220 protein-coding genes, 2 pseudogenes and 1 riboswitch (2 of these 223 running past the window's edge) are annotated in these 223124 nt (G+C 68.7%); of the genes and pseudogenes, 129 read left to right on the plus strand and 93 right to left on the minus strand.

The window, feature by feature from the left end:
* The 6 genes from VV02_RS04485 to VV02_RS04510 form a co-directional block, all read right to left on the minus strand.
* On the minus strand, positions 1-129 hold the 5' end (the start) of the coding sequence (locus VV02_RS04485; protein ID WP_169787638.1) for a GNAT family N-acetyltransferase. It extends 438 nt beyond the left edge of the window; the window shows 129 of its 567 coding nt (coding positions 1-129); its start codon is at positions 127-129; its stop codon lies off the left edge, out of view.
* A gap of 63 nt (positions 130-192) precedes the next feature.
* A complete protein-coding gene (locus VV02_RS04490; RefSeq protein ID WP_083449905.1) occupies positions 193-672 on the minus strand; it encodes a DnaJ family domain-containing protein in 480 nt (159 codons plus the stop codon).
* Positions 673-695: 23 nt separating this feature from the next.
* A complete protein-coding gene (locus tag VV02_RS04495) occupies positions 696-935 on the minus strand; it encodes a hypothetical protein (RefSeq protein ID WP_052590171.1) in 240 nt (79 codons plus the stop codon).
* Positions 936-1017: 82 nt separating this feature from the next.
* On the minus strand, positions 1018-1929 hold the full coding sequence (locus VV02_RS04500; RefSeq protein ID WP_052590172.1) for an SMP-30/gluconolactonase/LRE family protein: 912 nt from the start codon (positions 1927-1929) through the stop codon (positions 1018-1020).
* Between the two features lie 36 nt (positions 1930-1965).
* Positions 1966-3189 carry a fatty acid desaturase family protein gene (locus tag VV02_RS04505; RefSeq protein WP_052590173.1) on the minus strand — a complete coding sequence of 408 codons (1224 nt, stop codon included), beginning with the start codon at positions 3187-3189 and terminating at the stop codon, positions 1966-1968.
* Between the two features lie 57 nt (positions 3190-3246).
* Positions 3247-4305 carry a ferredoxin reductase gene (locus VV02_RS04510; RefSeq protein WP_052590174.1) on the minus strand — a complete coding sequence of 353 codons (1059 nt, stop codon included), beginning with the start codon at positions 4303-4305 and terminating at the stop codon, positions 3247-3249.
* A 179-nt stretch (positions 4306-4484) separates the two neighbouring features.
* On the opposite strand from VV02_RS04510, the gene VV02_RS04515 reads away from it, so the two are divergent.
* The 4 genes from VV02_RS04515 (at position 4485) to VV02_RS04530 (ending at position 8860) form a co-directional block, all read left to right on the plus strand.
* Positions 4485-5615, plus strand: coding sequence for a PucR family transcriptional regulator (locus VV02_RS04515; RefSeq protein ID WP_245632995.1), 1131 nt, complete (start codon positions 4485-4487; stop codon positions 5613-5615).
* Between the two features lie 213 nt (positions 5616-5828).
* Positions 5829-6767: an SGNH/GDSL hydrolase family protein gene (locus VV02_RS04520; RefSeq protein WP_052590176.1), complete on the plus strand. Its 939-nt coding sequence runs from the start codon at positions 5829-5831 to the stop codon at positions 6765-6767.
* A 48-nt stretch (positions 6768-6815) separates the two neighbouring features.
* Positions 6816-7751 carry an SGNH/GDSL hydrolase family protein gene (locus VV02_RS04525; protein WP_052590177.1) on the plus strand — a complete coding sequence of 312 codons (936 nt, stop codon included), beginning with the start codon at positions 6816-6818 and terminating at the stop codon, positions 7749-7751.
* Positions 7752-7831: 80 nt separating this feature from the next.
* Positions 7832-8860, plus strand: a complete 1029-nt coding sequence (locus tag VV02_RS04530) for an SGNH/GDSL hydrolase family protein (protein ID WP_052590178.1) — start codon at positions 7832-7834, stop codon at positions 8858-8860.
* Positions 8861-9015: 155 nt separating this feature from the next.
* Here the strand turns inward: VV02_RS04530 and VV02_RS04535 are convergent, their stop codons facing one another.
* Both VV02_RS04535 and VV02_RS04540 read right to left on the minus strand, forming a co-directional pair.
* Entirely contained in the window at positions 9016-9474 is a 459-nt protein-coding gene (locus VV02_RS04535; protein WP_052590179.1) for a hypothetical protein, read from the minus strand.
* Between the two features lie 103 nt (positions 9475-9577).
* Complete coding sequence (locus VV02_RS04540; RefSeq protein WP_052590180.1) at positions 9578-12481, minus strand: AfsR/SARP family transcriptional regulator; 2904 nt, start codon at positions 12479-12481, stop codon at positions 9578-9580.
* Positions 12482-12733: 252 nt separating this feature from the next.
* Between VV02_RS04540 and VV02_RS04545 the strand changes: the two genes are divergently transcribed.
* The 7 genes from VV02_RS04545 (at position 12734) to VV02_RS04575 (ending at position 17852) form a co-directional block, all read left to right on the plus strand.
* Entirely contained in the window at positions 12734-13285 is a 552-nt protein-coding gene (locus VV02_RS04545) for an RNA 2'-phosphotransferase (protein ID WP_245632996.1), read from the plus strand.
* 107 nt (positions 13286-13392) lie between these two features.
* The gene (locus tag VV02_RS04550) at positions 13393-14832 is read left to right on the plus strand and encodes an alpha/beta fold hydrolase (RefSeq protein ID WP_052590181.1); all 1440 of its coding nucleotides are present in this window, start codon (positions 13393-13395) and stop codon (positions 14830-14832) included.
* The gene (locus tag VV02_RS04555) at positions 14816-15340 is read left to right on the plus strand and encodes an RNA polymerase sigma factor (RefSeq protein WP_052590182.1); all 525 of its coding nucleotides are present in this window, start codon (positions 14816-14818) and stop codon (positions 15338-15340) included. Before VV02_RS04550 ends, VV02_RS04555 begins: the two co-directional genes overlap by 17 nt.
* Positions 15337-15795 carry an SRPBCC family protein gene (locus VV02_RS04560; protein WP_157063271.1) on the plus strand — a complete coding sequence of 153 codons (459 nt, stop codon included), beginning with the start codon at positions 15337-15339 and terminating at the stop codon, positions 15793-15795. The genes VV02_RS04555 and VV02_RS04560 overlap by 4 nt, the downstream gene beginning before the upstream one ends.
* 62 nt (positions 15796-15857) lie before the next feature.
* A complete protein-coding gene (locus tag VV02_RS04565; protein WP_052590184.1) occupies positions 15858-16523 on the plus strand; it encodes a histidine phosphatase family protein in 666 nt (221 codons plus the stop codon).
* A 214-nt stretch (positions 16524-16737) separates the two neighbouring features.
* Positions 16738-17061: a PadR family transcriptional regulator gene (locus VV02_RS04570; RefSeq protein ID WP_052590185.1), complete on the plus strand. Its 324-nt coding sequence runs from the start codon at positions 16738-16740 to the stop codon at positions 17059-17061.
* Positions 17058-17852, plus strand: a complete 795-nt coding sequence (locus tag VV02_RS04575) for an HAAS signaling domain-containing protein (RefSeq protein WP_052590186.1) — start codon at positions 17058-17060, stop codon at positions 17850-17852. The genes VV02_RS04570 and VV02_RS04575 overlap by 4 nt, the downstream gene beginning before the upstream one ends.
* Positions 17853-17945: 93 nt before the next feature.
* Here VV02_RS04575 and VV02_RS25885 read toward each other — a convergent pair whose 3' ends face one another.
* Positions 17946-18119: a CsbD family protein gene (locus tag VV02_RS25885; RefSeq protein ID WP_083449907.1), complete on the minus strand. Its 174-nt coding sequence runs from the start codon at positions 18117-18119 to the stop codon at positions 17946-17948.
* 259 nt (positions 18120-18378) lie between these two features.
* Between VV02_RS25885 and phoA the strand changes: the two genes are divergently transcribed.
* Positions 18379-19794, plus strand: a complete 1416-nt coding sequence (phoA, locus tag VV02_RS04580) for an alkaline phosphatase (protein WP_052590187.1) — start codon at positions 18379-18381, stop codon at positions 19792-19794.
* 94 nt (positions 19795-19888) lie between these two features.
* Here the strand turns inward: phoA and VV02_RS04585 are convergent, their stop codons facing one another.
* Positions 19889-21178: an MFS transporter gene (locus VV02_RS04585; protein WP_052590188.1), complete on the minus strand. Its 1290-nt coding sequence runs from the start codon at positions 21176-21178 to the stop codon at positions 19889-19891.
* A gap of 103 nt (positions 21179-21281) precedes the next feature.
* Between VV02_RS04585 and VV02_RS04590 the strand changes: the two genes are divergently transcribed.
* Both VV02_RS04590 and VV02_RS04595 read left to right on the plus strand, forming a co-directional pair.
* Complete coding sequence (locus VV02_RS04590; protein WP_052590189.1) at positions 21282-21815, plus strand: hypothetical protein; 534 nt, start codon at positions 21282-21284, stop codon at positions 21813-21815.
* A 2-nt stretch (positions 21816-21817) separates the two neighbouring features.
* A complete protein-coding gene (locus VV02_RS04595) occupies positions 21818-22057 on the plus strand; it encodes a hypothetical protein (protein ID WP_052590190.1) in 240 nt (79 codons plus the stop codon).
* 40 nt (positions 22058-22097) lie between these two features.
* On the opposite strand, the gene VV02_RS04600 is transcribed toward VV02_RS04595, so the two are convergent.
* A complete protein-coding gene (locus tag VV02_RS04600; RefSeq protein WP_052590191.1) occupies positions 22098-22550 on the minus strand; it encodes a MarR family winged helix-turn-helix transcriptional regulator in 453 nt (150 codons plus the stop codon).
* A 126-nt stretch (positions 22551-22676) separates the two neighbouring features.
* On the opposite strand from VV02_RS04600, the gene VV02_RS04605 reads away from it, so the two are divergent.
* Positions 22677-23864, plus strand: a complete 1188-nt coding sequence (locus VV02_RS04605; protein WP_052590192.1) for an MFS transporter — start codon at positions 22677-22679, stop codon at positions 23862-23864.
* Positions 23865-24081: 217 nt separating this feature from the next.
* On the opposite strand, the gene VV02_RS04610 is transcribed toward VV02_RS04605, so the two are convergent.
* Complete coding sequence (locus VV02_RS04610; RefSeq protein WP_052590193.1) at positions 24082-24681, minus strand: TetR/AcrR family transcriptional regulator; 600 nt, start codon at positions 24679-24681, stop codon at positions 24082-24084.
* Positions 24682-24765: 84 nt separating this feature from the next.
* On the opposite strand from VV02_RS04610, the gene VV02_RS04615 reads away from it, so the two are divergent.
* A complete protein-coding gene (locus tag VV02_RS04615; protein WP_218917345.1) occupies positions 24766-25350 on the plus strand; it encodes a GNAT family N-acetyltransferase in 585 nt (194 codons plus the stop codon).
* A gap of 6 nt (positions 25351-25356) precedes the next feature.
* Here the strand turns inward: VV02_RS04615 and VV02_RS04620 are convergent, their stop codons facing one another.
* Positions 25357-26052 carry an alpha/beta hydrolase gene (locus VV02_RS04620; RefSeq protein ID WP_052590194.1) on the minus strand — a complete coding sequence of 232 codons (696 nt, stop codon included), beginning with the start codon at positions 26050-26052 and terminating at the stop codon, positions 25357-25359.
* A gap of 83 nt (positions 26053-26135) precedes the next feature.
* Positions 26136-27140, minus strand: coding sequence for a cation diffusion facilitator family transporter (locus VV02_RS04625; protein ID WP_052590195.1), 1005 nt, complete (start codon positions 27138-27140; stop codon positions 26136-26138).
* 40 nt (positions 27141-27180) lie between these two features.
* Here VV02_RS04625 and VV02_RS04630 point away from each other — a divergent pair, with 40 nt between their 5' ends.
* Positions 27181-27960 carry a fructosamine kinase family protein gene (locus VV02_RS04630; RefSeq protein WP_052596551.1) on the plus strand — a complete coding sequence of 260 codons (780 nt, stop codon included), beginning with the start codon at positions 27181-27183 and terminating at the stop codon, positions 27958-27960.
* Positions 27961-28023: 63 nt separating this feature from the next.
* On the opposite strand, the gene VV02_RS04635 is transcribed toward VV02_RS04630, so the two are convergent.
* Positions 28024-29541, minus strand: a complete 1518-nt coding sequence (locus tag VV02_RS04635; protein ID WP_052590196.1) for a fatty acyl-CoA synthetase — start codon at positions 29539-29541, stop codon at positions 28024-28026.
* A gap of 189 nt (positions 29542-29730) precedes the next feature.
* Between VV02_RS04635 and VV02_RS04640 the strand changes: the two genes are divergently transcribed.
* A complete protein-coding gene (locus tag VV02_RS04640) occupies positions 29731-30021 on the plus strand; it encodes a YciI family protein (protein ID WP_052590197.1) in 291 nt (96 codons plus the stop codon).
* 36 nt (positions 30022-30057) lie between these two features.
* On the opposite strand, the gene VV02_RS04645 is transcribed toward VV02_RS04640, so the two are convergent.
* Complete coding sequence (locus VV02_RS04645; RefSeq protein WP_052590198.1) at positions 30058-30726, minus strand: phosphotransferase; 669 nt, start codon at positions 30724-30726, stop codon at positions 30058-30060.
* Positions 30727-30787: 61 nt separating this feature from the next.
* Entirely contained in the window at positions 30788-31576 is a 789-nt protein-coding gene (locus tag VV02_RS04650) for an LLM class flavin-dependent oxidoreductase (RefSeq protein ID WP_052590199.1), read from the minus strand.
* Positions 31577-31627: 51 nt separating this feature from the next.
* Between VV02_RS04650 and VV02_RS04655 the strand changes: the two genes are divergently transcribed.
* Together VV02_RS04655 and VV02_RS26295 are read left to right on the plus strand one after the other, a co-directional pair.
* Entirely contained in the window at positions 31628-32569 is a 942-nt protein-coding gene (locus tag VV02_RS04655; RefSeq protein WP_052590200.1) for an alpha/beta fold hydrolase, read from the plus strand.
* Between the two features lie 110 nt (positions 32570-32679).
* Positions 32680-33261: a hypothetical protein gene (locus VV02_RS26295; protein WP_157063272.1), complete on the plus strand. Its 582-nt coding sequence runs from the start codon at positions 32680-32682 to the stop codon at positions 33259-33261.
* Between the two features lie 5 nt (positions 33262-33266).
* Here VV02_RS26295 and VV02_RS04670 read toward each other — a convergent pair whose 3' ends face one another.
* Positions 33267-34040: a hypothetical protein gene (locus VV02_RS04670; protein ID WP_052590203.1), complete on the minus strand. Its 774-nt coding sequence runs from the start codon at positions 34038-34040 to the stop codon at positions 33267-33269.
* 207 nt (positions 34041-34247) lie between these two features.
* On the opposite strand from VV02_RS04670, the gene VV02_RS04675 reads away from it, so the two are divergent.
* The 5 genes from VV02_RS04675 to VV02_RS04695 all read left to right on the plus strand — a co-directional run bounded on the left by VV02_RS04675 (position 34248) and on the right by VV02_RS04695 (position 40123).
* Complete coding sequence (locus VV02_RS04675) at positions 34248-35933, plus strand: FAD-binding dehydrogenase (protein ID WP_052590204.1); 1686 nt, start codon at positions 34248-34250, stop codon at positions 35931-35933.
* A 148-nt stretch (positions 35934-36081) separates the two neighbouring features.
* Positions 36082-37623 (plus strand): alkaline phosphatase family protein, encoded by a 1542-nt coding sequence (locus tag VV02_RS04680; protein ID WP_218917346.1) that lies wholly within the window; start codon positions 36082-36084, stop codon positions 37621-37623.
* Positions 37624-37747: 124 nt separating this feature from the next.
* Entirely contained in the window at positions 37748-38944 is a 1197-nt protein-coding gene (locus VV02_RS04685) for an AI-2E family transporter (RefSeq protein WP_169787639.1), read from the plus strand.
* On the plus strand, positions 38944-39441 hold the full coding sequence (locus VV02_RS04690; RefSeq protein ID WP_052590206.1) for an NUDIX hydrolase: 498 nt from the start codon (positions 38944-38946) through the stop codon (positions 39439-39441). The genes VV02_RS04685 and VV02_RS04690 overlap by 1 nt, the downstream gene beginning before the upstream one ends.
* Before the next feature lie 40 nt (positions 39442-39481).
* Entirely contained in the window at positions 39482-40123 is a 642-nt protein-coding gene (locus VV02_RS04695) for a class I SAM-dependent methyltransferase (RefSeq protein WP_052590207.1), read from the plus strand.
* 4 nt (positions 40124-40127) lie between these two features.
* On the opposite strand, the gene VV02_RS04700 is transcribed toward VV02_RS04695, so the two are convergent.
* Positions 40128-40523 (minus strand): acyl-CoA thioesterase, encoded by a 396-nt coding sequence (locus VV02_RS04700; RefSeq protein ID WP_052590208.1) that lies wholly within the window; start codon positions 40521-40523, stop codon positions 40128-40130.
* Positions 40524-40637: 114 nt separating this feature from the next.
* On the opposite strand from VV02_RS04700, the gene VV02_RS04705 reads away from it, so the two are divergent.
* From VV02_RS04705 to VV02_RS04715, 3 genes are all read left to right on the plus strand, one after another.
* Positions 40638-41597 (plus strand): hypothetical protein, encoded by a 960-nt coding sequence (locus VV02_RS04705; protein WP_218917347.1) that lies wholly within the window; start codon positions 40638-40640, stop codon positions 41595-41597.
* A 126-nt stretch (positions 41598-41723) separates the two neighbouring features.
* Entirely contained in the window at positions 41724-42530 is an 807-nt protein-coding gene (locus VV02_RS04710; RefSeq protein ID WP_052590209.1) for a S1 family peptidase, read from the plus strand.
* A 236-nt stretch (positions 42531-42766) separates the two neighbouring features.
* A complete protein-coding gene (locus VV02_RS04715) occupies positions 42767-43549 on the plus strand; it encodes a S1 family peptidase (RefSeq protein ID WP_052590210.1) in 783 nt (260 codons plus the stop codon).
* A gap of 83 nt (positions 43550-43632) precedes the next feature.
* Here VV02_RS04715 and VV02_RS04720 read toward each other — a convergent pair whose 3' ends face one another.
* From VV02_RS04720 to VV02_RS04760, 9 genes are all read right to left on the minus strand, one after another.
* Positions 43633-44220: a bacterial proteasome activator family protein gene (locus tag VV02_RS04720; RefSeq protein WP_052590211.1), complete on the minus strand. Its 588-nt coding sequence runs from the start codon at positions 44218-44220 to the stop codon at positions 43633-43635.
* A gap of 303 nt (positions 44221-44523) precedes the next feature.
* The gene (locus VV02_RS04725; RefSeq protein WP_052590212.1) at positions 44524-47262 is read right to left on the minus strand and encodes an ABC transporter permease; all 2739 of its coding nucleotides are present in this window, start codon (positions 47260-47262) and stop codon (positions 44524-44526) included.
* A 37-nt stretch (positions 47263-47299) separates the two neighbouring features.
* On the minus strand, positions 47300-48016 hold the full coding sequence (locus VV02_RS04730; RefSeq protein ID WP_052590213.1) for an ABC transporter ATP-binding protein: 717 nt from the start codon (positions 48014-48016) through the stop codon (positions 47300-47302).
* Positions 48013-48618: a PadR family transcriptional regulator gene (locus tag VV02_RS04735; protein ID WP_052590214.1), complete on the minus strand. Its 606-nt coding sequence runs from the start codon at positions 48616-48618 to the stop codon at positions 48013-48015. Before VV02_RS04735 ends, VV02_RS04730 begins: the two co-directional genes overlap by 4 nt.
* A 116-nt stretch (positions 48619-48734) precedes the next feature.
* Positions 48735-49712: an NAD(P)H-quinone oxidoreductase gene (locus VV02_RS04740; RefSeq protein WP_052590215.1), complete on the minus strand. Its 978-nt coding sequence runs from the start codon at positions 49710-49712 to the stop codon at positions 48735-48737.
* Positions 49713-49831: 119 nt separating this feature from the next.
* Entirely contained in the window at positions 49832-50494 is a 663-nt protein-coding gene (locus tag VV02_RS04745) for a hypothetical protein (protein WP_052590216.1), read from the minus strand.
* A 393-nt stretch (positions 50495-50887) separates the two neighbouring features.
* The gene (gene mobA, locus VV02_RS04750) at positions 50888-51457 is read right to left on the minus strand and encodes a molybdenum cofactor guanylyltransferase (protein WP_083449909.1); all 570 of its coding nucleotides are present in this window, start codon (positions 51455-51457) and stop codon (positions 50888-50890) included.
* A gap of 18 nt (positions 51458-51475) precedes the next feature.
* The gene (locus tag VV02_RS04755) at positions 51476-52234 is read right to left on the minus strand and encodes an IclR family transcriptional regulator (RefSeq protein ID WP_052590218.1); all 759 of its coding nucleotides are present in this window, start codon (positions 52232-52234) and stop codon (positions 51476-51478) included.
* Positions 52231-52992 carry a hypothetical protein gene (locus VV02_RS04760; protein WP_157063273.1) on the minus strand — a complete coding sequence of 254 codons (762 nt, stop codon included), beginning with the start codon at positions 52990-52992 and terminating at the stop codon, positions 52231-52233. The genes VV02_RS04755 and VV02_RS04760 overlap by 4 nt, the downstream gene beginning before the upstream one ends.
* 97 nt (positions 52993-53089) lie before the next feature.
* Here VV02_RS04760 and hutH point away from each other — a divergent pair, with 97 nt between their 5' ends.
* The 4 genes from hutH (at position 53090) to VV02_RS04780 (ending at position 58260) form a co-directional block, all read left to right on the plus strand.
* Positions 53090-54652 (plus strand): histidine ammonia-lyase, encoded by a 1563-nt coding sequence (gene hutH, locus VV02_RS04765; protein ID WP_083450470.1) that lies wholly within the window; start codon positions 53090-53092, stop codon positions 54650-54652.
* Positions 54649-55086 (plus strand): NUDIX hydrolase, encoded by a 438-nt coding sequence (locus VV02_RS04770; RefSeq protein ID WP_052590221.1) that lies wholly within the window; start codon positions 54649-54651, stop codon positions 55084-55086. The genes hutH and VV02_RS04770 overlap by 4 nt, the downstream gene beginning before the upstream one ends.
* A gap of 98 nt (positions 55087-55184) precedes the next feature.
* Entirely contained in the window at positions 55185-56840 is a 1656-nt protein-coding gene (hutU, locus tag VV02_RS04775; RefSeq protein ID WP_052590222.1) for a urocanate hydratase, read from the plus strand.
* A gap of 10 nt (positions 56841-56850) precedes the next feature.
* Positions 56851-58260: a purine-cytosine permease family protein gene (locus VV02_RS04780; protein ID WP_052590223.1), complete on the plus strand. Its 1410-nt coding sequence runs from the start codon at positions 56851-56853 to the stop codon at positions 58258-58260.
* Positions 58261-58338: 78 nt separating this feature from the next.
* Here VV02_RS04780 and VV02_RS04785 read toward each other — a convergent pair whose 3' ends face one another.
* Complete coding sequence (locus tag VV02_RS04785) at positions 58339-59445, minus strand: oxidoreductase (RefSeq protein WP_052590224.1); 1107 nt, start codon at positions 59443-59445, stop codon at positions 58339-58341.
* Between the two features lie 61 nt (positions 59446-59506).
* On the opposite strand from VV02_RS04785, the gene VV02_RS04790 reads away from it, so the two are divergent.
* A complete protein-coding gene (locus VV02_RS04790; RefSeq protein ID WP_052590225.1) occupies positions 59507-59902 on the plus strand; it encodes a MerR family transcriptional regulator in 396 nt (131 codons plus the stop codon).
* On the opposite strand, the gene VV02_RS04795 is transcribed toward VV02_RS04790, so the two are convergent.
* Positions 59886-60362, minus strand: a complete 477-nt coding sequence (locus VV02_RS04795) for an aminoacyl-tRNA deacylase (RefSeq protein ID WP_245632997.1) — start codon at positions 60360-60362, stop codon at positions 59886-59888. The genes VV02_RS04790 and VV02_RS04795 overlap by 17 nt on opposite strands.
* Positions 60363-60523: 161 nt before the next feature.
* Between VV02_RS04795 and VV02_RS04800 the strand changes: the two genes are divergently transcribed.
* The 8 genes from VV02_RS04800 (at position 60524) to VV02_RS27285 (ending at position 71287) form a co-directional block, all read left to right on the plus strand.
* Complete coding sequence (locus tag VV02_RS04800) at positions 60524-61921, plus strand: hypothetical protein (protein ID WP_157063274.1); 1398 nt, start codon at positions 60524-60526, stop codon at positions 61919-61921.
* The gene (locus VV02_RS04805; protein ID WP_052590228.1) at positions 61918-63321 is read left to right on the plus strand and encodes a hypothetical protein; all 1404 of its coding nucleotides are present in this window, start codon (positions 61918-61920) and stop codon (positions 63319-63321) included. Before VV02_RS04800 ends, VV02_RS04805 begins: the two co-directional genes overlap by 4 nt.
* A gap of 261 nt (positions 63322-63582) precedes the next feature.
* Positions 63583-64761 (plus strand): allantoate amidohydrolase, encoded by a 1179-nt coding sequence (locus tag VV02_RS04810; protein ID WP_052596557.1) that lies wholly within the window; start codon positions 63583-63585, stop codon positions 64759-64761.
* The gene (locus VV02_RS04815; RefSeq protein ID WP_052590229.1) at positions 64758-66074 is read left to right on the plus strand and encodes a formimidoylglutamate deiminase; all 1317 of its coding nucleotides are present in this window, start codon (positions 64758-64760) and stop codon (positions 66072-66074) included. Before VV02_RS04810 ends, VV02_RS04815 begins: the two co-directional genes overlap by 4 nt.
* Positions 66071-67285 carry an imidazolonepropionase gene (gene hutI / locus VV02_RS04820; RefSeq protein WP_083449910.1) on the plus strand — a complete coding sequence of 405 codons (1215 nt, stop codon included), beginning with the start codon at positions 66071-66073 and terminating at the stop codon, positions 67283-67285. Before VV02_RS04815 ends, hutI begins: the two co-directional genes overlap by 4 nt.
* 81 nt (positions 67286-67366) lie before the next feature.
* On the plus strand, positions 67367-68587 hold the full coding sequence (locus VV02_RS04825) for a sensor histidine kinase (protein WP_052590230.1): 1221 nt from the start codon (positions 67367-67369) through the stop codon (positions 68585-68587).
* The gene (locus tag VV02_RS04830) at positions 68584-69264 is read left to right on the plus strand and encodes a response regulator transcription factor (protein WP_052590231.1); all 681 of its coding nucleotides are present in this window, start codon (positions 68584-68586) and stop codon (positions 69262-69264) included. The genes VV02_RS04825 and VV02_RS04830 overlap by 4 nt, the downstream gene beginning before the upstream one ends.
* A gap of 298 nt (positions 69265-69562) precedes the next feature.
* Entirely contained in the window at positions 69563-71287 is a 1725-nt protein-coding gene (locus VV02_RS27285) for a sigma-70 family RNA polymerase sigma factor (protein WP_052590232.1), read from the plus strand.
* Between the two features lie 21 nt (positions 71288-71308).
* Here VV02_RS27285 and VV02_RS04840 read toward each other — a convergent pair whose 3' ends face one another.
* From VV02_RS04840 to pdhA, 5 genes are all read right to left on the minus strand, one after another.
* The gene (locus VV02_RS04840; RefSeq protein WP_245632998.1) at positions 71309-72127 is read right to left on the minus strand and encodes a polysaccharide deacetylase family protein; all 819 of its coding nucleotides are present in this window, start codon (positions 72125-72127) and stop codon (positions 71309-71311) included.
* A gap of 219 nt (positions 72128-72346) precedes the next feature.
* Positions 72347-72655: a DUF4333 domain-containing protein gene (locus tag VV02_RS04845; RefSeq protein ID WP_052590233.1), complete on the minus strand. Its 309-nt coding sequence runs from the start codon at positions 72653-72655 to the stop codon at positions 72347-72349.
* A gap of 49 nt (positions 72656-72704) precedes the next feature.
* Positions 72705-74030 (minus strand): dihydrolipoamide acetyltransferase family protein, encoded by a 1326-nt coding sequence (locus VV02_RS04850; RefSeq protein ID WP_052590234.1) that lies wholly within the window; start codon positions 74028-74030, stop codon positions 72705-72707.
* Positions 74027-75037: an alpha-ketoacid dehydrogenase subunit beta gene (locus tag VV02_RS04855; RefSeq protein ID WP_052590235.1), complete on the minus strand. Its 1011-nt coding sequence runs from the start codon at positions 75035-75037 to the stop codon at positions 74027-74029. The genes VV02_RS04850 and VV02_RS04855 overlap by 4 nt, the downstream gene beginning before the upstream one ends.
* A complete protein-coding gene (gene pdhA / locus VV02_RS04860; protein ID WP_052590236.1) occupies positions 75034-76173 on the minus strand; it encodes a pyruvate dehydrogenase (acetyl-transferring) E1 component subunit alpha in 1140 nt (379 codons plus the stop codon). Before pdhA ends, VV02_RS04855 begins: the two co-directional genes overlap by 4 nt.
* Positions 76174-76341: 168 nt before the next feature.
* On the opposite strand from pdhA, the gene VV02_RS04865 reads away from it, so the two are divergent.
* From VV02_RS04865 to VV02_RS04875, 3 genes are all read left to right on the plus strand, one after another.
* Complete coding sequence (locus VV02_RS04865; RefSeq protein ID WP_281177332.1) at positions 76342-76785, plus strand: Lrp/AsnC family transcriptional regulator; 444 nt, start codon at positions 76342-76344, stop codon at positions 76783-76785.
* Positions 76786-76887: 102 nt separating this feature from the next.
* Positions 76888-77271 (plus strand): ankyrin repeat domain-containing protein, encoded by a 384-nt coding sequence (locus VV02_RS04870; RefSeq protein WP_052590238.1) that lies wholly within the window; start codon positions 76888-76890, stop codon positions 77269-77271.
* 162 nt (positions 77272-77433) lie between these two features.
* A complete protein-coding gene (locus tag VV02_RS04875) occupies positions 77434-78417 on the plus strand; it encodes a hypothetical protein (RefSeq protein WP_157063275.1) in 984 nt (327 codons plus the stop codon).
* Between the two features lie 114 nt (positions 78418-78531).
* On the opposite strand, the gene VV02_RS04880 is transcribed toward VV02_RS04875, so the two are convergent.
* On the minus strand, positions 78532-78822 hold the full coding sequence (locus tag VV02_RS04880) for a DUF4235 domain-containing protein (RefSeq protein ID WP_052590240.1): 291 nt from the start codon (positions 78820-78822) through the stop codon (positions 78532-78534).
* Positions 78823-78956: 134 nt separating this feature from the next.
* A riboswitch (TPP riboswitch) is annotated at positions 78957-79059 on the plus strand.
* Positions 79060-79114: 55 nt separating this feature from the next.
* Here VV02_RS04880 and VV02_RS04885 point away from each other — a divergent pair.
* The 3 genes from VV02_RS04885 to VV02_RS04895 are packed head-to-tail and all read left to right on the plus strand — an operon-like array spanning position 79115 to position 82916.
* The gene (locus tag VV02_RS04885; protein WP_052590241.1) at positions 79115-80224 is read left to right on the plus strand and encodes a thiamine ABC transporter substrate-binding protein; all 1110 of its coding nucleotides are present in this window, start codon (positions 79115-79117) and stop codon (positions 80222-80224) included.
* Positions 80221-81876 carry an ABC transporter permease gene (locus tag VV02_RS04890; protein WP_052590242.1) on the plus strand — a complete coding sequence of 552 codons (1656 nt, stop codon included), beginning with the start codon at positions 80221-80223 and terminating at the stop codon, positions 81874-81876. Before VV02_RS04885 ends, VV02_RS04890 begins: the two co-directional genes overlap by 4 nt.
* Complete coding sequence (locus tag VV02_RS04895; protein ID WP_083449912.1) at positions 81876-82916, plus strand: ABC transporter ATP-binding protein; 1041 nt, start codon at positions 81876-81878, stop codon at positions 82914-82916. Before VV02_RS04890 ends, VV02_RS04895 begins: the two co-directional genes overlap by 1 nt.
* On the opposite strand, the gene VV02_RS04900 is transcribed toward VV02_RS04895, so the two are convergent.
* The 3 genes from VV02_RS04900 to VV02_RS04910 all read right to left on the minus strand — a co-directional run bounded on the left by VV02_RS04900 (position 82901) and on the right by VV02_RS04910 (position 87480).
* A complete protein-coding gene (locus tag VV02_RS04900) occupies positions 82901-84589 on the minus strand; it encodes a substrate-binding domain-containing protein (RefSeq protein ID WP_052590243.1) in 1689 nt (562 codons plus the stop codon). The two genes, VV02_RS04895 and VV02_RS04900, sit on opposite strands and share 16 nt — an antisense overlap.
* Positions 84590-84743: 154 nt before the next feature.
* The gene (locus tag VV02_RS04905) at positions 84744-86603 is read right to left on the minus strand and encodes a substrate-binding domain-containing protein (RefSeq protein ID WP_157063276.1); all 1860 of its coding nucleotides are present in this window, start codon (positions 86601-86603) and stop codon (positions 84744-84746) included.
* A gap of 64 nt (positions 86604-86667) precedes the next feature.
* Entirely contained in the window at positions 86668-87480 is an 813-nt protein-coding gene (locus tag VV02_RS04910) for a glycerophosphodiester phosphodiesterase family protein (RefSeq protein WP_083449913.1), read from the minus strand.
* A gap of 128 nt (positions 87481-87608) precedes the next feature.
* Here VV02_RS04910 and VV02_RS04915 point away from each other — a divergent pair, with 128 nt between their 5' ends.
* Positions 87609-88739, plus strand: a complete 1131-nt coding sequence (locus VV02_RS04915; protein WP_052590246.1) for a phosphatase PAP2 family protein — start codon at positions 87609-87611, stop codon at positions 88737-88739.
* Between the two features lie 22 nt (positions 88740-88761).
* Here the strand turns inward: VV02_RS04915 and VV02_RS04920 are convergent, their stop codons facing one another.
* Complete coding sequence (locus VV02_RS04920; RefSeq protein WP_052590247.1) at positions 88762-89910, minus strand: serine hydrolase domain-containing protein; 1149 nt, start codon at positions 89908-89910, stop codon at positions 88762-88764.
* 94 nt (positions 89911-90004) lie between these two features.
* Between VV02_RS04920 and VV02_RS04925 the strand changes: the two genes are divergently transcribed.
* Both VV02_RS04925 and VV02_RS04930 read left to right on the plus strand, forming a co-directional pair.
* Positions 90005-90640 carry a TetR/AcrR family transcriptional regulator gene (locus VV02_RS04925; protein WP_169787640.1) on the plus strand — a complete coding sequence of 212 codons (636 nt, stop codon included), beginning with the start codon at positions 90005-90007 and terminating at the stop codon, positions 90638-90640.
* Positions 90641-90703: 63 nt separating this feature from the next.
* Complete coding sequence (locus VV02_RS04930) at positions 90704-91420, plus strand: hypothetical protein (RefSeq protein WP_052590249.1); 717 nt, start codon at positions 90704-90706, stop codon at positions 91418-91420.
* A gap of 9 nt (positions 91421-91429) precedes the next feature.
* Here the strand turns inward: VV02_RS04930 and VV02_RS04935 are convergent, their stop codons facing one another.
* Positions 91430-92500, minus strand: coding sequence for an oxygenase MpaB family protein (locus tag VV02_RS04935; protein WP_052590250.1), 1071 nt, complete (start codon positions 92498-92500; stop codon positions 91430-91432).
* A gap of 112 nt (positions 92501-92612) precedes the next feature.
* Between VV02_RS04935 and VV02_RS04940 the strand changes: the two genes are divergently transcribed.
* On the plus strand, positions 92613-93236 hold the full coding sequence (locus VV02_RS04940; protein ID WP_052590251.1) for a TetR/AcrR family transcriptional regulator: 624 nt from the start codon (positions 92613-92615) through the stop codon (positions 93234-93236).
* 26 nt (positions 93237-93262) lie between these two features.
* Here the strand turns inward: VV02_RS04940 and VV02_RS04945 are convergent, their stop codons facing one another.
* Positions 93263-94048 (minus strand): thioesterase family protein, encoded by a 786-nt coding sequence (locus VV02_RS04945; protein WP_245633000.1) that lies wholly within the window; start codon positions 94046-94048, stop codon positions 93263-93265.
* Positions 94049-94150: 102 nt separating this feature from the next.
* On the opposite strand from VV02_RS04945, the gene VV02_RS04950 reads away from it, so the two are divergent.
* Positions 94151-94939 (plus strand): PIG-L deacetylase family protein, encoded by a 789-nt coding sequence (locus VV02_RS04950; RefSeq protein ID WP_052590253.1) that lies wholly within the window; start codon positions 94151-94153, stop codon positions 94937-94939.
* 1 nt (position 94940) lies between these two features.
* Here the strand turns inward: VV02_RS04950 and VV02_RS04955 are convergent, their stop codons facing one another.
* Both VV02_RS04955 and VV02_RS04960 read right to left on the minus strand, forming a co-directional pair.
* Positions 94941-95360, minus strand: a complete 420-nt coding sequence (locus tag VV02_RS04955) for a VOC family protein (protein ID WP_218917348.1) — start codon at positions 95358-95360, stop codon at positions 94941-94943.
* Between the two features lie 10 nt (positions 95361-95370).
* The gene (locus VV02_RS04960) at positions 95371-96315 is read right to left on the minus strand and encodes a helix-turn-helix domain-containing protein (protein ID WP_083449917.1); all 945 of its coding nucleotides are present in this window, start codon (positions 96313-96315) and stop codon (positions 95371-95373) included.
* A gap of 172 nt (positions 96316-96487) precedes the next feature.
* On the opposite strand from VV02_RS04960, the gene VV02_RS04965 reads away from it, so the two are divergent.
* From VV02_RS04965 to VV02_RS05005, 9 genes are all read left to right on the plus strand, one after another.
* A complete protein-coding gene (locus VV02_RS04965) occupies positions 96488-97390 on the plus strand; it encodes an ABC transporter ATP-binding protein (protein WP_052590255.1) in 903 nt (300 codons plus the stop codon).
* The gene (locus tag VV02_RS04970) at positions 97387-98496 is read left to right on the plus strand and encodes an ABC transporter permease (RefSeq protein ID WP_218917349.1); all 1110 of its coding nucleotides are present in this window, start codon (positions 97387-97389) and stop codon (positions 98494-98496) included. Before VV02_RS04965 ends, VV02_RS04970 begins: the two co-directional genes overlap by 4 nt.
* 118 nt (positions 98497-98614) lie before the next feature.
* A complete protein-coding gene (locus VV02_RS04975) occupies positions 98615-99766 on the plus strand; it encodes a hypothetical protein (RefSeq protein WP_157063277.1) in 1152 nt (383 codons plus the stop codon).
* 98 nt (positions 99767-99864) lie between these two features.
* Positions 99865-100674: an aminoglycoside adenylyltransferase domain-containing protein gene (locus tag VV02_RS04980; protein WP_052590258.1), complete on the plus strand. Its 810-nt coding sequence runs from the start codon at positions 99865-99867 to the stop codon at positions 100672-100674.
* Positions 100675-100773: 99 nt separating this feature from the next.
* On the plus strand, positions 100774-101163 hold the full coding sequence (locus VV02_RS04985; protein ID WP_052590259.1) for a VOC family protein: 390 nt from the start codon (positions 100774-100776) through the stop codon (positions 101161-101163).
* Between the two features lie 75 nt (positions 101164-101238).
* The gene (locus tag VV02_RS04990; protein WP_052590260.1) at positions 101239-101556 is read left to right on the plus strand and encodes an EthD family reductase; all 318 of its coding nucleotides are present in this window, start codon (positions 101239-101241) and stop codon (positions 101554-101556) included.
* Positions 101557-101599: 43 nt separating this feature from the next.
* Positions 101600-102001, plus strand: a complete 402-nt coding sequence (locus VV02_RS04995) for a hypothetical protein (protein ID WP_052590261.1) — start codon at positions 101600-101602, stop codon at positions 101999-102001.
* Positions 102002-102472: 471 nt separating this feature from the next.
* Complete coding sequence (locus VV02_RS05000) at positions 102473-103912, plus strand: HNH endonuclease signature motif containing protein (protein ID WP_052590262.1); 1440 nt, start codon at positions 102473-102475, stop codon at positions 103910-103912.
* Between the two features lie 128 nt (positions 103913-104040).
* Entirely contained in the window at positions 104041-104553 is a 513-nt protein-coding gene (locus VV02_RS05005; RefSeq protein ID WP_052590263.1) for a GNAT family N-acetyltransferase, read from the plus strand.
* A 70-nt stretch (positions 104554-104623) separates the two neighbouring features.
* On the opposite strand, the gene VV02_RS05010 is transcribed toward VV02_RS05005, so the two are convergent.
* Genes VV02_RS05010 through VV02_RS05020 form a run of 3 tightly spaced genes read right to left on the minus strand, consistent with a single transcriptional unit; the run spans position 104624 to position 107694 of the window.
* On the minus strand, positions 104624-105553 hold the full coding sequence (locus VV02_RS05010) for a GNAT family N-acetyltransferase (RefSeq protein WP_052590264.1): 930 nt from the start codon (positions 105551-105553) through the stop codon (positions 104624-104626).
* Between the two features lies 1 nt (position 105554).
* Complete coding sequence (locus tag VV02_RS05015; RefSeq protein ID WP_052590265.1) at positions 105555-106994, minus strand: aldehyde dehydrogenase family protein; 1440 nt, start codon at positions 106992-106994, stop codon at positions 105555-105557.
* Between the two features lie 58 nt (positions 106995-107052).
* Entirely contained in the window at positions 107053-107694 is a 642-nt protein-coding gene (locus VV02_RS05020) for a DUF899 family protein (protein ID WP_052590266.1), read from the minus strand.
* A 33-nt stretch (positions 107695-107727) separates the two neighbouring features.
* Here VV02_RS05020 and VV02_RS05025 point away from each other — a divergent pair, with 33 nt between their 5' ends.
* Complete coding sequence (locus tag VV02_RS05025) at positions 107728-108228, plus strand: glutathione peroxidase (protein WP_052590267.1); 501 nt, start codon at positions 107728-107730, stop codon at positions 108226-108228.
* Positions 108229-108273: 45 nt separating this feature from the next.
* On the opposite strand, the gene VV02_RS05030 is transcribed toward VV02_RS05025, so the two are convergent.
* Together VV02_RS05030 and VV02_RS05035 are read right to left on the minus strand one after the other, a co-directional pair.
* Positions 108274-108708, minus strand: a complete 435-nt coding sequence (locus VV02_RS05030) for a cupin domain-containing protein (RefSeq protein WP_052590268.1) — start codon at positions 108706-108708, stop codon at positions 108274-108276.
* Entirely contained in the window at positions 108708-109409 is a 702-nt protein-coding gene (locus VV02_RS05035) for a VIT1/CCC1 transporter family protein (protein ID WP_052590269.1), read from the minus strand. Before VV02_RS05035 ends, VV02_RS05030 begins: the two co-directional genes overlap by 1 nt.
* Positions 109410-109551: 142 nt before the next feature.
* On the opposite strand from VV02_RS05035, the gene VV02_RS05040 reads away from it, so the two are divergent.
* Together VV02_RS05040 and VV02_RS27440 are read left to right on the plus strand one after the other, a co-directional pair.
* A complete protein-coding gene (locus VV02_RS05040; RefSeq protein ID WP_052590270.1) occupies positions 109552-110187 on the plus strand; it encodes a DUF5819 family protein in 636 nt (211 codons plus the stop codon).
* A gap of 512 nt (positions 110188-110699) precedes the next feature.
* A pseudogene (locus VV02_RS27440) lies at positions 110700-111191 on the plus strand (HTTM domain-containing protein); the annotation flags it as partial.
* Positions 111192-111252: 61 nt separating this feature from the next.
* Here the strand turns inward: VV02_RS27440 and VV02_RS05045 are convergent.
* Both VV02_RS05045 and VV02_RS05050 read right to left on the minus strand, forming a co-directional pair.
* Positions 111253-112737, minus strand: coding sequence for a phytoene desaturase family protein (locus VV02_RS05045; protein ID WP_052590271.1), 1485 nt, complete (start codon positions 112735-112737; stop codon positions 111253-111255).
* 58 nt (positions 112738-112795) lie between these two features.
* Positions 112796-113455 carry a DUF6445 family protein gene (locus VV02_RS05050; protein ID WP_052590272.1) on the minus strand — a complete coding sequence of 220 codons (660 nt, stop codon included), beginning with the start codon at positions 113453-113455 and terminating at the stop codon, positions 112796-112798.
* Positions 113456-113693: 238 nt separating this feature from the next.
* Between VV02_RS05050 and VV02_RS05055 the strand changes: the two genes are divergently transcribed.
* The 10 genes from VV02_RS05055 to VV02_RS05100 all read left to right on the plus strand — a co-directional run bounded on the left by VV02_RS05055 (position 113694) and on the right by VV02_RS05100 (position 126472).
* Complete coding sequence (locus VV02_RS05055) at positions 113694-114515, plus strand: M57 family metalloprotease (RefSeq protein WP_052590273.1); 822 nt, start codon at positions 113694-113696, stop codon at positions 114513-114515.
* Positions 114516-114772: 257 nt separating this feature from the next.
* Positions 114773-115579 (plus strand): TIGR03084 family metal-binding protein, encoded by an 807-nt coding sequence (locus VV02_RS05060; RefSeq protein ID WP_052590274.1) that lies wholly within the window; start codon positions 114773-114775, stop codon positions 115577-115579.
* Positions 115576-117519, plus strand: coding sequence for an acyclic terpene utilization AtuA family protein (locus VV02_RS05065; protein ID WP_083449920.1), 1944 nt, complete (start codon positions 115576-115578; stop codon positions 117517-117519). The genes VV02_RS05060 and VV02_RS05065 overlap by 4 nt, the downstream gene beginning before the upstream one ends.
* On the plus strand, positions 117516-119114 hold the full coding sequence (locus VV02_RS05070) for an acyl-CoA carboxylase subunit beta (protein ID WP_052590275.1): 1599 nt from the start codon (positions 117516-117518) through the stop codon (positions 119112-119114). The genes VV02_RS05065 and VV02_RS05070 overlap by 4 nt, the downstream gene beginning before the upstream one ends.
* A 195-nt stretch (positions 119115-119309) precedes the next feature.
* A complete protein-coding gene (locus VV02_RS05075) occupies positions 119310-121511 on the plus strand; it encodes an ATP-binding protein (protein WP_052590276.1) in 2202 nt (733 codons plus the stop codon).
* Entirely contained in the window at positions 121508-122686 is a 1179-nt protein-coding gene (locus VV02_RS05080) for an acyl-CoA dehydrogenase family protein (protein ID WP_052590277.1), read from the plus strand. Before VV02_RS05075 ends, VV02_RS05080 begins: the two co-directional genes overlap by 4 nt.
* Positions 122683-123468 carry an enoyl-CoA hydratase family protein gene (locus VV02_RS05085; RefSeq protein ID WP_052590278.1) on the plus strand — a complete coding sequence of 262 codons (786 nt, stop codon included), beginning with the start codon at positions 122683-122685 and terminating at the stop codon, positions 123466-123468. The genes VV02_RS05080 and VV02_RS05085 overlap by 4 nt, the downstream gene beginning before the upstream one ends.
* Positions 123465-124286 carry an SDR family oxidoreductase gene (locus VV02_RS05090; protein ID WP_052590279.1) on the plus strand — a complete coding sequence of 274 codons (822 nt, stop codon included), beginning with the start codon at positions 123465-123467 and terminating at the stop codon, positions 124284-124286. Before VV02_RS05085 ends, VV02_RS05090 begins: the two co-directional genes overlap by 4 nt.
* A gap of 3 nt (positions 124287-124289) precedes the next feature.
* Positions 124290-124913 carry a TetR/AcrR family transcriptional regulator gene (locus VV02_RS05095; RefSeq protein WP_052590280.1) on the plus strand — a complete coding sequence of 208 codons (624 nt, stop codon included), beginning with the start codon at positions 124290-124292 and terminating at the stop codon, positions 124911-124913.
* A gap of 2 nt (positions 124914-124915) precedes the next feature.
* Positions 124916-126472: a long-chain-fatty-acid--CoA ligase gene (locus VV02_RS05100; RefSeq protein WP_218917350.1), complete on the plus strand. Its 1557-nt coding sequence runs from the start codon at positions 124916-124918 to the stop codon at positions 126470-126472.
* Between the two features lie 72 nt (positions 126473-126544).
* On the opposite strand, the gene VV02_RS05105 is transcribed toward VV02_RS05100, so the two are convergent.
* Positions 126545-128728, minus strand: a complete 2184-nt coding sequence (locus VV02_RS05105) for a serine/threonine-protein kinase (RefSeq protein ID WP_052590282.1) — start codon at positions 128726-128728, stop codon at positions 126545-126547.
* A 65-nt stretch (positions 128729-128793) separates the two neighbouring features.
* Complete coding sequence (locus VV02_RS05110; protein WP_052590283.1) at positions 128794-129909, minus strand: Gfo/Idh/MocA family protein; 1116 nt, start codon at positions 129907-129909, stop codon at positions 128794-128796.
* A 137-nt stretch (positions 129910-130046) separates the two neighbouring features.
* On the opposite strand from VV02_RS05110, the gene VV02_RS05115 reads away from it, so the two are divergent.
* The 4 genes from VV02_RS05115 (at position 130047) to VV02_RS05130 (ending at position 133685) form a co-directional block, all read left to right on the plus strand.
* The gene (locus VV02_RS05115) at positions 130047-131138 is read left to right on the plus strand and encodes a DNA polymerase III subunit beta family protein (RefSeq protein WP_083450472.1); all 1092 of its coding nucleotides are present in this window, start codon (positions 130047-130049) and stop codon (positions 131136-131138) included.
* Positions 131135-132379 (plus strand): MFS transporter, encoded by a 1245-nt coding sequence (locus tag VV02_RS05120; RefSeq protein ID WP_052590285.1) that lies wholly within the window; start codon positions 131135-131137, stop codon positions 132377-132379. The genes VV02_RS05115 and VV02_RS05120 overlap by 4 nt, the downstream gene beginning before the upstream one ends.
* Positions 132380-132466: 87 nt before the next feature.
* A complete protein-coding gene (locus VV02_RS05125) occupies positions 132467-132985 on the plus strand; it encodes a VOC family protein (RefSeq protein WP_052590286.1) in 519 nt (172 codons plus the stop codon).
* Between the two features lie 37 nt (positions 132986-133022).
* Positions 133023-133685 carry a response regulator gene (locus VV02_RS05130; RefSeq protein WP_052590287.1) on the plus strand — a complete coding sequence of 221 codons (663 nt, stop codon included), beginning with the start codon at positions 133023-133025 and terminating at the stop codon, positions 133683-133685.
* Positions 133686-134063: 378 nt separating this feature from the next.
* On the opposite strand, the gene VV02_RS05135 is transcribed toward VV02_RS05130, so the two are convergent.
* The 4 genes from VV02_RS05135 to VV02_RS05150 are packed head-to-tail and all read right to left on the minus strand — an operon-like array spanning position 134064 to position 137506.
* Positions 134064-135434 carry a HAMP domain-containing sensor histidine kinase gene (locus VV02_RS05135; RefSeq protein ID WP_052590288.1) on the minus strand — a complete coding sequence of 457 codons (1371 nt, stop codon included), beginning with the start codon at positions 135432-135434 and terminating at the stop codon, positions 134064-134066.
* A 5-nt stretch (positions 135435-135439) separates the two neighbouring features.
* Positions 135440-136135 (minus strand): response regulator transcription factor, encoded by a 696-nt coding sequence (locus VV02_RS05140; RefSeq protein WP_052590289.1) that lies wholly within the window; start codon positions 136133-136135, stop codon positions 135440-135442.
* Between the two features lie 4 nt (positions 136136-136139).
* Positions 136140-136856 carry a phosphatase PAP2 family protein gene (locus tag VV02_RS05145; RefSeq protein ID WP_083449921.1) on the minus strand — a complete coding sequence of 239 codons (717 nt, stop codon included), beginning with the start codon at positions 136854-136856 and terminating at the stop codon, positions 136140-136142.
* Entirely contained in the window at positions 136853-137506 is a 654-nt protein-coding gene (locus tag VV02_RS05150) for a M15 family metallopeptidase (RefSeq protein ID WP_083449922.1), read from the minus strand. Before VV02_RS05150 ends, VV02_RS05145 begins: the two co-directional genes overlap by 4 nt.
* Before the next feature lie 532 nt (positions 137507-138038).
* Here VV02_RS05150 and VV02_RS05155 point away from each other — a divergent pair.
* Together VV02_RS05155 and VV02_RS05160 are read left to right on the plus strand one after the other, a co-directional pair.
* On the plus strand, positions 138039-139217 hold the full coding sequence (locus VV02_RS05155; protein ID WP_052590292.1) for a DUF418 domain-containing protein: 1179 nt from the start codon (positions 138039-138041) through the stop codon (positions 139215-139217).
* A complete protein-coding gene (locus VV02_RS05160) occupies positions 139214-140230 on the plus strand; it encodes a sensor histidine kinase (RefSeq protein ID WP_052590293.1) in 1017 nt (338 codons plus the stop codon). The genes VV02_RS05155 and VV02_RS05160 overlap by 4 nt, the downstream gene beginning before the upstream one ends.
* Before the next feature lie 16 nt (positions 140231-140246).
* Here VV02_RS05160 and VV02_RS05165 read toward each other — a convergent pair whose 3' ends face one another.
* Positions 140247-143339: an alpha-N-acetylglucosaminidase gene (locus tag VV02_RS05165; protein ID WP_052590294.1), complete on the minus strand. Its 3093-nt coding sequence runs from the start codon at positions 143337-143339 to the stop codon at positions 140247-140249.
* A 180-nt stretch (positions 143340-143519) separates the two neighbouring features.
* Here VV02_RS05165 and VV02_RS05170 point away from each other — a divergent pair, with 180 nt between their 5' ends.
* From VV02_RS05170 to VV02_RS05180, 3 genes are all read left to right on the plus strand, one after another.
* Positions 143520-144755, plus strand: coding sequence for an ROK family transcriptional regulator (locus VV02_RS05170; RefSeq protein ID WP_218917351.1), 1236 nt, complete (start codon positions 143520-143522; stop codon positions 144753-144755).
* A gap of 86 nt (positions 144756-144841) precedes the next feature.
* Positions 144842-146968 (plus strand): penicillin acylase family protein, encoded by a 2127-nt coding sequence (locus VV02_RS05175; RefSeq protein WP_052590296.1) that lies wholly within the window; start codon positions 144842-144844, stop codon positions 146966-146968.
* Positions 146965-147513 (plus strand): GNAT family N-acetyltransferase, encoded by a 549-nt coding sequence (locus tag VV02_RS05180; protein WP_083449924.1) that lies wholly within the window; start codon positions 146965-146967, stop codon positions 147511-147513. The genes VV02_RS05175 and VV02_RS05180 overlap by 4 nt, the downstream gene beginning before the upstream one ends.
* On the opposite strand, the gene VV02_RS05185 is transcribed toward VV02_RS05180, so the two are convergent.
* From VV02_RS05185 to VV02_RS05195, 3 genes are read right to left on the minus strand one after another with little or no spacing between them, the layout of a single operon-like run.
* Positions 147486-148199 carry an MBL fold metallo-hydrolase gene (locus VV02_RS05185; protein ID WP_052590297.1) on the minus strand — a complete coding sequence of 238 codons (714 nt, stop codon included), beginning with the start codon at positions 148197-148199 and terminating at the stop codon, positions 147486-147488. The two genes, VV02_RS05180 and VV02_RS05185, sit on opposite strands and share 28 nt — an antisense overlap.
* Positions 148186-148596 carry an arsenate reductase ArsC gene (locus tag VV02_RS05190; RefSeq protein ID WP_052596565.1) on the minus strand — a complete coding sequence of 137 codons (411 nt, stop codon included), beginning with the start codon at positions 148594-148596 and terminating at the stop codon, positions 148186-148188. Before VV02_RS05190 ends, VV02_RS05185 begins: the two co-directional genes overlap by 14 nt.
* 10 nt (positions 148597-148606) lie before the next feature.
* The gene (locus tag VV02_RS05195) at positions 148607-149932 is read right to left on the minus strand and encodes an FAD-dependent oxidoreductase (RefSeq protein ID WP_052590298.1); all 1326 of its coding nucleotides are present in this window, start codon (positions 149930-149932) and stop codon (positions 148607-148609) included.
* A 71-nt stretch (positions 149933-150003) separates the two neighbouring features.
* Between VV02_RS05195 and VV02_RS05200 the strand changes: the two genes are divergently transcribed.
* The gene (locus VV02_RS05200) at positions 150004-150363 is read left to right on the plus strand and encodes an ArsR/SmtB family transcription factor (RefSeq protein WP_052596567.1); all 360 of its coding nucleotides are present in this window, start codon (positions 150004-150006) and stop codon (positions 150361-150363) included.
* Here VV02_RS05200 and VV02_RS05205 read toward each other — a convergent pair.
* A complete protein-coding gene (locus VV02_RS05205) occupies positions 150360-150809 on the minus strand; it encodes a winged helix-turn-helix transcriptional regulator (RefSeq protein WP_083449925.1) in 450 nt (149 codons plus the stop codon). The two genes, VV02_RS05200 and VV02_RS05205, sit on opposite strands and share 4 nt — an antisense overlap.
* A 184-nt stretch (positions 150810-150993) precedes the next feature.
* Between VV02_RS05205 and VV02_RS05210 the strand changes: the two genes are divergently transcribed.
* The gene (locus tag VV02_RS05210) at positions 150994-151878 is read left to right on the plus strand and encodes an MBL fold metallo-hydrolase (RefSeq protein WP_052590299.1); all 885 of its coding nucleotides are present in this window, start codon (positions 150994-150996) and stop codon (positions 151876-151878) included.
* An 89-nt stretch (positions 151879-151967) separates the two neighbouring features.
* A complete protein-coding gene (locus VV02_RS05215; protein ID WP_052590300.1) occupies positions 151968-152390 on the plus strand; it encodes an acyl-CoA thioesterase in 423 nt (140 codons plus the stop codon).
* A 3-nt stretch (positions 152391-152393) separates the two neighbouring features.
* Here VV02_RS05215 and VV02_RS05220 read toward each other — a convergent pair whose 3' ends face one another.
* The 3 genes from VV02_RS05220 to VV02_RS05230 are packed head-to-tail and all read right to left on the minus strand — an operon-like array spanning position 152394 to position 154924.
* Positions 152394-153041, minus strand: coding sequence for an HAD family hydrolase (locus VV02_RS05220; protein ID WP_052590301.1), 648 nt, complete (start codon positions 153039-153041; stop codon positions 152394-152396).
* Positions 153038-153658 (minus strand): TetR/AcrR family transcriptional regulator, encoded by a 621-nt coding sequence (locus VV02_RS05225; RefSeq protein WP_052590302.1) that lies wholly within the window; start codon positions 153656-153658, stop codon positions 153038-153040. Before VV02_RS05225 ends, VV02_RS05220 begins: the two co-directional genes overlap by 4 nt.
* A gap of 36 nt (positions 153659-153694) precedes the next feature.
* On the minus strand, positions 153695-154924 hold the full coding sequence (locus VV02_RS05230) for an oxygenase MpaB family protein (RefSeq protein WP_052590303.1): 1230 nt from the start codon (positions 154922-154924) through the stop codon (positions 153695-153697).
* A 125-nt stretch (positions 154925-155049) separates the two neighbouring features.
* Here VV02_RS05230 and VV02_RS05235 point away from each other — a divergent pair, with 125 nt between their 5' ends.
* The 4 genes from VV02_RS05235 to VV02_RS05255 all read left to right on the plus strand — a co-directional run bounded on the left by VV02_RS05235 (position 155050) and on the right by VV02_RS05255 (position 159343).
* Positions 155050-155613, plus strand: a complete 564-nt coding sequence (locus VV02_RS05235; RefSeq protein WP_169787641.1) for a TetR/AcrR family transcriptional regulator — start codon at positions 155050-155052, stop codon at positions 155611-155613.
* A 527-nt stretch (positions 155614-156140) separates the two neighbouring features.
* Positions 156141-156668 (plus strand): gamma carbonic anhydrase family protein, encoded by a 528-nt coding sequence (locus tag VV02_RS05245; RefSeq protein WP_052590306.1) that lies wholly within the window; start codon positions 156141-156143, stop codon positions 156666-156668.
* Positions 156669-156676: 8 nt separating this feature from the next.
* Positions 156677-158239, plus strand: a complete 1563-nt coding sequence (locus tag VV02_RS05250; RefSeq protein ID WP_052590307.1) for an FAD-binding oxidoreductase — start codon at positions 156677-156679, stop codon at positions 158237-158239.
* Positions 158240-158458: 219 nt separating this feature from the next.
* Entirely contained in the window at positions 158459-159343 is an 885-nt protein-coding gene (locus VV02_RS05255) for a C1 family peptidase (RefSeq protein WP_052590308.1), read from the plus strand.
* 88 nt (positions 159344-159431) lie between these two features.
* Here the strand turns inward: VV02_RS05255 and VV02_RS05260 are convergent, their stop codons facing one another.
* On the minus strand, positions 159432-161177 hold the full coding sequence (locus VV02_RS05260; protein WP_052590309.1) for a sensor histidine kinase: 1746 nt from the start codon (positions 161175-161177) through the stop codon (positions 159432-159434).
* The gene (locus tag VV02_RS05265; RefSeq protein WP_052590310.1) at positions 161174-161821 is read right to left on the minus strand and encodes a response regulator transcription factor; all 648 of its coding nucleotides are present in this window, start codon (positions 161819-161821) and stop codon (positions 161174-161176) included. The genes VV02_RS05260 and VV02_RS05265 overlap by 4 nt, the downstream gene beginning before the upstream one ends.
* A gap of 158 nt (positions 161822-161979) precedes the next feature.
* Here VV02_RS05265 and VV02_RS05270 point away from each other — a divergent pair, with 158 nt between their 5' ends.
* The gene (locus VV02_RS05270; RefSeq protein ID WP_052590311.1) at positions 161980-162354 is read left to right on the plus strand and encodes a hypothetical protein; all 375 of its coding nucleotides are present in this window, start codon (positions 161980-161982) and stop codon (positions 162352-162354) included.
* Positions 162355-162359: 5 nt separating this feature from the next.
* Entirely contained in the window at positions 162360-162671 is a 312-nt protein-coding gene (locus tag VV02_RS05275) for a hypothetical protein (RefSeq protein WP_052590312.1), read from the plus strand.
* 155 nt (positions 162672-162826) lie between these two features.
* Here VV02_RS05275 and VV02_RS05280 read toward each other — a convergent pair whose 3' ends face one another.
* The 6 genes from VV02_RS05280 to VV02_RS05305 form a co-directional block, all read right to left on the minus strand.
* Entirely contained in the window at positions 162827-163681 is an 855-nt protein-coding gene (locus VV02_RS05280) for an SGNH/GDSL hydrolase family protein (protein ID WP_052590313.1), read from the minus strand.
* Positions 163682-163847: 166 nt separating this feature from the next.
* Positions 163848-167237 (minus strand): GH116 family glycosyl-hydrolase, encoded by a 3390-nt coding sequence (locus VV02_RS05285; RefSeq protein ID WP_052590314.1) that lies wholly within the window; start codon positions 167235-167237, stop codon positions 163848-163850.
* A complete protein-coding gene (locus VV02_RS05290; RefSeq protein ID WP_052590315.1) occupies positions 167234-167845 on the minus strand; it encodes an RbsD/FucU domain-containing protein in 612 nt (203 codons plus the stop codon). The genes VV02_RS05285 and VV02_RS05290 overlap by 4 nt, the downstream gene beginning before the upstream one ends.
* 168 nt (positions 167846-168013) lie before the next feature.
* Positions 168014-168904, minus strand: coding sequence for an SGNH/GDSL hydrolase family protein (locus VV02_RS05295; protein ID WP_169787642.1), 891 nt, complete (start codon positions 168902-168904; stop codon positions 168014-168016).
* Positions 168905-168956: 52 nt separating this feature from the next.
* Positions 168957-170489: a beta-N-acetylhexosaminidase gene (locus VV02_RS05300; protein ID WP_052590317.1), complete on the minus strand. Its 1533-nt coding sequence runs from the start codon at positions 170487-170489 to the stop codon at positions 168957-168959.
* Between the two features lie 3 nt (positions 170490-170492).
* Entirely contained in the window at positions 170493-171245 is a 753-nt protein-coding gene (locus tag VV02_RS05305) for an esterase/lipase family protein (protein ID WP_052590318.1), read from the minus strand.
* Between the two features lie 143 nt (positions 171246-171388).
* Here VV02_RS05305 and VV02_RS05310 point away from each other — a divergent pair, with 143 nt between their 5' ends.
* The 3 genes from VV02_RS05310 to VV02_RS05320 all read left to right on the plus strand — a co-directional run bounded on the left by VV02_RS05310 (position 171389) and on the right by VV02_RS05320 (position 175569).
* Positions 171389-172660 carry a PucR family transcriptional regulator gene (locus VV02_RS05310; RefSeq protein WP_083449929.1) on the plus strand — a complete coding sequence of 424 codons (1272 nt, stop codon included), beginning with the start codon at positions 171389-171391 and terminating at the stop codon, positions 172658-172660.
* Positions 172661-172778: 118 nt separating this feature from the next.
* Positions 172779-173483 carry an alpha/beta fold hydrolase gene (locus VV02_RS05315; RefSeq protein ID WP_052590320.1) on the plus strand — a complete coding sequence of 235 codons (705 nt, stop codon included), beginning with the start codon at positions 172779-172781 and terminating at the stop codon, positions 173481-173483.
* Positions 173484-173568: 85 nt separating this feature from the next.
* On the plus strand, positions 173569-175569 hold the full coding sequence (locus VV02_RS05320) for a LuxR C-terminal-related transcriptional regulator (protein WP_083449931.1): 2001 nt from the start codon (positions 173569-173571) through the stop codon (positions 175567-175569).
* Here VV02_RS05320 and VV02_RS05325 read toward each other — a convergent pair.
* Entirely contained in the window at positions 175564-176313 is a 750-nt protein-coding gene (locus VV02_RS05325; RefSeq protein WP_052596570.1) for a PaaX family transcriptional regulator C-terminal domain-containing protein, read from the minus strand. The two genes, VV02_RS05320 and VV02_RS05325, sit on opposite strands and share 6 nt — an antisense overlap.
* A 58-nt stretch (positions 176314-176371) precedes the next feature.
* On the opposite strand from VV02_RS05325, the gene VV02_RS05330 reads away from it, so the two are divergent.
* The 10 genes from VV02_RS05330 (at position 176372) to VV02_RS05375 (ending at position 188917) form a co-directional block, all read left to right on the plus strand.
* Positions 176372-178000, plus strand: coding sequence for an acyl-CoA dehydrogenase family protein (locus VV02_RS05330; protein ID WP_052590322.1), 1629 nt, complete (start codon positions 176372-176374; stop codon positions 177998-178000).
* On the plus strand, positions 178000-178764 hold the full coding sequence (locus VV02_RS05335) for a crotonase/enoyl-CoA hydratase family protein (RefSeq protein ID WP_052590323.1): 765 nt from the start codon (positions 178000-178002) through the stop codon (positions 178762-178764). Before VV02_RS05330 ends, VV02_RS05335 begins: the two co-directional genes overlap by 1 nt.
* Before the next feature lie 264 nt (positions 178765-179028).
* Positions 179029-180573, plus strand: coding sequence for a PLL family lectin (locus VV02_RS05340; protein WP_052590324.1), 1545 nt, complete (start codon positions 179029-179031; stop codon positions 180571-180573).
* Between the two features lie 37 nt (positions 180574-180610).
* Positions 180611-182251, plus strand: a complete 1641-nt coding sequence (locus VV02_RS05345) for a phage tail tip lysozyme (RefSeq protein WP_157063279.1) — start codon at positions 180611-180613, stop codon at positions 182249-182251.
* On the plus strand, positions 182251-184287 hold the full coding sequence (locus tag VV02_RS05350; protein WP_052596572.1) for a DUF8189 domain-containing protein: 2037 nt from the start codon (positions 182251-182253) through the stop codon (positions 184285-184287). Before VV02_RS05345 ends, VV02_RS05350 begins: the two co-directional genes overlap by 1 nt.
* A 463-nt stretch (positions 184288-184750) precedes the next feature.
* Positions 184751-185563: a class I SAM-dependent methyltransferase gene (locus VV02_RS05355; protein ID WP_052590326.1), complete on the plus strand. Its 813-nt coding sequence runs from the start codon at positions 184751-184753 to the stop codon at positions 185561-185563.
* 21 nt (positions 185564-185584) lie between these two features.
* Positions 185585-186451: an NmrA family NAD(P)-binding protein gene (locus VV02_RS05360; protein WP_052590327.1), complete on the plus strand. Its 867-nt coding sequence runs from the start codon at positions 185585-185587 to the stop codon at positions 186449-186451.
* 69 nt (positions 186452-186520) lie between these two features.
* Positions 186521-187867 (plus strand): MFS transporter, encoded by a 1347-nt coding sequence (locus tag VV02_RS05365; RefSeq protein WP_052590328.1) that lies wholly within the window; start codon positions 186521-186523, stop codon positions 187865-187867.
* 92 nt (positions 187868-187959) lie between these two features.
* Positions 187960-188307, plus strand: a complete 348-nt coding sequence (locus VV02_RS05370; RefSeq protein WP_052590329.1) for a YciI family protein — start codon at positions 187960-187962, stop codon at positions 188305-188307.
* Between the two features lie 52 nt (positions 188308-188359).
* Entirely contained in the window at positions 188360-188917 is a 558-nt protein-coding gene (locus VV02_RS05375; protein ID WP_052590330.1) for a hypothetical protein, read from the plus strand.
* Positions 188918-189019: 102 nt separating this feature from the next.
* On the opposite strand, the gene VV02_RS05380 is transcribed toward VV02_RS05375, so the two are convergent.
* Complete coding sequence (locus VV02_RS05380) at positions 189020-190342, minus strand: lipase family protein (RefSeq protein WP_052590331.1); 1323 nt, start codon at positions 190340-190342, stop codon at positions 189020-189022.
* A 110-nt stretch (positions 190343-190452) separates the two neighbouring features.
* Positions 190453-190908 carry an SRPBCC family protein gene (locus tag VV02_RS05385; protein WP_052590332.1) on the minus strand — a complete coding sequence of 152 codons (456 nt, stop codon included), beginning with the start codon at positions 190906-190908 and terminating at the stop codon, positions 190453-190455.
* A gap of 153 nt (positions 190909-191061) precedes the next feature.
* Between VV02_RS05385 and VV02_RS05390 the strand changes: the two genes are divergently transcribed.
* Both VV02_RS05390 and VV02_RS05395 read left to right on the plus strand, forming a co-directional pair.
* Entirely contained in the window at positions 191062-191289 is a 228-nt protein-coding gene (locus tag VV02_RS05390; RefSeq protein ID WP_052590333.1) for a tautomerase family protein, read from the plus strand.
* Positions 191290-191374: 85 nt separating this feature from the next.
* Positions 191375-193177: an AfsR/SARP family transcriptional regulator gene (locus VV02_RS05395; protein ID WP_052590334.1), complete on the plus strand. Its 1803-nt coding sequence runs from the start codon at positions 191375-191377 to the stop codon at positions 193175-193177.
* A gap of 83 nt (positions 193178-193260) precedes the next feature.
* Here the strand turns inward: VV02_RS05395 and VV02_RS05400 are convergent, their stop codons facing one another.
* From VV02_RS05400 to VV02_RS05410, 3 genes and pseudogenes are all read right to left on the minus strand, one after another.
* Entirely contained in the window at positions 193261-194091 is an 831-nt protein-coding gene (locus VV02_RS05400; RefSeq protein ID WP_052590335.1) for a MerR family transcriptional regulator, read from the minus strand.
* 190 nt (positions 194092-194281) lie between these two features.
* Positions 194282-195423: pseudogene (corA, locus tag VV02_RS05405) on the minus strand (magnesium/cobalt transporter CorA).
* 222 nt (positions 195424-195645) lie between these two features.
* Positions 195646-196572: an SDR family oxidoreductase gene (locus VV02_RS05410; RefSeq protein WP_052590336.1), complete on the minus strand. Its 927-nt coding sequence runs from the start codon at positions 196570-196572 to the stop codon at positions 195646-195648.
* 105 nt (positions 196573-196677) lie between these two features.
* Here VV02_RS05410 and VV02_RS05415 point away from each other — a divergent pair, with 105 nt between their 5' ends.
* Positions 196678-197253: a TetR/AcrR family transcriptional regulator gene (locus VV02_RS05415; protein WP_052590337.1), complete on the plus strand. Its 576-nt coding sequence runs from the start codon at positions 196678-196680 to the stop codon at positions 197251-197253.
* Positions 197254-197436: 183 nt separating this feature from the next.
* Here the strand turns inward: VV02_RS05415 and VV02_RS05420 are convergent, their stop codons facing one another.
* Both VV02_RS05420 and VV02_RS05425 read right to left on the minus strand, forming a co-directional pair.
* The gene (locus tag VV02_RS05420) at positions 197437-197865 is read right to left on the minus strand and encodes a MarR family winged helix-turn-helix transcriptional regulator (protein WP_052590338.1); all 429 of its coding nucleotides are present in this window, start codon (positions 197863-197865) and stop codon (positions 197437-197439) included.
* A 29-nt stretch (positions 197866-197894) separates the two neighbouring features.
* Entirely contained in the window at positions 197895-199307 is a 1413-nt protein-coding gene (locus tag VV02_RS05425; protein WP_052590339.1) for an MFS transporter, read from the minus strand.
* Positions 199308-199437: 130 nt separating this feature from the next.
* Here VV02_RS05425 and VV02_RS05430 point away from each other — a divergent pair, with 130 nt between their 5' ends.
* Genes VV02_RS05430 through VV02_RS05445 form a run of 4 tightly spaced genes read left to right on the plus strand, consistent with a single transcriptional unit; the run spans position 199438 to position 201825 of the window.
* Positions 199438-199944, plus strand: coding sequence for a methylated-DNA--[protein]-cysteine S-methyltransferase (locus tag VV02_RS05430; RefSeq protein WP_052590340.1), 507 nt, complete (start codon positions 199438-199440; stop codon positions 199942-199944).
* A 41-nt stretch (positions 199945-199985) separates the two neighbouring features.
* Positions 199986-200492: an RNA polymerase sigma factor gene (locus VV02_RS05435; RefSeq protein ID WP_052590341.1), complete on the plus strand. Its 507-nt coding sequence runs from the start codon at positions 199986-199988 to the stop codon at positions 200490-200492.
* The gene (locus tag VV02_RS05440; RefSeq protein ID WP_052590342.1) at positions 200489-201097 is read left to right on the plus strand and encodes a methylated-DNA--[protein]-cysteine S-methyltransferase; all 609 of its coding nucleotides are present in this window, start codon (positions 200489-200491) and stop codon (positions 201095-201097) included. The genes VV02_RS05435 and VV02_RS05440 overlap by 4 nt, the downstream gene beginning before the upstream one ends.
* A complete protein-coding gene (locus VV02_RS05445; RefSeq protein ID WP_083449932.1) occupies positions 201094-201825 on the plus strand; it encodes a 2OG-Fe(II) oxygenase in 732 nt (243 codons plus the stop codon). Before VV02_RS05440 ends, VV02_RS05445 begins: the two co-directional genes overlap by 4 nt.
* Before the next feature lie 123 nt (positions 201826-201948).
* Here the strand turns inward: VV02_RS05445 and VV02_RS05450 are convergent, their stop codons facing one another.
* Entirely contained in the window at positions 201949-202617 is a 669-nt protein-coding gene (locus VV02_RS05450) for a TetR/AcrR family transcriptional regulator (protein WP_052590344.1), read from the minus strand.
* A gap of 30 nt (positions 202618-202647) precedes the next feature.
* Here VV02_RS05450 and VV02_RS05455 point away from each other — a divergent pair, with 30 nt between their 5' ends.
* From VV02_RS05455 to VV02_RS05465, 3 genes are read left to right on the plus strand one after another with little or no spacing between them, the layout of a single operon-like run.
* Positions 202648-203289 carry a class I SAM-dependent methyltransferase gene (locus VV02_RS05455; protein WP_083449933.1) on the plus strand — a complete coding sequence of 214 codons (642 nt, stop codon included), beginning with the start codon at positions 202648-202650 and terminating at the stop codon, positions 203287-203289.
* A gap of 37 nt (positions 203290-203326) precedes the next feature.
* Positions 203327-203557, plus strand: a complete 231-nt coding sequence (locus VV02_RS05460) for a DUF5808 domain-containing protein (protein WP_052590346.1) — start codon at positions 203327-203329, stop codon at positions 203555-203557.
* Between the two features lie 31 nt (positions 203558-203588).
* The gene (locus VV02_RS05465; RefSeq protein ID WP_052590347.1) at positions 203589-204185 is read left to right on the plus strand and encodes a YciI family protein; all 597 of its coding nucleotides are present in this window, start codon (positions 203589-203591) and stop codon (positions 204183-204185) included.
* 21 nt (positions 204186-204206) lie between these two features.
* Here VV02_RS05465 and VV02_RS05470 read toward each other — a convergent pair whose 3' ends face one another.
* Positions 204207-205157 (minus strand): helix-turn-helix transcriptional regulator, encoded by a 951-nt coding sequence (locus VV02_RS05470; protein WP_052590348.1) that lies wholly within the window; start codon positions 205155-205157, stop codon positions 204207-204209.
* Between the two features lie 61 nt (positions 205158-205218).
* On the opposite strand from VV02_RS05470, the gene VV02_RS05475 reads away from it, so the two are divergent.
* The 4 genes from VV02_RS05475 (at position 205219) to VV02_RS05490 (ending at position 208482) form a co-directional block, all read left to right on the plus strand.
* Positions 205219-206088 carry an NAD(P)H-binding protein gene (locus VV02_RS05475; RefSeq protein WP_052590349.1) on the plus strand — a complete coding sequence of 290 codons (870 nt, stop codon included), beginning with the start codon at positions 205219-205221 and terminating at the stop codon, positions 206086-206088.
* 120 nt (positions 206089-206208) lie between these two features.
* Positions 206209-206562: an anthrone oxygenase family protein gene (locus VV02_RS05480; RefSeq protein WP_052590350.1), complete on the plus strand. Its 354-nt coding sequence runs from the start codon at positions 206209-206211 to the stop codon at positions 206560-206562.
* Positions 206563-206641: 79 nt separating this feature from the next.
* Positions 206642-207229 carry a winged helix-turn-helix domain-containing protein gene (locus tag VV02_RS05485; protein ID WP_052590351.1) on the plus strand — a complete coding sequence of 196 codons (588 nt, stop codon included), beginning with the start codon at positions 206642-206644 and terminating at the stop codon, positions 207227-207229.
* Positions 207226-208482: an MFS transporter gene (locus VV02_RS05490; protein ID WP_052590352.1), complete on the plus strand. Its 1257-nt coding sequence runs from the start codon at positions 207226-207228 to the stop codon at positions 208480-208482. The genes VV02_RS05485 and VV02_RS05490 overlap by 4 nt, the downstream gene beginning before the upstream one ends.
* Here the strand turns inward: VV02_RS05490 and VV02_RS05495 are convergent.
* Positions 208472-208942 (minus strand): hypothetical protein, encoded by a 471-nt coding sequence (locus VV02_RS05495; RefSeq protein WP_052590353.1) that lies wholly within the window; start codon positions 208940-208942, stop codon positions 208472-208474. The two genes, VV02_RS05490 and VV02_RS05495, sit on opposite strands and share 11 nt — an antisense overlap.
* 113 nt (positions 208943-209055) lie before the next feature.
* Entirely contained in the window at positions 209056-209748 is a 693-nt protein-coding gene (locus tag VV02_RS05500; RefSeq protein WP_052590354.1) for a type III secretion system chaperone family protein, read from the minus strand.
* 109 nt (positions 209749-209857) lie between these two features.
* On the opposite strand from VV02_RS05500, the gene VV02_RS05505 reads away from it, so the two are divergent.
* From VV02_RS05505 to VV02_RS05525, 5 genes are all read left to right on the plus strand, one after another.
* On the plus strand, positions 209858-210691 hold the full coding sequence (locus VV02_RS05505; RefSeq protein ID WP_052590355.1) for a helix-turn-helix domain-containing protein: 834 nt from the start codon (positions 209858-209860) through the stop codon (positions 210689-210691).
* 53 nt (positions 210692-210744) lie between these two features.
* The gene (locus VV02_RS05510; protein ID WP_052590356.1) at positions 210745-212073 is read left to right on the plus strand and encodes an FAD-binding oxidoreductase; all 1329 of its coding nucleotides are present in this window, start codon (positions 210745-210747) and stop codon (positions 212071-212073) included.
* 19 nt (positions 212074-212092) lie between these two features.
* Positions 212093-212692, plus strand: coding sequence for a dihydrofolate reductase family protein (locus tag VV02_RS05515; RefSeq protein ID WP_052590357.1), 600 nt, complete (start codon positions 212093-212095; stop codon positions 212690-212692).
* On the plus strand, positions 212689-213609 hold the full coding sequence (locus VV02_RS05520; protein ID WP_052590358.1) for an NAD-dependent epimerase/dehydratase family protein: 921 nt from the start codon (positions 212689-212691) through the stop codon (positions 213607-213609). Before VV02_RS05515 ends, VV02_RS05520 begins: the two co-directional genes overlap by 4 nt.
* 277 nt (positions 213610-213886) lie before the next feature.
* Positions 213887-214081, plus strand: coding sequence for a hypothetical protein (locus VV02_RS05525; RefSeq protein WP_052590359.1), 195 nt, complete (start codon positions 213887-213889; stop codon positions 214079-214081).
* 58 nt (positions 214082-214139) lie between these two features.
* Here the strand turns inward: VV02_RS05525 and VV02_RS05530 are convergent, their stop codons facing one another.
* On the minus strand, positions 214140-214706 hold the full coding sequence (locus VV02_RS05530) for a dihydrofolate reductase family protein (protein WP_052590360.1): 567 nt from the start codon (positions 214704-214706) through the stop codon (positions 214140-214142).
* 122 nt (positions 214707-214828) lie between these two features.
* On the opposite strand from VV02_RS05530, the gene VV02_RS26300 reads away from it, so the two are divergent.
* A complete protein-coding gene (locus VV02_RS26300) occupies positions 214829-215407 on the plus strand; it encodes a methyltransferase family protein (protein ID WP_245633001.1) in 579 nt (192 codons plus the stop codon).
* Between the two features lie 107 nt (positions 215408-215514).
* A complete protein-coding gene (locus tag VV02_RS05540; RefSeq protein ID WP_052590362.1) occupies positions 215515-215859 on the plus strand; it encodes a YciI family protein in 345 nt (114 codons plus the stop codon).
* A 77-nt stretch (positions 215860-215936) separates the two neighbouring features.
* On the opposite strand, the gene VV02_RS05545 is transcribed toward VV02_RS05540, so the two are convergent.
* Positions 215937-216305: a DUF4345 domain-containing protein gene (locus VV02_RS05545; protein ID WP_157063281.1), complete on the minus strand. Its 369-nt coding sequence runs from the start codon at positions 216303-216305 to the stop codon at positions 215937-215939.
* 48 nt (positions 216306-216353) lie between these two features.
* Positions 216354-217130, minus strand: a complete 777-nt coding sequence (locus tag VV02_RS05550; RefSeq protein WP_052590364.1) for a maleylpyruvate isomerase family mycothiol-dependent enzyme — start codon at positions 217128-217130, stop codon at positions 216354-216356.
* Positions 217131-217417: 287 nt separating this feature from the next.
* Here VV02_RS05550 and VV02_RS05555 point away from each other — a divergent pair, with 287 nt between their 5' ends.
* A complete protein-coding gene (locus VV02_RS05555) occupies positions 217418-218545 on the plus strand; it encodes a glycosyltransferase family 4 protein (protein ID WP_052590365.1) in 1128 nt (375 codons plus the stop codon).
* On the opposite strand, the gene VV02_RS05560 is transcribed toward VV02_RS05555, so the two are convergent.
* Complete coding sequence (locus VV02_RS05560) at positions 218542-219018, minus strand: pyridoxamine 5'-phosphate oxidase family protein (protein ID WP_083449937.1); 477 nt, start codon at positions 219016-219018, stop codon at positions 218542-218544. The two genes, VV02_RS05555 and VV02_RS05560, sit on opposite strands and share 4 nt — an antisense overlap.
* 193 nt (positions 219019-219211) lie before the next feature.
* On the opposite strand from VV02_RS05560, the gene VV02_RS05565 reads away from it, so the two are divergent.
* Both VV02_RS05565 and VV02_RS05570 read left to right on the plus strand, forming a co-directional pair.
* On the plus strand, positions 219212-220123 hold the full coding sequence (locus VV02_RS05565) for a universal stress protein (protein WP_052590366.1): 912 nt from the start codon (positions 219212-219214) through the stop codon (positions 220121-220123).
* 17 nt (positions 220124-220140) lie between these two features.
* The gene (locus VV02_RS05570; protein ID WP_169787643.1) at positions 220141-221049 is read left to right on the plus strand and encodes a universal stress protein; all 909 of its coding nucleotides are present in this window, start codon (positions 220141-220143) and stop codon (positions 221047-221049) included.
* Positions 221050-221094: 45 nt separating this feature from the next.
* On the opposite strand, the gene VV02_RS05575 is transcribed toward VV02_RS05570, so the two are convergent.
* The 4 genes from VV02_RS05575 to VV02_RS05590 all read right to left on the minus strand — a co-directional run.
* The gene (locus VV02_RS05575; protein ID WP_083449939.1) at positions 221095-221586 is read right to left on the minus strand and encodes a DUF1003 domain-containing protein; all 492 of its coding nucleotides are present in this window, start codon (positions 221584-221586) and stop codon (positions 221095-221097) included.
* Positions 221583-221840: an SHOCT domain-containing protein gene (locus tag VV02_RS05580; RefSeq protein ID WP_169787644.1), complete on the minus strand. Its 258-nt coding sequence runs from the start codon at positions 221838-221840 to the stop codon at positions 221583-221585. Before VV02_RS05580 ends, VV02_RS05575 begins: the two co-directional genes overlap by 4 nt.
* 111 nt (positions 221841-221951) lie before the next feature.
* Positions 221952-222503 carry a universal stress protein gene (locus VV02_RS05585; RefSeq protein ID WP_083449940.1) on the minus strand — a complete coding sequence of 184 codons (552 nt, stop codon included), beginning with the start codon at positions 222501-222503 and terminating at the stop codon, positions 221952-221954.
* An 87-nt stretch (positions 222504-222590) separates the two neighbouring features.
* Positions 222591-223124 carry the 3' portion of a response regulator gene (locus tag VV02_RS05590; protein ID WP_281177286.1) on the minus strand. 159 nt of this gene lie beyond the right edge of the window, so the window shows 534 of its 693 coding nt (coding positions 160-693); its start codon lies off the right edge, out of view; its stop codon occupies positions 222591-222593.

The raw sequence follows: 223124 nt of genomic DNA on the forward strand, positions 1-223124 counted from the left end.
CTTGATGAGCCATCGAGTGACGGCTGGCAGCGCGCGGATCGCAAGCAGCGGGCCGATGTCCTCGGGTCGTGCAGGTCGGAGGGTCAGTCGTTCGGTCTTGCGTGGCCAGGTCACCAGGGGGGATGTCACCCCATGTGAATAGCAAGGTGAGGTGTACGGCCACAAGCGGGTTTCGTACGTCTGCGCAGGTTTTCAGGTCCGCGGGCGCCAGAGCTGCCACCAGTGCCGGCGAATGAGCGGCGGCTGCGGCGGCGGTGGTCCGGCGGCTATTCGCGCGGTGCGCTCGGCTCTGAGGGTCCGCCACTGGGCGATCAGGTCATCGACGTCGACACCGGCCGTGATCGGGCGGGACAGCCGGCCGAACGTCGGCTGCAGGTTCTCGTAGCGGACCCGGCGGTTGTAGTCCTCGAGCACGGTGCGCACCGACGCCTCGGTCGCGAGGTCGAGGAGCGTCTCCGGGAAGGACTGCCGTTCCTTGCGCAGTGCCAGCGCAGGCGGGAGGACGGTCGAGGTGTCGATGCCTTCGCGCTGGACCCACCGCTTGACCCACCAGTCCGGGTCGTTGGGATCGCCCAGGTCTAGGGGCTTGCCCGTGCCCGGCAGATCATCGAAGTCGCCGCGGTCCTGAGCCTCCCGGATGATCCGGTCGATCTCGCCTTCCCGATAACCCATGCACCTCCAGTATCGCGCGGGTGTCAGACGGCGCGGACCTGCCCGTCGTCACCGACGAGCAGCCGGATGGTCTGACTCGCCGGCGTCGGCAACGCGCTCGGGCTGTACGCGCCGGAGACGGCCATGGGTACGCCGCTCGCGGGTCTGAGGGTCTGCTTGGCGACTCCCGCGGCGGCCGCGTCGGCGGCAGGGAGCGAGCCGACGCCGAGTACGGCGACACCGGCGACGGAAAGGGTGGCTGCGAGGGCTCGGCGTGTATTCATGGACACAGCGTCGACCGGGCGGCTATGGCCTGCCTGTGCGCTCCCTGTCCTCAGAGAGTCAGGTCCTGAGGGAGTCAGGTCCTCAAGGAGTCAGCCGAGTGACCGTGCCGAGGAAGCTGGTGACATAGAGCGACCCGGCGTCCCAGCCGGGCCCGGAACCGAAAGCGACGGACGAGCTGGTCGGCAGCCCTGAGGCGATGGTGCAGCTGGTGCCCGTGTCCGGATCGACCCGCACGATCTTGCCCGCGAGGTTCAGCGCCACGTAGACCTGGCCGTCGGCGCCGACGGTGAGATCGTCGGCCGAGTTCAGCGGTCCGATGCCAGGGAGGGTGGCGACGGTCGGCGGGGCGTCCGGTCGACGTACGTCCACACCCGAGATGGTCGTGGTCGGGTTGAACGTGGAGGCGACATAGAGGCGGTGCCGCGAGGCGTCGTACGCCAGGCCGTTGGTCGAGGAGATGCTCGGCGCGTACGTCGACAGCTCGCCGGACGGCGCGACGCGCGTCATCGTGGTGCTCAGACCGAGGTCGCGGGAGACGACGAAGGTGCCGTCGGGCAGTCGCTCGAGGCCGTTCGGCTGCGTGAGGCCGGAAGCCGTCGTACGCACGGCGCCGGTGTCGAGGTCGAGCGCCTGGATCGTGCCGTCCTTCAGGCCGAGTACGCCGGACGAGGCGCTGTTGCCTGTCGCGAAGTATGCGGTCCGGCCGTCGACGACGATCCCGCCCGGGCCGGTCACGTTGCTCACGGCCGTGGTGCTGGCGCCGCCGGCGGACACGCGCTTGATCGCGCCGCCTGGCCCGAGCAGCGTCTGCGACGAGAGCAGCAGGCCGCCGCGACCGTCGAAGGCGAGGTTCTCGAGCACACCGAGCCCGCTCGCCACGGTGCTCTTGGACCAGGTCGGGCATGCAGGCTCGGCGGCGCTCGCTGCCGACGGGACGGCGAGGCCGAGGCCGGCCGTGATCGCGAGGGCGGTGGCCAGCGGACGCAGCGTCATGGCGCCACCATCCCAGAAGAACGGTGCTGGCGGGTCCTAGCGCGCGAATGCCGCCCGCAGCGAGGCGACCGGACGCTTGCGGTCGAAGTCGTCCGGCAGCGCCAGTGAGCAGATGCGCTGCCAGGTCGACGCGAGCTGCAGGCCCATCGGCCCGGTCGTGTAGGGCAGGCCGTAGCGACGGCAGATGTCGCGCACCTTGGGAGCGATCTTGATGTAGTGGTTGGACGGAATGTCCGGGAACAGGTGGTGCTCGATCTGGTGGGACAGGTTGCCCGTCAGGATGTGGAAGAGCGGGCTGCCGGACATGTTGGCCGAGCCCAGCATCTGCCGTACGTACCAGTCGCCGCGGGTCTCGCCGTCGATCATCTCTTCGGTGAAGTAGTCGACCCCGTCGGGGAAGTGACCGCAGAAGATCACCGAGTGCGCCCACACGTTGCGGATCGCATTGGCAGCCACGGCACCCCCGAGCGCGCGCCGCCCGGAGCCGGTCAGCATGGCGACGGCGGGCAGCGCGATGTGCTCCTTGACGACCATCTTGGCCGCCTTCTGCTTGAGCGCGGCCAGGTCGTCGTTGAACTGCTCGCGCGACTTGTAGCCCGCCTTGACCATGTCCCACTCGAGGTCGTACGACGCAATGCCCCACTCGAAGACGAACGAGAGCGCGAAGTTGACGATCGGGTTGGCGATGTCCCGCTTCTGCCAGGGCTGGTCCTCGCTGACACGCAGGATGTTGTAGCCCACGTCGCGGTCCTTGCCGAGGACGTTGGTCCACGTGTGGTGCAGGTCGTTGTGCGTGTGCTGCCAGCCGCGGGCCGGCGCCACGAAGTCCCACTCGTAGGTCGTGGAGTGGATGTCGGGGTCGCGCATCCAGTCCCACTGGCCGTGCAGGACGTTGTGGCCGATCTCCATGTTGTCCAGGATCTTGCCGAGCGCGACCATGCCGGTGCCGGCGATCCACGCGGGCTTGTAGCGGCTGAAGCAGAGCGCCACTCGGCCGCCGAACTCCAGGCTCTTCTGGATCTTGATCATCCGCCGGATGTACGCCGCGTCACGGGCTCCGCGGGAGCCGATCACCTCGTCCCGGATCGCGTCGAGCTCGGCGCCGAGCCGGCGTACGTCCTCGTCGGACAGGTGCGCAGCGGCGGGCGGTCGCTCCAGGAGGCTGCCCTCCGTGGGCAGGACTCCGGTGCGGCGAGTGGTCGGCGCAGTGTGGCTGCGCAGCGTCGGCTGGGCCTTGGTCTCTTCGGTGGTGAGGGTCATGGGCTCCTCCTGGGGGTTGGTGGGAGCGGTTGGTGAACGGCGGTCAACCCTGTGGGGCTAGACGTCGAGGTGGACAGGTCCGGCGGGTGCCGAGATACAGGTCTGGATGAGGTCGCCCTCGTCGGAGCGGATCTCGCCGGTGCGCAGGTCCTTGACCTGGCCGGCGCGCAGCGGCACGAGGCAGCTGCGGCAGATGCCCATGCGACAGCCGTGCGGCATGAGCACACCGGCCTCCTCGCCGATCTCGAGCAGGGTCGTGGACGACCCGTCTGCGTCGGCCTCCTTGTCGGACTTCTCGAAGACCACCCGCCCGCCGGTGCCGCTGGCGTCCGTGAGCAGGGCGGTCTCGAAGCGCTCGACACTGAGCGCGTCCTCGACGTGGTGCTGGCGCCACATCAGTGTGGCGTCGTCGAGCAGCTCGGCCGGGCCGCAGACATAGGTCTTGCGGGACCGCCAGTCCGGGCAGAGCTGCTCGAGGTCTGTGGGGGTGGTGAAGTCGATGCGCCCGTCGGTGCCGGTGTGCCGGTGGACGACGTGGAAGCCGTCGTGGTCGGCGTCGAGCATCGCCAGCTCGGAGCGGAAGAGGGTGTCCTCCGGCGTGCGAGAGGAGTGGATCAGCACGACGTCAGCGTCTGCGCGGCGCGGCAGCAGGGTGCGGATCATCGACATGACAGGAGTGATACCCGAGCCGGCTGTGAGCATCAGGAGAGGTCGCGGCCCGGTCGGGAGCAGGAAGTCACCCTGCGGAGGCGCCAGGAAGACGATGTCGCCGACCTTGGTGTGCTCGACGAGATGGCGTGAGACCCGGCCGACCGACGTCACGGTGATGGCGGGATCCTGCCCGGCAGGTGCCGACAACGAGTAGGAGCGCCACTGGCGTACGCCGTCGATCTCGACGCCGATCCGCGCGTACTGACCGGCTTCGTGCGCCTGCCAGCCGTGGCCGGGGCGGAACGCGATCGTCACGCTGCCAGCGCACTCCGGGGTCACTGAAGTGACCACACCACGTAGCTGACGCGCGGACGACAGCGGGTTGACCAGCCGCAGAAAGTCCTGGGGTCGAGCGGGTGTGGTGAACACCGACGCTGCGGACAGCGCGAAGGAACGTGCACCCACATCTCCAGTGTGATTGGCGCGATTGATCTAAATCTGCTGCCCAGACCTACAATCGAGATCCAGAATCTATCCCCACGCGAGCAAAGTTCCCGATCATGGTTAGTGATACCTCACTTCTTGGCGATCCACCCCCATGGGCCTCACTGCCGACGGAGGTCTCCTCGGCGATCCGTCCACATGTGATCGAGATCGTGGAGCAGATCATCCTGGCCATTCAGCGCGACGTGCCGGCGTACTCACGTCCGCTGGAGGGAGACTTCGGCGCCGCCGTACGGCAAGGGGTCGAGGTCGCGCTGAGCCGTCTCCTGCTCGAGCTGCCGGGTCGGCAGGAGCCCGCGCTGACGCGGTCGGACCGGGTCGTCTACCAACAGCTCGGCAGAGGTGAGGCGCGCACCGGCCGGCCCCTGGAGGCGCTGCTGTCGGCCTACCGGATCGGGGCTCGAGTGGCGTTCCGGACCACCTCGCGAGTAGCGGTCGAGGAGGGCCTGGACCCGACCGTGCTGCTGCCGCTGGGCGAGTCGATCTTCGTCTACGTCGACGAGCTGTCCGCGACGAGCGTCGAGGCCTTCGCTGACGAGCAGTTCCGGCAAGTGGGCGAACGTGATCGCCGGCGTGGAGCGTTGCTGGAGCTCATGGTCTCCGGCCGGGCCGATGAGGCCGAGCTGCGCACCCAGGCCGCGTCGGCGGAGTGGGTCATCCCGAGCGAGATCATCGTCGCGGTCGTCCCGCTCGACGACGCCGACGGCCTGCGCATCGCGCTGGGTGAGCGTGCTCTCGTACGCCTGCGCGCCGAGCATGCGGTCGCGGTCATCCCGGCGCCGGTCGGCAAACGTAGCCGGACCGACATCGACAAGGCGCTCGGCGGCCGGCGCGCCTGGGTCGGCCCGGTCCGCAGCTGGACCCGCGCTGCCGACTCGTTGCGGGCGGCGCTCGCGGGGATCGAGCTCGAGCCGGACGCGTTGGGGCGGGAGTCGGGCTCGCACGGGCGGGAGACGGGCGCGCGCTGGGTGCAGGACCACCTCGCGACGCTGGTCATGGGAGCCGACCGCGAGCTGATGGGAGACCTCGCTCGGCTGCGGCTCGCGCCGCTGGACGGGCTGCGCGACAGCCAGCGGCAGCGACTGGCTGAGACGCTGTTCGCGTGGCTGCGCCACCAGGGCGAGCGCAACAAGGTGGCCGCCGAGCTGCACATCCACCCGCAGACGGTCGGCTACCGCGTCGCTCAGCTGCGCGAGGTCTTCGGCGACCTGCTCGATGACCCGCAGGGGCGGTTCGAGCTCGAGATGGTGCTGCGCGCCGGCCACCGCTGACCTGTGCGTCGGCACTGTGCACTGCCCCGCCAGGTGGGGCAGTGCACAGTCTGCTGCGACCCCCATCGAGCTGCCGGAGTTTGCACGTGCAAAACGACTCCCATCCTCGAAGGTGCCTCTCCTCCAGGAGAGCCACCTTCGAGGAAGAGAGTCACCTTGGGGCCGCCGGTCGCGATCTGACCCGGCGTCGGTGCGGGCCGACATGCTTGAGCCATGTCGGTTCTCGTCGCGCTGGGTGACTCGTACGCCGCTGGTGCCGGGGCAGGTGATCCCGGACCGGACAACGCGTGCCTCCGCAGCCCCGCGGCCTACGCGATCCAGGTGGCGCGCGCCCTCGGCGTGGATGTCGCGATGCATGCCTGCCAGGGCGCCAACATCATCGACGTCTCGCGGGGCCAGCTCCAGGCGCTCACCGCGCAGACCTCGCTCGTCACGCTGACCGTCGGCGGCAACGACCTCGGCTTCTCGGACGTGCTGACCGAGTGCGCCAAGCCGGCCTGGATGGGTGACAGCGACCCGGTCATCGACAAGGCGCTCGGAGTGCTGCGCACCCAGGTCCCGCAACGCCTCACCGATCTGTACGGCGAGGTGTCGGCTCGGGCGCCGCAGGCCAAGGTGGTCGTCGCGGGCTACCCGCGGCTGTTCGCCGGCCTGGACTGCAACCTGCTCACGTTCTTCAGCGAGCACGAGATGACGCGGCTCAACGCGGCGGCGGATGAGGTGGCGGCCACGATCGCGCATGCCATCGCGGGCACGCGCTTCGAATTCGTTGACGTGAGAAGGACTTTCGAAGGTCATGCGGTCTGTGAGCCGGACGCGTGGATCCGTGGCGTCTCGGATCCCATCACGGTCTCGTTCCATCCCGACACAGCCGGGCACGCGGCGTACGCCCGCCGGGTCATCGAGGCGTTCGGTGGCGGGCGGGCGGTCGCGGCACCCCGGGAGCCGCAGATCGCGCACGGGCCTTCGACCGGCAACCGAGACGCGGTCCTGCGGCTACCCGACCTGCGCAGCGACGAGAGCCTGGACGGTGCTCGCCGGCACGGGTTGGATCCCGACGAGGTGGCCGATCTGGCGGGGCGCGTACCGGACGACGACGCCGCCTGCGATCGGCTCGCCGAGCTGGATCGCCAGGTGCGGGAGCGCGGCTGACCGACGGTCGGGTGGCACAGCCGCAAGCCCGTCGGACATGCTGGAGTCATGCCTGCCTACGTCGCGCTGGGGGACTCCTATGCAGCGGGCGCGGGTGCCGGGACGCCGCTGAACGCGTGCTTCCGCTCCGTCGCCGGCTATCCCGTGCAGATCGCTCGCGTGCTCGAACGCGACGTCAGCCTGCAAGCCTGTCGGGGCGCGACGGTCGCGGATGTCCGGGCGGTGCAGCTGGCAGCACTGGACTCCTCGACCCGCCTCGTCACCCTGACGGTCGGCGGCAACGACCTCGACTTCACCGATGTGCTCACCGAGTGCGCCAAACCCACGTGGATGACGCAGAGCAAGGAACGCGTCGAGGCCGCGCTCACCTTCGTCCAGACCGAGCTCCGCACGATGCTGACCGATCTGTACGCCGAGGTGCGGGCTCTCGCTCCGCGCGCGGACGTCGTCGTCACCGGCTACCCGCGGCTGTTCGCCGGCAAGGACTGCAACCTGGCGACATTCCTCAACGACCATGACATGCAGCGGATGAACGACATCGCGGACGAGCTCGCGGCCGTCATCGGCGCGGCCGCCGCCTCGTCGGGTGCGCAGTTCGTCGATGTGCGTGAGGTCTTCCTCGGGCACGCGGTGTGCGAGGAGGACGAGTGGCTGCGTGGGATGTCCCGGCCGCGCGAGGTGTCGTACCACCCCAACACCGCCGGCCACTCGGCGTACGCGTTGCAGATCGCCGAGGCGCTCGGGGCGTCGTACGCCGACGCCACGGAGTCGACGCGCGAACCCGTCATCGAGCAAGGTCCGCCGAGCGGATCCAAGGAAGCGGTGTTCGCGCCGCCGGACCTGTTCAGCGCCGAAAGCATGGAGGGCGCACGGCAGTGGGGCCTGGACGCCGACGAGCTGGCAGCGCTCGCGGAACGCACCGAGGACCGGGAAGCGTACGAACGCCTTTGGGAGATGGACGAATTCGTTCGGGCGCGTCGCTGACCATTTCTTGACGGTGTATTGACCTGTTGGGCAGTTAACACTGGTTGTTGCGTTGCCCTCCGCAAGAGGACCTTTCTCGTATGACGAGACGATCTCTCTTGCGTGGTCTGGTGATGGCTGGATCCGCAGCGCTGACGGTGGGCTTGATCCCGACCGCCGGCGCTGCAGCCGGCTCGTACGTCGCCCTCGGCGACTCCTACTCGGCGGGTGTCGGTACCCGCGCGAAGGTCGACAGCTGTTATCGGTCGACCTACGGGTACCCCGCGCTCGTGGCATCCCGCTACGGGCTCGCCCTCAGCTACCAGGCCTGCAGCGGAGCACGGACCGCTGACGTCGCAGCCAACCAGGTGGGTGCGCTAAATACCGGGACGACCCACGTCTCGATGACGATCGGCGGCAACGACGTCGGGTTCGCCGACGTGCTGACCGAGTGCGCGCAGCCGGGCTGGATGAGCGACTGTTCGGGCGCGATCGCCGGTGGTCGGGCGATCCTGCGGGACCAGCTCCCGGGCCGGTACGACTCGCTGTTCTCGACGATCCGGTCGAAGGCACCCAACGCCAAGGTGGTGGTCGGTGGCTACCCGTTGATCTTCAACGGCGAGGACTGCAACGCGCTGACGTTCTTCAGTCCGGACGAGGAGGCGAGCCTCAACTCGGCCACCAACGACCTGGACAGCCTGATCCAGAGTAAGTCGACGGCCAGCGGGTTCACGTTCGCTGACGCGCGAGGGTTGTTCGGCGGGCACGCCGTGTGCGACAGCCCCGAGTGGATCAACGGACTCAGCAACCCGATCGAGGAGTCCTACCACCCCAACCGGGACGGCAACGTCGGCTACGCCAAGATCTTCGGGCCGGCACTGACCGGCACGCCGTACTTGGCTCCGACTGCGGCTCCACGCAAGGAGTCGACGGCCGTACACACTCGTCAGGCTGCGGACTCGGTGCTGAGGATGCGCCTGGACACACCCGCCAACCTGTCGAAGGCAGCTGCTGCAGGCGTGTCTCCCCAGGAGGTCAAGCGGCTGAACGGCCAACTGCGGTCTATGGATTCGCGGGTGGTGGCTCGCGCGCTCGCTGCGCTCAGGGCGCTCGACCGCCAGTCGCGCTGACCCTCGCCGAGAGGCAAACCTCAACCACGAGAGGCACACCCGATGGGTGTGCCTCTCGTGCGTTCGGTATGCCTCTCGACCGAAAGGTGGGCCGCAGGTCACGCCTTGGGGGGAGGAAGCGTGACCTGCGGCCCGGGGAGGGGCGGTTCAGGGGGTCAGCCGCAGTTGGCGAAGTCCCAGCGGCCGCCTGCGGCATGCGCGGTGCCAGTGGGAGCGGCGATGTCAGCCCAGTAGGCGACGCACTTGCCGCCGGCCTTGACCTTGATGGCTGCGAAGTGCTCGTAGGCCTTCCAGTCCTGGTGGAAGCTGCTCTCGCCCTCGATGGCTATGCGTGCGAGCGTCTTGGACGCTGTGCCGTGGTAGCTCGTCTTCACCGTCACGACGCAGTTCTCGCGCGTCGAGGCGTTGTAGGTGAGGTAGACGTCGCCCCACTTCGCCCCGGTCGGGGTGGTGACGGCGCGGTGGCCGTCGGTCACGGTCTTGAAACCGGAGCCACAGCCGGCCGCGATGGCCTCGCTGGCCGTGTGTGCTTCGGCAGGCTGCAGGACACCGATGCCAGCAGCGAGCGTGCCAACAGCGATGGCCGCGATACCCAGTCGGGCGATGGTCTTCATGAGGTTCCCCCGTCGTCAGAGTGCGTTGATGTGGCAACTCTGATGAAGACCCATAGCGATCGGCTACATGCTCGCTACATCGCCGGGTCGAACCCTTGAGTCCTCAGAGGTCGAGGGAGATCAGCTGGGTCTGGACCTCGGCGGCTTCCTGGTCGGCGCCGACCGACTGCCACAGCCGCATCGTGCGCATCCAGTGCCGGCGAGCGCCGTCGGCGTTGCCGCCCTTGGCCTCCAGCTCGCCGAGCAGCTGCTGACACCGGGCCTCGTCCGAGGGTGCACTGTTGCGCCGGAAGATCGCGCCGGCGCGGGTGAGCGCGGCGACGGCCTTCGGGCGCTCGCCGAGGTCGACGTGGATCCGACCGACATGCAGCAGGGTGTACGCCACACAGCGATCGTCGTCGAGGTCGACGAAGATCGCGAGGGCGCGACTCAGGTGGTCCAGTGCCGTCATCGACTCACCCAGAGCGTGGTGCAGCTGGCTCAGCTCGCGCATGATCACCGCCTCGCGGTGCTGGTCGCCGATCGCCCGGCAGCCGGCGAGCGCTTCTTCGAACGCGACCGTCGCCTCGGCGTGCCGGTCCAGGGCGAGGAGCAGTACGCCTGCCGCGCTGGACAGCTGGGCGGCGAGGTGGTGCTCCTTGGCCGCTCGGGCGACGGCGAGGGCCTCACGACCGGTCTCGAGCGCCTCGTCGTACCGGCCCTGCTGACGGGCGACCGATGCCCCTCCGGCAAGGGCGAGCGCTTCCCCGAGGGGGTAGCCGACCTGACGGAACAGGTCGAGCGCGCGTGACATCTGCGAGGCAGCGGCGTCGAACTCCACACGATAGATGTCGACCTGTCCGAGCCCGTGCCGCAGCACGCCCTCGCCCAAGCGGTCACCGCCGACCCGGCTGAGGGCGAGCTGGTGGCTGCGCCGCCAATCCTCGTGCAGCGCGCGATGGTCGTAGAACGGAGCGGCCGAGGCCGCGAGCTCCCATGCCAGGTCGGGCAGATCCCACTCGGTCGCGAGGCGCACTGCGCCCATCAACGCCTCGCGCTCGGTGTCGAACCAGGGCAGCGGGTCCTCGACCAGCCGTCGTACGACGGGCTCGGGCAGGGTGCGACGAGGTGCCGTGCCGCGGGGCGGCCGGAACAGGCTGGGCGGCATGTTCTGGGTGGCCGCCTCGAGCAAGCCGAGCCAGGTCGCCAGCAGACGACCGATCGCCGCCCTGACCTCGGCCGGCGGCTGGCCTGCTGCCGACTCCGCAGCGCACGCTCGGAGGAGGTCGTGCATCTGGTAGCGCGGCTCGTCGTTCGCGTCGGACACGATCGGCCGGACCAGGTTGGCGTCGACGAGGGCGTCGAGCACGGAGTCCGCGTTGTCCCGATCCAGCAGGGGCGCGAGAACCCACTCAGGCAGCGTGGGCGTACCGAGCAGACCGAGGAGGCCGAAGGCGCGTACGGCTTCGGGCGCCAGCAGGTCCAGGCTGAGGTCGACGCTGGCGCGGACGCCGAGGTCACCCAGCTGGAGCTCGCTGAGCCGCCGGGTCTCGTCCTCGAGGCGGTTGCGCAGCACGCCGAGCGACCAGGTCGGGCGCCCGAGCAGCTTGCCGCCGGCGATCCGGATGGCGAGTGGCAGGTGTCCGCACAGCCGGGCGATGGCTTCGGCGTGCTGAGGCTCGCGGGCCACCCGCTCGCTGCCGACGATGCAGCCGAGCAGGTCGTACGCCTCGGCGGCGCTCAGCTCGCGCAGCTCGATGCGGCGTGCGCCGGGCAGCCCGGTCAGTACCTGCCGACTCGTCACGACGAGCGCGCACTGGCCGTCGGGCGGCAGCAGCCACCGGACCTGTTCGACGGTCGCGGCCGAGTCGAGCAGGATCAGCATCCGACGCTCGGCGAGCAGGGACCGGTAGAGCGCGGCTCTGGACTGCAACCCGCTGGGTACGGCTGAACCCGTCACTCCCAGCGTGCGCAGGATGTCCGCGAGCAGCTCGTTGAGCTCCTCGGTCGTGCTGGAGCTGCCCGACAGGTCGAGGTAGAGCTGCCCGTCCGGGAAGGTCTTGGCGGCCATCCGTGCCGCGCGTACGCCGAGGGCCGACTTGCCGGTGCCGGGAGCGCCGTGTACGACGACGACGGTTGGCGGACCGTCCGGTGCGCGTTGGGTCAAGGCGGCGACCAGCTCGTCGACATGGTCGGTACGCCCGGTGAAGTCCTCGATGTCGGCCGGCAGCTGGTGCACGGGAGTGGGTTGGACGGGGCCCTGGACCACGGTCTCCGGGACCAGGAGCTCGTGGTCGCCGGCGAGGATGCGCTGGTGCACGTCCTGCAGGGCCGGGCCCGGCTCGGCACCCAGCTCGTTGATCAGCAGCCGGCGGGTCTGCCGGAACTCCTCCAGCGCTTCGGCCTGGCGGCCGCTGCGGTAGAGCGCCACCATCAGCTGGCGTCGGGCACGCTCGCGGGTCGGGTTCTGGTCGATGTGGCGGCGCAGCTCGGTGATGACCACGGCGTGCCGTCCGCACTCCAGGTCGGCGTCGATACGGGACTCGAGGGCCCCGAGCCGCCGCTCGGCCAGCCGGTCGGCCTCCGCTTCTACGGTCTCGGACGTGGGTACGCCGCACAGAGCCGGTCCGCGCCACAGGCTCAGGGCCTCGCTCAGGATCTCGGCTGCTCGAGCCGGATCACCCGCCGCGAGGATGCCGCGACCCTCTGCCTCACGGGCCTCGAAGACGGCCGCGTCCAGGTCGTCCTCGCCGAGCCGCAGCCGGTAGCCCGGCGCCACGGTCTGCACCTGGCTGCCGTCGCGGTCGTCGAGCAGCTTGCGCAGCCGCATGATGTAGCCGTGCACCTGGGTCGTGGCGCTCTTGGGCGGGGTGTCACCCCACAGCGCGAGGCTCAGGTGGTCGATGGACACGACCTCGCCCGCGTGCACGAGCAGGGTGGCCAGCGCAACTGCGCCCTTCGATGTGCCGACGCTGCGCCAGCCTGAACTGTCGAGAACCTCAAGAGTGCCCAGTATCCGGAATCGCACGGCCGTGATCGTCCCCCTGTCCTGCCTCGATCTGCGTCCTTCAGTGTATGGATCGATTCGGACGGGACCGGGGTTTGCGGCAATGGCCATCCGACGCCCGCGGTAGACCTTGTGAACGAGCCCTGCGAACGGCATCCCAGAGCCGACTCTCCTCAATCGGTCGCCTCCGCCGGTCGTTCGTGGTGTTGACTCCGACCGGGCTCAGGGAGTCTCGCCAGAAGGACCATCAGGTGCGTGGCAGGAGGAAGTGACGTGACGATCAGCGACGTTGATCTGAGTCGCGCGGTCTCTCACGCGCTGCGCCACGAGCCGTGGCTCTACGAGCTTGAGCTGGACGATGAGGGCTGGGCGTCGGTCGACCAGCTGCTCGGTGCGCTTCGTGAGGAAGGCGGCGACTGGGAGTCGGTTGACCGCGCCGCGCTGAAGCGGATGCTCACGACAGCAGCTAAACGGCGACATGAGATTGATGGTGATCGCATTCGAGCGCTCTACGGGCACTCTGTGCCCGGTCGCATTCAGCGACGCCCGGCGACTCCGCCTCCGCGCTTGTTCCACGGGACGGCGCCGGAGACCTGGGCGGTGATTCAGGTGGAGGGGCTGCTGGCCATGGGACGGCAGTTCGTGCACCTGTCGGTGGACCGCGAAACGGCCGTGATGGTCGGTCGACGCAAGTGTGCCGTCCCGGTCGTCTTGGTCATCGATGCCGCCGCCGCGGCTGCGGCTGGAACCGTATTCCACCAGGGCAACGAGCTGGTGTGGCTCACCGATCACGTCCCGGCGCGGTTCGTCGAAGGCGCGCAGTAGCCAGCTGGCTTTGCGGCGAGCCCGGTCGCCTGGTGCCGGCTGTTCGTGCCCGGAGCCCTTTGCGAAGTTGTGGGGAACGTTCGGGCGGCCTGCGGCCTCCTCCAGGCATGACAACGATCTCGCCCGCCGCGCCGGCTGTCCGAACCGCTACCTCGCCGCAGCGCACCCTGCCTCGGTCCGCGCTCTTCATCGCATCCGTGCTCGCGCTCGACGGGTTGTGTCACGCGGTCTGGGCGACCGGGCTGACCTGGCCGGCGAGCGACGAGCATCACCTATCGCTCGCCGTACTCGGGTTCGCGACGTCGTTCGGGCCGGGTGTCGTCCTGCCGCTGGCGGCGCTGCTCTGGACGGCCGCGGGCCTGGTGGTCGCGCGAGGTTGGTTGGGTCGTGACCACCGGTTCGGGTGGCTGTGGCAGCTCGCGACGCTGGCGGTGACCATCGGCGTGGCCACCCGAGCGGCGTTCGGCGTGGTCTGGGCAGTCGTCGGGTTTGGCGCGATGCCAACGGTTTTCGCGTGGATCAACGCCCTGGCTTACACACCGCTCTGCATGGTGATGGCCGTCTGCGGGTGGCGACTTCTTGGAGCCGGCCGCGCGGGGAGGCGCGTGTGGGGCAGGGCGGTAGCGGCCGTCGTACCGGCCCTGCTCGTGTGCGGAACCCTCACTGCTGCTTACGGATTCCCTCCGAAGACGCAGCCGTACGACCCTCAGCGGGCGCTCGGTGCGGTGGAGTCACGGTACGTCGAGACGCCGGTCGCGCGGTTCCACTACCTCAAGGAGGGCTCGGGTACGCCGGTCGTGCTGCTCTCCCCGGGCGCGTCCTGGGTGAACTCCTGGCTGCCGCAGCTGGAGGCGCTCAAGGCGACGCACACGGTCTATGTGGTCGACCTCCCTGGGCAAGGTTTCACCTCACTGAAGGACCACGACTTCGCCTTCACCCTCGATGGGATGACCGGTGCGGTGGACTCGTTTCTCGACGCTGTTGGCGTGAAAAGCGCTGCGCTTGCTGGTAACTCGTGGAGTGGCGGATGGGCGACGGCATACGCGCAGCGTCATCCGGAGAGAGTCAGCAGCCTGATGCTCCTCGCTCCGACTGTGCTCGATGAGCCCGATCCGACCAGCTGGGAGATGCTCAAGCTGCCCGTGGTTGGGCGCGCGCTGACCAACCTGACGGTCGGGTCGCGCAGCATGACGGAGTCCGCCGTGCGCGCGCTCTTCGTGCACCGCGAGCGGGCCGCGCCGGAGCTGGTCGACGGCTTCTGGGCGGCTGGGACGCGGCCCGACAACGTGCGCTCGATGTACGAGCTGGAGGCGGGACTCGACTGGTCCGTCACCGAGCGGGCGCTGCCGCGTACGACGCAGCCGACGCTGGTGATCTGGGGGCGGCAGGACACGGTGGTGCCGGTCGCGCAGGCACGCGAGCTCGGCGTACGGCTCCCGCAGGCTCAGGTGCACGTGCTCGACCAGTGCGGCCACGCCCTCACGCTCGACTGCCCGGACCAGGTCGATGCGCTGATGACAGGATTCCTGCGTGCTCGACAGCAGTGATCCACGGTGGGTCGACCCGGACGTCGTCCGGGCCGCTCAGCGTGGGGACACCCTGGCGCTGAACGAGGTGCTGGACCGGCTCACGCCCTACGTCGAGCGGGTGTGCGGTCCGATCGCGCTCGACAGCGGCTCGGACGCCGCGCAGGACACGCTCATCGCGGTGATGCGCGCGCTGCCGACGCTGCGTGACCCGGTCGCGCTGGTGGGGTGGGTGCGAGCGATCGCGGTGCGCGAGGCCGTACGCCACGCTCGCCGGGACGCACGCCACCGCGGGTCGTCGGACGACCTGCTGGAGCGGGTGCCGGCGCCAGGGGACCCGACGCTGGCGGCCGACGTACGAGACGTCCTGGAGCGACTGACGCCCGAGCATCGAGCGGTGCTGGTCCTGCGGGACCTCGAAGGATTCGATGAGGCGGCGACGGCCGAGGTGCTCAACCTGCCCGAAGGCACGATCAAGTCACGACTGCACCGCGCGCGAGGCCGGTTCAGGAAGGAGTGGGGATCATGACGAACTGGCCTGTGGCAGAACTGAACTCGGTCCAGCGACTGCGTGCGCTGGCAGCTGGAGTGAGCGGCGCGATCGTGCTCGAACGTGTCGTGGACGCCGGCGTCGATGACGTGTGGGCGATCCTGGCGGACTTCGAGCACGGCTTCACGATGGTGCAGCCGGACATGCGCTCGGTGGAGATCGAGGCCCGTGACGGTGACTCCGTGACGCTGGTCGCGCGTAGTCACTACGGCATGCGCGCTCGGCTGCGTGGGATCGCCCGGCCCGGCTACTGCTGGCTGCAGAGCCGCTTCCTGGTGATCGCGATGGCTGCGGCGCCCGAGCCTGGCGGGGGCACACGCGTGGCGCTCACGGGAGGCGTCCGCGTGCCCGGTCGCGCGGCCATCGTGCCGGTCGGCGTACGACGTGAGCTGCGCGTCTCCCTGGACCGTCTCGAGGGCCTGCTCGGCACCTGACCCGCGACCAGGCGAGGGCTTAGGCGAGGATGGAGGAGCCGGCGACTCGAAGGAGCCACTACATGCGCCTGCTGCTGATCCGTCACGGCCAGACGCCCGCCAACGTTGCGGGCTCGCTCGACACGACGCTGCCTGGACCCGGGCTGACCGAGCTCGGGCAGGCCCAGGCCGACGCGATCCCCGAGGCGCTGGCCGGCGACGACATCGGAGCGGTCTTCGCCTCCCGTGCGCTGCGTGCCCGGGAGACCGCGGCGCCGCTGGCACGCGCGACCGGCGTACCCGTCCTCGAGCTGTCCGGTATGCACGAGATCCAGGCGGGCGACGTCGAGAAGCGCACCGACCAGGACAGCATCGACGCCTACCTCAAGGCCATGTGGCAGTGGACGCACGGTGACCTCGAGGCGCGGATGCCCGGCGGGGAGACCGGTGTCGACGTGCTGGCCCGCGTCGACGCATCGTTGCTTGAGGTCGAGGCTGCGGGTGCCGACGTCGCTGCGGTCGTGAGTCACGGTGCGCTGATCCGGGTCTGGACGACGATCCGCGCGGGCAACCTGGGCGCGGCGTTCGCGCGCAACAACATGCTCGGCAACACGGGAGTCGTTGTCGTTGAAGGCAATTCGACGTCCGGCTGGGTCGCGCTGTCGTGGATGGGCTCGCCACTCGGCGGCCCTGGCGTGGACGATGCCGACCCGTACGACGGCCCCACCGGCCACCCCCTCGACGCCTGACGGGCCGCTTCTCGCCCCACCCCGCAACACACATTGACTGGGGCTACACGCATGCGTGTAGCCCCAGTCAATGTGTGTTGGAGAACCGTCTCCGTGTCGCATCGCGCACTACTCTGCAATCTGTACTACCGTGCGGAACGCGGCACTGGGTCGACAGGTCTGGGGGCTGCCCGACCCAGTGCCGGGCACACAGTCCAGGACAGGGAGGAACGTGATGGATACGAGTCAGCTGCTCAAGGGAGTGCTCGACCTCGCCGTGCTCGCCGTGCTGCGGGACGGCGACGGCTACGGCTACGACGTGCTGCGTCGACTGCGCGCGGCCGGCATGGAGGACGTCGCCGACGCGAGCGTCTACGGCACGCTGCGCCGGCTGTACGCGGGTGGCGCACTGACGTCGTACGTCCAGCCCAGCGAGGAGGGCCCGCACCGGAAGTACTACGCGCTCAACGCCACTGGGCGTGACCAGCTGGAGCGCTCGACCAAGACCTGGAACCACTTCGCCGACACCATGTCGGCTCTGCTGAAGGACGCGGCATGAGCACGGCGACCGATGTAGCGGTGAGCTATCAGGAGCGGGTGCGGGCGGCGTTGGCCGACCTGCCGCCGGCCGAGCTCGAAGAGGTGCTCGAGGACGTCGCCGGCCATCTGGATGAGGTGACGCGCGAGCTGGGCGACGGCTCGACGGCCGCGTTGGAGGCGCGGCTCGGTTCACCCGAGGAGTACGCCGCCGAGCTCCGCGCCGCCGCCGACTATCCACCGCCTGCGAGATCTCGACAGTCGTCACATGGCGCGCAGGCGCTGATGTGGGGTGGCATCTCGGTCGGCAGCCTTGTCATCGGCATGTCGTGGATGCTGACTTTGCTCGTCGTCGATGTGGTTTCGGTGTTCTGGATGGGGAGCGCTGTCGTATCGGCGTTCTTGGGTATCGCCGCACTGCGTCGTGGCGATCCACGCATTGTCACGACGACTGCCGCATGGAAGTGGGGAGTCGAAGTAGTCCGGCGCTTCGAGGCAGTCATGCCGGACTGGTTGATCCGTGAGGTCCGCGATGTGGGCCAACCCGTCTGGTGGTGTGTTCGCGGTGCGCTCGGCGGACTCGCGGCGTACCGGGTCCTGTCGGGCAACATCTGGTGGGAGTACGGATCAGTGCGGCTCGTGGCGCCGATCCTGTTCGGGGCAGTGCTGTCCGTCTGGGTGGCCCGCACGTCGCAGCGCGATCGACGCTGGCTTTGGTTCGTCGTTCCCTTCAACGTGGCTGTGGCCCTGACATGCTTCGCGACCGTCTTCCTGCCCAACCTCGGAGTATCCGCCTGGACCGGGCTGGTCTAGTCGGGCTCAGGTTCCAAAGCTGGCCCACGTCGTACGGCACAACGAAGCGCCCCACATCCGGATGAGGTTGTGGGGCGCTCGGCGTGACAGGGACTACTTCTTGAACGTGTCCTTGATGTCCTCGCCGGCGTCCTTGACCGATGACTTGGCCTGGTCGACCTTGCCCTCGGTCTCGAGCTTGGTGTCGCCCTTGGCGCCTCCAAGAGCTTCCTTCGCCTTGCCGACGGCATCCTCGGCGGCGTTCTTGGCCTTGTCGATGAAGCTCATGACGTGCTCCGTTCTGTAGACAACTCTCCCCACTGTGCTCCGGGTGCGCCAAGCACCCCGATGCCGGGGCTAGGTCCTGGGAGGCGCGCGGTCCAGCGCGCGCTGCCCAGGACGTAGGCGAGCGACCCGGGGAGCGACCGCCGCAGGTCGATTTGCCGCCCTCGCGTCGGCAACCGTCCACCTGGCGCCCCCTCGCTGTTCAACGGCAACGGGTTACGTGCGAGCGGCATGACCTGACCCGCACACAGGGAGACCTCACATGAGCACTGCACGACTCCGCCGACGTACGACTCTGGTCGCCGTCGCGGCCGCCGGAACCCTGGTCCTGGCCACCGGGTACGCCGTGGCCGGCCCGGGTGGCGACCTCAGCCAGCCCGGCGGCGCAGCCCGCCTGCACGGCGACCAGACGAAGACCATCAAGCAGGAAGCCAAGAGCGGTGCCGCGCGCAACGTGATCCTGCTGATCGGTGACGGCATGGGCGACTCCGAGATCACCTCGGCCCGCAACTACCAGTACGGCGCGGACGGCTACCTGCCCGGCATGGACCGCCTGCCGCTGACCGGTCAGTACACGACCTTCTCCCTGACCAAGGAGGGCAAGGTCGACTATGTCACCGACTCGGCCGCCTCGGGGACGGGTTGGTCGACCGGCACCAAGTCGTACGACGGCGCCATCGGCGTGGACATCAAGGGCCAGCCGCACGCCACGCTGCTGGAGCTGGCCAAGAAGAACGGCCTGCGTACGGGCAACGTCACCACCGCCGAGATCGAGGACGCCACCCCGGCCGTCCAGGCCGCGCACGTCACGAGCCGCTCCTGCTACGGCCCGGCCGTCACGCTGACGACCTGCCCGACCAACGCACTGGAGAACGGCGGCAAGGGTTCGATCGCCGAGCAGATCATCGCCACCCGTGCGGACGTCACCCTCGGTGGCGGCGCGAAGACGTTCGGCGAGAAGGCCACCGCCGGCAAGTACAAGGGTCTGACGCTGCGCGATCAGGCGCAGTCGCGTGGCTTCCAGCTGCCGACCAACGCCACCGAGCTCAACGCGGTGAAGTCGGCCGACCAGAAGAAACCGGTGCTCGGCCTCTTCTCCGACGGCAACTTCCCGGTCGACTGGGCGGGCCCGGCCGCGACCAAGGACGGCGCCACCAAGCCGGCCGCGCGTTGCACGCCGAACCCGGACCAGCCGGCCACGCAGCCGAAGCTCAAGGCCATGACCACCAAGGCCATCTCGCTGCTGAACAACGCGAAGGGCTCGAGCAAGGGCTTCTTCCTGCAGGTCGAGGGCGCGAGCATCGACAAGCAGGACCACGCCGCCAACGCGTGCGGTCAGATCGGTGAGACCGTCGGCTTCGACGCCGCGGTCAAGTCGGCTCTCGACTTCGCCAAGAAGGACGGCAACACCACGGTCATCGTGACCGCGGACCACGGCCACACCAGCCAGATCGTCGAGACCGGCACCAACACGCCGGGCCTCACCGCGACGCTCCTCACCAACGAGGGCAGCCCGATGACGCTCAGCTACGGCACCGCTCCCGAGGGCGGCTCGCAGGAGCACACGGGCACCCAGGTCCGGATCGCGGCGTACGGCCCGCGTGCGGCCAACGTCGTCGGCCTGACCGACCAGACCGACCTGCACTACACGATCAAGGACGCGCTGCGCCTGCGCTGACCCTTGCTTCGCCCAACGGGTGTACGCCCGCGTCGCATCTGGCGCGGTCGTACACCCGTTGTCTTGAGGCTGGTTCCGGTCCGGCGAGCGTCGCCTACGGGGTGGGGTGCTGGGCGTCGTACCGCAGGAACCCGCGCTGCCAGGAGGCCAACAGCGCTACCGCGATGACACACAGGATGCCGCCGACGATTGCCGCGGCGGCCTCGTTGAAGATCGTCGCGCCGGTGCCCGCCAGCAGATCGCCGAGGCGCGGTCCACCGGCGACGACCACCACGAAGACGCCCTGCAGCCGACCGCGGAGGTGATCGGGCGTCGCGGACTGGAGGATCGTCGTTCGGAAGACGGCTGAGACCGAGTCGCAGGCACCGGCTCCGGCGAGCGCGACGGCTGCCAGCCAGAGGGCCTGGGAGGAGGTGAGTACGCCGCCAGCGCCGGCCACCGCGATCCCGAAGCCCACGATGGACACACCCCACAGCGCCACCGACACCACGACCGCGAGCCCCTGCCGTCGCACGCGGCCGAGCCGCCCGGACACCAGCATCGACACGATGGCGCCGACCGCGACGGCGGCCGACAGGAGACCGACCGTCTTGGCGCCGCCGCCGAACGACAGCACCGCCACAGCAGGGAAGAGTGCGCGCGGCTGAGCGAGGATCATCGCGCAGAAGTCGGCGAGGAACGTCATGCGTACGTTGGGTCGAGTGCCCAGGAATCGCAGCCCGTCGAGCACGGACGAAAGGCCCGGACGGCGTTGCGGCACACCGGTATCCGCGGTCGGGTCGATCTCCGGTGGGATCGGTTCGAGACGCAGCAGCCCCCAGATCGCGAAGGTGAACAGCGCCGCGTCGATGCCGTACGCCAGCACGTAGCCTCCCCAGTCGACGAGGAGTCCGGCCATCAGTGGGCCGACGGTCATGGCGATGTTCATGGCAGCGACAGAGAGTGCGTTGGCGGCCGGGAGGAGCGCCCGGTCGAGGAGCCGCGGATAGATCGCCGAACGCGCCGGGCTGACGACCGCGAAGCCCGCGTTGTAGACGCCCACCAGGACGTAGAGGACGCCGACGTGGGTGTTGTCGAACAGTGCCTGCACCGTGTTGAGCACAGAGACGATCCACAGCACGACGCCGGCGACGAGAGCGACCGTCCGCCGGTCGTGCGCGTCGACGAGCGCGCCGCCGTACAGACCCATGACGACCAGGGGCACCAAGGCACACAGCCCGACCAGGCCGACCGCGAAGGTCGAGCCGGTGATGTCGTACACCTGCAGTCCGATGGCGACGGTCGCGAGCTGAGCACCGATGCCGCTGAGGGTGAAGCCCGTGAAGAGGCGGCGGTAGGACGGGTTGACCCGCAGCGGAGTGATGTCGAGCAGGAGCGGTGCCACATCGCGAGGCTATGCGTCGCCTCAGACGCCGGTGCACCGGGCCGCTTCGCCGGCTGGGCCCGGCTCGGCGCCTAGTATGTGGACCTGCCGACCAGGAGGATTCATGCCCGGCAAGACGAGAGCCTTCACCCACGCGCTGCGGCTCGGGGTGAAGTACGGACCGATGGCCTATGAAGCCGCCAAGTACGGTCGCCGACCGGCGCAGGCCGCGGCTCACGGCTCCCTCAACCGCTTCGGCCTCAAGCGCCAGGCGCTCGCGCACGCGGCGAGCCTGATCAACGGCTCCGCGCTGAGGGTGTTCCACGGCGACAAGCAGGTGTGGGTGGTCTTCACCGGCGAGCTGCCCGTGGGGACCCATCCCAAGATGAACGTCCCGATCGCTCAGCTGCTGCAGCACGCCGACCTCAGTCGGCGCATCCGTCCGCGCGCGGTCGTGCCAGCGGCCCGCACCCTGATGCCCGGCCGGTCGTCTGCGGCTCCCGCGCCGCGGCCGAGCCTCGCCGCCCGGTTGCGGCGCCCGACGATGCGCCGCCCGCACCTGCGCGTCCTGCCTGGGCGAGGCGGCCGTACGACGGCTCCCGCACGCCCCGTGCCCGTCACCTCCGACGTTGCGGACCACGTCCGTCGGGAGGCCTGATCATGTGGGCTTCATCTGCCAAGGTGGCCGCGCTGGAGCACCGCGTCCGGGTGCTCGAGGCTCAGCTCGCGGAGCTCGCGCGAGTCACCGGTACGGAGCTCCCCGCCGGCCTGCCGGTGCCTGATCAGGTGCGCGCACTCGCTGCAGGTGGCAAGCCGATCCAGGCGATCAAGGCGCTGCGGGAGCACTACCCGGGACTGGGTCTGGCTGAGGCGAAGGCTGCGGTCGACAACCTGCGCTGACCCGGGCGACCGGTAGCCGCCAGGAGGGTCTCGCGTCCGCTCAGCGGGTGGGAGCGGGGACTCCGTGCAGGAAGTCGACGAGCGGGGCGAGCTCGGGGAGCTCTTCGGCCTCGCCGAGCGCCTGCTCGAGTGCCTTGTCGTACGTCGGCCGTGTCCGGTCGTACTCCTTGCGTCCCTTGGCCGTCAGCTCGGTATAGATGCCGCGCCGGTCATCGGCGCACAGGACGCGGGTCAGCAGCCCGCGGTCCTCGAGGCGGTTGACCAGGCGCGTGGTGGCGCTGGGGGAGAGGGCCGCCGCGCGGGCCAGCTGGGCCATCCGCATGTGCCAGCCGTCCTGACGTGACAGCGCGTCCAAGACCGTGAACTCGACGACGGACAGCGCGTGCCGGCGCATCAGCTCGCGCTCCAGCGATGTCTCGATGACTGCGTGCAGGGCTGCCAGCGTGCGCCAACCAGTCGCTCGCACCTCGACAGCGTCATCAGCAATACCCATGCGACGACTATAACTCTGATTTGCAATAGACCGCGCATGCAACTAACTTCATGCGTACGCCAGTAGTTGCACACGCGCTTTATCCGCGAGTGCCGCACCTCGTCGTACGAAAGGAAGCGCATCCACATGCCGCTCGGCCTCATCGCCCTCGCTCTCGGGGGCTTCGGCATCGGACTCACGGAGTTCGTCATCGCCGGCCTGCTGTCGTCGGTCGCCGACGACATGGACGTCTCGGTGCCCACTGCGGGCTACCTGATCTCGGGCTATGCGCTGGCGGTCGTCGTCGGTGCCCTCGCGCTCACGCCGATCGTCAACCGCTGGGAGCCCAAGCGCGCCCTGCAGGTGCTGATGGTGCTGTTCACCGTCGGCAACATCGCCTCGGCGCTCGCTCCCGGGTACGCCGCCCTCCTCGGTGGGCGCGTCCTCGCCGCTCTCGCGCACGGCGCGTTCTTCGGGATCGGCTCGGTGCTGGCCGCCTCATTGGTAGCGCCCGAGAAGAAGGCCGGCGCCATCTCGATCATGTTCGGCGGGCTCACGATGGCCAACGTGCTCGGCGTCCCGCTCGGCACGTTCATCGGTCAGCAGTGGGGTTGGCGCGCGACGTTCGCGGTCATTTCCGTCGTCGGCGTTATCGCGCTCGCGGGCATCACCGCACTCGTGCCGGCCGCGGCGGCAGACGCCCCGCGGCCACGCCTGCGCTCCGAGCTGGCAGCGTTCAGCAACCGGCAGGTCTGGTACTCGCTCGGCATGACCGTCCTCGTCTTCGGCGGCATGTTCGGCGCGTTCATGTACATCGAGCCGCTGCTCACGCGCGTCACCGGGTTCGATGAGGGCGCGGTGCCGTGGCTGCTCGTGCTGTTCGGCGTTGGCCTGTTCGTCGGCAACCTGCTCGGTGGCCGCTGGGCCGACCGCGCGCTGACCCGCACCCTCGTCACCCTGACGCTCTCGCTCGGCGTCGTGCTCGTCGCGTTCGCCCTGCTGACGGACAGCAAGGTCGCGTCGGTCGCGCTGCTGATGGCGATGGGCTTCTTCGGGTTCGGCACGGTGCCGGGCCTGCAGATGCGGGTCCTCGATCATGCGTCCGCCGCGCCGACGATGGCGTCCTCGGCCAACATCGCCGCGTTCAACGTCGGCAACTTCCTCGGCGTCTGGATCTCCGGGCTGGCGATCACGGCTGGCTTCGGCTGGGGCTCGCCCCTGTGGGTCGGCAGCGTGTTCGCATTCCTCGGACTGGCGGTGCTGGGACTGGCCGTTCGCTCCGAACGCGCCACCCGGCGTACGCCCGCGCCTGAGCTCGCCACCGCCCGCGCCTGACGCCGCCCGCGCCTGACGCCGCCCGCGCCTGACGCCGCCCGCGCCTGACGCCGCGGGCGGCTCGTCCGCCCCGCGTAGTGGGGCGCAGACTTTTAGACAGGGCCATCGGCAGACTGTGCACTGCCCCACCTCGCGGGGCAGTGCACAGTCTTCGATGACACCCGTTCGCCGACACGCGCCCCAGGTGGTTGGGCATCGTTTGGTTGAGCCGAGCGGCTCAACCAGCGCGACTGGCCAGCTGGGTGCGTACGCCGGTCATGAACAGGTCGAGCCCGCGTGCGAACAGCGCGTCGTCGGCACCCGTGGCGCCCTCGGCGGCGACCGCGCCCATCGTCCACCGGGCGGTCGCCTCGAACGTCTCGCGCGCCTGCGCCTCGGGGAGACCGAGCCGGACGAGCGCGTCAATCTGCGCGCGGGTCAGGGCTGCTCGCGAGCCGTCGCCCTGGTCGCGGCCGGGTGTGGCGGTCGCTTGGATGAGGCCGGCCAGTCCCGGGTGACGTGCATAGAAGGACCGCAGCTCAAGCGTCCCGGCGGTCGTGATGGCGATCCAGTCATCGAGAGTCCGTACGTCGTCGTACGCCTCCCGCTCCGTCTCGAACGAGCCGAAGGCGTGGCGGGCCACCAGCTGAAGGAGCTCGTCCTTGCTGCGCACGTGGTGGTAGAGCGTGGGCGCGCGGACGCCGAGCCGCTGCGCGAGGGAGCGCATCGTGAGCCCGCTCAGCCCGGTCTCGCGGATGACGTCGAGCGCGGCGTCGACGATCGACTGCACGGAGATGCCGACTGCGGCGTGTGATGACGACTCGCGTCGCTCAGCCATGTGTCCCTCCCTCGGAAATCGGGATGACCTTCCGTGTCTAACGCCGTTAGACTACCCGCAGCGGCACACCGACGGAGGTCAGGAATGAGCATGGTGGAGACGACGACCGGGCTGCGCCCGACGTACCCGATCAAGACCGATCGGCTCGACCTGCGACCGCACCGCCGCGAGGACCTCGACGACCTGTACGCCTTCCACTCGCGGCCCGAGGTCGTCCGCTACGTGCCGTGGCCGGTCCGGGACCGCGAGCAGACCCGCGAGGCGCTGGAGAAGAAGCTCGTGCAGGGCGAGCTGGCCGAGGAGGGGCAGTGGCTCGTCCTCGCGATCGAGCTGCGCGAGAGCGGCACCGTGATCGGCGAGGTCCTGCTGAAGTGGGACAGCATCGCCAACCGGCAGGGTGAGCTCGGCTTCGCCCTGCACACCGACTACCAGGGGCAGGGCCTGGCGCGCGAGGCAGCGGAGGCCGTACTCCGCCTGGGCTTCGAGGAGCTCGGCCTGCACCGCATCTGCGCGATCTGCGTCCGCGAGAACGCTGACTCGGCGCGCCTCCTACAGCGGCTCGGCATGCGGCAGGAGGGGCACCTGGTGCACAACACGTTCTTCAAGGGCGAGTGGATCGACGAGCTCGTCTTCGCGATCCGTGAGGACGAGTGGCGTCAGTCCGGTTGATCGGCCCTAGCCGGACACCGCAGCCGCTGCCTCGTCGATCAGGTCGACGACCGGCCCGGGCTGAGACGCCAGCGACGCGTGGCTGGCATCGAGCTCGATGATCTTGCGCGGGTTCATCCGCTGGGCCATGCGCCGCTCGTTGTCCGGGTCGATCATCCGGTCCTGCGTCGAGACCTGGTACCAGCTCGGCTTGTTCTTCCAGGCGGGCGCCGTCACGTTGTCGCCGAAGGTCGAGGCGAGCGGCGCCTTCTGGGTGACCGCCATGACCAGGCTCTCCGATGGGTCGAGGTCCTGGCTGAAGCTCTCGTGGAACAGGTCCGGCTTGACCCACAGATAACCGTCGGAGTCGGGCGCCAGATTGGCGATCGCGGCCGGCGGGTGCTCCTGGCTGATCTGGCCGGGGCTCTCGCCGGCGTCGGGTGCGAAGGCGGCGATGTAGACGAGCCCGACGACGTTCGGGAGGTCACCGGCCTCGGTGATGACCGCGCCGCCGTAGGAGTGACCGACCAGCAGCACCGGCCCGTCCACCTGGGCGACCATCTTGCGGGTGCGCTCTGCGTCGTCCGCCAGCGACGTCAGGGGGTTCTCCACCGCGTGGATCGAGGAGTAGCCACGTCCGTTGAGCTCGACGATGACTTTCGCCCAGTGGGCCGCACCTCCCCAGAAACCATGAACCAGAACGATGGTGGGTTTGGTGGGCATGTCGTTCCCTTCTGAGCACCGGCGCATCGGGACGTACCTGTGGCCAGGCTACGTCCGCGACGAGCCGCTGACGGGAGGAACCCTCAGGCCGGGTGAGCGCCGCCGACCAGACCTTCGGGGACGAGTGGCGGGTCGTCGGGCAGGGACAGCGACAGCACCGCGGCCTGAATCATCGAGTGGCCCTCGATCGCGTCCTCGACCTGCTGCAGGCGGACTGCAAGGGCAGCCTCGTCGGCATTGCCGGTCAGGTCGACAGCCGCAACGACGAAAAGCCGCTCTGGCCCTACGAATTCGAGGTGCAAGTAGGTGACGCGCTCGACCTCCGGGTGGGCCAGGATCGCCGTGAGCGCGCGGTCGCGGGTGGCCCCACCGATCGCCTCGCCCACCAGGAATGAGCGGTTCCGCTCGACCAGGAAGATGGCGACTGCGGCGAGTACGACGCCGACCACGATGGAGCCGATCGCGTCCCAGACAGCGTCGCCGGTGACCTGGTGGAGCCAGACGCCCAGCGCCGCGATGATCAGGCCGGTCAGCGCAGCCGCGTCCTCGAGGAAGACCGCCCGGAGCGTCGGGTTGGACGTGCGGTTGATGAAGCGCAGCGGGTGCAGGCCGGCCGCGGCCGCCTTGCCGCGCGTCTGCCGGGTGGCCTGGAAGAACGAGACGCTCTCGAGCACGAACGCGATGCCCAGCACCACGTAGTTGATGACATAGCTGTCCGGAGACTCGTCCGAGCCGAGCTCCTGGATGCCATGCACGATCGACACACCGGCACCGGCGGTCAACAGGCCGACGGCCGCGAACAGCGACCAGACGTACGCCTCCTTGCCGTATCCCAACGGGCGCTTGGCGTCGCTGGGGCGGGCGCTGCGGCGCTCCGCAACGATCAGGAACACCTCGTTGCCGGCGTCCGCCCAGGAGTGCGCGGCCTCCGCAACCATCGACGCAGACCCGGTGATCGCGGCCGCGATCGACTTCGCGATGGCGATGAGCAGGTTGGCGACGAACGCGATCACCACGGTCAGCATGCTCTCGCCACCGGAGGGCTCGGCGGCTTCGACGGCCTCGTCCGGTGCCGTGGATTCGCTCATGCTGGCCAACCTAGACCGCACCTCACGCAGAATGGCTCCCATGCCGTACGCCGATGCCTCCTCGTTCGTGAAGGCCTCGTCGTTGGCGCCCGACGGCTACTTCGCCTGGGAAGCCGCCGGCCTGCGCTGGCTCGCCGCCGCCGACGGTGTCCCTGCGGTCGAGGTGTTGGAGACGCATGCGGATCGCCTTGTGCTGCAACGCATCCAGGCGACAGCCCCTTCGATGGCCGGGGCCGAGGCGCTCGGCCGAGGACTGGCACGTACGCACCTGGCCGGGGCGCCGGCGTACGGCTCAGGTCCCGATGGCTGGGAGGGCGACGGATGGCTGGGGCCGTTGAGCGAGCCGTTGCCGCTGCTGCTGGGCGCGTACGAGAGCTGGGGCGAGATGTACGCCGACCTGCGGCTCTCCCCGCTCGTGGCCGAGGGCGTACGACGGGGTGCGTTCTCCGCCGACGACCAGCGTGACGTCGAGCGGCTCTCGGACCGGCTCCGCGATGGCGACTACGACACCGGCGAAGCGCCCGCGCGGCTGCACGGCGACCTATGGTCCGGCAACGTGATGTGGACACCCGATGGCGCGGTCGTGATCGATCCGGCCGCGCATGGTGGCCACCGCGAGGCCGATCTGGCGATGCTCACGATGTTCGGCGGGCCGCACCTCGACCGCATCGTGGCGGCATACGACGAGGAGTCGCCGCTGGTTGATGAATGGCGAGATCGGTTGCAGCTGCATCGAATTCACCCGTTGCTGCTGCATGCGGTGATCTTCGGCGGCGGCTACATCGGCCAAGCCATGGCCGCCGTCCGCGCCTACCTCTGACCCATCGCCGGTCGAGTAGGCGAGGAACGAGCCGTATCGAGACCCGCCTCGCTACTCGACCGGCTATTCGTCGCGGAGCTCGCGCTTGAGGATCTTGCCGGAGGCGTTGCGCGGCAGGTCGTCGATGAAGTGGATCTCCTTCGGCACCTTGAAGCCGGCCAGTGCCGTACGCGCGTGCGCGGTGAGAGTCTCGGCGTCCACCGTGGCGTCCGGCTGGCGTACGACGTAGGCCGTGACCTTCTCCATCCACTTCTCGTCCGGTGTGCCGACGACGGCGACCTGCGCGACGCCCGGGTGGCTGTAGAGCGCGTCCTCGATCTCGCGCGATGCGACGAGGACGCCGCCGGTGTTGATGACGTCCTTGATGCGGTCGACGACGACGATGTAGCCGGCGTCGTCGCGGCGGACCAGGTCGCCCGAGTGGAACCAGCCGTCCTTGAACGCCTCGGCCGTCGCGTCCGGCTTGTCCCAGTAGCCGTCACACAGCTGTGGTGAGCGATAGACGATCTCGCCGAGCTCGCCGGCCGGTACGTCCTGGCCGTCACCATCGACGACGCGAGCCTCGACGAACAGCACCGGGCGGCCGGCGCTGTCGGGACGATCCGCATGCTCTTCGGGGCGCAAAACCGTTGCCAGCGGGGCGATCTCGGACTGCCCGAAGCAGTTGTAGAACCCGACCGACGGCGCCTTGTCCTGCCACTTCGCGAGCACGGGGCCAGGCATGATGGACGCGCCGTAGTACGCCTTGGCGAGCCCACCGAACGAAAGGGCTTCGAACGACGGGTGATTGGCCATGGCGACCCACAGGGTGGGCGCCGCGAAGAACGAGCAGTGACCGTCCTCGGCGAGCCGACGCAGCACGTCGCCGGGCTCGGGCGTCTCCAAGATCGTGTTGAGCTGGCCCACCATGAGGCCCGGCAGGATGAAGACGTGCATCTGCGCCGAGTGGTATAGCGGCATCACGTGCAGCGGCGCATCGTCGGGCCCGAGGTCCAAAGCTGTGAGGCACGAGACGTATTCGTGGACCAGGGCGCGGTGCGACATGATCGCGCCCTTGGGCTTCGACGTCGTCCCCGACGTGTAGAGGAGCTGCGCGGTATCGCTGTCCTGCACCTCGACCCCGACCGTCGCTTCTCTCTCCGCCAGGGCAATGTCCACCAGCGAGTCGGCACCGTCGCGCAACAGGAGTACCGAATCAGGCTGGTGCTCAAGGGTTTTCAGGTTGCCTGCGAGCGCTGGGTCGGCGAGGACGACGGAGCTGCCGGACTGGTCGACAAGGTAGTCCAGCTCCGATCCGGTCAGGTTGTAGTTCATCGGCACGTGCACGAGACCCGCACGCGCGCAGGCCAGGAACGCGATCAGGTAGGCGTCGGAGTTCTTGCCGTACGCCGCCACCCGGGCGCCAGGTTCGAGTCCCGTCCCGAGCAGATGGGCAGCGACACGCGTGACGGCGGCGTCGAGGCCGGCGTACGTCCAGTCGCGGTCCTGGAAGCGAACGGCCACGCGATCGCCGAAGGTGGCGGCAGCTCGGCGTACGACATCGGACACGGTGCTGCTGCGGAGCTGGACGGGCTCGGACATGGGTGACTCCTCGGGCGAGAGCGGCTCGGGACAAGGCGTACCACGACACCGCCCCGACTACCCCGCCGAACTGCTCACTTCCTCGGGTGAGATGGCCCGTCATTCCACCCAGGGAAGTGAGCGCATTGGCGGGGTAGTGCGATGGCCGGGGGCGGTCTCGTACTAGCCACCCGCCGTACGATCGCGGCTATGGCGATCTTCACGGTCCAGTACACCTACACCGACGACGATGCAGGTCGCGACAAGCTCCGCGCCGAGCATCGCGAGTACCTCAGCGGGCAGGAGGGTGTTCTGCTGTCGGGGCCCTACCTCGACTACCCGGCCGGCGCGCTCATCGTCGTGCGGGCCGAGGACGAGGACGCGCTCAACACCGTGATGGACGCCGACCCGTTCTACCGCGAGCAGCTGGTCGCGGAGCGCGTCGTGCGCGAGTACAAGCCGGTCCTCGGCCGTCAGTCCGCAGGCTTCATCGAGGAGTAACAGCATCGAGGACGGACGGGCGTCGTACGCCTGAGCTCACCCGCCGAGGAGCGCCGCGGCCTGGGTGAGGCGGTCGAGCTCGTCCGCGGTCATGTTCGGATCCGCGGAGCGGTAGGCGACGGCAAGGTCCCGCTCGGGCAGCGGTCCGACCGCAGCCAGGAACGGGTCGAACAGCTCACGCGCCGCGGCGCCCATGTCGACGAACTCGCCGTTGACGACCTGGGCGAGGATCAGTGCCGAGACCGCGCGGTCCAGGCCGGGCGGGCCGCTGCGGGCGTTGCACCAGTCGATGACGACCGGTCCGCCCGGCGTGATCAGCACGTTGAGTGGGTGCAGGTCGAGGTGGAGTACCGCGTCGCCGGCGGCCGGCTCCCCATCGACTCGCTCGACCGGGCCCAACCCCGGTGGCGGCGCGATCGCGTGCAGGCGGTGCAGCAGATCGGCGAGCATCTCGGCCGCGGCGGCGGGGGAGAGGGACCCGTCGAGGATGGCCTCCATCATCGTGGGCCCGTCGACGCGATCCATCACGATGTCCGGGCCGTCGGTGTCGTAGACGGTGGGCACCGGATAGCCCGCGGTGGCCACGTGTCGCATGACCACGGCCTCAGCCGTCGCGTCCTGGTGCTCGTCGCGATAACGCCGCAGCACGCGGCCGACCTCGACCTCGAACACGTCGGCGTCCCGTCCGGAGGCCAGCAGTCGCATTCCGGTGACTCTAGACCTGGTGGCACCGCCCCACGCGGCTGTCAGCGGGACGGGCCCGTTGTCAGCGGGACAGGGCGGCGATGAGCGGTCCCGGATCGGGATGCTGCGACGTGCACTGCAGGATGACCGTGCCCGCGCCCGCCGAGGCGAGCTCGGCGATCAGCTCCCGGGCACGGTCGCCGAGGGCGGGGATGTTGGGTTCGATCTCCGCGAAGGCGATGACCCGCGGTGCCGGTCGGCCTGCGGCCTGCGCGGCTTCCGCGACGCGTACGGCCTCCGCGGCGACGTACTCCGGGGTGACGAGCCAGGCATCCAGCAGTACGCCGTCGCCCACCTCACCCGCGAGCGCGACGGTCTTCGGCCCCCGCGCGCCGACGATGACCGGCGGGACCTGCTCCGGCGGCCAGTCCAGTTTCACGTCCTGGAGCTGGACGTACCGACCGGCCACGCTGACGGTCTCGCCGTGCAGCAGCCGGCGTACGGCGTCGGTGTACTCGCGCAGCAACGTCATGGGCGAGGCGGCACGCGCGCCGACCTGTCCCATCCAGTCGAGGACACCGTGCCCCAGGGCCGGAGTGAACCGGCCGGGGAACAGCCGCGCGAGGGTCGCGATCTCCATGGCGGTGAGGGCGGGGTTGCGCAGTGGTACCGGCAGCAGGCCGATCCCGACCGTGAGCCGTTCGCTCCACGCGAGCGCCGCAGCGGAGGTGGTGAGCCCGCCTTCGAGGAAGCAGTCCTCCCACAGCCACAGCTCGTCGATGCCGGCCTCGTCGGCCGCCTCGACGGTTTCGCGCAGCTCCTCCGGCGGCGACTGCGGACGGAACACGACACCCACGCGTACATCGGCCATGTTCGCCACGCTACGGGGCGCCGCGGGCCGGCGACCGCGTATTTTGGGCGAGTGACTGCGAACGAACCGGACCGGCTGCCGACTCAGTGGATCGATCTCGATGGCACCCGCGTGCACTATGTCGAGGCTCCCGGCCCGGCCGACGGACCGACCTTCGTCATGGTGCACGGGCTCGGCGGCTCGCTCCTCGACTGGGACTCGCTGGTGCCGCTGCTTGCGCAACGCGGCCACGTGTACGCCGTCGACCTCGGCGGTCACGGCCTGACCGAGGTCGAACCCGAGCGGGCGACCGTCCAGGGCAATCGGGCACTGCTGGACCGCTTCCTGCGTACGGTCGTGGGCCGGCCGGCCGTGCTTGTCGGCAACTCGATGGGCGGGCTGGTGTCCTCGCTGCAGGCGGGCGCCGCACCTGGCACCGTCTCGGGTCTCGTTCTCGTGGACCCCGTGCTACCGATGTCGCCGAAGGCGCCCTCGCACCCACTCGTGGCGGTCGCGTTCGGGATCTATGCCGTCCCGCCGCTCGGCCGCTGGTTCCTCAACGACCGCTCCAGCAAGATCCCACCCGAGCAGCTCGCTCACGAGGTGTTCAAGCTGGTGACCGCTCATGTCGAGAAGGTGCCGGCCTGGCTGATCGACCGGCACGTCGAGCTGTCGCGGCAGCGTCAGAGCTCGCTCACCAGCAACGACGCCTTCCTGGTCGCCGCCCGATCGATCCTGATGACGGCGGGAGTCCGGCGGCAGACGTACGAACGAGATCTCGCGCGCATCCTGCATCCGGTGCTGCTCGTCCACGGCGACCGCGACCGGCTGGTCAACGTGGCTGCGGCTCGTCGGCTCGCGCAGTGGCGTTCGACCTGGACCTACGCTGAGGGCGCGGACATGGGTCATTGCCCGATGTTCGAGGAGCCCGAATGGGTGGCAGAGCAGGTGGATGAGTGGCTCGCGCTTCACCCCGAGATCGCCCGCAAGTCCGCCTGGAAAGCCGCATCCTGAGAAGGTCACGAGTCCATGACGATTTTGCCTGGACGCCTCCGCCGGGCATGGTTGTGTGGCGGCGCCCGCCCTCCACGGCCCGCCGAGATGCACCCCGCTGGGAAGGAATCATGACCGTATCTGCCCGCCGTCACCTGCGTACGACGGCCTTTGCCGCCGCTCTCCTGACGACGTCGATCGGCCTGTCGGCCTGCTCCTTCTTCGGCGACGACGAAGGCAATGCGCCGTTCACCGCGCAGCCGACGAGCTCGACGCTGGCCTCGCCGTCGAGCACGTCCACGGCGCCGACCACCTCGACGACACCGCCTCCGACGACGTCGACCACGACGGCGCCGAGCTCGACCACCACGGCTTCGCCGACGTCGACGTTCAACACCAAGCTCGCCAACTCGTGCATCAGCGCGACGGGCAAGATGAACGCGGTCGTCCGCCAATGGAACGACGCGACGCGCAGCCAGCGCACCGGCGAGCTGGACACGGCCGCCAACGCCATGGGTACGACCGCCACTCAGCTGCGCGGTATCGGCAAGTCCTCAGGCGACTCCGGCTTCACCACCCGGGTCAACAAGGTCGCCGACGAGCTGGCCGCCATGAACAAGGCGCGCGACGACGGCAAGAGCGTGCTGACCACGAACTACAACACGGCCGCGCGCGCCCTGCGCTCCTACTGCAGCACCACGATCGGCAAGTAGTCGCCTCAGGCGTCCTCGAGATCCTCCAGCGTCAACCGCGCCTTCTCGACGTCCAGACGGGCCTGGTGGCGCCGTGAGCGGGCCTGAGCGAAGGCCTCCTCCGCGACCTCCAGCCGCCGCTCGGCGTCCGCGAGCTGCTTGCGCGCCTTCTTGAGGGCTGCCTCGTCGACCTTCGGGGGCTCCGGCGTCGGCGCGGGCGCCTCGTCGGTAGTCGACGGCCTTGCGGCACCGCCCTTGACCGGTGCCGGCACGGCCCGAAGCGGCGTCGCCACCGCATCGGTCAGGTCCACCTCCCCGAACCCGGCGTACGCCAGCGGGCTGACCAGCCGTCCGCTCGCCACCGCCTGCTCGGCCGCCGGATCCGCGACGGCCGCGTTGAGCGTCGCCGTCACCTGGTCGCGTACGGGCGCACTGTCCTTGTACGCCGGATCGGCCTTCGCGCCCAGCGTCACCGCCCGACCGGTCAGCTCTGCGACGACGGTGTTGCGCTGCTGGCCCAGCGTCTTCATCGCGGCGCCGTCCAGCTTGGACTGCGCCTCTCTCAGCTGGGCGGACAGGTCGGTGAGGTCGGTCAGCCCGTCGTCCGAGCGTGCCAGCACGTTGATCAACCAGGCCGCCACGCTGGGCCGGCGCAGGGCCTTCGCCTGATCGGCGAGGTCCTTGTCGCCGTCGGCCTTGGCCTGCTTGACCCGCGCGTCCCGGGCCGCGATGAACTGACCCGGCAGGACGGCGTACAGCTCGTCCGCGACGGCGTCGAGCGCCTCACTGATCTCGGCCATGCCCCCATTCAACCCGCTCGGTCCGTCCTGTTGGTCGAGTAGCCGGAGCGCCAGCGGAGGCGTATCGAGACCCGGTGCGTGCGTGCACCTGGTCTCGATACGGCTCGCCCTTGGGGGCTCGCCTACTCGACCAGCGTTGGGAAGCGAAGTAGGTCGCTTGACCAATTTGGCGCTTCGCTCGCCTTCGGCCAGGTAAGTTCGGGCCCCATGGATGCCGATGTCATCGTCGTGGGAGCCGGGCTCGCCGGACTGGTCGCAGCAGGCGAGCTGATCGCCGCCGGTAAGAAGGTCGCGATCGTCGACCAGGAGAGCGAGGCCAACCTCGGTGGCCAGGGGTGGTGGTCGTTCGGCGGTGTCTTCCTCGTCGACACCCCTGAGCAGCGCCGCCTCGGCGTCAAGGACTCCCTCGACCTCGCTTGGCAGGACTGGCAAGGCAGCGCCGGCTGGGACCGACTGGGTGACGGCAACGAGCGCGCTGAGGACTACTGGGCGCAGAAGTGGGGCCGGGCGTACGTCGAGTGGGCCGCTGGCGAGAAGCGAGACTGGCTGCGCGGCAAGGGGATTCGCTTCACCCCGATGGTCGGCTGGGCTGAGCGCGGTGACGGTCGGGCGACCGGTCACGGCAACTCCGTCCCGCGTTTCCACATCTGCTGGGGCACGGGCACAGGCGCAGTGAAGCCCTTCGTCGAGGGCGCGCTCGCGGCCGCCGAGCAGGGCCTCGTGACCTTCTATCACCGTCACCAGGTCGACGAGGTGATGACTGAGGGAGGGGCCGTGACCGGCGTACGCGGCACGGTCCTGGCACCCGACTCGAGTGAGCGTGGCGCGCAGTCCAACCGCGACAAGGCGGGGGAGTTCGAGCTGAAGGCGCAGGCGGTCGTCATCGCGACCGGCGGCATCGGCGGCAACCACGACCTGGTGCGCGAGTTCTGGCCGGAGCGGCTCGGACAGCCGCCGCGCGAGATGATCACGGGCGTACCGGCGTACGTCGACGGTCGCGGCATCGGGATCGCCAACGAGGCGGGGGCTCGCCTGGTCAACCGCGATCGGATGTGGCACTACGTCGAGGGCATCCAGAACTGGGCACCGGTCTGGCCCAAGCACGCGATCCGCATCCTGCCGGGGCCGTCGCCGCTGTGGTTCGACGCGCTCGGACGGCTGCTGCCGGCGCCGTATCTGCCGGGCTACGACACCCTCGGGACGCTGAAGTACCTGCGGACCACGCCGGACATCAAGCAGTACGACCACTCGTGGTTCATCGTCACGCAGAAGATGATCGAGAAGGAGTTCGCGCTGTCGGGCTCGGAGCAGAACCCCGACATCACCAACCGCGACCTCAAGCTGCTGGTCAAGACGCGCGCCGGCAAGGGTGCGCCCCCGCCCGTCGAGGCGTTCAAGAAGAATGGCGCGGACTTCGTTGTCGCAGAACGCCTTTCGGACCTCGTGGTCAAGATGAACGCGCTCACGGAGGAGCCGCTGCTGGACGCCGCCGAGGTCGAGCGACAGATCGTCGCGCGCGACCGCGAGTTCGCGAATCCCTTCAGCAAGGACGCCCAGACCTGGGGCATCCACAACGCCCGGCGCTACCGCGGCGACAAGCTCACGCGCGTCTCGTCGCCGCACCGGGTGCTCGATCCCAAGGCGGGCCCGCTGATCGGCGTCAAGCTGCACGTGCTCACCCGCAAGTCGCTCGGCGGCATCCAGACCAACCTGGACTCTCAGGCGCTCGCGTCCGACGGCACGCCGATCGCGGGTCTGTACGCCGCGGGCGAGGCGGCCGGCTTCGGCGGCGGGGGCGTACACGGCTTCAACTCCCTGGAGGGCACCTTCCTGGGCGGCTGCTTCTTCTCGGGTCGCGCCGCCGGGCGAGCGATCGCCCGCCAGCTCGCCTGATGTGATCGGCAAGGGTTGTCACTTATCTGTACAAGTGACGGCAAGCGTTCACGGTGGAGTCACACGAGCACATGGCAGACGCAGCAGACTTGTTCGAGTCATGATCCGAGGTTAGCCAGGCTTCGGACTTCTCTCGAAGGAGCGACACATGCCACTCCATGCCAACATGTCCAGACGAGTTGCGGTCGGCGTTCTGACAACCACGAGTCTGATCGGAGCCCTGGTGAGTCTCCCGTCCACCGCTGACGCCCGCGGACGATCGACCGATGTCCCACACGTCGTCGTGTTCGGTCTCGACGGCGTCCGGTGGGACAAGCTCGCGGCCAACGCGCCACGGATCAACGGGCTGATCAAGAGCGGCTACGGGTCGCCCACGTCGCTCTACGCCAACCCGATGGCGCCCACGTCCTCCGGCCCGGGCTGGGGCACGAACGCGACCGGCGTCTGGCCGGACAAGCACAAGATCACCAGCAACGACTTCCCGGGCAACGACCTCAAGACGTACCCGGACTTCCTCACTCGCCTTGAGCGCGTCGATCCGGCGTTCACGACGTACGCGGCGACCGACTGGGCGCCCCTGGGCCAGCAGTCGAGTGGGGGGCCGATCTTCTCCGATGCGATCGACCGTAAGTACTCCCTCGACGGTGACACCGATGGCTACCCGGTGACCGACCCGAAGATCGCGACCGACGCGGCGAACCACATCTCCAAGAACGCGCCTCGCGCCTCCTTCGTCTACTTCGGCAACGTGGATGAGGCCGGGCACGAGCACGGAGGCGCGAGTCCGGAGTACGCGCAGGCCGTTCGGACCGCTGACGCCCAGGTCGGCAAGGTGATCGACGCGATCAAGACCCGACCTCGGTTCGCGCAGGAGAAGTGGCAGTTCATCGTCACCACCGATCACGGTCACACCGACGCGGGCGGTCACGGCGGATCCTCGGTCGAGGAGCGGACGTCGTTCATCGTCGCGTCGGGTGCGGGCATCCCCGCGACCGGCACCCCGGCGATCCGCCCCAAGAACGTGGACGTGGCCGCCACCGTGTTCCAGCACCTCGGCGTCAAGCCGCCGGCGAGCTGGGGCCTGGACGGTCGCCCGATCAACGCAGTCAGCCGGGACCCGTTCGACACCATGATCGGTTCGCTGGGCGCCCGCGTGGATGAGACGGGTGTGCCGGCGGATGTGCGTGGCTGGACGCACTCGGTCCCCACCGGATGGAGCATCGACAACAGCGCCATGGGCACCGGCGGTGTCACCGAGTGGCAGGGCTGGTCGCTGACCACGGACGAGTTCTGGACGCGTGCAGCGCCCGACCAGCAGCGGGAGTCCAACGTTCGCTCACGTGGCGTCTTCGCCGTCGCTGACTCCGACGAGTGGTCGGACAAGGCCACCAGCGGACCGTTCAACAGCGCCTTGGTGACACCGGCGTACGACGTCCGTGGTCGTGCCGCTGTGTCCCTCGGCTTCGTGTCGCACTACCTCAAGGACGGCGACGAGACGGCCGCCGTGTCGGTGTCGTTCGACGGCGGCCCGGAGCGGAACGTGCTGACGTACACCGGCGACCGGATCGCGGCGACTGAGAAGCTGTCTGTGGCAGTGCCCTCCGGCGCACAGAAGATGACGGTGAAGTTCCGCCTCAGCAACGGGGTCAACAACTGGTACTGGGCCATCGACGACGTGACCGTCTCCTAGTTCGGTGTTCGCGCGGCCGGGCGAGCCGTATCGAGACCGGGTGCGCGCGGTCACCTGGTCTCGATACGCCTCCGCTGGCGCTCCGGCTACTCGACCAGCGGGAGGTCGTGGCAGGCTCATGCCCATGACCGCTCCTGACTCGCCTGCGTCGTCCGCGAGCCCGGAGAACGGCGGGCGTGACCCGCGGCTGGAAGTCGCGTTCGGCGTACGGGTCGCCGCCTGGTGGTCGGTGTGCTTCGTCGCGATCATCGTCGCGCTGTGGCTCCTGGTGCGCCTCCTCAACAGCATCAGCCTGGTCACGATCACCGTCACGGTGGCCGTGATGATCACCGCGCTGCTCGAGCCGGCCGTACGTTTCCTGCACCGCCTGGGCGTACCCCGCGCCCTCGCCGGGATCCTGGTCTTCGTCCTGGGGATCGTCGGACTGTCGTTCCTCGTGTGGTTCGTGGTCACCCAGGTGACCGACTCCTCGGAGCTGATCCAGAACGAGCTACAGGACGCCGCGGAGACGATTCGCGACTGGCTCATCAACGGGCCGCTCGAGCTCAAGGTGCAGGACGCGGAGAAGTACACGACCAACCTCGGCGACACCCTCTCGGAGCATCGCGACACCATCGTCAACGGCTTCCTGCAGACCGCCAACAGCGCGATCGCGATCATCTCCGGGTCGGTGTTCTGCCTGTTCGCGACGCTGTTCCTGATGCTGGATGACGGCGCGATCTTCCGCTGGTTCGTCCGGATCTTCCCGCCCCACACCCGCGAGCACGTCGCCGAGGGTGGCGTGGCCGCGTGGAAGACGCTGACCGTCTACATGCGCAGCCTGGTCCTGCTCGCCGCGCTCAACGCGCTCGCGATGGTGCCCGTCATGATGATCGCCGGCATGCCGCTGGTCGTCCCGCTCGCGGTACTGCTGTTCCTCGGTTCCTTGGTGCCGTTGATCGGTGTGCTGGTCGCGGGCGCTGTCGTCTGTCTGATCGCGCTGGTGGCCAACGGCATCACGTCGGCCATCGTGGTCGGCATCGCGCTCGTGCTGGTCGTGCAGCTGTTCGGCAACCTGCTCAACCCGATCATTCTCGGCAAGTTCGTCAACATCCACCCGCTCGCGATCCTCGTGACCGTCACCGCGGGCACGCTGGTCGCGGGGATTTTCGGCGCGTTCGTGGCCGTGCCGCTGGTGGCCGTCATCAACAACGTCGCCCATGCCGTACGCCAGCATCACCGCTCCCTGCCCGGCAACGTGGCCGAGCCGGCCGGGGACGCCAACGGCAGCGCCGGCGACGCGGCCGGGGACGCCGACGGCGCGACCCGGCAGGAAGCCTGATGTCCGCATCCAACCCAGGTCTGCTGCGGCGGGCCGGTCTGCGGGTCTTCCGCTGGCTCCCGGCTCGACCGAGCTACGCGATCATCCGGATCGCAGCACCGACGTTCAGCATGGGCGCGGTCGCGCTGATCGAGTACGACGGCCGCATCCTCGCGCTGCGCCAGACCCATCGCCGGGGGTGGAGTCTCCCCGGTGGTCTGGTCGACCGCGGTGAGCTGCCCGCGCAGACCGTGGTGCGCGAGGTGGCTGAGGAGACCGGCCTGCAGGTCACGTCCGGCGACATCTTCGCCTCGGTGGTGGACCCTGAGGTCCGGCACGTCGACATCATCTACCGGGTGCAGTGCGACACCGAGCCGGCCGTGCACGTCGCCAGTGAGGCCCGGGCGGCTGCGTGGTTCGCCGTTGACGAGCTGCCCGAGCCGGACATGCCGACGCGGCGCATCCTGGCCGCGATTCGAGCCGCCCACGTCGTACCCGAGCCCGGCCGAGTGCTCTGACTTCAGGTCGCCACCCGCTCGACCGTCCTAGAGTGTTGCGGTGCCCGATAGCTGGTTGTCCGACACCCGCACCTCCTACGACACGGACGCCTCCGGCTACGCCGAGAAGGTGGACGGGCTGCTGGACGAGAGTCCCTACCTCCGCGCCGGACTGGCGTTGTTCGCCGAGTCCGTGCGCACTGCCGGTGGCGGACCCGTCGCCGACGTCGGCTGCGGCCCGGGCTACGTCACCCGTCACCTCCACGGGCTCGGGGTGGACGCGTTCGGCATCGACCTCTCGCCGGAGATGGTCGCCATCGCGCGGCGCGACCACCCCGGACTTCGGTTCGACGTCGGGTCGATGACCGACCTCGACCTCGCGGACCACTCGATCACCGGCGTTGTCGCTTTCTGGTCGGTGATCCACATACCTGATGAGGCGGTGCCGGGCGTGTTCGAGCAGTTCCGTCGCGTGCTGCGGCCGGGAGGCCCGCTCCTCGTCGGTTTCCACGTCGGTGACGAGACCAGCCACTCGGACGAGGGCTATACGGGTCGCCCGATCAGCGTCGACACCCACCGCCGCACTCCGGATCAGATCGCCGGCTGGCTGCGGGAAGCCGGCTTCACGATCGACGCTGAGCTCGTCATGCGGCCGGACGAGCGGGTCCCGGGAGCGATCGTCTTTGCACGAAGCCGGAGCTGACGGCTCAGGCGAGCGCTTGCGAAAGTCGGTTAGGGGCAGCGATTTTCGCGAGAGTTGAGGCATCGACGCACACGTGGCGAGCCGTCCCTTCGATGATGATGTCGTCGCCGCGGCGAATCGTGATCGCGCTCGTGACTGAGGATGCCGACGTCAGCGTCGGGGCGAGGGTGATCGCGAGCACCTCGTCCCAGCGCGCGGCCTTGCGGAACCGGATCTGCAGGTCGGCGACCACCAGGTCGATGCCGGTCTCGTTGACGAACGACTCGTAGCTGCCGAACAGGTCTCGCCACAGCTCAGTCAGCGCGACGTCGATGTAGACGACGTAGTTGGCGTTGAAGACGATGCCCTGCGGGTCGCACTCGTTGTACCGGACCCGCAAGGTGTGCGTGAAGGGCGCCATGGCGCTCGATCCTGGCACACCGCCCGGCGACGACGAGCGATGCTGAGCGCGGCCGATCGGGTGGTGACGATGGCGGATGGTGGGCTGGTGGCGGTCGCCTCGTAGGGTGTGCCCATGGGGGATAGGAAAACTATGGGTCATGCCAGTCGCCGCGCGACCCTGCTGGGTGCGGCTGGAGCCCTGGGGCTCGCTGCCTGCTCGGACGACAAGGGCAGCTCGATGGCCCTGAAGGGCGGCAAGCCCACAGCTTCTCGTCAGGCCACAGGACCGGCCGGGCCGCCGCAGCTGCCGCGCGGTGGTCGGACGATCTTTCCGAGCTATCGACTGTTCGGCTACTGCGGCTCGCCGGCTTCGCCCGCGTTGGGTCAGCTCGGCGTCGGCAACCTCGACGAGCAGGTCGGCGACATGCTCGAGAAAGCCGACGACTACGCGTACGGCCGCAAGATCATGCCGGTGCTGGAGCTGATCGCGACCCTGGTGCACGGCAAGCGAGGTCACGACGGGAAGTATCGGTCCTGGGTTGGCACGTCCGTCGTGGACGACTATCTCGCGGCTGCTCGGCGGCACAAGGCGTTGCTCCTGCTCAACATCCAGCCGGGCCGCGCGTCGTTCATCGACGAGGTCAAGCACTGGGAGTCCTACCTCAAGGAGCCGGACGTCGGCGTCGCTCTCGACCCGGAGTGGGCCGTCCAGCGAGGGCAGATCCCTGGCCGGGTCTTCGGTAGCACCACTGGGCACGCACTCGACGAATGTGCCTCGTATCTCTCAGAACTCGTGGCCAAGCACCGCTTGCCCGAGAAGGTCATGGTCTATCACCAGCTGCACCTGTCGATCGTTCGCCACGAGTCGGCGCTGCGCCCTCATCCAGGTGTCGTGCTCGTCAAGTCGGTGGACGGCATCGGTCGTGCGGCCGACAAGATCAGGGCGTACGACAAGATCGTGGCGCAGACACCGGCGGCCGTGCACAAGGGCTTCAAGCTCTTCTTCGAGGAGGACGCGCGGACCGGTCCGCTGATGCGGCCCTCCGAGGTCATGGCGCTGAAACCACAACCTGAATACGTTCTCTACGAATAGGGCTCCGTAGCAGACGTCCGAATGCTGGGCCCGGTGTCCACCGTCCTTTTTGCGAACGGCACCCTTGACGCGACGGACCCTAGGTCTGTCTGTCAGTAGTTCTCGAGGGGAAGCAGAAAGTTCGCTATGACACAGATACGTACACGTCTTGCTGCGGTCACCATGGTCGCCGCGGCGGTCGCAGCCGGCACAGCAGGTGCCGCTCAGGCCACGTCACTTGACGATGGTGGTGGCAAGGAGTCGCACATCGTCGGCGGCACCGTCTCCACCACGGCGAAGCACCCATGGGCGATCCAGCTGTCCTATGCCGGATCACCGTCGCCGACGAAGGAGTGGTGTGGCGGCACGCTCGTCGCGGCCAACAAGGTCGTGACTGCGGCGCACTGCGTGAAGGGTCGCAAGGTGGCCGACTTCACTGCCATTCAGGGCCGGGACAAGCTCGCCGACAAGACCAAGGGCAAGCAGTCCAAGCTCGCGAAGGTCTGGTTCGACCCGAAGTACGGGAAGACGCCGGGTCACGATGTCGCCGTCGTGACGCTGAAGTCCCCGTTCAAGGGGGTGTCAGTGATGAAGCTCAACAAGGACAAAGCGCTGGGTGAGGCCAAGATCAGCGCCACGGTCTACGGCTGGGGCGCGACCGAGGGCACGCTGCCAGACGACACCTTCGCTCAGGTGACGGTCCGAGTCCTCGGTGACGCCGTCTGCAAGAAGGCGGAAGGCAACCAGTACACGCCAGGAGCAGAGGTCTGCGCCGGTCTGCCCAAGGGCGGCAAGGACTCCTGCCAGGGCGACTCCGGTGGCCCGCTCATCGCGAAGGGTGTGCTCCTGGGCGTGGTGTCCTGGGGCATCGGATGTGCCGACGCCGGCCACCCTGGCATCTACTCGGAGGTGGCGACGTACTACTCCGAGCTCACCACACAGATCAAGAGCTGATCGGATCACATTCGCACGCCCGGTGACACCCCAACGTCGCCGGGCGTGCGTATCCTTTTGCGTATCAACGGGTTTCGCGATCACATAGGAACGCGACGGCGTCGTACGCGCTCTTGGTCTCGTTGACCTCCCGGCCACCGACCTTTTGCCTGCCGCTGACGCGCTGCTGCCCGTCGACTGAAGTACCCGTCCGTACGGTCGATGACGTCAGTCTTCCGATCAGGACGGGACTCATCATGAGCAGCAAGCGCATGCGCCTGGCCCTCGCGGCCACCGCGGCTACCGCCGCAGTGTTCGCCGGTGCAGGGTCAGCCCAGGCCGTTGACGGCCCTCTGCCCATCGTCGGCGGTGAGATCGCGCACACCTCGGACACGCCGTGGGCGATCCAGATGTCCAACACCAACTCCCCGGATCCGACGGGTGAGTACTGCGGCGGCACGCTGGTCGCGGCCAACAAGGTCGTCACCGCCGCCCACTGTGTCGAGGGGACCTCCACCGGCGAGTGGACGGCCATCCAGGGCCGGGATGTCCTGTCCGACGCCACCGGTGGCAAGGAGTCCAAGATCTCCGACATCTGGTACGACCCCGACTACGGCAGCGGAGCCCACGACGTCGCCGTCGTGACTCTGACGACTCCGTTCGACGGTGTGCCGACGCTGCCGCTCAACCAGGACACCGGAGCCGGCGAAAGCGGAGCAACCGCAACGGTTTACGGCTGGGGCGACACGGAGGGCACTGGCCCGGCCAACACGTTCCAGAAGGTCGACGTGCCGCTCATGGGCGACGAGGCGTGCTCGTCGGCGTACGGCAGTGACTACGTCGGTGCGGGCGAGGTCTGCGCCGGCTACCCCGACGGCGGCAAGGACTCCTGCCAGGGTGACAGCGGCGGTCCGCTGGTCGTCGGCGGCAAGCTGGTCGGCGTCGTGTCGTGGGGCCAGGGCTGTGCGGACGCCGGCAACCCGGGCGTCTACTCCGAGGTGTCGACCTACTACGACGAGCTGTCCGCACAGATCGGCTGATCAACAGACCAGCGCCGCCGCGGCCAGGCGCTCTCCCTCACGACCCCGTGACGCCCCCGCTCACGGGGTCGTGACATGTCCGGTCAGAGGTACTGGCCTGTCGGGCCGGTCTCGTCCGACGGCCCGGGCTGGCCCGGCTGGCCGGGCATCCCTGGCATACCAGGACCGGGCATTCCCGGCTGCTCGGAGTGGCCGATCGGCAGGCCGCGGCGCATCGCCTGCAGCTGAGCCTGGGCGGCCATCTGCTGCGCGACGATCGCGGTCTGGATGCCGTGGAACAGTCCCTCGAGCCAGCCCACCAGCTGAGCCTGGGCGATCCGCAGCTCAGCGTCCGAGGGTGCTTCCTCGGTGAACGGCAGCGCGATCCGCTCCAGCTCCTCGACGAGGTCGTCGGACAGCCCGTCCTTGAGCTCACCGATCGAGCGGCGGTGGATGTCGGCCAGCCGCTTGCGCCCGGCCTCGTCCAGCGGCGCGTTGCGGACTTCCTCGAGCAGTTGCTTGATCATCGAGCCGATGCGCATCACCTTGGCGGGCTGCTCGACCTGATCCGCTGGGCTCTGCTGATGCTGGCCGTCCTCCGTGGGTGGCGCGGCGACCCCCATGCCGTCGGGCGTGACGACCACGATCCGCTGCTGCTCGTCCTGGGACTCGGCCTGCTCCTCGTTCGACATGCCCCCATCCTCGCAACTTCGGCGTACGCCGTGTGCCCGACCCACGACGTACGCGCGCCGCAGCGCTGGTTGAGCCGTCGAGCCCCTGGGCGAACGGCCCGGCTCAAGCAATGTCTGCCCCACCCCACGGGGCGCGCGCCAGTAGACCGGTGTACTCGCTGACTGTGCACTGCCCCACGTCGCGGGGCAGTGCACAGTGCGCGACTGACCCCATCCGGAAGGCTGCGCCCCACTACATGGGACACGGACGAGGCGTGGTCGAGGGCGGCGGAGAGCCGGCCGGCTCAACCAGCGGTGTGGTCGTCAGTCGATGCGGCGGGTGAGGGACGGCGGGCGAGAGCGTACGGCCAGGGTTGCGAGGACGGCGGCCAGCAGGGGTACGCCGACCACCACGCCCGCGAGCTCCAGCCACGGGATCTTGAGGACGGAACCCGCTCCGACGCTGTCCGAGAGGTGCGACTCCGTCAGCGGGTAGGTCGCCGCCACGCCCGGCACCGTGCCCTCGACCAGGCCGACGAGCCCGCCGACCAGCGCGATGACACCCGCTTGAGCACCCGCGACCCGGCGGCGGAGTCGGGACGAGGCGCCGATCGCGGAGAGGGTGGCTTGGTCGGGCTTGCTCTCCGCCTGGGTGAGCGCCGTGCTGATCAAGGTGACGAGGAGCGTGATCAGGCCAAGGCAGATGAGCATGATGCGGATGACCTTGGTCGTCTCCGAGGTGTAGCCGTGCTCGATGCTGAGGTTGCTGTGGTCCGGGAGGCGGTCGGCCATCGCCGCCTCGTCCGCGGAGGTCACGCCGCCCGGTGCCCACACGGCCAGGGACGATGCCGTCGTCGGCACCTTCAGGCGAGCTGCCGTCGCGGGCGTCATGATCACGCCCCAGCCGAGGGCGAGGTTGGGTGTACGCGCTGTCGCGTTGACGTGGATCGCCGGCATCTGGACCTGCCTCGTGACAGTGAACGACGTGACGTCGCCGACGGTGTCGAACGCGGTCCGCCCGATCGCGAAGGTCATCTTTGCCGGGTATGGCTGCGACGTCCGTGGATCGTGGACGGCGAGTACGGCGCCGTCGTCGAGCTCCCGTATCTGCTCGGAGGAGAGACCGAGGTAGGAGTCGGCGACACGAGCCGGCATCACGGAGATGCTCCGCTCGGTCATGCCGGTGGACGAGGCACCGCGGCACGAAGGCGAGCCGTTGCCGACGGACTGGCGAGGTGTGCATCCTGGTTGCACCTGAGCCATCGCGAGCCGTGCCTGTGGCGCGATGATCGTGAGAGTGCTAGCCGACTCGTTCGACTGGGCGAAGGACTTCTCGCGCTCGGCCGCGTCGTCGCCGATATCGCTGATGACATCGGTGCGTACGGAAGGCGCTCGGACGTGCGCGATCTGCTGGATCTCACGCAGCGCGGAGGGCGGCCCTGACGCATAGCCCTCGCCGATCGGAGTGATCGGGATGTAATCGCGTCGCTCCTGCGAGTCGTCGCTCGTCCCGCTGATGGCGAGCGCGGTCATCACCGCGACTGACGCCATGATGGCGGCCACGCCGGACGCTGCGCGCCCCCGCTGCCGACTGACGTCGCGCGTCGCCAGACGAGTCGCGATCGGTAGGCGTCCGGCGAGATGTCCGAGCATGCTGAGCAACCATGGCAGACACATGACGGCGCCTGCGAAGAGCGCGAATCCTGCTGCCGCTGCTCGTATCTCGCTACCTCCGCCCTTGATCGACGCGATGAGGACGATGCTCGCAACGACCGCGATCACGAGTCCCAGGACGGGCCATCCGGCGCGCGCTCGACGGGCGGAGACCTGTCCGCGCAGCACCTGGATCAGGCTGATGCGGCTCGCGGCGACGGCCGGGATCATGGCCGACACCAGCGACGTCAGCACTCCCACGAGGATCAGGCCCAGGCCGTACGACCAACGTAGGTCGAGTGGACCCCAGACGGAGTCCGGCCGCCACCGTTGCACGATCTTGACGGCCAGAATGCCGAGCGGGGCGCCGATCAGCACACCGAGGGTCGCGGAGAGTGCGCCGAGCACGATCGCCCGGGCGAGGACGTACCGACGCAGCATCGCGGCCGTCCCGCCGTTGCTGCCGACCTGGCCGAGCGCGTGCCGCTGGCGCTGTGCGGTGGCCGTGAATGCGGGGCCGGCCATCAGCACCGTGAGCACGACCAGACCGGTGAGCACCAGCGTGACCAGCGAGTTGTTGCCCCCGCCGTTCATCTTCTGCAGCTCGGCCAGCTCGGGCCCGGTCGCCGTGCCCGGATGGAGCACCATGTGCCGACTGATCACGACGAGGCCGTACGCGTTGAGGTGCTGAACCTCCGCCCACGTCACCGGCGTACGCCGATCAAGCAGGTACTCGGTGCTGACCATCGCCTCACTGCGCGGCAGCGCGACCAACGCCTGTCCCCTGGGCGAGGTGGCTTGTCCGACGACGCGGACCTGCTCGGAGACGCCGTTGACCGACAGGGTCAACGTGCCGGACGTGGGGATCCCCAGGCGCCGACCAGCCGGGGTGACGACGACCTCGTTCGGCCCGGTCGGCCAGCGGCCACTCTTCAGAGCGGTGATGCCGTGGTACGCCGTCGCGCGGCCGTCCGCGCCAAGTATGGTGACGCTGGGGCGGCGCTCTCCCAGCGTGACGCGTGCGTCCGTGCGTGTGATGGGGACGACGTGGCCGCCCGTCACACTCTGCAACGCAGCCGGTGTCAGCGGCTTGTCGACGGCGGCACCGGGAATCGCGATGGCCCGTTGAGGTGTCCCGGTCAGCGGGAACGGGGCCTCGATGCTGCCGTCGGCGTTCTGGATCGTGCGGTACGTCGTCGCTTGCTTCACGCGCGCCTGGCTGCTGCCCACGGTGGAGCTCAGCAGCTCTCGCTGCGTCGCGTCGCGGGTGAACAAGAGCGTCCCACCCGCTGCGACCACCATGACCGGGAGGCCGACCAGGAGCGCGACCAAGAGTGACCGGCCCCATTGCCGACGGGCATCGCGGTGGGCCAGCCGGAGCATCAGCCTCCAGCTGCCCCACCACGACATCCTGCGACCTGACAAGAGCTCCCCCGAGCTGTTCACGTCAGACCGCCGATCCGAGCAGGGACTCCGGCTCGGACGGATCTCCAGTGGTGTCAACGACTTTGCCGTCGCGAAGGAACACCACACGGTCGGCCCACGCGGCGTGACGGGCCTCGTGCGTCACCAGGAGCCCGGCGGCTCCGGCGTCGCACCTGTCGCGCAGGACGCGCAGCACCGCTTCACCTGTGGTCGAGTCGAGCGCACCGGTCGGCTCGTCCGCGAGGACCAGACGGCGCTCGCCGACCAACGCCCGTGCGATCGCGGCGCGTTGCTGCTGACCGCCTGACATCTCCTCCGGGAAGCGGTCACCGAGATCACGAATCCCCACTGACTCCAACGCTTCTGCAGCGTGCTTGCGTGCCGCACGTGCGGACACCCCGTCGAGCTCGAGGGGCAGTGCAACGTTTTCGGCAGCGGTCAGAGACGGAATCAGGTTGAGATCCTGAAACACGAACCCTAGCCGCTGTCGACGCAGTGCTGCGACCTGGCGAGGAGACAATTTCGCCAGATCGTCACCCTCGACGAGCACCTGTCCAGAGCTCGGGTTATCAAGCGCACCAGCGAGATTCAGCAGTGTCGACTTGCCCGAGCCGCTCGGTCCCATGACGGCAACGAGCTCGCCGGGGCTGACGGAGAGGCTCACGCGATCGAGCGCAACGACCTGTGACTCGCCGACACCATGCACCCGTGTCACGTCGACCAGCTTGAGCGCACTCATGACCGCGCGCCCCTCGTCGAGTCGACCACCGTCGTACGTCGGTCGCTTGGCTCCCGGGACGCGGTGATCAACCCGGGCGCCGGCGTACGGGGCCTGACCTGGACGAGCCGGGACTCGACGTGGTCCAGCCAGCGGATCTCTGCCTCCGCCTGGAACACCAGGCTCTCCAGCACGAGGCTCCACGCGAGGTCGTCGCCGGCATCCGCCTTGAGCCGGGTGAGGTCGCGCAGGTGGCGCATCGTGGAGGTGCGCTGGGTCTGCACGACGCGTGGCACATCGACGCCGGGCAGCGTGACGGCGAGAGCCAGCTTGATGGCGAGCTCGTCTCGCGGCGTCTGCTGCCGGTCGACCGGCGCGGCCCACCAGCGGTCGACCTCGGCGCGGCCCTCAGTCGTCAGCCGGTACGCGATCCGACCCTCGTCATCGGCCTCCCCAGACCCTTCGACGAAGCCGTCGCGCTCCAGTCGGGACAGCGTCGTGTAGACCTGTCCGACGTTGAGCGGCCAGGTGCCACCGGTGCGTGACTCGAACTCCTGGCGCAGCTGCGCGCCGTACATCGGGTTGCTGGCGAGCAACGCCAGCAGCGAGTGCTTGATCGACATGAAGACCCCCGTGGCCTCGGTGAATACTCAGTATGCGGTCCAACAGGGGAGATGTATACCGAGTATTCATGGCCGCCGTCAAGTGAGTCGATCCGCCGGCTCAGCCCACGAGCGGGTCAGGTGGTCAGCAGGACCTTGCCGATGTGGGAGGACTCGGCGATCAGTCGGTGTGCGTCGCCGGCCTGGGCGAGGGGCAGCCGCTTGTAGACGACCGGGCGGACCTCGCCGGCGCTGATCATCGGCCAGACGTGCTCGCGGACGGCAGCCACGATGGTCGCCTTCTCGGCCTTCGGTCGGGCACGCAATGAGGTTGCGATGACAGCCGCGCGCTTGCTCATCAGCTTGCTCAGGTTGAGCTCACCGACCAGGCCGCCCTGCATGCCGATCACGATCAGCCGCCCGTTCGTGGCGAGTGCGTCGAGGTTGCGGTCGAGGTACTTCGCGCCCATCACGTCGAGGATCACGTTGGCGCCGGCCTTGTCCGTGGCAGCGGCGATCTCGGTGACGAAGTCCTGCTCCTTGTAGTTGATCAGGATCTCCGCGCCGAGGGCCGCGCACGCCTCGAGCTTGTCCTGGGTGCCGGCCGTCACGGCCACCCGAGCGCCGACGGCCTTGGCGAGCTGGATCGCCATCGTGCCGATGCCGCTCGACCCACCGTGGATGAGGAGGACCTCGTCGGGCTGGAGGTTGGCGGTCAGGAAGACGTTGGACCAGACCGTGCACGTCACCTCAGGCAGCGCGGCCGCATCGATCAGGTCGACGCCCGACGGGACCGGCAGGAGCTGGCCGGCGGGCACCGCGACCTGCTCGGCGTAGCCACCGCCGGCGAGCAAGGCGCACACCTGGTCGCCGACCTGCCACCCTTCGACGCCCGCCGCCACGGCGCTGATCGTCCCGCTGACCTCCAGGCCCGGCAGCTCCGACTCGCCCTCTGGTGGCGGGTAAAACCCTTGGCGTTGAACGAGATCCGCACGATTCACGCCCGCCGCCGCAACATCGACCAGCACCTCGCCGTCGCGCAGCTCAGGGGTGGGCACCTCGGCGAGGGACAGTGCGTCCTCATCGCCGAACTCCGGGATCGTGATCGCCTTCACGGCTACGACGTTAGCCCCGCGGGCGACCGCGCGGCGCGTACGACATGGCGAGGGGCCGCGCGGCGCGTACGACATGGCGAGGGGCCGCGCCCGGCGGACGCAGCCCCTCGCCGTACTCGTCAGTTGCGCGGGGTGCAGGTCACCTGACCGGTCACGGTCACCTTGAGCGTGAAGCCGTCCGTGCCCTTGCACTCCTCGAGCCGGTCCTTCAGGGCGAGAACGGCGGCGGCAACAGCGCCCGCGACCGGACCAGCGCCGGGCGGCAGCGCGATGCCGTTGGAGCTCAGGAAGTCGAGGACCTGCTGGGCCGTGGCGCCCAGAGCGAGCAGGCTGTCCAGGGCAGCGGTCGCGTCGCCATCCAGCCACACGGTGACGCCGGTCCAGTCGACGCTGATGCCGCCGTGCTCGGTCTCGTAGGACAGCGGGTTGCCGGGGAGAGCCTCTCCGGTCTGCTTGCCCTGCTGAGCGCGCAGAAGGGCATTGGCCTGGTTGACGGCTGACCGCACAGCTGCAGTGCCGGGGCCGTCCAGCAGCGCGACCGCGTCGGGGATCGACGTGCCGAACATGCCGTTCTTGTCGGTCGTGACGTACTGGTCGTACTTGTTCACGGTCTGGGGCGTGAGGCCGTCGAACAAGACCTTCAGCGGCGCCAGAGCGACGGGCGTGGTCGGCATGCGGTCATCGATCGAGTTCGCGGACGCTGCGGCCATGCCAGCAGTCGCGAACAGCACGGTGCCGGCAACGGCCGACGCCACCAGGCGGAACGAGCGGGACTCTGTCATCTTCTGACTCCTCGGTAATCGTTGATGATGTGATCCGAGGTGCAGGTACGGGACATCCTGGCTCCACCTCGCCGACCAGACGTTAGAGATCCAAAGGTCAACGAATTGCCAAGAATAAATCGATTTCTCACCATATTGGTATGCCGCGGTCCGGTTCTCGCTACCATCCGCGGCGCATCACAGAGGTCGTCAGTGGACGTTCATCGGTCGTTCAGACCGGACAGCCGATACGTCAGGGCCCGGCGCGCTCTCGGCACGCGTGCAACTGTAGACAGCGCGACGTTGCGGAGGGGCCGGACGCGCCGGTCGATCGTGGCGAGCCGCGTGAGTCGCCGGGCGATCCTGCACGCAGCTCGCGAACGCTTTGCCGTGGAGGGCTACGACCGCGCAGCGCTACTTGGTGGGCGAGCTGCCCGACTGATCGAGCCGGTCGAGATCGGCCGGTTCGTCGATGTCGGCGGTCGCGTCGGCGTCCATCGCCAGCTCGCTCACGGTGAGGGCATCGAGGAGCCGCATCATCGGTACTTCGGTGGTCGGCTGGGGGAGTGCGGCACGTACGGCATCGGTCCGATAGGCCGCCAGGAGCGGCTGCCGCCTCCCGCTCGGATCGGTCGCGAGGACAGCGTCAGTCTGGCCCCGCGCGAGCTCGTCGACGAGCGCTTGCGCCGCGCGGCCGGCGTACGGCATATCGCCGGCGATGACGACGATCGTTGGGCTGGCGACCGCATCGAGGGCGGCTGCGAGACCGGCGAGTGGGCCTGCAAATGCTGGTGATTCGCGGGTCCAGGTGACGATCCGGGCCGTACGCCGCTGCTCGCCGACAGCGATGATCGGCCAGTCCGCGGGGAGCGCATCGAGCAGGTGGTCCAGGACGGTGGTGCCACTGAAAGGGGCGCGAGTCTTGTCGGCGCCGAAGCGGGATGAGCGACCGCCGCAGAGCACCACGGCGGTCACGTCACTCATGTGGCCAGGGTAGTCGGGTCAGCGGTGGCCGAGGCGACGGGACAGGTCGGCGGCGGCGCGGCGTACGGCTGAGATCGCTGCCGCGCGCTCCTCTTCGGTCGCCCGCTCGTGCGGGAACGTGACGGCGAGCCCGGCCGCAGGGTGCCCGTTGTGGTCGAGCACTGCCGCGCCCACCGACGCGAGACCGGGCGTGACGGAGTCCTGCTCGACGGCGTACCCGCGCGTCCGAACCTGTGACAGCTCCGAGCGCAGGGCCGTGAGTGACATCGGCCCCTGTCCGTGGCGCTGTACGAAGTCGTCGCGCGACGGATAGAGCGCGCGGACCTGCTGTGGAGGCAGCGCGGCGAGGATCGAGAGTCCGGACGCGGTGAGCTGTGCGGGCAGTCGTACGCCGACGTCGGTGACCAGGGACGGGCGCCCCGGGGCGCGCTCCTCGATGACGTAGAGGACATCGCGTCCGTGGAGTACGACGAGGTGGGCGTTGTGGGTCGTCTGGTCGATGAGGCGCGCGAGCACGGGACGGGAGATCCGCTGGAGCGGAGCCTGTCTCGAGTAGGCGGAGCCGAGCTCGAACGCCGCGACGCCGAGTCCCCAGCGCTGGTCGTCGCCGAGGTGGCTGACGAAGCCGGCGTCGCGCAGCACGTTGAGCAGGTGGTACGTCGATGACCGCGGTAGCCCGAGATCACGGGCGATCGCGGCGGCCGGCATCGGCTCAGCGTGCCGGGCGAGCAGCTGCAGCACGGAGATCGCCTGAACGGCCGCTGGTGCATTGCTCATCGTGGGCTCCTCGCGGTGAGGATGGTCGCCGTCGAGCCGTGTGACATGCAGGTCGAGGTGGGGTCGGCGGGCTTGCCGGAGTCGGAAAGGAGCACGGACTCTCCGTCGAGCAGCAGAGTGTTGTTCCTGCCCCAGTTGATGGTCGGCGCCCCGGCGATGTCGTCGCCGGAACCGCAGCGCACGAAGAACTCGTGTCCCAGCCAGCCACTGCCGCTGCGCACGCTGACTACCCAGTCCGGGTCGAGGAAGCCGCTGTATGACACGACCGCGGTGTACGTCCCATTGGGTGAGCGGACCTGCTCCTGCGCACCGCTTGTCGAGCTGTAGACAGTCCAGCCCAGGCAGACGACTGCCGTGGCAGCGGGTCCGATGGCGAAGGCCGACAGCCAGAGCGTGCCCGGTGTGGCATGACGAGTGACGATCAGCGTGCTCACGCCGGCGGCGGCCAGGCACGCCAGTGCGAAGGGCGGCCAGCTCTCGATCAGCTCGTGCGGCCAGGCCAGGTTCAGATGGGCGCTGACCCAGATGGCGCACCACACCAGGACTGGGCCAGCGAGCCAGCCGAACGCGAGCGCGCCGACGGACGGACCCGGACGCGGTGTCCGATCTCGCTCGGAATCGGTGAGCCCGGCGGTCCCCGCGTAGACGATCGCGACGAGGACCAGCCCGAGCGGCACCGCGACGGCGGCGACGGCGGCGACCACGAAGAGCAGGGCGAGGACTCCGAGCACTAGCCACACCCCCGAGTCGTCACCCACCTATCATCGCTCGTCGCATGGCCGGCGTCTCGCATCTGAGACAGGCACGTGGCCCGCAAGCCGCCGTTCACCCTGGATCAACGCTCCAATGGGTGGCATGACCAGCAACATCGCCACCCGCACCGGCGTCATGATCGGCACCGGACCGCTGTCCTTCGACGATGTGGTGGCCGTCGCCCGCCATGACGCACCCGTGCGGCTCTCCGACGAAGCGCTCGATGCCGTACGCCGGGCGCGCACCGTGATCGAGGATCTCGCCTCCGATGCCATCCCGCACTACGGCATCTCGACCGGCTTCGGCGCACTGGCCACGCGGCACATCCCACTCGACCTGCGCGCTCAGCTGCAGCGCAGCCTGGTCCGCTCCCACGCGGCCGGTTCCGGGCCCGAGGTCGAGCGCGAGGTCATCCGCGCGACGATGCTGCTGCGCCTGTCGACTCTCGCGACCGGTCACACCGGCGTACGCGAGGAGACGGCACAGGCGTACGCCAACCTGCTCAACGCCGGGCTCACCCCCGTCGTGCACGAGTACGGCTCGCTCGGCTGCTCCGGCGACCTCGCCCCACTCGCGCACTGTGCGCTCGCGGTGATGGGCGAGGGGCAGGTGCGCGACCGCGAAGGCAATCTGCTCGACACGGCAGAAGCGTTGCGCGACAACGGTATTCAGCCGGTCCAGCTTGCCGAGAAGGAGGGCCTCGCTCTCATCAACGGCACCGACGGCATGCTCGGGATGCTGGTGCTCGCGATCACCGATCTCCGGCGCCTGCTCAAGACCGCTGACGTCACGGCGGCTATGTCGGTCGAGGGTCTGCTCGGCACGGATGACGTCTTCGCGGAGGACCTCCACGCGATCCGCCCGCACCCGGGTCAGGCGCTGAGTGCCGCCAACCTGCGAAAGATCATGGCGGACAGTCCTATTCGCGAGTCACACCGTGACCCCGAGGCGTGCACCCGCGTACAGGACGCCTACTCGCTGCGCTGCTCGCCCCAAGTTGCCGGCGGTGCGCGCGACACCGTCGAGTACGCCGCCCAGGTCGCCTCCCGCGAGCTCGCCTCCGCGATCGACAACCCGGTCGTCACCCGTGATGGCCGCGTCGAGTCCAACGGCAACTTCCATGGCGCGCCCGTCGCGTACGTCCTCGACTTCCTCGCGATCGTCGCCGCCGATCTGGCCAGCATCAGCGAGCGACGGACCGACCGGTTCCTGGACAAGGCGCGCAACCACGGGCTCAACCCGTTCCTGGCCGACGACCCCGGCGTCGACTCGGGGCACATGATCGCCCAGTACACCCAGGCCGCGATCGTCTCCGAGATGAAGCGCCTCGCCAACCCCGCATCGGTCGACTCGATCCCATCGAGCGCGATGCAGGAGGACCATGTGTCGATGGGGTGGTCCGCAGCACGCAAGCTGCGCCGCTCGGTCGACGGCCTCACCCGCGTACTCGCCATCGAATTGCTCACTGCTGCAAGGGGACTCGATATGCGCACACCGCTCAAACCGGCACCTGCAACGGCGGCTGTCGTCGCCGTGCTTCGTGAGACCACGGAAGGACCAGGCACGGACCGACATCTCGCACCCGAGATCGAGAACGCCGTCCAGCTGGTCGCCACCGGTGATGCCTTAGCCGCCGTCGAGACCGTGACGGGACCGCTCCAGTGAGCCCCGCACCGGGCAAGGTCCGGGTCGCCGCGTACGGCGTGTGCATCCGCGACGGCCGGATCCTCCTCGTCCACCAGGTCTCGCGAGGCCCGGCGCAGCACAAGTGGACTCTCCCGGGCGGCGGCCTGGACTTCGGGGAGAGTCCGGCAGACGGCGTACGACGTGAAGTCCGTGAGGAGACTGGCTGCGACGCCGTGGTCGGTGCAGTGATCGGCGTCGACGACAACGTCTACATGACTCCGGACGGCACCGAACGGCACGGCATCGGCCTGCTGTTCGAGGCTGCGGTCGACACCGAGCCGGTCGCGCCGAACGACGGAGAGATCGACCAGGTCGGATGGTTCGACCTCAACGACCTGCCCGAGGAGATCACGTCCGGCGTCGTGATGGCCGCTGAGCTGAGCCGGGCCGCGCTCGCCGATCGTCCGGACTGATCACACGATCGACCCGGCCGATCGGCCGGACTGATCAACCTGTCATCGCATGCCCTGGAGGGCATGAAGACTCACATCGATCGTCAAGGAGACTGACCATGCAAGGCGCCAGGCCCGTACGGGCGAACCGAGGGACCCAGCTGACGACGCGTTCGTGGACCACCGAGGCTCCGCTGCGCATGCTGCAGAACAACCTCGACCCCGAGGTGGCCGAGCGCCCGGACGACCTGGTTGTCTACGGCGGCACCGGCCGTGCGGCGCGCGACTGGAAGTCGTTCGACGCCATGGTCCGCACGCTGACCACGCTCAAGCCGGACGAGACCATGCTGGTCCAGTCGGGCAAGCCCGTCGGTGTGATGCAGACGCACGAGTGGGCGCCCCGCGTGCTCATCGCGAACTCGAATCTCGTTGGAGACTGGGCGAACTGGCCCGAGTTCCGCCGCCTCGAGCACCTCGGTCTCACGATGTACGGCCAGATGACCGCGGGTTCGTGGATCTACATCGGCACCCAGGGCATCGTCCAGGGCACCTACGAGACGTTCGCCGCGATCGCCGACAAGCGGTTCAACGGGACCCTCGCCGGCACGCTCACCCTGACGGGCGGCTGCGGCGGCATGGGCGGCGCTCAGCCCCTGGCGATCACGCTCAACGGTGGCGCGAGCATCGTCGTGGACGTCGACGAGACGCGTCTGCGTCGCCGGGTCGAGCACCGCTACCTCGACGAGGTGGCCAACGATCTCGATGACGCGGTCGAGAAGGCGCTGAAGGCCAAGAACGAGAAGCGCGGCTGGTCCGTCGGCGTCGTCGGCAATGCGGCTGAGGTCTTCCCCGAGCTGCTGCGTCGCGGCGTGCCCATCGACATCGTCACCGACCAGACGTCGGCGCACGACCCGCTGTCGTACCTCCCCGAGGGCATCGGCCTCGAGGAGTGGCACGAGTACGCCGAGAAGAAGCCCGAGGAGTTCACCGACCGGGCGCGGGCGTCGATGGCCAAGCACGTGCAGGCGATGGTGGAGTTCCAGGACGCCGGTGCCGAGGTCTTCGACTACGGCAACTCGATCCGCGATGAGGCCCGCCAGGGTGGGTACGACCGGGCGTTCGAGTTCCCAGGGTTCGTACCGGCGTACATCCGGCCGTTGTTCTGTGAGGGCAAGGGCCCGTTCCGCTGGGCCGCGCTGTCCGGTGACCCGAAGGACATCGCCGCCACCGACCGCGCCGTGCTCAGGCTGTTCCCGGACAACGAGCGGCTGCACACCTGGATCAAGGGTGCGCAGGAGCGAATTGCGTTCCAGGGATTGCCTGCTCGCATCTGCTGGCTCGGTCAGGGTGAGCGCGACAAGGCGGGCTTGGCGTTCAACGACCTGGTCAAGAGCGGTGAGATCTCCGCGCCGATCGTCATCGGTCGTGACCACCTCGACACCGGCTCCGTCGCGTCGCCGTACCGCGAAACCGAAGCAATGGCAGACGGATCCGACGCGATCGCCGACTGGCCGCTGCTCAACGCCCTGGTCAACACGTCGTCCGGCGCGAGCTGGGTGTCGATCCACCACGGCGGTGGCGTCGGCATCGGCCGCTCGCTGCACGCCGGCCAGGTCAGCCTCGCCGACGGCACCGACCTCGCGGCCGAAAAGCTGGCGCGGGTGCTGACGAACGACCCGGCCATGGGCGTCATCAGGCACGTCGACGCCGGCTACGACATCGCCGACCGGACTGCCGAGCAGCAGGGCATCCGCGTCCCGATGAACGAGAGCTGAGGAGACGCCGATGGGCACCGGCACCACGATCGAACGTCGCACCATCGACCCGGTCCCCGACAGTGAGCGACATGGGAGCCCGCGCAACCAGTTCACGCTCTGGTTCGGGGCCAACATGCAGATCACTGCGGTGGTCGACGGTGCGCTGGCCGTGGTGTTCGGTGCGCACGCGGTCTGGGCAATCGTCGGACTGCTCATCGGCAACCTCGCCGGCGGTGCCGTCATGGCGCTGCACTCGGCGCAGGGTCCGCGGCTCGGCCTGCCCCAGATGATCAGCAGCAGAGCGCAGTTCGGCGTCTTGGGTGCTGCGCTGCCGCTCGTGCTGGTGATCGTCATGTACCTCGGGTTCGCCGCCACCGGCACAGTCCTGTCGGGGCAGGCGATCAACAAGATCCTGCACGTCGACGCCTCGTGGGTCGGGATCGTGATCTTCGGGTTGCTGACGTTCGTGGTGGCCGCGTTCGGCTATCGCTGGATCCATGCGCTCGGCAAGGTCGCCAGCGTGCTCGGCATCCTCGGCTTCGCCTACCTCACCATCAAGCTGTTCGCCGACCAGGGCGCCTCGACGCTGCTCGGCCACCCGGAGTTCGACGGCGTGGCGTTCTTGCTCGCGATCGCGCTCGGCGCCGGCTGGCAGCTGACGTTCGGGCCGTACGTCGCCGACTACTCGCGCTATCTGCCCGCGAACACCCCTGAGCGCACCACGTTTTGGGCGACCCTCGCCGGCAGCGTGCTCGGCTCGATGTGGTCGATGTCGCTAGGCGCACTCATCGCATCGGTGCCCAAGAGCGGCTTCCTCGACAACCAGGTCGGCTACGTCGGCGACCTCGCCGGCGGAGGCGCGATCGCGTTCGTCATCTACCTCGTGATCGTGGTCGGCAAGCTGACGGTCAACACGCTCAACGCGTACGGCGGGTCGATGACGATGCTGACCACGGCGACGGCGTTCACGCGCAGCAACATTGTGCGCCCGGTCGTACGCATGGCGTGCGTCTTCGCGTTCCTTGCCGTCTCCGTGGTGATCGCCCTGGCTGCCAGCGCCGACTTCCTCGACAACTTCAAGAACTTCGTGCTGCTCCTGCTGATGGTGTTCACGCCGTGGAGCGCGATCAACCTGGTCGACTACTACCTGGTCTCGCGCGAACGCGTAGACATACCAGCACTTTTCGATCAGAATGGTCGGTACGGTGCCTGGAACGTCACGGCACTCGTCACCTATGTCGTCGGTGTTCTCGCGCAGATCCCGTTCCTCGCGCAGTCGCTCTACACCGGCCCGATCACGGATGCCCTTGGTGGCGCTGACATCTCGTGGATCGTCGGGTTGGTGCTGACCGGGGCGATCTACTACCCCTGGGCGCGCCGGACCAGCAACCCGCCCGAGGCGATGATCGAGCCCGTTCGAGAGCCCGCCTTGTCCTGAGCCTGACCAGGCACGCCGTCGGTCTGTATGTCTTACCGTGCGGTGGGGTGCACGGTAAGACGCACCGACTCGACCCGGTCAGGCGAAAACGGACTCCTGCTCCTTGCGGTAGTCGACCAGCTCGTCGAGCCGCCCAGCACCGACGTGTCGCACCCACGCCGGGTTGGCCAGCAGCGCTCGTCCGAGGGCGACCAGGTCGAGCTCGCCCGAGTCTCTGAGAGCACTGATCGCTGCGAGCGTTGTCGTGGATGGCCCGTCGTGCACGCCATCCGCGGTCAGTCCCACAGAGCCGACGGCAATTGTCGGCAGACCGGTGATCGCCTTCGCCCAGCCGGCGAGCGTACGCGCCGAGCCGTCGAACGCCGGCTCCCAGAGGCGCCGCGTGGAGGCGTGCAGCATGCTCGCGCCGGCCTCGACCCACGGTGTCAGGAGACGCGAGAGCTCATCCGGCGTCGATGCAATCCTGGCCGCGAACTCACGTTCCTTGAACTGCGAGAACCTCACTCCCACAGGGAAGTTCGGCGTCGTCGCGTCGCGGACGGCGGCCACGATCTCGGTCACCAGGCGGGTGCGGCCATCCGCAGAGCCTCCGTATCGGTCAGTACGCCGGTTCGTCGCCGCCCACAGGAACTCGTCCAGCAGGTAACCGTGCGCCGCGTGGATCTCGACCCCGTCGAAACCGGCGCCGTGCGCTGCCCGGGCCGCGTCGGCGTACAGGCTGATGAGGTGGTCGATGTCGGCGATGGTGATGGCCCGACCGCAGGGCCGACCGTCCTCGCGGACCCCCGACGGCGTCCAGACAGGCCCGGCATCGGCCGATCGCTCGCTGCCCTGATGCCACAGCTGCGCCAGGATCGCGCCGCCCGTGGCGTGGACCTCGTCGACGACCTGCTTCCAGCCGGCGGCGGATGCGGGACGGGAGAGACGCGGGATGTCCGTCTCGTGGCCGGCGCTCTCGTGGTCGACGAGGATGCCCTCGGTGATGATCAGGCCGACGCCGCCTTCGGCACGGCGCCGGTAGTAGTCGGCGACGGCCGAGGTCGGCACACCATCTGGTGACTGCTCGCGCGTCATCGGTGCCATCGCGAACGACGTCTGCAGCGGGATGCCGGCCATGGTCGTGGGCTCGAAGAGGCCCCGAGTAGCCGGGTTCAGCTGTGCGGGCTCTAGTGAAATCGCGGTCATGATGGCAGGCTAAAAGTTGACATCAATGTCAGAGGCAAGCGTTTCGACCGAAAGGATCTCGATGCGTATCGGCGATCTGTCCGCAGCGACGGGTGCCAGCCCGCGATCGCTGCGCTACTACGAGCAGCAGGGCCTCATGGCGAGTCAACGGAGTCCGAGCGGCCAGCGGCTCTATGCCGACGCGACGATCGAGCGCGTCCGCCTCATCCGCAACCTGCTCGGCGCCGGCCTGTCCAGCGACACCATCCGCGAGGTGCTGCCGTGCGTCGCGGACGAGTCCATCCGTACGCCGTGGCTGGCCGAGCGCCTCGAGGCCGAGCAGTCCCGGATCGAGGAGCAGATGGCGTGTCTGAGCGCCACCCGCGATGCGCTGGGCGCGGTCATCGAGCGCTACCGGGTTGAGGGCTCGCCGGCCGAGGACTCCGCGGCCGACCGGGAGGTCACGCCGGCTCGGTGACGTCGGCCACCTGAGCCTCCAGCACGCGTACGACGTCGTCGGCTGCCGTGGTCACGGCGACTCCGTGGGCTCCCGCGCCGAGCGAGACCGTACGACCGGCGATCGTGGCGTCGGCGACGACCGGCCACGCTGTGGTCGAGCCGAACGGCGTGATCGTGCCGCGCTCGTAACCCGTTGCGCCCCGGGCGGTTTCGGCGTCCGGCATGGACAGTCGGCTCACGCCGAGCAGCGCCCGCAGCTTGGGCCAGGAGATCTGGCGGTCGCCGGGCACGAGCACGAAGATGAAGTCGCCCTCGCCGCGTCGGACCACGAGCGTCTTGACGATGTCGCGGGGCTGGATCCCGCGAGCCTCGGCTGCCTCGGCGAGTGAACCGACCGGTCCGTGGCGGGTGATCGTGTGCTCGATACCTGACTCACGCAGCGCAGCGGACACACGCTCTTCGCCAGAAGTCACAGTCACGGCCTCACCCTAAGCACGCCCACTCGCTGGTCGAGTAGGTCGAGCCGCTAGGCGAGGCCGTATCGAGACCAGGTGACCGCGTGCACCTGGCTCGATACGGCTCGGCTCACGCCTCGCCTACTCGACCAGCGAAATGGTGGGGCGGGGCTAGGCTCGCGCGGATGAGCCGACGAGCAGAGCGCGTGTGGGCCGCCCTCGGGCTGGTCGCGGTGCTCGGCGCCCTCCTCGTCGGCTGGCAGGTGTCGAGCGGGAGTGCAATTCATCGGGCTCGCGAGCAAGCTGCATCGTTGCGCACGATGCCCGGCGTCGAACGCGTCGTCGTGACCGACCCGACCTCGGATGACCCGGACCTCATCGTCGCCCTGCGTCCGGAAGCCCGGACCGACGACGTCCGGGATCTCATCGACCGCGCCGGTGCGTACGCCGAACGCACGAACGGACCCCGCGTCGACGTGTCGGCCGGGCACGCCCACGCTCTGGTCACCGATAACGACGGCGACCCCCAGCAGGCAGCCCGCATCCTGACAGCCCTCGCGACTCTGTCCCGCGGCGAGGCCGAGACGTTCGGTAGCGGGCAGGTGGCGGTCAACGTCCCTCGCGCCGAGGCCATCCCCGTGGCCTCCGAGGTCGTACGCCGCCTGCTCGCCGCGGACCTGAGCGATACGCACGTGAGCGTCGGCGGGGACGCAGCGCCCGGTGTCGTCGAGCTGTCCACGGGCAGCGATCTCAAGTCCGCAGGGACGCTCCTCGCACGACTCGCGCCGTTGGCGCCGTCCGGTCCTCACGTCGATGTCGGGCGTCACAGCGTGCGGCTCGAGCTGCGCGACGCCAAGCCTGCGGACGCCGTCGCGGCGATGCGGACCGTTCAGTCGGCCGCTCGGGCGGCGTGGCCGGGCGAGGACGCCTCAGCCAGCGTCGAGCTCAATGGGCCGCGACCGCTCACGATCGACGGCCAGGCAGACCCGCGATTCGCCGCACGCGTGATCCAGCAGCTCGACCAGCGCGGCTTCCCGGTCTCGTCGGTCAGCACGGAGCTGGACTTCGTCACGGTCGAGGTGAAGGGCGCGCGCGACCTGCCCGACCTGTCCGCTGCCGTACGCCGGCTCTCGCCCGCACTCCCCTCGGGGAGCCGGGTCCGAACCAGCTGGGACCACGGCAGATTCGCGGGCACGACGGCCGAGCTCGAGCGCCAGGCACCACGCATTGCCGCGCTGGAGCTGCAGGGCTACGCCGTCCTCTGGCAGAGCAGCCCGGGAGGGACTGCGAGCGTGAGCCTGGGTCTCCCCGAGGGCACCGACCTCAACGCTCAGAACGTGACGGCCGCAGCCCGAATGATCCGCTCGATGCCCTGGCCGGGCACGGCACAGGTGTCGCTGGTCCAGCTGCCTCCGGAGGGCGCGGACGTGACCAAGGCCGCGATCGTGCAGTTCAGCTCGACCGCGACGGGCACAGCCGGCAAGGTCACCGACAACACCTTTCAGTCGTTCCCGGCCGCGACGAAGGTGCTCTTCGTCAAGGCCTGGAACGCGACCGCCACCTCGGACGTGAAGCCGAGATGACGCGTACGGCAGTCCGTCGCCTGGCCGCAGTTGGCCTGATCGCGGTGCTCGCGGTCGTCGGCTGGTCGACCTACCGATGGTGGACCGGCGACGCGCATCGCACTCAGCAGTTCGTCGCCAACGTTCAGTCACTGCCAGGTGTCGACGCCGCCTGGACCGACCACGAAGAAGGTATTGAACGGGTCGCCATGGCCCCGGCCTCTTCGGAGGATCAGGTGAGAGGCGTCGTACGACGTCTGCAGGATCGGTACGCCGAGACTCGGGAGCACAGCACGATCACGGTCGGTGTCGCGAGAGCCGTGATCAGCCAGGCCCGTTCGTTCGCGGGGGACGAGACCCCCGCGCTGCTGCACGCCGTCGGGTCCGTGGACGTACAGCCCGGCACGACGATCGACGTGCCCACCGACTCGGCCGGCCCGGTCGACGTCCGCGTGCCGACGGCCGGCACCTCCGTCAGCACGGCACGGACGGTGCTGACGGCGCTCGCCGCCGCCGACAGCTGGCCGATGAGCGGCAGCCGGCTCTGGGTTCGCGGTCCTCGCGGTGGCGTGGTCGTGCCGGACGAGGTGTCCATCAGCGGCGCCCGCGAGTCGCAGGACCTGCTGAGTCGTCTGGCTCGGCTCGAACTGCTGCAACGCTGGCACCCGAGCGTCCGGTTCGGCTCCGACCCGCGGGACACCGACATCACCGTCTATCCGTCCGGTCTCGCCGAGGTCGGTCCGGCGATGTCGCAGGCGCGCAGCCTGGCGGATCCGGGCAGCATGATCAGCGCGACCGTCGGCCGGGACGACGAGGACTCGACCACGATCTCCGGGACCAGCGATCCGGCGCGAGCGGTGGCGTTGGTCCGGCAGGTGAGCGTGGGGGAGACCGTGGTGCGCTACGCGGACACCGGCCTGCTCTCGGTCGAGCTGCGGACGTCGTACGACCAGCTCCCCGGCGTCCTCGCATCGGCAGGGAAGGCCGGAGTCCGCACGATCCACGTGACCTGGGACGACGGCGAGATCAAGGCTTCGGTCGCCCAGGCGCGGCAGCTCCTCCCAGGGGTCGCGCGCCTGCGAAGCCTCGGCTACACCACCGTCTGGGTGGCACCCGACGCCGGCGGCACTCTGCGGATCGGGGTCGCGCCCATCGGCAGCACCAGGGAGGAGCGGGAGAAGGCTTCGTCGGACCTGGAGGGACGGCCCGACGGGCTCACTCAGCTCTCCCGGGCCGTTCGCGAGCTGGGCTGGCCCGGCCGCGCCGAGGTGCACATCCCCGTCGTGATGGACGAGCGTCTGCGGGACCAGATCTTCCTGTCCACGGCGACCGGCCGATCTGTACGCGCACCACGGGCGCCGATTCCGGCCACCGGTGTCATCGAGGCCTGGGACGCGACTGCGACTCCGCTGGTCGAGTAGCCGGAGCGCCAGCCCCACCGCTGGTCGAGTAGCCGGAGCGCCAGCCCCACCGCTGGTCGAGTAGCCGGAGCGCTAGCGGAGGCGTATCGAGACCCGGCGACCGCGCGCACCTGGTCTCGATACGGCTCGCCCTTGGGGCTCGCCTACTCGACCGGCGGTCGTGTGTCTCGGGTCTGAGACGGCCGACCGGGTCGTTCGAGCCGCACAGGCGCCGGAGTGCGGTGTGATGGGCGGGTGAGTGCACTGAGCGAGTTCGACCGGATGTGGGCCGAGATCCTGCCCGTGGGCCGGGACGGTGACACGGGTGGCTACCGGCGCTTCGCCTGGACCCGCGAGGACCACACGCTGCGCGAGTGGTTCGCCGGCGAGTGCACACGCCGCGGACTCGACCTGACCGAGGACCGCATGGGCAACCAGTGGGCGTGGTGGGGCAACCCGGACGAGACGCCGGGCGTCGTCATCGGCTCGCACCTGGACTCCGTTCCCGATGGTGGTGCGTACGACGGCCCGCTGGGTGTCGTGACCGCGCTCGCCGTGATCGATGCCTTGCGTGACAAGGGCTTTCAGCCCTCCCAGCCACTTGCGGTCGTCAACTTCGTGGACGAGGAGGGTGCCCGCTTCGGCGTCGCCTGCGCCGGCTCACGGGTCATCACGGGCGCCATGACCACTGATCGCGCGCTTGGCCTCAAGGATGCGGACGGTCACACGATGGCCGCCGCCCTCAAGGCCGCTGGCCGGCCGACCAACGTCGGTCGTGACGACGAAACCCTCAGGCGTATCGGCACATTCGTCGAGCTGCACGTCGAGCAGGGCCGCGCGCTCGCCGACCTCGACCCGGGCACGTCAGCGGTCGCGGTCGGCACCGACATCTGGCCACACGGGCGTTGGCGGCTCGACTTCGCTGGCACGGCCAACCATGCCGGCACCACTCGTCTGGAGGATCGCCACGACGCGATGCTCGGCTATGCGCAGACCGTGCTCGCGGCGAGAACCGTTGCGCACCAACGTGGTTGCGTCGCAACCGTAGGCAAGGTCGTCGTCGAGCCCAACGGCGTCAACGCCATCCCATCGCACGTCACCGGCTGGCTCGATGCGCGCGGTGCGCACGAGGAGTCCGTACGGCTGGCGGTCGCCGATCTCGTTGACACCGCCAAGCAGCACGGTGGCACCGTGTCGGAGGAGTCCTGGACCGGCACCACAACCTTCGACCCAGAGCTCGCGCAGCGCATGCGTACGTTGCTCGGCGGTCAGGCGCCGATGCTCGGCACCGGGGCCGGCCACGACGCCGGCATCCTCGCCAACGCTGGCATCTCGACCGGCATGCTCTACGTCCGCAACCCGACCGGTGTGTCCCACTCGCCCGAGGAGTTCGCCGAGCCGGCGGACTGCCACGCGGGTGTCGAGGCGCTGACCACGGTGGTCGAGGGGCTCGCGTCGTGACGGCGTACTGGGCCGAAAGTGCATTGCTACCAACAGGTCTCGCCACCGGAGTGCGACTCGAGATCGCTGAGGGCCGGTTCGTCGCGGTCGAGCCCGACCAGCCGCAGGGCGATGCGCACCGGCTCGACGGTGTCGTGCTGCCCGGCTTGGCCAACTGTCACAGCCACGCCTTTCACCGTGCTCTGCGCGGCCGGACCCACCACGGCGGCGGCACGTTCTGGACGTGGCGCGAGGGCATGTACGCGATCGCGGCCCAGCTGGACCCGGACACCTACCTCTCACTGGCGCGGGCGACGTACGCCGAGATGGCGCTGGCCGGAGTCACGAGCGTGGGTGAGTTCCACTACGTGCACCACCAGCCGGACGGGCGCCCTTACGACGACCCGAACGCGATGGGGGAGGCGCTGCGGCAGGCCGCGGCCGAGGCGGGCGTACGGCTGACGCTCCTGGACACGTGCTACCTGGCCGGCGGGTTGAGCGCCGAGGGCCACCAGCCGCTCGGGCCGGAGCAACAGCGGTTCGGCGACGGTGACGCGGAGCAGTGGGCGGCGCGGGTCGCCGGGCTCGTGCCGGACGCGAATACCGTTGTGGGCGCTGCTATTCACTCGATCCGAGCCGTCCCTCGTAGTCAGCTGACGACTGTTGTCGCGGCCGCTGAAGGCAAGCCACTGCACGTGCACCTCTCCGAGCAGCCGGCCGAGAACGATGCCTGCCTCGCCCACTACGGCATGACACCGACCGCGCTGCTGGCGGACGCGGGCGCGCTCGGGCCGCGCACCTCGGCTGTCCACGCGACCCACCTCACCGGTGACGACATCGCCCGACTCGGCAGCACGCGTACGACCGCCTGCTTCTGCCCGACGACCGAGCGAGACCTGGCCGACGGCATCGGCCCTGCCCGGGCACTCTCTGACGCGGGCGCGCCGCTCAGCCTCGGGTCCGATCAGCATGCCGTGATCGACCTGCTCGAGGAGGCCCGTGCCCTGGAGATGCACGAACGCCTCTCCACTCGCGAGCGCGGCCGCTTCACCCAGGCTCAGCTGCTCGACGCACTCACCGCGCACGGCTCGATCGGCTGGTCCGACGCGGGCAGACTTGAGGTCGGGGCACGCGCGGATCTCGTTGCACTGCAGACGAACTCGCCGCGCACGGCGGGGTCGGTGCCCGACCAGATCGTCCTCACGGCGAGCGCCGGTGATGTGCGTACGGTGATTCGGGACGGTGAGATCGTGGTGCAGGACGGTCAGCACCGACTCGGCGACGTCGGCCGGCTCCTGTCCGACGCCATCGACCCCCTCTGGAGGAGCGCATGACTGATCACCTTGGTCTCGATACTGACTCCGCAAGCGCTCCGTCCCACTCGACCAGCGGGAGTGTTCTCGTCACGGGGATTGCTGAGCTGGTCACCAATGATCCGTCTCTCGAGGGGCCGCTGGGCATCGTGCGGGACGCCGCGCTGGTCGTCGAGGACGATCGCGTCGCGTGGGTCGGCCGAGCAGCAGACGCGCCGGCCGCCGACCGCACCTTCGACCTCGTAGGCCGTTGTGTCGTACCAGGATTCGTCGACAGTCACTCCCACCTGGTCTTCGCGGGAGATCGGTCGGCGGAGTTCGCCGCGCGCATGACGGGCGAGCCGTACGACGGTGGCGGGATCGCCGTCTCGGTCGAGGCGACCCGGGCCGCGAGCGACGACGAGCTGCGCGGTCTCCTCACCCACCGCGTCGCCGAGATGCGGTCCCAGGGCAGCACGACGATCGAGATCAAGAGCGGCTACGGACTCAATGTCGACGACGAGGCCCGCGCCCTCCGCCTCGCCCGCGAGCTCACCACCGAGACCACCTTCCTCGGCGCGCACGTGGTGCCGCCCGAGGCGCGAGGCGACCGGTCGGCGTACGTCGACCTGGTCGTCGGCGACATGCTCACCGCCTGTGCGCCGCACGCCCGCTGGATCGACGTGTTCTGCGAGCCCAACAGTCCGTACGCCTTCACCGAAGACGAGTCCCGCCGGGTGCTGCGGGCCGGTCTCGACGCCGGCCTCGAAGCGAGGGTGCACGGCAACCAGCTCGGCCCAGGTCCGGGCGTACGCCTCGCCGTTGAGCTCGGCGCGGCCAGCGTGGACCACTGCACCTACCTGAGCGACGACGACATCGACGCGCTGGCGGGGAGTGAGACGGTCGCGACGCTGCTGCCGGGCGTGGAGTTCTCGACGCGATCGCCCTACCCCGACGCCCGCCGGCTGCTCGACGCCGACGTCAAGGTCGCGCTGGCCAGCGACTGCAACCCGGGCACCTGCTACTCCAGCTCGATCCCGCTGGCCATCGCCCTGGCGGTCCGCGAGATGGGCATGACGCCGGCCGAGGCGCTGCAGGCGGCCACCCTCGGCAGCGCTCGGTCGTTGCGCCGCGACGATGTCGGACACCTGGCCCCAGGAGCACGTGCCGATCTCACGGTGCTGGACGCGCCGTCGTACCTGCACATCCCCTATCGCGTCGGCGTCCCGATCGCCCGCGCCCTCGACCTCTGATCCCTCCGGCAGACCGAGGGATGAGGCGAGATCAGACCTCGGTACGACGGCCCGCGGCCTCTGCGCGAATACGCTGCTGAGGTGACCCTGGAGAACCGCTATGACCTGCTGAGGAGACGTCCGCGTCTGTTCGACGGGCTCATCGTCGGCGGGTTCGTGTTCGTGAGCCTGCTGGTCGCCTTCGCGTCATGGTGGCTCGCTCTCGTGGGTGTCGCGATCAGCATCCCGCTCTGGTGGCGCCGGACGCGCCCGCTGTGGTGTGCCGGCACGATGTTTGTGGCGTGTCTGGTCCAGCTCGCCACGCACAACAACGTCCTCCCGGCCGATGTCGCCCCCCTGTTCGCGATCTACGCCACGGCGGCTTACGGCCTCACGAAGCAGACGCGTCTGGTCGGCCTCGTCCTGGGTCTCCTCGGCGCGGTCGCGGGTGGAGTGCGTTGGGGTCTGATCGATCCCGGTGGCGCGAAGACCCACGCGGTCAACATTGCGCTGATGACCGTCTTCCTGACGATGGTCGCGGTCTCATCCTGGGTGCTCGGTGACCTGCTGCGGACCCGGAGGGCCGTCCTGGACCAGCTCCAGAAGCAGAACCGCGCGCTCGAACGCGACCAGGAGCAGCGCACAGCGATCGCCGCGCAGGAGGAGCGCTCCCGGATCGCCCGCGAGATGCACGACGTCGTTGCCCACTCACTCGCCGTCGTCGTGGTCCAGGCGGACGGCGGTGCGTACGCCGCTCGCTCGGGTTCGCAGGACACGGCGACAGCCCTCGAAAGGGCGGCCACCACACTCGAAACGATCGGGGACGCCGCGCGCGAGGCCCTGACCGAGACCCGCCGGCTGGTCGGCGTGCTGCGCGAGCCGGGATCCGAGATGGAGCTCGCGCCGCAGGCCGGTCTAGACGCGATCGCCGGTGTGGCGGAGCGGACGACCGCGGCCGGCGTACCCACGACCTTCGAGGTGAGCGGCGAGCCAGGTGACGTACCCCGCGACGCCGAGCTCGCGGCGTACCGCGTCGTGCAGGAGTCCCTCACCAACGTGATGAAGCACGCCGGTCCGCAGGCGTCGGCGCACGTCCGGCTCGAGCACCGGCCCGGCGAGATCGTGATCAGCGTGGTCGATGACGGACGCGGCAGCGACACCGTCAGTGACGGCGAGGGCAACGGCATCCCGGGCATGCGCGAGCGCGTACAGATCTACGGCGGCACGCTGGAGGCCGGTCCGCGACGCGGGCCCGGGTTCGCCGTGCAGGCCACGATTCCCGTGACCCAAGAGGTCCGGTCAACGACAAGGAGCAATGCATGAACGAGGACGGGTCCATCGGGGTCTTCCTGGTCGATGACCAGGCGTTGGTGCGGGCCGGCTTCCGCATGGTGCTGGACGCTGAGCCGGGAATGACCGTGCTCGGTGAGGCGTCCGACGGGCAGGAGGCCGTGGAGAGCCTCGGCCTGCAGCGGGCTGATGTCGTGCTGATGGACGTACGCATGCCTCGCCTCGACGGCGTCGAAGCCACTCGGCAGATCTGTGCGCGCCCGGATGCGCCCGCGGTCCTGGTGCTGACGACGTTCGATCTCGATGAGTACGCCTTCGCCGCGCTCAAGGCGGGCGCCGCCGGGTTCCTGCTCAAGGACGCCGGGCCGTCGGATCTGCTGGCCGCTATTCGGACCGTGCATGCGGGCGACGCGGTGGTGGCGCCCTCGACGACACGGCGACTGATCGACCGGTTCTCCGAGCACCTGCCCGATGGCGAGGCGCCGACACCTGATGACCGGCTCGGCCTGCTCACGGATCGCGAGCGTGAAGTTCTTGTCGCCGTTGGTCAGGGCCTGACCAATACGGAGATCGCGTCCGCGCTTTTTGTTGCGGAGGCCACAGTCAAGACTCACATCGGCCGCATTCTGGCCAAGCTCGGTTTGCGCGACCGGGTGCAGATGGTGGTCCTCGCGTACGAGACGGGCCTGGTCCGCGTCACCGGCACCTAGCCCAAAAAGCCCGTCATTCCGCCGGTAAAGGCGGCCATCCCGCGCCGGATCGCGGCCACAGCGCCCCGACGCGGGATGACCATGGGAGCGCCCTCCGCCTAGCGGGCGACGCCCCGCCCCACCTGGAAGACGATGGAGGCCCCCAGGTCTGTCGCAGAACCCGCGAACATTCTTGGAGTGAATTCTCATCTGACTTGTGAGTGTGCTGACCGGCCCCAGAACGTCGTACTCTGAGTTACGGTCTGGCCGCAGGCTCGCGCCTGCGAGCGATCCAACGCAAACGTTCGAGGACTCTTATATGGCTCACATTGCTCGCTTCGAGGAGCCATTGGAGCAACCCCACGACAGCGATCGCATGCTGCTGGAGGCCGTACGATCCGGCGACCAGTCGGCGTACGGCGACCTCTGGACCCGGCACGCGGACGCCGCACACCGGCTCGCTCGCGCCATCGCGCCGTCCAAGGAGACCGACGACCTGGTGAGCGAGAGCTTCACCCGGGTGCTGCGCGTGATCCGGGAGGGTGGCGGACCCGACACGGCGTTCCGGCCCTACCTGCTCAGCACGGTGCGGCGCGTGGCGATCGACACAGGCCGCACCTACAGCCAGCGCATCCAGCTGACCGACGACACCGAAGACCTCGACACGACCACGGTGGTCACGCCCGCCGACAAGGCCGTCGACCACGAGGAGCAGCGAGTCGTCTGGGCGGCCTGGAAGTCCCTCCCCGAAGAGTCTCAGACGCTGCTGTGGCACCTGCTGGTCGAGGAGGAGACGCCTGCGCAGCTCGCGCCGGTCCTCGGCATCACGGCCAACGGAGTGTCCTCACGAGCCAAGCGCGCCAAGGAGCGGCTGCGTCAGGCGTTCCTCAGCGAATACGTCGCCGGTGCGCACGACGAGGAGTGCCGCGACATCCGGCGGCTGATGGGTGCCCACGTCCGCGACGGGCTGTCCAGCCGCGACGACGCCGTGGTGAGCGAGCACCTCGAGGACTGCGACTCCTGCGGCGCTGCCCTGCTGGCGATCAGCGACACCAACGCAGGCATGCGCATCCTCGTGCTGCCGGTGCTGCTCGGTGGCACCGCGGTGGCGACGAGCTATCTCGCGTCGGCCGGTACGACTGTGGTTGCCGGTGCGGCGGCTGGCGGCGCTGCCGCCGGTGCTGCTGGCGGCGCGTCTGGTGGCGCCTCCGCGGGAGGCTTCTCGTTCTGGCCCCCGCCGGGCCTCACCAGCCCGGGACGCGTCGGCGCCGCTGGTGGTGCGGCTGTTGCGGTGGTCGCCGTCGCCGCAGCAGCCTTCGGGCTCGTCGGCTCCGGAGGCACCGAACCAAGCCCGCCCAAGCCCGTGTCGCGAGCCACGAGTGCCGCCCCGGCCAAGCCCGGCCCCGCGCCAGCACCGGCGCCTGGCGCCAACCCCCCGGCGCCGGCGCCCAAGCCCGCTCCGCCTGGGAGCAAGCCGGCGCCCCCAGCCGCGCAGCCATCGCCGGCCACCCCGCCGCCCGTGGTTGTCGTGACCAGCAGCCCGCCCACGCCGAGCCCGGACTCGCCCGCGCCGACGTCGGCCAGTACGCCGCCGTCGAGCAGCTCAACGCCGCCGCCGAGTACTCCCACGAAGCCACGGCCGACCCAGTCGCCGACAACGCGGCCCACGGCCACTCCGAGCTCGACGACCGTCCCGACGTCACCTCCGACCACGCGCCCGACGACGCCTCCGCCCCCCACGCACGCTCCGCCCGAGCCGGTGACGATGACGTTCACGTTCACACCGCGGACGATTCTGCCGACCTACGCGCGCCTCGAAGCAACGGCTGGCTGGCAGCTCGTGTCGTTGCGCGGCCACGATCGCATCCAGCGGATCCCCGGACCGGCCGAGACGTTCGAGGGCTATCTGCCGCCGGGCACCTCAACGCTGACCGTGCGCAGTGCGCGCATCCCCGACAAGGGGCTGCTGAACGCGAGGTTCACCCTCACCCCGCTCAGCCTCTTCCCGTTGCCGGGGAGCCGCACCTACCCGCTGACGCCCTGACGTTCGTACGCCTCCCGCGCCTCAGCAGGTCGGCAGTGACTTGAGCTGGTAGCCGCGTGAGTGCAGGTTGCGCAGCACCGTGGCCAGCGCGGCGATGCTCTGCGAGCGGTCACCGCCACCGTCGTGCATCAGGATCACGGCGCCCGGGTGTGCACCCGAGATCGCTTGCTGTGCAATGGCATTCGCGCCTGGCTTGCTCCAGTCGCGGGTGTCGACATCCCACAGCGCCACGTGCTGGTGGCGCGAGTGGATGGCGTTGGTGACCGTCTTGTTGACCGCGCCGTAGGGCGGCCGTACGCACCGAAGCGGCTGACCGAGCGCAGTCGCGGTGCGGTCCAGCTGGCTGGACAGGGCCGTCGGTCCGAGCTTGGTGAGATCCGAGTGGTCCCAGCTGTGGTTGCCGATGCGGTGACCGGCCTGACGGACCTGACGCACCAGCGACGGGTGCTCCGTGGCGTGCACGCCGACCTCGAAGAACGTCGCGTGGGCGCCGTACTGCTTCAGCAGCCGCAGCACCTGAGGTGTCCAGCGCGGGTCCGGGCCGTCATCGAACGTGAGATAGATCGTCCGGCCGGCGGCTGGGATGCGGTCGTCCATCGCCGGCGGTGAGGTGGGCACCGGCACGGGCCGATCCGGAGTGACTCGCGGCGATGGACGATCGGCGCCGTGTGGCCGGTCGGCGTCACCGCCCTTGGCCGACGTGGCGGTGGCCGTCCCCGAGCCGACCACCGTCACCTTCGCCCGCGAAGCGTCAGCGCTCCCCACCTGCCAAGCACCTGCCGTCGTCACCGTCGTCACTGCAATGGCCGCCGACACGACAGCCCACCCCCGAGCACGCATGATTCATCCCTTGTCTGCGCTGGTGCCGGCCATCGCCCCCGACAGCCCCCGAGAACACCTGCGCTTCACAGGGTCTGACGCCACAGGACGCAAACAGGTTGGTCACGGAAAGGTCAACATCCGGTGTGTGTTCGGGTGGCTGCGTATGCCCCCGGGCATGACGACGGGCGCCCTCCCGGGGTGGAGAGGGCGCCCGTTCGGTGCAGCTGGTCTGCCGGGTCAGCCCTTGCCGTTGGGCAGGAAGCTGTAGCTGACGTTGTCGCCGTCCACCTTGGTGACCTTGGCGTCGTACTTGATCTTCGCGCCGTCAACCTGGATGTCACAGTCGGACTTGGCGCCGACCTCGGCCTTGAGATCGTCGTGGCACTCGACCTTGCCGTACTTGTGGTCGGGAGCGCGCTCCTGCAGGACGCGCTTCAGCTCCTTCTCGACCTTGCCGTTGTCGACCTCTTTGGAACAACCGGCGAGACCGAAGATGAGAACTGTGCCAGCTGCGGCAGCAGCAATCGAACGACGTGCAGTGGACATGGTCTTCCTCCGTCTTGGGGAACAGCTGCTCCGCATCGTACGCAGGCGGTTACAGGTCTGCGAGCAACACGACGGGCCGTTCTACGGCATCTGCGACAAAGCGCAGGAAGCCGCCTGCCACGCCACCGTCGCAGACCCGGTGATCGAAGCTCAGCCCGAGCTGCGTCACCTTGCGTACGGCCAGCTCGCCGTCGACGACCCAGGGGCGGTCGATGATCCGGCCCACGCCGAGCATTCCGGCCTCGGGGTGGTTGATGATCGGTGTCGAACCATCGACCCCGAACACCCCGTAGTTGTTGAGCGTGAACGTGCTGCCGGTGAGGTCCTGCGGCGCGATGGTGCCGGCCTTCGCCTGGTCGACGAGTTCGCGCAGCCGAGAGGCCAGCTCGCGGGTCGTGAGGTTCTGGGCGTCGCGGACGACGGGGACGACGAGACCGCGCGGCGACTGCGCCGCGATCCCGAGGTGGACCGCGCCGTGTCGGACGATCTCCTGCGCCTCGACGTCGACGGACGCGTTCAGCTCGGGGAACTTCACGAGCCCAGCGACACAGATGCGCGCCATGATCGCGAGGACGGCGATCCGCTCGAGCCCGAGCGCGGCCTTGGCCTCGACGAGACCGGTGGCGTCGACGTCGACCCACGTAGTGGCGTCCGGAATCTCGCGTCGACTGGTGGTGACCCGGTCCGCGACCGTGCGACGGATCCCGGTGAGCGGAATCCGCTCGTCGCCGGTCGCCGCCGCTCGCTCCGTCATACCACCGACCGCTGCCTCGACATCGGCCCGTCGTACGACGTCGCCGGCTCGCGCTGCAGGCAGGCTCAACAGGTCGATCCCGTTGTCCTGGGCCAGCTTTCGCACGATCGGTGAGATCACGCGTACGACACCCTGCCTCTCCCGAGAAGGCGCCGGCGCGGCATGGCGCGGATCGTCGGCCTTCGCGGGGGAGTTGGTCCTCGTCGCCGCCGGCCGGACAACCCGGCGGCGACGAGTGCTGGGAGTGGCGCCGGTGCCGTAGCCGATGAGGACGGCTCCGGAGCCCTCATCAGCTGTCGCTCCGTTGCTCTCGGCGGGCACCGTGGCACCCGCGCGTTCTTCTTCGCGATACTGCCGTGCGCCCGAGAGAACCGTTGCTGCTTCTGCGGAGTCGCCGACCGTGATCAGCGGTGACCCCACCGGGACCACGTCCCCAACCGCGCCGTGGCGGGTGGCCACACGACCGGCGTACGGGCACGGTACGTCGACGGTCGCCTTGGCGGTCTCGACAACGACCACCGTCTGGTCGACTACGACCTCGTCGCCGTCCTCGACCAGCCACTCGACGATCTCGGCCTCGGTCAGGCCCTCGCCGAGGTCAGGCAGATTGAAGACGCTCATGCCGACGCTCCTGCATGGGTGAGGTCCGGCACGTCGTCCCACTGCAGCCGACCGATCGCGTCGAGGATGCGCTCGACGCCCGGGAGGTAGGTGTGCTCGAGCTTCGGTGCGGGATAAGGGATGTCGAGCCCGGTGACGCGGGCGACGGGTGCCTCCAACGAGTGGAAGCAACGCTCCGACACCCGCGCGGCCACCTCGCCGGCGACGCCGGCAAACCCCTGCGACTCGGACACGACCACGCAGCGCCCGGTCCGGCGTACGGACTCGACCACGGTCTCGTCATCGAACGGGACGATGGTGCGCAGGTCGATGACCTCGACGTCCCAGCCTTCCTCGCGGGCCGCCTCCGCCGCCTTGAGTGCGGTCGGCACGGACGGGCCATAGGTGACGATCGTGACGTCAGTTCCCTTGCGGCGCACCGCTGCTCGGCCGAACGGCGGCTCCTGGACGGGCAGCTCGAGGTCAGCCTTGGACCAGTAGAGAACCTTGGGTTCCATGAAGATCACGGGGTCCGGGTCCGCGATGGCCTCACGCAGCAGGCTGTACGCGTCCGCCGGCGTCGAGGGCGTCACGACCTTGAGTCCGGGCGTGTGAGCGTAGTAGCCCTCGCTGGAGTCACAGTGGTGCTCGACCCCGCCGATGCCGCCGGCGTACGGGATGCGGATGACCATCGGGAGGGTGACCTTGCCGCCCGTGCGGTTGCGCATCTTGGCCAGGTGCGAGTTGATCTGCTCGAACGCCGGGTAGGCGAAAGCGTCGAACTGCATCTCGACGACCGGCCGAAAACCGGTGAGGCACATACCGATTGCGAAACCAACGATGCCGGCCTCGGCGAGCGGGGTGTCGAAGCAGCGCTCCTCGCCGAACTCCTCGGTCAGCCCATCGGTGATCCGGAAGACGCCACCCAGGGTGCCGACGTCCTCACCGAACATCAGCACGTTCTCGTCCTCGGCGATCGCGTCGTGCAGCGCCTGGTTAAGCGCATTCCCCATCGTGACCGTGCTCATCGTGACTCCTCCTCGGCGTATGACGCGTCGGCCTCGAGCTCCGCTCGCACCATTGCCTGCTGCTCGCGCTGCTGCGGTGTCGGCTCGGCAAACACGTTGTCGAACAACGAGTTCGGGTCGACCTGGGGCTCGGCGTTCATCCGGTCGCGAAGGTCGGAAGCGCGTTCCTCGCCCTCCTGCTCGGCATCGCGGATGGCGGCTTCGTCGAGGTGACCGTTGATGGTGAGCCAGGTCTGGAGCCGGGCCAGCGGGTCCTTCGCCAGCCATGCCGAGACCTCGTCGGCGGTGCGGTAGCGCGACGCGTCGTCGGCGTTGGTGTGCGCGTCCATCCGGTAGGTGTGGGCCTCGATCAGGAACGGCCCGTGCCCGGAGCGGGCGTGCTCGACGGCCGCATCCATCACGGCCAGCACCGCGGCCGGGTCGTTGCCGTCGATCTGCTCGGACCGGACGCCGTACCCAATTCCCTTGTACGCCAACGCCGGAGCCTTCGACTGCTTCGCCAGGGGGACGGAGATCGCGTACTTGTTGTTCTGCACGAAGAAGATCACGGGAGCGCTGAAGACCGCCGCGAAGTTGAGGGCCTCGTGGAAGTCGCCCTCACTCGTCGCGCCGTCGCCGATGAAGGCCAGCGCCACCGCGTCCGACCCGCGTCGCTTCTCGCCGTAGGCCGCGCCGGCCGCGTGCAGCAGCTGCGTCGACAGGGGAGTGCACTGCGGAGCCGTCTTGTGCGCCATCGGGTCGTAGCCGCAGTGGGCGTCGCCGCGCAGCAGCGTCAGCGCCTCGACCGGGTCGATGCCGCGGGTGAACAGCGCGACCGACTCGCGATAGGTCGGGAACATCCAGTCGCGCCCGGTGATCGCCTGCACGGCGCCGACCTGGCAGGCCTCCTGGCCGCGCGAGCTCGGGTAGACCGCGAGGCGACCCTGCTTGGTCAGCGCGGTCGACTGCACGTCGAGCCGGCGGCCGATGACCATTCCGCGCCACAGCTCCAGCAGTCGCTCGGCGCTGGGCGCGGTGTACTGGTGATTGCCCGCGGCCTGCTCGACAAGAACCCCGTCCGGGTCGAGCAGCTGCACGGGCTGGGGGGAGGGCAGCAAGTCGGTCGCCACACCTCCAGGCGCGAGTGTGGTCTCCATCACGCCATCGTCCCTCGTGCGCGTCGTTTGGCTCTACCTGGCGGCACAATGCAAGGCATACTGACTTGCATGGCGCCGGAATCCGACCATCCGTCTCGTGATGAGCGTTCAACTACCGCGCGTTCTGGACAGACGGTCGCGTCCGCCGCGGCGCCAGCCCCGCGCCCCCTGGACGACGCGGACCGCCGGATGCTTCGCGAGCTGGTGACCGACGCTCGCCTGTCCGTACGCACGCTGGCCGAGCGTCTCCACATCAGCCGAGCGAACGCGTACGCCCGCCTTGATCGCCTGCAGAGCAGCGGCGTCATCACCGGCTTCACGGCGCGCTTCGCCCCCGAGCGCGCAGGGCTGGCGACGACGGCGTACGTCTCGGTCAACATCGAGCAGAACACCTGGCGCACGGTGTCCGCAGAGCTGGCCGAGCTGCCGTATGTCGAGTCGATTGCGCTGCTGGCCTCGGAGTTCGACGTCCTCGTGCTGGTGCACGCGCCCGACAACGCCACCTTGCGGTCGCTGGTTCTGGAGCGGGTCCAGGCGATCCCGGGGGTGCTCGCGACGCGGACCTGGCTGGCCTTCGAGGAGATCCGTGGCAAGGGACCGTTCGCGCAGTGACGATCGGGGCGTCACCATGCGCCCTCGAAGGCGGGTCACGGCCCCCGGATCCGCGAGGTCTGAACTGGGTGGTACTGGTAAGGATGGCCTAACATGCCCGATATGAGCACGGACGCCCTCGACCCACGTCTGGTCGAGATCGCCCATGCCTGCTTCGACTTCGCGCGGCTGGGTGACGTCGAGCGGCTGGCGGCCTACCTCGACCGGGGCGTGCCCGTCGATCTGACCGACGCCTCCGGCAACACGCTGCTGATGCTCGCGGCCTATCACGGGCAGACGGCGGCTGTGACGGTGCTGCTCGAGCGCGGTGCTGACGTCAACCGCCTCAACGACCGCGGCCAGTCACCGTTGGCCGGCGCGGTGTTCAAGGGTGAGGACACGATCGTGTTCCTGCTGATGGATGCCGGCGCCGATGCAGAGGTCGGCTCGCCGTCGGCCAAGCAGACCGCCGAGATGTTCGGCCGCGGCGACCTCACCACCCGCTGACGTACGCCCCTCTCACCTCCCGTACGCCCCTCTCACCTCTCCCCCCGCGAAAAATGACTGCTCTGCGCGGCATGCGCGACGGAACAGTCACTTTTCGCGGGGGAAGTGGGGCCTGTGGATGACCGTCGTCGCGCTCTCGTGTCCCATGCGACTGTGGCGGCCATGTCTGACGACAATGCGATCGCGTTCGACCCGACAACGCTGCAGATCTGCTCGGAGCTGCGCCGCGGATTCGTCGAGCCACGGCGAGTGCGGCGCGATGACGGCGCGCTTCGGTTCCACATGGTCCGGCACGGGGTGTGTATGGAGTCCGCGACCTGGTCGAATCTCGGCCCCGATCAGCGGTACGAAGCCCTGGTCCATGCGACCGCGCTGATGGCGAGGCCAGGACCCCACATCTTCAGTCATCAGTCAGCGGCCGCGGTGTGGCAGCTCCCGATCGTCGAGCGGTGGCCCGCGAAGGTCCACGTTGTTGTCGAGGAGTCGAAGGCGCACAGCTCATCAGTGTTGGTGAGACACACCCAGGAGGGTGCAACGGCGGTCCTGCAGAACGGGCTGCTGGTCACCGACGTGGCACGCACGGTGGCCGACCTGTCTCGAGAGGTGGGCTTTGTGGACGGCCTCGCGGCCGCCGACAACGCCATGAGGCGGGGGCTCTGCGAGCGAGAGGACTTGCACGCAGAGTGGCAGCGGCTGCCGCCGCGCTCGCCGGGTCGGGCCATCATTCGGCGGGTGGCCGAGCTGGCCGACTCTGGTGCGATGTCGGCGGGAGAGAGCCTCAGCCGTGGACAGATGTTCTTGCTGAGGTTCCCGCAGCCGTGTCTGCAGGTCGCGTACTCGGATGCAGACGGAAAGATCGGGGAGACCGACTTCAGCTGGCCAGGACTCGTCGGCGAGTTCGATGGCGAGGCCAAGTACGGACCGGCGTACAACAGCAGTCCTGAGGAGATGCAGGAGCGGATCGTGAAGGAGAAAGGTCGCGAAGACCGCCTACGCGCGATTCGCAACAAGGTCGCACGCTGGGGCTGGACCGCCGCCAGAGACGGAGAGCCGATGGCGCGGAAGCTGATCGCACAGGGACTGACTCCTGAGCCACGACGTCGCTGGATCCTCCTGGGGCCGATCGATACGGAAGACGCCGCCTAACGCCACTTCCCCTGCGAAAAGTGACTGCTCTGCGCGGCATGCGCGACGGAACAGTCACCTTTCGCGGGGGAAGTGCCGGTGAGGCGGACTCGCGAGGTGAGGCGGGCGTACGGGTCAGGAGGCCTTGCTCGTGGCCTGCAGCGACTCGGGCAGGTGCCCGGTGGTCTTGGTGTAGAACTTCGCGGCCTGCTTGTTGGCGGCCGTGCGAGCCAACGCCATGATCGAGCCGGACACGACCGCGAACACGGCCGCCTCGCGCCACGGGACGTCCGGGTGCGCCGCATTGGTCGGGGGCGTCTTGCCACCGGACGCGAACTTCCAGGTGCTCTGCGTCGCGGCCTTGGCGGCACGGCTGGCCACCAGTCCGGACCCGATCGCGAGCACCTTCCACAACGCGTTACCCATCGGCCACACCTTTCCGTCGTCCTGCGCGATCGATCGTCTGGATCAACTGGTCATCACGTGCCCTGAGGGTCACGAAACGACCAACCGATCGTCTGGGGTCGAGCCTGCCACGGCGCGGCGTGTACCGTCGACCTCAGAGACGACAGGGGAGCGCAAGTGCGCTGAGAGTGCGGCCCGCCGCAGACCCTCGAACCTGATCCGGTTAGTACCGGTGGAGGAAGTCGAGCAACTCCCTCGCCCGCCCCATCCCGGGGTTCGGCGAGACCCCTCCTTACGACAAGGAGGACGTCCCATGCGTCGTACGACGCACCTCACCGCGGCGATCGCGGTCACCCTCACCCTGGCCGGCTGCTCACTGAGCGACGGTGACGGCGACTCGAGTGATTCAAAGAGCACCGCCGCACCCCAAGGCGCCACCACGGGCAGCGCAGCGCCCGCCAACAAAACCGTCACCCTCATCACGCACGACTCGTTCAACGTGCCCAAGCCGCTGCTCGCGCAGTTCACCAAGGAGACCGGCTACACGGTCAAGGTCACGCCGTCCGGCGACGCCGGCCAGGTCGCCAACAAGCTGGTGCTGACTAAGGGTTCGCCCCTCGGTGACGCGGTCTTCGGCATCGACAACACCTTCGCCTCGCGGGTGATCTCCGAGGGTGTGCTCGATGCGTACACGCCGAAGACTCCCGCGCCCGGCGGGTCGGCGTACGCGTTGAAGGACGGTGGAGACCAGCTGACGCCGGTCGACTACGCCAACACCTGCGTCAACATCGACACCACCTGGTTCGCGAAGAAGAAGATCGCGCCGCCCAAGACGTTCGACGACCTCGCCTCGAAGCGGGAGTACAAGAACCTCATGGTCGTGCCCGGCGCGCCGACCTCGTCGCCCGGCCTGGCGATGCTGCTAGCGACCGTCGGAAGGGAGCACCGTGACGGGACGGGCTGGCAGGCCTACTGGAAGTGGCTCGTCGCCAACGGCGTCAAGATCACCAGCGGCTGGGAGGACGCCTACAACGTCGACTTCACCCAGGGTGAAGGCAAGGGCGACCGCCCGATCGTGTGGTCGTACGACACCTCTCCGGCATTCACCGTCAAGGACGGGAAATCAACAACCGCAGCCCTGCTCGACACCTGCTTCCGCCAGGTCGAGTACTCCGGCGTCATCAAGGGCGCCAAGAACCCGACGGGCGCCAAGGCACTCATCGACTGGATGCAGGGCAAGGCGTTCCAGGACGCGCTGCCGACCAACATGTACGTCTTCCCGGTCAGCAAGAGCGCGACGCTGCCCGCCGACTGGCAGAAGTTCGCCAAGCAGCCGACCAAGCCGTACGACGTCTCGCCGGCTGACATCGCGAAGAACCGTCAGACCTGGCTCACCGAGTGGCAGGACATCGTCTCGAAGTGAGATCTCACCGGCGTACGACCACGGGCTGGGCTCTCGCCCTGCTCGCGGTCGTGCCGCTGGCCTTCTTGGCCATCTTCTTCGCCTGGCCGGTGGGCGGCATGGTCGGTCGCGGACTGCATCCGGACGGCCAGTGGGCGATCTCGGATGCCCTTGGTGTGCTTGGCCGTTCGCGCATCCAGCGAGTTCTCTGGTTCACCGTCTGGATGGCCGCGCTCGCGACCCTGATCACCGTCGTGCTCGGGCTCCCCGCCGCGTACGTCCTGCACCGCCTCTCGTTCCCCGGCCAGCGACTGCTCCGGGCGCTCGTGGTCATGCCGTTCGTGCTGCCCACGGTCGTCGTCGGTGTGGCCTTCCGGACCCTGCTGGCGCCGTCAGGACCATTGGGATTCCTCGGGATCGACGGCTCGAGGTTCGCCATCCTGCTGGCCCTGGTGTTCTTCAACCTGGCCGTCGTGGTGCGCACGGTGGGCGGCATGTGGGAGAGCCTCGACCCGCGTGCGGAGGAGTCGGCGGCCGCTCTCGGCGCGAGTCCGTGGCAGGTCTTCCGCACGGTCACGCTGCCGGCCCTCACGCCAGCCATCGTGTCGGCCGGAAGTGTCGTATTCCTTTTCTGCTCAACGGCTTTCGGCGTTGTGCTCACGCTCGGTGGACTGCGCTACAGCACCATCGAGACTGAGATCTACCTCCTCACCACCGACTTCCTCGACCTCCGGGCCGCCGCCGTCCTCAGCCTCCTGCAGCTGGTCGCGGTCCTGGTCCTCCTCGTGCTCGCGGACATCACACGCACCCGACGTGAGCGTGTCGTCTCCCGATCGAGCCGTACGACGGCCGCTCGTCGCCCGAGCCGCAGTGACACCCTCCCCGCTGTCCTGACCGCGCTGGTCGTGGGGTTCGTGCTCGCCCCGGTGGTCACGCTTGTCGTGCGGTCGCTGCAGGTCGACGGCCACTGGAGCCTCGCGAACTACCGTCGGCTGAACGGGACCGGCGGCACCGAGGTCCTCGTCCCCGTCACCGAAGCCATCCGCAACTCGTGGCGGACCGCGATCGACGCGACGCTGCTCGCCATGCTGCTAGGCGTGATCGTGGCCGTCATCGTCTCTCGCCGTGGGTCGACCAAGAGAGCGCGGCGCGGGCTCGCCCTCCTCGACGGCGCGTTCATGCTCCCGCTCGGAATATCAGCAGTGACAGTCGGATTCGGCTTCCTCATCACCCTCGACCGGCCGCCTCTGGACCTGCGGTCATCGCCGATCCTGGTGCCAATTGCGCAGGCGATGGTCGCGCTGCCTCTCGTCGTACGCACCCTCGCGCCGGTCCTGCGCTCGATCGACCCGCGTCAGCGTGAGGCCGCGTCCACCCTGGGTGCCGGGCCGGTGCGCGCGTGGATCAGCGTCGACCTGCCCGTGGTCTGGCGGCCGCTGCTGGCCGCCACCGGCTTCGCCATGGCCGTGTCGCTGGGGGAGTTCGGCGCGACCAGCTTCCTGGCGCGACCTGAGCGGCCGACCCTCCCGGTCGTGATCTATCAGCTGATCGGCCGACCGACGGGGGACAGCTTCGGGATGGCGCTGGCCGCATCGGTCGTGCTCGCGCTCGTGACGGTCACGATCATGGGCCTGGTCGAGCGGCTCCGCGTCGGCTCCTGGGGTGCATTCTGATGGCTGTGACATCGTCCACGGCCGCTGACGAGCCAGCGAGCACCGAGCAGCCGTCGAGCGAGCCCGGCCTCCAGCTCGAGCACGTCTCGGTGCGGTTCGGCGACACGGTCGCGGTCGACGACGTCAGCCTCGACCTCGAGGCAGGTCAGGTGCTGGCCGTCCTCGGGCCGTCGGGCTGCGGCAAGTCGACCCTCCTGCGCGTGATCGCCGGTCTGCAGCAACCCGACGCGGGGAGAGTGCTGTTCGGCGGCCAAGACGTGACCGGCGTACCCACGCACCGACGCGGCTTCGCGCTGATGTTCCAGGACGGTCAGCTGTTCGCCCATCTCGACGTCGCCGGGAATGTCGCGTACGCCCTTCGCCGGCAACGGATTCCGCGTCGCGAGATCGCACCGCGAGTCCGCGAGCTGCTCGAGCTCGTGGGACTGCCCGACCTCGGAAGTCGCCGCCCCGGAACGCTGTCCGGCGGCCAGCAGCAACGGGTGGCGCTCGCGCGGGCGTTGGCCGGTCGGCCGAGGATGCTGCTCCTCGACGAGCCGCTGTCCTCGCTGGACCGCGCTCTGCGAGACCGATTGGGCGCCGACCTGCGACGCATCCTCACCGAGTCCGGCACCACGGCGTTGATGGTGACGCACGACCATGACGAGGCGTTCACCGTGGCCGACAGGATGGCGGTCATGCGAGAGGGCCGAGTCGTCCAACAGGGCAGTACGGCGGACGTGTGGCACCATCCGGCGGACGTCGAGACGGCCGAGTTCCTCGGCTACTCAACGGTTCTCAGTGGTCTGGCCGCCGCGCAGATCGTGCCCGGCGCCGAGCAGGTGGCGTTACGGCCGCAGGCGCTGCGGATGGATCCGGCAGGCGAGCTGGCGGCGACGGTGACCGCGGCTACGCAGGCTGCGGACGTCGTACGACTGCGGGTCGACGTCGACGAGATCGGACCGGCGGACGCCATCGGCCACCTCGCGCAGGTGCCGCAGGCCGGCGATAGGGTCCGTCTCGTGCTGGACCCGGTCGGGGTGGCTCAGCTGGACGCCTGACGGGACTGGATGGCCTTGAGGAAGATCTGCTTGACGTCTTCGGGGTTCTGGGCCTGGAAGACCTCACCGCCGACCGCGCTGACGATGGGCTGCAGCTCGCTCTGCTTGGGCTCGGTGCCCAGCCCGATCATCATGATCGACACCGGACGGTCGGGGTTCTTGATCCGCTTGAGGCTGGCGATCAGCGCTTCCTGGCTGATGCCACCGGCCGGGTCGTCGTTGGCGCCGTCGGTGATGATGACGACGGAGTTGACGCGGTTGGGGTTGTACGACGTCACGGCGGCTTGATAGGCGGCGAGCGTGGTGTCGAACAGCCCGGTGTCGCCGCGGGTCTGGCCCGGCAGATCGTTCATCGCCTTGGTCAGGGTGGCGAACTGGTCAGAGCTGCCGACCTTGGTGTCCAGCCGCCGGATCGGCACCTGCTCCTTGTAGTCCTTCTGGCCAGCGAGCAGGGTCGAGAAGGTCCACAGCCCCATCTCGGTCGTGCGCGGGATGGTGGCCAGGCCGATCTTGCCGGCGTCGCGCGCGAGCTGGATGCGGGTGTCCCCGCCCTTGGTGCGGCCCTGCATCGAGCCGGACACGTCGATAACGACCAGCTGGCGACTGTCGAGTGCGGCCTTGCCCCACAGGTCGAGCAGCTGGGTGACCTCGGCGTCACTCGGGTCGGCGATGGTCTGGGGCATCGGGTTGGGCTCGCCCGGCAGGCTGGGACCGGACTCGCTCTCCGCGATCCGGAAGCCGTTGTTGCGCAGTGACACCTTGGCGTCGTCGCTGGTGAGCAGCTTTTGGAGGCTGTCGACGGCCTCCGGGGTGCTGCCCGGCGCGTCCTTGATCCGCACGAACGGGTAGCGCAGCATCGCCGTGCCCTCCTTGGGCACCAGCGCGGAGAGCTTGGACTGCGGGTTGTCCCGGTTGTACGCCGCGATCGCCTGCTCGCTCGATGGGAAGGCGCGGGCCTTGGTCTTGACCGCAGATGCTTGGTCGAAGAGCGCGCCCCCCGAGGTGTCAGCGTGACTCATCTCCAGGATCGTGCTGGTGAGCGCTTCCTTCGCACGCTGGTCGGTGCCGAGCGTACGACTGGCGGCCGTGACGGCGAGTGTCGTGGGCGAGGACGCCTCCGGCCGGTCCATCAGGAACGGCATCGAGGTCGTGATCGACTTCCAGGGCTGAGCGCCCGTGGTGGCCGGGCTCGCCAGGCTGGCCGGGACGGCGATCATGCTGGGCGAGGTCGCGACGGTCGGACCGACCGTGACATCGGCAAGGCCCGGGTCCTTGGTCCACACGGTGCTGTCGGGGATCCACACGGCCGGCCGCTGCTTGTCCTGCGTGCGGATGGAATCGGTGACCTCGGTCGGGGTGTTGACGGTGACGACGTAGCTGGTGCAGCCGTCGTCCCGGATCGTGCCCTTGGTGAGGTCGTTGATGACCGGCGCCATCTCGGCCGTCGTGGCGACCCGCACGGGCTGCTGCTCGCATCCCTCGGACCCTGATCCACCGGTGGCGTTGCCGCCTCCGGTAGCGTCCTTGGAATTGCCTCGGTCACCGAGGACCCAGATCGCGCCGCCCACGAGCAGGACGGCGACAGCGACGGCGAGAACAGCCGCCAGCAGACGACCGCCAGGCCCGGTTGAGGTGTGCCGGCCGGATGACGGCGTGGCTGAATGACGTCCCACGGGGTGCCACTCTAAACTGCGCGCCCGCGTGCTCAGTGACGATCTCGTAAGTTGCCGTGCCGAGTGTGACCGTCGTCACTCGATCCGTGATAGCGGCAGTCCTACGGACGTCGTACGCGTCCTGCCGCCCCTTGGCGTCGTACGAGCCCCGCGATCACCGCGCCCGAACCTGCATCACCTCGAGGAAGATCTGCTTGATGTTCTCCGGGGTCAGGGCGTGGAACGTCTTGCTCTGGTTGCCTGCCGCGGCGGTGATCTGCTGCATCGCCGGGAGGTTCACCTTGTCGCCGACGCCGATGAGGATCAGGTTGATCGGGCGCTCGGAGCTGCGCAGTCGGGTGAGAGTGGCCAGCAAGGCGTCGAGGCCGACGCCGCCAGTCGGGTCATCGTTCGCGCCATCGGTCAGCAGCACGATGGAGTTGACCCGCGACGGGTTGTAGTTGGAGTTGGCGCTCTGGAAGGCGGCCAGGATCGTGTCGTACAGACCGGTGTCGCCCTGCGTCTGCTGCGGCAGTCCTTGGAGTCCGGCGTCCAGCAGTGCCCGCTGGTCGGTGTAGCCCGCGCGCGCATCGAGGCGGCGCATCGGCTGGATCTCCTTGTGGTCCTCGGTCGCGCCCAGGTTGGTCGAGAACTTCCACAGACCCATCTCGGTCGAGGAGGGCAGGCCCTTGAGGGCGATCCGAGCCGCATCGCGCGCCAGCTTGATGCTGGTCGACTTCCCGGCCGCCGCCTGCATCGAGCCGGACACGTCGATGACCCACAGCTGGGTGCTGTCCTCGGACGCGCGGTGCCACAGGTTGACCAGCTGGGTGACGTCGCCGACCGCGGGGTCCGGAGTCACCTTGAGGCTGCTCGGCACCCCGGGCACGCCGGGGCCGCGCTCGGTCGGGGTGACCCGGAATCCTGCACTCCGCAGCTGGGCCTGAGCGGTGCTGCTGGTCAGCAGCCGCTGCAGCTCATCGACGGTGCTCAGCGCACTCGAAGGTGTGCCCGTCACCCGGACGAAGGGATAGCGGAGCATCGCGACGCCTTCACTGGGAATGGCGGCCGACAGTTTGCCTTGTGCGTGTGTGGCGTTATGGCTCTGCACCGCCTGCTCACTGGTCGGAAAGGCCTTGGCCTGACCTTTGGGGGAATTCGTCTGCGTGAACAGGGCCTCGCTCCGGGTGTCGGCGCGGCTCATCTGAAGAATCATCCCGGAGAGCTGATCCATGCTGGACACGCTCGTGGTGGACTTCTGCGCCTGAGGCTTACCGAGCTCTTGCTGAGTCTTACCGGCCGGTATCTTGCCGGCCGCAATCTTGCCGCCTTGAGGTTGCGTGCCTTCTTGCGGCTGCACCACATTGGACTCGCCGACCGGCGGCGCGGCTGCGCCGATCGGGGCGGCGCCGTTCTGTCCGGCCGAGGCCAGCGCGAGAGCGGTCGGTGTCGACACGTCGGGACCGGCCATCAGCTGAGGCATCGCGTTGATGGTCTTCCACGGCTGCAAGCCGGTGGTGCTCGAGGTCGCGAGCGCCGCGGGCACGGCCATCACGGTCGGGCTGACGGCGAGCGTCGGGCCGAGCTTGAACTCAGCGCTGCGCAGCTCATTGGTCCACACCGTGCTGTCGGGGATCCAGACGGTTGGACGGTAAGAGTCCTCGGCCCGAATCGCGCTCACCACCTGTGCCGGCGTGTTCACAGTGACCGCGACCCGCGCGCACCCGTCCGAGGTCAGCATCGAATGCGTCAGCCGGCTGACCACCGGTGCCATCTCCGCCGTCGTCGCGACGCGAAGAGGCCGTTGGCGGCACCCGGCCACGGTCGGGGGCTGGCCGGCCACCGCTGCCTGACCACCCGGTCCGCCGGCTCCGCTGGCGGAGTCCTTCCCGCTGCCGTGCAGGGCCCAGGCCGAAGCGCCGCCGATCACCGCGACGACGATCACCGCCAGCGCGGCGGCGATGAGGTTGGGCCCTCTGCCGGGCAGAGCCGAGTGTCGTGCTGCTGAGCGAGGTCTACTGGAGTGCTGTCCCACGGCGTCACCGTAAGGGAGAGATGTAAATGAATAGGTAAATGAATCGGCAGGACTTTCTGCGAAGTTACGTCTGTGCAGGTTCGTCGCTTCGGAAGGCCCGCATCGGGGTCCAACCGCCTATATCAATCAACGTCTCACGCGCAAGGTCTGGGCGATCGGTAATGATTCCGTTCACACCGTCATCGGCCAAGCGTCGGACGTTTACCGGTTTATTGATGGTCCAGGCGCGGACTTGCAGACCCATTGCGTGCGACATGTCGACGAGGCGTCCGGCCACTCGTCGGTCGGCCAACCAGGGCACGCCACCGAGGCGCCACGGCACATGGGCGGCGAGCGCGGTCGTACTCCCGCGGCCCGGGACGCGGACGCCGAGGCGAGCCGACCACATCAGTGATGACAACGACTTCCAGCCCAGCGCGCGGCGGGTGCCCGGGCTGCGTTCGACGACGGCCTCCAACCAGCTGTCCCAGCCGCCGGCCACCCAGACCCGTGAGCCGGAGCCCGTACGACGGAGGGTCGCCGCGAGCGGCTCGATCGCCTCTTCGTCCTTGACGTCCACGAGCAGCTCGGCGTCGGGGAAGGCCGCCAGCACGTCGTAGAGGCGGGTGACCCCGGGCTCGTGACGCAGGTCCGCCCATGTGGCGGCGGAGACAGGGCCGCGCCGCGTCGTCGTACGGTCGAGGGTCGAGTCGTGGAAGGCGAGGACGACGCCGTCTGCGGTCACTCGCGCATCGGTCTCGAGCGTGCGGACCCCGAGGGCCCAGGACGCGGCGAAGGCGGCCAGCGTGTTCTCCGGAGCGAGGCCCGCTCCGCCACGGTGCGCGATGACGTCCTGCACGATGCCGTCCACATGACCACTGTCCAGGCCCGCTCCCACGGAGGGCCAGAGTGGCGCGACCGTGCTTGGGCAACGTTCATGTCCGCTTCACGGGCCAGGCGCCGCAGCACCCTGTCAACATCTGTACGCCACAGCGGGTCCACAGACATGTTGCTTAGAGTTCACCCATGGCGATCGCGACCGAACGGGTGTCAACCCGCCCGTCCGACGCCGCCGCAACCCCCGATCTGGCCTTCCGCAGCATCACCTGGCGGCAGGTGCGACTGGTCGCGCTGGCGGGCTACGCGCTCACGCTGATCGTCTCGATCGCGCTCAACGGCATCCCCTTGGACCGGGTCGGTCTGACGCTGTGGATCCTCGTCGGGCTCAGCATTGCGGTGCTCGGCAAGGGCTGGTCGGCGTGGCTGCGGATCATGCGCGACTGGCTGCCGTTCCAGGGTGTGCTGCTCGCCTACGACTACAGCTACGGCATCGCCGGCCACTACGGCACCCGCGGCTATCCGCACGAGGGCGACGCCAACGTGCTCGGCTCGCCGCTGCACGTGCAGCTGCCGGTCGAGTTCGACAAGGCGCTCTTCGGCGGGACGCTGCCCAACCAGTGGGTCCAGGAGCACTTCGCGTCCGGCTCCACCATTCCTTGGTACGCCGCGGTCGTCACCCTCGTCTACTGCAGCCACTTCGTCGTCACGCCGCTGGTCGCGGTCGGCCTGTGGATCCGGGCGCGTGACCGCTTCCGCACCTGGGTCAAGCTCGTGCTGGTGCTCGCCGTGGCAGGCATGGCGACCTACTTCATCTTCCCGATGTCGCCGCCGTGGCTGGCCTCGCAGCAGGCCTACATCGACGGTCCGCCGGTCGAACGGATCACCGGCCAGGGCTGGAGCGTGCTGGGTCTGCATGTCGCCAGCCAGGTGCTCGACGACTCGCAGAACCGGTCCAACCCGGTGGCCGCGATGCCCTCGCTGCACATGGCGTACGCCGTCCTCGCCGCCGTCTTCTTCATGTACCTCACGAAGCGCCGTTGGTTGCGGGCCGTGCTCCTGGTCTATCCCGCGCTGATGGCGTTCTCGCTGGTCTACGCGGGCGAGCACTACGTCCTGGACGAGCTGGCCGGTGCGGCGTACGCGCTGGTGGTCATCGGCGTATGGCGCTGGTGGCTGAAGCGCTCGCGCGCCCGGGACGAGTCGCTGGTTGAGCCGGCCGACGCCGTGCCGGCCGACGCGGAGCCGGCCGAGCTCGAGTCGGAACTGAGTACCGGTGGTTTGACGCAGTCCGAACCGAGTCGAACCACCAGTACTTAGATCTGGCGGGAGGCGCGAAGCCTCAGAGCGCGCGGTAGACCGCCTTGCGGATGTCTTCGGGGAACGCTCCGAACAAGCCTTCGGGCACCGCGTTCGTCAACGCCACCACCGTCAGCCGGCGAGCCGGGTCGACGAACCAGGTGTGCCCGTAGACCCCGCCCCATTGGAGCGTCCCGACCGACGACGGCGGGATAGCGGCGGGATCGGTGACGACCGACCAGCCGAGGCCGAACGCGACTCCCGGGCCACGCTCGGTCTGACCCTCGCCCGCACGGGCACGGGTCATCTCCTCGACCGTTGACGGCGCCAGGATCGGGCCGCCACCGGTCCGGATCGCTTCGAGGACGGCCAGGACGGACTCCGCGCTGCCGGCCATGCCAGCACCGCCCGAGTGGTAGGAGCCCGGGTCATCGATCCGACTCGGAGCGAACCTCATGCTGAATCCGAAGGACTCGACCACGTCGCCGTCGCGCATCCGCTCCGGCCCCGACGGGCCCTCGATATACGGCACGACCAGGCGCGACGGATCGGTGACGGAGAAGCCGAGGTCGGTGAGGCCGAGCGGTCCGGTGATGCGTTCGGCCACGACCTCGCCGAGGCGCCGGCCGGTGATGGCCTCGATCGCCCATCCGACGACGTCGATGCCGGGCGAATAGCTCCAACGCTCGCCGGGAGCGAAGATCAGCGGGACCTTCGCGAGTCGCGCCTCGGCCTCTTGCGCCGTCAGGCCCGGAAGGTCCAAGCCCGTGCTGGCCCCGACTCGAGCGAACTGCTCGAAGCCCTCCGGGTCCATCCCATAGCTCAGCCCGGCGGTGTGGGTCAGCAGCTGCTCGATCGTGATCTCAGGAGTCGTGCCGTCCGGGAGGGACGGTCGGAAGTCGGGCAGGTAGCGCGTGATCGGGGCGTCGAGGGCCAGTTCGCCGGTCTCGACCAGAGACATCGCAGCGGCGGTGACGACCGGCTTGCTGATGGAGGCGAGCAGGAAGAGGGGGTCGGACGGCATCGGTGTGCCGGCCTCACGGTCGGCCAGCCCGGCGCTGCGCCGGTGCACGACCTCGCCGTCGACGGAGACCAGCACGCGGGTGCCCACGACCCGCTCCTCCTCGATGGCGCGGTCGATCACGTCGTCGATGTGCTGGCTAAGGGCGAGTGGCCTGGTGACGGTGGTCATGGCGGGCTCCGTTCGGTGGTCGAATTACGGAGCGATCGATCCGTAATGTGAGCCACCATAGCCAGATCGGCCGATCATTTCTAGAGTGGTCGTTGTGAAAAGTCAGAAGAGTTCTGAGGAGCGGCCGACGCGCCCCCGCGGTCGTCCGCGCGCGTTCGACGAGGACAAGGCGGTGTACGCCGCCGCGCAGCTGTTCTGGCAGCACGGCTATGACGGCACATCGATCAGCGAGCTGACGGCCGCGATGGGCATCACGACCCAGAGCCTCTACTCCGCGTTCGGCTCGAAAGCTGAGCTGTACCAACGATCTTTGATCAGCTACCGCGAGAACAGCGGTGGTGGCCTCCCCGCTGCGCTGGCCCTCCCGAATGCGGTCGACGCGATGGTGGGGGTCATGGAGAACGCCGCGCGCCAGTTCACCCGTCGCGGCCTGCCGCACGGCTGCATGATCTCGACCGGTTGCCTGCAGGTGTCGGCCGAACACACCGAGCTCGCCGAGCACCTGCGCGGCATACGTCGTACGGGCCGCAGGTCGGTCGAGGATCGCCTGCGTCGTGGTGTAGCCGAGGGCGATCTGCGACCGGACATCGACGTGCCCTCGCTGGCCCGCTACGTGCAGGTGATGGCACAGGGCATCGCCGTGCAGGCCACGGACGGCGCCAGCACGGCTGCACTACGCGCCGTGGTGAAACAGGCGTCGATCACGGTGGAGGCGGCGCGCGCGGACTAGGCGAGGACGTACGCCGGCGCCGGGTGCGGCGTACCGTGAAGGCCTAGGGGATCGGGGCGAACGATGGGGAGACTCTCGAAGGCGGCGGCCGGTTCGGCCGCCCTCCTGCTCGCCATGGTCATCGCTGCGTGCGGGAGCGCGAAGGACACCGACCCCGCGACGGCGACCGGCCCGACACCGATATCCGGTCAGTGGGCGCAGTCCGGCGACGAGGCGTTGCCCACCGAGACGCGCACGGATTGGGTCACGTACGGCACGCATGTCGTCCTCGCCAAGATCACCGCGGAGCGACTGCTGTCGCTGGAGACCATGCCGGCTTCGACGCCGAACGACGGCGACGGCACCCGGGCCCGGATTGCGACGTTCTCGATCATCCGCACCCTGTGGAAGGCCAAGGGCGAGGCCGACCTTCCGCCGACCGTCGACCAAACCGTCTTCGGCGTGAAGGTGACCGGCGGAAAGTCCACACCGAGCATCGTGCGAGGGCGACCAGGCTTCCTCGTCGGCGAGACGTATATCGTGCCGTTCACGATGTTCCAAGGAGAGCGAAGTCTCCTCTCGGCTGACGTCGGCGTGCCGGTTTCGGGCATGAAGTATGCCTACGAGAGCCGCAAGCCTGCCGTCATCGAGCTCACGGGCAAGACGGCAGCCGAGGTCGCCCAGATTCTTGCGAAGACTCCGCCAGATCCGGTCGCGGCGAAGTACCCCGACCTCACTCCGGAGCAGCGGTGGGGGAAGGTCAGCCAGGCGCAGCGGGCGTCGTCCACCGACAGCGGCTGACCGAGCGCGTCAGGCGATCGCGGTCGCGCCCAGGATCGGCTCGGACTCCACGATGCCCTCGTCGCTGGCCTTCTCGCTGTGCGTGAACACGCGGTCGGCCTGACGGGCACGCAGATCCAGGTGGGCTTCCGCGGGCTTGTCGTAGCCGTACGTCTCCTGGGCCTGCGAGGGCGTCGTCGTGGTCTCGCTCAGCGGCTTGATCCCGAACAGGATCGGCGCGACGACGGGCACCGTCGACGGCGAGAGCTGCTTCAGCAGCCAGAGCTGTCCGTGCGTGCTCAGCCGCATGGACCGGAAGGCGAGCTTCATCACGGGTCGGATGGCCACGTCCACGGCCTTGGGCTGCTTGGTGCCGGCCATCTCGCGCATCCATCCCGGGAAGGTGGCGATGACGGCACGGCGCATCATGAAGTTGGACAGCGACGAGACCGGCCCCAGCGGACCCGCGCGGAGGACGACCCCCGTGGCGTCGAGCAGGAAGTCCATCATCGACTGGGCATACGGAGACCCGACCAGCTGCGGCCGCATGGTCTCGAAGTACTCCCGGATGCCTTCGCGGGTGCGGGGGACGTCATCGGGCGAGCACGTCTGCAGCTCGGCGGCGAGCGCGCACTCCTCCCAGTACTGGTTCTCCTCGGCCTCGCTCAGCCGGCCCGGCCCGTACCTCTCGTAGGCGTACAGGATCGAGTGCCATGCGGTGAGGTGAATCCACAGCTGCGAGTGCGGCGCGTTGGCGTCGTACCGCTGTCCGCTAAGGGGTTCGATGCCGATGCCCTTGGAGTGCACCTTGACCAGGATGTCGGCGGCGTGTGCGGTCGACTTCGAGTCTGCGAACGCCACCATCGCGAAGTAGCGCAGCGTCCGGTCGTAGCGCGTACGGGTGCGCTTGCGGACCGCGCCGGACTGCTCGACCGACGCCACGAGATCGGGGTCCAGCTCCTCGATCGAGACTGCGCGGACGAAGCCGACGGTCAGCGAGGTCGGATAGCTCCACACCTTCCAGGTCACCGAGTCCGGGCCGAAGAACCCGTAGTCCGCATGCGGCTGGGTGTCCTTCTTGGCGAGCGGTACGAGCTTCATGAGCGGTCTCCATCGATCGTCAGTCGTCTGCGTTCCAAATTACTACGCCTGTGTAGTAATTGGCTAGGGTTGACTGTCGGGACACATCCGCCCCGTCACCGATCGGAGTCCCGTGGCAGCCGAGTCGGTACGCCGCCCACGGCGCGCCTATGCCGCGCGTCTGCCGCGCGAGCAGCGCCGCGAGCAGCTGCTCGACGCCGCGCTCGTCATCATCGATCGAGACGGATATCGAGCGGTCTCGATGGACGCCATCGCGCGTGAGTGCGGTGTGACGAGACCTGTGGTCTACGGGGTGTTCGACGACCTGAGCGATCTGCTGACGGGTCTGCTGGACCGCGAGGAAAGCCGAGCGCTGACCCAGCTCGCCGAGGCTGCCGCCGGGACACCCGCAGCTGACCTCGAGGGCTACGTCACCGAGCTGGCGCGTCGCATGGTCTCCGTCGTGATCGCCAACCCGTTGACCTGGCGTCCGATCCTGTTCAGCTCGAGCATCGGGCCCTCCGTGGTGAGGGGAAGGGTCGAGAGGGACCGCGAGATGGTCCGGCTGCGGATCGCCGAGGCGCTCGCGCTCCACCTGGCCACGAGCCCGGGCGCAGAGCTCGACTCGGAGGTCATGGCGCACGCGATCCTCGCGGCCGTCGAGCACTTCGGTCGGCTGCTGCTGGACGATCCTGAGCGGTTCGATGCCGATCGGCTGGTCGCTGCCCTGCGCGGCCTGCTGGCGGCCTTCCAGTAGCGCGGAGCCAGCCGACCTAGGCCGACCTAGGCCGGCGGGAAGTGCCTGACCGTGAGGCACTGCTCGGCGCGACCGACCGGCCCATGGATGTCGTTCAGCACCGTCGATGTGAGCCCAATCCCGTTGTCTCCGAACGTCACTGACGTATCGAGGCCAACCCAAGAGGGATCGGGTGCGCGGAGCAGGTGGATGGTCAGGTCGACGTTCGGGTAGAGCAGCTCAGTCGGACGCACGCGCGTAGCGATGCCGTTGGCGAGGTCCACAAGCGTGATGTACGCCGCGACCGGGCTGACCGTCGTACCGGCAATGAGCGCGACGTCAGTGCGCGCCCAGACCTGACGTCGGCCGTCCCGCCCGCCGGGTGCGGCGCGGTAGTCCAGGGTCTCCAGGAAACGGCCCTGCCACTCGGCGGCGGCATCGACCGGCTCGCAGGTGTCAGGCGCCGGCATGGAGGGCAGCTCGAGTCCGGCGACATCGGTGGTGTCCTGCGACTGCAGTCGCCAGGCGCGCGCACGGATGATCACGCGCTCGCCGATCGTCACAGTGGCCTCGAGCAGCTCGATCGTGCGGCCGGGCCGGATCGTCTCGACGGCGACGTGCGTGTCGGACAGGGGGATCTGGCCGAAGATCTCGAAGGCGATCCGGCTCAGAACCATGCCGTCGCGCGGCTTGTGCTGCGCGAACACCTCGGTGATGAGCCCGGCCACCACGGACATGTGCTGCTCGTCCTCGCGCCACGCGCCCTGCACGAGGATCGTCGGTCGGTAGGTGCCATCGCCCAAGGGCTCGTAGTACGCGGTCGGCTCGGTCACCACGACAGGCTAAAGGGGACTGCAGCGAGCTGGCCGACGGCCAGTCAGGCGGTCCTGGCAATTCGCATGTCCGAAACCCGGCCTTGCCGGATCCTGGTCTACATGGGGCGCCATCTGAGCTTGATCCTCGCGCACCCCGACGACGAGAGCTACGCGGCGTACGGGACGGTGGCGCGCCATGCCCAGGACGAGCAGTTCCGGCTCTCGGTGCTGCACGCGACTGACGGCGAGAAGGGCGAGATCGCCCATGGCGTCCCGGTGGCTCCGGAGGACCTCGGCGCGTGGCGCCGACGCGAGGACGAGAACGCGTGGTGCGCCGTCGGGGCGAAACCGCATCGCCACGACTGGCTCGGGCTGCCTGACGGCGGAGTCGAGGCGGTCGGTATTCCAGCGTTGCGTCACCGGATCATCACGTTCCTGCGCGAGGAACGGCCCGATGTCGTCGCTACGTTCGGTCCCGACGGGGTGTCCGGCCACCCCGACCACATCGCGATGTCGGTGGCGACCACGGAGGCGTTCGACGTCGTACGGCGAGAGCCTGGGCCAGGTCTGAAACGGTTGCTGTACACCGTGATTCCGCAGCGGCTCTTCGAGTTCTCGCAGCGATACCGCGTCCAGATCGGGTTGGAGCCGTGGGATCCGACGCAGGTCTACCACCTGCGTGGCACGGCTGATGAGCTGATCGGGGTCCAGGTCGACAACCGGGACCACGGTGCGGCGATGCTGGCTGCGTTCAGGGAGCACCGCAGTCAGCGGCGGGTGCTCTTCGACCCGGACGGCTCCGACGAGAAGTGGGTCAAGGTGATGCGCTTCGAGTCCTGGGTCGTCGCCTGGCCGCAGCGCGAACCGGGTGCGCCGTTGCTGGACGACGTCTTCGCCGAGCTCGACTGACTCAGCACTTCGTGCGGGCGGCCGCCATGTCGACCCAGAGGACTTCCCAGATGTGGCCGTCCGGGTCGGCGAACGACCGGCCGTACATGAAGCCCTGATCGTCCGGTTTGCGCACCGCGGTCGCTCCCGCGGCCATCGCCTTGTCGGCGAGCACATCGACCGCCAGCCGACTCTCCGCCGACAGTCCGAGGTCGACCTGAACCGCGTTACTCGGGTCGATGACCTGCCGCCCCGGCACGAACGAGCCGAACTGCTCGGGACTCAGCAGGATCACGTGGATGGCGTCGCTGATGTCGACGCAGAGCGCACCCGGGTCGCTGAACTCCTCATTGATGGCATAGCCGAGGGAGGTGTAGAACGCTCGGCTGCGGACGAGGTCACGTGCCGGCAGGTTCACGAACATCATCGGATGAGCGCCCATGAAGCAGACGTTAGGGCGACAGGGGTGGGTCGGCATCTCCGTTCGTGCGCATCTGGGTGAAGTCTTGGACTGCGTCTTGGGCGGCGCCGTGGGTGGCGCCCTCGGTGGCGTCCCCGCCGAGCGTCGGGAGGGCGAGGAGTACCGGAGTCGCCCAGGCCGCTGCCGGCGCGAGCATCAGGTCGTACGACGGGGGCGCGGGTCGGGTGCCTTGCAGGACTTCTCCGACCGTGATCGCCCGGGGGAGGCCGGCCGTCACCAGGTCGCGGACGAGGAGCTGACCGACGGGGTCGTCCTGCGGGACTGCTGCCGCGAGCAGCCACCACTGGCCGGTCGGTACGCCGGTGATGACGTAGGGGCCGGGCTGCATGATGCGCGTCCCAGCCACGGGAGTGCCCCGCGGTGCGGGGTGACGGAACAGGCCGACGTACACCTGCGGGCTCGGGCCGATCGCCGCAAGGGCGGCCGGCGACATCCGTACGCTGCCCTGGACCCGGCCACGGCCGGCACCGATCACGACGGTCGGCCGCGTCTCGCGCGCGGCGATCGCGTGGGGGAGGCGACGGAAGTCTCGTGGGCTGGTGCCGACTTCTTCGACGAAGCGACGGGTGAAGGTGCCCACCGAGCTGAAGCCGACGGCCATGCAGACGTCGACCACGGAGTCGTCGCTGCTGAGCAGCAGCATCTTGGCCCGCTGGAAGCGCTGGGCGGCGAGGTACTGGACCGGCGACACACCGATCACGCGGGTGAACAGCCGGGACAGGTGGAAGGTGGAGTAGCCGACGTGGTCGGCGACATCCTGGACGCTGATCGGCTCGTCGAGATGAGCGCGCAGGAACTCGGCCGCACGGATCACGGCAGCCTCAGCGGGCGGGACGGCCCGCGCGGGCTCTGCGGGTGGGACTGGCGGTGGATCAGTGGGGGTCTGCCCGGTGGCAGCCCCCTTGGCTCCTGACACCTGTTCAGAGTAGGTCGCGCCACCGACAGCCGCCTGCCAATAACGAAGGCCCGGTCACTCTTCGCTGGTGGCCGAAGAGTCGTGACAAATCACCCTGTGCGGCGCCCAGCGCCGCGGATACGTTGGTCGGCGATGGATCGGCCACGGGGCCCTTCCGGCTCAGGGGAGCGACATGCCAGACACGATCGAGGTCGAGAACCTCGTCAAGACGTACGCCGGCACCGCGGTGGTCGATGACGTCACCTTCAGCGTCCGGGACGGAGAGTTCTTCGGGCTCCTCGGCCCGAACGGTGCGGGCAAGACCACGACGCTGGAGATGATCGAGGGCCTGCGCAAACCCGACGGCGGCACGGTCCGGCTGCTGGGTGAGGCGCCCTGGCCGCGCAACCCCGCGCTGCTGCCGCGGATGGGCGTACAGCTGCAGGCCACCGCCTTCTTCGACCGGTTGACCGCGCGCGAGCAGCTGCACACCTTCAGCTCGCTGTACGACGCCCCGTCGGCTCGGGTGGACGAGATGCTCGACCTCGTCGGGCTCACCGACAAGGCCGACACCCAGGCCGAGAAGCTGTCCGGCGGTCAGGCTCAGCGGCTGTCGATCGCCTGCGCACTCGTGCACGACCCCGAGGTGGTGTTCCTCGACGAGCCGACCGCGGCGCTCGACCCGCAGGCGCGACGCAACCTCTGGGACCTGCTGCGCGAGATCAACCAGCGCGGCAAGACCGTCGTCCTGACCACTCACTACATGGACGAGGCCGAGCTCCTCTGCGACCGCGTCGCCGTCATCGACCACGGCCGGATCCTGCGTATCGGTCCGCCCGCCGAGCTGGTGCGTGGGCTCGACGCACCGGTGCGGATCTCGGTCGAACGGTCGGCCCTTGATGCGTCCGCTGCGCGCACGCTGCCCGGTGTCGATGACGTGACCGAGGACGCCTCGTCGACCGTGGTCACAACTCGTCAGCCGTCGCCCGTGCTCGCGGCGCTTGCCGAACGAGATGCCCTGGCGGGCCTACAAGTTCGAGGCGCGACCCTTGAGGACGTCTTCCTCGAGCTCACGGGACGGGAGTACCGCGCATGAGCAAGGTGACGGTGGACGTCCAGCCTCGCGCTGGGCGTACGGCCTTTGGTAGCAGGAGTTTTCGCAGTCTCGCCATCGCGATGTGGAAGGGCTTCGTCCGGGATCGAGCGAGCGTCTTCTTCACTCTCTTCTTTCCGCTGTTCTTCATCATCATCTTCGGGACCGTGTTCACCGACAGCGGCGCGTCGAAGCAGACGGTCGCCCTGGTGGGCAATGTCCCTGTCGTACAACAGCTCCCGCCGGACGCGCGCAAGGCGATCGGCGAGACCTTGGAGCTCAAGACGGGGATCCCGCGCGAGAAGGCGCTGAAGCAGCTGCGCAAGGACGACATCAGTGCCGTCCTCGAGCAGCACGGCAACACCCTTCAGCTCACGGTGTCCAACGGTGACCCGGTGGCCTCGGCGACCGTCCAGGGCGTGCTGCGCTCGGTCATCGACGGCACCAACATCGCCGTCACAGGACAGCCGCCGCGCTATACGCTGTCGGCGTCGGCGGTGCAGGACGAGTCGCTCAAAGCGATCCAGTACGTCACGCCCGGGATGATCGGTTACGGCATCGCTGTGGGCGCGACGTTCGGGGCGGCCACGACGCTGGTCGAGTGGCGCAAGCGCGGCGTACTGCGCCGACTGCGACTCGCGCCGATCCCGACGTCCTCGGTGGTGACCTCACGGGTCGCCGTCTCGATGGCCATCGCCCTCGTGCAGCTGGCGATCTTCATCGGAGTCGCGATAGTGCTCGGGCTCAAGCTCACCGGCTCCTGGTACATGGCGATACCCCTCACGCTCTGCGGCACGTTGGCGTTCTTGTCCGTCGGGCTGCTGTGCGGGTCGATCGCCAAGACCTCGGAGGCGGCGGTCGGGCTGGCCAACCTGATCACCTTGCCGATGGCGTTCCTGTCAGGAGCATTCATCCCGGTGGAGGAGTCACCTGGGTGGATCCAGGCGATCTCGAAGGTGCTGCCGATGGGCTGGCTGGTCGACGGGCTGAAGGGCACCATGGTGCGCGGCGAGGGACCGGTCGCGGCGCTGCTGCCGATGGCGCTGACGCTGGGCTTCGCGGCCGTGCTGACCCTGATCGCCACCCGGTTCTTCTCCTGGGAGGACTGACCTGCGCCGGCGAACTCATATCTGAATCACAGGTTGAGCCGCGGTCACCACAGGTTGCCGTACGACGGTGGGAGGACCCGGCGGGCGTCGTACCCCGCCGCCGACGAGAGGTACCCCCATGTCCCGTAGGACGAAGATGACCGTCGCGGCCACCGGCCTCGGCCTGGTCGCGGCCGGCGCGATCGCCGTGCCTGCCCTGGCGGCGACAGGTCCCAGCAGCACACCCAGTGTCAGCTCGCCGAGCGCCTCGGCGTCTGATGACGCGAAGGCCCGTCCGGCGCCGGGCGACCGGCTCAAGACCCTGCTGTCCGGCCTGGTCTCCAAGGGCACCATCACCCAGGCGCAGGCCGATGCGGTCACCAACGCGCTGAAGGCGGAGCGGCCCAAGGCGCAAGGGGATCGGCCCAAGGCGCCCGGACGACTGCACGTGCAGATGCGGATGTTCGGTGCGTCCAACGCCGAGATCGCCAAGGCGGTCGGCGCGACTGAGCAGCAGCTGTCGGACGGACTGGCCGCCGGGAGGTCGCTCACCCAGATCGCGGCGGCACACGGCGTCAGCAAGGCCACGCTGGTCCAGCGGCTCGGCGCGTTCGTCGACAAGGAGGCCGGCACGATCGTCGATCGCAAGGCCACGGATCGCCCGGCTCGGCCGGACGTCGACTCCGACGGCAAGGCGGGCGCCAAGGCCGAGCACAAGGGGCCGCTCGCCGACGTGCTCAGCGGCCTGGTCACCAAGGGCACGATCACGCAGGCTCAGTCGGACGCGATCACGAAGGCGCTCGAGGCGCAGCGCGGCACCGAGAAGGGGCAGCAGCGCCAGGGTGCGCCGGGCGGCGTACGCGAGAAGGCCCTGCGTCACGGCGGTGCGGGCAAGGGCGGCCCGCTCGGCGACAGCAAGGAGCTGGCGAGCCTGCTCAAGCTCTCTGAGACCGACCTCGCGACCCAGCTGAGAAGCGGCAAGTCGCTCGCCGAAATCGCTCAGGCGCAAGGGGTTTCGCGTACGACTCTGGTCGCCAAGGTCACCTCGCTGCTCAAGGCGGACCTGCCGAACATCGTGGACCGTACGCCGCCGCAGCGGCCCGCCGATCCGGGCGCCCCGGGTGCTCCGGGCGGCCCGGGTGCGCCGGGCGGCCCGGGTGCGCCGGGCGGTCGGTCGGACGTTCCGGCGCCCGATGCACCGTCCGCTGGCAGCACGGGCAGTGGCTCGGCGGACAACTCGAACGGCGGAGCCCCCGACAACGACCTCTCGGTCGGCACCCGCACCACCTGACCGCACCGCGAAGGTCTGGTCACACGGGTTCGGTCCGGTGGCCAGGCCTTCGTGGTGTCGTGGGTCACATCAGGCGGCTCACGTGTCAGGGTGGAGGCATGGGGGTCATCGAAACTGTCTCTGTACCTGCCGCCGTCTCGACGGTGGTCGACGATGCGCTTGAGCGGGTCGATGCCGCGCTCGCGGGCACGAGTTGTGATCTGGTCGGGCTCTACCTCCACGGGTCGTTGTGCTGGGGTGAGTTCTTCTCCGGGAGCGACATCGACTTCGTCGGTGTGCTGAGCCGGCCGGCCGATGACGCGGTCGTCGCGGCCCTGCGCGGAGTGCACGGTGAGCTCGCCACGATCGGCGGGCGGCCGGCGTACGACGGCATCTACGTCACCGAAGGCGACCTGACCCGGCCGGCAGCCGACCTCGCCGAGTACCCAGGGGTGCTGGACAACGTCTTCGAGCTCGGTCACCACGGCGATGCCAACCCGGTCACCTGGGCGGAGCTCGCTGAGCGGGGGATCACCATGCGAGGTACGCCGGTCGCCCAGCTCGGCGTACACACGAATCCTGAGGAGCTGCAGGCATTTACGCGCGGCAACCTTGAGGCGTACTGGGGCCGGCAGGCAGTGGTACTCGGCGTCCTCACGGAGGCCATCCCGTCGTGGGCGAGCGAGTGGTGCGTCCTCGGGATCAACCGTCTGCACCACGTGCTGCAGACGGGCCGGATCACCTCGAAGTCCGGTGCCGGTCGCTGGGCGCTCGACGAGCTGGACGCGAAGCACCACCAGGTGATCCGGGAGGGGTTGTCTGTGCGTGAGAGCGGCATCAGCGACCCGGTGTACGACGCTGATCCCCGACTGCGGCAGCAGGCCATCGTCGCGGTCATGCGGGACGTCCTGGGTCGTTACGGGCTCTGAGGCTGGTCCTCCGCTCGATCGCGTGCGGTTGTCGCTGGACGCGGTGCGGTTGTCGGCGGACCTGGTGCGGTTGTCGGCGGTATCTGGGAGGGTCGCGCCATGGCATCGCGCACCGCGAATTTCTGTATCGACGCAGCAGATCCGTACGCCCAGACCATGTGGTGGGCGCAGGTCCTCGAGGACTTCGTCCTGCCTCCGGATGAGCAGTCTCCTGACGACGAGGAGTGCGGGCTCGAAGGGCCGGACGGGCGCTACCTGCTCTTCCTCAGGGTGCCCGAGCCCAAGACGGTCAAGAACCGGATGCACCTCTGCCTGCGACCGACTGACCGCAGCCGCGACGAAGAGGTCGACCGACTGCTCGGGCTCGGCGCCACGATGGTCAACGATCTGCGCAAGCCCGACCGCGGTTGGGCCGTGCTGGCCGATCCGGAGGGCAATGAGTTCTGCGTGCTGCGACCGCTCGATCCGTCCGAGGACTCGCCTGCGTAGGGTGGGCCCGGCTCGGTCAGCGGCTCGCCCGCTCCCGGGCGAGCCGGCCGGCGTACCAGCGCGAAGGAGCGTCCCGTGATCAAGGTGAGCATCATGTACCCGACGACACCGGAGGCGCGGTTCGACCACGACTACTACCGCGACCGGCACCTGCCCATGATCGCCGAGCTGCTCGGCCCGGCATGCGAGCGTTGGACGATCGACCGCGGTGTCAGTGGGGGCGGGCCGGGAGTCGATGCGCCGTACGTCGCGATGTGCCACGTCTACAGCGAGTCGCTGGATGCGTTCCAGGCGGGGTTCGGGCCGAACGTGAAGCAGATCATGAGCGACATCGGCAACTACACCGACATCACCCCGGTCATGCAGATCAGTGAGGTCGTCGTCGACGGCTGACGCTCGCCGTTGGACAGTGCAACGTCGAGGGGAGGAGTACGTCATGAGCACCGACCTGCAGCGGATCTTCCACGCCGAGGCCCGGCCGACCATCGTGTGCCTCTGTGGCTCCAGCCGGTTCCACGATGCGTTCCAGCAGGCCAACTACGACCTGACCATGGCAGGCGAGATCGTGCTCTCCATCGGTTTCTATCCGTCCGCCAAGGCTCAGCACGGGCACGGGCACGGGCACGGTGAGGGCGTGGGGCACGACTCGGTCGAGAAGGTCGCTCTGGACGAGCTGCACAAGCGCAAGATCGACCTAGCCGACTACGTGTACGTGCTCGACGTCGACGGGTATGTCGGCGAGTCGACCAAGTCGGAGATCGTCTACGCCTCCCAGCACGGCATCCCGGTTCGCTACCTGTCTCAGGAGCGGCCGGGTTCAAGGACGCAACGGATCTGATGCGTGTCGTGTGGTTTCCAGGTACCCGTTCGCTCGTTCGAATAGGCCTCTGAACTCGGGGTCTCGAACCCTCGGGGCGGATCAACGTGACCCGGCCCGGACGATCGAGGAGCATCAGACGGCGTCGACGGCGGGTGACGCTGTGGTCGTGTGTCGCCTCGACGAGGAGCGCGAGGCGTGGGGACGGTGGCGTCGATGCGGCCGCCCGTTCGTTTGGCGCTCGTCCATCGATCAGTTCCCTGTCGCTATTTCCTGCCGTCTGCAACATGTCTCTCCCCGATCCGTGGCTGTGCTGAAGCCAGGATTCCGTTGTCCACAGAGCATGTCGCGGATCGGGGTCAAGCCTGTGGATGAACGTGCTGACGGGAGGGGGATGTGGATAACGCGAAGCCGCGAATCATGTTGGCAATAAACAATATTCACGCCCATCGGTCTTGCGGCATCGATGCGAACACCTGTACGGTCGACGGTATGGGCGAGGCAGCGCACGACCCTGATGGGCGCCCGGACAGCGAGTCGCTGCCGGGGGAGTCCTTGGTGTCTCGGGTGCCGCCGGGGCCGGCGGCTGATGCGGTGTCTGCGGCTGCTGCCGCGGTGGTTGCGTTGGAGGGGTTGCCGTCGGCGTTGCATCAGGTCGGCTCGGCGGATCTGGCGCCGTTGGTGGAGCTGCTGGGTGCCTTGAGTGATCGGGTGCAGGCGTGTGTGGTGATGGCCACCGCTGAGGCGTTGGAGCGGGGTGTGGTGCGGGAGTCGCAGGCGGCCAGCCCGGCGCAGTGGGTTGCTGCGCATGCGGGCCGCCTTGAGCCGGGTGAGGCGTCGCGGGTCGCGACTGTTGCTGCTGCTGTGAATCAGCCCGACAACGTGCTGCTGCGGGAGGCGGTCGCGGCCGGGGCGTGTAGTGCACGGGCGGCGCAGGTGAGTCTGCGGGAGCTGGGCAAGATCCTGCCGGTGCTGCCGGGTTTCGCCCGCCAGGAGTGTCTGGCGTACTTCGTGCAGGTGGCCGCGGCTGGTGGTGGTGCTAGGGAGCTGCGGCATCTGTCGCGGTGGTTGGTCGCGACGTATGCCGGTGACCGGCTTGAGGATCAGGACGCGGCGTTGGAGCGGGTCGAGGAGTTGTCGTGGTCGGATCTGCCGGGTGGGTTGCGGCGGTTCATCGTGGATCTGGCGCCGGGAAACGCGGCGCGGTTGGTTGCTGCGGTCCAGGCGGGTGCTGCACCCCAGCCGGTGGTTGACCCGGACACGGGCACGTCTTCTCCGGATCCGCGGAGTCCGGGTAAACGGCGCGCGGACGCGTTCATGGACCTGCTGAACCTGGCTGAGTCGGCGGACACCTCGACCTCGCACGGGTCCACGACCAAGCTCGTGGTCACCATGGGCTTGGATGACCTGCGCGCTGAGCACGCTCGGACCAGGGCTGCCGGCGCAGGACACACCAGCGCCGACCGTTCTAGCGCCGGGACCAGATCGGGTGCCGGTGGCGGCGGATCGGGCGGGCTCGGGGTGACGAGTCTGGGTGACACGATCGATGCCGGCACGATCCGGCGGATGGCCTGCGACGCGGACATCATCCCGATGGTCCTGGGATCACGCTCTGAACCGTTGGACGTCGGCCGGGAGCAACGCCTGGTCAAGGACGGACTACGCACCGCGGTCGTGGCCCGAGACCGGTGCTGCACCTTCCCCGGATGTGATCGGCCACCCAGCTTCTGCGAGGTCCACCACGTCCAACCCTGGTACGCCGGAGGCCGCACCAGCCTGCTGAACTCAGCCCTGCTCTGCCGCCGCCACCACACCATCGTCCACCGCGACAACCTGACCGCCACCGTCACGCCCTTCGCTGTCCGATGGCATCGGACCACCAGCACAAGCGATCGGGCCGAGACCATGACCGTTGCGAGCCGCGGCCCATGACAGCGACCGGGCGCAGGCCACGGCCCGCGGCGACCGACGCAGCCACTTGACCAAGCGCTGTACGTCGGTGCGCCAGCGGTCGCGCGAGTGCTGGCCGACCGTGTCCACGGAGTCCATAAGGTGCAGAGATGCTTCAGCTTGTCGCCCCGCGTGCCGATCTCCACGTCGCCTGGCTCGAGGCGCACCACGAGTGGGGTCCGGGCACCCACGAAGACGGCTTCGGCGTGGGGCCGGACGACGATGTGGAGTCCGCGGCCGGCTTCGCTGACTGGGTCGATCGCCTTGTCGCGCAAGCTGATCCGGCCAGCGCAGCCGCCATGGGCAAGGCGCCCTGCACCTGCCGCTGGATCGTGGAGGACGAAAAAGTCGTAGGCGGCATCGCGCTCCGACACGGCCTGACCGAGAAGGTGCAACGTCTGGGCCACATCGGCTACGGGATCCGCCCGTCCGCGCGCGGTCGAGGGCTGGCGACCTGGGCGCTCGGCCAGATGCTGACGGAGGCGGCCAGGCTCGGCGAGAGTCGGGTGCTCCTCGTGTGCAGGAGCGACAACGTGGCTTCTCGCAAGACCATCGAGCGCCTGGGCGGGGTTCTGGAGCCGACGTCGGCCCCGGAGGTTTGCCGCTACTGGATCAGCACCTGACGCGGCGCCAGCCCGACCAGGGCGAGCAGCCCACGCCACCGGGCGACACCGATCACGCCGACGCCAGGGTTCATAGATCTTTAGCCAGCCCGTCCTCGGTGATGACGTAGCCGAGCTGGTCGTACAGCGCTCGTGCGCCGTTGTTGTGACCAAAGACGTTGAGCCCCAAGCTGATTGACCCGTTCTCCTGGCACCAGCGAGCACCGGCCGTCATGATCGAGCGACCGTAACCCTTGCGCCGCTGAGCCTCGTCCACGATCACGTCGTAGACGAACGCCCGGGGTTGGGAGTCATCGATCCACAGCGTGCCGACAGTCGTGTCGCCGTCGTACGCCGTCCAGAACCGCTGGCCCGGGCTGTTGAGACCGTCGGGCACGAGTGCCGCGAACTGAGTGTCAGCGATCTCCCGGGCGAGCTCGGGCGACTCGCCCATCTGTACACGAGTCTCGACGTAGGAGGACCGCTGCTCGGACATAAAGTCGTCAAACTGCTGAGAAGTCATGGGCTGCAACGTGATTCGGCCATCATCATGAACTGGATCGCCCCTCAGGTCGATCGCCATGTTGGTCGCCTTCGACTCGAAGCCGCCGCCGTCTGCGAAGGCGGCCCGAGACGAGTCGCCCGGGACCAGCGACGTCCACAGCGACGTCGCACCGGCGGCCCGCGCCTCGGCCTCGACCAGTGAGCGCACTTCTCCGGCGACTGAGAGGTCGTCGAGGTGCACATCGCCCACGGACGCCTCACGCAGGTCGCTCGACTGGCGCCAGTAGAGCGACCCGATCAGCGACCCGTCGGCGCCCGCAACGTGGACGACATGCGCCCGCGGCGTCGCGAGGCCTTCCGGCAGAGACGCCCGAAAGTTCTTCTCCGCCAACGCGCGTGCGCTCTCCTCGTCGCCGGTCTGACCGAGGTAGCGAGTGGGCACCGCACGGTCGAGCACCTGGGCGAACCAGTCGTCGTACGCCTCCGCCGGCAACGGGACGAGCGTGACTACGGCCACCTCAGCCCTCCACCGGAGCCGGGGTGTAACCGATGACCGCCTTGGTCTCCAGGAAGTCCGCGAACGCGGTCTCTCCCCACTCGCGTCCGTTGCCGCTCTGCTTGTAGCCGCCGAACGGCGCGTTGAGGTCGACAGGGGCTCCGTTGAGGTTGACCTGTCCGGCGCGCAGCTTCGACGCCACGGCACGCACGGCGTCCTGGTCGGCGCCCGAGACGTACGCCGCGAGGCCGTACGGGGTGTCGTTGCCGATCGCGATCGCGTCCTCGACCGAGTCGTACGGCAGGATCACGAGGACCGGGCCGAAGATCTCCTCGCGCGCGATGGTCATCTCGTTGTTGACATTGGCGAAAACCGTTGGCTTCACATAGAACCCGGTGTCCAGCCCATCCGGCCGTCCGGTTCCGCCGGCGGCTAGTGTTGCGCCTTCGTCGATGCCCTTCTGGATGAGCCCTTGGATCTTGGTGAACTGCGCCTCGGACACGACCGGGCCCATCTTCACGTCACCTGTCGGGTCACCCACCGTGACCTTCTCCGCGGATGCCTTCGCGATCGAGGCCGCCTCGTCCATGCGCGCGGCCGGGACGATCATGCGGGTCGGGGCGTTGCACGACTGTCCTGAGTTGGACCACACGCCGGCGGCGCCGATCTTGACGCCCTTCGCGAACGCGTCGTCGTCGAGGATGATGTTGGGCGACTTGCCGCCGAGCTCCTGGTGCACTCGCTTCACCGTGGGAGCGGCCGCGCGGGCCACCTCGACGCCGGCGCGGGTCGAGCCGGTGATCGAGATCATGTCGACCAGGTCGTGCCCGGCGAGGGCGGCACCGACGGTCGGCCCGTCGCCGTTGACGAGGTTGAAGACACCCGCGGGCACGCCTGCGGCGTCAAGGATCTCGGCCAGGATGTACGCCGAGAAGGGCGCCTCCTCCGACGGCTTCAGCACCATCGTGCAACCCGTCGCCAGGGCCGGCGCCACCTTGCAGGTGATCTGGTTGAGCGGCCAGTTCCATGGCGTGATGAACGCGCAGACCCCGACCGGCTCGCGAAGGATGCGGGTGGTGCCACGGTCCTCCTCGAACGGGTAGTCCTTGAGCACCTTCGCCGCGGTCGCGAGGTGGCCGAGGCCCATCCCGACCTGCGCGGTCGCGGACAGCTTGGCCGGTGCGCCCATCTCCTCCGTGACCGCTGCTGCCAGGTCCTCCGCGCGCTTCTTGTACTCACCGAGAATCGCGGAGAAGAGCTCGCCGCGCTGCTCGACCGTGGTCTGGGAGTACGACTCGAAGGCCTGCCGGGCCGCCGCGACGGCCTTGTCGACATCGGCCGCGGAACCGAGCGAGATCTGCCCGGCGACCTGCTCGGTGGCCGGGTTGACCACGTCGTGTGACTGCGGCTGAGTGGGATCGATCCACTCGCCGCCGATGTAGAACTGTCGGTACTCGCGCATCCTGGCCAGGCTCCTAGGTCGACATTGACACTTCAGCGAGCATAAGTCGGGGGCCTTGTCACTCGCCCTTCGGCCAACCCTCGGGGGAGTCCTCCCAGCCCTCCTGCCGGCCGTACGGTGCCAGGTCGAGGATGTTCTGCTCGAACATGATGCGGTCCACGCCCCTCGAGCCGGTCGTGTAGGTGCGGTACACGTCCTCCCCGTCCCGCAGGAACATCGTGAGCTGGAAGCCGCCGTGCCCCACGCAGTCGGCAGCGAACGTCGTACCGGCCGACGAGGCGTACGGCACCGTCCAGCCCTTCTCCTGCCAGTACCCCGTCATCTGCTCCAACGGCATGTCGGAGATCGTCCGCCAGGCGACGCCTTGGTCGGCCAGCCCCTTGAGAAACACCACCTGGTTGGTGAAGTTGGTGCACCCGGGGCAGAAGTTGTCCGGCCCGTTGTTCATGAACTGGTAGACGGCGAGCTGGTGCTTGTCCCCGAACAGCTCGAGCAACGTGACCGGCCCGTCCGGCGAGGTGAAGGTGTAGGACTTCTCCACCTTCACCATTGGCATCCGACGGCGGCGGGCCGCGAGGGCGTCGAGCGCGTGGGTCAGCTCCTTCTCCGCCGTCAGCAGGTCGGCACGGGCGGTGGCCCACTCCTCCTCGGACACGACGGGCGGAAGGGCCGGGGCAGGCGTACGGGTGGTCTCAGTCATGTCATGACGCTATCCCCGAACTAGCCTGGCCTCGTGAGCCTCTACGACATTCCTCTCAAGTCCCTCGAAGACCAGCCGACGACCCTCGGTGCGTACGCCGGTCGCGCGCTTCTCGTCGTCAACGTCGCCTCCAAGTGTGGGCTGACTCCGCAGTACGGCGGCCTCGAGCGGCTGCAGGAGAAGTACGCCGACCGCGGGCTGACCGTCGTCGGTTTCCCCTGCAACCAGTTCGGTGGGCAGGAGCCGGGCAGCGCGGAGGAGATCCAGACGTTCTGCTCGACGAGCTATGGCGTGACGTTCCCGCTGATGGAGAAGGTCGATGTGAACGGCGACGACCGGCACCCGGTCTACCAGGAGCTGACGCAGACCAAGGACGCTGACGGCGAGGCCGGCGACATCCAGTGGAACTTCGAGAAGTTCCTGATCTCGCCCGCCGGTGAGGTCGTGGCGCGCTTCCGTCCGACGACCGAGCCCGAGGCCGCCGAGGTCACCGCCGCCATCGAGGCCAACCTCCCATCACCGCTGGTCGAGTAGGCGAGGCGCTAGCCGAGCCGTATCGAGACCCGTCGGCCGCGGTTGTTAGTCGAGCAGGGTGAAGTCGGAGAAGTCGAAGCCGGGGGAGACGACGCAGCTGACCAGGACCGGCTCGTCCGACAGCGGCCGCGCGGCTTGCCAGTGGCGGCCGGGCACGAGCGACTGGGCGACCTCGCCGCCGGGGTAGTCGGCACCGAGGCGCGTCGTCGAGGTTGTCGAGGGCGACTCGCCGTCGCCGCCAAGGGTGAGCTCGAGCGGGCCGCCGCGGTGGTGCATCCACAGCTCGTCGGACGTGACCCGGTGCCAGCGCGACTCCTCGCCCGGCAGCAGCAGGAACAGGATGCCGGTCGCGTAGGCGCGCGGACCGTCGTACCCCTCAGGCTCGAACGTCGAGGCGTGACGGTAGGTCTCGACGAACCAGCCTCCCTCGGGGTGTTGCTGGAGACCGAGTCCTTTTGCCCAGGAGGGGAGTTCAGACATCAAACGGACCTTCCGACGAGGTTGCCGATGGCGAAGGTGATCGCCATGGCGGCGGCACCTCCGAGGAGATTGCGTACGACGGCGGGCCAGGGGCGGGCGCTGCCCATCCTGGCGCTGACATGGCCGGTCAGCGCGAGCGCGGCCAGTACGGCGACGAACGTGACCGGCACTCGCCAGGACGGCGGCGGTACGAGGACGGCGACCAGCGGCAGCAGCGCGCCGACCGTGAACGCGACGAACGACGCAAGCGCGGCGTGCCACGGGTTGGTGAGGTCATCCGGGTCGATCCCGAGCTCGGCATCGGCGTGCGCGGCCAACGCGTCCTTCTTGGTCAGCTCGACGGCGACCTCGCGGGCGAGCTCGGCGTCCAGTCCCTTGTCCTGATAGATCTGCGTCAGCTCGTCCAGCTCTTCGCGCGGCATCTCTCGCAGCTCGCGCCGCTCGAGGGCGAGCATCGCCTTCTCGCTGTCGCGCTGGGTGCTGACGGAGACGTACTCGCCGACGGCCATGCTCATCGCACCCGCCGTGAGGCCGGCGATGCCCGCGACGAGGATCGCGGTCCGGTCCGAGGAGGCCCCGGCGACGCCGACCACGATGCCGGCGACCGAGACGATGCCGTCATTGGCGCCCAGGACACCTGCACGCAGCCAGTTGAGCCGGCCGGAGAGGCTCTCGTCGTGGGGTTCGTCAGCGTGTGCCACGGGCCGATCCTGTCAGACCGCCGCCGGGCTCCGACTTGGTCGTAGGACCACCGACCGTCGTCTCCGACGCAGTCCCGTAGATCGAGTGACCTGGGCCGCCGATCCTGGATCCACGGAAACGGGATCTCGGGGGAGGCCTGCTATGACGTCGACCGATATGCGGCGACAGCGCATCGCCGGTGTGCTGCTGGCGCTGATTGCGGCCCACCTGGCCGCCACTGCGCTGTACGTCGCTCGCCCGTTGCCTCTGCCGGCGCCGGCTCGCGGTGTGCTGACCGCCTACATGGAGCCGGTGTTCAAGCAGACGTGGTCGGTCTTCGCTCCGGATCCGGTGAGCGTGAACACCTCGCTCCTCGTCCGCGGCCGGACCGCCGACGGGCGTGTCACGCCATGGTTCGACGTGTCAGCGTGCGATGTCGACTCCGCGATCCGTCACCATTCCGTGCCCAACCGTCGCTACCTCACCACCTTCCAGCTGGTGAAGCACTACCGAGGCTCGTACGCCGACCTGCCGGCCGCCGCGGCTCGGTTCGGCAAGAACGACCGCGCGATGTCCGCCTTCGCTGGACAGGTCGCCACGGCGCGCTGGGGTCGCGTTGATGCCACCCAAGTACGGATCCGGGACACCCACACGGTGCCGTTCGCCGATCGAGATCGTCCGGATGCCAGTCCGCGAGTGGAGACCTGGACCAGCGGCTGGCGTACGGCCCACGCGGTCGGAAAGCAGGAGCAGAAGCCGGTCTCTGACCTCTACGGGACGACGCGATGCACGCCCTGAGCCCTGGGCAAGTGCGCTACCGGTTGCCTACGGTCCGCACTGACGACGAGATCACGGAGGACGATCTCGCAGCCTGCCCCGAGTCCCGGTCGATGAAACCGGCTGACATGCAAGAAGATTCGCCCGGGAACCGAGCGGTGCTTTGGATGTCCAAAGCACCGCACGCACTCTGGGGCACCGCGGTAGCGCGGATCATCTACGGCATCTACACCGTGCTCCTGGTCGCAGTGAACTTCACGGACCGCGAGTTCTTCTGGGGTGCGGGTTCCTCCTGGACCCAGCCCTACAGGAACGAATCCCCGTGGCCTGTCTTCCCTTTCGGCTTCTTCGCTGCGGGAGATCATGGCGTCCTCCTGACGGTCAAACTCCTCGTGCTCGGTGGGTGCGGCGTCCTGATGGCTGTCGGCCTGTTCAGCCGGTGGTCAACCCTCGCCGTGTTCTGCGCCTCGACCAGCCTGATCGCGCTCGGCCCGACATCGTCCGACACGGAGGACATCGTCTTCCGCATCCTGATGCTCTACCTCTGCCTGGCTGACACCTCGCAGCGCGTGAGTGTCGACCGATGGATCGCAACTCGGCGCGGACGGGTGATCGAGCACGGCCAGGACGCCGGTCTGCGTCGCGGGCTGTTGCCGAGGTCCTGGCGAGTTCCCTTGCACAACACCGCCGTTGCGCTGATCTGCGGCCAGCTGTCGATCATCTACGTGATGGCCGGGCTGGCGAAGGTCCGAGGCCCGATGTGGCGGGATGGGTCAGCGATCTACTACCCGCTGCACGCGGACTACCTGTCACCGTGGCCCGAGCTCGGACACGTCCTGGGTCAGGTCGGCCCGATGGTGATCCTGATGTCATGGGGTGCCGTTGCCATCCAGCTGGTGGTCCCCGTGCTCATGGCCTACTGGCGTACGCGCTTCCTGGTCGTGGCCTCGATGGTCGCGCTGCATGCGGGGATAGCCGTCCTCCTCGGACTCGGACTGTTCTCGCTGGCGATGGTCGGCGCCGACTTCGTCTTCATGCGTGACGCATCGGTCGACCGGATCCTCACGCGTCTTCGACGCTTGAAGCTCAGGCGTCTGCGGGGCCGAGGTCAGGCGACTCGAGGCCGAATCGTTCCTGCAGAGCCAGCCGGGCGGCGTACCAACCCGCCAGGCCGTGCACCGACGGTCCGGGCGTTGTTGCCGACGACGCGAGATAGACGCCCTCGACCGGAGTGCGCCACGGATGTGTCGACACGACAGGCCGTTTCAGCATCTGTACGAGATTGACGGCACCCGTGGCGAAGTCGCCTCCGGCGAAGTTGGGGCTGACCGTGTGCAGCTCTGATGCGGGTGTCGCGGTCGATGCGAGGACAAGGTCGCGGAACCCCGGGGCGTAGCGCTCGACCGCCGCCGTGATCGCCTCGGTCATGTCGACGGGGGAGTCGTAGGGCACATGGGCGTAGGCCCACAGCACGGCGTGGCCCTCGGGCGCGCGCGTCGGGTCGATGACGCTCGGCTGAGTCACCAGGACATAGGGATGCGTGGGGACCCGACCGCGCGCCACCTCGGCCTCGGCGGCAGCGATCTGGGCCCGGGTCCCGCCGAGGTGCACGGTCGGCGTACGACGGAGGTCAGGATCCGTCCACGGCACCGGACCACTGAGTGCGAAGTCGACCTTGGATGCACCGTTGCCGTGCCGAAAGCGTTGCAGCGCCTTGCGATAACGCTCCGGCGCGCGGTCACCGAGGATCTGCGCGAGCACGCTCGTGGAGGTGTCGAGGAGGACCGTCCCGTAGCCCGCGACATCGGCGTACGACGTCACGTCGACTCCTGTGAGGACGCGCCCGCCGTGGGCCGTCAGGTCCGCGACGAGGGCGTCCGAGATCGACTGGGAGCCACCGATCGGCACCGGCCAGCCGCGCGCGTGGGCGTTGAGCGTGAGGGCGAGTCCGCCGCCGGCCATCGAGAGCCGCGGATGCCGGCCGATGATGTGCGCTGCCGCGCCGGTGAGAAGAGCCGGCGCGATGTCCTCGCGGAAGCGGGCGTTCCATACGGGAGAGCCTTGCTCCAGCGTACGGAGACCGAAAATCGTTGCAGCCCAAATGCTTTCGGGGATTCCGATCAACGACTGGGTCGTGAAGTCATTGACCTCATCGACATGCTCCAGCATGGGTCCGAAGAGGCGGCGGTAGGCGCGGCCGTCCCTGCCGAGACCGTCGGCTGTGCGGGCCAGGCTGTGCCAGGCCTTGCCGACGCGACCGTCAGGCAGCGGGTGACCGAACGACAGCTCGGGCACCGCGAGCTCGATCCGCTGCTCCAGCTCGAACGCCCGGAAGAACGGCGATGCCAACGCCATCGGGTGGACCGCCGACGCGAGGTCGTGCCGGTAGCCGGGGAGAGTGATCTCGCGCGTGCTGGCGCCACCACCGGCGTACGAGTTGCGCTCCAGGACATCAACGCTCAGCCCCGCGCGGGCGAGGGTGACAGCCGCGGCGAGCCCGTTGGGCCCGGCCCCGACGACGGCGACATCGGCGGACGACGACCCATCGGCGTACGACGCATCGGCGGGCATGGACGTCCTCAGCTCGGGAACCCTGGCACTCCCAGCCTACGGGCCCGTAGGTCGCGGGCTACTCGACGTCGGCCATCCAGAAGAAGACCGCCGTCATGCGCCGCTGCAACGGGTGGGTGCCGCAGTAGGCCGTCGCGCTGTGCACCAGGTTGGCCTTGTAGAGCAGCAGCCGGTTGAACTTGTTGCCGACGCGAAGGTCCTCGACGAAGGTGTCCGGTGGTACGAACCTGGTGCCAAAGGCGTCCACGAGGTTCTGATGCGGCGCGACCACGATGTTGCCGGCCAGCTCGCCGTCGGGCATGCGCTGCCGGTAGAAGGCGGTGCCGGCATCCTCGGGCGCATCGGGCGTCAGGTAGAGCACGGCTGCGAACCGGCACAGGTTGCGCGAGTCGGCGTGCGGCTTGACGTGACCCTCGCGCTCGCCGACCAGCTGGACACAGTTGTGGTTGAGCCGGCCACCGCCCGGCGTCTCCTGCACCCAGAGGCGATCGACGCCGGTCAGCTCGCGGACGCGGGACTCCACGACCTCCAGCTCGTCCGGCTCGAGGCACGGGATCGCGCGCATCCCGGGCCAGACCTCGTCCGTGTAGGGCGCGCCGCGTTGCCAGGTCTTCTTCGCGACGCAACGATCGCGTACGACCTGCGCATCCGGGAGCACGTCGTCCACCACCCAGTAGTCACGTCCGAGGGTGGGTTCGACGTAGGGCAGGGCGCGCATCAGGCAGTCTCCGACCGGGCGGCGGACAGGGGCGTTCGGGACGCTAGGGCCGATGCGCGGCGGCAGCCCATGACACATGTCATGACCTGGCGCAGCGTTTTTAAGGGCATCTGGCGAAGTTGGGGAAACGTTGGATGTCTTTGTGCGCGGTGTTGATCACGGCCTGAGCAACTCGCCGTGAGACTCCGCAGAGCGCCGCATCACCCCTGCGCGGCGCGCCCACTCGGAGGAGATCACCATGAAGCGCAGAACGACAAAGGTTGTGCTCGCGGCTGCTGTCCTGGCCGCCTCAACCGGTCTGGCGGGTGCTGGCTCGGCTCAGGCCAAGGAGATCAACCGGGAAGTCCCGACGTTCCAGGAGTTCAAGGCCGCGACGGTCTTCGACCACGGCGTCTACATCGTCAACGGTGACGAGCCGGTCGGAGACCTCGCCCACCTGAAGGCGTACTACGACCGGATGGTCGGGGAGAGCAGCGGTGGCAAGCAGGCCAGCCTCATCGTCAACACCGTCGGCGGCGCCGATGACGTGTGGGACGCCGGGACGCTCGGCAACCTGACCTACTGCGTCAGCGACGCCTTCGGTGACCGCAAGGCCGACATCGTGGCGGCGATGGAGGGCGGTGGCGGCAACTGGGAGAACGCGTCCCCGGCCATCGACTTCAAGTACGACTCGAGCCAGGACGGCAGCTGTAACACCAGCAACAGCAACGTCCTGTTCTCGGTCGAGCCGGTCGACTCAGGTGGCCAGTACATTGCTCGCGCGTTCTTCCCCAGCTCGCCGAAGTCCGAGCGCAACGTCCTGGTCGACGCCTCGATCTGGTCCTCGGGTTCGTGGACGCCGTCGAACATCCTCGGCCACGAGCTGGGCCACACCCTCGGCTTCCGGCACGAGCACACCCGTCCCGAGGCCGGCACCTGCTTCGAGGACAACAACTGGCGTGAGCTGACGCCGTACGACTCGGCGTCGATCATGCACTACCCGCAGTGCAACGGCAGCTCGTCCGACCTGTCCTTCAGTCAGATGGACGGTGAGGGCGTCCGCGCCCTCTACGGCGGCTGATCAGCACGCGTTGATCGTGCCGGCGCCGCCCGAGTACAGCCCTCGGGCGCGCCGGCCGTATCGAGATCACTGAGCCGATCTCGCGAGGCCCGGGTGACGTACGACGTCGCCCGGGCCTCGTCGTACGCCTAGGCCTCGCCTCTCCCCGCTGAGCGACCACTCGTAAGGAGCGCATCCCGACAAAAACAAGCAGGACTGCTTGCTTTTTGATGGCGGCGCTGCGAGGCTCGTCTCACCTGCTCAGGAGAGGGATCCCGATGGCGGATGTTGTAGCGCTGCTCGCCGACCTGCACGACGAGAGCGAGGACCTCGAGCGCCTCGTCGCGCCCCTCGACGCGGCCGCCTGGCAGCAGCCGACGCCGGCGCCGGGCTGGACGATCGCCCACCAGATCGCGCATCTCGCGTGGACCGATCAGTCGGCGTTGCTGGCCGCGACCGACCCCGATGAGTTCAGCGGGCCCTACCTCCGTGACCAGATCGCGGCGTACGAGGCCGGCCGCCAACCAGTCGACGAAGGCGCCGCTCAAGGTGCCGGGACGCCGCCGTCCGCGCTGCTGGGCCGATGGCGTACCGGCCGCAAGCAGCTCGCCGATGCGCTCGGCGCGGCGGCTGGGGCGGGCACCAAGCTCCCGTGGTTCGGCCCGGAGATGAGCCCGGCCTCGATGATCACGGCGCGGCTCATGGAGACCTGGGCGCACGGCCAGGACGTGGCTGATGCGCTCGACGTCACGCGTACGCCGACGGCGCGGCTGCGCAATGTCGCGCACATCGGTGTCAGGACGCGCGACTTCGCGTTCCACACGCGTCAGCAGGTGCCGCCGGCGGAGGAGTTCCGCGTCGAGCTGACCGCACCCGATGGCGAGACGTGGACGTGGGGGCCGCCCGATGCCGGAGAGCGTGTGGCCGGGCCGGCGCTCGACTTCTGTCTGCTCGTCACCCAGCGCCGCCACCCCGACGACCTGGCCGTGGTCGCCGAGGGTGTGGCGGCGCAGTCCTGGCTGGACATCGCGCAGGCCTTCGCCGGCGCGCCCGGGCAGGGCCGGCGGCCGGGGCAGTTCGCATGACATCGCAGCCGATTCGGATCGGCAACGCGTCGGGGTTCTACGGCGACCGGTTCAGCGCGATGCGCGAGATGCTCGAGGGCGGGGAGCTCGACGTCCTGACCGGCGACTACCTCGCCGAGCTGACCATGCTCATCCTGGCGCGCGATCGGATGAAGGACTCGTCCCTCGGCTACGCCAAGACGTTCCTGCGCCAGATGGAGGACTGCCTCGGGCTCGCGCTCGACCGCGGCGTCAAGATCGTCACCAATGCCGGCGGCCTCAACCCGCGTGGTCTCGCCTCTGCGGTCCGGACAACTGCAGCCGACCTCGGCCTCGACGCGAAGGTTGCGCATGTTGAGGGTGACGACCTCACCGCGCGCGCCGACGAGCTCGGTCTCGGTACGCCGCTCGCCGCCAACGCCTACCTCGGCGCCTGGGGCATCGTCGAGTGCCTCAACGCCGGCGCCGACGTCGTCGTGACCGGTCGGGTGACGGACGCATCCGTGATCGTCGGACCCGCAGCGGCCCACTTCGGTTGGCAGCGCGACGAATTCGACGCTCTCGCCGGTGCTGTCGCGGCCGGTCACGTGATCGAGTGCGGCACCCAGGCGACGGGCGGCAACTTCGCGTTCTTCCGCGAGATCGAGGACCTGCAGCAGCCGGGCTTCCCGATCGCGGAGATCTCGGCAGACGGGTCAAGCGTCATCACCAAGCACGACGGCACCGGCGGTGCGGTCACCGTCGACACCGTCACCGCTCAGCTGCTCTACGAGGTCACCGGCGCTCGGTACGCCGGCCCGGACGTCACTCTTCGCCTGGACTCGGTGCAGCTCGAGCAGGAGGCACCCGATCGCGTACGACTCTCCGGAGTCCGCGGTGAGGCACCGCCTCCAGACCTCAAGGTGTCGCTCAACTCGCTCGGCGGCTTCCGCAACGAAGTCACGTTCGTGCTGACCGGGCTCGACATCGAGGCCAAGGCGAACTTGGTGAAGCAGCAGCTCGCGCCGGCGCTGCCCGAAGGCGCGGTCTGGACGTTGGCGCGCACGGACAAGGCGGATGCACCCGAGGAGGAGACCGCGAGCGCCCTGCTGCGCTGCGTCGTCCGGGGTGACGACCAGAAGGCCGTGGGTCGCTCGTTCTCCAACGCTGCTGTGCAGCTGGCACTGGGCAGCTATCCGGGATTCCACCTGACCGCGCCGCCCGCCGACGCGTCGCCGTACGGAGTGTTCACGGCGGGATTCGTTGCTGCTCAAGAGGTTCCGCACTTTGCGGTCCTTGCTGACGGCACCGAGGTGTCGGTCGCTCCGAGCGAGCAGACGCTCGCGCTCGCGGACGTCGAGGAGCCCCCGAGCGACGAGTGGATCATGGGATCGACCACGCGACTGCCACTGGGCCTCATCGCCGGTGCACGGAGCGGGGACAAGGGCGGGGACGCCAACATCGGTGTGTGGGTGCGCGATCACCGCGCCTGGCTGTGGCTGTCCGGTGCGCTGACGGTCGACCTGCTGCGGGAGCTGTTGCCCGAGGTGCGCGAGCTCTCGGTGACCCGGCATCTGCTGCCCAACCTGCGCGCGGTCAACTTCGTGGTCGAGGGCATCCTCGGCCAAGGGGTGGCATCGCAGGTGAGGTTCGACCCGCAGGCGAAAGCGCTGGGCGAGTGGCTGCGTTCCCGCCACGTCGACATCCTCGACATGCTCCTCAACGACGACGACGAGATCGCCCGTCGAGTAGGCGAGCCCCCAAGGGCGAGCCGTATCGAGACCACCACCGCCGCGTCCGCGGAGTCTCCCCAGACCTCACCCGGTCTCGATACGCCCTCCGCTAGCGCTCCGGGCTACTCGACCAACGCCGCGGAGGCTCCGGGCTACTCGACCAACGCCGCGGAGGCTCCGGGCTACTCGACCAACGCCGCGGAGGCTCCGGGCTACTCGACCAGCGGCGAAGGGGACGGAGATTCATGACTCTGTTGAAGACAGCAGTGGACACGAGTTCGCCTGATTACCAGGGCAATCGGGACGCGATGCTGGCCAAGCTCGACGAGCTCTCGGACGAGCACGCGAAGGCTCTTGCGGGAGGCGGCGAGAAGTACGTCGACCGCCACCACGCGCGCGGCAAGCTCCTCGCCCGCGAGCGGATCGAGCTGCTCCTCGATCCGGACACCGCCTTCCTCGAGCTGTCGCCGCTGGCCGCATGGGGCTCGGACTTCGCGGTCGGGGCCAGCATCATCACCGGCATCGGTGTGGTCGAGGGCGTCGAGTGCCTCATCGTCGCCAACGACCCGACCGTCAAGGGTGGCAGCAGCAACCCCTGGACCATGCGAAAAGGCGCACGTGCCAACGACATTGCTCGACAGAACCGACTCCCGGTGATCTCCCTGGTCGAGTCCGGTGGCGCTGACCTGCCGACGCAGAAGGAGATCTTCATTCCGGGCGGTCGGGCCTTCCGCGACCTGACCCAGCTGTCCGCCGACGGCATTCCGACCATCGCCATCGTCTTCGGCAACTCGACCGCCGGCGGTGCGTACATCCCGGGCATGTCCGACCACGTGGTGATGATCAAGGAGCAGTCCAAGGTCTTCTTGGCGGGACCGCCACTGGTCAAGATGGCGACCGGCGAGGACGCGGACGACGAGTCGCTCGGTGGCGCCGAGATGCACTCTCGCACCTCAGGACTCGCCGACTACTTCGCCGCCGATGAGCATGATGCCCTCCGTATCGGGCGACGGATCGTGGCCCGGCTCAACTGGCGCAAGGAGGGGCCGGCGCCGAGCGCGGAGGTGACGGCTCCGGCGTACGACGACGATGACCTGCTCGGTGTCGTGCCCGGCGACCTCAAGGTGCCGTTCGACCCGCGCGAGGTCATCGCACGGGTCGTCGACGGCTCGGACTTCGATGAGTTCAAGGCGCTCTACGGGTCGAGCCTGGTCACCGGTTGGGCTCAGGTGCACGGCTATCCGGTGGGCATCCTGGCTAATGCACGGGGCGTCCTGTTCAGCGAAGAGGCCCAGAAGGCAACGCAATTCATCCAGCTCGCCAACCGGAGCAGCACGCCGCTGCTCTTCCTGCACAACACGACCGGCTACATGGTGGGTGCGGAGTACGAGCAGGCCGGCATCATCAAGCACGGCGCGATGATGATCAACGCGGTCTCCAACTCGAAGGTCCCGCACATCTCGGTGCTGATGGGTGCGTCGTACGGCGCGGGCCACTACGGCATGTGCGGCAGGGCGTTCGACCCGCGCTTTCTCTTCGCCTGGCCGTCAGCCAAGTCAGCCGTCATGGGTGGTGCACAGCTGGCGGGTGTGCTGTCGATCGTGGCGCGAGCGTCAGCGGCGGCCAAGGGCAATCCCTATGACGAAGAAGGCGATGCGGCCATTCGCAAGATCGTCGAGGACCAGATCGAGGCAGAGTCGCTGCCGGCGGTGCTCAGCGGTCGGCTCTACGACGACGGCATCATCGACCCGCGCGACACCCGAACCGTGCTGGGGCTGTGCCTGTCGGCCATCGCCAGCGGACCTGTGGAAGGCGCCGACGGCTTCGGCGTCTTCCGGATGTGAGGACGCGATGCTAACCAATCTCGCTGGTCGAGTAGCCGGAGCGGGTCTCGATACGAGGCTCCGCAAGCTCCGCTTCTACTCGACCCAAGTACCGGAGGCGTATCGAGACCCGGTGACGATCGCACCTGGTCTCGATACGGGCTCGCCTAGCGGCTCGCCCTACTCGACCGGCGGTGGTGGAGAGGTGTGGCCTCTATGAGATCTGTGCTGGTGGCGAACCGCGGGGAGATCGCGCGGCGGGTGTTCCGGACGTGTCGAGATCTCGGGCTGTCCACGGTGGCGGTCTACTCCGATGCGGACGTCGACGCACCGTTCGTCCGTGAGGCCGATGCGGCCGTACGACTGCCCGGCACCGCGCCCACCGACACCTACCTGCGCGGTGAGCTGATCGTCGAGGCCGCGCAGCGCGCGGGTGCGGACGCTGTGCACCCCGGCTACGGATTCCTGTCCGAGAACGCCGACTTCGCGCGGGCCGTGATCGATGCGGGCCTCACATGGATCGGACCGCCTCCCAAGGCGATTGACGCGATGGGCTCCAAGATCGAGGCCAAGCGGATCATGGCTGACGCCGGTGTCCCGCTGCTCGACAACCTCGATCCCGAGGCGATCACCGAGAGCGATCTGCCGGTCCTGGTCAAGGCGTCTGCCGGTGGCGGTGGTCGCGGCATGCGCGTGGTGCGCGCGCTGGCCGATCTGCCCGCCGAGCTGAACGCCGCACGGGCTGAGGCGAAGTCGGCCTTCGGTGACGCGACTGTGTTCTGCGAGCCCTACATCGAGTCCGGGCATCACATCGAGGTCCAGGTGATGGCAGACCGCGACGGCACGGTGTGGGCCGTCGGTGAGCGCGAGTGCTCGATCCAGCGGCGGCACCAGAAGGTCGTCGAGGAAGCGCCGTCGCCTCTCGTTGAGCGGCTTAGCGAGACGGCGATGCCGGCCGGAGGGAGCCTGCGACCTCGGCCGGAGGAGGAGGGTCGTCCAAAGGGAACACGTCACGGTATGCGGGAGCAGCTCTTCGACGCTGCCGTGAAGGCGGCGCAGGCCATTGGCTATGAAGGCGCCGGCACCGTTGAGTTCCTCGCGGATGACAAGGGTCGGTTCTTCTTCTTGGAGATGAACACCCGGCTCCAGGTCGAGCATCCCGTCACCGAGCTCACCACGCGAACTGACGTGGTACGCCTACAGATCGACGTGGCGCGCGGCGTTCCGCTCCCGGAGGTTCAGCCGAGCTCCAACGGCGCCGCGATCGAGGTCCGGCTCTACGCGGAGGACCCGGCGCAGCAGTGGCAGCCGCAGAGCGGCACGCTGCACCGCTTTGAGATCCCTGGCGTACGAAGCGAGTTCGGTGATCTGGATGGTGCTGGTGTCCGTCTCGACTCGGGTGTCGAGAGCGGATCGGAGGTCAGCGTCTTCTACGACCCGATGCTGGCCAAGGTGATCTCGTGGGCGCCGCGACGGTCCGACGCGGCCGCGGCACTGGCCGGTGCGCTCAGCCGCGCGCGGATCCACGGCGTGCGCACCAACCGCGATCTCCTCGTCCGGGTGCTGCGGCACGAGGCGTTCCTTGCGGGCGAGACGGACACGGCGTTCTTCGACACGCACGGTCTGGCGAAGCTCGCTGCGCCCCTGGCAGATTCGGACGCCGAGGCGCTCTCGGCGGTCGCGGCGGCGCTTGCTGACGCGGCGCGGCGGCAGGCAACCGCACGCGTACAGCCGGGCCTGCCCAGCGGATGGCGCAACCTGCCCTCGCAACCGCAGCGGAAGACGTACGTCGGGGAGCAGGAGCATGAGGTCGCTTATCGGATTGACCGGGGTCGACTGCGACTCGACGGTCGTGACGACGTCACGCTGATCAGCAGTGCGCCGGATGAGGTCGTGCTCGAGGTGGCAGGCGTACGAAGGGTTTTCGAGGTTTCGTCGCCTGGTCTCGATACGGCTCGCCCTGGGGGGCTCGCCTACTCGACCAGCGGAGCCGCTGGTCGAGTAGGCGGAGCGCTAGCGGAGCCGTATCGAGACGAAGGCCATGTCTACGTGGACTCGGCGCTGGGGTCGGTGTCGTTGGTGGCGGTCGAGCGGTTCCCCGACCCGACGTCGAGCGTCGCCCCGGGATCCCTGGTCGCACCGCTGCCGGGCGTCGTGATGTCCGTGCTGGTCGCAGCGGGTGACGAGGTGACCGAGGGCCAGCCGTTGCTGGTGCTCGAAGCCATGAAGATGCAGCACACCATCGCGGCGCCTACCACCGGCGTGGTGACCGAGCTGCCCGTCACCCAGAACCAGCACGTCGAGGTCGGCAGCGTGCTGGCCGTCGTATCTCCCAGCGGCGACGATGCCGGCTCGGAGGAGCCTGCGACGCCGACCGGAGAAGGAGCGCGACAAACGACTCAGAAGGAGAGCGCATGAGTGAATCCCAGGGGCTGCAGTTCGTGGAGTCCGAGGAGGTTGTCGCGCTGCGCGCGTCAGTGGGCCAGCTGGCGAGCAAGTACGGCTGGGAGTACCACGACAAGAAGGCTCGCGCCCACGAGAGCATGACCGAGCTGTGGGCGGATGCCGGCGCGGCAGGGTTCCTGGGCGTGAACATCGCCGAGGAGTACGGCGGTGGCGGGGCCGGTATCTACGAGCTCTCGGTCGTCCTCGAGGAGCTGGCGACCAACGGCTGCCCGCCGCTGATGATGGTCGTGTCGCCGGCGATCTGCGGGACGATCATCGGCCGCTTCGGCACCGATGAGCAGAAGAAGCAGTGGCTCCCGGGCTTCGCTGACGGATCGAAGATCATGGCGTTCGGCATCACTGAGCCCGACGCCGGCTCCAACTCGCACCAGATCACCACGACGGCACGTCGGGACGGCGACGACTGGCTGCTCAAGGGCCAGAAGGTCTTCATCTCCGGTGTCGACACGGCCGATGCGGTTCTGATCGTCGCGCGGACCGAGGAGGCGAAGACCGGCAAGCTCCGGCCCGCGTTGTTCGCGGTGCCGACGGACGCTGCGGGGTTCGACGCGAAGCCCATCGAGATGGACATCCACGAGCCGGAGAAGCAGTTCACGATCTTCCTGGACGACGTCCGGCTCCCCAAGGAAGCGCTGATCGGCGAGGGCGACGCCGCGCTGATGCAGCTGTTCGCGGGCCTCAACCCCGAGCGGATCATGGCGTCAGCCATCGCCGTCGGGGCGGGAAGGTTCGCGCTCAACCGAGCAGCGGCGTACGCCAAGGAGCGTGAGGTCTGGGGCAAGCCGATCGGCACGCACCAGGGCGTCGCGCACCCGCTGGCCAAGAGCCATGTCGAGATCGAGCTGGCCAAGCTGATGATGCAGAAGGCCGCCACGTTGTACGACGCGGGCGACGACTTCGGCGCGGGGGAAGCCGCCAACATCGCCAAGTACGCCGCCGCGGAGGCGAGCATTGCGGCGCTGGACAACGCGATCCAGACGCACGGCGGCAACGGCCTCACCCGGGAGTACGGCCTCGCCTCGATGCTCAGCTCGTCGCGGATCGCGCGGGTGGCGCCGGTCAGCCGGGAGATGATTCTCAACTTCGTCGCCCAGCACTCACTGGGTCTGCCAAAGTCTTACGGATGACGGACACTTCAAATTCGTTGGTAACACTTGCCGTTGATGCAGGTGTTGCCACGATCACCCTTGACTCGCCGCACAACCGGAACGCTCTGTCGAGTGCGCTGGTGACCCAGCTGAAAGATCGCCTACAGGCGGCCAAAGGCGATACGTCCGTGCGGGCCGTCGTACTCACGCACACGGGGACGACCTTCTGTGCGGGCGCGGACCTCACGGAGGCGTCCGGCGGGTCGATGAGCGACGGTGCGACTCAGCTGCTCCACCTGCTGCGGCTGATCATCGACCAGCCACAGCCCGTCATCGCTCACCTCAAGGGACACGTCCGTGCCGGCGGCCTCGGCCTGGTCGGCGCCTGCGACATGGTGGTCGCGGGTCCGGAGTCGACGTTCGCGTTCACCGAGTCGCGGCTCGGTCTGGCGCCCGCGATCATCTCGCTGACCGTGCTGCCGCGGCTGACCAACCGCGCCGCGTCCCGCTACTTCCTCACGGGCGAGAAGTTCGACGCGGCGACAGCAGCAGAGATCGGCCTGGTGACCGACGTGGGGGAGGACGCCGAGGCCGGGCTCGCCGCCATCCTCGACGCGTTGCGCAAGGCTTCCCCGCAGGGGTTGCGCGAGACCAAGAGACTCACGACGGCCGGCGTACGACGGACCCTCACCGATGGTGGGGGAGCGATGACTGAGCTGTCGTCGTGGCTGTTCGGCTCCGAGGAGGCCCGCGAGGGCATGCTGTCGTTCCTGGAGCGGCGCCCGCCGCGCTGGGCCCCATCGCAGGAGGAAAGCGCATGAAATCGCTGCAAGGCCGCACGATCCTGATGTCCGGCGGCAGTCGCGGGATCGGCCTCGCGATCGCGCTGCGGGCTGCCCGCGACGGCGCCAACGTCGCGATCCTGGCCAAGACCGACCAGCCGCACCCCAAGCTCGAGGGCACTATCCACACCGCGGCCGATGAGATCCGCAAGGCGGGCGGTCAGGCCCTGCCCGTCCTCGGTGACGTCCGCAACGACGAGCAGGTGCAGGCGGCCGTCGATCAGACGGTGGCCGAGTTCGGCGGCATCGACATCGTCGTCAACAACGCCAGCGCGATCGACCTGTCCAAGACCCCGGACCTGGCGATGAAGAAGTACGACCTCATGCAGGACATCAACTGTCGCGGCTCGTTCCTGCTGTCGAAGACGGCCCTCCCGCACCTGCAGAAGTCGAGCAACGCGCACATCCTGACGCTCTCACCGCCGCTCAACCTCGACCCCAAGTGGGCGGGTGGCCACCTCGGTTACACGATCGCGAAGTACGGGATGAGCCTGACGACGCTAGGTCTCGCCGAGGAGCTGAAAGACCGTGGTATCTCAGTGAACTCGCTGTGGCCGCGCACGATGATCGCGACCGCTGCGGTGCTCAACCTGCTCGGTGGTGAGCAGGTGATGGCGACGTCCCGCAAGCCAGAGATCGTCGCCGACGCGGCGTACGCCATCCTCACCAAACCTCCACGCGAGGTGACGGGACAGTTCCTGATCGATGACGAGGTGCTGGCTGCCGAGGGCGTCACCGACCTCTCGTCGTACGCCACCGGTGACGGCGAGCTGGCCCCGGATATTTTCCTGGACTGATCCATGACCTCCTCGACCAGAGTCACGAAGACGCGCGAGCCGCAGCAGGATCGCAGCCGCGCGACGCAGCAGCGCCTGCTCGAGACCGCGGTCGAGTGCCTGGCCGAGCTGGGCTGGGCGGCGACAAGCGTCGGGCTGGTCGCCGAGCGGGCCGGGGTGTCGCGCGGCGCGGCACAGCACCACTTCCCGACGCGGGAGGCGCTGTTCATGGCGGCCGTCGACCACATGGGTGAGCAGCGCGGTCAGGAGTTGCGGGGCCAGGCGGCCGAGCTACCGGACGGGCCCGATCGCACGCTGGCCGTCCTCGAGCTGATCAGCGGGTTCTACATCGGGCCGCTGTTCCGCGCCGCTCTTCAGGTCTGGGTGACGGCGTCCTCAGACGAGGCCTTGCGAGCCAAGGTGATCCCGCTCGAGGCGCGGTTCGGCCGCGAGGTGCACGCCGCCACGGTTGAACTGCTGGGACTCGATGAGTCCGTCGAGGGCGTACGCGAGACCGTGATGGCGACCCTCGACCTGGTGCGCGGCCTCGCCCTCGCCGACATCCTGACCGACGACTCACGCCGCCGCACCCAGGTGCTGCGGCAGTGGGCCTCCGTGCTCGACCAGACCCTTGAGATGGGAGTCTGAACGTGACCACCGACCGTCTGATCACCGACAAGCTCGAGCACTGGGCGCAGACGCAACCCGATGCGCCGGCCATCGACTTCCAGGACCAGGCGCTGACCTGGGCTGAGTTCCGCGATCGGGTGCATCAGGTCAGCGGAGGTCTGCTGGCGCTCGGCGTCTCAGGGGGCGACCGCGTCGCGACCTTCGACAAGAACCACCTCGCCGGCATCGAGGTCAGCCTCGGCGCCTCGGCCATCGGAGCCGCCCACGCGATCCTCAACTGGCGACTCATCGGCGACCAGCTCGCGTACGTCCTCAAGGACTCCGCACCCACGGTCGTCTTCGTGGGTGCCGAGCTGCTGCCGGCGTACGACGCGATCAAGGACCAGCTCACCGGCGTACAACGTGTGATCGTCGTGGGTGGCGACGCGGACGGTTATGAGCCGTGGCTGGCGCGCGCCGAGCCGGTCGAGCCGCTGCGTGAGGTCAAGGCTGATGAGACGGCGTTGATCATGTATTCGTCTGGTACGACTGGGTTCCCGAAGGGTGTCGAGCTCACTCACCGCAACCTGAACACTCACAGCGCCCTCTCCCAGGGCGAGCTCGACGCGGCCCCGGACTCCGTCTCCCTGGTGGCCATGCCGCTGTTTCACGTTGGCGGCACCTGCTATGCGCTGGGTCGCATCGCGCGCGGCTCCCACCTGATTCTTATCCGCGAGGTCGACCCGGCACTCCTGCTGGCGGCGATGGGCCAGGGCGTGACGCACATCTTTCTGGTGCCTGCGGTCGTCGGCATGGTTCTCGCAGCAGGCGACGGCGCGATCGCGTTGTTCGCGGGGCTGGACGAGCTCATCTACGGCGCATCGCCGATGCCGTTGCCGATGCTGCGGCGAGCCCTCGAGGTCTGGCCTGACGTCGACCTGGTCCAGGTCTACGGGATGACGGAGTTCGCGGGTGTGATCTCGAGGCTGACCCCGGAGGCGCATCGGGACACCGAGCACCCGGAGCGGCTGACCTCGGCCGGCCAGGCGATTCCCGGCGCCGAGATGCGCATCGTCGATCCGGCGACCCTGGAGGACGTCGAGCCCGGGCAGGTCGGTGAGGTGTGGTTCCGCACCGCACAGACGATGAAGGGCTACCTCGGCAACCCGGATGCGACCGCAGAGGCCAAGACCAGCGACGGCTGGATGCGCACCGGCGACCTCGGCCACGCCGACGAGGACGGCTTCGTCTTCATCGTGGATCGCATCAAGGACATGATCATCAGCGGCGGCGAGAACATCTACGCGCCCGAGGTCGAGAACGTCCTGGCCGCTCACCCGGCGGTGGCCGAGGCGGTGATCATCGGCGTACCCGACGAGAAGTGGGGCGAGGTCGTCAAGGCCGTCGTGGCGCTGGCGCCGGACCAGAGCCTGACCGCCGAGGAGCTGATCGCCTACAGCCGCGAACGGCTGGCGCACTACAAGTGCCCGCGCAGCGTCGACTTCATGGAGGCGCTGCCCCGCAACCCGTCGGGCAAGGTGCTCAAGCGCGACCTGCGCAAACCGCACTGGGACGGTCGCGACCGCACGGTCATCTAGCCCCACAACACAAATTGACTGGAGTAACACTTCATGCCTGTTACTCCAGTCAATTTGTGCTGGAGGGTGGCGTCAGTTGGCCGGCAGGGCACGACCGCCGGGTGACTGCGTGGCCACCAGTTGGGACCCTCTCAGCACCACCCGCCAGATCTCCTGACGGCTGACATCGGCGCACGGCGCGGAACGCTTGCCGATGCTGACGGTCACGGTCCCCGCGCTGATCGTGGGCTGGCCGATCTCGCTTCCGCAGTTGTCGGTGGCGGCCAGCTGGGCAGGGTTGGTGATCTGCACGGCCGTACGTTTTTGCGGATCCCAGACCCACACGTGCAGGCTTCTGAACCAGTCGTTCTGCGTCGTGCCTGGCTGACCGAGCGGTGAGCGCATGACCCGCAGGCCCGTTACGGCGTCGAGGTAGCCATCACCGTTGAGGTCGCTGTAAACCGGAGTGGTGGCCGGATCGGGGATCCAGGTGTACTCGACGCCTTGGTCCGGCACCGGCAACGTGTACATACCGCGGGTCAGTCGCACCGTGCCGCCCGGCGCGAGCCCTTGGCCGCGCCACGTCGCGCTGCCGAAGTTGAACCGCTTGATCGAGTCGGTCGGCTGGCTGGGTGCGGTGGCGGTCGGGGAGCTCGTGCTGCTTGCGGAGGGCGAGCCGCTCCGCAGCGGCGCCGATGCGCCGGTGTCGAGGCGGGTCACGCCGAACGAGGCAACCGCGGCCTTGGCGGGTGCGACGCGGACCGGGTGGCCGGTGTATCCGGGCCAGCGCGTGCCCGTGATCGCGGTCGGCAGCTTGGCTTCGGCGGCCTGCGCGAGAGGGTTGCCGCAGTTGCACTTCACCCGTGGCACACCGCGGTCATCGACGAGCACTGCGGTGCCGGCCTGCAGCACCGCGGGATAGGTGACGGCCTTGCCGTGCTTGTAGTCGGAGTTGGTGACCAAGGTGTCAGACCGCAAGATCACGGGTGTCAGTCGAGCGACGGTCTGCGGGATCTTGGCCACGGTCGTGTCGAGCAGGCCGGCCCACACCTTGGCGCGAGCCGGGTCCTTGGTGATCATCGCGACCAGGCGAGCGGTGTCGCACGGCGGCTGGGCACCGTCGAGGACTCCGTACAGACCGGCGGTGTCCCCGCCGACCGAGCCGACCGCTGCCGGTGTCGTCGCGCCGCCCGCTGTCGTTGCGCCGCCCGGCGTACTGGTTGAGGGGGTTCCGTCGCGGCGTAGGTAGGGCTGGGCGAGGGTGTCGGAGGGTTTCTGGTTCACGGTGGTGTCGGTGAACGGGTTGCCCGTGGTGCGATCGGCTGGCAGCAGCACCACCGACTCAGGTGCGTCATCGGACAGCACTCTCACACCGATGGTCGTGCCCACCCCGATGACCGCCAGGACCGCGAGCACGGCCGCGGTCCACTGCAGCGCTCCCCAACGCCGTGGCGTGGTTCCGTCCGCGGGTACGGCCGCGCGTAGCTGCCGGGCCAGCTCACCGGTCTGCGCGGGCCGCTTCGCCGGGTCCTTGTCGAACCCCCCACGCAGCACCGCGTTCACCTGCGGGGTGACCGGGCTCGGCAACGGCGCCGGGTAGTCGTGCAGCTGAGCCGCGACGATCGCATCCCGACCCTGGTGCGGCACCGCCGGTGTGCCGGCGAGCATCTCGTACGCCACACACGCCAACGCGTACGTGTCCGCCGCCGCGGTGGCCGGCTGATCACTGAAACGCTCCGGCGCCATGTACCGCCAGGACCCGATCACCGCCGCCGACTCGGTCAGCCGCGTCTCATCGGCGCGGGAGGCGATGCCGAAGTCAGCCAGGTAGCAGAAGTCGTCATCGGTGACCAGGATGTTCTCCGGCTTCACATCCCGGTGCGTCAGGCCCGCCCGGTGCGCCGCGTCCAGGGCGCCGGCGATCTGTTCCACGATGTGCACAGTCCGCTTCAGGGAGAACGGGCCGGCCTTGGCCAGCACCTTGGACAGGTCGGTGCCGGTGACCAACGGCATCTCGATGAACAGCACACCCTCGATCTGCCCGAACGTGTGGATCGGCACGATGTGCGGGTGCGCAACGGACGCGGCCGTACGCGCTTCACGTTCGAATCGTGTTCGGTACGAAGGGTCTTCACCCAACCGCGTCGGCAACAGCTTGATCGCTACGGTGCGGTCCTTCTCGGTGTCCCAGGCCCGGTAGACCTCACCCATCCCACCGCGGCCCAGCAACGCTTGCAGCTCATAGATCCCGAACCGAGACCCCACCCGATCCGACATCCCGCGCCTCCCCGACCGGCCATCCACCGCGCCGGACACTATCGGACCGGCGCGGCACCGTGGGGTTACCGACGAACGTGACCGACCGCCGGTCGTACGCGGCTGGCCGCCGGGCGTACGAGATCGGTCGCCGGGCGTACGAGATCGATCGCCTCGTGCACGGCGACGGCGTCGGCGAAGGTGGGCGCCGTCGTACGACCAGTGGTCAGGTCCTCGGCGATCGCGCGATAGAGGGCGGCCACGTTGCGCGCCGCGACCGACAGCTCGGTGGTCTCAGGCGCGCGGGCGGTCCGGCCCTCGCGAGTGATGAGCTCGGCGTGGAACGGCGCCATCTGCGGCTGACGCATCCGGGCCTCTTCGACGTCCGCGGACCAGAGATGGAGCGTGCCGTCGGTGCCGGTCAGCCAGATGTCGGTGCCCGCCGCGGGGTCGCCGTCGAAGACTGTGGCCGCGCCGAGACCGTGCGACCCGAGGGTGAGCTGTGCGGTGAAGACGTCGGGTGCGGTCGCGATGAGCGGCTGGTCGGTCGTCACGTTGTGCAGCTCGGTGCGGACCAGGTCGGTCGTGCCGGACGTGACGGCGAGGTCGGGTACGACGTGGTGCAGCAGATCGAGCAGGTGCCCGCCGTGGATCTCGACGTTGCCGGCGCCGGTGCGGACGTCGACGGTGTACGCGTTGGGCTGGTCGATGCGCCCGCCCTTGGCCCGCGACGACCGGACCGACAGGCCGATCAAGGTGCCGAGGGTGCCGTCGGCGACGAGCGTGCGAGCCCAGCCGACGGCGGGGTCCATCCGCGCCTGCAGACCGACGAACCCGCGTACGCCGGCACGGGCGGCCGCATCCGTCATCAGGCGGGCCTCCTCGGTCGTCAGTCCCAGGGGCCACTCCGAGAAGACGTGCTTGCCTGCGGCGACGGCCTGCTCGACCAGCTCGCGGTGGGCGGGGACCTTGACCGAGATGACCACGAGGTCGACCTCGTCGAAAGCCGCCAGGTCACTCGCCGACGTGAACGGTCGGGCTCCGGTCCTGCGGGCGGCCTCCTGCGCCGACTCCTCGCGGGTCGTCGAGACGGCCGCGATGCGCAGCTGAGGGACCGTCGCGATCGCCGGGACATGGGCGGTGAAGGCCCACCCGTGATCCACGCTCGCACCGACGATGCCCACACCGATTGACTCAGTCACGGCCTGCTCCTCGTTCGATGGTTGTCGAACTTTGACTGTAGCCAGGGTTCGATGAGTGTCAAACCTTGGGTCGGCCCAGCATGGTCAGGTGGGCCCGGAGTTGACCTTCGTCCTGCTTGAAGGTCAAGGCTGTCCTCATGGCCGGACCCGAACCTCTCCTCACGATCAGCTCGTTCGCGCGCCTCGTCGGGCTGAGCCCGAGTGCGCTGCGGTTCTACGACGACTGCGGGCTACTGCGTCCCACGGACGTCGATCCTCGGTCGGGCTACCGCTACTACACGGCTGAGCAGGAGCGGCGGGCCGTGCTGATCCGTCGGCTTCGACGAATCGATCTGCCGTTGCAGGAGATTCGCGCCGTTCTCGACGGACCGCGCGACGAGGGCGTGCGGGTGCTCCGGGCACACGTCGAGTCGAGCGCGCATCGAGCGGACCAGGCACGCGAGGTCGCTGACGACGTCATCGCGGCGTTGCCCGATGCCAACGGCGGGTCAACCGAGCCCACCACTCTCGTCATCGGCGGGCCGGAGCTGGCCAGTGCCGTACGCCAGGTGTCACCGGCCGTCGCCCGGGACGAGTCGATCGCGGCCTTGACCGGCGTGCTGCTGGACATCACCCCGGACGAGCTGGTCGTCGTGGCGACCGACCGCTACTGGATGGCGATGCGTACGCTCCCCGCGACCGAGCAGGGCGGGCCCGCGTGCCGGCTCCTCGTGCCGGCGGACGAGCTGGTCGGGCTGGCGTCCTGGGCCAGCCGGCACCATCGCGTCCGCCTCCGGGCAACGTCCGGCGCGGCCGAGCTGGAGGCTGACGGCGACGTCCGTGTCATCGCGGTCGTGAACGACGAGTTCCCCTCGTACCAGGCCATTCTCGCCGGTCTGCCCGAGCCGACCAGTCGCGCGATCGTGGACCGGCAGCGCCTGCTGGACGAGGTCCTCGCGGCCGAACCGGACGAGCCGCTCGTGCTGACCTCCGGACCCGACCACCTCGACCTGCGCGTCGACGGCGACCGGCACGGCGTACGCCTGACCGCCACCTGCTCGGGTGCGCCGATGGCCGTCGCGTTCCAGCCGGCGCTCCTGGCCGGCGCGCTCGCGACCAGTGTCGGACCGGACGTGCTGCTGGAGGCCTCTGCGACCGATCGTCCTGTCGTGGTGCGGTCCGCCGACCAGGGCTCCTTCACCACGCTGGTGATGCCGACCCGACGCGCCGACGAGGCGCAGGAGCAATGACCCAGGCTGCCGTCGCGCCCAGCGTGGAAGCGGTGCGCGCCGCGCTCCCGCGTTCATACATGGCGTGGACGTTGGCGGCCTCGGTCAGCACGCTCGGGTCGGCGGTACTGTCCTTCGGATCTGCCTGGTACGCCAGCGGATTCGGTGAAGGTACTGCGGGCCTCGTCGCCACGATGGTCATCGCGCCACGCGTCGTTCTACTGCTGGTCGGCGGAGCGGTGGCCGACCGTTGGGGGCCGCGTCGGGTCATGGTCGCCGGCGACGCGGTGATGTGCGCGGCCGCGCTCGCCGTTGCCCTCGCAGCAGCGATGGACGGCGTCACGGTCTCGCTGCTCGTGGCGATCGCCGCCATCAGCGGGATCGTCGACGCGTTCTATCTCCCTGCGGCAGGCGCCATGCCGCGACTCTTCGTCGCCGGCGGCGACATCTCCCGCGCGCTCGCGGTGCGTACCGGCCTCTCCCAGATCGCCTACCTCTCCGGACCGGCCCTGGGCGCCTTGGTGGTCGTCACCGTCGGACTTGCCGGCGCGGCCACGGCGGACGCGGTCACGTTCGGGCTCGTGCTCATCGTGCTGCTGGCGGTACGTCCGCCGCTGGAGTCCGCATCGAGCGCTTCAGAGGGAGGACATCTCCTCGGTGGCATCGCCAGCTCGCTACGCGCGATGTGGGCCGACCCGTTCCTGCGTCCTGTCCTCGGCTCGATGGGGTTGCTCGCGGGTGCCGTGCTCCCGATGTTCGGGCTGGGGGTGCCATTGCTGGTGCGCTACCGCGGCTGGGACGCCGCCGCCGCTGGCTGGATCGAGGGTGGCTGGTTCGTGGGCACGCTGTCAGTGACGGTGCTGATCGCGCGCGTGGGCGCTCATCGGCGGGCGGGACTGGTCGGCGCCGTGACGCCGCTCGTTGCCGCCATCGGGACAGCCATGATGTACGCCGGACGCTCACCTGCCGTCGTCGCAACCGGTGCCGTGGTGCTCGGCGTCGGGGTCGCCCTGTGCACCAGCCATCTCGGTCCGCTCTTCGTGACATCGAGCCCACGTGACCAGCTGTCCCGGTTTCAGTCGGTGTTCGTGCTCGTGCAGATGGTGCCGCTCCTCGTGTCCAACGGCGTATTCGCCTGGCTGGCAGGTCGATTCGGCGCACCAGTCATCTTCGTAGCGTCCAGTGGACTCACGGTCCTGACGAGTGGATGTCTCCTGCTGAGCCGGCCCGTGCGTACGGCCGCCTCGCCTGGCCGCGATTAGCGGACACAAGCTGTCCGCTCCCGTGTCTACCGTCGGAGGCACCGCCGCAGCAGCCGGGCGGACCGACGAGCACAGGAGCAGATCGCCATGCACGAGCGCCAGCCCGATGGATACACGACCGTCGCTCCGTGGGTGGTCACCGATGACACCGGGACGTGGCTGGACTTCGTGAGCGCCGCGTTCGATGGCAAGGAGCAGGGTCGGGTGCCGATGGACGACGGCTCGATCGGCCACGCGGAGATCCGCGTCGGTGACACGGTCGTCCTGGCCTTCGACCGTCGCGAGGGCTGGCCGGTGATGCCGTCGCTGCTGCGGATCTGGGTCGACGACGCCGACGAGACGATGCGCAACGCGGTCGAGGCAGGAGCAACGATCGTGACCGAGTCGCTCGACCAGGCGTTCGGGCAGCGTGGCGGGCGCGTACGAGACCCGTTCGGCAACATCTGGTGGGTGAGCTCGCAGGTCGAGGAGGTGCCGTTCGAGGAGGCCATGCGTCGTCTCGGCGAGCCGAGGTACCAGCAGGCGATGGACGTCGCGCAGAAGACCTTGGACGCCGAGCTGACGGGCGGGGCCGGCACGTCGGTGGGCATCGTTCAGGCGGACTGAGCCTCCGACGCGCACCCTCGCTGGATAGCCTGCGGGGGTGCGTGTCGTCATCGGGGAGGATCTGGCGCTGCTGCGCGACGGTTTGGTGCGCCTGCTGCAGGACCACGGGTTCGAGGTCGTCGCAGCGGTCGACAACGGTCCGCAGCTGCTGCGTGAGCTGGTCGGACAGCGTCCCGACGTCGCGATCGTCGACATCCGGCTACCTCCCACCCACACCGACGAGGGCCTGCGCGCGGCGCTGAGCGCGCGCGAGCAGGTGCCCGGTCTGCCGATCCTCGTGCTGTCGCAGTACGTCGAGCAGCTCTATGCCCGCGAGCTGCTCGCCGATGGCGCGGGCGGGGTCGGCTACCTCCTGAAGGAGCGAGTGACCGACGTCGTGGACTTCGTCGATGCCGTACGCCGGGTGGCCGGCGGAGGGACGGCGCTCGACCCGACTGTGGTCGCCAAGCTGATGGACGCCAAGCAGCGGCAGCTCCCTCTCGATCGGCTGAGTCCGCGCGAGCGCGAGGTGCTCGGGCTGGTTGCTCAGGGCCGGTCGAACGCCGCGATCGGCGAGACGCTGGTGATCACCGAGAAGGCCGTCGGCAAGCACACGAACAGCATCTTCACCAAGCTCGGACTGCACGTGACCGGTGACGACAACCGTCGCGTACTCGCCGTCCTCGCCTACCTCGAAGGCCGCGCCAGCACCGACGGTTGAGCCCACCCATCGCGGTCACCTGGTCTCGATACGGCTCGCCCTTGGGGGCTCGCCTACTCGACCGGCGGGAGGGGCGCGCTTCAGTGCCCCATGTGGTGAGGCGCAGGTTTTGGATGGGGTCCTGCGGAGACTGTGCACTGCCCCAGGTTGCGGGGCAGTGCACAGTCAGCGATGACACTCGTTTCCGATCGCTTGCCTCGTCTGGTGGGGCGGTTCCCCTCATTGAGCCGCACCTCGTTGGTTGAGCCGGGCGAGCGCCCTGGCGCGAGCCCGAGTCGAAACCCGGAGAGTCACAGGGAGACTCAGCGTTCGTGGTCACCTGGTCTCGATACGGCTCGCCCTTGGGGGCTCGCCTACTCGACCAACGAGTGGGGCGGCTCAGCCGGCGCGGAGGGGGAGGCGGACGGTGAAGGCGGTGCGTCCGTCCACGCTCTCGACGGCGACCGTGCCGTGGTGCAGCTGGACGTTCTCCTTGACCAGCGACAGCCCGAGTCCGCTGCCTCCCTGGTCCTCGGAGCGGGTGCGCGCGATCTCGCCCTTGTAGAAGCGGTTGAACAGCTGAGCCTGCACCTCCGCCGGGATCGCCGGCCCGGCGTTCTCGACCGTGATGGTGGCGTGCGTCGCATCACCCTGCAGACGCAGCACCACCGGCGGCTGCCCGTGCCTCACCGCGTTGCCCACCAGGTTGGCGACGACCAGCTCGATCCGCCGCGGGTCGACGTCGGCGTGGATCCGTCCCGGAGTGGCCGCGACCGAGACGTCGTTTTGCCACCCGCGGTGCCGAATTGTGTTGTGGCTCAACGCAACCAGGTCGGTCGGCTGCAGATGAAGGGCGGCCCGGCCACTGTCGTACCGAGACAGCTCGATCAGGTCGTCGACCAGACGAGCGAGGTTGCGGGACTCGGCGATGAGCAAACCGGCGGCGACCTGCGCGTCCGGGCTCATCGAGCCCTTCTCCTCCTCGAGGATCTCGCTCGCCGGCACGAGGGCGGCCAACGGCGTACGCAGCTCGTGCGAGACGTCGGCAGCGAACCGTTTGGACTGGTCGAGGCGGTTCTGGTGGGTGCGCATCATCTGGTTGAAGGTCGCGGTCAGCTCAGCCAGCTCCGGTACGCCTTGTTGCGGCAGTCGTACGGTCGTGTCGCCATTCGCAGCGCGCGCGGCAGCCTCATCGAGGCGACGTAGCGGACGGACGACCAAGCCCGCGAGCCAGGCGGCGAGCAGCGCGCTGAGGACGAGCGCGGCCAGGCTGACCAACGCGACCACCTTGACCGTGGACTTGATCGTGTCCGTGACCCCGAGCAACGGGCGGATCGAGTAGAGCTCGACGCGCTGTCCGGCACCACCGTCGCCCGGGGCGCCGCGGATCGTGATGACCGTGCCGAGCATGACCCGGTTCGGGCCCCACGGGAGCTTGCGGACCTTGAGCGGCGTGTCCCCGCCGGTCCTGAATGCCGGGTTGATGTCGGACTGCTTCGCCGTCCCCACGTTGACGACCCGGTCGCCCACGATGGCGGTGACGTCCCAGGGCAGGAGATCCCGCAGGTCGCTGATGTTGTTCGGACGTTCGCTCTGGACCTGCTGCGCCTCGCTGTGGAACTGCTCGGCAGCCTGGCTGCGGGTGACGGAGTAGATCCACGGCCCGACCGTGTAGATGAGAGCCGCGGACACTCCGCCGACGACCACCAGGACCACGCAGCTGAACGCGAGTGCCGCTCGAGTGCGGATCCCGGCGCGCCTGAAGGCCATTCAGCTCACCGGTGCCCGGTGAAGCGATACCCGAATCCGCGTACGGTCTCGATGAATTGGGCACGTTTGGGGTCGTCGTCGATCTTCGACCGCAGCCGCTGCATCGCGGTGTCGACTGCACGCGAGTCGCCACGGTGGTCACTGCCCCACACGATGCGGTACAGCTCGTCGCGGCTGTAGAGCCGGCCGGGGTGCTCGGCGAGCGCGATGAGCGTGCGCAGCTCGGTCGGGGTGAGTGCGACGAGCGCGTCGTCGAGGTACACCTGCATCGCCGCGTGGTCGATGCTGAGCCCGCCGAACGTCACCGTCTCGGCATGGACGGTCTCGGTGACGACGGGAGGCCGCGTACGCCTCAGCACCGCCTTGATTCGCGCGTCCAGGACGCGTGGGGTGACCGGTTTGACGACGTAGTCGTCGGCGCCGGCCTCGAGACTGGCGACGATGTCGGCGTCGTCCGAGCGCGCAGTCAGCACGACGATCGGGAACGTCGGCTCGCTCGCGCGGACCTGCCGGCACACGTCGTACCCATCGACGCCCGGCAGGCCCAGGTCGAGGACGATCACCTCGTTGCGCGCGAGGAGAGGAGCGAGATCACCGCGGCCGTCGGGGACGTGCTCGACGGTGTGTCCGAGGCGCCGCAGCCCGAGCCCCACAGCAGCCGCCACCGAGGTGTCGTCCTCGATCAGCAGTACGTCTGCCATGCGTTCAGTCCCTTGCTGCTACCTCGAACTGGCGACGGACGGGCGCGCTCCGCTCGCGTTGCGGTCTTGCTGACCGTCCAGCTGCGCGAACGCCCGCGAGCGTCAGGCATGTTACCCCGGCCCCCAGCAGCAGGGCCGCGACCGCGTCGCTGGGTCGGTGCCATCCCATGATGACCACCAGAACCCCGACAAAGGCGGCGACACCCCACGCGCAGGCGGCCAACACCTGCTGCCATGGCCGCCAAGCCACGCAAGTCAGGCCAGTCGCGAGCGCGGCGTACGCGGCCGTCGTGCCACTCGGAAAGGAGTTGTGCGTGGCGATGTCGTTCAGGACGGGGCGGTCGACGTGCGCCTTGACCAGCTCCGCCACGACCGGGACCGTGACCATCGCGCCGAGCGCGCCGAGCAGCCGAGCACCTCGCTGCGCACCCGTCATCCCGATGGCGACGACCACGGCGAGGGAGGCCACCGCGATCGGGACAGGGCGTCCGACGAGCCGCTCAATCGAGTGGATGACAGTGGGTGAGTTGTACGCCTGCAGGTCGACCATCATGCTGTGGTCGGCACTCTGACCGGCCGCGGTGTTGACGGCCCACCAGAAGAGCATCAGCAAGGCGGCGAAGGCGCAGGCGGCGCCGACGACGTAGCCGGCGACATTCGTACGATCGGGCCGAGTGTTGTTGTATGGCAAGGTCATTCGTTCTGACGTGTGGCTGCTCATCCGGTCGCTCCTGACTTCATCTCTGGGCACTGGCCGTCCTCAGCGATCAGCTCGAAGTGCCAGATCTCGTTGGCGTACGCGCGGCACAGGCCGTATTCGGCGCCGTTCTTCATCAGCCACTTGTCGGCTGCGGTCGGTCCGATGTCGACGGCGTCCCCGGTGACGTGCGAGGACTTGTCCGGAGTCGCGACGTACTTCTCTGCGTAGGCCGGCCCGTGATCGCGGACGGCCTCGGCGTACAACCGCTTCTGGTACGCCACCGTGCGCCACCCGGAGGTCAGCCACATGGCGATGCCGTCCCTGGCCATGCCGCTCTCGGCTCGGTTGACGGCCTTGCGGAGGTCCGGGTCGAGCTTGGTCACGCCGGGCAGGTCGGAGTCGATGTCGGCTCGGTGGCCAGGGAAGTCACCGGCCCTCGTCCCGTACGCCGCGCCGTTCGACCCTGTGGTGGTGTGCGGTGCGGGCTCGTCGCTGTCGGGCGGGTTGTCACTCGTCATGATGCGGAGGCCTTGGGCCCCCGTGCGGTCCGACGACGGGTCCGTCTGTCCTTCGCGTGGCATCAGTGCTCCCCCGAGTAGAACGGCGACCACCACGAGTCCTGGAGCGACCAGCCAGAGCGGCCGCATTCGGTGTGTGCGTGCGTTGTTCATGGCTTCACGCTCTAGGGCGTGTGCCGCAGTACGTCCGCAACGGAGCCACGGCTGCGCCACAGCATTGTCACCGTTGTGTCACAGCCCACCGCTGGTCGAGTAGCCGGAGCGCTAGCGGAGGCGTATCGAGACCCGGTGCGTTGCAGGGAGACCTGGCCCGCGCGGCTGCGGAGGTTTCGAATCGGTACACGATGAGTGACTGCTCACTGCGCACGAACGGCTCCCGACGAGGCGACGTACGAGCCGATTGGGCGCACTCGCCCCGACGGAACCCCGCCGGTCGAGTAGCCGGAGCGTTAGCGGAGGCGTATCGAGACCCGGTGCACGCGGTCACCTGGTCTCGATACGGCTCTGGTCTCGATACGGCTCGTTCCTCGCCTACTCGACCCTCGCCTACTCGACCGGCGGTGTCGCCCTGGGGCGCTCGGCTACTCGACCGGCGGGTGGCGGGTGGGTAGGGGGCTTAGGCCCCCTGTGCAAGATGCGGTCCAGCCCCCTCGTGACACCGGCCGCTGCGGCCGAGGCTGGATACATGACCACAACAACCGCCCCCGTACAGCGCGGACCGGTACTCCGGACCGAGCGCTCCCTCGCCCCCGACCTCACCCGCGGCGCGATGCTGCTGTTCATCGCGCTCGCCAACGCCGCCAACTGCGCCTTCGCCAGTCAGCCGGGAATTGACCCCACACCGCACGGCTTCCAGCGGGTCATCAACTTCCTCATGGTGACGCTCGTCGACAGCCGCGCCTACCCGGTCTTCGCCGTGATGTTCGGCTACGGCTTGATCCAGATCGCTCGCCGACAGGAAGCCGCCGGCACAGATGCACGTCGAGTCCTGTTGCGGCGCAACGGTTTCCTCGTCGCTTTCGGCCTCGTCCACGCGACTCTCCTCTACTTCGGAGACTTCCTCGGCGCGTACGGCATCGTCGGCATCCTCGCGACACTGCTCCTGGTGCGACGCAGCGACAAGTTCCACCGAATCTCCGTGGCGCTGTGGGGAATCCAGCTGGTGTACGTCGTCCTGACGGCTCTCCCCGTGCTCAGCAACACGCCGGGCAACGCCACGATCACCAACACGACGAACAACTCACTGGCCAACAGCTCCTACATCGGCTCGATGATGGACCGCATCGCCGAGTGGCCCATGCACACCGTCACGGTCATCCCGATCATCGTCATCGTCTGGTCGGGGATGTGGGCCGCTCGCAAGGGCATCCTGGAGAACCCCGCCGCGCACACCCGCCTGCTGAAGGGTGTCGCAGCAGTCGGACTCAGCGTCACCGTCCTCAGTGCTCTTCCGTACGCCGCAGTCGCCGGTGGCTGGCTGCACGTCGACGCCGCGAGCGTGGACGCGATGGCTCAGCTGCACGCCGTCGGCGGTCAGTTCGGTGGCCCCGGCTACGTCGCACTGATCACCCTCATCGCCCTGCGAATCAGCAACAACCGCAAGCCGAACGAGTTCGTCCGCTCGGTGTCCGCGCTCGGCCAGCGGTCGATGACCGGCTACCTGTTCCAGTCCGTCTGCTGGGTGCTGATCTTCGCGCCGTTCGCTCTCGACCTGGGCGGCTCGACCGAGATCGCGGTGCTGGCAGCCGTGGGAGTCTGGGCCCTGTCCCTCGTCGGCGCGAGGGCCATGGACCGGTCCGGCTACCGTGGACCGGCTGAGATGGCCCTGCGCCGCCTGGTCTACAAGCCCCAAGGACAGCGATGAACCTGCACGACCTGCTGCGGCGCCCACCCGTCGTCACCCTCATCGGGGTGGCGGTCGGGCTGGGCGCCGCGGCGTGGGTCGCCTGGGCCGCAATTGGTACGGACCACTACTTCTGGCCGCGCTGGGTATGGCTCGGGCTCGGCGTCATCCTCGCGATCATCTTCGTGATCAACCGGGTGCTGCGGACGCCGGCCGGGCCGCGCCGCTGGTGGATCCTGGATGTCGGCCTCTGCTCGATCCTGACGGCCACGGACATCGTCGCCTGGGCCTTTTCCGGTGGTGGGCTGTTCTGGCCGATCTGGTCGATGGCTGGAATGGCCGTTCTGCTGCTGATCCACCGCAGGATCTTGCGCAAGCTCCCGGAGCAGAGTGCTCGGGCGCTCGCGGACCGGGTCGACACCCTCGCCCGCACCCGCACCGGCGCCCTCGAGGGCCAGGCGGCCGAGCTCAAACGGGTCGAGCGCGACCTGCACGACGGCGTACAGGCCCGGATGGTGTCGCTCGGGATGAACCTCGGCCAGGCCGAGTCGCTCATCACCGTCAACCCTGCGCGGGCCGCGGAGCTACTGGCCGAGGCTCGTGCGACGGCTGTCGGCGCGCTCAACGACCTGCGGTCGGTCATGCACAGCATCCACCCGCCGGTCCTGGCCGACCGCGGTCTCGCCGACGCGATCCGCGCACTCGCCCTGGACCTGTCTGTCCCGGTCGAGGTGACCGGCAGCCTCCCCGACGGCCTCGCGCCGGCGACGGAGACGGCCGCGTACTTCGCCACGGCCGAGTCCCTCGCCAACGTCGTGAAGCACAGCCAGGCGTCGCAGGCCGAGGTGAGGTTGTCGTACGACGACACTCACCTGACCATCGTCGTCACCGATGACGGCATCGGGGGAGCGGACCTCGCCAATGGAACGGGGATGCGCGGAATCGCTTCTCGTCTCGAAGGATTCGACGGATCGTTCGCGATCGACAGCCCGACCGGCGGCCCGACGAACGCGACGATCACGATCCCGATGTGAACGGGTCAGGCACGGGTCAACCGACGACACTCCAGCCGCTGAAGGTCGCCGTCACGCGGTCGGTGGCACCGGAGTTCGCGGCCGAGGAGAAGACGCCTGCGTCGGCGTCCGCGCCGACTCCACCCGGAGTCGCGGTGCCGACCGTCTGCCAGGTCTGCCCATCCGTACTGCACTCACCGACGTAGGTCGCGCCCTTCCGAGTGAGGCGGAGCCAGACGGGCGCTGACACGCCGGTCACCTGCCGGAAGGTGTTCAGGGTGCCGGTCGCACCACTGCCCCAGGACAGGACACATCCGTTGGCGGGAGTCACGGCGAGATCCACCAGGCCCGGCGACTGTGCTGTGGACAGGTCGCCGGCGATGACGATGCCGCTGCGTGCCCACGGTCGCGCAGCGGCAGACTGTTGCGAGTCGACTCGCACAGCGACGGCCGATCCGTCGTGCACGACGCCACGCTGATACGCCGATCCGTACTGCAGCGTGCTGCCCCACATGTCGGCGCCAGATGCGCTGATACCCAAGGCATCTCCGGCTTGGACCATGGTTGCGTCGGTGCTCTTGGCGGTGGCCCACGGCGCTTGGGGCGAGCTACCTGCGAGCAGGTCGACGGTGGCACTCAGCGGTTGGCTGCCGGCCGCCGCGGACAACGTGACAGGCGCTCGAACGCCGGTGAGGGCGTCCGGGTCGGAGATCGAGACCGACCACGTCACGGTGGCGCTCGTGCCTGGCTCAAGCTCGCCGACAGACGTCGGACTCGTGGCCTTCGCGCTGAGGCCGGTCGGAAGTCGAAGGGTGGCCTCCCCGACGCGCTGCGCCCGTAAACCGTTGGCGTTGTTGAAGGTTGCGGTCACGGTGACCGAAGCGCCGGGCGCCACGGTCGGTGAGCTCGCGCTGAGTGCCGCTGTGGTCGTGTAGGGGTCTGACCTCAGCGACGACAGGGCGGTGGCGGCGACCTTGCGGATGTCGCCGGTCGGTGTGGTCGGGAAGCGATGCGGCGCCTTGGTCCACGCGTCGCCGATGGCGTACCAGTCGATGGCAGCCGGCGGCTTGCCGGTGCTCAGCGAGGTCTGCAGGGAGCTGAAGTACGTGCGCCACCGTGGCGCGTAGTAGGTGCTGATCAGGCCCTGCAGCTCACGGTTCGCGTAGTCGCCCAGTCCGGCGTCGAAGCCCGCACGGTTGCCCCAGACAGTGATGATGCTGAGGAAGTCCTGCCGCAATGTGGCGGACTCAGCGGGCGTCGAGCCGGCGTCCTCCGCCGCCTTCACATGCGTGCCGAGGAGGAAGTCGGGGCTGGTGCCGGTCACCTGGTCGAGCAGACCGAGTGTGCTCATCCAGCGAGTTGTCAGTGCGTTGAACGTCTTGGAGTCGCGCTGGTCGTACGCCTTCTTGATCTGCGGCAGCAGGACCCGGCCACGGTTGTCCAGGGCCTGTCGGGTGAGATCCGTGAGGTCGTACTCGTACGCCTTGGGCTGGGTCGCCGACGGCGCGGCGGCCAGCAGCTGGGGCAACGATCGCTCGAAAGCGGCTCCGTCATAACGCATTCGGCCGGGCGACCACGACGCGGCGGTGTTGGCGGTCAGGCTGGGCTGCGCGTTGAAGATGCTGTCCTGAGACTCACTCCAGTCGTCGGCCGGAGTGGAGTAGGCAGTCTTGCTCAAGGTGACCCACGCCGACGCTGCCGCGCTCGTGCCGTACCTGCCGAGGGCGTACGACTTGAGCCACGTGGTGAGGTCGAACTTCGTTGGCTGCCAAGCCAGCTCGGCCAACAGCTCGAACGCGACCGGGTTGCTGTCGAAGCCCTCCGGCATGACGGCAATGCCATCCATCTGCGATCCCGGTCGAGCGAGCTGGGTGTAGTAGCGGTCCAGCCACACCTGCATGTTGGCGCCCATCGTGGTGTGACCGCCGAAGTTGTAGATCGACCCGAAGGCGTACGGCGCGCCCGGCCAGGCGGTGTCACGGTCCCACGTGGAGTAGCGGTCGGAGAGCCCGTCGACGATCAGCATCCGCGACTTGTCCTTGATGCCGGCCTGCAGCGCTGCGCTCGGGTTGGACTGCCAGCCGAGCAGCACCCACGTCGCGGTCGGATGAGCCTGCCGCAGCGCCGTTTCGATCGCGGTGGCTGCTGCGGTGACGTTGACGTCGCCGGGCTTGCCGCCCTCGTGGAGCGGGTCCATCTTGTAGCCGGTCGAGGCGCCGTACACCTCTGTAGAGATGCGGTAGAAGTCTGCGGCGACCTTGGCGAACACCAGGTTGGTCGGGTCCAGCCAGCCGGGGCGCTGATAGCCCACCCAGTCGCCCTGCGGCACGACCTTGGACGACGGGTTGCGGTCCTGGAAGTCGATCGGGACCGTCCCGAAATAGCCGGGCAGCACGGGAGTCATGCCCAGCTGGTGCAGCCGATCGGTGATCTGTCGACCGACCTTGGCGCGACCGTCGATCTGCGCCTGGCTGAGTGGCTTCTGGTCGGAGGACATGTTCTGCAGCAGCCACCACGGCTGATGCGCCGGCTGCGGGATCCAGGCCCGCATCTCGGCCGCGCTGTAGCCGTACTTCTGGAACAGCTGCGCGTAGACCGACTCCATGCCGGTCGAGATGAACACCTGATTGATGCCGTGCAGGGCCAGCAGGTCGATGCGCTGCTGCCAGCCGGCCCAGCTCATGTTGGGGTCGGTGTAGCCGTCGTGGGTGTCGTTCAGCGCGAACCGGTTGCGGGCGTTCGCCTGCTGTCGGATCGGTGCGCCCGGCGCCGGCATGACATGGGGGACGCGGGGGTGCAGGTTGCCCAGGTTGACGTCGGCGTGGACGACGTATTTGAGGTACCAGCCGGCTCCCATGAGTGCGGCGCTGGAGGAGTTGGCCGAGACGGTGACCCGACCGTGCCGGCCGCCGATGGTGAACGCTTCGGGCCGATCGTCCGGACGCACCAGGAAGACGACCTGGGCCGCTGCGGGCTTGCCGATGGTGCGCTGCAGCACGGCGCTCGCGGCCCGCTCGGCGGCGCTGGTGCCGCCGGCCGGTGACGCTGCGGCACGAGCCCCGGACATAGGCAGGAGCATCGCACCCAGAAGTGCGAACACCGTGAGGAGCCAGCCGAGGCGCGATGACATGGGCTGGGTTCGGGCCGATAGGGAGGCGGGCATGATGCTCCTGGGGGCCGGCGCGCGATGTCGATCGGCGCGAGTGGCGTGTCGCCCAATGCCGACACGGTGCTGACGGTGCGCCGCCACGACCGCTGTTGCCACCATACTTACGAACGATGCTTATGTATATGGATGGAGGAAATTCGGGTGAGTCACGACGGCCAGCCCCGCAGCGGTACGCCGGTGCTGCGTCGCATCAACACGGCTGCGGTTCTCGAGGTCGCACGGGGTGCGGCGCCTCGGGCCCTGCGCATCGCCGAGCTCGCCAAGCTGACCGGCCTGACCCGTCCGACGGTGGCCAACGCGGTGGAGGCTCTGCGCGACACCGGGTGGGTCGTCCAGCGGGAGCCTGACCTCGGCGCGCCGGCCATGGGCCGTCCGGCTCTGCGCTACGCCCTCAACCCGCGGGCCGCCTTCGTCCTCGGGATCGACATCGGCCCGCACGCCGTCGCCGCGTGCGTCGCTGATGTCACCGGACAGCGGTGCGCGCTCGAACGCCGCACGGTCCCGACCGCCAAGCCGCTCGACGCCACGGTGCTGCTGCAGGTGATCGACGAGGCGACGTCCGCGGCGGTCGAAGCCGCAGGCGTACGCCCGGGAGACATCTCCGGCATCGTCGCCGCCAGCCCGGGGATCGTGGACTCACCTCGGGGCACGGTGCGTATCGCGCCGAGCGTGCCGGGTTGGCCGGATCTGCCGTTCTTGTCGTGGCTCAGCTCCAAGTACCCGTGCCCGGCGGTCGTCGAGAACGATGCGAACGCCGCTGCCATCGAGATCGCGGCCGGTCGTGAGGCTGTCGGCGAGACGATCCTGGCGCTGCAGTGGGGGACCAGGTTGGGCGCGGGCCTGATCATCGAGGGCAGGTTGCATCGCGGTCGGTCCTTCGCGGCCGGCGAGATCGGCTTCATCGCACCATCGGACAGCCCATCGGACACCCCGTTGGACAGCACGGCCTCCGGACCGCTCGAGCAGTCCATCGGTGCCGACGGCATCGTCCAGCGTGCCGAGGACGCGGCGCGTCGGTCACCGAACTCCCACCTGGCGGCCGCGCTGCGCGCCGCAGATCCGGACCGTCGGGCGGTGGCGGTGTTCGACGCCGCCGGCCGGGACCCGGTCGCGGCAGCCGTCGTTCAGGAGGTGGCCCAACAGCTGGCGCGAGCGATTGCGCCGGTCGTGCTCGCGCTGGATCCTGATGTCGTGGTCATCGGGGGCGGCGTGGCTCGCGCCGGCTCCCCCTTGACCGATGCGGTCTCGTCCGAGCTGAGTCAGCGGGTGCTCTCTGCACCGGCCGTCGAGGTTTCGTCGTTGGTCGAGGATGCGGTGGTGGCCGGCGCGGTTCGGCTTGCGCTGCAAGAGGTTTGGCGTCGGCGGATGGCCCTCTAGCGGCCACCGGCCTATGCCCTTTCTTGGGGCGCCCATGACCCTGAGGTAAGGTTCCCCTTACTTTCTGACCGCATGGAGGCCCCGCGGTGACCGCAGACCCACGCAACGCGCCAGGCCGCGAGGCGCATGACCAAGGCACCGACCCGTCGTACGACGTCTATCGCGACGCGTACGGCATCCCCCATCTGCGCGCGGCCAACCTGCATGACCTCAGCTATGCCCAGGGCTATGAGACCGCGCGTGACCGCGCGTGGCACCTGGAGCTGGACCGGCTGCGTGGCGAGGGCCGGGTCGCGTCGGTGCTGGGGGCCCAGGCGTTGTCGTGGGACACGTTCGCGGTGCAGGCCCAGCTTGACGAGATCGGGCAGCGTGCCTTTGCGCGGCTCTCGCGGCAGACGCGCCACTGGGTGACGGCCTACGTCGACGGCGTCAATGCAGCCTTCGACGACGGCATCACCGCGCAAGAGCTGGATGATGTCGATGTCCGGCCGGGCCACTGGTCGCCATGGACGCCGCTGACGGTCTTCCTCGTGCATCACGTGCTGTTCGGTTCCTACCCGTCGAAGCTGTGGCGCCAGCACGTCACGGATGCGCTCGGTGCGGAGGCCCTCGACGTGCTGCGGATGGAGGCTGTGCCGGCGTCCGGTAGCAACGCCTTCGTCGTCGGATCAGCAAGAACTGCAACAGGATTCGCGCTCATCGCCGGTGACCCCCACCGCGCCTTCGAGGCTCCCAACGTCTATGCCCAGGTCCATCTCGCGTGCCCTGAGTTCGACGTGGTCGGGCTGGCGTTCCCCGGGGTCCCCGGGATCCAGCACTTCGGGCACGCGGGCTCGGTCGCGTGGGCCGTGACCAATGCGATGGCGGACTACCAGGACCTGTACGCCGAGCGGCTGAGTCGTCGTGACGGCGAGGTGTGGGCGGTCGGCCCGTCGGGTGAGGAACCTGTCTCGCGCACCGTCGTCCGTGTCGCCGTGCACGACAGCGAGCCGGTCGAGGTCGAGGTCCTGGTCACCGAGCGTGGGCCCGTCATCATCGGCGGACCGGACGACGACGTCGCCATGAGTCTGCGCACCCCCGCCTGGGTGGACGGCGATCTGGGCTTCGAGACGCTGCTGCCGCTGCTGGGTGCGCGGTCGGTGGCCGACGTCGAAGCAGCGTTCGTGCACTGGGTCGAGCCGGTCAACAACCTCGTCATCGCGGATCGCTCGGGCGTCGCCGTGCGCCGGGTGGTCGGGCGGGTGCCGGTCGGCGCCCCGGAGGATCGCGTCCTGCCGCTGAATCCCACTGATGCACAAGCGTATTGGGACTCCTGTCTCGAGGATCTGCCGCTGGCGAAAGTGGCCCCTGAGGCGCACCTGGTGACGGCGAACGAGAGGGCCGATGCGTCGTACGACACCATCAGCGCCGAGTTCGCGCCGCCCTTCAGGGCGGATCGGCTGAACGCCCTGCTCGACGGCCGCACCGATCTGACGGTGACCGACGCGGCCGCGGTCCTGGTGGATACCGAGCAGAACGCCGGTCGCGCACTGCTGGCGTTCCTGGCCGAGCTCGACGGACTCGACGCGGCGGCCGTTGCGCTCCGCGACCGGCTGCTCGGGTGGAACCGGCGGATGGATGCTGGGAGCGAGGACGCCGGACTTTACGGAGCGGTGCGGGCCGCGTTCATCGATCGCATCTGTGCGAGCCCGGATCTCGTTCAGCTCCAAGGCCCTTCGCCGTACGGCGACTTGTACGACGGCTGGTTCGTGCTCGGGTCGCGCGTCGCGACCGCGCTGCCGCAGCTGCTGGCCGCGGGCCGACCATTCGGCCTCGACCTGGCGTTCCTGGCCCGTGCGGCGCTCGAGGAGGTGGCAGCCGCTCCGGCGCCCGGCGCGTGGGGTGAACGACATCGCTTCCACCCGGTGCACGGTCTCGAACAGCTCGGTCTCGTCCAGGTCGACCTCGGTGTGACCGGAGCGCCGATCTCGGGGGACTCCGACTGCGTGGCCTCGTCGGCATGGGCGCCGGGCACGGACGCCTGCACTCGTGGCCCGGTGGCTCGCTACGTCTGGGACCTGGCCGACCGTGACCAGAGTCTGTGGGCGGTGCCGCTCGGCGCATCCGGAGACGCCGAAAGCCCGCACCATCACGACCAGTTCGAGCCGTGGTCGACCGGACAGCTCGTGCCCGTCATCACCGACTGGGCCATCCTTGAGGAGAAGTACGCGTGACAACACCGCCCGCCATCACGATGCGTCCCGTCGACCCGGAGCAGGACGCCGCGACGATCCACTCCTGGACATCGCAGGAGCGCGCCGCTTTCTGGGGGATGCTCGAGCGCCCGGTCGATGAGGTGCGCGACATCTACGCCTATATCGATGAGCAGCCTCACCTCGCGGCCTACCTCGTCCATGCCGACGACGAGCCGCTGGCGCTCTTCCAGACCTACGACCCGCAGGTCGACGAGATCGGACAGTTCTACGACCGCCGTCCCGGTGATGTCGGGATCCACCTGCTGATCGGGCCGGGGCATCGGCCGTCTGGTGCGACTGCCGCGATGACCGCATTCCTGGCCGGCTGGGTGTGGTCGGACCCGGCCCACCAGCGGATCGTCTTCGAGCCGGACGTGCGCAACGACAAGAGCGTCGCGTTCCTGGGGCGAGTCGGTGCCGAGCTCGGCCCGGAGGTCCAGCTGGCCGAGAAGGTCGCCCAGTTCGGATTCCTCACCCGCGACGCGTGGTTCGCCCGTCAGAAGCCGAGGGCAGCTCGCGCCTGAGCGAGCGTGCGGGGAGAGTCGTGGGCGTCGACGTACCACTCGTGCTGCTCTTCGAGGAGGCCGAGCAGCATCGGCACGTCGGCGGTGTCGTCGGGGGAGCGCAGGTGCAGAGGCGGCGGATAGAAGCAGTCGCCCAGCAGCGCGACACGTGACTCGGGATCGATGACGATCGAGGAGTCGGGTGCGTGCTGACCACCAACGTGCCGGACCTGGACCCCGGTGGGCAGCTCCAGCGAGGTGTCGAAGGTGCGGTGGGGCGGCAGTACGCGCAGCTTGCTCCAGTCGTCGACCGCGCGGGCCCGTGCCGCAAAGCTGGCGCTCAAGCGAGGGTTCTCCGCCACCTGCTCGCGGAGGTACGCCGCACTCCACGGCCGACGCGCCTCACCTTCGAGAATCGTTGTGGCAGAAGCGTGTCCGATGATCTCGACGCCGTCCCAGGCGCACGCTCCCCAGGTGTGGTCCCAGTGGTGATGCGTGTAGACCAGCCAGCGCGGCGATGGGAGCCCGGCCGCACGGAGGGCGCGCTGCACCTCGCGAGCAAGTGCAGGGCTGTGGCCGGCGTCGACGACGACCGACCCACGCTCATCGGCAATGACGGCGACGGATCCACGGACGGCGTCCGGATCGGGGTCGTGTGGATACAGCCAGACCCGCCCCGCGAGGTGCTGCAGCTCAACGGTCGGCATTGAGCAGCTCAGCCATCAGGGTCTCGACACGGCGACGGATCTCGTCCCGGATCGGACGCACGGCCTCGACTCCCTTGCCAGCTGGGTCATCGAGCACCCAGTCCTCGTAGCGTTTGCCCGGATAGAACGGGCAGGTGTCCCCGCAGCCCATCGTGATGACCACGTCGCTGTCCTGAACGGCCTGTGGTGTCAACACTTTCGGCGTCTCCGCCGTGATGTCGATGCCGACCTCACGCATCGCCTCGACGGCCGCCGGGTTGACCTGATCAGCCGGCTCGGAGCCCGCCGATCGCACCTCGAGCGCGCCGGCGGACAGGTGCTGCAGGAACGCCGCGGCCATCTGCGACCGACCGGCGTTGTGCACGCACACGAAGAGGACGGAAGGCATGTCGCTCATTGTCTCCTGGTCAGGGGCGGCCGAGCCCGAGAGCCACCGGTTGCGGACCGGCGGTCGGAGCGCAGCAGCCGCCATCACCGGACTCGGCGGCATCGAACAGGCCGGCGCCCCCGCAGACGCCCGTGTCGGGCAGCGTCAGCTCGACCTTCTGCGCCGACTCGAGGTCTCCGGCTAACGCGGCCGCGATCGAGCGCACCTGCTCGAACCCGGTCATCGCCAGGAACGTCGGCGCGCGCCCGTAGCTCTTCATGCCGGCCAGGTAGAGATCACCCTCGGGCTGCGCGAGAACGTCGTACCCGTGCGGTGTCACGCTGCCGCAGGAATGCAGGTTGGGGTCGATCTCGGCGGCCAGTCGCGGTGGCGCCTGCAGCCGTGCGTCGAGGTCGAGCCGCACCTCCGACAGGAATGACAGGTCCGGCCGATAGCCCGTCACGCAGACCACCTGATCGAGTCCCTCGATGGTCTGCCCTGCTGTGCCGATCAGCCGATACGACGGCCCGGTGGCCTCGATGGCAGCAGTCCGGAAGCCGGTGACGACCTCGATCCGACCGGCTGCGACCGCGTCCCTCACGCGGGTGCCGAGCGCGCCTCGCGCGGGCAGCTCGTCCGCGTCACCGCCGCCGTACGACGCTCCCACCTCTCCCCGCCGCAGCACCCAGACGACACGGGACTGGTCGGCGTACAGCGGGCCGTCGACGAGGGCGAGCAGCGACGTCAGCGCGGACGCACCCGAACCCACGACGGCCGTCGCGCGACCGGCGTACCGATCGTGATCGTTGGCCGGGTCAGGGACGCCGTAGGTGATGACGTCCGGGTGGATGCTCTCGCCTGACACCGGATATCCCTCAGCGCCAAGGGGATTCGGACGCCCGAGCGTTCCGCTGGCATCGATGACCGCGCGACCCTCGATCCGCTCGATCGCGCCATCGGCGCCCTGCACGTGGACGACGAACGGCAGATCCTCGCGGCCGGAGTCGACGATGAGGTCGCGGTCCTGGCGGGCCACGCCGACCACGGTCGCGTTCGTGACGATTCGCTCGCCGAGCTCTGCAGCGAGCGGCGCGAGATAGCGCTCGACCCACTCGACCCCTGTCGGGTAGGCGTCGCCGGCCGGTCGGGTCCAGCCCGTCGGAGCGAGCAGCTTTTCAGCGGCGGGAGACACCAGTTCGGACCACGGCGAGAAGAGCCGCACGTGCCCCCAGGAACGTACGCCCGCAGCGGGCTCGGCGCCCGCCTCGAGCACGACGACCGGTTGGTCGCGCAGCACCAGCTCGGCTGCGGCGGCCAGGCCGATCGGTCCGGCTCCGATGACGACGACGGGTAGCGCGGCGTGCATGGTGGCTCCTTGCATTGACGAATGTCGATACAGACTTGCTCATTGATTCGACACTTGTCAATATGGTGCGCATGACCACAGCGACCCAGCCCTCGAAGGCCGCTTCGGACGACGCGTGCTGCTCGACGGCTTCCGAGGGCGGCCTGTCTGAGGAGGCTGCCGAGCAGGTCGCGAGCCTGCTCAAGGCGCTCGCCGACCCCGTGCGGCTGCGGCTGTACTCCGCCATCGCGGCGCGCGGCGAGGAGGTCTGCGTCTGCGACATCCCGGACGTCGGCGTCGCACAGCCGACCGTCTCCCACCACCTGCGCAAGCTGCGCGACGCGGGCCTCGTCGACTGCGAACGCCGCGGGACGTGGGTCTACTACTGGGCCGTGCCCGAGGCGTTGAACGCCGCCCGAGACTTCATGAGCGGCAACGCGCCTGGCGCCTAGGCCGACAGATCGGGGAGGCCCTGCCGGTCGTCGTACGCCTCCCGCGCCTCCTGGACCTCGACGATCCGCTGCTCGGCCCAGCCGCGCACGGCGGCCATCGGAGCCTCGAGCGAGGCGCCGAGCTCGGTGAGGGCGTAGTCGACTGCGGGCGGTGTCTCCTCGTCGGCGTGACGCACGACGAGGCCGTCTCGCTCCAGTGATCGCAGCGTCTGGGTCAGCATCTTCTCGCTGACGCCCTCGACCCGGCGACGCAGCTCCCCGTAGCGCAGCGGTCCGTCGGCGAGTGCACCGAGGACGAGCACCGTCCAGCGGTCGGCGATCCGGTCGAGCACCTCACGTGCAGGGCAGCGCTCGGAGTACACGTTGGCCAGGTGGCCGTCAGGAAGCCGAGCCCGCGACGGCGTACGAGATCCGGGCCGAGGGCGGGGAGGGCCGTACCTGGCCATGTCAGTCACCTCGAAGCTGCGGTCGCGAGAGCGGTTTCATTCGACGATACCGAGCGCCCTGAGGCCCATGAGCCTGACCTGGGGCACTGCCACCGACGAGCACCGACTTACAAGTGCGTACTGGTCGTCCGTCGTAACCAGGCGAAAACTGTTGGGACACAACAGTTTCGTGAAGGAGGCGCTCATGACCGGGCCTGCGCGACGCGCTGACCTACAGGTTGGTGACACGACGGTGACCTACGTCCCTGACGGACATGGCTGGCTGGATCCGGCCGCAACGTTTCCGGCCAGCCAGCCGCACGGATGGGATGTGCACGACTCCTACCTGCGCGAGGACGGCCGATTCGTCGTCAGCATCGGCTCGTTCCTGATCCGAACGCCCGGTCATGCGGTGCTCGTCGACCTGGGCATCGGTGCCGTCGACTTCGAGGTCCCTGGGCTCGCGGAGTTCCACGGTGGCGAGCTGCTCGCCAACCTGGCCGCCGAAGGTCTGGCCCCTAGCGACATCGACACGGTGGTCTTCACTCACCTGCATCACGACCACGTCGGCTGGACCACCAATCTCGCACCCGCTCCGAACGCGACGACCGAGCGGGCCCCCGACGGTCTGACCTTCCCAAGGGCGCGGCACCTCGTGGGCCGCGACGAGTGGACCCACTGGCATGGGACCGATGACCCGGTTGGGCCGCATCCGCTCTGGGTCCAGGCTCCGCTGGAGGGTGTCGTGGAGCTGGTCGACGACGGCGACGTGGTGGCGCCCGGCGTCCGGGTGACGAGCACTCCCGGACACACGCCTGGTCACCTCAGTCTTCTGGTCGAGGATCCGGCCGAGCCGTCTCCGGGCGTTCTCGTGCTCGGTGACGTGATGCACAGCCAGGTCCAGGTTGCCGAACACGGATGGAGCTTCGTCTTCGACCACGACCCAGTGCTGGCCGGCAAGACGCGAGAGCGAGTCCTCGGGGAGGCGCAGGAGACCGGCGTACGCATCGCAGGAGGCCACTTCGCCGATCACGTCTTCGGGACGGTCCGTGCGGCGACCGCGACGCGCGCGTGGGCCGGGCAGCGCTGAGGCCGTCGGTGGCGCTGCCTACGATCGAGGCCGTACGCCGCAGCCGCCTGCCGCTTCGGCGATCCGTCTCCGATGCCATGAGGTGCGCGATGTCCGAACCCTTCTCCGTCCGAGTCGTGGTGCGCGGCTACGAGACCGACACTCAGGGCCATCTGAATCAGGCGGTCTACCTGCAGTACGCCGAGCACGCCCGGTGGATGATGCTCGAGGCGGGCGGTATCCGGCAGCGCGACCTGGTCGCTCGCCGCGTCGGGCCGGTCGCACTGGAGACCACGATCAGGTACCGACGTGAGCTGGTGGCCGGTGACGAGGTCGACGTGTCGTGTGCGTTCGTCTGGGGCGAGGGCAAGACGTTTCGGATGGACCAGCGTGTCGTCAAAGCCGATGGCACCGTCGCGGCCGAGATCGCGGGAATCGGTGGCGTGCTCGACCTCGAGGCCCGCAAGCTGGTCGCCTCGCCGGCCGACGCCTTCCGCGAACTCGCTACTGACCCGGCGATATTCAGCCTCTGACCGTCAGCCAAGCGGCGCGCCGAGAACGATGTCTTTCAGCTCACGCAGAGTCTCGATGCGATAGCTGGCCCGCGAGAAGTCTTGCGAACTGGTGAAGTCGTTGTGGACGATGGCGCAGTCGATACCAGCTGCGACGGCGGAGCTCAGCCCTCTGGATGAGTCCTCGACGACCAGGGTTTCTTCGCTGGTGGCTCCGAAGCGCGTCAGGCCGGTCAGATAGGGCTCCGGGTGCGGCTTGGACCGCTCGTAGTCCTCGCGAACCAGGACGAAGTCCATGAAGGGTCTGATCTGGCGCTGCTCATGGATGAGGTCGAAGTCCGCCCGCTTAGCCGTCGTCACGATGGCCATCCGGACGTACGTCGACAGCTCGGCAAGGGCGTCGACGACGCCTTCGATCTCGATGGCTTCTGTCCGCAGATACTCCTGGTAGTAGTCGTTGCGGACCTCGCGCAGTCCGTCGATGACCTGTTCGTCAGTGCCGGCCGCCCTGGCTTGTGCCCATGTGCCCAACCCCTGGCTCATGTCGCGCAGGTACTGATCTTTGTTCAGGCTCATGCCGATGTCCGCCAGCGCGCGTTCGCCGGCCTTGTAGTACCAGTGCTCGGTGTCCACCAGAACGCCGTCGTGATCGAAGAGGACATACTTCTTCACTCTCGTGATCCCTCCTCGGAGAGAGACTGCAAAATGCGCTGACAGCGCGCGGTCATGGTCGCGGCAGTCTCGTCGGGGTGATCGTGCCACCAGCGCATCGCGACCGCGAGGATCCCGAACCACAGGTGCGTCATCAGGGACTGGTCGAGCGGATCGCGGCGCCCGGCGGTCGACTCGGCGGTGCCGGCGAACCCGTACTCATTGAGTCGCCGCCGATATCGGGCGACCAACGCGTGTGCGGAGGTCGACGCCGGGACCGACGCGTCGTAGATCAGCCCCCAGTCGTGGCGGTGCTCCTCGAGGCTGTCGAAGATCGCTCGAAGCGTCGTCAGGGCCCGCGTCGTCGTGGCGTCCGTCGCGACACTGGCCTCGGCGGCGCCGGAGACGGCCGTCACGAGCCGCTCGCCTGCGGCCCGCACGCACGCGGCGTACAGCTCGTCCTTGGAGCCGAAGTACTCGTAGATCAGCGGCTTGGAGATGCCGGCGGCCGCCGCGATGGCGTTCATCGAGACGTGCGCGTAGCCGTCGCGATCGAAGTGCGCGGCGGCCACCTCGACGATCTGGCCCTCGCGGACATCGCGAGGTACGCCCTTGGTCCCCGTTCCGCCGCGTGCCATGGTCAGGCACCCTAGCGAACTGACCGTGCAGTAAGTTCAGGGCCTGGTCAGGTTCGGCGAGGCCGGACCGACTCGTGGACGACGCCCGCCGAACTGGAGTCGATCGAGCCGTACGAGCGCCCGTGCCGCTCGGCGGTCGAGGCGATCCGTCCCGCCTGGCAGCCTGCCGATCAGCTGAAACCACATGAGATTGCTGGCAATTCGAAAGGCCGGGTACCACGGCGGTCGAACCGGTAGCCCGACGTCACGCATCCCGCTCGGACGGATGAGATGGGTGCCGAGGCTGAGTGCGCGTTCGCGTTGGAACCGGCGCCGCCACGACGTGGAGTCCGGGTAGTGGTCGGTCATCCCGATCAGCGCCGCGGCGAGGCTGCGGCTGTTGTGGTCGGGAGGCGGGTCGTTGGACAGCAGGTGATACGTCGCGCGCCGCCCGACGCGCTCGGTCCTCGGAAGCCATTGCTCGTCGACCCCCATCAGCCAGCCGACGTACGACCACAGGTGCATGATCGCCTTCGAGTCCTGCCGCGAGATCCGGACGCCGAGCAGCCGCGCGTGGATGAGGAACGTCGTGCTGAACGTCTGGATCGTGCTGGCCTGGTCGTACTGGTTGATCGGCACTCCGCGGTGGGTCCAGTCCCAGTCGTCCTGGCGCTCCAGTGCGTCGTTGACGAAAGCATGCATGAGGCGTACGTGCACGCTGAGTCTGAATCCCTCACTGTCACGGGCCATTCCGCCGCCCGGCTCGGTGCACGCCAGCCACCACGCGCTGGTCTCGCCGACGCGACGCAGCGTCTCCGGTCCGTCCAGTCGACCAGTGCGAGCAAGAGGTTCGAGGGCGGCGGCCGACTGATAGCCACCGAGGAGTGACCCGTAGGCGAGGATGTCGCCCGCGTCCCAGCCGACTCGTCGTATGGCGGCGCCGGCCCTCAGCAGCAGCTCGTCATCGACCCAGTCCGGCCGCGACTCGACCCGCTCGAAGAACGCGGTCAGCTCCGGCGCCGGGTCCGGCACGCTGCCGAGTCCCGTCGTGAGGGCCTGACGGAACTGCGCCATCGTGACGGTCTTGTCGTGGTGGATCGCCCGGGCGAGAGCCGCACCCAGCTCATCTCGCCGTACGAGGGCGTCCTGCAGCTCGTGGATCTCCTCGCTGGAGGGGCCGGCATCTCGGCCGACCAGCAGCCTGAACGGGCGTGCCACCCGCTCGCCCCACTGCGGATCACAACGGAAGCGCGTGGGCACGGATGTCGCAGCCTGTGGGCAGGCCATGGTTGCCTCCTCTCGCCGCCTCAAGGCTAATATGAGTAAATACTCATGTTCTACTCGCGTTTGAGAAGGCGATGTCCATGACCCAATATGCCCGAGTGGCACCGGTTCAGCGGCGGTCCAAAGCGATGACCGACACGCTCATCGACGCCACTGCTCGTGTTCTGGGTGACGTCGGCTATACCGGTGCCTCGACCAACCGCATCGCTGCGGAGGCCGGCGTGAGCGTCGGATCGCTGTACCGGTACTTCTCCGACAAGGACGACCTGATCGGCAGCCTCCGTGAGCGGTCGAGCCGCTTGATGACCGATGCGCTCACCGAGGCTCTGGTGAGTGCGACCGGGCTCGAGCTCGGTCCAGGCGTACGGCACGTCTTGCAAGCGCTGGTGCAGCAGATCGATGAGCATCGCGCCGTGATCGGGGCGCTCGTGGACGAGATGCCACTGGGCGCACAGGGCAACGTGCTGCCCGAGATCGAGCGCCAGCTGAGCCAGTACGTCCGGCTCTTCGTCGTCCAGCACGCTCCGACGCTGTCCCGCGGTGAGGTCGACGCGCGGATATATCTGGCGCTAGGTATGGCGCTCAACTCCTGCCTGCGTATTGCGCTTGAGCTGCCTGACGGCCTGGACGCGGATCACCTGCTCGACCTCACTGCTGAGCTGATGGTGGCCGCGCTGCTGCGCCCCGAGTAAGACCAGCGGACGCTCGTCGGCGTCGGTCTCGATGGGGTCGGTCATCACGTGGATATCTCGCCGCCGATGGGCTCGATAGTCCCGATGCCACGTTCGAGGACCTCGTCGGCGCAGCTGGTACACACGTGGAAGCGCTGAGGGTCGAAGGGGTCGGTGAACGTCGCGATATGCGTGGCGAGGTGACCACCTCCGCAGCACTCGCAGATGGATCCAGGGACGGGAAGAATGCTCACACCACACCTAGGTCGGGAGTCGGGGCCGATCGGGACATCTCGCTCGAAAGAGCGTCTGAGTAGGGGCCGAAACGTGACATCGCGACCTCGCGGCTCAACAAAGAAGGTGTCCACACCTGATCCGTTGTGACCGCTCATCTGGCACCTCGTGTCCCTGGGCTCGGCAGAACCGCTCTCTCCTCCGTGGCTAGGTCCGCAGGCACCCCGGATGTGACTGTGACGTGCGTCACGCCGCCGCGCCTCGCTCAACTGACCGTGCGGTAAGTTCGGCGCAGTCGATGCGAGAGGAAAGCCATGCAGATCGAGATCGAGGGCAAGCGCCCGCAGGTGCACGCGAGCGCGTGGGTCGCGCCCAACGCCGTCATTGCCGGTGACGTGACCATCGGCGAGGAGGTCGGCATCTGGTACGGCGCCGTCGTCCGCGGCGACATCGAGAGCATCGAGGTCGGCGCACGAACCAACATCCAGGACAACTGCGTGCTGCACGCCGACCCGGGCAGCCCGCTCGTGATCGGCACCCGGGTCTCGGTCGGGCACAACGCGACGCTGCACGGCTGCACGATCGGTGACGACGTCCTCGTGGGCATGGGTTCGCGAGTCCTCAACGGTGCGACCGTCGGCGCCGGTTCGCTCATCGCGGCGGGCGCCGTCATCCCCGAGGGTGCCGATATCCCGCCCGGTTCGATGGTGGCCGGAGTGCCAGGCAAGGTACGCCGGGAGCTCACCAAGGACGAGCAGGCCGGTATCGCGTTCAACGGCGACGTCTATGTCGACCTCATGGGTCAGCACGCCAACGGGGTCGTCATCGACCCCGCGGGCTGAGGTCGACGATGACGCGGTCATGGTGGGGCTGGGGCGATGTCGAGCAGCGGGTCGGCGACGCGGAAGCCGCTGAGCTGGTCAGTCGAGCCGCCGCCCTTCTGCCGGACCATGACTTCACGGTCCACGAACCCCCTTCTCCCAGCTCGCTTTCCGTCGCCTCGCCTCGCGTCGCGCTGCCGACCGCGCTGGAGGCGCTCGCCTCGACGGAGGTGACTGACCGACTCGCGCACGCGCGTGGCAAGGCGTTCCGTGACGTCGTACGCAACCTCGAAGGGCGAGTCGAGCACGTCCCCGACATCGTCGCCCGACCGCGTCAGGAGCAGGACGTCGTCGACCTGCTCGACTGGTGTGCGGATGAACAGGTCGCAGCCGTGCCGTACGGCGGTGGCAGCTCTGTGGTCGGCGGCGTCGAGCCGCGGTTCGAGGGTCCCGCCGTCTCGATCGACCTGACGGCGATGGATCAGGTGCTCGAGATCGATCGCACCAGTCGGGCGGCTCGCGTCCAAGCAGGCGTGCTCGGTCCGCATCTGGAGGACCAGCTGCGGCCGCACGAGCTGACGCTGCGCCACTTCCCGCAGTCGTTCGAGTTCTCAACGCTCGGAGGGTGGTTGGCGACTCGGGCCGGTGGTCACTTCGCGACGCTCTACACCCACATCGACGACCTGACCGAGTCAATGCGGGTGGTCACCCCGGCCGGCATCAGCGAGTCCCGTCGTCTCCCCGGATCGGGAGCAGGGCCTTCGCCGGACCGGATGTTCCTTGGGTCCGAGGGCTCACTCGGGATCATCACTGAGGCGTGGATGCGGTTGCAGGACCGGCCGCACTGGCAGGAGACCGCATCGGTGACGTTCAAGACGTACGCCCGGGCTGTTGACGCGACACGTGAGATCGCGCAGTCCGGTCTGTTCCCGACCAACTGCCGACTGCTCGATCCGATGGAAGCCTTTCTCAATGCTGGGATCTCGGCCGAAGGGGGTGTCCTCGTGCTTGCCTTCGAGTCGGCGGATCACCCTGTCGACACCTGGCTGGCGCGCGCGGTCGCGATCGCCGAGTCCCACGGTGGTGAGGTGCAGGCGAAGCGCGACGCCGGCGACGGTGCTGCCTCGAGCTGGAAGTCGTCGTTCATCCGGATGCCCTACCAGCGGGACGCTATGGCGCAACGGTCGATGATCGCCGAGACCTTCGAAACCGCTTGCACCTGGGACAGATTCGAGACCTTCCACGCGGCAGTGACCGGGGCCGCACAGGAAGCGCTCGAACGGGTCTGCGGCATCGGAGTGGTCACCTGTCGGTTCACGCACGTCTATCCCGACGGCCCCGCGCCCTACTACGGCGTCTACGCACCAGGCCGCTGGGGCGCACTGGTCGAGCAGTGGGACGAGGTCAAGGCCGCCGTCTCGGACGCCATCATCAGCAACGGCGGCACGATCACTCACCACCACGCCGTGGGGAGAGACCACCGGCCGTCGTACGACCTCCAGCGACCCGACGTGTTCGCCGCGGCGTTCGCGGGTGCCAAGCGCGTGCTCGACCCCGAAGGCATCCTCAACCCGGGCGTACTCCTCGGCTGACGCCGTCGATCGCCAGTCGCGACATGACCCATGACATCTGTCATGGGTCATGTTTCGCGCCTGTGACCGTTCCCCCTGGGAACGGGTTGATCTTGGTCGGACTTGCCTCCTGACCACCCAAACGTCTTCCGCCTCGGTCGCGCCCGGACGTACTTTCCTGCTGCCGACCGTGGGTCGCGCTGGCGGCCTCCGCCATCTCTCCTCCGAATGGAGCAAGTCATGCGTTCCAGTCGTCTTCTCGCCGGCGTCACCCTGGTCGGCGCGGCCCTCACCGTGATGTCCAGCCCTGGTGTGGCGCAGGCCGCCGTCAAGGCCGACAGCAACTCCGCCTCCTCCAGCGCAGCCAGCAGCCACGGTATGGGTCTCAACCTGGATCAGGTGCGGGCCAACAAGTCGAGGGTCACCACGAGCGGTCACGCTCTCCCGGTCCGCAAGTCCCAGGCGACGCTGCCCGCCTCGTTCGACCTGTCGCAGTACGCCCTCGCGCCCGGCGACCAGGGCCAGGTCGGCTCGTGCGTGGCTTGGGCGACCGGCTACACGGGCATCGGCCTGCTGATGAAGGAGCAGGGCATCAACGGCACGCCGATGGCGCCGATGTTCGTCTACGCCCAGATCGCGAAGGGCAACGACCAGGGCACGTACGCCGGGGTCGCGCTTCCGATCGAGAAGGATCAGGGCATCGACACCAAGGCCGACTACTGGCAGGGCGACTTCGACTACACCACCCAGCCGGACGCTGCTGAGCGCGCGAACGCCGCGCACTACAAGCTGTCGGGCTTCACGGACCTGACGGCCTCGGGCGACCTGAAGACGAACATCATGACCGCGATCTCTCAGGGTCAGCCGGTGCCGTTCGGCTTCTCCGCGCGCAACAGCTTCCGTTCGCTGAGCACGACGAACTACAACTACAACCCGACCAAGCACGACAGGATCATCGGCGGCCACGAGGTCACGATCGTCGGCTACGACTCGACCGGTGTGAAGATCCAGAACAGCTGGGGCAGTGAGTGGGGCAACCACGGCTTCTTCACCGCGCCGTGGTCGTTCATCACCGGCCGCGACGTCGACGAGGTCCACGCGATGGGCAAGCTCGTCACCAGCTGACCGACAGGTCCGGCGCTAAGAGACTGCGTCTTCCGAATCTGACGCACTTGTAACACGGTCAGACTCGGAAGACGCAGTCTCTTGGTGCTCAGCCCGGGAGCGGGAGGACGGCCCGCACCAGTCCGCCGTCGGGTGTCGGCGTGGCCGTGAGCTGCCCGCCGACCTCGGCGGCGCGTTCGCGCATGGACGCCAGACCCACGCCCGCCGTCCAGGGCGAGGCGTCGGGTCCGTGGTCACGGATCTCGATCGTGAGGTGCCCGTCGAGACAGACCAGGAGCACCCCGGCCCGGTCGCTGCCACTGTGCCGGGCCACGTTGCGAAGGCCCTCCACGACGATGCGATAGGCGGCGACCTCGACGGCCGCGGGCAGCCGCAGGTCTTCGGCTGTCATGGTCACCAGCAGCGGCTGACCATCCGCGACTCGCAGCGTGTCGGCCTGCTGCCTCAGCGCCCGAATCAAGCCCAGCTCGTCGAGAGCGGGCGGGCGCATCCCGTAGACCAGCTGACGGATCTCCTCGATGGCGGTCCCGGTCTCGGCGCGCAGGGCGGCCAGCAGCTCTTCGGCGCGCGCGGGGTTGGCCCGCACGCTGTTGCGCGCTGCATCCGATGTGAAGGCAATGCCGGACAGCCGTGGCCCCAGACCGTCGTGCAGGTCCCGCCGCAACCGTCGCCGTTCCTCCTCGAGAGCCGTCACGGTCTGCCCGCGCGAGTGATGGAGGTCCGTGGCGAGCGCCCGAGCGCGCAGTGTCTGGGCCAGCAGTGGCGCGACCAGGGACAGCACGTGCTCATCCCCACTCGACAGCGTGAGGTCACCGGCGCGCAGCCCGACGACCAGCTCGCCGCCCGCGTCGCCCACCGAGAGCGGCAACGTCCGCGTGTGCGTGACGGGTGCTCCGGTGACGGCGACCTCATCGTCGCCGACTCGCAGGCTGGCGTACGGCAGGACCAGCGCCTCCCGGATCGCGCGCAGGGCGAGCACCGGGTCGTCGCCGATCTGGCCGGCGACCTGGGTGGCCGCTCCCAGAGGATCGGGACGCGCACCGAAGAGCAGCTCGTCGACGACGCCGCGCAGCACAACGCGCAGCGGATGGAAGGTCGTCGCGACGATCGCGCCGAGCACGGCCATGACGCCGACCGGTGGGGGTGAGTCGCTGCCCAGCACCTCCAGGAGCGACTCGATGCTGACGTACATCGAGATGTACGCGATGAAGACGACGGCCAGCACGACGACCTGCACGATCAAGCCGCGGACGTCGACCACATCGGGCCGCGAGACGCCGACGTACATCGCTATCGGGACGACGACCAACACGGCTACCGAGATCGTCCCGCCCACGGTGCTGGGGATGAGGAAGGACGCGAAACCGGCGACCAGTCCGGCCGCGCCACCGGCCAGCGCCGGCCACAGGAGCGTACGCCGGGTCTCGCGATCAGCGCGTTCGATCCTCCACCAGGTGTGGGCGATGAGAGCCAACGCAGTCGTGAATCCCATTGCGGTTGTTACGGATTCGTTGGACCACTGGACGGTGGCCAAGACGCCCGCGCCGGAGATGACACAGAGCGCGACAAAGTCGACGGGATGACGCCAAGCCGTCCGGGGATACGTGGTGACCGCTAGCGGGAACAGGAGCGCGGCCGCACAGGTCAGCAGGGCGCGGCCGGGATCTTCGTGGTCGGTGGCGTCGAGCACCGCTCCGGCGATAGCCACGCACCCTGCGCAGACGAGGAGGATCGCGGAGGTGCGGGCGCGTCGTACGACCAGCATGGCGAGCCCGCTCGCCAGGGACGAGACACCGAGCGCGGCGATCGCGACCAGGGCGGCGTACGGGATCACGGCTCGCGCCCCAGCCCACCCTCGCGGGCCCGGATGATCGCTGCCGTCCGGTCGGCGACCTCAAGCTTGGCGAAGATGTTGGTCAGGTGGTTGCTCACCGTCTTGGGTGACAGGAAGAGCTCCTGGGCGATGGCCGCCGTACGCCGACCGCCCGCCAGCAGGTCGAGGATCTCGCGTTCGCGATCGGTCAGCTCAGGGAAGGCAGTGGCCGCCGGGACGGGCGGCGTCGCGAAGTAGCCGAGCACGTGAGCGGCGACGCCCGGCCCGAAGATCACCTCGCCGGCCGCGACGGCTCGGATGGCCCGGACGATCTCGTCCTGCTCCGCGCCCTTGAGGAGGTAGCCGCGCGCGCCGGCCTGCATCGCAGTGAAGACCGTGGCGTCGTCGTCGTACATCGTGAGGACGAGCACCGCCGTCCCGGGGACCTGGGCCCGGATCCGACGGGTCGCCTCCACGCCGTCGAGGCCGGGCATCCGCACATCCATCAGCACCACGTCCGGCTGCAGCAGCTGGACCTCGCGAACGGCGGCCTCACCATCGGCGGCCTCGCCGACCACCTCGAGCCCGTCGAGAGTGCCGATCAGCGCGCGGAGGCCACCACGCACCACCGGGTGGTCATCGGCCAGCACGATCCGCAGGGCCATGTCCTCATGATGGGTGCGATCGGTCCTGCGTGAACCAGGAATGTGTTCCCTGGCCATCGGGACAGGGAGGACGATGGAGGGGCAGGTCGCACCTGGCTCCAGGAATGCGATCGGCCGGACGGTGAGGGTCCAACGTCACCGCACAGGAGGCCAACACCATGAACGTCCACTCCAGCCGACAACGGATCGGCCTGATCCTCGCCGGCGTACTCAGCGTCCTGAACATCCCGAGCGCCTTCACACCGACACCGGACGGTGAGACCGGTCCGCCACTCGCCATCCTCGTGCTCAGCAGCGTCCTCGGACTCATCGGCATCGTCGCCGTCGTGATCGCCTGGCGGCAGGGCAGCAGGGTCGCCCTGCGCGTCGCCGCCGGCACGCTGATCGTCAGCGCGCTGACCTCGTTGCCGGCGTTCTTCGTCGACGTCCCGGCGTGGATCAAGCTCCTTGCCGGAGTCTCGGTCCTGGTGTCGATCGCGGCCGTCGCGCTGATGTTCTCGCCCGCCCGCCGCTCCGTGCCGGTCCTGGACTGATCGCCATGATCGCCGCCGTCACCGTTCTGCTGGCTTTCCCACTGGGATATTTCCTGCGGTCGCACCTCGCGGCCAACACGACGTACGCCATCGCCTACCTCTGGGCGTTCGTCTTCCAGACGCTCTACCTGCTGCTCGACTCACTCGACGGCGGGGACGCGCCGGCCTTCGATAAGGGAGAGTTCCCGACGTCGTACGGCGCGGTGGCCCTGGCCATCTTCGCGGTCGGTTTCGGGATGGTTGCCGCGGGCCGCTGGGTGCGCGAGCGCCGCACCGTACGACCCCGCCAGCACACGGCGTCATCGCTGGTCGAGTAGCCGGATCCCTAGCCCCTTCCCGCCGGTCGAGTAGCCGGAGCGCTAGCGGAGGCGTATCGAGACCAGGTGCACACGGGCACCTGGTCTCGATACGTCTCGCGCCAGGGCGCTCGCCTACTCGACCGGCGCTCGCCTACTCGACCGGCGATGGACGCTCAGAGGCCGGCCTGCGCGAGTGCGGCGTTGGCCATGCCTTGCTCGCCGAGGGCATTCGGGTGGACGGGGACGAACTGCGTTGTGAACAGCAGCGGCTCGACCCATCGCACACCCGGTGCCTGGCACGCGTCATGTCCGGCGGATGCCGCGGACAGGTCGACGTACGTCGATCCCGTCGCGCCGGCCGCGCGACTCACCGCACTGTTGAGGGTCGCTTGCAGGTTGCGCAGGTAGGGGACGTCGCCGCTCGCGATCGGCAGCTGCGGGAAGCAGCCGCCCTTGGCCGGCGTGATCCACGGGTAGCCGGAGATGACGACCTTGGCAGCCGGCGCCTTCGCCTTGATGGCCTGCAGACCCTTGACCAGCGCCGGGTAGGTCTTCTCGTTGATCGCCTTGGTGAAGGTGTCGCCGTAGAGCTTCGTGCACGGGTTGCCCTGGCCGGCGGTCGCGATGCCGGCGCTCCCGCACGCGAGGATCGCGCTGATGAACGTGTTGTTGTCGTTGCCGCCCATGGTCAGCGTGACGACGTCGGTGTCGGCGGCGACGGCGTCGAGCTGGGGTGCCATGCCGGGGTACTGACCGGCGTAGAAGTCCTTGGTCTGGGCACCGCCGCAGCTCACGTCGGTCAGCTGGTAGCCCTTCGTCGCCGCGACATCGTGCGCCCAGTTCTTGGTCGACTGAGCACACAGTGGGTTGATGCCGGACGACAGCGGGAGGACTCCGGACCCGGCGCTGTAGCTGTCGCCGAGGTTGACGTACTTCACCGGATCGGCGGCGTCCGCGATCGAGGTCGTGGCGGCGACGAGAGCGGCGGCGGCCAGACCGATCGAGGCGAGGCGGGCGTACGAGTGCATGACATCTCCTTGGGAGGCGAGGGGGACCTGCAGGAGCTACGCGTCAGTAAGTTAGCGGCCCTGTGACCTGGATCACGTCAGAGCACCTCAAAGACTTGGTCATGCGTGCAACCACGAACGGCCCAGACCGAGGAGGTCTGGGCCGTTCGCCGGTCATGCGACGTGATCAGTACCGCAGCTGCACCCGCAGCTCCTGGCCCTGCCGGACCGCAACGGGCCGCGGCAGCTGGATCGTCGCGGTCGTCCCGGCGGTGGTGACCGATGCGCCAGCGACCTTCGGGTCCGCGCCGACCAGGCTGACCTGGCGCGTGCCGGCGGGAACCGACAGCGTCAGACGTTGCACGGTCAGCTCGCCGTGCCTGACCTTGATGCTGTCGCTCTGCGTACGGCCCGAACGCTTCTGCGCGAACGTGCCCCACGACTGACCGGTGGAGAAGAACGACCGATGGTCCTGCGGCTTCCACGTCGGCTGGAACGTGATGGCCCGGTCCGGACCGCTGAAGGCGAAGCCTTGCGCGCCGGTCAGGAGCGACCAGGACGACAGGGTTCGCGCGTAGTACTTGCCGCACTCGTCGTCGCCGAACGGGCTCCCGGTGCCGTCGCCGGTGGAGCAGGGCTCCATGTCGATGTACGGGCCCGTGCGAGCGTGGCCGTCGTAGCGATCGCTGATCGCCTTGACGACCCCGAGCCCTTCAGCGGTCTGGCCCCGCTGCAGCATGAGCCCGGCCGCGGAGTACTCGAACCCGGACATCAGCTCGTCGTAGTAGAGCGGGGTGTTGGACGGCTGGTCCTTGCTCGGCCAGGTGATCATCTGCAGCCCGGCATCGGTCTCCAGGGCGTACTGCCGGAACTGGTGACTGTTGTTGTAGCCCGAGTAGGGCGTGTCCCCGAGCAGGTTGTCCTTGAAGTTGTTCGTGAAGAGCGACTTCGCGGCCTGGTCGGTGTGCTTGGTGTCGTAGATGTCGCCGAGCCCGAGCTGCGTGGACCACCACTGGCCGAGCAGCATGTCGATCTCCGAGCCGTTGCCGTACGACGCGCCCTCGCCGTTGTTGATCTCGGTGTAGTACGACCCGTTGAAGTACTTCTTCTCACCGGTCTTACGTCCGTGGTCGTAGATCGAGCCGTACGACGTCGCGGTGTCTCCCTCACCGACGGCCTCCGCCATCTTTTGCGCCGCATGGACGGATGCGAGGTACATCGATCCGAGCCACGAACCGTCCCCGGTCTCGCCGCCGTCCAGCGTCGTGTTGAAGGTGCCGGTCAGGATGCCGACGTGATCGGTGTCGCCGTGCCCGATGACGTAGTCCATGGCCCTCTTGATCGTCGGCCAATTCCGTTGCAACCAGGCCTTGTCCGTCGTCTGGTAGGTCCGGTACGCCGACAGGATGACGCCGGTCTGGCCGTCCATGGTGAAGGTGCTGTCGCCGTTGAACCGCATCGGGATGAGGCCCGCACTGTCGGCGTTGTCGAGCCACTGCTCGGTCCATCGACGACCGACCTCCGGCCAGAGCCAGGCCTGCGCCTGGGCGTAGTGGAAGACGTGGGTCGGCATGCCCGGGCAGCAGCCCCAGCCCTCACGTCCGCCGAAGAAGCCGTTCTTGGCCCACCAGACCGACGGCGAGTGCAGCACCGACGTGGCGGCCGAGACCCGGTCGATCAGGTAGCGCGGCAGGTTCGAGTCGTACAGCGCATCGTGATAGCCCTGCGTGTCACCGAGGAGCCGGTCGTAGTTGCCGAGGACGTACGACGACACGTCGTCCGCGGACGTCCACCAGTTCTCGTACTGACGGCCCTCGCCGCCGTTGTAGTTCTGCGCATTCGGGAAGTGCCAGCTGAGCGCGACCGGCACGACGACCTGCTGGCCCGGCTTGAGGTTGACCCGCACGGAGAGGGCGCCGTCGACGGTGGTCCGTGGTGCCGGGCTGCTCGCCGTGGCAGGCCCGGTGAGCACGCCGTCCTTGTCGAAGTCGGACCGCAAGGAAGAGGACGAGTCCCACGAGGCCGTGGACGACACGTCGTCGCCCAGGGCCGTGAGCGTCATGCTGCCTCCGCCGCGGCCGGTCATGCTCAGGCTGGTCCAGCGACCCTTGGCGCCCGTGCCGGTTCGTACGGCGGTGCGGTTGTCGCCGTACCCGTCGACCTCGCGGCTGTTGGCGCCACCGATCGTGTCGTACCCGTTGAATCCCACAGCGTTCTGCTGAGCGGCGAGCAAGGACACCGAGACCGGCTTGTTGCTCGGGTTCTTGAGCGTGAACTTGTATACGGCAGTGGGGATTGCCGAGTCCTTCGTGTTGCCCGGGATCATCGGGTTGACGACGTCCTCGGACACGGTGACGGGCAGGCTGCGGTCGGTGAAGTCGTAGCCCAGCTGCGGGTACTCGCCCTGCTGGGTGAGCGACGTCATGCCGGGGAAGCTCCCGACTGCCGTGGTCTGAAGGGCTCGGGTGACCGGAGCGGCCCCGGCGGCCTGGGCGCGCACCGAGAAGAAGCTGTTGGGCACCCGTCCCTTGGTGTAGGTGTCCGGGGTGTTGTGCCACTTGTTGGACTGAAGCTGCCCGAGGTTGTTGAAGATCCACCAGGTCGGACGTGCGCCGGTGCCGTCGTGCACGATGCCCGCCGAGCCGAGCGGACCGACGGCGAAGCGGGTGTCGCTGAGGTGATCGCCGCTGTAGGTGGCCGGCTTGCCCTTCGCCGTGAGGTCGACGTATGGACGGGCGAGGGTGAGGATCGCCTCGGACTGAGCACCGTCCGGGTCCAGTGCGGTGATGCGGTAGAAGTACGTGCGGTCGGCTTTGGCCGACCGGTCGGTGAAGGACGTACTCGTCGCGACAGCCAGCCGTCGGTACGGGCCCTCGATCGCATCAGCACGCTCGATCGCGTACCGAGTGGTCTTCGGGTCCGGTGCGGCGGTCCATCGCAGGACGACGGCATCCGAATTCCGTTGCACGCGAGGGGCCGTCGCCGCTGGCGGCACGTTCGCGCGTACGGCATCGAGCGTGACGTGACCCCAGCCTCCGGTCGACTTGTCGACGACCTTGAGGACGACCTGCTGGCCGACCAGCTCGGTGGCGTCGAGGGTGCGGTAGGCCATCACCTCCGAGTCGTTGCCGTGGGCTCGTACGACCTCGTTCCCACATCCGTCGGGCGCGCTGGCCGAGTAGGTGCACAGCGCGACGTACGTGTTGGCGCCAGAGCCGCCGCCGACGAGCATCGAGACCGAGGGGCGCGACACCGTGAAGGGCGCCGACGTCACCGTGCCGGTGTACGCGTCGTCGGCCGAGCCGGTCGCCGTCTCCAGCGTCGACAGGAACCAGCGCCCTTCCTTGAGGTACGGCCGAGGCGAGTTGTGGTACGCCGCCCGGTCCGTGACCAGATGCCCGAAACTCCCTGCGGTTACTCGCCATCCGGCTGGCAGGGCCCCACTCTCGAAGCCTTCGATGAAGGGAGTGGTCGTCGTCTCTGCGGCTGACGACGCGATCCCCAGGAGTCCCGTAGAGGCAACGGTCGCACCTGTGATCGCGAACGCCAGCGCGGTGCGAGTGAGTCGCGCCCTCACTGGCCCTGCTCCATCAGCTTGCGCAGCTCAGTCTCGCGCTGCGGGTCCCAGTACTTCGCGTCCAGCTCGAAGAACACGGACGTGTACGGCAACGTCATGGTGGTCTTCAGGACGATCACGTTGAACTGCTTGCCCGCGGTGTCGAGCTTGCTGATCAGGTCCGCGTGCAGGACCGGCTTGACCTCCTGGCTGCCCAAGATCTTCTTCAGGTCCGCGCGGTAGGACGTGATGCCGGGAGCGGACTTCTCGGGGACGTACGACAGCTCCTTGTCGACCTGTACGTGCGGCTTGACGTGCTTCTGCTGGTCCAGCAGCGCGACGACGTCGCGCACGACCTGGGCCTGCCCGGCGTTCGTGACGATCGTCGTCACGCCGGCGCTGGTCTGCTGCGGGTACGCCGAGTCGGCGACGACGATCCAGTTGCGGTGACCGAGTGAGGGCAGAGCCTGGGTCAGCTGACGCTTCCAGCTCTGCTGGTGGGTCGGGTGGGAGGAGGTTGTGCTGGGGCCTGGGGTGGTCGAGCCCTCGGCGGTCGCGAGCGTTCCGGTGGCGAGCAGGGCGACCGCGGCGAGGGGAGCGGCGACCTTGAGGGCGTTGCGAGTCTGCATGGCTAGAACTCCGATGTTTGACGGTCAAGACGGGCGTCTCGGGCGCAAAACGGGGATGCAGCGGCGTGCTTAGCGCCCATACATCGGAGGACTGTAGCGTGATGTGGACCACAGCGGGAAGCAACTGTTATCGATCACAACGGACGGAAACGTCCGCCGGTCAGCGGGTCAGCGCGTCCTCACGGCGGCCAGGAGGGCATCGGCCAAGCCCTGCTCGCCTCTCGCGTTGGGATGCAGCACCGACGCCGGTGCGGCCGGGATGAGTGGTTCGATCCATCTCTGCGCAGGGGCCTGACACGGATCGTGGCCGATGCTCGGTGTGTACGTGTCGACGTAGGTCACGTGATGGGCTGCTGCTCGAGCGGCCAGCACGCCGTTCAGGCGCTTGAAGCTGTTGCGGAGGTACTGCGTGTCCGAGGGCGTCACGGGTACGAGCGGCCAGCACCCGCCACCCGCGGCCGGGAAGATCGCCGGGTACCCGACGACGAAGATCCGCGCGTGCGGGGCCTTCGTCCTCACCGCAGAGATCACCCGATCGAACTTCGGTGCCGTGGCATCGATGCGCAGGGCAATCTGGTCGACGCCGTCCTTGACGTAGTGGTCCTGACATGGCGAGCCGATCGGGAAGAGGCTGACACAGGCGCCCATCAGCTCACTCGTCTTGATGTCATTGGCTCCGAACCCGATGCTCACCATGGTGGCGTCTGCGGTCACGGCCGCCAGCTGTGGTGGAGCGGTGCCGAGCACGACCCCGTCGGTGACCTGGGGCGCGAAGACGTGGTCGGTCGCCGCACTGCTGCAGCCCACATCCTTGAGCGTGATCGACAAGGCGGCGGCGACCCGATGCGGGTAGTTGCCGTCCGTCTGGAGGCAGCCTGGCGTGTGCGAGGTCAGCGTGCCGACGAAGGGTCCGGCGACGTACGAATCACCTAGTGCGACATAGCGGCCCGCTGCGTCCTCGCGTGATCCGGTGCCCGCGACGGCGGCTGGTGTGCTCACGGCACTCGCGAGGGCGACTGCAGCAGCCATCAACCCGATACGGCGGCGGCCGCTGGTCACGCGTGTTCTGTGCGGCATGGGTCGGCCCTCTCGCGATGTGATGGGGCCCCGCTCAGTCGGGAGCGTGGCCGACGGCGTTGATATTGGTGATGAACGAGGCGTACAGCCAGGGGTGCTTCGTGCCCAACGTCTTCTGTGCCATGACCTGCAGCCGATGGAACAACGCCTCTTCGATCTGGGTCTCGGTCTGCGGTGCGGGGTCATCGCACCAGAGGGCGAGGCGGGAGCCGAGGTTCTTGCTCTCGTCCTCGGGCCGCAGGCGTGAACCGTCGACTGAGAGAGCGGCATCCCAGGTGTCGTACATGACGGCGGGGTGGGTGTTGAACGGTGAGGCCCAGCCGCCGAGGGTGTAGTTCGTCGGGGTGAAGGGCACGTTCATGACGGTGTGGCCCTGATCGACCAGCTGCTGGAGGCTGTACGCCGGCCCGAACCACGGTGGAGGGCCGCTCCTGGACCAGTGCTCGATCACGATGTCGGTGTCTACCTTGATCGTGGCACCGCCGGGAGCCATTCCGTCGTTCCACGCATGCGCCGTCTTGCCGTGCGCGCGCACGATGGCGTTCGCCCAGTTGAAGTAGCCGTGGTAGGTGTCCTTGCCGGTGGCATTCGGGCCGAACTTCGTTCTCGCGTAAGCCTGTAGCTGGGGGTAGTCGTCGTAGTTCGTGACGTACTCGTCCGCGCCGATGTGCCAGTACTTGCCGGGGAACATCGGCAGGAACTCGCGCATCAGGTCGCCCATGAGGTCGTACGCAGCGGGCTTGGACAGGTCGATCAGCTCAGGCGCCACAGTCCCGCTCTTGCTGACCAGCCGCAGCTCGGGGTGAGCATCGAGGATCGGGGTCAGGTGCGCGGGGAAGTCCAGCTCGGGCCGGATCCGCACGTTGTAGCGGTCGGCGTAGGCGATGAGGTCGCGCATCTCGGCCTGCGTGTAGTGCTGCGGCGACACGACTTCCGGGTGGGTGGTGCTCTCCAGCCGCATGCCGTTGACGTCGTTGAGATGGAGGTGCAGGTAGTTGAGCTTGAGATAGGAGATCTCGCGAATCTGCCTGCGCAAGAAGGGAATCGAGAGGAACTTCCGTCCGGTGTCGACCAGCAGGCCGCGTTCCGGGTACGACGGCCAGTCGGTGGCCGTGCCACCAGCCACCGTCCAGCCCTGCCGCAGCCACTGCAGCACCGAGCGGGAGCCGTAGAACACGCCTGAACGCTCGGGGGCGGTGACCTTCAGGATGGGACCGGACGCCACGCGGTGGCGCTCGCTCGACGATGACCCGGCCACGGCGCCGAGGCCGAGCAGGATGTCCCCAGGTCTGGCATCGCCGACTGTCGTGCTGACGGGGACACCGGTGACGGTGCGCAGGTCGGCGGCGAAATCCGTTGCCAACCGGGACAGCTCGGCTTCATCCGCCCGGGCGATGACCACCCTTGTGCCCTGACCGAAGGCGTACGGCGAAGGGCCCGCGGTCCACTGCCGCAGGACCGGCAAGGTGGTCGGGGCCGCCACGGCCGCGGCCGCCGTCCTCACCCCGATCGGGGCAAGGACGGCCGATCCGGCCAGGCTCAGTGCAGCTCGCCGAGACAGCTTCATGGATCAGATGGCGAAGCAGTTCATCTGCACGGGCTTGTTGGCCAGGGCATCCATCACACCGTCGGCGATGGTGCCGTCGAGGGCGGAGAGCTGATGCTCCACGAAGCGCAGGGGGCACTGGTCCTGAAGCAGGATGTTGGTTGCGCCGTCCTTCAGCTTGGCGTTGTCGATCGGCACGACGACCTCGTCCCAGCTGCTGCGGAACGTCGTGTACTTGACCGACCCGATGGTGTCGCTACCGGCGTTCAGGTCGTTGAGGAAGTCGGAGCCGATGGCCATCTGCTCGCACGACACGAGTCCGACGCAGTTGAGGATCTTGGCCCAGTTCGCTCTGTTGGTGCCGTAGTTCGGCCCCGCGACCGTGACGAGATGGTCGACCTTGGCGTCGCCTCCGAGGGACTTCACGTAGTACCGGCTGGTCAGGGAGCCCATGGACAGCCCCACGAGGTCGACCTTGGTGGCTCCGGTCTCCTTGAGCACCTTGTCGACCATGACTCCGAGGTCCTGGGCCCCGACCGTGATGTCACCGGTGCCGCTGTCGCGGCTCGCGGCGGTGTAGTACGCCTTGGTGCCGTTGGCCTGGAGACGGGCCGCCAGCGGCAGACCGCCGATCGCGGGGGAGCTGAATCCGGCGACCACGATCACCGGGTTGGCTGCGGCCACAGGCTGGGCGGCGGCGGTCGCACCTCCGGCCATCGCCAGGCTGCCGGCTGCGACGCCCGTGATCATGCCGCTGGTGATGAGGCTCTTCAACATGGGAATCACCATGTCTTTCGCTCGGGGACGCGATGTCTCGCGATGGCGCCGGCCAGGGGAAGGGTGGTCGACGTACCGTAAGTGAACCGTGCACAGGGAACGATCGACATACTGGCGGGTCACATTGGCTAGATTGACCAGGCATGACCGGTCGCGTGTGTGATACGTCACAAATGCTCAGCGATGCTGTGGTCGCAAGTGAGTCCGTACGGCTCCTGCGAGAGTCGCGCGAAGCCTTGTCCCTGGGCACGCTGAACGAGCTCGTCCGCGAGATGCCCGAGTACAGCGCGCTCACCGATGAGCAGCTGTACGGCGACGTCCTGGCGGTGTGCCGAACCTGCATCGACACCTTCGTCGATGCGTTCCTGTCCGACGGCGGCATCGCCAATGTGCATCTGGTGACCCTGCGCCGCTCGGCCGCCCATGCTGCGGCCGACGGGGTCCCGATGGCGGAGATGATGCGCGTCTACCACCTCGCTGTTCGCACAGCGATCCAGTTCTCGGGCGACCGTCCACGGGCGAACCCCCAGGACACCCTCGCGCTCGCCAAGAGCGGCATGGTGTTCCTCGAGCTCGTGACGACCACGCTGGCCGAGGGCTACGCGGAGGCCCGCGAGCTGGCCGTTGATGATGCTCAGGAGGCTCGAATCAGGTTGGGGATGGACCTGATCGAGAACAAGGACGAGGGCCAGGTGCGGGAGAGTGCGGTCCGCGCGGGAGTCGATCTGGCCGGCGAGTACGCCGTGATCGCCGTCGGACTGCCGTCCGCGCAGGTCGGAGCTGCAGTGCGTGCCTCCGACGAGGTGCGTCAACGCGTGCTTGCGGCCCGGGACCTGCGACGGCTGTGCAAGGACGCCCTGCCCCTCCTGGGCACCAACGCGCTGTGGGTGCCTCGCGGACAGGGCGCACTCGTCCTCGTCCCGCTCGATCACGGTGGACTCACCTGGGATGCGGCTCTTGCGCAGCTCAGGGAAACGCTGGGCGCACGGCACCAGGACATGCACGCGGGAGTGGTCCGCAGCGAATGGCCGTGCGACACCTTCGCCGAGGCTGCACGGATGGCGTCGCGCATCCGCGACGTCGCCCGGGACAGCCGTCGCGCTGCGGGACTGTACGAGCTCGCCGACGTGGCATGGGAGCTCCAGCTCTCTCACTCCGGCCCAGCCCAGTCGGCTCTCGCAGAGCTGGTCGCGCCCGTCCTGGAGCGGCCGGACCTCGTCGAGACGCTCGATGCCTACGTGACCTTCGATGGCCACCGCACGCGTTGCGCTCGGGCCCTCGGGGTGCACCCCAACACGGTCGACAACCGTCTGGCGCGCATCGCCGATCTGACGGACCGCGACCCCACGCGGCCGGGTGATCTCGCGTTCTTGGTCGCGGCGGTCACGGCCAGTCGGCTCGTGCGCCGAACCTGACGCGCCGTTGCAAGCAGATCGCAAGCATCCGCCAGATGGCGGATGACTCCGACGTTCATCCGGCGTGTGCTGGACCTCCGAGCTCGGGCACGGCCCGGGCCCCGTCGAAGGAGTTGTCGTGAAGCGCATTGCATTCGGCCTGTTGTCCTTGTCCTGCGTGGCCGCACTGTCCGCTCAGAGCGCGTCGGCGCAGACCACCGAGTCGGCGGCCGCCGCCCAGAACCCGGTGATCTTCGTGCACGGCTACGGCGGTGCAGCGGACGACGTCTCGGCGATCAAGCAGTCGTTCCTCGACGCCGGATACAGCGCTGATCAGATCCACTCGCTCGACTTCCCGAACGAGCAGGTCAACGAGACCACGGCCCAGCAGCTGTCGACCACGGTGAACTCGGTGCTCACCCAGAGCGGGGCGAGCAAAGTCGATGTCATCGGCTTCTCGATGGGCAGCCTGAGCTCGCGCTACTACCTGAAGAACCTCGGTGGCACGGCCAAGGTCGAGCACTTCGCGAGCATCGCCGGGGCGAACCACGGCACGGCCTCCGCCAACTGGTGCTGGATCATCACCTCGGACAAGGCGTGCCCGCAGATGGCGCCCGGATCCACCTTTCTGAAGAATCTGAACGCTGACGACGAAACGCCGGGAACCACAACGCAGTACGCCACCTGGGCCTCGCACAGCGACGGCACCATCTCCCCGCCGGAGTCGATTCAGCTCGAGGGTGCAGCCAACCACTGGACGGCGGAGGACACCGATCACGTTGGCACCCTGACGAATCCGGCTGTGCAGCGTGACGTCATCGCGTTCTTCGGCGCCGCCGGCTGAGGTCATCCGCTCGCCCAAGGAGCGGGGGCCAACTGGTCGGCTGCTCTCGCCCACCGCCACAGGCCGGCCTGCCCAGAATGGGTGGATGGCCGAACCCGCTGCGTCGCAACGACTCCGGGCATCGCCAGTCCGTGGGGCGGAGATCGCCTCGCGGCGACCGGCGATGCCTGCGGTCGTGGCCGGCCTGGTCGCGCTGGGCCCAGAAGCCGATGTCGATGAGCTCGGACGGCTGCTCGACCTGCCGGTGCATGTCGTGGTGCGAGACCTGTCGGTCCTGGTTCGCGACGGCATCGTGTGGCGGGAAGCGACAGGTTGGGTGGTCGCCGACGCGGGCCGCGACGACACCGCTGTGGACGCGGTGGTGCCGGCTCTGGCCTCGCGGGCGTCCCGGCTCATCGACGCGTCCGGCGCGCCACCGCCTCGGGTCGCGCGAGCTCTGCAGCGGGCGGCGACGTCAGACGACGAGTGGTCACGTCTGTGGCTCGCGAAGCACGCCGCAGAGCTGGTTGGGCAGGAGCCCGAGCTCGTGCGGAATCTCCTTGAGCGACTCCGCCTCGATCGTGAAGAGCCCGGGGTGCGAACAGCTCTCGCGCGCGCCTATTTGTGGTGCGGCAATCTCCCCTCTGCGATGGCTCAGGCACGGATCGTCGAGCGAACGGCTGCCCTCTATGAGGAACGTGCCGCCGCCTGTCTGGTCGAGGCTTTGGCCGCCCTGACCGCCGGCGACGCCGCGACCGGGCTTGCGACAGCCCGACGGGCGCGCGCCATGGGCGTCGGCGGCGCCCTGGGCGACCGGCTCGCCGTGCTCGAGGCGCAGTGCTGCACGATGGCCGCTGACCTCGACGGAGCGAGGGCGCTGATGGCCGATCTTCGGCGCACTGCCGATCCGATGACGACGCTTTGTCTCCACAACCTCGACGCCGTGCACCACTACCTCGACGGGGATCAGGAGGCTGCGCTCCATCGGCTGGCCGAGGCGGAGGACCTGGAGTCAGTGGTGACCGACCCTGGTCAGCGAGCACTCACGCTCCTGCTGCGTCTCGTGTGCTCTGAGTCTGCGACCGATCTGTCTTCCACGCTCGATGAGGCCGGACCGCTCACCGCGAGACTCGGCGGCACGTGGTCGTCGTGGTACGACCTCGCCAGGGCCCTCGTCGACCTACGCGAACAGTCCTGGGCTTCAGTGGATCTCGGCCCTGCGCTCGAGCGTGCAGGTCGCGGCATGGCGCGCCCGCTACACGCTCTGGCGGCGCAGGTCGCGCTGCATCAGGGCGACGTCGCCACCTTCCAGAAGCACTCCGAGGTCTCGGAGTCACACGCTCAGGATGCGGTCGGTATCGCTGCCTTCTACGAAGGACTTTCGGTCACCTGCCGGATCCTGGCGGCGGAACTGGCTGACCGCCCCGAGGAGATGCTGGAGCAGGTCCGGGCTCTGGTGGACGGCACGTACGGGGTGGTTGCCCAGCACGCCATCAATGAGTTGATGCCCTCCTTGGTGCGGGTCGCCGTACGTGCGCACGACGTCGCCCTGGCCGAACGCGTACTACACATAGCGGAGCACGAGCGCAACGTTCGCCATCGTGGAGTGAGCGCCGAATTCGCTTATGCGCGAGCACTTCTCAGTGGAGATGCTGACGATCTTGCCGCCGCTTTCGTTGGCCAGGCCGACGCCGGTTCCCGCCTGCTCGCGGCCAGGTGTGCCGAGGACGCCGTAGTGGCGCTGGTCGCGTCGGAGCGACTTGGCGAGGCCCGCGAGATCGTTGAGCGGATGCGCGACGAGCTGGACGCGTACAACCTCCATGGCGTGGCGCAACGGCTCCAGGCGGCGGTTCGTCAGGCTGGCGTGCGGCTCGGCACCCGTGGCACGCAGTCGCGTCGAGGTACCTCCGGCTGGACCAGCCTGACTGAGGCAGAGCGACGAGTCGCCGTGCTGGTCGCGGAGGGCGGTACCAACCCTGAGATCGCTCGGCAGCTGTACGTCTCGCCACGCACGGTGCAGACGCACGTCTCGAAAATCCTCACCAAGCTCGGTCTCACCTCGCGTGTCGAGATCGCCACTGCGGCCCTCAGACGACTGTCGTCATGATCGCGGCGCGGCGTTGGCCGCGGCCCGCAGATCGCCCTGGTAACCGGCGTACGCCGCCCGCAGCTCGGCGCCCGGCCAGTCGGTCGGCAGGAGCGCGGCCGGCAGCAGCGGGTCTGTCGTCAGGTGGCGGACGAGCTGGGCGGCCACGGCGAGCCGCTCGGCGGGCTCATGGGTGCGGGCCAACCTCGCGAGGAGCGCCCGCCCGTCGGTCGCCCAGCCGGGAAGATCCCATAGCCGACCGACCAGGTCTGCCGCGTCGTCGGGCGTGGCGCGAAAGGTGGTGAGCACCGGGTCATCGGCGTACGACGTCGGCCGGCTCAGGTTGGCCGGCCGGGTCCACACGCCCTCGCGGAGCTCGGTCAGCCGCGCATCGGTGAGCCGGTCGCGGAGGGCGGCGCGTTCGGGGCCGGAGCGCCCGGCGATCACGATGACAGCCATCTCCCAGTCGCCGGCCCACGGGGTCTCCGCGTCCTCAACGGCTGCATCCTGGCGCCGTTGTCGCGCGACAAGGCGCTCGCCGAGCACGTAGTCCGGCCCGTCTCTGCGCAGGTCACCCGCGGCCACGGCGCGGGTGAGCGCGACCCGGAGCGTGGCGGCCGCGATACCGACGTGCTCCGCCGCGCGGGTCAACTGGCGGGCCGTCATCCGGTCAGGGTGCGAGCCGAGCAGCAGGCTGAGCGCGACGGATCGGGCGCTCAGCGGTGGCGGCTCGGTCGAGGGAGAGGTGCGGTCGGCGTACGGCACGGTCGTGACCCTGCCATGCAACACTTCTAGACACAACTGTTGGCAGAACTGTAACGTCATGAGCATGACGCATGAGGTGCTCAACCAGGTCCCACCGCTCGTCGGTCACAGCACCGCGCAGGACCCTGCGCTGCTCGAGGGGCTGCGTCGTGAGGGCGCGGCCTGGGCGATCGACGAGGTCGAGGATCTGGGGCGGCTGGCCGCCACGGCGCAGGCGCAGGAGTGGGGGCGGCTCGCTGAGCGCCACCAGCCGCGCCTGCTGACGCACGATCGCTACGGCCATCGGATCGACGAGGTCGAGTACGTCCCCGCCTACCACTCCCTCATGGAGACGGCCGTCTCGCACGGGCTGCACGCCGCACCCTGGGCCGACGACCGGCCGGGTGCGCACGTCGCTCGCGCAGCCAAGTTCATGGTCTGGTCCGTCGATGCCGGGCACGGCTGTCCGATCTCGATGACGTACGCCGTCGTCCCGGCTCTGCGCGCGAATCCTGAGCTGTCCCAACAGTTTGAGCCGCTGCTGACCAATCGCGAGTACGACTTCGGGCTGCGCGACCCGGCGACGAAGCGCGGCTTGATCGCCGGGATGTCGATGACCGAGAAACAGGGCGGATCGGACGTCCGTGCCAACACCACGACGGCGACGCCGACGGGCGATGGCACCTACGCGTTGGACGGTCACAAGTGGTTCACGTCCGCGCCGATGTCGGACATGTTCCTCACGCTGGCGCAGGCGCCCGGCGGGCTGTCGTGCTTCCTCGTGCCGCGGGTCCTGCCGGGCGGTTCGCTGAACGCGATGCGGTTGATGCGGTTGAAGGAGAAGCTCGGCAACCACTCCAACGCCTCCGCCGAGATCGAGTACGACCAGGCGATCGGCTGGCTCGTGGGGGAGGAGGGGCGCGGCGTACGCACCATCGTCGAGATGGTCAACATGACGCGGCTCGACTGTGTGATCGGCACATCGGCGGGGATGCGGACGGCCCTCGTCCAGGCGGCGCATCACGCTCGGCACCGGTCGGCGTTCGGTAAGCCACTGATCGATCAGCCGCTGATGCGCAACGTGCTGGCCGACCTGGCAATCGAGTCGGAGGCCGCGACCACTGCGATGCTGCGGCTGGCTGGCGCGAATGACCGTGCAGTGCAAGGGGATTCGCAGGAAGCCGCGCTCCGCCGGATTGCCCTCGCCGTGACGAAATACTACGTCTGCAAGCGCGGCCCGTCGCAGGCGGTCGAGGCGTTGGAGTGCCTAGGCGGCAACGGCTACATCGAGGACTCCGATCTGCCGCGGATCTACCGCGAGCTGCCGCTGCTGTCCATCTGGGAGGGGTCGGGCAACGTTGCTGCCCTGGACGCGCTGAGGGCGCTCGCCAAGGAGCCACAAACGCTCGATGCCTATTTCGCGGAGGTCGAACAGGCCTCTGGTGAATCACGATTCGACGATGCGCTGACGCGGCTCAAGAAGGAGCTGACCTCGTTCGACGACCTCGAGCTGCGAGCTCGGCGGGTCGCGGAGCTGATGGCGCTGGTCTTCCAGGGATCGCTCCTCCTTCGGCATGCACCTGCCGCAGTGGCGGACGCGTTCTGCGCGTCACGGCTGGCTCGCGACTGGGGCGGAGCGTTCGGCACCCTGCCGGCCGGCCTCGACCTGGCCCCCATCATCGACCGCGCCCTGGTCGAAGTCCCCTGATGGCACTGGATATTCGCGACATCGGCGCGGTGCGAGTCATCACGATCAACCGACCCGAGGTCCGCAACGCGATCGACACCAAGCATGCCCAGGCGCTGTACGACGCGTTCCGCGCGTTCGATGTCGACGAGGCGGCGAAGGTCGCCGTGCTCACGGGTTCGGACAGCACGTTCTGCGCCGGAGCGGACCTCAAGGCTGTGAGCAGCGGGACGATGCGTGCTGACCCGCCGGGCGACGAAGGTCCGGCGCCGATGGGACCGACTCGTCTCATGCTGTCGAAGCCGGTGATCGCTGCCGTGGAGGGTCATGTCGTTGCGGGTGGGCTGGAGCTCGCGCTCTGGTGCGATCTGAGGGTCGCGGACCCCACGGCGGTCTTCGGCGTCTTCTGCCGCCGCTGGGGCGTACCTCTCATCGACGGAGGCACCGTCCGCCTGCCACGGCTGATCGGACAGTCGCGGGCCCTTGACCTGATTCTCACCGGCCGCGCTGTCGATGCCGACGAAGCGTTCCAGATCGGCCTCGCCAACCGGGTGAGTGCGCCCGGCCGGGCACTGGACGAGGCGGTCGCTCTCGCCGAGCAGCTGGCCGCCTTCCCCCAGGCGTGCCTTCGCAGCGACCGGCAGTCGGCCTACGGCCAGGCAGGCCAACCACTCGAGGAGGCGATGGTCACCGAGTGGTCGCACGGAGCGCAGGTCCTGCGCGACGCCGTTGCCGGAGCCGGCCGGTTCTCCGCCGGTGAGGGTCGTCACGGCACCTTTGCCTAGGCCGCTGGATACCCAGGAGACTGCTGTTATTTATTTACATAGGGCCAAACTGAAAGAATAGAATTTACCCAGCACTGGCCGATCCTTTACTTTCTTGGGGTATCAGGCGCCGCGCGCTGACTTCTACGGTGCTCGTGATCCCGAGTCGTCGGGACGACACCGTTGCTACGGGGGCCATCTGGCCGCAGCGGTTCATCGTCCGGACGCCACCCAGCGGGCTCGTTCACGCGCTGCCCCTGTGCAGCCATCTCGAAAGGTCTTTCGATGGACGCTGCCCGACTCACGATGCCCCGGAGGCTGTGGCCGATGCTGATGGCTGCGCTGTTGTCGATACCGCTGCTGCTCGCAGGCCCGTCCGCGACGACTGCGAGCGCGGACTCCGTCCTCGACGGCCCCATCACGAGAGCCGAGATCATCGCCCGCGCTCAGTACTGGGTCGACCACCAGCCGGGGCCGTACGACCAGGAGGGCTGGTCGCCCGGCCCGGGCGATGGGCACAGCTACCGCCGGGACTGCTCGGGTTACGTCTCGATGGCGTGGCACCTCGACCAGAGCCCGAACACGCAGGGTCTGCCGGGCTACTCACACGAGATCAGCCGCGCCGACCTCAAGCCCGGCGACATCCTGAACTCCTTCTACAACCACGTGCTGCTCTTCCACCGGTGGCTCGATGACCAGGGCAACTTCGAGTACTACTCGTTCGGCGCTACCCCTGTGGGGCACTACCGGGCCAACATCAATGACGCCCAGTTCGACGACCATCCGAACAGTGAGTACAAGGCGCTGCGCTACAACAAGGTCCTCGAGGACGGCCCGTCGGTCGGACCCTCCCCGGCCGAGGCCGGCAAGGTCGTGTCCGCCCGCTCGGCCGATGGTCGACTTGAAGCGTTCGCGGCGGGTGCCGATGGTGTGTGGCACGCGTGGCAGACGGCGGTCAACGGTGGCTGGTCCAGCTGGCAGAGCGTGGGTGGCCCGAAGAACGCGCAGCTGTCCATCGCCCGCAACGCGGACGGCCGGCTCGAGCTCTTCGCAGTGTCGAACGGGTCGATGGATCACCTCTTCCAGACTCAGGTCAGCGGTGGCTGGGGCTCGTGGGAGAACTTCGGGACTGGTGGTGACTACGTCGCCGCGGGCAACAACGCCGACGGCCGGCTCGAGGTGTTCGCGTCCAACGCGAACGGCGTGTTCCACAAGTGGCAGACGGGCGCGACGACGTGGTCGGACTGGGCGGGCCTGGCCGGTCCGGCGTCGGCTCGGCTCCAGCTGGAGTCATCCGTGGACGGCCGTCTCGAGGTCTTCGCGCTGAGCGGTACGACGTTCGGTCACCTCTTCCAGAACGCGCCCAACGGCAACTTCGGCGCCTGGGAGAACTTCGGCACCGGCGGTCACGACGTGAGCGTCGACCACAACTCCGACGGCCGGCTCGAGGTCTACGCGTCCAACGCCAACGGCGTCTTCCACCGCTGGCAGACCAGTGCCACGGAGTGGTCGGACTGGGCCGGCACGGGCGGCGGTCCGGCGAACGCCGAGCTGAGCTCCACGCGTACAGGAGACGGTCGGGTCGAGGTGTTCGCGATGAACGGCCAGACCGCTCAGCACATGTGGCAGAAGGCTCCCAACCAGGAGTTCAACCCCTGGGCCGACTTCGGCGGGCCGGGCACTGAGGTCAACGCGGTGAACAACGCCGACGGTCGGATGGAGGTCTTCGGCACCTCGTCCGCGGGCGTGTTCCACAAGTGGCAGACGGGCGCGGAGAGCTGGTCGGACTGGGCCTGGCTCGCCGACACCGCCGGCCCTGGGATCAGCTGACATGCGCTCGTACCGGACCCTTGGCAAGGAGAACCTGATGAATCGCACTGCTGTCTCTACTGATTCGCATCGGATGCTGTGGCGCGCGCTGGTTGTCCTCGTCGTGGGGATGTGCGCGTTCGCGATGTCGGCCTCGCTGGCGATCGGTCCCGCGCAGGCAGACGGCAAGGTCCGACCGCGGACCATCAAGGGCAACAGCAAGGGCATGAGCCCGAACAACGGCTCGACGCACCCTGCGCTGGTCGCGAGCAACGAGGAGACGGCCTTCCGTTACTTCGTGAGCAAGGGACTGAGCGACGTGCAGGCGGCCGGCATCATCGGCAACCTGGTCCAGGAGTCCGGCGTCGATCCGACTGCGGTGCAGAACCCGTCGTTCGGCGGACGCGGCATCGCCCAGTGGGAGCTCAACGCTCGCTGGGACTCCGAGACCAACAACAACATGGTCTGGTGGGCGAGGTCGCACGGGCAGGACGAGTGGACGCTGGGGCCGCAGCTCGACTTCACCTGGTACGAGCTGGAGAACTTCCCCGGCTACGGGCTGGGGGGTCTGCGAGCGGCGACCACGATCGCGGACGCCACGATCGTCTTCCAGGACAAGTTCGAGGGCTGCGGACAGTGCGAGCAGCAGACCCGCATCAACTACGCGCAGGCCGCGTACGACAAGTACGCCGGTGGCAGTACGCCGACTGCCGGACCCTCCCTCGCGGAGGCAGGCAAGGTCGTGTCCGCTCGCTCGGCGGACGGTCGGTTGGAGACGTTCGCAGCGGGTGCTGACGGTGTGTGGCATGCCTGGCAGACGGCGGTCAACGGTGGCTGGTCCGGCTGGCAGAGCGTGGGTGGCCCGAAGAACGCACAGCTGTCGATCGCGCGCAACGGCGATGGTCGGCTGGAGCTGTTCGCGTTGTCGAACGGGTCGATGGATCACCTCTTCCAGACTCAGGTCAGCGGTGCGTGGGGGTCGTGGGAGAACTTCGGCACCGGCGGGTCCTACGTCGCGGCGGGCAACAACGCGGACGGCCGGCTCGAGGTGTTCGCCTCCAACGCCAACGGCGTGTTCCACAAGTGGCAGACCGGCTTTTCGACCTGGTCCGAATGGACTGGTGTGAGTGGCCCGGCGTCCGCGAGGCTGCAGGTAGAGACCTCTCCCGACGGCCGCATGGAGGTGTTCGCCTTGTCCGGCTCGACGTTTGGTCACCTCTTCCAGAACGCGCCTAACGGCACCTGGGGTGAGTGGGAGAACTTCGGCACGGGCGGCCATGACTTGAGCGTCGACCACAACTCCGACGGCCGGCTCGAGGTCTACGCCTCCAACGCGAACGGTGTCTTCCACAAGTGGCAGACGAGCCCGACGACCTGGTCCGACTGGGCCGGCACGGGCGGCGGTCCGGCGAACGCCGAGCTGAGCTCCACGCGTACGGGCGATGGTCGGGTCGAGGTGTTCGCGATGAACGGCACCACGGCTCAGCACATGTGGCAGAAGGCCCCGAACCAGGAGTTCAACCCGTGGGCCGACTTCGGTGGGCCGGGCACTGAGGTCAACGCGGTGAACAACGCTGACGGCCGGATGGAGGTCTTCGGCACCTCGTCCGCGGGCGTGTTCCACAAGTGGCAGACGGGCGCGGAGAGCTGGTCGGACTGGGCCTGGCTCGCCGACACGGCCGGCCCGGGAATCAGCTGATGGTCGATCTGTCGCGGCGGGCACTGCTCCAGGGTGGAGCGGGTCTCGTCGCGGCCGCGGCGACGCCGTGGACCCAGGCGAGCGGTCATCGTACGACTGGTGTCTCGGCCGATGACCTCCGCTGGGCAGGATGCGGCGAGTGGCAGCACGTCTTCGACCCGTCGCTGCCGGGCACACCGCGATATCTCAATGACCACACCGTGTTTCGAGCGGCGGACGGCCAGTGGCATCTGATCAGCATCGTCGGCAACCTGGCACCGGCCGGCCAGTTCCCGGACGGCGGCAAGGAGATCACGCTGGCGCACGCGACGGCACCAGCCGTTCGTGGGCCGTGGACCGCCCAGCCCGACGCGCTGACGCTCGACCCGGACTACTACGGCGAGCAGCACCTCTGGGCGCCGTTCGTCGTGGCCGATGCGGGGACGTACTACATGTTCTACGCCGCGGGCGGCAGCAACGGATGCGCGATCAACCTCGCGACGTCGAGCGACCTGGTCACCTGGACACGTTCGCCGGACGGGCCGCTGTTCCGTGGTGTGGTCGCGCGTGACCCGATGGTGCTGCGGGTCGGCGACCAATGGGTCATGTACTACACCGAGGTGCAGCTGTCGGACCATCGCCACACGGTCGCCTACCGCACGTCCAGCGACCTGCGCCACTGGTCGGCGCCGGGCACGGTCCTCGTCGACCCGATCACGGACGCCTCTCCGTCGGTGACCGAGTCGCCGTACGTCGTCGCCGAAAATGGTTGGTACTACTTGTTTCTCGGGCCACGCAACGGATACGTCGGCACCGACGTGTTCCGTAGTCGCGACCCACTCTCGTTCAGCATCGACAACTGGGCCGGTCACCTGCCCGGTCACGCCGTCGAGATCGTGCAGGACGACGGCGTGTGGCTCGCCACGGCTGCCGGCAGCTTCGAGCACGGGCTGCTCGTCGCGGATCTGCAGTGGCACGAGCAGTCCATCGGCTGGCAGTCGCCCGAGAACCCTGTCGCGGGCGTTGGCGTCGATGGTCGGCTGCACGTGTTCGCCCTCTCCAAGCAGAACCGGTCTCTGCTGCACCGCGTGCAGACCGATCCGGCACACGACACCTGGTCCGAATGGGAGACGTTCGGCGGACCTGCCGGCGCCGTACCCACGCTCGCGACCAACACCGACGGTCGGCTCGAGGTGTTCTCCCTCGCCGCAGGGGCGGTCGCCATCGACCATCGGGTTCAGCGGGCCGACGGCACGTGGGAGGACTGGGAGGCCGGCTTCGGCGGACCTGCCGGCGCCGCACCGGCGGTCGCGCGCAATGCCGACGGCCGACTCGAGCTGTACGCCATGGGTCCCGGCGGCGCGTACGTCGCCCAACGCGTCCAGTCCAGCCCCGGCTCGCGTACCTGGCAGCCGTGGGTCGGCAACTTCACCGGCCCGGTCGGAGCACCGCCGGTCGTCGGCACCAACGCCGACGGTCGGCTCGAGGTGTTCGTGCTGCGGCCGGGCGGTGCGCGGATCGATCACCGCTGGCAGAACCAGCCCAATGGCAGCACTGACTGGAGTGTGTGGGAGCAGTTCGGGACAGCGGCCGGTGCGGCGCCGCGCGTCGCGCGGGACGGCAGCGGTCGGCTCACGGTGACGGCGCTCGCGCCGGTAGGCACGGGCGCGTTCAGCCGGACGCAGTCCAGCCCCAGCGGTGGTTGGGCCGACTGGCGCTGGATGGCCTCGTGGTCGCTCGCCTCACCGGCCGTGGCCGCTCTCGGGGATGGTCGTCTCTCGGCCGCCTCGACTGACCCAGCAGGCGAACGCGTAGTGATGTCAACGCAATCCGCGCCAGGAGCCGACTGGTCGTCCGAGGTCGACCTTGGCTCGATGAGCGAGCAGTGGGCTGCGACGCCGACGATCGTCACGGACTCGAAGGGTCGGTCTCACCTGTTGGGCGTGACGATCGCGGGTGCGCTGCAGCGGCGCGTCCTGGTCGGCTCGGGCGGCTGGTCGGCCTGGACGTCCTTCGGCACCGGCATCGCCCCAGTCCCCACCAGCTCACCCACCTGACCCGAACCCACTCGCTGGTCGAGTAGCCGGAGCGCTAGCGGAGGCGTATCGAGACCCGGCGACCACACGGGAGACTCAGCCTTCGCGGTCGCCGGGTCTCGATACGGCTCGCCCTTGGGGCTCGCCTACTCGACCAGCGGGGTACGGCGTGTCGCGCCCCGGACGCAAGGGCGTGCCGGAAGAAGCTCAACCTGGTTGCGGACACCTACAACGTAGTTGTACTTCTCTACGGACCCTTGCCCTCGGCTCCTCGGGGAGACTCAGCGTTCGCGTACGCCGATGGTTGCGTCCCTCTGCCCTCCGACTCTGTAGCCACATCACTCGCGAAACCCCGTCAAGAGTGGGCCACAACCCTGACCGGTGGCCCATCACTGGGTGGGCCACCGGCGACGTATCGGAGCCACTCTCCGGGGCTCGCCTCCGCGCCCGGCGCCCGGCCGGTTGCGCATGGCAGGGTGGCGGGATGGGCGATGAGCTGACGGTGGAGCGGGCGAGGTCTTTCGAGCAGGGCGCGACGGCGTACGAACGGTTCCGCCCGGAGTTCCCCGAGGCGATGTTCGACGATGTGGTCCGCCTGGCGGGCGATCGCCTCCAGGACCGGGTGCTCGAGGTCGGCGCCGGCACCGGCCGGGCGACGTTGCCGCTCGCGCGGCGTGGCGCGCGCATCCACGTGGTCGAGCCGTCAGCGGACATGCTGCGCGTGCTCGCCGAGCGACTCCAGACGGAGGGTCTGGCCGACCTCGTCACGACGCAGCAGGCCACGTTCGAGGACGTCGACGCCAGCGATGGGACCTACGGCGTGATGGTCGCCGCGCAGTCGTTCCACTGGGCTGACGCCGCCACGCGATGGGAGCGTCTGGCCTCGGTCCTCGGGTCAGACGGGCTCGGGTTCCTGTGCTGGAACGGTTGGCACGTTGACCCAGATCGCCACAACACCAACGAGATTCAAGCGATCTATGCCGAGCACGGCGCAGGACTCACCTCCGATGTGGACGACCACCGTTCGGGTCCGGGTTGGGCCGAGCTCGAGGTCGAGGCCAAGCCGTGGATGGAGATCGTCGAGCCCAAGACGTACGAGTGGGACTGGAGCATGCCGACCGACGACTACTTCGCTTTGCTGACCACGACGTCGCAGTACGCCATCGCACCGTCGGAGGATCGCGCGCGACTCTTCGATGCCCTGCGTCCCGTCCTCGGCGAGACCGTCTCCCTCAGTGGCCGCACCCTCCTCCTCGCCGTCCGCCCAGTCGGACACGGACCTCGACTGGTGTCGTAGGGCCGACCTAACGTGGTTGCGATGAAGATCGTTGTGACCACACCCACCGGCCATGTCGGATCCCACGTCGTCCGCCTGCTCGTGCAGGCAGGGGTTCGACCCACCGTCCTCCTGCGTGACCCGGAGCGGCTGGACACCGGGCTGCGCGACCAGGTCGACAGCGTCAAGGCAGACCAGACCGATGAGGCGGCTGTCATCGAGGCGACCAAGGACGCCGACGCGCTCTACTGGGTCAACCCCGACGGCACCGATCCTGATCCGATCGCCGCCTACACCCGCCTCGGTGCGGTGGCCGCGCAGGCCGTACGGACCAACGACATCGGGCACGTCGTGTTTCAGAGCAGCGTCGGCGCCGAGGCCCGCGGCGGTTTCGGTGAGATCGACGGCCTGGCTGCCACCGAGCAGCTCCTCGACGAGACCGGCGCGGCAGTCACGCATCTGCGCTGCGGCTACTTCTTCACCAACCTGCTGCTCGACCCCGACGCGCTGCAGGAGGGCGTGCTGCGCACCACGATGCCGATCGATGCCCCGATGGGATGGGTCGATCCACGCGACATCGGTCACGTGGCGGCGGCGCGCTTGCTGGGCCGGGCGTGGACCGGCCGCGTCGTCCAGGCCGTGCACGGTCCGCGGGACCTGACATTCGAGCAGGTGGCCACGATCGTGAGCGAGGTGACCGGCCGGCCGTTCCGGGCCGAGCAGATCACCGACGAGCAGCTCGCCGCCGGTCTGCGCTCGGCCGGGTTGCCCGAGCCCACGATCGACGCGATCGTCGGGATGGGGGCCGGCTTCCGCGGTGACTTCACCCCCGAGCAGGTCCGCGACGCCACGACGACCACACCGTCAGGCCTGGCGGGCTGGGCCCACGAGCACTTGCGTACGACCTGACGAACGGCCCGAGATGACCGGATCACGGGCCCCCTGCGCGCGGTGGGCCATCCCTAGACTGTCGGACCCATGACCGTCGACACCCAAGAGCACCCGCGCTCACCGGACGGCCCTGACATCAACACCCGTCGGGCGATCCTCAACACGCTGAAGGGCTCGTCGGGCAATCTCGTCGAGTGGTATGACGTCTACGTCTACACCGTCTTCGCGACCTACTTCGAGCCCAAGTTCTTCGGCGGCGACGAGCCCAACGCGACGGTCTACACGATGGCGATCTTCGCAGTCACCTTCCTGATGCGACCGGTGGGCTCGTGGTTCTTCGGGCGGTACGCCGACCGGCGCGGTCGCCGTCCGGCGCTCGTCTTCAGCGTGTCTTTGATGGCTTTGGCGTCCACGGTCATCGCGATCACGCCGAGCCACGACTCGATCGGCGCGTTCGCTGTGCTGATTCTCGTGTTCTGTCGACTCGTGCAGGGTTTCGCCACCGGTGGTGAGTACGGCACGTCAGCGACCTACATGTCCGAGGCGGCGACCGCTGAACGACGCGGCTTCTTCTCCTCGTTCCAGTACGTCACGCTGATCGGCGGTCACGCGCTCGCTCAGCTGACGCTGCTGATCATGCAGGTCTTCCTGAACGACGAGCAGATGGGCGACTACGGCTGGCGCATCGCGTTCGGTCTCGGCGGCGTCGCGGCCGTCACAGTGTTCTGGCTGCGCTCCACGATGGATGAGTCGCTGTCCGCGGCGGCCCTGGAGGCGGTGGGGGAGAAGTCCGGCTCGCTGCGGGAGCTGCTGACGACGTACCGAAAGCCGTTGCTGATCTGCTTCCTCGTGACGGTCGGCGGCACTATCGCCTTCTACTCCTACAGCGTCAACGCGCCGGCGACGATCAAGTCGACCTACAAGGGCCAGGGCCTGACGGCGAGCTGGATCAATCTGTCCGCGCTGGTCTTCCTGATGGCGCTGCAGCCGATCGGCGGACTGATCAGCGACAAGATCGGACGCAAGCCGCTGCTGGTGTTCTTCGGCATCGGTGGTGTCGCGTGGACCTATTTCCTGATCCACTACCTGCCCAGGACCGATACGCCGATGGTGTCCTTCCTGCTGGTGGCGATCGGTTACGTCATCCTCACCGGCTACACCTCAATCAACGCGATCGTGAAGGCCGAGCTGTTCCCCGCCCACGTGCGTGCGCTCGGTGTCGGCATCGGCTACGCCCTGGGCAACTCAATGTTCGGGGGCACCGCGCCGGTGATCTACGAGGCGGCCAAGAAGCACGACATGGTCACGGCATTCATTGTCTACGTCATCGTGTGCATCGCTGCCTCGCTGCTCGTTTACATCTTTGTCCTCAAGAACAAGGACGAGACGGTCCTCGATCGGGAGCAGGGTTACGCGTACGCCACCCGCACCTGAACGGGCGCAGTGTGCAGAAGGCCCCTTGCGAACGGACGATCCACGGCATCCTGGGTGTGCCCGGAGTGGGCACCCGACCAAGGAGCGACTTGATGCCGCAGTACCTCGCACTGACCTACACCGCCGACGTGGACTGGTCGGAACCGGAGCGGGCGAGCGAGATGGCGGACTACCGGTGGTTCGCGGCCATTCACGCTGACCAGATCAAGGCGCGCGCCGTGCTGGAACCGACCAACGCCGCGACCGTGGTGCGGGTGGAGGGCGGCCGTGGCGGCGAGGTGGTCACGACGGAGGGTGCGTACGCGCAGACCGAGCGCGCTCTGACCGGCTACTACCTCATTGACGCGGATGACCTGGACGCTGCTGTGCAGATCGCAGCGGATCTGCCCGCCGCCTGGACGGGTGCCGTCGAGATTCGCCCCGTTCTGTCGACCTACTGACGCGCAGTCCGCTCAGCGTTCCGGGGGCGTTCCGTGTGGAAGGCTGCGCGACATGAACCTCCGAGCCGCCGCAGCGGTCCTTGCCCTCTTGGCCCTCACGGCCTGCAGCGATGACGACCCATCGGTCGGCCCCACGGGTTCGGGCGCCACTGCCAACGCGTCCTCCGGTCGGCAGTTCACCGACCCGACCGGAAGCCTGGTGTGCGAGGTCGGCACCGCAGCCGTGACCTGCAACCTCCCGTCGTCGTACAAGGACGAGAACAGTCAGTGCGCGGCGGTCGAGGGCAGTCGGCCGGTCGGCGTACGGCTCGACCCCGAGTCCTCGTACGTCTGCAAGACGGCCCCGACCGTGGTCCCGTCGGCGAGCGGTGCGGCCTGGGCGGCCGGTGACGTCCCCCGGAAGCCGGTCAACGGCGTACCCGTCCCAGCGCTTGCCGCCGGAAAGGCAGTAGTAGCAGGGCAGTTCGCGTGTGAGATCACTGCCGTGGGTGAGGTGAAGTGCGCGCACTACGGCACCGACAAGCGTGACGACCACGTCTTCATCATTCAGGTGAAGTTCGGCGAGGTCACCTTCCCCGAGCCCGAAGGCAAGACCCAACCAGCAGCCTGAGACACACCCGCTGGTCGAGTAGCCGGAGCGCCAGCGGAGGCGTATCGAGACCAGGCGCACACAGGCACCTGGTCTCGATACGGCCTCGCCTAGCGGCTCGTCCTACTCGACCGGCGAGGGGGTCACCGGGGTGAGCGGGTTGCCCGCGGGGATGCGGCCGCAGTCGGACGGTGCGGGCTTCTTGGCGAACCGGTCGTTCAGGTACAGCAATGCCGACGGCGCCCACAGAGCAGCGGTCGGGACGTGGCTGGTCAGGTTGTACTGCGTGTACTTCACCGAGCTGTTGCCGGTCGCGCAGTACTGACGGGCGAGCGTACGCACGTCGCCGGCGATCATGACGCCGTCGCCCGGGCCGATGCCGGGCTTGTTGTTGGGCGTGCCCTCGAACGTGCCGAGCGCGCCCTGGCCGATGAACATCGGGATGGTCGGGGTCGCGGCCGAGCCCAGGTTGAGCTTGTTGACCGCCGTGACGTACTCCGGGACGGAGGCCGGGTCGGCGTACTGCGGCTTGACCAGCTTCTTCCAGGTCAGGCCCGGGTACTGGAAGAGCACGTTGATGATGGAGGCCTTCTCCATCTTGCCGAGCACCTCCTTGCCGTAGTCGTTCAGGTACGGCTGGAAGTCGATGTCGTAGGAGCGGGCGATGCCGGCGACGGCCGCCGGCGCGATGCCGGACCAGCCGATGCTGCCGCTGACGTAGTTCAGGTTGTGGGCCGGGTCGACGAGCAGACCACCCTCGGCCAGACCGACGAGGTTCTTGTTGACGTCGGGCGCGTACTTCGGCGCGAGCGCGGCCGCCCAGCTGGTGGCGATCGCACCGCCGGAGTAGCCGAGCATTCCGACCTTCGTGCTCGAGCTCAGGCCCGTCGCGCTGGAGGCCGTGGAGGCGCGGATCGAGTCGAGCGTGTTGGTGCCGTACTCGGGACCGGCGGCGAAGTTGGCCTTCTGACCCTCGGTGTCGGACACGATCACGGTGTAGCCCTGGAGCAGCAACGGAGCGATGAAGATGGTCTCGGCGCCGTTGATGGTGCCGCCCAGCGTCACGTCACCGGCGATGGAGCGGGACGGGCTGTCGGCGGGGTTCAGTGAGTCGTAGAACGACTGGTAGGAGATCGCCTTGTTGGGGTCACCGACCGCCGGCTTGAGCACCGACGTGACGTTGGCCGAGGGCCGACCCTGCGCATCCGTCGTCCGGTACAGCATCTGAACTGCCTTGACCGGCAACGGAATTCCGAGCACGTGGTACGGCACGGTCCTGGTCTTGAGCACCGTCCCCGGCGCGTACGAGGACAGCGGTGCGCTGCCGTCGTAGGAGTAGAACGGGTCGTCGTCCGCGGCGTGCGCGGTCGGTACGAGAGCTGCCATGCCGAGCAGACCGGCGGCAGCGCCGAGGGCGGCAGTCGTACGAACGGAAAGCCTGGGCATCGGACCTCCAAAGAGCGTGTGAGCCACACCACGTGATGCGGCTCACAAGAGGTTACCAACTGGTAACCTCAGGCAGGGGTTTTCGGCTCCGGTTGATGTGGTTTGAACCATCAGCCCTGTCGGACCCGGGTCAGATCCGCGTCCGCGGCCGCGAGGATGTTGCCGAAGACGCGGGTGATGACCGGCCGCGCGACCAGCCGGGTCATCAGCGCGGCGCCGACCGGCAGCCGTACCTCGACCACCGAGGTCCAGACGACCTTCGTGCCGCCCTCGACCTCGGTGAAGTCCAGCCGGCCCAGCTCGTGCTTCGACGGCGGGAGGCTGCGCTCGACGACGTACTCGAAACGGTGCGGTGGTTCGTACGCCGTGATGCGTTCGCGGAACCACCCGATCAGCCAGGTGTGTACGCGCACCGCGCCCACGCCGTACGCCGCGCCCTCGCCTGGTCTGGCCAGCCGGCACCGCAGGGCGTACGGCGAGCGGGTGTAGTTGGTCGTCGTGGACAGCCAGTCGAAGACCTCGTCGATCGGCGCCGGGATGACGCGCTCGGTGGTCATCGTCTCCATGGGATTCCTTCCTCGCAGGCGGGGGTCGTTCATGAGACGCCGCCCGTCGAGATCCTGTGACAGGGCGTCACACGCCGGCTCACACGGCGGACCCGGATGGTGGCGATGTCGGCCCACTCGGGGCAGGCATTCTGACCTGAAGGGTCGCGCACCATGCCACTGATCAATGTGAAAGTCATCGAAGGCGTTTTCTCGGACACGCAGAAGGGCGAGATCGTCCGCGACCTGACTGACGCGATGGTCCGCATCGAGGGCGAGAACCTGCGTCCCGTCACGTGGGTCGTCATCGAGGATGTCAAGAGCGGCGAGTGGGGGGTCGGCGGCAACACGCTGACGACCGCCGACGTGAAGGCGCTGGCCGCCGGAGTCGCGGTCGGCTGACTCGCGTGGCCTGCCCGCTCGCAGTCTGGGGGACCGCGAGCGGGCGGGCCGGTCGCGGGTCGATGATGAGGTCGAGGAGCAACGCATGCTGACCATCCGGCTGCTCGGCCCGCCGGTCATCGAGAACGATGACGGCCCGCTGCCTCCGCCCCGTGGTCGCAAGGCCTGGGCACTGCTCGCGTACGTCGTGCTCTCGCCCTCCCCGCCCAGCAGACAGCGTCTGGCGGAGTTGCTGTTCGGGCAGGCCGACGACCCACTCGGCGCCCTGAGATGGTCGCTCGCCTCATTACGCAAGGCGCTCGCTGTCCCGGAGGCGCTTCGGGGTGATCCGGTGGTCGCCGCACTCGGTGACGACGTCACCGTCGACGTCTGGCTCCTCGACAACGGATCCGACGACGACCTCCCGCTGGAGCTGGAGGGAGAGCTGCTCGAGGGCGTACACATCGAAGCCGATCCACAGCTCGACACCTGGCTCCTCACGCAGCGGCACCGGATCGGAGCCCTCGTGGAGGCGCGGATGCGTCAGAGCGCGACGGGGAGACTGGCTGCCGGTCGCGGTGCCGACGCGATCCCGTACGCCGTCCAAGCCGTCGCGCGCAACCCGCTCGAGCAGGGCAACCACGAGATCCTCGTACGCAGCCTGGCGATGGCGGGCGATCGCACCTCGGCGCTGCAACAGGTGGCGTTGTCGCGCGATCTCCTGCAGCGCGAGCTGGGGATCGAGATCTCGCCGACCTTGGAGGACGCGGCCATGGCACCGATGCCCCGATCGGCGACGACCCCTGCGCTCCGTGGCGTGGCCGCCGCGGTCAGCCAGCTCGACGCCGGACGTGCAGCCATCGCCGCCGGTGCCGCGGACGCCGGGATCCAGTGCCTTCGGCGAGCGGTCGCGGAGGCGGCCCGCTGCGGTGACGCCGGCCTGCAAGCGCGTGCGCTGGTCGCTCTCGGTGGTGCTCTGGTGCACGCGCTTCGTGGTCGCGACGAAGAAGGTGCGCTCGCGCTGCGTGAGGCGATTCCACTCGCTGAGCACGCCGGTGACTCGGCGACCGTCGTGACGGCGTGGCGTGAGCTGGGCTTCGTCGACGTCCAGGCCGGGCGCCGACAGACGGCCGACCAGTGGCTCACCAAGGCCCAGCAGCTGGCCGATGGCGACGAGCAGCTCGCACCGATCCTCGGCGTCCGTGGGATGAACGCCTCGGACCAGGGTGACTACACGGCGGCGTACGCCTTCCTGGACGATTCCGTCGAGCGCGCCTTGCGCGGTGGCGATGAGCGCCAGCAGGCGTGGTCGTTGTCGATCCGGGGACGGGCCCACCTGCTGCGCGGTGAGGACATCGCAGCGCGGCGTGACTTGGGCGCGAGCCTCGAGCTGATCGACCGGCAGCGGTGGATCGCCTTCCGTCCCTGGTCGGTGGCACTGCTGGCGGAGGTGGACCTGCGGTCTGGCGCCGCCGTGCAGGCGGTCGACGGGTTCGAGCAGGCGTGGAGCCTTGGCTGCCAGCTGCAGGACCCGTGCTGGGAGGCGATGGGCGCACGAGGTCTGGGTCTGGCCAGTCGGGCGCGCGGTGATGTGGCCGGTGCACATTCGTGGTTCGAGGAGGCAGTCGCGCGATCGGTCCGGGTGCCCGACCGCTATCAGTGGGTGCACGCGCACACGCTCGACGCCTCGTTGGCTGCGTCCCTGGACGAGCGTGACCTGAGCCGGTCGCAGCCCCTGGTCGGCACGCTCGCCACGCTGGCGGCGAGGTGCGACATGCAGGAGATGCTGGTGCGCGCCCACCTGCACCGCCACCGACTGGGCGAGGCGTCGGCGCTCCAGGACGCGCAGTCAGCGGCCGCCGGCATCGAGAGTCCAGCGCTCGCAGCGCTGCTCGACGAGGCGGGGTAGCCGGGCGGGGCCGCCCGCGCCGGTGGGGCCGCCCGCCGGGTGGGGCCGCCCGAGCCGGGCGACCCCGCGACGGTGGCTTCAGCTCACGGCTGCTCGGCGGTGAAGACGGGCATCTGGATCTCCGTGACCCACTTCTCCTGAGGTTCGGGGAAGGACACGAGCGCGACCTCGCGAGCGGTCCCGTCGGTGCGGTAGCCGTTCTCCTCGATCCAGACGCCGAGCTTCTGGTACGCCTCATCGATTCCGGACATCGAGCCCGCGTAGACGATCGACGCCGCCTGGTCGAGACCGGGCAGGTCGAGCACCTCGGCTGCCCCGACCTCATCGACGTCGTCGTCGACCTGGATCCCGGCATGGCAGTCGAGGCCGCCGTCGGTGCGGGGCGCGTAGTGCGAGACGGAAGGGCCGGTGGGGGACTGCCCGGCTTCAGCGAACTGCTGTCCGAGGTCGGTGTACAGCTGCTGCATCACCGGGCCGATCTCGTCGTGGGTGATCTCGGTGACCGAACCGGACAGCTGGGCGAGCCGTACGCCGTCGCTCGGCTTGATCGTGACGTCGTGGGTGCTCATGGTGTTCTCTCCTTCGATGACTCGGAGACGTGCTTCCACTCGATCCAGCCGGACCTGATCCTCGGCGATCGTCCGCGCCAGCTCTGCTTGCCGCAGCCGAAGCATGCCGCGCAGCTGGTCGGCGTCCACGGGCTCGTCGAGAAGGCGTCGGACCTCTTCGAGGCTGAACCCGAGGTCCTTCAGAGCGAGCACGCGGTTGAGTCGTCGCAGCTGCCGGGTGCTGTAGCGCCGGTAGCCGTTGTGTGGATCGACCTCGGCCGGCTGCAGCAGCCCGATGGCGTCGTAGTGACGCAGCATGCGGGCCGAGACCCGGCCGATGGTGGCGAATTCTCCGATGGTGAACATGACCCTCCACACGTTGAGGCTTCACACGATGTCAGGGTCAAGCCCCCGCGATGTCGCGCGTCGGCCTCTTCGACTACCCCGCTGAAAGGTCCACTCCCCCTGGTCGGATGACTGGTCAGCTCACCCGGGGAAGTGGCCACATCGGCGGGGTAGTCGTCACCGCTCCTCGACGACGTCGACCATCCGTCGCTCAGATCCAGCCCCGTCGTTTGAAGACCGCATAAAGGACGGTGCTGACCACGCCCATCAGGAACCATGCGAACAGATAGCCGTATCGCCAGTGCAGCTCGGGCATGTGGTCGAAGTTCATGCCGTAGATCGTGCCGATCAGGGTGGGCGCGAACAGGATGGCCGCCCAGGCCGAGATCTTCTTGACCTCCTCGTTCTGCTCCACGCCGACCTCGCCGAGCCGCTGCATCTCCTCGTTCTGCTTCTGGGCGACCAGGGTCGCGTTCACGGTGAGGATGTCTCGGAGGAGCTGGCGGAAGCCTTCGACCCGCTCGACGACCTGGGTGAGGTGGTCGTCCACGTCGCGCAGATAGCGCCGCAGCTCTTCGTCGGTGCCGTACTTGTCGAAACCTGCGGTGAGGGACTTGAGGACGGCGGCCAGCGGACCGGCCGCCCGCTGGAACTCGATGACCTCGCGACTGAGCTCGTAGATGCGCCGCGACACGCTCGGGTCGCCGCGGAAGACCTCGGTCTCGATCTCGTCGATGTCGTTCTCCAGACCCGCGACGACAGGGGCGTATCCGTCGACGACCCGGTCGAGGACGGCGTACAGGATTGCTTCGGGCCCGAGTCGCAGGAGGTCGGGGTTGCTCTCCAGGCGACGGCGTACGGCTCCGAGGTCGGGTGCCTCGCTGTGCCGGACGGTGATGACGAAGTCAGGGCCCGCGAACAGGTGGACCTCGCCGAACTCGACCTCTTCGGCGTCGTCGAGGTAGCGAGCGGCGCGCAGGACGACGAACAGGGTGTCGTCGTAGCGCTCCAGCTTGGGCGCTGATGCGCCAGGATCGCGTCCTCGATCGCCAGCTCGTGAAGGCCGAATTCTGAGGCGACAGAAGCGAGTTCGTGCTGGTCGGGCCGGTAGAGACCGATCCACGCGACGGCGTCATCGTGCTCGCGAAGGGTCCGGTAGGAGTCGCCCAGCGTCGTCGGCGACTCCACCCGGTCGCCGTCGACGTAGACCGCGCTGTCGACCAGGCTGGCGCGGGCGCGCACCTGCTCGATCGCGGTCGACGGTGGCAGGTCCGTGGTCTTCGGGTGGGTGGCCTGAGGGCGGCGGACCTTGTCGGTCAAGGTGCGCAGCGGCTTGAAGGTGCGGTCGGACATGACAGAGCTCCTCGCCAATCCTGATCGGCGCGAGGGCGCAGATCAGGCAGCCGACAATGGTCGGCCGCGGAGTGAAGTGAAGGAAGGTCAGAAGCGAGTGCGATGACTAGGAGGTTCGCCGTCCACGGCAACCACCCCCCGCATCTCGCGTGTCTCTGTCGTGGCACAGCATAGACGCCGCCTCGGCCGGAGCCGACTGCGGCGCTATGCGGTGGATGGACGTCAGGCCGCTGAGCCGCGAGCGAAGTAGTGGTCCTGCTCAAGGTCGTCGATGAGTCCAGGGTGGGTGGGCTCCCAGCCCAGCAGCTCACGGGTCAACGTGTTGGACGCCGGCCCATCGGTCGCGAGCACGGCGGCCAGCCAGCCAAAGTGCGCCTCAGCGTCGGCGGGTGAGATTGCCTTCACGGGGAGGTCGAGTCCGCGTCCGATGGTCTCCGCTATCTCGCGGATCTGTACGCCTTCGTCTGCCACCCCGTGCAGGGTCGACCCGGCAGGTGCGTTCTCCAGGGCAAGTCGGAAGAGACGCGCGGCGTCGAGCCGGTGCACGGCCGGCCAGCGCTGCGACCCGTCGCCGATGTAGCCCGCCACCCCGGTGCGGCGCGCGGTCTCGATGAAGGCGGGGATGAAGCCGGCGTCGCCGTCGCCATGGACGGTGGGGGACAGGCGTACGACGGACGACCGCACTCCGCGCGACGCGAGAGCGAGGGTGGCCTCGGCGTTGGCGGCGCGTGCCTCGAAGCCGCCGAGCGAGCCATGTGTGGTGTGGCCGTCGCGCTCGGTCGCGACAGCCCCTGGGGTGATGCCGAGGGCGCCGCTGGCAATGACGAGCGGCCGATCCGAGCCGGCCAGCGCCTCGCCGAAGGTGTCGATGGCGCGGATGTCGGCTGCCGCTGCGCCCGGGTAGTCGCCCGTGAAGGCGATGTCGTGCTTGAAGGCCAGGTGGACGACGCCGTCGGAGGCCACGGCTGCCTCGCGCAAGGTGTCGAGGTCGTCGAGCGAGCCACGCACCACCTCTGCACCGGCCGTTGCCAGGGCTGCGGCTGAGGCGTCGGAGCGGGCCAGACCAACGACCTGATGCCCGGCATCAACGAGTTCTGGGACGAGGGCGGAGCCGATCCAGCCGGATGCTCCGGTGACGAGGACGCGCATGAGTAGTACCTCCGTTGAGCGTGGTGAGCAGCGAGTGATGTCAGTCGCTGTCATCAAACGTAGCATGTGATGTCAGGGACTGTCATCGACTGCTAGGGTCGCCGCATGGCGCGATGGGACCCGGACGGCCGCACGAGACTTCAGCAGGCCGCGCTCGCGCTCTACAGCGAGCGCGGCTACGAGAGCACGACCGTTGCGCAGATCGCCGAGCGGGCCGGGCTGACCGAGCGCACCTTCTTCCGGCACTTCGCGGACAAGCGCGAGGTCCTCTTCTTCGGCTCCGACGTGATGCAGCAGCAGCTCACCGACGCGGTCGCCAGTGCGCCTGAGTCCGCGAGTCCGCTCGAGGCGGCGACCGCCGGCATCGAGGCTGCCGCGGGGCTGCTCGAGGAGCGAGGCCCGCAGGTACGCACCCGTCAGGCAGTCGTCGCCGCCAGCCCGGAGCTGCAGGAGCGTGAGCTCACCAAGCTCGCAGGTCTCGCCTCAGCGCTTGCCGAGACGCTTCGCGGTCGCGGCGTCGCAGGTCCGGCTGCAGCACTGACTGCCGAGATGGCCCTCGCCGTGTTCAAGATCGCGGTCGAGCAGTGGGCTCAGGGGGACAGCAAGGCCACCTTGGTGGACGTCATTCACGAGTCGCTCGCCGAGCTCACGGCTGTCACGTCGCAGCAGGTCCGTCGCTGACGAAGGGTCCGGTTCGGTCCGACGTGCGTACCGTGCCTACGTATCGCTCGAAACGGCGCCATTGTGGGGCTCAGCGCTGCGCGACCCGGGGTTATGCACGTCCGACTGACCGCTCCCGCCGGACCGTCGTACGACCGTCCGGTCCAGTGGTCCGGAGTCGGGCCGGTGGGAGGGTCGGGTCCGTCAGGGCGCCGTGTCGTCGACGAGGCGGCGCAGCGTTCGCTCCAGAGTGGCCAGGTCCTTCTGGCTCAGGGCGGCGATCGCCGTCGGCGGCGCGGACTGGACCTGCTCGGCCTTGCGCGCCACGCCCCGTCCGGCCGGCGTGATCTCGACCAGCTTCGAACGTCGGTCAGAGGGGTTGACCTTGCGCGTCGCCAGGCCCCGCTTCTCAAGGTCGTCGACCATCACCGTGGTGTACGGCGCATCGGTCATGAGAGCGGCGCTCAGCTCGCGCATCGGCAGCGGGCCGGCCATGAGTCGATGCAACGCCTTCACGCGCAGATAGCTCATCCCGGTCTCCTCGGACACCGCGGCTCGTCGGTCGTGCAGCTCGAGGACCAGGCGCCGCATCGACATCCACGCGCTGGTCGCAGGGTCCGGCTCTGTGCTCATGTCCTGATCATCCCAACTCGGGGAGCGCCTCAGGCATCGAGCAGCTCGGCCACGTGGTGGGTCGTACGCTTCGCCCGCTGACCGGTGGTCGCCAGGGCGAGCAGGAGTACGGCGGCCGAGCATCCGACGACCACCCACCAGGCGGCATGGCTGGCCTGCGAGAACTCGGTCCGGGCATTGGCGCCCGCGCCGGCGCTGACGATCGCGCCGGCCACGGCGATCCCGAGCGACGAACCGACTTGTCGGCTCGTGGACGCGAACGCCGCCGCGACGCCTGCCTGAGCGCGCGGCATGCCGGACACGGCCGCGTTGGTGATCGGCGGGTTGACCATGCCCATGCCGAGCCCGAAGATCACGGTGCAGACGAGCAGCCAGCCATAGCTGACGTCGTCGGTGAGGCCGGTCAGCGGCAGCACGCCCACCATCATGGCCGCGCCGGAGATCGTCAGCGGCAGCCGCGGTCCGAGGCTGCCGACCAGTCGTCCTGAGATGGGCGCGAAGATCACGGTCATCACAGCCAGGGGCAGCATCAGGAGGCCGGCACGCAACGGGCTCAGACCCCGAACATCTTGCAGATAAAGGGTGTTCAAGAACAGGAAGGCACTGAACGCCCCCACCGCGCAGACCCCCATGACCGAAGCCCCAGCGAACGGGACACTGCGAAAGAACGTGAGCTGGATGAGCGGCTCGTCGCGACGGGACTCGTAGCGCAGCAGCGCCACGAAAGCGGCGACGCACAGGATGCCGCAGGCCCAGGTCCCCCAGGAGTCGCCGGCGCGCGGCGCCTCGATGATGGCGTACGTCAGGGTCAGCAGGACGACGATGACGAGCACCTGGCCGACCGGATCGACTCGACGGGCGCGCTCGGCCTTCGACTCCGGGATGAAGAGCCCGGCAAGCACGAAGGCGGCTATACCGATCGGCACGTTGATCCAGAAGATCGAGCGCCAGCCGATGGTCTCGACGAGGATGCCGCCGAGGACCGGGCCGAGCCCGAGGCTCACGCCGACCGCGCCGGCGTAGAACCCGATCGCCCTGGCTCGCTCGCGTGGCTCCGTGAAGACATTGGTGATGATCGACATCGCTACCGGGTTGAGCATCGAGCCACCCACGGCCTGCAGCATCCGGAAGGCAATGAGCCAGCCGAGACCCGGGGCGACGCTGCAGAGTAGCGAGCCGAGGGTGAACACGGTCAGCCCGACCTGGAACGTACGGCGTCGTCCGAAGCGGTCGGCCGTGGAGCCGGACAGGATCAGCAGGCTGGCGAGCACCACCGTGTACGCGTCGATGATCCACTGCAGCCCGGAGACCGACGCGTGCAGATCCGTGCGCATCGCCGGCAGGGCGACGTTGACGATGGTGATGTCCATCCCCACGATCAGCAGGCTCATGCAGCAGATCGCGAGGATCAGGTTGCGCCGCCCTGGGCTGAGCTCCGGCACGGGACCTCCTCATTCGTTGTATCGACACAATGATTGTAACAACACAAGCAATCTGCCGGTACGCCGATCTCACGTCCGGCGGCATTCGTGCGTCTTCGGGGTGAAGACTCACGACAGACGGGACAGGACCATGCGACACGCACTCATCCAGACAGGGCTCGGCGAGGTGACACTCGTCGCCGACCGCGACGCTCTCGTCGGCGTCTACTTCGAGCATCACTGGCACAAGCCCGCGGACGACACGTTCGGCGACCGCGTCGAAGTGACCGGAGACGTACTGCTGACGCAGGTGGCGGCCGAGCTCGACGAGTACCTCGACGGCACGCGGACCGCGTTCGAGGTGCCGGTTGCCACGCGCGGCACTGTCTTCCAGGAGCAGGTCTGGGCGCTGCTGAGGCAGATCCCGTACGGCGAGACCACGACGTACGGAGACCTGGCGGAGCAGCTCGGTGACCGGGCGAGGGCGTACGACGTCGGTCGGGCAGTCGGGCGCAACCCGCTCTGCGTGATCGTCCCGTGCCACCGTGTGGTCGGTCGAGACGGCAGGCTGACGGGGTACGCCGGTGGTCTGCGCCGGAAGCATCACCTCCTCGAGCTCGAGGAGCCGAGCCTCGTCGCGTCAGGAAGGTTGTTCTGAGTGGATCTCACACATCGGGCCGCCGACGCGTCTACCAGGCGATGAAGACCACAACGCCGTTCGAGCAGGTCGTCGCCGAGCACGGCGCGACCATCCTGCGCGTGTGCCGGGCCGTGCTCGGCCCGGGCGCCGACGCCGATGACGCGTGGTCCGAGACGTTCCTGGCGGCGCTGAAGGCGTGGCCGGAGCAGAACCGGATCGCCAACGTCGAGGCGTGGCTGGTGACGATCGCTCATCGCAAGGCGATCGACATCACGCGGGCTCGCGCTCGCCACGCCGTCCCGGTCGCCGAAGTCCCCGATGAGGTCACGACGCGGGGTGTTCCGGGCGCGCACGACCAGGACCTCTGGGACGCGGTCGCGCGTCTCCCCGACAAGCAGCGGCACGCCGTGGCCTACCACCACGTCGCCGGCCTGCCCCACGCTCAGATCGCCGAGATCCTCGGCGGCACAGCCGAATCCGCGCGGCGCGCAGCCGCGGACGGCATCAAGAACTTGCGCAGATCTCTGGACGCCGAGCGTGTCCACGAGGAAGGAGCATCCCGATGACTCACGAGACAGCGAGCGCCCTGCTCGCCCTGACCACTCCCGACGCCGACGACCTCGAGCGGCTGCGCTCGCGGCTCGCCACCGACGCGCTGGCCTCGGGCGACCTGGACGTCGCCTACGCGACGGTCGACACCCCGGTCGGTGCCCTGCTGCTGGCCGCGACGGACCACGGCCTGGTGCGGGTGGCGTACGAGCGCGAAGGCTTTGACGCCGTACTGGAAACCCTTGCGACACAGGTGAGTTCGCGTGTCCTGCGGGCTCCGCAGCGGCTCGACATTGCGGCCCGCGAGATCGACGAGTACTTCGCCAAGCGGCGTACGGTGTTCGACCTCCCACTGGACTTCTCACTGTCGAGCGGCTTCCGGCAGACCGTGCAGCGGCACCTGCCCGACATCGCGTACGGCCACACCGAGTCCTACAAGGTCGTGGCCGAAGCGGTGGGCAACCCCAAGGCAGTCCGCGCGGTCGGCACCGCATGCGCGACCAACCCGCTGCCGGTCGTCGTACCGTGCCATCGCGTGGTTCGTTCGGACGGTAGTCCGGGCAACTACGCAGGTGGGCCTGAAGCGAAGATCACCCTGCTGACCCTTGAGGGGGCGGCGTGAATTCTCAAGTGGCACAAGACATCTGGCGCGATCGGGTCGAGTCGGGCAACTGGGAGGCGATCGGTGCGGAGCTGGAGGAGTACGGCGGCGCGCTGCTGCCGCAGCTGCTCTCGGACGCCGAGACCGAGCAGATCCGCGAGCTGTACGACGACCCGGGCGGGGTCTTTCGGACGACGGTCAACATGGGCTGGCACCGCTTCGGCGAGGGCGAGTACCGCTACTTCAACAGCCCATACCCGGAGCCGATCGAGCGGCTCAAGCAGGCGTTGTACCCGCGACTGCTGCCGATCGCTCGGGACTGGTGGACGCGCCTCGGGCGAGATGCCGTGTGGCCGGACTCCTTGGATGAGTGGCTGGAGATGTGTCACAACGCCGGGCAGACCAAGTCCACCGCGATCCTGCTCAAGTACGGCGAGAAGGACTGGAACGCGTTGCACCGTGACCTCTACGGCGATCTGGTGTTCCCGCTGCAGGTGGTGATCAACCTCAACCAGCCTGGCGTCGATCACACGGGTGGTGAGTTCCTTCTCTTGGAGCAAAGGCCACGCGCCCAATCACGTGGCACAGCAACACTTTTGCCGCATGGGCACGGTTACGTCTTCACCACGCGCGACCGTCCGGTGGAGTCCAAGCGCGGGTGGTCGGCGGCGCCGATCAGGCACGGTGTGTCCGCGATCCGCAGCGGCGAGCGGCACACCTTGGCCCTGGTGTTCCACGACGCCGCGTGAGGGCGGATTCGCTGGTCGAGTAGCCGGAGCGCCAGCGGAGGCGTATCGAGACCAGGTGACCGCGCACGGCTGGTCTCGATACGGCTCGCCCTGTGGGGCTCGCCTACTCGACCGGCGAATCGATCAGCCGCGCCCGGCGATGGTGCTGATCCCGCCGACGATCATGTCGACCCCTAGCCGGTAGTACTCCTTGACGTCCGGGGGCTCGAGCAGAGCCTCGGCGGCGGCCCGGATGTTGGGGAACTGGTCGGCCGGCAGTGCGTCAAGGCGTTCGCGCTCCGCGTCACACGCGGCGGCCGTCGCGGTCGTCGGAGGCGTGGTCGAGGGCTCGTACTCGGTCAGGATCACGACCGCCTGCACCGCCTGCTGGGCGAGCACGGCTCCGTCGCGCGGACCCAGGCCGGCCTGCCTCGTGCTGTCGAGCATGACCTCGAACGCGCCGAGGTAGTTCGGCAGTGGGACGAGCCGTTCGATGACCGCTCGCCCCATCCACGGGTGCTGGTGCAGCAGGTCGATCAGGGCGTTCAGCGCCGACCGCAGCTGCTCGTCCCAGTGATCGCTGGGGGTGTTGGCGAACTCGCCGTCGGCGACCACCTGCTCGGCCATGGCTTCGATCAAGCGGTCCTTGTCCGCGAAGTGCCAGTAGAGCGCCATGGGAGTCACGGACAGCTCGCGCGCGAGGCGGCGCATCGAGACGGCGCTGAGGCCCTCCGTGTCAGCGATCGACACGGCCAGGTTCAGGATCCTGTCGGGGGACAGCGTGGACCTGGCCCGTTCAGAGTCCCGCTTCATGTCGGGAACTATACGGTGTATGGTCACGGCATGAACTATACGCCGTATAGCGCGTCTCGCGAGGCCATGTTCCCCGCCGCAGAGCGCCAAGCCGTGCACGCTCTGCGGGTGCAGTGGCGGGCGTACGCCCTGACCGATCTGCACGGCGACGTGCTCGATGTGGGTGCCGGTGAGGGCGCTTCGTTGGGCGCGCTGCCTCACGATGCCAGGGTGACCTGCCTGGAGCCGAACGCCCGATCCGTACGTCGGTTGCGCGCACTGACGGCCGACCGGCCGGGGGCACGGGTCCTGCCGGCGCCGGTGGAGGACATCCCGCTCGCGGACGCGTCCATGGACGCGGTGATCTGCTCCGCCGTCCTCTGCTCGGCGTCCGATCAGGACCAGGCGCTGCGCGAGCTTCACCGAGTCCTGCGCCCAGGGGGCCGGCTGGTCATGCTCGAGCACGTGGCCGCAGAGCGGGGCACCTGGATGCGTCGGGGGCAACGGCTGATCGCGCCGGCCAGCCGATGGCTCGATCGTGGTTGCGACCCGGCTCGCGACACCGAGGCCGCGGTGCAGCGGTCTGCGTTCACCGTCATCGAGCTGCGCCGGATCGCTGCTCGCGGACCGTTCGGCCTGGACCTTCCTCACCTGCATGCCGTTCTGGCGCGGAGGCCGAGTCTCAATCAGTAGCAACGGTATTCATCATCCAGACGAGGGAGAAGGACCGATGACCAAGAAGTCCCAAGAGCCGGAGCCGCCCGAGGGAATGCTGTTCGGCGTCCCGTACGACGCGCGTCGCCCCACGGGGAAGCGAGTCGTGAGCCGAGTCTGGAATCCCGACGACCGTCGTCTGTTCACGCCCACCCCGTTCGGGCACGGACACGTGATCAACGGCTATTGGCTGGCGCATCCGATCCGTTACTGGCAGCGTCGGCGTTCCGGCGGCGAGCGCGCCTAGGCTCGTCGTCCGACACGGAGAGGCGGTGGCAATGCAGGTCTTGGTGCACGGCACTGACGGACCCAGGTTCGAGCAGGGCGAGAGCGATGTCCACGAGGCCCATCAGGCGTACATGGACGGGTTCTCGGAGGCCTTCCTCGGTCGAGGACCGATCCTGTCCGCGGACGGTGAGCGACACCTCGGCAGCGTGCACGTCGTGACGGTGGACGGTCCTGAGGCGGCTCACGCGTTCGCGTTCGACGAGCCGTACGCCCGGGCCGGCTGGTACTCGAACGTGACCGTCCTGCCCCTCGCGCCGTGCGTGAGCGGGACGATGTGGGACCGCCCGCGACCGGCCCCGGAACAGGTCTCGGCCTTCGTCTCGGCCAGCTGGCAGGTGGAGGACTACGAATCCTCGTGGGTCGACCGGGTGCGCGATCTGATCGAGGGTGACGAGAGTGCTCCCTGGCTGTTCGGCGGGCTCCTCCTCGGCGACGAAGATCCGTACGTCCTTGGCCTGGCAGCGGCCGTCGACCTCGCACCCGAAGATGCTGAGCGGCAGTTCCGCCGGCTCGTCGGACGGCTCGATGTGACGTCGCCTCACGTCATGGCGCGGCGCTGGCAGCGCGGCGGACGCGACTCCGACTAGATCGGTCGTGAGCACGAGGCGTCAGGCGGACGTACGCGGGCTGTGCCCCTCGAGGCGTCGGGACAGGGTGGCCAGCGCATCCGAGGTCTGCGATGTGCAGTCCTCCACGACGAAGTCATGGTCGAGCTGCAGCAGGTTGAGCGCCAACGCCTGCGGGGTCGGCCCGGTGGCGTGGACACGGCAGCGTCGCTGGCTGACGACTTCGATCGGGACCCGTGCCGGGAGGCGTGCTGCAACCGCCTCGGCCGGAGCCGACACGAGGACGGTGGCATGGTGGCGGTCGAAGACCCGGTCGATTCCGCGCACAACCTGGTCGGGTTCGGGTGCCTCGCGACGGACGAACCGAGGCCCATCGGGATGTACGGGTGTCAGTCTGTCGAGCCGAAAGCTGCGCCAGTCACCCGCTCCCGGATCGAAGGCGAGCAAGTACCAGCGGCCACCGGCGCGGACGACTCGATACGGCTCGACATCGCGGCGCGATGTCTCGCCAGAGTGCTTGACGTAGTCGAACCGGACGCGCCTGCAGTCGCGGCACGCAGCGGTCATCGCGACCAGCAGGTCTGCGTCGACCGAGGGACTGGCGCCGGTCGCATCGGTGAACTCGCGCAGCGTGGCGATCTGCGGGCGGAGCCGACGCGGCAGCACCTGCTCGAGCTTGACCAGCGCGGTGGCGGCCGCCTCACCGAGATCGCCGCTGGATCCCGTCGCGGTCCGCAGAGCGAGCGCGGTCGCCACTGCCTCGTCGTCATCGAGCTGCAGCGGCGGCAGCGTCGTCCCGGCAGACAAGCGGTAGCCGCCAGCTGTCCCTGGCGCGGCATTGACGGGGTAACCGAGCTCGCGGAGCTTGGCGACGTCGTACCGCAGCGTGCGGGCGCTGATCCCGAGCTGGTCGACCAGCTCGGGTCCGGACCACATCGGCCGGGACTGCAGCAGGGTCAGGAGTCGAAGGAGGCGGGCGGAAGGATTCGTCATTTCTCCAGCGTCTCTTTCAATGCGGCAGGAATCTTGCCGCATCGCAATCTAGCGTCAAAGTATGAACTCAACGAGCAATGACCAGCAGTCCAAGACCGTCCTTGTGACCGGTGCGACCGGCAGTGTCGGCCGTCATCTCGTCGACCAGCTCGTCGCTGATGGGCACCGCGTCCGCGCGCTCACCCGGTCGCCCGAGACCGCCGATCTGCCCGACGCAGTGGAGGTCGTCGCCGGCGATGTGACGGCAGATCTGCCGACCGGGATCTTCGATGGTGTGGACGCCGCGTTCGTCTTCCCGGCCGACGGGGTCACGGCCTTCGTGAAGTCCGCGGCTGCGGCCGGCGTACCCCACTTGGTGGTGCTGTCCTCCTTGGCCGCCGCGATGGAGCATGAGCGCGATCGCGGTTCGGCGAGCCAGCTGCATCATTCACGGATCGAGGACGCCGCACGAGAGAGCGGAACGGCCTGGACGATCCTGCGACCGGGCACGTTCGCCAACAACCTGCTGTCCTGGTCGCAGCCGATCACGTATCGCGGCGGCGTCACCGGCCCCTACCCCACGGCCGCGCAGGCTCCGATCCACGAGGCCGACGTCGCTGCTGTGGCCGCCGTGGTGCTCACTTCGCCGGGTCACGAGAGCAAGACGTACGCCATGACCGGGCCCGAGTCGATCACGCGGGCCGCCCAGGTCGCCACGATCGGCGCGGCCATCGGACGCGAGCTGACCTTCACCGAGAACACGCCTGAGGAGTTCCGCGCCGAGATGAATCAGTACGGCGTGGACGACGGAATCGTGAACATGCTGCTCGACTACTGGTCCGACACGGTGCACACACCGGACGTCGTTCGTCCAACCGTGGAGAACGTGACCGGGCGTCCGGCTCGCACGCTCGCGCAGTGGGCGATCGATCACACAGCCGACTTCAGCTGACGCAGACGTTCAGGCCGATAGCCGGACGAGGCGCGCGCTGTTGGCCATGGTGGCGGCCTTGCCCCTCGAGGGGGCGGCCACCGCTGGTCCGGGCTTGCCCTCGGCGCTGCGCTGGGCGTGATGGCGCTCGTCGCCGGACTGAACTTCACCTTCGCGGTGGCGGTCATGCCCAACCTGGCCGGCGCCGACGACCGTACGTTCGTGGCGACGACCCAGCGGTTCAACCAGAACCCAGTGTTTCCCATCTCCTTCACGGTCGCCCTCGTGCTGACCGTGATCGCCGTCCTGATGCAGCGCGGCCGCGGTCTGGGGGCAGCCATGCACTGGACGATCGTTGCGCTGGTGCTCTACGGGATTGTCTTGTTTCTGCACGGACAAGGCGCCGCGGACCGGCCGTCACGCGCGAGCTCTGGCGGCTCCGCGTCGTCCTGGCCTCCCGCATCCACTTGGCCGGGCGAGGACGTACGGTCCTGACCGCCGGCCGCGCGCTGGCTCGAACGGCGTTGTGCAAGAACGCTTGCCAAGAAGTCTTGGCAAGTTGCACACTGGGGACATGGCAGCTGACCAGCCCGGCAACGACTCCGTTGACCTGAGCACCAAGAGCCTTCGGGCGCTGGCGCACCCCATGCGGGTCCAGATCGTGCAGATGCTGACTGCCGACGGACCCTCGACCTCGGCTCGACTGGCCGAGCGGCTGGGGGTGAGGTCGGGCTCGACCAGCTGGCACCTGACCAAGCTGGCCGAGGGCGGCCTGGTGGCGGAGATCCCGGACCGCGGCACCCGGCGCGAGCGTTGGTGGCAGGCGGTCGGCTCCGGCTGGTCGATCGACGCAGCGTCCTATCTCGCCGCCCCTGAGACCCGCGGTGACGCCGCCACGGTCCTGCACACCGTGATGCGCCAGCACCTTCAGCGCGGTGAGCAGTTCCTCGGTGAGGAGTGGCCCGAGGACTGGCGTCGGGCATGGATTCTGGAGTCCTGTCCGCCGATGCGGCTGACGCCCGAGGGGCTCGCCGAGCTGGGTCACCGGTTGCGAGCGGTCGTGCGGGACGTGACGGAGCAGCACGCGACCGCAGGCTCGGATGCGGAGACCGTTCTCCTCCAGATCCAAGGGTTCCCCGTGCGCGAGGACCCGGAGTCATGAGCAGCGACACCGGGTTCGACACGTCGTTGTGGCGCAATCACGACTACATGCGGTGGTGGACGGGCAGCCTCTTCTCGACCGTCGGCTCGAGCATCTCCGTCGTCGCCCTCCCGCTGCTGATCATCTTCGGCGACGGATCAGTGCTCGACGCCGCCTTCGTCGGCGCCGCAGAGCGGCTCGGGAGTCTGACCACCCAGCTGCTCGGTGGCGCACTGGCCGACCGCTGCTCACGCAAGGTGATCCTGGTGATCGGCGCGCTCATCCAGTGCGGGCTGATGTCCGGCATCACGTGGTCGGCGTTGACGCAAGGGGTGAATCTGCCTCTGCTTGTTGTTCTTTCGGCTGGACTGGGCATGGCGAGCGGCATCGTCAGCGCCGCAGTGATGCCGTCCCTTCGACGGATCGTCCCGCGGTCCCAGTTGGCCGCCCGCGCAGTTCAGGAGCAGGGCCTCAACCAGGTCGCGCAGCTCGTCGGCGGTCCGGTCGCCGGCATCTTGTTCGGCCTCTCCCGGTGGGTGCCTTTCGTGGCCGACGCCGTCAGCTTCCTCCTCGCCGCAATCGCCAACCTCGGCATCAAGGCCGACCTCGGTCCCGACCGCGGCGACCGCTCGACGAGGCGACCGAGCATGGTCGCCGACATTCGCGCCGGGGCGCGCATCGTCGTACGCGATCCGTTTCTGCGCTACACGACCGGCTGGGTCGCCGTGACCAACCTGGTCGGAAGCAGCGTCATCTTGCTCGCCATCGTGCTGCTCAAGGAGCACGGAGCGACGCCCCACGTCATCGGCCTCACCAACGCCGCGATCCTCAGCGGCGGTGTCATCGCATCACTGGTCACCGGCCGCCTGATCCGGGCCGTCTCCGCTCGTCGGATCTTCGTCGTCGGCAACTGGGCGTACGTCGTCACACTCGCGGCCGTCGCACTCACCAGAGCGCCGTGGCAGCTCGCGATCGCGGCCGGTCTCTTCGTATTCGCTTCGGTGCCAACGGCTTCCGTCTGGGAGGCGTACACCGCCACCCTCGTACCCGACCATCTGTTCGGACGGGTCGGTGCCACCACGATGTTTGCGGCGCAGTCACTCACCTGGCTCGGGACCCTGCTCGCGGGCGGGTTGGCCGAGGCGTTCGGGACGCCGGTCGCGATCGGCTGCTTCGCAGCTCTCCTCGTCCCGTACGCCGTCGCGAACCATCGCACCCGCGTTCTCGACGTCCTGCGCGAACCGATCGACCGCGTACCGGAGCTCACTGCATGAGGGCTTCGCGGGTGGCCTCGTCCTCTCGATCCCGTTCGTCCTCGAGCGCGCGCTTGAACAGGCCGGCGACGGCGGCCGTTACGGGAAGTACGGCACCGAGGACGACGACCGTGGCGGCACCCTGGGTGGACGTGAACAGCGCAACCATCATGGCGGCGTACGTCAGGACGACCACGCCGATCGGCACGGCCAGGACCGAAGCGAGGAGTGCGCGGGCCGAGAACCGCATCGGGTCGGACAGCGGCGCCATACAGATGATCGCCAGCACGGCACCGGCCGTCCACAGCCACCATGCGGCGTGCCATCTCGGCGGATCCTCCAGCTCGCCGCACGGTGCGAGCTGGCAGGCGCCGCCCAGGTTGAAGAACTCCGGCTGGTTGGGCGCCCAGATGCTGGCCGCGATCATCAGCGCCACACCTGTCAGCAGGAGGACGAGAGCGAGCGCGCGCCAGGGCGTCATCTGCACATCTTAGGAATGGCGCGGCGCCGGCCCGACTGCCGCGCAGGTCGGGTATCGGGTCGCTGCTCTGACTGCGGCTCGATGCCAGAGCTGCGCGTGCCTCGAGGGGTCGGTCAACGCTTCCAGGCTGAGGCCGGGAGGAGCGCGACGAGCTGGGCGAGCTGGTCCGCGGTCTGCTCCAGCTGCTCCGGCCGAGTCCGGTTGGGTCGCGCCATGGTCTGCGTGTAGATCAGGTCCGAGCCGTGCAGCGCCCAGACCTCGAGCTTGTGAGCCTTCATGTGCGCCATCACCTCGGGTGTGAAGAGGCCGGCGGCGTAGGCCGGGTCGCCTGACTGCACGACGTAGCGCGAGCCGAACTTCTTGTCCGGCAACGGGATTCCGGTCGCGCCCATGTCGATGAAGTTGGGGAACACCTGCACGTCCGGTGCCGCGGCGGGCAGCGGGAGCACCCACACCGTCAGCACCTCGTAGGTCTCGGTCTCGTGGATCCCGTGGCTGGTCACGCTGGCACGTCGCTCGTAGTCGAAGGCCGTGAACCGCACGCCGCCGGTCGTCGCGCCGTGGACGACGCCGAAGGCTCGGCGGTTGTCGCCGCGCTGGGTGAAGGGGCGTACGGGCCATCGGTCGACGAGTGACGGGTCGGCCTCGGCGAACTGCCAGCCGCGGGAGGCGGCGTACGCCTGCCGTTCGGTGTTCTTGGTGTCCCGGCGCTTGCCTCGGAAGCCGCTGGCGCCGCGCCTGGTCAGGGCCGTGACCAGCAGTCCGAAGGCGATGACGGCGACAACGCAGATGACCAAGATGACCACGGTGTGACTCCTGACGGTGGTGAACGCGGACCAACGTAACCGACGCCCGCGCGTAGCCAGGGGTTCCGAACCTCGTCGATCGCCGCGCTTCGGTGCCAAGATGACGGCAATGGAGTCGTACCTTGAGCGCCCTCCGTTACCGGCTCTGGCGGGGGTGGTCCGGACAGTCTGGATCCAGCGCACCGGCGCGATGGCGTACGTGCAACGGCACCTGCCCACGGGCGGCGTTGAGATCCACTTCCCGATCGGCGGTCGCCCGCAGCTGGTCGGTCCACTGACGCGTTCGGAGATCGAAGTCATCCCGGCGCACACGACCATCGTGGGAGTGCGGTTCAACCCGGGTACGGCGCCGCCCCTGCCGACGGTGCTCGATGACCTGGTGGATCAGCGGCTGAGCCTGGCCGACCTGTGGCGCAGCTCGGCGGACCGGCTGGTGGAGTCGATGGCGACCGCCGGTACGCCGGAGCGGGCGCTGATGCTCCTGCAGGCTCACCTCGTACGTGAGTTCCGAACCACAGTCCGCATGGATCCGCTGGTGAGCGAGGCCGTCCTCGCGCTGATGCCGTGGCACCCGGTCAGCATCGACGCCCTGGCCGGTCACCTGGCGCTCTCTGCGAGCCAGCTGCGCCGCCGTTGTCTGCACGCCGTCGGCATGAGCCCCAAGACCCTTCAGCGGACCCTGAGATTCCAGGGCTTCCTCGCACTGGCACAGGCCGGTGCCGTCGCGAGCGGGCGGCGTGGCGCGGACGGCATGGCGAGCCTGGCGGTCGACGTCGGCTACTCCGACCAGGCCCATCTGAGCCGCGAGTGCCTGCGCATGACGGGCCTCACTCCGCGTGAGTTCCTCGGCGGGAACGCCGAACGATGCGCCTGTGACCACGACCATTCCGGGTCGTACGTGCCCTTCCTCGCCACTCGCGGGAGGCCACCGATACGCGTCTGAGCGTGCGCGATTCGTTCAAGACCCGCGGTGGTGGGGGCTCGTAGTTTCGAGCCATGCCAGACCAAGCCGAGTTCGCCGCGTCACTCGACGGCGAGCTGTTCAGCCCCGCCTCGCCGGGCTACGAGGAGATCCGTCGCCCGGTCAATCCGGTCTTCCGGGAGGCGCGTCCGCGGCTCGTCGTTCGCTGCCGTTCGGTGTCCGATGTCGTCGGCGCCATCACGTACGCGAGGGCCACCGGGCAACGCGTCGCCCCTCGAGGCGGAGGGCACTGCTTCGCGGGCCGATCGTCACTGGACGGGATCGTGCTCGACCTGTCGGGCCTCGCCGACATCTCGGTGGCGGATGGCGGGTTGGCGACTGTCGGAGCCGGTGCCCTGCAGGGACAGGTGTACTCAGCGCTGCACGCTCACGGTCGGACCCTGCCGGCCGGGTGCGGTCCCACGGTCGGCATCGCCGGCCTCACCCTCGGCGGTGGGATCGGTCTGCTCGGGCGCCAGTACGGGCTGACCTGCGATCGGCTCGTCGGCGCCCAGGTCGTGCTCGCGGATGGCAGCCTCGTGGAGTGCGACGAGGACCACGAACCCGACTTGTTCTGGGGTCTGCGCGGCGCAGGCGGCGGCCAGTTCGGGGTGGTCACGTCACTGCGGTTCGACACCCTTGCTGAGCCGATGACGACCCGCATCGAGGCGCACTGGTCCGGCCCCGGGCTCGAGGAGCTGGTGTCGGCCTGGCAGGCTTGGGCGCCCGACGCCCCGGACGAGATCACCGCCAAGCTGACGGTGGAGTCCGAGCCCGGAGCACCCGTACGGGCGTACCTCCTCGGCGCGGCCACCCTCGATGAGGGCTCGACCCGGGAGGTGCTCCAAGAGCTCATCGACCGAGCCGGCGGAGCTTCGGCCCCCACGATCGAGCTGTGCGCCGACGTGCCGTACGTCGAGGTGAAGGGCAGCATGTCCGGCCTGCCCGGCTCACCCGTACGTGCCGAGCGGATGAGGTCGGAGCTCTTCTCCCGCTCGATGACCGACCGCACCGTGGCGTCGCTGCTGGCCGAGCTCGGCACACCAGGCACGGCGGGCCGACGAGAGATCGCCTTCATGGCGTTGGGCGGGGCGTACAACCGGGTCGCTCACGACGCCACGGCCTTCGCCCACCGCGACCAACGTTTCCTAGCCGCCCACATCGCCGAGCCTGCCGACCCCTGGGTCGACGCGTCCTGGGCGATCGCCCACCCCGACGGGTCTGGGCGGGTCTACCCCAACTTCCCCGACCCGGCGCTCGACAACTGGGCGACGGCGTACCACGCCTGCAACTACGGCCGACTGACCGCGGTCAAGAACGCCTACGACCCCGGCCGATTCTTCGACTTCCCGCAAGCCATTTGATCAACAGCGAAGGACAGACATGAGCAAAGTCATCAGCGCCCTCACCGTCTCGGTCGACGGCTACCTCACCGGCCGCGACCCCGGTCCGGGCCGCGGGCTCGGCGACGCCGGGTTCCTCTTCGACTGGTACTTCAGCGGAGACGTCCCCAGCCAGGTCTTCGACGGTTTCAAGCTCAGCGAGCCCAGCGCCCGAGTCTTCGACGCCCTCGCCGGCAGCATCGGCGCGGTTGTCTGCGGGCGCAAGACGTACGACGACTCGGAGGAGTTCGGCGGCGGCAGCCCGGTCCCGAACACGTCCCTGGTCGTCCTCAGTCACCGCCCGGCTCCACGAGCCGAGGAGTCCGATCAGCAGACGCTCGTGACGACCGGGATCGAGGACGCGGTGGCGGCGGCCAAGGCGGCGGCCGGCGACAAGGACGTGGCCCTGCAGGGAGGTGGCGTGGTCACCGAGGCGCTCAAGGCCGGGCTCGTCGACGAGGTCGTGCTGCACCAGGTGCCGGTCCTGCTCGGCGCTGGCCGCCCGTACTTTCAAGAGCTCCCGGAACACGTGAATCTCGTTCTGCTGGAAGCCGTTCCGGCTCCTGGCGTGACTCACCTCCACTTCGAGGTGACCCGATGATCCTCGTCACCGGTGGGCTCGGCATGATCGGCGCGCACACCGCTCGTGCGCTCATCGACCTCGGCCAGGAGGTCGTCGTCACCACACACCGGCGGTCTGACGTCCCGTCGTTCCTCGACGGTCAGGTCACCGTCGAGCCGCTCGATGTGACCGACCGCGAGGCCTTCCTCGCGCTCGGCGATCGGTACGACATCAGCGACATCGTGCACCTCGCCGGGTCGATCCCCGGCGAGAACCCGGTCGACTACTTCCGCACCGACACGATCGGTCTGCTCAACGCGCTGGACGCTGCCCGCGCCTGGGGCGTGCGCAGGTTCGCCGTCGCCAGCAGCCTCGGTGCGTACATCGGTCGCAGCGAGATCCCTTGGCACGAGGGGTTGGACCTGCCCACGACGGCGCTGCCGCACCTGATCATCGCGTTCAAGAAGGCCGTCGAGCCGCTGACCACGCACGCGTTGCAGGGCAGCGGCGTGCAGCCGGTCGTCCTGCGGATCGGAACGATCTGGGGTCCGCTCGTCGACCCGGAGTCGCCGTTCTGCTACATCCCGCCCTACATCAGCGCCGTGCTCCGCGGCGAGGAGCCGCCGCAGCTGTACGCCGACGACGGTGGGGACAGCTGCTACGCACCAGACGCCGGTCGTGCGATCGCGCTCCTGACGACGGCGGAGACCTTGCAGCACGACACTTACAACGTGTCGAGCGGGCGGCCGTACGCCAACCGCGAGTTCGCGAATGCGTTGCAGGAGAACGTCTCTGGGGCGCGGCTCGACCTCCTGCCCGGCAGGCAGGGCGGACCTGGCAAGGACCCCTACCTCGACATCACCCGACTCACCGAGGAGACCGGCTTCGAGCCGAAGTTCGACGTCGCCGCGGCAGTCGCCGACTACGTCGCCTGGCGTGCCGACAACCCTCGCTGATGCGTTCGGTCAAACGTGCGCAACGCGAGGCTGTGGGAGCTCGACCCACGGGACCGCGTGGTCTGGGGCCATGCGTAGGCGCGCTATGCACGTCGGACGGAACTGAGTGGGCGGAGGGGTACGGCGCTGGTCAGGAGAGCCATCGCCGAACCGGGTACGCGGTGCTGCGGTCCGCCGTACTTTTGGGCGACCCACCCACTCCGAGGTGGGAGCTCGTCGCGGCAGGCGCCGCGACTCGATGGAGGGACATCCATGGCAACTTGCGCAAGCTGTCTTGATGGTGGACCGCAACAACAACAAGAAGCTGGATGGGCCTGACTCCATCGAGAACAACTCGGGCGCCTTCACGACCTACGCGGGAGCGTCCTACTTCACCAACACCAACGGCCACTGCGTCGCGTGGTCGGGTGGCGTCTGGGCGGCCGACAGCGACTCGGCCGGCAGCTTCGACAAGTGGGTCCACTGCGGCTAGTCCGCACTTTCCTGGGGTGGCAGGGGTGACACATGCGTCACCCCTGCCACCCAGGTCTCTAGCCCTGCGGGCTGGGCGGGCCGTCGAGGATCCGGGGCACGTACTCCAGCAGCTGCAGCCCACCCTCGAAGGTGCGGCTCTCCGTCAGCTCCAGCCCGACATCGGGATAGCTGTCATAGATCCGCTCCTGGCCGGTCTTCCCCGTGATCACGGGGAAGACCACGACACGGAACCGGTCGACCAGCCCGGCGGTCAGCAGCGACCGGCACAGGCTCACGCTCCCGAGTGTCGCGAGGGGAGTCGTCTCGGTCGCCTTCAGCTCGCGTACGGCCTCGACCGCATCTGTGGAGACGAGAGTGGTGTTGTCCCACGAGAGCGGCTCGGTCAACGTCGACGAGAAGACGATCTTGCGCATTGCGGCCATCGGATCCATGCCCGGCTCGCCACTGGCAGCGAAGCCCGACATGAGTCGGTAGGTGTTGGCGCCCATCAGGTGGGTGTGCTCCGGCTGCTCGCCCAGCCACCCGAGGTACTCCGGGCTCTCCATGCCCCAGAAGCCCGGCCAGCCCTCGGCCGCGCCGTACCCGTCAAGCGAAGTGATGAAGTCGATCAACAGATCGGCCATGTCGTGCCTCCTCGGAACGTTGACTCAGGCTCACAGCGCTGTCTCCGGTGGTCAAGGCATTGGCCGAAATCTTGGGTCATGTGTCCATCGCGGCAGACGTGCGGCTGGCTAGCGTGTCCTGCGTGAGCCCCCTGGCCTTCCACCATGTCGTCGCAGCCGTCCTCCTCTTCGGTGGCACGGCGGTCTGGGGCGTCAGCGAAGTCGTCTTCGCAGCGCGACGTACGGGCACCGGCGGCGATGCCGATCGAAGTCATATCCCTTTGTTTGCAACGGCATTCGCGTGCGTCGGCCTGGCCATGGCTGTGTCGCCGCTCGGGCCGTCGTTGCCAGGTGGAGCGCGATGGCCGCTGATCACGGGGCTCGTGATCTTCGCGGTCGCCGTCGCGTATCGCATCTGGGCCATCCGGACGCTCGGTCGGTTCTTCGTCTTCAACGTCGACGTCCAGGCGGACCAGCAGGTCGTCGACACGGGGCCGTACGCCCTCACGCGGCACCCGTCGTACCTCGGCCTCATCGGGGCTCTCCTCGGTCTGGGGCTCGCGCTCGACAACTGGCCGTCGTTGGTGCTCGCGTTCGTCCCGCCGGCAGTGGGATTCGTGCACCGCATCCACGTCGAGGAGGGCGTGCTGGCGACCGAGCTCGGGCAGCCGTACCGCGACTACATGGCACGGACGAAGCGGCTGATCCCGGGCGTCTGGTGACCGGCACCGGAAGTTCGGGGCGGGTGTCGCATCAGGGCGGCAGCGTTCGTAGTACTGGTGAGGGTGGCCCATCAGGGCTGCCCCGGAGCAGCAGGAGATGACCCGAGATGACGAAGTATCTGATCTCGTTCGACGACGCCGCCATGGTCTTCACCGAGGAGGAGCTGCCCGCCATCGCGAAGGCCGCCTCAGACGTCGGCGAAGAGGCAACGGCCGCAGGGGTGTGGGTTTTCGGTGGCGGCCTGAACTACGAGGTGGAGACGAGCACCGTGGCCCCCGACGGGTCGGTGACCGATGGCCCCTATCCGGAGGCCAAGGAGCGGCTCGGCGGCTTTGCGGTCGTGGATGTGCCGACGCTCGAGGCAGCTCAGGAGTGGGCCAGCAAGATCGCGGTGGCGTGCCGTTGTCCGCAGCGGGTCCGGCAGTTCCTTCCGGACCCGACCTTCGACTGAGCCGGCCAAGCCGCGCACTCAGGCCGCCTGTGCGCTCCTTGCCGTCGTCTCTCCTCGCGAGCCTGGCACTCGACTTGCTAGGCGCGCCCGCGCCGGGCAAACGTTTCGACCACTGCCGGTGCCACGAGCTCAATGGCCAGCAATCCGTCATGCAAGCGCGTGGGTGGACCGATCGTGGCCCGAGTGACGAGCCGACCGACGCCGCCGAGCGCCATCAGGCCAGCAAGGATGCGTGCCCTCTGGAGGTCCGGTTGTGGCCCACGCCCTGCGTCGAGCCATGCCAGGCCATAGCCCATGAACATCGGCCCCATGAAGCGCACGTGCGAGTCCACTGTCGCGTCCTCGGCCATCCCCGGCTCGACGCGCACACCGCCAAGTAGTTGGAGCGCGCCGATCCCGACGCAGGTCCAACCGGTCACCTTCGCGAGATTCGCCAACGAGGACATGCTGACGAACGTAACAGCGTTCTCGCGCGGGTTCACCACAGAGGCGGGTCAGCCGGTCACCCAGTCCATGTGGCTGATCCAGTGGTCGAACAGGGCCGGATCGCCCTGCACCTCCAGCGCCGGAGCCGCACTCAATGGGCGACGCCTGCTGAGAACGAGCATGAGGTCGGCGGCCGGGCCGCGTACGGCGACGTCCGCGTCGGCGTGGGTGCGCTCGAGCGCGACCTGGTCCTGCTCGCGGCGGGCCAGCCACTCCCCGGGAGCATCGGTGGCGTGGAAGTGCAGGGTCTGCCCGTCGCCGCGCATCGCGTCGGCGAAGCCCTCCCTGTTCTCCCAGTAGCCGCGGGACGTCATCGTGTCCAGCCAGTCCTCGGCCGCCTCCACGGCGAGCTCCGGCGCCAGCTCGTACGTCGTACCGAGCGCGGCAGCCGCGTCCGCGCGATGTACGCACACCTCGCCGAACAGCCGACGTGACCAGAACGGCACGCCTGCGGCGGCGCCGGACGGATCCCACACCGGCGCGTCATCGGCGACCGACTCGAACGCCTGCTTCGCCTCGGCTGCGGTGCCCGTCAGCCACGCGCCCCACTCGGCCGAGTCGGTCGGTGCCGGGACGTAGCCGGCGAACGCCTTGCTCGGCTCGCTCATCTGCTCGCCCACGAGCATGGCCACCATGCGCTGTGTGCTGCCGACATGGTCGACCAGATCGGCCAGGTTCCACTCCGGACACGTCGGCACCGGGGCGGCCGCATCCTTGCCGTTCACCCAGTTGGCGAGCGTGTTCGTCTGCTCGACAACCGCTTTCAGATACGTGGACGTGTCCATTGCTGCGAACTCCCCGTGCTCCGTCGATGCCTGTTGAAAGGTCGGCCCCATTCCATCAGTTTCCTCGCTGCGCAGACAGCACAATCAGCTGGAACGCAGCCGCCCCTGCTGCTCGCCTGTGCGGTCTTCAGCCGGACCCTCCTCGCGAGTCTGCACCGCTACCCCGATACTCGGCAGGTGAACGGATCCACTAACAGACATCTGCGCCGATGTGTACACGTCTTGTCGGGGGTCGAGGTTGACCGGCCATCGGCCGCCGACCTTGCACGAACGTATTGGGGTCGCGCGTGAAGATCCTGCACGTCACGGACAGCTATCTCCCCTGCGTGGGCGGTATCGAGCTGCACATCAGTGATCTGGCTCGTCTGCAGCGGCAACACGCACACGACGTGACGGTCGCGGCCTGGTCCTTGGGATCTGGGGCGAGTCCGGAGACGAGTGTCGGCGGCGAGCAGGTACGTCGACTCGCGCGCGTCGGGCGACGCGAGCTCGCCTCCCTGGCACCCGATGTCGTCCACATCCACGTCTCGATCGTGTCCCCCTTTGCGTTGTCGGCGGCAGCCACCGCGGCGCGCCAGGGAATCCCGACCGTCGTGACTGTTCATTCGTGGTGGAAAGACCTCGCACGTGTGACGCCGCTCATCCGATCCTCCCTCGGAGTGCACCGCTGGCCCGTCGTCTGGAGCGCGGTCAGTGAGCAGGCAGCGACGTACGTCCGCCAGGTCGTCGGGGCGCCTGTCGACGTGATCCCTAACGCAGTCGACCTCGAGTACTGGCGCGCGGGCGCTGCGGAGCCGGAGTCAACGGCATCTCGCCTGCCTACGGTGCTGAGCGTCATGCGACTGACCACGCTCAAACGCACCCTCCCTCTTGCGCGGATCTTGCACACCGTCGCTGAGCGCACACCGATGCGGGCTGTCGTCATCGGAGATGGCCCGAGTCGGCCCGCGCTCGAGACCTACGTGCGTCGGCACGGCCTACAGGACCGCGTCATCCTGGCCGGACAGCTCGATCGGGAGGCCGTGAGGCGCGCGATGACCACCTCGTCAGTCTTCCTGGCCCCAGCGCACCGGGAGTCGTTCGGGATCGCCGCGTTGGAAGCCCGGACTGCCGGGCTCCCAGTCGTCGCGCACCGTGGCTCCGGTGTCGCATCATTCGTTCGTCATGGGCACGAGGGGCTGCTCGCCAGAGACGATCGCGAGATGGCAGAGCACGTCACCACCCTCGTACGTGACCGCGCCGTGCGCGAACAGCTCTCCCGGCACAATCGCGAGCAGCTGCCGGTTCAGACATGGGCTGCCGCGCTGGCTCACACTCACCGGGCCTATCGGGCTGCGGGAGCCGACCAGACTGCCGCCGATCCGATCCTGGACCGTGAGTCGTCAAAGGTCTCACCCGCCGGCTCGTCTCACTAACTTGTCCGAATCCTCGGGGGTTGCACCCGAGAGTCAGCGGGAAGCGGCCCGCCGAGGGCGAGGCGGGTGCCGCCGTGGACGGCGAAGCGCCGACCGGTGATGTCGTCGGGCTCGATGCGGACGACGTGTGGTTTGGCGCCGGCCTCCCAGGGGAACAGCGGTAGGCCGAGGGCCTCGAGTACGTCGTGCAGCTGGAGGATCTCGATCGCGCGTCCGGCGACGACGACACTCCATGCCTGAGCGTTGGAGGCGTCGTAGCCGTCGGCCTCGTAGGCCACGTGCTGCCCGATCGCGGCCGCGAGCTTGGAACCCGATCCGGTCCGGAAGACCACCGCGCCGTGGTCGATGACGTGGTTGACCGGGAAGATGTCGGGCCGCTCGCCGATGACGACGGCGAGGCGCCCGATTGGCGCACCGCGTAGGAGCGCGAGCGATTCTGAGGTGCTCAGCTTCTCGGTGTGAGTGATGTTCATGCCCTCAGCGTGTGCGCAAACCCTGCTGGGGCGAAGGGCCATAAGTCCCGGCGCGGATGTCACCGCCTGCGCTGGGACAACCCCGAACGCGATGGCGAGAGGTTCTGACCGTGCAGACCTCGGGACCAAGTGCCCTGCACCCTGCCGGCGCCGACACCCACAGTGGCAGGAGACCGAGCAAAGGGGGCACGTCATGACCACCAATGAAGTCCCGTCGGGCGCCATCGTCGTTGGCGTCGATGGGTCGACCGCGAGCCAGGCTGCACTGCACTGGGCGGTGCGAGAGGCCACACTCCGCGACCTTTGGGTCCACGTGCTGCACGCCACGGATGCCGCGCCATGGCTCACCGCCGACTACGCACGCGAGCCGCGCGCGGTCGATCCAGTCATCAGTGCTGCGCTGCGGGACGTCCGCCGACGTGTGCCTGGGCTGGTCGCCACCTGGAGTGAGCCGTTAGGCAGTCCGATCCCGGCGTTGATCGATGCCTCCCGCATCGCAGACACCATCGTGGTCGGTGGCAGGGGGGCAGGTGCGATCAGCAGCGCGGTCAAGGGATCGATCGCGGTTCAGGTCGGTGCTCAGGCACGTTGTCCGGTGGTAGTGGTCCGAGCGCCCCTTGTCGCGCGAGCCGTGGACGCGGCGGTGGCCGTCGGTGTCGATGACAATCGGCAGATGGACCTGGTCCTGGCGTATGCATTCGCGGAGGCCTCCCGTCGAGGCGTGCCGCTGGTGGCGGTCCACGCGTGGCAGCAGGACCCGGGCGCGTACGTCTCGGGTCTGCCGATGTGGGCCGAGGGTGAGGACGGATTCCGCCAGGAGCGCGAGCTGCTCAGGCGGTGTTTGAACGGATGGGTTGAGAGGTTCCCAGAGGTCGAGGTCCGTCGCCGCACGCTCCGGACCGGTGCTGTCGAAGCTCTCGTGCGACAGAGCGAGGACGCCTGTCTCTTAGTGGTTGGCACACGTGGCGGTCATGAGCTCGGGGGGCTGCTGTTCGGATCGGTCAGTCAGAGGGTGCTGCGGCACGCCTACTGCCCTGTGGTCCTCGTGCATGCACCACGCGGGACGTCCATCGGCATCGCCGACCACTCCGCAGTGACGGCATGACGAGCCAGGAGGAGATCATGAGTTCTCAGCACAGGAGTGGGGCGGTCGTCGTCGGGGTCGACGGCCTCGCCGCGACGAACCCCGCACTGGACTGGGCGGCCGCTGAGGCGAGGCGTCTGCAGCGACCACTACATCTCGTGCACTCGACCGGACGTGTCCCCGAAGACACCTACGCCGGCATGACCAATGACGAGGTCTGCCTCGCGGCACGGTGCCGGGCCCGCAGTCTGCAGCCCGGACTCTTCGTCGCCTGGCGCGCCCCGTGGCGGGCGGCCGGGCAGGCACTGGTCGAGGCCTCGGTGGAGGCTGCCCTTGTCGTGGTCGGTTCGCATCATCAGGGCGCCTTCGACCGTCTGACGAACGGCTCGATCGGGGTCCAGGTCGCAGCAGAGGCGCACTGTCCAACAGTGGTCGTGGCCGAGGCAAGCGTCGACCGACGGGCGCCGGCCGCACCGGTCGTCGTCGGTGTCAACAGTGCGCCCTGCAATGCGTCGGCCCTGGGCTACGCGTTCGAGCAGGCCGATGAGCGGAAGGTCCGGCTCGTGGCCATCCACGCCTGGGAGCCGAACCCTGCGGCGTACGCCATGCCCATACCAGCCTGGGAGTTCGCGACTCCGGATGCCTACCGGAGGGAGCCGGAGGTGCTGAGCCAGCTACTCGCACCGCACTCCGCGCGCCACCCGGACGTGGTCGTCGAGGCGCGCACCGTCTGCGCCAATACCGTTCAGACACTGGTCGATGCGAGCGGATCTGCGTGTTTGCTGGTCGTCGGCACCAGGGGGCGCCACGAGCTCGGAGGGCTGATCCTGGGGTCGGTCAGCCAACGCGTGATGCGACAGGCGCACAGCCCGGTCGCGATCGTCCGCGGCACCGGACAGACCGCGACGAGTGATTCCCCCGAGGCGGCGGCCGCGTCCAGGTCCTGAAGGCGGGCAGGGTCACCCAAACCAGTTGGCGGCCAACATGTTTCGTCATGCCCGAGGCGGAGACCCAACAACCTGGCCGTTCTTGATCGCTGCCGCAGGGGCCCGTGAGGCGCCCTCGGACGCCTGCTGTTGCGCGGTCGTGTCGCCGGCGATGATGTGGTCGCGGATCTCCGCTGAGAGCTGGGAGACCCGCAGGGTCAGGTCGGTGTTGGTCTGGATCAGCTGCTGAAGTCGGGCGGTGTTGGCCAGTGTGTGCAGCGCGACCTCGCTGCTGATGGAGTCGGCGCGTTTGGCCGAGATGAGCAGGATGGCGCCTTGGAGCCCGGCGACCATCGACAGGAAGAGGTTGAGCAGGATGAACGGGTAGGGATCGAACCCGTCGTCACTGTTGAACCACGCCCAGACCGCCATCGCCATCAAGAAGACGAAGACGAACGGCCAGGACCCCATCCCGTTGCGGACCGTGTCCGCGGCGCGCTCACCGGCCGTCAGATGTTCGCCGGTGCGCACACCGGGATGCTGAGTCCAACGGCTCATGTCAGGTGCGCAGAGCGAGTGGGGTCCGACGGCGTCGTGGCCAGCACGGTGAGCGCGCGGTCCAGCTTTTCGGCGTCGATCTCGCCACGCGCGAACCGTGAGCGAAGGGCCTCCTCCGGGCCGATGTCCTGCAGCGGAGGTGTCGGCCGGTACAACAGGCGCATCATCACCACCGAGACGGCGAGCAGGAGGACGCCGAGGACTCCCACGCAGACGGCTACCCAGCCGACACCCGCTCCATCGTTCCAATCCATCATGACGACTCCTTCGTGATCGTTGCGGTGGTCGACATCTCAAACCCTTCGGTCGTGGCAGTGGCCGCAGATACATGAAGGCCCTTGTGCTGGCGCCGGCCTGGTCGAGCCTCAGGACCCGTGGAGCCGGTTGCGCCACACGAAGTGTTCGGTGACGCGCGGCGGGACGTCGGCCGCTGCGTCTTCTGGAGCAGTCGTCGTTGATGAGGCAGGTCCGGTCCCGCTGACCGTCGCCGCATGCATCCGGTGTGAGGACTCGTGCGTGGGCGCCGGCGTGACCACGACGGGGCATCCGGCGAGGCGAGCCGCGTACTCGCTGACGGACCCGAGTGCGGCATGCCGGATCGACTGGGTGCCGTGGCTGCCGATCACCAGCAGCGCGGCGCGGTTGGAGGCGTGGACGAGGACCTCTTCGGGGCGGCCGGGGACGCACTCGTACGACAGCTGTGGCGCGGGTTCGTGCTCGTCGCGCAGGACCAGGTCGATCACGTGCCGCTGGATCTCATCGGCTCGTCGACCGGCGTCCTCATCGGCGTCTGCTGGCCAGGCGGTGATGGCCTGCACACTGCAGCGACGCAGCCGCGCCTCGGCCAGGGCCCAGCGCAGCGCGTCGTGGGAACGCTCCGAGCCGTCGATTCCGACCACGATCATTGGGCTGGACATGGCAGACCCCCTTCGCGGGCTTGATAACTCGACTGTGCGCCCGTGGGCTGCTCGACTGCAGAGGCGAAGGTCCCGGACCTGTCCGACTCAGCGGCGCGGTTCTTGTGGTTCGTCCTGGGTGACGGCGTAGATCGCGGCCTGGGTGCGGCGCTCTACGCCCAGCTTGCCCAGCACCGACGTGACGTAGTTCTTGACAGTCTTCTCCGCGAGGGAGAGTGCTTCGCCGATCTGGCGGTTGGTCATGCCCTGGGCGATGTGGTCAAGGATGCGGCGTTCCTGCGGGGACAGCAGGTCCAGGCGTGTGTCGCGCTGCTGCGGGCGTGCCCACGAGGAGCGCACCCGACGAACCCGTTCAGGGTCGAGCAGGTTCTTCCCAGCCGCGACCGCGCGGATCGCGGCGGTGAGCCCGTTGCCCTTGATGTCCTTGAGCAGGTAGCCGGCAGCGCCCGCGAGGACCGCGGTGGCCAGGGCCTGGTCGTCGTCGTAGGAAGTCAGGATCAGGGCCGCGGTCTGTGGGTACTCGGAGCGGATGTCGCGGCAGACGTCGATACCTGAGCCATCGGGCAGCCGGGCATCAAGCAGCGCGACGTCGGGGCGTAGCGCGGGGAGGATGCGCCGGGC

This window comes from Luteipulveratus mongoliensis (assembly GCF_001190945.1).
GTDB lineage: Bacteria > Actinomycetota > Actinomycetes > Actinomycetales > Dermatophilaceae > Luteipulveratus > Luteipulveratus mongoliensis.

What these genes read in the sequence shown, in the direction of transcription:
- VV02_RS04490 (WP_083449905.1), bottom strand. Translation starts at nt 672, where the DNA reads ATGGGTTATCGGGAAGGCGAGATCGACCGGATCATCCGGGAGGCTCAG.
- VV02_RS04495 (WP_052590171.1), bottom strand. Translation starts at nt 935, where the DNA reads ATGAATACACGCCGAGCCCTCGCAGCCACCCTTTCCGTCGCCGGTGTC.
- VV02_RS04500 (WP_052590172.1), bottom strand. Translation starts at nt 1,929, where the DNA reads ATGACGCTGCGTCCGCTGGCCACCGCCCTCGCGATCACGGCCGGCCTC.
- VV02_RS04505 (WP_052590173.1), bottom strand. Translation starts at nt 3,189, where the DNA reads ATGACCCTCACCACCGAAGAGACCAAGGCCCAGCCGACGCTGCGCAGC.
- VV02_RS04520 (WP_052590176.1), top strand. Translation starts at nt 5,829, where the DNA reads ATGTCGGTTCTCGTCGCGCTGGGTGACTCGTACGCCGCTGGTGCCGGG.
- VV02_RS04525 (WP_052590177.1), top strand. Translation starts at nt 6,816, where the DNA reads ATGCCTGCCTACGTCGCGCTGGGGGACTCCTATGCAGCGGGCGCGGGT.
- VV02_RS04530 (WP_052590178.1), top strand. Translation starts at nt 7,832, where the DNA reads ATGACGAGACGATCTCTCTTGCGTGGTCTGGTGATGGCTGGATCCGCA.
- VV02_RS04535 (WP_052590179.1), bottom strand. Translation starts at nt 9,474, where the DNA reads ATGAAGACCATCGCCCGACTGGGTATCGCGGCCATCGCTGTTGGCACG.
- VV02_RS04550 (WP_052590181.1), top strand. Translation starts at nt 13,393, where the DNA reads ATGACAACGATCTCGCCCGCCGCGCCGGCTGTCCGAACCGCTACCTCG.
- VV02_RS04560 (WP_157063271.1), top strand. Translation starts at nt 15,337, where the DNA reads ATGACGAACTGGCCTGTGGCAGAACTGAACTCGGTCCAGCGACTGCGT.
- VV02_RS04565 (WP_052590184.1), top strand. Translation starts at nt 15,858, where the DNA reads ATGCGCCTGCTGCTGATCCGTCACGGCCAGACGCCCGCCAACGTTGCG.
- VV02_RS04570 (WP_052590185.1), top strand. Translation starts at nt 16,738, where the DNA reads ATGGATACGAGTCAGCTGCTCAAGGGAGTGCTCGACCTCGCCGTGCTC.
- VV02_RS04575 (WP_052590186.1), top strand. Translation starts at nt 17,058, where the DNA reads ATGAGCACGGCGACCGATGTAGCGGTGAGCTATCAGGAGCGGGTGCGG.
- VV02_RS25885 (WP_083449907.1), bottom strand. Translation starts at nt 18,119, where the DNA reads ATGAGCTTCATCGACAAGGCCAAGAACGCCGCCGAGGATGCCGTCGGC.
- phoA (WP_052590187.1), top strand. Translation starts at nt 18,379, where the DNA reads ATGAGCACTGCACGACTCCGCCGACGTACGACTCTGGTCGCCGTCGCG.
- VV02_RS04590 (WP_052590189.1), top strand. Translation starts at nt 21,282, where the DNA reads ATGCCCGGCAAGACGAGAGCCTTCACCCACGCGCTGCGGCTCGGGGTG.
- VV02_RS04595 (WP_052590190.1), top strand. Translation starts at nt 21,818, where the DNA reads ATGTGGGCTTCATCTGCCAAGGTGGCCGCGCTGGAGCACCGCGTCCGG.
- VV02_RS04600 (WP_052590191.1), bottom strand. Translation starts at nt 22,550, where the DNA reads ATGGGTATTGCTGATGACGCTGTCGAGGTGCGAGCGACTGGTTGGCGC.
- VV02_RS04605 (WP_052590192.1), top strand. Translation starts at nt 22,677, where the DNA reads ATGCCGCTCGGCCTCATCGCCCTCGCTCTCGGGGGCTTCGGCATCGGA.
- VV02_RS04610 (WP_052590193.1), bottom strand. Translation starts at nt 24,681, where the DNA reads ATGGCTGAGCGACGCGAGTCGTCATCACACGCCGCAGTCGGCATCTCC.
- VV02_RS04615 (WP_218917345.1), top strand. Translation starts at nt 24,766, where the DNA reads ATGAGCATGGTGGAGACGACGACCGGGCTGCGCCCGACGTACCCGATC.
- VV02_RS04620 (WP_052590194.1), bottom strand. Translation starts at nt 26,052, where the DNA reads ATGCCCACCAAACCCACCATCGTTCTGGTTCATGGTTTCTGGGGAGGT.
- VV02_RS04625 (WP_052590195.1), bottom strand. Translation starts at nt 27,140, where the DNA reads ATGAGCGAATCCACGGCACCGGACGAGGCCGTCGAAGCCGCCGAGCCC.
- VV02_RS04630 (WP_052596551.1), top strand. Translation starts at nt 27,181, where the DNA reads ATGCCGTACGCCGATGCCTCCTCGTTCGTGAAGGCCTCGTCGTTGGCG.
- VV02_RS04635 (WP_052590196.1), bottom strand. Translation starts at nt 29,541, where the DNA reads ATGTCCGAGCCCGTCCAGCTCCGCAGCAGCACCGTGTCCGATGTCGTA.
- VV02_RS04640 (WP_052590197.1), top strand. Translation starts at nt 29,731, where the DNA reads ATGGCGATCTTCACGGTCCAGTACACCTACACCGACGACGATGCAGGT.
- VV02_RS04645 (WP_052590198.1), bottom strand. Translation starts at nt 30,726, where the DNA reads ATGCGACTGCTGGCCTCCGGACGGGACGCCGACGTGTTCGAGGTCGAG.
- VV02_RS04650 (WP_052590199.1), bottom strand. Translation starts at nt 31,576, where the DNA reads ATGGCCGATGTACGCGTGGGTGTCGTGTTCCGTCCGCAGTCGCCGCCG.
- VV02_RS26295 (WP_157063272.1), top strand. Translation starts at nt 32,680, where the DNA reads ATGACCGTATCTGCCCGCCGTCACCTGCGTACGACGGCCTTTGCCGCC.
- VV02_RS04670 (WP_052590203.1), bottom strand. Translation starts at nt 34,040, where the DNA reads ATGGCCGAGATCAGTGAGGCGCTCGACGCCGTCGCGGACGAGCTGTAC.
- VV02_RS04675 (WP_052590204.1), top strand. Translation starts at nt 34,248, where the DNA reads ATGGATGCCGATGTCATCGTCGTGGGAGCCGGGCTCGCCGGACTGGTC.
- VV02_RS04680 (WP_218917346.1), top strand. Translation starts at nt 36,082, where the DNA reads ATGCCACTCCATGCCAACATGTCCAGACGAGTTGCGGTCGGCGTTCTG.
- VV02_RS04685 (WP_169787639.1), top strand. Translation starts at nt 37,748, where the DNA reads ATGACCGCTCCTGACTCGCCTGCGTCGTCCGCGAGCCCGGAGAACGGC.
- VV02_RS04690 (WP_052590206.1), top strand. Translation starts at nt 38,944, where the DNA reads ATGTCCGCATCCAACCCAGGTCTGCTGCGGCGGGCCGGTCTGCGGGTC.
- VV02_RS04700 (WP_052590208.1), bottom strand. Translation starts at nt 40,523, where the DNA reads ATGGCGCCCTTCACGCACACCTTGCGGGTCCGGTACAACGAGTGCGAC.
- VV02_RS04705 (WP_218917347.1), top strand. Translation starts at nt 40,638, where the DNA reads ATGGGGGATAGGAAAACTATGGGTCATGCCAGTCGCCGCGCGACCCTG.
- VV02_RS04710 (WP_052590209.1), top strand. Translation starts at nt 41,724, where the DNA reads ATGACACAGATACGTACACGTCTTGCTGCGGTCACCATGGTCGCCGCG.
- VV02_RS04715 (WP_052590210.1), top strand. Translation starts at nt 42,767, where the DNA reads ATGAGCAGCAAGCGCATGCGCCTGGCCCTCGCGGCCACCGCGGCTACC.
- VV02_RS04720 (WP_052590211.1), bottom strand. Translation starts at nt 44,220, where the DNA reads ATGTCGAACGAGGAGCAGGCCGAGTCCCAGGACGAGCAGCAGCGGATC.
- VV02_RS04725 (WP_052590212.1), bottom strand. Translation starts at nt 47,262, where the DNA reads ATGTCGTGGTGGGGCAGCTGGAGGCTGATGCTCCGGCTGGCCCACCGC.
- VV02_RS04730 (WP_052590213.1), bottom strand. Translation starts at nt 48,016, where the DNA reads ATGAGTGCGCTCAAGCTGGTCGACGTGACACGGGTGCATGGTGTCGGC.
- VV02_RS04735 (WP_052590214.1), bottom strand. Translation starts at nt 48,618, where the DNA reads ATGTCGATCAAGCACTCGCTGCTGGCGTTGCTCGCCAGCAACCCGATG.
- VV02_RS04745 (WP_052590216.1), bottom strand. Translation starts at nt 50,494, where the DNA reads ATGACAGAGTCCCGCTCGTTCCGCCTGGTGGCGTCGGCCGTTGCCGGC.
- mobA (WP_083449909.1), bottom strand. Translation starts at nt 51,457, where the DNA reads ATGAGTGACGTGACCGCCGTGGTGCTCTGCGGCGGTCGCTCATCCCGC.
- VV02_RS04755 (WP_052590218.1), bottom strand. Translation starts at nt 52,234, where the DNA reads ATGAGCAATGCACCAGCGGCCGTTCAGGCGATCTCCGTGCTGCAGCTG.
- hutH (WP_083450470.1), top strand. Translation starts at nt 53,090, where the DNA reads ATGACCAGCAACATCGCCACCCGCACCGGCGTCATGATCGGCACCGGA.
- hutU (WP_052590222.1), top strand. Translation starts at nt 55,185, where the DNA reads ATGCAAGGCGCCAGGCCCGTACGGGCGAACCGAGGGACCCAGCTGACG.
- VV02_RS04780 (WP_052590223.1), top strand. Translation starts at nt 56,851, where the DNA reads ATGGGCACCGGCACCACGATCGAACGTCGCACCATCGACCCGGTCCCC.
- VV02_RS04785 (WP_052590224.1), bottom strand. Translation starts at nt 59,445, where the DNA reads ATGACCGCGATTTCACTAGAGCCCGCACAGCTGAACCCGGCTACTCGG.
- VV02_RS04790 (WP_052590225.1), top strand. Translation starts at nt 59,507, where the DNA reads ATGCGTATCGGCGATCTGTCCGCAGCGACGGGTGCCAGCCCGCGATCG.
- VV02_RS04800 (WP_157063274.1), top strand. Translation starts at nt 60,524, where the DNA reads ATGAGCCGACGAGCAGAGCGCGTGTGGGCCGCCCTCGGGCTGGTCGCG.
- VV02_RS04805 (WP_052590228.1), top strand. Translation starts at nt 61,918, where the DNA reads ATGACGCGTACGGCAGTCCGTCGCCTGGCCGCAGTTGGCCTGATCGCG.
- VV02_RS04810 (WP_052596557.1), top strand. Translation starts at nt 63,583, where the DNA reads ATGTGGGCCGAGATCCTGCCCGTGGGCCGGGACGGTGACACGGGTGGC.
- hutI (WP_083449910.1), top strand. Translation starts at nt 66,071, where the DNA reads ATGACTGATCACCTTGGTCTCGATACTGACTCCGCAAGCGCTCCGTCC.
- VV02_RS04830 (WP_052590231.1), top strand. Translation starts at nt 68,584, where the DNA reads ATGAACGAGGACGGGTCCATCGGGGTCTTCCTGGTCGATGACCAGGCG.
- VV02_RS27285 (WP_052590232.1), top strand. Translation starts at nt 69,563, where the DNA reads ATGGCTCACATTGCTCGCTTCGAGGAGCCATTGGAGCAACCCCACGAC.
- VV02_RS04840 (WP_245632998.1), bottom strand. Translation starts at nt 72,127, where the DNA reads ATGCGTGCTCGGGGGTGGGCTGTCGTGTCGGCGGCCATTGCAGTGACG.
- VV02_RS04845 (WP_052590233.1), bottom strand. Translation starts at nt 72,655, where the DNA reads ATGTCCACTGCACGTCGTTCGATTGCTGCTGCCGCAGCTGGCACAGTT.
- VV02_RS04850 (WP_052590234.1), bottom strand. Translation starts at nt 74,030, where the DNA reads ATGAGCGTCTTCAATCTGCCTGACCTCGGCGAGGGCCTGACCGAGGCC.
- VV02_RS04855 (WP_052590235.1), bottom strand. Translation starts at nt 75,037, where the DNA reads ATGAGCACGGTCACGATGGGGAATGCGCTTAACCAGGCGCTGCACGAC.
- pdhA (WP_052590236.1), bottom strand. Translation starts at nt 76,173, where the DNA reads ATGGAGACCACACTCGCGCCTGGAGGTGTGGCGACCGACTTGCTGCCC.
- VV02_RS04870 (WP_052590238.1), top strand. Translation starts at nt 76,888, where the DNA reads ATGAGCACGGACGCCCTCGACCCACGTCTGGTCGAGATCGCCCATGCC.
- VV02_RS04875 (WP_157063275.1), top strand. Translation starts at nt 77,434, where the DNA reads ATGTCTGACGACAATGCGATCGCGTTCGACCCGACAACGCTGCAGATC.
- VV02_RS04880 (WP_052590240.1), bottom strand. Translation starts at nt 78,822, where the DNA reads ATGGGTAACGCGTTGTGGAAGGTGCTCGCGATCGGGTCCGGACTGGTG.
- VV02_RS04885 (WP_052590241.1), top strand. Translation starts at nt 79,115, where the DNA reads ATGCGTCGTACGACGCACCTCACCGCGGCGATCGCGGTCACCCTCACC.
- VV02_RS04895 (WP_083449912.1), top strand. Translation starts at nt 81,876, where the DNA reads ATGGCTGTGACATCGTCCACGGCCGCTGACGAGCCAGCGAGCACCGAG.
- VV02_RS04915 (WP_052590246.1), top strand. Translation starts at nt 87,609, where the DNA reads ATGGCGATCGCGACCGAACGGGTGTCAACCCGCCCGTCCGACGCCGCC.
- VV02_RS04920 (WP_052590247.1), bottom strand. Translation starts at nt 89,910, where the DNA reads ATGACCACCGTCACCAGGCCACTCGCCCTTAGCCAGCACATCGACGAC.
- VV02_RS04930 (WP_052590249.1), top strand. Translation starts at nt 90,704, where the DNA reads ATGGGGAGACTCTCGAAGGCGGCGGCCGGTTCGGCCGCCCTCCTGCTC.
- VV02_RS04935 (WP_052590250.1), bottom strand. Translation starts at nt 92,500, where the DNA reads ATGAAGCTCGTACCGCTCGCCAAGAAGGACACCCAGCCGCATGCGGAC.
- VV02_RS04950 (WP_052590253.1), top strand. Translation starts at nt 94,151, where the DNA reads ATGGGGCGCCATCTGAGCTTGATCCTCGCGCACCCCGACGACGAGAGC.
- VV02_RS04955 (WP_218917348.1), bottom strand. Translation starts at nt 95,360, where the DNA reads ATGGGCGCTCATCCGATGATGTTCGTGAACCTGCCGGCACGTGACCTC.
- VV02_RS04965 (WP_052590255.1), top strand. Translation starts at nt 96,488, where the DNA reads ATGCCAGACACGATCGAGGTCGAGAACCTCGTCAAGACGTACGCCGGC.
- VV02_RS04970 (WP_218917349.1), top strand. Translation starts at nt 97,387, where the DNA reads ATGAGCAAGGTGACGGTGGACGTCCAGCCTCGCGCTGGGCGTACGGCC.
- VV02_RS04975 (WP_157063277.1), top strand. Translation starts at nt 98,615, where the DNA reads ATGTCCCGTAGGACGAAGATGACCGTCGCGGCCACCGGCCTCGGCCTG.
- VV02_RS04980 (WP_052590258.1), top strand. Translation starts at nt 99,865, where the DNA reads ATGGGGGTCATCGAAACTGTCTCTGTACCTGCCGCCGTCTCGACGGTG.
- VV02_RS04985 (WP_052590259.1), top strand. Translation starts at nt 100,774, where the DNA reads ATGGCATCGCGCACCGCGAATTTCTGTATCGACGCAGCAGATCCGTAC.
- VV02_RS04995 (WP_052590261.1), top strand. Translation starts at nt 101,600, where the DNA reads ATGAGCACCGACCTGCAGCGGATCTTCCACGCCGAGGCCCGGCCGACC.
- VV02_RS05000 (WP_052590262.1), top strand. Translation starts at nt 102,473, where the DNA reads ATGGGCGAGGCAGCGCACGACCCTGATGGGCGCCCGGACAGCGAGTCG.
- VV02_RS05005 (WP_052590263.1), top strand. Translation starts at nt 104,041, where the DNA reads ATGCTTCAGCTTGTCGCCCCGCGTGCCGATCTCCACGTCGCCTGGCTC.
- VV02_RS05015 (WP_052590265.1), bottom strand. Translation starts at nt 106,994, where the DNA reads ATGCGCGAGTACCGACAGTTCTACATCGGCGGCGAGTGGATCGATCCC.
- VV02_RS05020 (WP_052590266.1), bottom strand. Translation starts at nt 107,694, where the DNA reads ATGACTGAGACCACCCGTACGCCTGCCCCGGCCCTTCCGCCCGTCGTG.
- VV02_RS05030 (WP_052590268.1), bottom strand. Translation starts at nt 108,708, where the DNA reads ATGTCTGAACTCCCCTCCTGGGCAAAAGGACTCGGTCTCCAGCAACAC.
- VV02_RS05040 (WP_052590270.1), top strand. Translation starts at nt 109,552, where the DNA reads ATGACGTCGACCGATATGCGGCGACAGCGCATCGCCGGTGTGCTGCTG.
- VV02_RS05045 (WP_052590271.1), bottom strand. Translation starts at nt 112,737, where the DNA reads ATGCCCGCCGATGCGTCGTACGCCGATGGGTCGTCGTCCGCCGATGTC.
- VV02_RS05050 (WP_052590272.1), bottom strand. Translation starts at nt 113,455, where the DNA reads ATGCGCGCCCTGCCCTACGTCGAACCCACCCTCGGACGTGACTACTGG.
- VV02_RS05055 (WP_052590273.1), top strand. Translation starts at nt 113,694, where the DNA reads ATGAAGCGCAGAACGACAAAGGTTGTGCTCGCGGCTGCTGTCCTGGCC.
- VV02_RS05060 (WP_052590274.1), top strand. Translation starts at nt 114,773, where the DNA reads ATGGCGGATGTTGTAGCGCTGCTCGCCGACCTGCACGACGAGAGCGAG.
- VV02_RS05065 (WP_083449920.1), top strand. Translation starts at nt 115,576, where the DNA reads ATGACATCGCAGCCGATTCGGATCGGCAACGCGTCGGGGTTCTACGGC.
- VV02_RS05070 (WP_052590275.1), top strand. Translation starts at nt 117,516, where the DNA reads ATGACTCTGTTGAAGACAGCAGTGGACACGAGTTCGCCTGATTACCAG.
- VV02_RS05075 (WP_052590276.1), top strand. Translation starts at nt 119,310, where the DNA reads ATGAGATCTGTGCTGGTGGCGAACCGCGGGGAGATCGCGCGGCGGGTG.
- VV02_RS05080 (WP_052590277.1), top strand. Translation starts at nt 121,508, where the DNA reads ATGAGTGAATCCCAGGGGCTGCAGTTCGTGGAGTCCGAGGAGGTTGTC.
- VV02_RS05085 (WP_052590278.1), top strand. Translation starts at nt 122,683, where the DNA reads ATGACGGACACTTCAAATTCGTTGGTAACACTTGCCGTTGATGCAGGT.
- VV02_RS05090 (WP_052590279.1), top strand. Translation starts at nt 123,465, where the DNA reads ATGAAATCGCTGCAAGGCCGCACGATCCTGATGTCCGGCGGCAGTCGC.
- VV02_RS05095 (WP_052590280.1), top strand. Translation starts at nt 124,290, where the DNA reads ATGACCTCCTCGACCAGAGTCACGAAGACGCGCGAGCCGCAGCAGGAT.
- VV02_RS05105 (WP_052590282.1), bottom strand. Translation starts at nt 128,728, where the DNA reads ATGTCGGATCGGGTGGGGTCTCGGTTCGGGATCTATGAGCTGCAAGCG.
- VV02_RS05115 (WP_083450472.1), top strand. Translation starts at nt 130,047, where the DNA reads ATGGCCGGACCCGAACCTCTCCTCACGATCAGCTCGTTCGCGCGCCTC.
- VV02_RS05120 (WP_052590285.1), top strand. Translation starts at nt 131,135, where the DNA reads ATGACCCAGGCTGCCGTCGCGCCCAGCGTGGAAGCGGTGCGCGCCGCG.
- VV02_RS05125 (WP_052590286.1), top strand. Translation starts at nt 132,467, where the DNA reads ATGCACGAGCGCCAGCCCGATGGATACACGACCGTCGCTCCGTGGGTG.
- VV02_RS05135 (WP_052590288.1), bottom strand. Translation starts at nt 135,434, where the DNA reads ATGGCCTTCAGGCGCGCCGGGATCCGCACTCGAGCGGCACTCGCGTTC.
- VV02_RS05140 (WP_052590289.1), bottom strand. Translation starts at nt 136,135, where the DNA reads ATGGCAGACGTACTGCTGATCGAGGACGACACCTCGGTGGCGGCTGCT.
- VV02_RS05145 (WP_083449921.1), bottom strand. Translation starts at nt 136,856, where the DNA reads ATGAGCAGCCACACGTCAGAACGAATGACCTTGCCATACAACAACACT.
- VV02_RS05150 (WP_083449922.1), bottom strand. Translation starts at nt 137,506, where the DNA reads ATGAACAACGCACGCACACACCGAATGCGGCCGCTCTGGCTGGTCGCT.
- VV02_RS05155 (WP_052590292.1), top strand. Translation starts at nt 138,039, where the DNA reads ATGACCACAACAACCGCCCCCGTACAGCGCGGACCGGTACTCCGGACC.
- VV02_RS05160 (WP_052590293.1), top strand. Translation starts at nt 139,214, where the DNA reads ATGAACCTGCACGACCTGCTGCGGCGCCCACCCGTCGTCACCCTCATC.
- VV02_RS05165 (WP_052590294.1), bottom strand. Translation starts at nt 143,339, where the DNA reads ATGTCATCGCGCCTCGGCTGGCTCCTCACGGTGTTCGCACTTCTGGGT.
- VV02_RS05185 (WP_052590297.1), bottom strand. Translation starts at nt 148,199, where the DNA reads ATGCCGACCGTTGAGCTGCAGCACCTCGCGGGGCGGGTCTGGCTGTAT.
- VV02_RS05190 (WP_052596565.1), bottom strand. Translation starts at nt 148,596, where the DNA reads ATGAGCGACATGCCTTCCGTCCTCTTCGTGTGCGTGCACAACGCCGGT.
- VV02_RS05195 (WP_052590298.1), bottom strand. Translation starts at nt 149,932, where the DNA reads ATGCACGCCGCGCTACCCGTCGTCGTCATCGGAGCCGGACCGATCGGC.
- VV02_RS05200 (WP_052596567.1), top strand. Translation starts at nt 150,004, where the DNA reads ATGACCACAGCGACCCAGCCCTCGAAGGCCGCTTCGGACGACGCGTGC.
- VV02_RS05205 (WP_083449925.1), bottom strand. Translation starts at nt 150,809, where the DNA reads ATGGCCAGGTACGGCCCTCCCCGCCCTCGGCCCGGATCTCGTACGCCG.
- VV02_RS05210 (WP_052590299.1), top strand. Translation starts at nt 150,994, where the DNA reads ATGACCGGGCCTGCGCGACGCGCTGACCTACAGGTTGGTGACACGACG.
- VV02_RS05215 (WP_052590300.1), top strand. Translation starts at nt 151,968, where the DNA reads ATGTCCGAACCCTTCTCCGTCCGAGTCGTGGTGCGCGGCTACGAGACC.
- VV02_RS05225 (WP_052590302.1), bottom strand. Translation starts at nt 153,658, where the DNA reads ATGGCACGCGGCGGAACGGGGACCAAGGGCGTACCTCGCGATGTCCGC.
- VV02_RS05230 (WP_052590303.1), bottom strand. Translation starts at nt 154,924, where the DNA reads ATGGCCTGCCCACAGGCTGCGACATCCGTGCCCACGCGCTTCCGTTGT.
- VV02_RS05235 (WP_169787641.1), top strand. Translation starts at nt 155,050, where the DNA reads ATGACCGACACGCTCATCGACGCCACTGCTCGTGTTCTGGGTGACGTC.
- VV02_RS05245 (WP_052590306.1), top strand. Translation starts at nt 156,141, where the DNA reads ATGCAGATCGAGATCGAGGGCAAGCGCCCGCAGGTGCACGCGAGCGCG.
- VV02_RS05250 (WP_052590307.1), top strand. Translation starts at nt 156,677, where the DNA reads ATGACGCGGTCATGGTGGGGCTGGGGCGATGTCGAGCAGCGGGTCGGC.
- VV02_RS05255 (WP_052590308.1), top strand. Translation starts at nt 158,459, where the DNA reads ATGCGTTCCAGTCGTCTTCTCGCCGGCGTCACCCTGGTCGGCGCGGCC.
- VV02_RS05265 (WP_052590310.1), bottom strand. Translation starts at nt 161,821, where the DNA reads ATGGCCCTGCGGATCGTGCTGGCCGATGACCACCCGGTGGTGCGTGGT.
- VV02_RS05270 (WP_052590311.1), top strand. Translation starts at nt 161,980, where the DNA reads ATGAACGTCCACTCCAGCCGACAACGGATCGGCCTGATCCTCGCCGGC.
- VV02_RS05275 (WP_052590312.1), top strand. Translation starts at nt 162,360, where the DNA reads ATGATCGCCGCCGTCACCGTTCTGCTGGCTTTCCCACTGGGATATTTC.
- VV02_RS05280 (WP_052590313.1), bottom strand. Translation starts at nt 163,681, where the DNA reads ATGCACTCGTACGCCCGCCTCGCCTCGATCGGTCTGGCCGCCGCCGCT.
- VV02_RS05290 (WP_052590315.1), bottom strand. Translation starts at nt 167,845, where the DNA reads ATGCAGACTCGCAACGCCCTCAAGGTCGCCGCTCCCCTCGCCGCGGTC.
- VV02_RS05300 (WP_052590317.1), bottom strand. Translation starts at nt 170,489, where the DNA reads ATGAAGCTGTCTCGGCGAGCTGCACTGAGCCTGGCCGGATCGGCCGTC.
- VV02_RS05305 (WP_052590318.1), bottom strand. Translation starts at nt 171,245, where the DNA reads ATGTTGAAGAGCCTCATCACCAGCGGCATGATCACGGGCGTCGCAGCC.
- VV02_RS05310 (WP_083449929.1), top strand. Translation starts at nt 171,389, where the DNA reads ATGACCGGTCGCGTGTGTGATACGTCACAAATGCTCAGCGATGCTGTG.
- VV02_RS05320 (WP_083449931.1), top strand. Translation starts at nt 173,569, where the DNA reads ATGGCCGAACCCGCTGCGTCGCAACGACTCCGGGCATCGCCAGTCCGT.
- VV02_RS05330 (WP_052590322.1), top strand. Translation starts at nt 176,372, where the DNA reads ATGAGCATGACGCATGAGGTGCTCAACCAGGTCCCACCGCTCGTCGGT.
- VV02_RS05335 (WP_052590323.1), top strand. Translation starts at nt 178,000, where the DNA reads ATGGCACTGGATATTCGCGACATCGGCGCGGTGCGAGTCATCACGATC.
- VV02_RS05340 (WP_052590324.1), top strand. Translation starts at nt 179,029, where the DNA reads ATGGACGCTGCCCGACTCACGATGCCCCGGAGGCTGTGGCCGATGCTG.
- VV02_RS05345 (WP_157063279.1), top strand. Translation starts at nt 180,611, where the DNA reads ATGAATCGCACTGCTGTCTCTACTGATTCGCATCGGATGCTGTGGCGC.
- VV02_RS05350 (WP_052596572.1), top strand. Translation starts at nt 182,251, where the DNA reads ATGGTCGATCTGTCGCGGCGGGCACTGCTCCAGGGTGGAGCGGGTCTC.
- VV02_RS05355 (WP_052590326.1), top strand. Translation starts at nt 184,751, where the DNA reads ATGGGCGATGAGCTGACGGTGGAGCGGGCGAGGTCTTTCGAGCAGGGC.
- VV02_RS05360 (WP_052590327.1), top strand. Translation starts at nt 185,585, where the DNA reads ATGAAGATCGTTGTGACCACACCCACCGGCCATGTCGGATCCCACGTC.
- VV02_RS05365 (WP_052590328.1), top strand. Translation starts at nt 186,521, where the DNA reads ATGACCGTCGACACCCAAGAGCACCCGCGCTCACCGGACGGCCCTGAC.
- VV02_RS05370 (WP_052590329.1), top strand. Translation starts at nt 187,960, where the DNA reads ATGCCGCAGTACCTCGCACTGACCTACACCGCCGACGTGGACTGGTCG.
- VV02_RS05375 (WP_052590330.1), top strand. Translation starts at nt 188,360, where the DNA reads ATGAACCTCCGAGCCGCCGCAGCGGTCCTTGCCCTCTTGGCCCTCACG.
- VV02_RS05380 (WP_052590331.1), bottom strand. Translation starts at nt 190,342, where the DNA reads ATGCCCAGGCTTTCCGTTCGTACGACTGCCGCCCTCGGCGCTGCCGCC.
- VV02_RS05385 (WP_052590332.1), bottom strand. Translation starts at nt 190,908, where the DNA reads ATGGAGACGATGACCACCGAGCGCGTCATCCCGGCGCCGATCGACGAG.
- VV02_RS05390 (WP_052590333.1), top strand. Translation starts at nt 191,062, where the DNA reads ATGCCACTGATCAATGTGAAAGTCATCGAAGGCGTTTTCTCGGACACG.
- VV02_RS05395 (WP_052590334.1), top strand. Translation starts at nt 191,375, where the DNA reads ATGCTGACCATCCGGCTGCTCGGCCCGCCGGTCATCGAGAACGATGAC.
- VV02_RS05400 (WP_052590335.1), bottom strand. Translation starts at nt 194,091, where the DNA reads ATGTTCACCATCGGAGAATTCGCCACCATCGGCCGGGTCTCGGCCCGC.
- VV02_RS05410 (WP_052590336.1), bottom strand. Translation starts at nt 196,572, where the DNA reads ATGCGCGTCCTCGTCACCGGAGCATCCGGCTGGATCGGCTCCGCCCTC.
- VV02_RS05415 (WP_052590337.1), top strand. Translation starts at nt 196,678, where the DNA reads ATGGCGCGATGGGACCCGGACGGCCGCACGAGACTTCAGCAGGCCGCG.
- VV02_RS05420 (WP_052590338.1), bottom strand. Translation starts at nt 197,865, where the DNA reads ATGAGCACAGAGCCGGACCCTGCGACCAGCGCGTGGATGTCGATGCGG.
- VV02_RS05430 (WP_052590340.1), top strand. Translation starts at nt 199,438, where the DNA reads ATGCGACACGCACTCATCCAGACAGGGCTCGGCGAGGTGACACTCGTC.
- VV02_RS05435 (WP_052590341.1), top strand. Translation starts at nt 199,986, where the DNA reads ATGAAGACCACAACGCCGTTCGAGCAGGTCGTCGCCGAGCACGGCGCG.
- VV02_RS05440 (WP_052590342.1), top strand. Translation starts at nt 200,489, where the DNA reads ATGACTCACGAGACAGCGAGCGCCCTGCTCGCCCTGACCACTCCCGAC.
- VV02_RS05450 (WP_052590344.1), bottom strand. Translation starts at nt 202,617, where the DNA reads ATGAAGCGGGACTCTGAACGGGCCAGGTCCACGCTGTCCCCCGACAGG.
- VV02_RS05455 (WP_083449933.1), top strand. Translation starts at nt 202,648, where the DNA reads ATGAACTATACGCCGTATAGCGCGTCTCGCGAGGCCATGTTCCCCGCC.
- VV02_RS05460 (WP_052590346.1), top strand. Translation starts at nt 203,327, where the DNA reads ATGACCAAGAAGTCCCAAGAGCCGGAGCCGCCCGAGGGAATGCTGTTC.
- VV02_RS05465 (WP_052590347.1), top strand. Translation starts at nt 203,589, where the DNA reads ATGCAGGTCTTGGTGCACGGCACTGACGGACCCAGGTTCGAGCAGGGC.
- VV02_RS05470 (WP_052590348.1), bottom strand. Translation starts at nt 205,157, where the DNA reads ATGACGAATCCTTCCGCCCGCCTCCTTCGACTCCTGACCCTGCTGCAG.
- VV02_RS05475 (WP_052590349.1), top strand. Translation starts at nt 205,219, where the DNA reads ATGAACTCAACGAGCAATGACCAGCAGTCCAAGACCGTCCTTGTGACC.
- VV02_RS05480 (WP_052590350.1), top strand. Translation starts at nt 206,209, where the DNA reads ATGGCGCTCGTCGCCGGACTGAACTTCACCTTCGCGGTGGCGGTCATG.
- VV02_RS05485 (WP_052590351.1), top strand. Translation starts at nt 206,642, where the DNA reads ATGGCAGCTGACCAGCCCGGCAACGACTCCGTTGACCTGAGCACCAAG.
- VV02_RS05490 (WP_052590352.1), top strand. Translation starts at nt 207,226, where the DNA reads ATGAGCAGCGACACCGGGTTCGACACGTCGTTGTGGCGCAATCACGAC.
- VV02_RS05495 (WP_052590353.1), bottom strand. Translation starts at nt 208,942, where the DNA reads ATGACGCCCTGGCGCGCGCTCGCTCTCGTCCTCCTGCTGACAGGTGTG.
- VV02_RS05505 (WP_052590355.1), top strand. Translation starts at nt 209,858, where the DNA reads ATGGAGTCGTACCTTGAGCGCCCTCCGTTACCGGCTCTGGCGGGGGTG.
- VV02_RS05510 (WP_052590356.1), top strand. Translation starts at nt 210,745, where the DNA reads ATGCCAGACCAAGCCGAGTTCGCCGCGTCACTCGACGGCGAGCTGTTC.
- VV02_RS05515 (WP_052590357.1), top strand. Translation starts at nt 212,093, where the DNA reads ATGAGCAAAGTCATCAGCGCCCTCACCGTCTCGGTCGACGGCTACCTC.
- VV02_RS05520 (WP_052590358.1), top strand. Translation starts at nt 212,689, where the DNA reads ATGATCCTCGTCACCGGTGGGCTCGGCATGATCGGCGCGCACACCGCT.
- VV02_RS05525 (WP_052590359.1), top strand. Translation starts at nt 213,887, where the DNA reads ATGGTGGACCGCAACAACAACAAGAAGCTGGATGGGCCTGACTCCATC.
- VV02_RS05530 (WP_052590360.1), bottom strand. Translation starts at nt 214,706, where the DNA reads ATGGCCGATCTGTTGATCGACTTCATCACTTCGCTTGACGGGTACGGC.
- VV02_RS05540 (WP_052590362.1), top strand. Translation starts at nt 215,515, where the DNA reads ATGACGAAGTATCTGATCTCGTTCGACGACGCCGCCATGGTCTTCACC.
- VV02_RS05545 (WP_157063281.1), bottom strand. Translation starts at nt 216,305, where the DNA reads ATGTCCTCGTTGGCGAATCTCGCGAAGGTGACCGGTTGGACCTGCGTC.
- VV02_RS05550 (WP_052590364.1), bottom strand. Translation starts at nt 217,130, where the DNA reads ATGGACACGTCCACGTATCTGAAAGCGGTTGTCGAGCAGACGAACACG.
- VV02_RS05560 (WP_083449937.1), bottom strand. Translation starts at nt 219,018, where the DNA reads ATGAACATCACTCACACCGAGAAGCTGAGCACCTCAGAATCGCTCGCG.
- VV02_RS05565 (WP_052590366.1), top strand. Translation starts at nt 219,212, where the DNA reads ATGACCACCAATGAAGTCCCGTCGGGCGCCATCGTCGTTGGCGTCGAT.
- VV02_RS05570 (WP_169787643.1), top strand. Translation starts at nt 220,141, where the DNA reads ATGAGTTCTCAGCACAGGAGTGGGGCGGTCGTCGTCGGGGTCGACGGC.
- VV02_RS05575 (WP_083449939.1), bottom strand. Translation starts at nt 221,586, where the DNA reads ATGAGCCGTTGGACTCAGCATCCCGGTGTGCGCACCGGCGAACATCTG.
- VV02_RS05580 (WP_169787644.1), bottom strand. Translation starts at nt 221,840, where the DNA reads ATGGATTGGAACGATGGAGCGGGTGTCGGCTGGGTAGCCGTCTGCGTG.
- VV02_RS05585 (WP_083449940.1), bottom strand. Translation starts at nt 222,503, where the DNA reads ATGTCCAGCCCAATGATCGTGGTCGGAATCGACGGCTCGGAGCGTTCC.